At 69.3% G+C, this 230,686-nt stretch carries 208 protein-coding genes, 2 tRNA genes and 5 pseudogenes (1 of these 215 cut by a window edge); 77 read left to right on the top strand and 138 right to left on the bottom strand.

Annotated features, from left to right (window positions below; all coding sequences use genetic code 11):
- On the top strand, positions 1-661 hold the 3' portion of the coding sequence (locus LBW94_RS35055; RefSeq protein WP_255635206.1) for a zinc-dependent alcohol dehydrogenase family protein. The gene continues 344 nt to the left of window position 1, outside the view; 661 of the gene's 1,005 nt are visible here — the last part of the coding sequence; its start codon lies beyond the left edge, outside the window; the stop codon is at positions 659-661.
- A gap of 21 nt (positions 662-682) precedes the next feature.
- Here the strand turns inward: LBW94_RS35055 and LBW94_RS35050 are convergent, their stop codons facing one another.
- Positions 683-1,093, bottom strand: a complete 411-nt coding sequence (locus LBW94_RS35050; protein ID WP_225062076.1) for a DoxX family protein — start codon at positions 1,091-1,093, stop codon at positions 683-685.
- Positions 1,094-1,122: 29 nt separating this feature from the next.
- Between LBW94_RS35050 and LBW94_RS35045 the strand changes: the two genes are divergently transcribed.
- Positions 1,123-2,010, top strand: coding sequence for a sigma-70 family RNA polymerase sigma factor (locus LBW94_RS35045; protein WP_225062098.1), 888 nt, complete (start codon positions 1,123-1,125; stop codon positions 2,008-2,010).
- An 85-nt stretch (positions 2,011-2,095) separates the two neighbouring features.
- On the opposite strand, the gene LBW94_RS35040 is transcribed toward LBW94_RS35045, so the two are convergent.
- Positions 2,096-2,842, bottom strand: a complete 747-nt coding sequence (locus tag LBW94_RS35040; protein WP_225062077.1) for a FadR/GntR family transcriptional regulator — start codon at positions 2,840-2,842, stop codon at positions 2,096-2,098.
- Positions 2,843-3,323: 481 nt separating this feature from the next.
- On the opposite strand from LBW94_RS35040, the gene LBW94_RS35035 reads away from it, so the two are divergent.
- Positions 3,324-3,569 (top strand): hypothetical protein, encoded by a 246-nt coding sequence (locus LBW94_RS35035; protein WP_225062099.1) that lies wholly within the window; start codon positions 3,324-3,326, stop codon positions 3,567-3,569.
- 22 nt (positions 3,570-3,591) lie between these two features.
- Here LBW94_RS35035 and dnaG read toward each other — a convergent pair whose 3' ends face one another.
- The 4 genes from dnaG to LBW94_RS35015 form a co-directional block, all read right to left on the bottom strand.
- Positions 3,592-5,514, bottom strand: a complete 1,923-nt coding sequence (gene dnaG, locus LBW94_RS35030; RefSeq protein WP_225062078.1) for a DNA primase — start codon at positions 5,512-5,514, stop codon at positions 3,592-3,594.
- Between the two features lie 54 nt (positions 5,515-5,568).
- Positions 5,569-6,825, bottom strand: a complete 1,257-nt coding sequence (locus LBW94_RS35025) for a deoxyguanosinetriphosphate triphosphohydrolase (protein WP_225062079.1) — start codon at positions 6,823-6,825, stop codon at positions 5,569-5,571.
- Positions 6,826-6,953: 128 nt separating this feature from the next.
- Complete coding sequence (locus LBW94_RS35020) at positions 6,954-7,646, bottom strand: YdcF family protein (protein WP_416277016.1); 693 nt, start codon at positions 7,644-7,646, stop codon at positions 6,954-6,956.
- 65 nt (positions 7,647-7,711) lie between these two features.
- The gene (locus LBW94_RS35015; protein ID WP_225062080.1) at positions 7,712-8,377 is read right to left on the bottom strand and encodes an MBL fold metallo-hydrolase; all 666 of its coding nucleotides are present in this window, start codon (positions 8,375-8,377) and stop codon (positions 7,712-7,714) included.
- A 166-nt stretch (positions 8,378-8,543) separates the two neighbouring features.
- On the opposite strand from LBW94_RS35015, the gene LBW94_RS35010 reads away from it, so the two are divergent.
- A complete protein-coding gene (locus LBW94_RS35010) occupies positions 8,544-10,535 on the top strand; it encodes a TPM domain-containing protein (RefSeq protein WP_225062081.1) in 1,992 nt (663 codons plus the stop codon).
- A 200-nt stretch (positions 10,536-10,735) separates the two neighbouring features.
- Here the strand turns inward: LBW94_RS35010 and LBW94_RS35005 are convergent, their stop codons facing one another.
- The 7 genes from LBW94_RS35005 to LBW94_RS34975 form a co-directional block, all read right to left on the bottom strand.
- Positions 10,736-11,341, bottom strand: coding sequence for a response regulator (locus tag LBW94_RS35005; RefSeq protein ID WP_225062082.1), 606 nt, complete (start codon positions 11,339-11,341; stop codon positions 10,736-10,738).
- Positions 11,338-12,534 carry a sensor histidine kinase gene (locus LBW94_RS35000; RefSeq protein ID WP_225062083.1) on the bottom strand — a complete coding sequence of 399 codons (1,197 nt, stop codon included), beginning with the start codon at positions 12,532-12,534 and terminating at the stop codon, positions 11,338-11,340. Before LBW94_RS35000 ends, LBW94_RS35005 begins: the two co-directional genes overlap by 4 nt.
- Positions 12,535-12,685: 151 nt before the next feature.
- The gene (locus LBW94_RS34995) at positions 12,686-13,459 is read right to left on the bottom strand and encodes an ABC transporter permease (RefSeq protein ID WP_225062084.1); all 774 of its coding nucleotides are present in this window, start codon (positions 13,457-13,459) and stop codon (positions 12,686-12,688) included.
- Between the two features lies 1 nt (position 13,460).
- Positions 13,461-14,396 (bottom strand): ABC transporter ATP-binding protein, encoded by a 936-nt coding sequence (locus LBW94_RS34990; protein ID WP_225062085.1) that lies wholly within the window; start codon positions 14,394-14,396, stop codon positions 13,461-13,463.
- Between the two features lie 94 nt (positions 14,397-14,490).
- On the bottom strand, positions 14,491-15,399 hold the full coding sequence (locus tag LBW94_RS34985) for an NADP-dependent oxidoreductase (RefSeq protein WP_225062086.1): 909 nt from the start codon (positions 15,397-15,399) through the stop codon (positions 14,491-14,493).
- An 87-nt stretch (positions 15,400-15,486) separates the two neighbouring features.
- A complete protein-coding gene (locus LBW94_RS34980; RefSeq protein WP_225062087.1) occupies positions 15,487-15,879 on the bottom strand; it encodes a hypothetical protein in 393 nt (130 codons plus the stop codon).
- Positions 15,880-16,024: 145 nt separating this feature from the next.
- Complete coding sequence (locus LBW94_RS34975) at positions 16,025-16,876, bottom strand: helix-turn-helix transcriptional regulator (RefSeq protein ID WP_225062088.1); 852 nt, start codon at positions 16,874-16,876, stop codon at positions 16,025-16,027.
- A gap of 138 nt (positions 16,877-17,014) precedes the next feature.
- Here LBW94_RS34975 and LBW94_RS34970 point away from each other — a divergent pair, with 138 nt between their 5' ends.
- Entirely contained in the window at positions 17,015-17,644 is a 630-nt protein-coding gene (locus LBW94_RS34970; protein ID WP_225062089.1) for a YbhB/YbcL family Raf kinase inhibitor-like protein, read from the top strand.
- 111 nt (positions 17,645-17,755) lie between these two features.
- Here LBW94_RS34970 and LBW94_RS34965 read toward each other — a convergent pair whose 3' ends face one another.
- Positions 17,756-18,727 (bottom strand): MBL fold metallo-hydrolase, encoded by a 972-nt coding sequence (locus tag LBW94_RS34965; protein ID WP_225062090.1) that lies wholly within the window; start codon positions 18,725-18,727, stop codon positions 17,756-17,758.
- Between the two features lie 84 nt (positions 18,728-18,811).
- On the opposite strand from LBW94_RS34965, the pseudogene LBW94_RS44295 reads away from it, so the two are divergent.
- Positions 18,812-18,940: pseudogene (locus tag LBW94_RS44295) on the top strand (LysR family transcriptional regulator); the annotation flags it as partial.
- 140 nt (positions 18,941-19,080) lie between these two features.
- The gene (locus LBW94_RS34960; protein ID WP_323138006.1) at positions 19,081-19,764 is read left to right on the top strand and encodes a LysR family substrate-binding domain-containing protein; all 684 of its coding nucleotides are present in this window, start codon (positions 19,081-19,083) and stop codon (positions 19,762-19,764) included.
- Positions 19,765-19,799: 35 nt separating this feature from the next.
- On the opposite strand, the gene LBW94_RS34955 is transcribed toward LBW94_RS34960, so the two are convergent.
- Together LBW94_RS34955 and LBW94_RS34950 are read right to left on the bottom strand one after the other, a co-directional pair.
- A complete protein-coding gene (locus LBW94_RS34955) occupies positions 19,800-20,777 on the bottom strand; it encodes a serine hydrolase (RefSeq protein WP_225062091.1) in 978 nt (325 codons plus the stop codon).
- An 18-nt stretch (positions 20,778-20,795) separates the two neighbouring features.
- Positions 20,796-22,187: a glycine--tRNA ligase gene (locus LBW94_RS34950; protein ID WP_225062092.1), complete on the bottom strand. Its 1,392-nt coding sequence runs from the start codon at positions 22,185-22,187 to the stop codon at positions 20,796-20,798.
- A 171-nt stretch (positions 22,188-22,358) separates the two neighbouring features.
- Between LBW94_RS34950 and LBW94_RS34945 the strand changes: the two genes are divergently transcribed.
- Both LBW94_RS34945 and LBW94_RS34940 read left to right on the top strand, forming a co-directional pair.
- Entirely contained in the window at positions 22,359-22,766 is a 408-nt protein-coding gene (locus tag LBW94_RS34945) for an ArsR/SmtB family transcription factor (protein WP_225062093.1), read from the top strand.
- Positions 22,767-22,769: 3 nt separating this feature from the next.
- A complete protein-coding gene (locus LBW94_RS34940; RefSeq protein WP_225062094.1) occupies positions 22,770-23,207 on the top strand; it encodes a Fur family transcriptional regulator in 438 nt (145 codons plus the stop codon).
- A gap of 91 nt (positions 23,208-23,298) precedes the next feature.
- Here the strand turns inward: LBW94_RS34940 and LBW94_RS34935 are convergent, their stop codons facing one another.
- From LBW94_RS34935 to LBW94_RS34925, 3 genes are all read right to left on the bottom strand, one after another.
- A complete protein-coding gene (locus LBW94_RS34935) occupies positions 23,299-23,706 on the bottom strand; it encodes a YbjN domain-containing protein (RefSeq protein ID WP_416277015.1) in 408 nt (135 codons plus the stop codon).
- Positions 23,703-24,515: an isoprenyl transferase gene (locus LBW94_RS34930; protein ID WP_225062095.1), complete on the bottom strand. Its 813-nt coding sequence runs from the start codon at positions 24,513-24,515 to the stop codon at positions 23,703-23,705. The genes LBW94_RS34935 and LBW94_RS34930 overlap by 4 nt, the downstream gene beginning before the upstream one ends.
- Before the next feature lie 118 nt (positions 24,516-24,633).
- Positions 24,634-24,789 (bottom strand): hypothetical protein, encoded by a 156-nt coding sequence (locus LBW94_RS34925; protein ID WP_225062096.1) that lies wholly within the window; start codon positions 24,787-24,789, stop codon positions 24,634-24,636.
- Positions 24,790-24,936: 147 nt separating this feature from the next.
- Here LBW94_RS34925 and LBW94_RS34920 point away from each other — a divergent pair, with 147 nt between their 5' ends.
- Positions 24,937-27,099, top strand: coding sequence for a terpene synthase family protein (locus LBW94_RS34920; protein WP_266272885.1), 2,163 nt, complete (start codon positions 24,937-24,939; stop codon positions 27,097-27,099).
- Positions 27,096-28,160, top strand: coding sequence for a polyprenyl synthetase family protein (locus tag LBW94_RS34915; RefSeq protein WP_225061173.1), 1,065 nt, complete (start codon positions 27,096-27,098; stop codon positions 28,158-28,160). Before LBW94_RS34920 ends, LBW94_RS34915 begins: the two co-directional genes overlap by 4 nt.
- Positions 28,161-28,174: 14 nt before the next feature.
- On the opposite strand, the gene LBW94_RS34910 is transcribed toward LBW94_RS34915, so the two are convergent.
- The 3 genes from LBW94_RS34910 to LBW94_RS34900 form a co-directional block, all read right to left on the bottom strand.
- Entirely contained in the window at positions 28,175-30,628 is a 2,454-nt protein-coding gene (locus LBW94_RS34910) for a DUF4132 domain-containing protein (protein ID WP_225061174.1), read from the bottom strand.
- A gap of 219 nt (positions 30,629-30,847) precedes the next feature.
- On the bottom strand, positions 30,848-31,621 hold the full coding sequence (gene recO, locus LBW94_RS34905; RefSeq protein WP_225061175.1) for a DNA repair protein RecO: 774 nt from the start codon (positions 31,619-31,621) through the stop codon (positions 30,848-30,850).
- Positions 31,622-31,818: 197 nt separating this feature from the next.
- Positions 31,819-32,241: a hypothetical protein gene (locus LBW94_RS34900; protein ID WP_225061176.1), complete on the bottom strand. Its 423-nt coding sequence runs from the start codon at positions 32,239-32,241 to the stop codon at positions 31,819-31,821.
- A 153-nt stretch (positions 32,242-32,394) separates the two neighbouring features.
- Between LBW94_RS34900 and LBW94_RS34895 the strand changes: the two genes are divergently transcribed.
- On the top strand, positions 32,395-33,810 hold the full coding sequence (locus LBW94_RS34895) for an amidase (protein WP_225061177.1): 1,416 nt from the start codon (positions 32,395-32,397) through the stop codon (positions 33,808-33,810).
- A gap of 3 nt (positions 33,811-33,813) precedes the next feature.
- Here LBW94_RS34895 and era read toward each other — a convergent pair whose 3' ends face one another.
- From era to LBW94_RS34865, 6 genes are all read right to left on the bottom strand, one after another.
- On the bottom strand, positions 33,814-34,743 hold the full coding sequence (gene era / locus LBW94_RS34890; protein ID WP_225061178.1) for a GTPase Era: 930 nt from the start codon (positions 34,741-34,743) through the stop codon (positions 33,814-33,816).
- Positions 34,740-35,159: a cytidine deaminase gene (locus LBW94_RS34885; protein WP_225061179.1), complete on the bottom strand. Its 420-nt coding sequence runs from the start codon at positions 35,157-35,159 to the stop codon at positions 34,740-34,742. The genes era and LBW94_RS34885 overlap by 4 nt, the downstream gene beginning before the upstream one ends.
- Complete coding sequence (locus LBW94_RS34880; protein ID WP_225061180.1) at positions 35,152-36,525, bottom strand: hemolysin family protein; 1,374 nt, start codon at positions 36,523-36,525, stop codon at positions 35,152-35,154. Before LBW94_RS34880 ends, LBW94_RS34885 begins: the two co-directional genes overlap by 8 nt.
- Positions 36,522-37,076 (bottom strand): rRNA maturation RNase YbeY, encoded by a 555-nt coding sequence (gene ybeY, locus LBW94_RS34875; protein ID WP_225061181.1) that lies wholly within the window; start codon positions 37,074-37,076, stop codon positions 36,522-36,524. Before ybeY ends, LBW94_RS34880 begins: the two co-directional genes overlap by 4 nt.
- 68 nt (positions 37,077-37,144) lie before the next feature.
- Positions 37,145-38,218: a PhoH family protein gene (locus LBW94_RS34870; RefSeq protein WP_225061182.1), complete on the bottom strand. Its 1,074-nt coding sequence runs from the start codon at positions 38,216-38,218 to the stop codon at positions 37,145-37,147.
- A 163-nt stretch (positions 38,219-38,381) separates the two neighbouring features.
- Positions 38,382-39,308 carry a LysR family transcriptional regulator gene (locus LBW94_RS34865; protein WP_225061183.1) on the bottom strand — a complete coding sequence of 309 codons (927 nt, stop codon included), beginning with the start codon at positions 39,306-39,308 and terminating at the stop codon, positions 38,382-38,384.
- Between the two features lie 101 nt (positions 39,309-39,409).
- Here LBW94_RS34865 and LBW94_RS34860 point away from each other — a divergent pair, with 101 nt between their 5' ends.
- Positions 39,410-40,606 (top strand): MFS transporter, encoded by a 1,197-nt coding sequence (locus tag LBW94_RS34860; protein WP_225061184.1) that lies wholly within the window; start codon positions 39,410-39,412, stop codon positions 40,604-40,606.
- A gap of 9 nt (positions 40,607-40,615) precedes the next feature.
- Here LBW94_RS34860 and LBW94_RS34855 read toward each other — a convergent pair whose 3' ends face one another.
- Both LBW94_RS34855 and LBW94_RS34850 read right to left on the bottom strand, forming a co-directional pair.
- On the bottom strand, positions 40,616-42,292 hold the full coding sequence (locus LBW94_RS34855; RefSeq protein WP_225061185.1) for an LCP family protein: 1,677 nt from the start codon (positions 42,290-42,292) through the stop codon (positions 40,616-40,618).
- A gap of 77 nt (positions 42,293-42,369) precedes the next feature.
- Positions 42,370-43,755: an LCP family protein gene (locus LBW94_RS34850; RefSeq protein ID WP_225061186.1), complete on the bottom strand. Its 1,386-nt coding sequence runs from the start codon at positions 43,753-43,755 to the stop codon at positions 42,370-42,372.
- 201 nt (positions 43,756-43,956) lie between these two features.
- Between LBW94_RS34850 and LBW94_RS34845 the strand changes: the two genes are divergently transcribed.
- A complete protein-coding gene (locus tag LBW94_RS34845) occupies positions 43,957-44,418 on the top strand; it encodes a zinc-ribbon domain-containing protein (RefSeq protein WP_225061187.1) in 462 nt (153 codons plus the stop codon).
- Positions 44,419-44,613: 195 nt separating this feature from the next.
- On the opposite strand, the gene LBW94_RS34840 is transcribed toward LBW94_RS34845, so the two are convergent.
- The 4 genes from LBW94_RS34840 to hemW form a co-directional block, all read right to left on the bottom strand.
- Complete coding sequence (locus LBW94_RS34840; RefSeq protein ID WP_225061188.1) at positions 44,614-45,354, bottom strand: 16S rRNA (uracil(1498)-N(3))-methyltransferase; 741 nt, start codon at positions 45,352-45,354, stop codon at positions 44,614-44,616.
- 7 nt (positions 45,355-45,361) lie between these two features.
- On the bottom strand, positions 45,362-46,513 hold the full coding sequence (gene dnaJ / locus LBW94_RS34835; RefSeq protein ID WP_225061189.1) for a molecular chaperone DnaJ: 1,152 nt from the start codon (positions 46,511-46,513) through the stop codon (positions 45,362-45,364).
- A 76-nt stretch (positions 46,514-46,589) separates the two neighbouring features.
- On the bottom strand, positions 46,590-47,621 hold the full coding sequence (gene hrcA, locus LBW94_RS34830) for a heat-inducible transcriptional repressor HrcA (protein WP_225061190.1): 1,032 nt from the start codon (positions 47,619-47,621) through the stop codon (positions 46,590-46,592).
- Positions 47,622-47,826: 205 nt separating this feature from the next.
- Positions 47,827-48,987 (bottom strand): radical SAM family heme chaperone HemW, encoded by a 1,161-nt coding sequence (gene hemW / locus LBW94_RS34825; protein ID WP_225061230.1) that lies wholly within the window; start codon positions 48,985-48,987, stop codon positions 47,827-47,829.
- Positions 48,988-49,187: 200 nt separating this feature from the next.
- On the opposite strand from hemW, the gene LBW94_RS44535 reads away from it, so the two are divergent.
- From LBW94_RS44535 to LBW94_RS34800, 6 genes are all read left to right on the top strand, one after another.
- The gene (locus tag LBW94_RS44535) at positions 49,188-49,328 is read left to right on the top strand and encodes an Ms4527A family Cys-rich leader peptide (RefSeq protein ID WP_416277020.1); all 141 of its coding nucleotides are present in this window, start codon (positions 49,188-49,190) and stop codon (positions 49,326-49,328) included.
- A gap of 123 nt (positions 49,329-49,451) precedes the next feature.
- Complete coding sequence (locus LBW94_RS34820) at positions 49,452-51,254, top strand: nitrite/sulfite reductase (RefSeq protein ID WP_225061191.1); 1,803 nt, start codon at positions 49,452-49,454, stop codon at positions 51,252-51,254.
- Positions 51,255-51,268: 14 nt separating this feature from the next.
- A complete protein-coding gene (locus LBW94_RS34815) occupies positions 51,269-51,985 on the top strand; it encodes a phosphoadenylyl-sulfate reductase (protein WP_225061192.1) in 717 nt (238 codons plus the stop codon).
- Entirely contained in the window at positions 51,982-52,923 is a 942-nt protein-coding gene (cysD, locus tag LBW94_RS34810; RefSeq protein ID WP_225061193.1) for a sulfate adenylyltransferase subunit CysD, read from the top strand. The genes LBW94_RS34815 and cysD overlap by 4 nt, the downstream gene beginning before the upstream one ends.
- Positions 52,923-54,224 carry a sulfate adenylyltransferase subunit 1 gene (locus LBW94_RS34805; protein ID WP_225061194.1) on the top strand — a complete coding sequence of 434 codons (1,302 nt, stop codon included), beginning with the start codon at positions 52,923-52,925 and terminating at the stop codon, positions 54,222-54,224. Before cysD ends, LBW94_RS34805 begins: the two co-directional genes overlap by 1 nt.
- Positions 54,221-55,003: a sirohydrochlorin chelatase gene (locus LBW94_RS34800; RefSeq protein ID WP_225061195.1), complete on the top strand. Its 783-nt coding sequence runs from the start codon at positions 54,221-54,223 to the stop codon at positions 55,001-55,003. The genes LBW94_RS34805 and LBW94_RS34800 overlap by 4 nt, the downstream gene beginning before the upstream one ends.
- Before the next feature lie 82 nt (positions 55,004-55,085).
- On the opposite strand, the gene LBW94_RS34795 is transcribed toward LBW94_RS34800, so the two are convergent.
- The 5 genes from LBW94_RS34795 to LBW94_RS34775 form a co-directional block, all read right to left on the bottom strand.
- Positions 55,086-55,748 (bottom strand): TMEM175 family protein, encoded by a 663-nt coding sequence (locus LBW94_RS34795; protein WP_225061196.1) that lies wholly within the window; start codon positions 55,746-55,748, stop codon positions 55,086-55,088.
- A gap of 51 nt (positions 55,749-55,799) precedes the next feature.
- Positions 55,800-56,588: an HAD family hydrolase gene (locus LBW94_RS34790; RefSeq protein WP_225061197.1), complete on the bottom strand. Its 789-nt coding sequence runs from the start codon at positions 56,586-56,588 to the stop codon at positions 55,800-55,802.
- A 41-nt stretch (positions 56,589-56,629) separates the two neighbouring features.
- Positions 56,630-57,322 carry a TIGR00266 family protein gene (locus LBW94_RS34785; RefSeq protein ID WP_225061198.1) on the bottom strand — a complete coding sequence of 231 codons (693 nt, stop codon included), beginning with the start codon at positions 57,320-57,322 and terminating at the stop codon, positions 56,630-56,632.
- Between the two features lie 79 nt (positions 57,323-57,401).
- Positions 57,402-57,779, bottom strand: coding sequence for a hypothetical protein (locus LBW94_RS34780; protein ID WP_225061199.1), 378 nt, complete (start codon positions 57,777-57,779; stop codon positions 57,402-57,404).
- 206 nt (positions 57,780-57,985) lie between these two features.
- On the bottom strand, positions 57,986-58,363 hold the full coding sequence (locus tag LBW94_RS34775; protein WP_225061200.1) for a hypothetical protein: 378 nt from the start codon (positions 58,361-58,363) through the stop codon (positions 57,986-57,988).
- Between the two features lie 222 nt (positions 58,364-58,585).
- On the opposite strand from LBW94_RS34775, the gene LBW94_RS34770 reads away from it, so the two are divergent.
- Entirely contained in the window at positions 58,586-58,864 is a 279-nt protein-coding gene (locus tag LBW94_RS34770; RefSeq protein ID WP_225061201.1) for a hypothetical protein, read from the top strand.
- A gap of 310 nt (positions 58,865-59,174) precedes the next feature.
- Here the strand turns inward: LBW94_RS34770 and LBW94_RS34765 are convergent, their stop codons facing one another.
- The 11 genes from LBW94_RS34765 to LBW94_RS34720 all read right to left on the bottom strand — a co-directional run bounded on the left by LBW94_RS34765 (position 59,175) and on the right by LBW94_RS34720 (position 71,003).
- Positions 59,175-59,327: a hypothetical protein gene (locus tag LBW94_RS34765; protein WP_225061202.1), complete on the bottom strand. Its 153-nt coding sequence runs from the start codon at positions 59,325-59,327 to the stop codon at positions 59,175-59,177.
- 73 nt (positions 59,328-59,400) lie between these two features.
- Positions 59,401-61,587: a hypothetical protein gene (locus tag LBW94_RS34760; RefSeq protein WP_266272874.1), complete on the bottom strand. Its 2,187-nt coding sequence runs from the start codon at positions 61,585-61,587 to the stop codon at positions 59,401-59,403.
- Positions 61,588-62,154: 567 nt separating this feature from the next.
- Entirely contained in the window at positions 62,155-63,744 is a 1,590-nt protein-coding gene (locus tag LBW94_RS34755) for an FAD-dependent oxidoreductase (protein WP_225061203.1), read from the bottom strand.
- Between the two features lie 14 nt (positions 63,745-63,758).
- The gene (locus tag LBW94_RS34750; RefSeq protein ID WP_225061204.1) at positions 63,759-64,778 is read right to left on the bottom strand and encodes an AurF N-oxygenase family protein; all 1,020 of its coding nucleotides are present in this window, start codon (positions 64,776-64,778) and stop codon (positions 63,759-63,761) included.
- A gap of 156 nt (positions 64,779-64,934) precedes the next feature.
- The gene (locus tag LBW94_RS34745) at positions 64,935-66,203 is read right to left on the bottom strand and encodes an Hsp70 family protein (protein WP_266272872.1); all 1,269 of its coding nucleotides are present in this window, start codon (positions 66,201-66,203) and stop codon (positions 64,935-64,937) included.
- Between the two features lie 149 nt (positions 66,204-66,352).
- Complete coding sequence (locus LBW94_RS34740; RefSeq protein WP_225061206.1) at positions 66,353-67,348, bottom strand: sulfate/molybdate ABC transporter ATP-binding protein; 996 nt, start codon at positions 67,346-67,348, stop codon at positions 66,353-66,355.
- A 43-nt stretch (positions 67,349-67,391) separates the two neighbouring features.
- Positions 67,392-68,204 (bottom strand): sulfate ABC transporter permease subunit CysW, encoded by an 813-nt coding sequence (cysW, locus tag LBW94_RS34735; RefSeq protein WP_225061207.1) that lies wholly within the window; start codon positions 68,202-68,204, stop codon positions 67,392-67,394.
- On the bottom strand, positions 68,201-68,995 hold the full coding sequence (gene cysT / locus LBW94_RS34730; protein ID WP_266272933.1) for a sulfate ABC transporter permease subunit CysT: 795 nt from the start codon (positions 68,993-68,995) through the stop codon (positions 68,201-68,203). Before cysT ends, cysW begins: the two co-directional genes overlap by 4 nt.
- 131 nt (positions 68,996-69,126) lie before the next feature.
- Positions 69,127-70,179, bottom strand: coding sequence for a sulfate ABC transporter substrate-binding protein (locus tag LBW94_RS34725; protein ID WP_225061208.1), 1,053 nt, complete (start codon positions 70,177-70,179; stop codon positions 69,127-69,129).
- A gap of 192 nt (positions 70,180-70,371) precedes the next feature.
- Positions 70,372-70,464: an Ms4533A family Cys-rich leader peptide gene (locus LBW94_RS44530; protein ID WP_416277014.1), complete on the bottom strand. Its 93-nt coding sequence runs from the start codon at positions 70,462-70,464 to the stop codon at positions 70,372-70,374.
- A gap of 275 nt (positions 70,465-70,739) precedes the next feature.
- Positions 70,740-71,003 (bottom strand): hypothetical protein, encoded by a 264-nt coding sequence (locus LBW94_RS34720; RefSeq protein ID WP_225061209.1) that lies wholly within the window; start codon positions 71,001-71,003, stop codon positions 70,740-70,742.
- Positions 71,004-71,123: 120 nt separating this feature from the next.
- Between LBW94_RS34720 and LBW94_RS34715 the strand changes: the two genes are divergently transcribed.
- Both LBW94_RS34715 and LBW94_RS34710 read left to right on the top strand, forming a co-directional pair.
- A complete protein-coding gene (locus LBW94_RS34715; RefSeq protein ID WP_225061210.1) occupies positions 71,124-71,477 on the top strand; it encodes a hypothetical protein in 354 nt (117 codons plus the stop codon).
- Between the two features lie 202 nt (positions 71,478-71,679).
- Positions 71,680-73,710 (top strand): glycoside hydrolase family 15 protein, encoded by a 2,031-nt coding sequence (locus LBW94_RS34710; RefSeq protein WP_225061211.1) that lies wholly within the window; start codon positions 71,680-71,682, stop codon positions 73,708-73,710.
- Positions 73,711-73,787: 77 nt separating this feature from the next.
- Here the strand turns inward: LBW94_RS34710 and LBW94_RS34705 are convergent, their stop codons facing one another.
- The 3 genes from LBW94_RS34705 to lepA form a co-directional block, all read right to left on the bottom strand.
- The gene (locus LBW94_RS34705) at positions 73,788-75,578 is read right to left on the bottom strand and encodes a hypothetical protein (RefSeq protein ID WP_225061212.1); all 1,791 of its coding nucleotides are present in this window, start codon (positions 75,576-75,578) and stop codon (positions 73,788-73,790) included.
- Entirely contained in the window at positions 75,575-78,682 is a 3,108-nt protein-coding gene (locus tag LBW94_RS34700) for a hypothetical protein (RefSeq protein ID WP_225061213.1), read from the bottom strand. The genes LBW94_RS34705 and LBW94_RS34700 overlap by 4 nt, the downstream gene beginning before the upstream one ends.
- A 153-nt stretch (positions 78,683-78,835) precedes the next feature.
- Positions 78,836-80,755: a translation elongation factor 4 gene (gene lepA, locus LBW94_RS34695; protein WP_416277013.1), complete on the bottom strand. Its 1,920-nt coding sequence runs from the start codon at positions 80,753-80,755 to the stop codon at positions 78,836-78,838.
- Positions 80,756-80,974: 219 nt separating this feature from the next.
- On the opposite strand from lepA, the gene LBW94_RS34690 reads away from it, so the two are divergent.
- Complete coding sequence (locus LBW94_RS34690; RefSeq protein ID WP_266272866.1) at positions 80,975-81,925, top strand: helix-turn-helix transcriptional regulator; 951 nt, start codon at positions 80,975-80,977, stop codon at positions 81,923-81,925.
- 25 nt (positions 81,926-81,950) lie between these two features.
- On the opposite strand, the pseudogene LBW94_RS34685 reads toward LBW94_RS34690, so the two are convergent.
- The 5 genes and pseudogenes from LBW94_RS34685 to LBW94_RS34665 all read right to left on the bottom strand — a co-directional run.
- Positions 81,951-82,499 (bottom strand): annotated as a pseudogene (locus LBW94_RS34685) (HAD family hydrolase); the annotation flags it as partial.
- A gap of 8 nt (positions 82,500-82,507) precedes the next feature.
- On the bottom strand, positions 82,508-83,923 hold the full coding sequence (locus LBW94_RS34680) for an MFS transporter (RefSeq protein ID WP_225061216.1): 1,416 nt from the start codon (positions 83,921-83,923) through the stop codon (positions 82,508-82,510).
- 32 nt (positions 83,924-83,955) lie between these two features.
- Entirely contained in the window at positions 83,956-84,798 is an 843-nt protein-coding gene (locus LBW94_RS34675; RefSeq protein ID WP_225061217.1) for an SDR family oxidoreductase, read from the bottom strand.
- A gap of 22 nt (positions 84,799-84,820) precedes the next feature.
- On the bottom strand, positions 84,821-86,410 hold the full coding sequence (locus LBW94_RS34670; protein ID WP_225061218.1) for an FAD-dependent monooxygenase: 1,590 nt from the start codon (positions 86,408-86,410) through the stop codon (positions 84,821-84,823).
- 2 nt (positions 86,411-86,412) lie between these two features.
- Positions 86,413-87,693: a ketoacyl-ACP synthase III family protein gene (locus LBW94_RS34665; protein ID WP_225061219.1), complete on the bottom strand. Its 1,281-nt coding sequence runs from the start codon at positions 87,691-87,693 to the stop codon at positions 86,413-86,415.
- A 243-nt stretch (positions 87,694-87,936) separates the two neighbouring features.
- Here LBW94_RS34665 and LBW94_RS34660 point away from each other — a divergent pair, with 243 nt between their 5' ends.
- From LBW94_RS34660 to LBW94_RS34625, 8 genes are all read left to right on the top strand, one after another.
- The gene (locus LBW94_RS34660; protein ID WP_225061220.1) at positions 87,937-88,926 is read left to right on the top strand and encodes an AfsA-related hotdog domain-containing protein; all 990 of its coding nucleotides are present in this window, start codon (positions 87,937-87,939) and stop codon (positions 88,924-88,926) included.
- Positions 88,923-89,933 (top strand): beta-ketoacyl-ACP synthase III, encoded by a 1,011-nt coding sequence (locus tag LBW94_RS34655; protein ID WP_225061221.1) that lies wholly within the window; start codon positions 88,923-88,925, stop codon positions 89,931-89,933. The genes LBW94_RS34660 and LBW94_RS34655 overlap by 4 nt, the downstream gene beginning before the upstream one ends.
- Before the next feature lie 33 nt (positions 89,934-89,966).
- Complete coding sequence (locus LBW94_RS34650) at positions 89,967-90,206, top strand: phosphopantetheine-binding protein (protein WP_225061222.1); 240 nt, start codon at positions 89,967-89,969, stop codon at positions 90,204-90,206.
- A complete protein-coding gene (locus tag LBW94_RS34645; RefSeq protein WP_225061223.1) occupies positions 90,203-91,450 on the top strand; it encodes a beta-ketoacyl-[acyl-carrier-protein] synthase family protein in 1,248 nt (415 codons plus the stop codon). Before LBW94_RS34650 ends, LBW94_RS34645 begins: the two co-directional genes overlap by 4 nt.
- Positions 91,451-91,464: 14 nt before the next feature.
- Entirely contained in the window at positions 91,465-92,400 is a 936-nt protein-coding gene (locus tag LBW94_RS34640; protein ID WP_225061224.1) for an ACP S-malonyltransferase, read from the top strand.
- On the top strand, positions 92,397-93,143 hold the full coding sequence (locus LBW94_RS34635) for an SDR family oxidoreductase (RefSeq protein ID WP_225061225.1): 747 nt from the start codon (positions 92,397-92,399) through the stop codon (positions 93,141-93,143). The genes LBW94_RS34640 and LBW94_RS34635 overlap by 4 nt, the downstream gene beginning before the upstream one ends.
- Before the next feature lie 11 nt (positions 93,144-93,154).
- The gene (locus LBW94_RS34630; protein ID WP_225061226.1) at positions 93,155-93,562 is read left to right on the top strand and encodes a carboxymuconolactone decarboxylase family protein; all 408 of its coding nucleotides are present in this window, start codon (positions 93,155-93,157) and stop codon (positions 93,560-93,562) included.
- An 85-nt stretch (positions 93,563-93,647) separates the two neighbouring features.
- Entirely contained in the window at positions 93,648-94,466 is an 819-nt protein-coding gene (locus LBW94_RS34625; RefSeq protein ID WP_225061227.1) for an SAM-dependent methyltransferase, read from the top strand.
- Between the two features lie 179 nt (positions 94,467-94,645).
- Here the strand turns inward: LBW94_RS34625 and LBW94_RS34620 are convergent, their stop codons facing one another.
- The 6 genes from LBW94_RS34620 to LBW94_RS34595 all read right to left on the bottom strand — a co-directional run bounded on the left by LBW94_RS34620 (position 94,646) and on the right by LBW94_RS34595 (position 101,629).
- Positions 94,646-95,557, bottom strand: a complete 912-nt coding sequence (locus LBW94_RS34620) for a helix-turn-helix domain-containing protein (protein ID WP_225061228.1) — start codon at positions 95,555-95,557, stop codon at positions 94,646-94,648.
- Between the two features lie 248 nt (positions 95,558-95,805).
- Positions 95,806-96,795, bottom strand: coding sequence for an alpha/beta hydrolase (locus LBW94_RS34615; protein WP_225061229.1), 990 nt, complete (start codon positions 96,793-96,795; stop codon positions 95,806-95,808).
- A 238-nt stretch (positions 96,796-97,033) separates the two neighbouring features.
- Positions 97,034-98,278, bottom strand: coding sequence for an IS110 family transposase (locus tag LBW94_RS34610; RefSeq protein WP_225062799.1), 1,245 nt, complete (start codon positions 98,276-98,278; stop codon positions 97,034-97,036).
- 314 nt (positions 98,279-98,592) lie between these two features.
- Positions 98,593-99,384 (bottom strand): SAM-dependent methyltransferase, encoded by a 792-nt coding sequence (locus LBW94_RS34605; RefSeq protein ID WP_225060631.1) that lies wholly within the window; start codon positions 99,382-99,384, stop codon positions 98,593-98,595.
- Between the two features lie 237 nt (positions 99,385-99,621).
- On the bottom strand, positions 99,622-101,010 hold the full coding sequence (locus LBW94_RS34600) for a gluconate:H+ symporter (RefSeq protein ID WP_225060630.1): 1,389 nt from the start codon (positions 101,008-101,010) through the stop codon (positions 99,622-99,624).
- 46 nt (positions 101,011-101,056) lie between these two features.
- Positions 101,057-101,629, bottom strand: a complete 573-nt coding sequence (locus LBW94_RS34595; protein WP_225060629.1) for a gluconokinase — start codon at positions 101,627-101,629, stop codon at positions 101,057-101,059.
- A 200-nt stretch (positions 101,630-101,829) separates the two neighbouring features.
- Between LBW94_RS34595 and LBW94_RS34590 the strand changes: the two genes are divergently transcribed.
- Together LBW94_RS34590 and LBW94_RS34585 are read left to right on the top strand one after the other, a co-directional pair.
- Complete coding sequence (locus LBW94_RS34590) at positions 101,830-102,540, top strand: FadR/GntR family transcriptional regulator (RefSeq protein ID WP_225060628.1); 711 nt, start codon at positions 101,830-101,832, stop codon at positions 102,538-102,540.
- Between the two features lie 95 nt (positions 102,541-102,635).
- Positions 102,636-103,346, top strand: coding sequence for a type II toxin-antitoxin system PemK/MazF family toxin (locus LBW94_RS34585; protein ID WP_225060644.1), 711 nt, complete (start codon positions 102,636-102,638; stop codon positions 103,344-103,346).
- On the opposite strand, the gene LBW94_RS34580 is transcribed toward LBW94_RS34585, so the two are convergent.
- Both LBW94_RS34580 and LBW94_RS34575 read right to left on the bottom strand, forming a co-directional pair.
- Positions 103,347-103,862, bottom strand: coding sequence for a Uma2 family endonuclease (locus LBW94_RS34580; protein WP_225060627.1), 516 nt, complete (start codon positions 103,860-103,862; stop codon positions 103,347-103,349).
- 193 nt (positions 103,863-104,055) lie between these two features.
- The gene (locus LBW94_RS34575; protein WP_225060626.1) at positions 104,056-104,850 is read right to left on the bottom strand and encodes an aquaporin; all 795 of its coding nucleotides are present in this window, start codon (positions 104,848-104,850) and stop codon (positions 104,056-104,058) included.
- Between the two features lie 164 nt (positions 104,851-105,014).
- Between LBW94_RS34575 and holA the strand changes: the two genes are divergently transcribed.
- A complete protein-coding gene (gene holA, locus LBW94_RS34570) occupies positions 105,015-105,986 on the top strand; it encodes a DNA polymerase III subunit delta (protein ID WP_225060625.1) in 972 nt (323 codons plus the stop codon).
- Between the two features lie 170 nt (positions 105,987-106,156).
- Here holA and LBW94_RS34565 read toward each other — a convergent pair whose 3' ends face one another.
- Together LBW94_RS34565 and rpsT are read right to left on the bottom strand one after the other, a co-directional pair.
- Positions 106,157-107,254 (bottom strand): phosphatidylinositol-specific phospholipase C, encoded by a 1,098-nt coding sequence (locus LBW94_RS34565; protein WP_225060624.1) that lies wholly within the window; start codon positions 107,252-107,254, stop codon positions 106,157-106,159.
- A gap of 138 nt (positions 107,255-107,392) precedes the next feature.
- A complete protein-coding gene (rpsT, locus tag LBW94_RS34560; RefSeq protein WP_225060623.1) occupies positions 107,393-107,656 on the bottom strand; it encodes a 30S ribosomal protein S20 in 264 nt (87 codons plus the stop codon).
- A gap of 261 nt (positions 107,657-107,917) precedes the next feature.
- On the opposite strand from rpsT, the gene LBW94_RS34555 reads away from it, so the two are divergent.
- From LBW94_RS34555 to LBW94_RS34545, 3 genes are all read left to right on the top strand, one after another.
- Positions 107,918-109,579 (top strand): circularly permuted type 2 ATP-grasp protein, encoded by a 1,662-nt coding sequence (locus tag LBW94_RS34555; RefSeq protein ID WP_225060642.1) that lies wholly within the window; start codon positions 107,918-107,920, stop codon positions 109,577-109,579.
- 61 nt (positions 109,580-109,640) lie between these two features.
- A complete protein-coding gene (locus LBW94_RS34550; RefSeq protein ID WP_225060622.1) occupies positions 109,641-110,606 on the top strand; it encodes an alpha-E domain-containing protein in 966 nt (321 codons plus the stop codon).
- 2 nt (positions 110,607-110,608) lie between these two features.
- Complete coding sequence (locus LBW94_RS34545) at positions 110,609-111,448, top strand: transglutaminase family protein (RefSeq protein ID WP_225060621.1); 840 nt, start codon at positions 110,609-110,611, stop codon at positions 111,446-111,448.
- A 263-nt stretch (positions 111,449-111,711) separates the two neighbouring features.
- On the opposite strand, the gene LBW94_RS34540 is transcribed toward LBW94_RS34545, so the two are convergent.
- The 11 genes from LBW94_RS34540 to LBW94_RS34490 all read right to left on the bottom strand — a co-directional run bounded on the left by LBW94_RS34540 (position 111,712) and on the right by LBW94_RS34490 (position 126,901).
- Positions 111,712-115,173 carry a carboxyl transferase domain-containing protein gene (locus tag LBW94_RS34540; protein WP_225060620.1) on the bottom strand — a complete coding sequence of 1,154 codons (3,462 nt, stop codon included), beginning with the start codon at positions 115,171-115,173 and terminating at the stop codon, positions 111,712-111,714.
- A gap of 296 nt (positions 115,174-115,469) precedes the next feature.
- On the bottom strand, positions 115,470-116,996 hold the full coding sequence (locus LBW94_RS34535) for a ComEC/Rec2 family competence protein (protein ID WP_225060619.1): 1,527 nt from the start codon (positions 116,994-116,996) through the stop codon (positions 115,470-115,472).
- Positions 116,997-117,351: 355 nt separating this feature from the next.
- Positions 117,352-118,281 carry a ComEA family DNA-binding protein gene (locus LBW94_RS34530; RefSeq protein WP_225060618.1) on the bottom strand — a complete coding sequence of 310 codons (930 nt, stop codon included), beginning with the start codon at positions 118,279-118,281 and terminating at the stop codon, positions 117,352-117,354.
- Between the two features lie 124 nt (positions 118,282-118,405).
- Positions 118,406-119,239: a DegV family protein gene (locus LBW94_RS34525; protein WP_225060617.1), complete on the bottom strand. Its 834-nt coding sequence runs from the start codon at positions 119,237-119,239 to the stop codon at positions 118,406-118,408.
- Positions 119,240-119,282: 43 nt separating this feature from the next.
- Positions 119,283-120,167 (bottom strand): diglucosylglycerate octanoyltransferase, encoded by an 885-nt coding sequence (gene octT, locus LBW94_RS34520; protein ID WP_225060641.1) that lies wholly within the window; start codon positions 120,165-120,167, stop codon positions 119,283-119,285.
- 1,066 nt (positions 120,168-121,233) lie between these two features.
- Positions 121,234-121,911 carry a histidine phosphatase family protein gene (locus LBW94_RS34515; protein WP_323138011.1) on the bottom strand — a complete coding sequence of 226 codons (678 nt, stop codon included), beginning with the start codon at positions 121,909-121,911 and terminating at the stop codon, positions 121,234-121,236.
- 56 nt (positions 121,912-121,967) lie between these two features.
- Positions 121,968-122,366, bottom strand: a complete 399-nt coding sequence (gene rsfS / locus LBW94_RS34510; RefSeq protein WP_225060616.1) for a ribosome silencing factor — start codon at positions 122,364-122,366, stop codon at positions 121,968-121,970.
- Positions 122,367-122,397: 31 nt separating this feature from the next.
- A complete protein-coding gene (gene nadD, locus LBW94_RS34505; RefSeq protein ID WP_225060639.1) occupies positions 122,398-123,069 on the bottom strand; it encodes a nicotinate-nucleotide adenylyltransferase in 672 nt (223 codons plus the stop codon).
- Positions 123,070-123,134: 65 nt separating this feature from the next.
- Positions 123,135-124,481 carry a vWA domain-containing protein gene (locus LBW94_RS34500; protein WP_225060638.1) on the bottom strand — a complete coding sequence of 449 codons (1,347 nt, stop codon included), beginning with the start codon at positions 124,479-124,481 and terminating at the stop codon, positions 123,135-123,137.
- Positions 124,482-124,588: 107 nt separating this feature from the next.
- On the bottom strand, positions 124,589-125,470 hold the full coding sequence (locus LBW94_RS34495) for an AAA family ATPase (RefSeq protein ID WP_225060615.1): 882 nt from the start codon (positions 125,468-125,470) through the stop codon (positions 124,589-124,591).
- 159 nt (positions 125,471-125,629) lie between these two features.
- Positions 125,630-126,901: a glutamate-5-semialdehyde dehydrogenase gene (locus LBW94_RS34490; protein WP_225060614.1), complete on the bottom strand. Its 1,272-nt coding sequence runs from the start codon at positions 126,899-126,901 to the stop codon at positions 125,630-125,632.
- A gap of 181 nt (positions 126,902-127,082) precedes the next feature.
- Between LBW94_RS34490 and LBW94_RS34485 the strand changes: the two genes are divergently transcribed.
- A complete protein-coding gene (locus LBW94_RS34485) occupies positions 127,083-127,934 on the top strand; it encodes a ribokinase (protein ID WP_225060613.1) in 852 nt (283 codons plus the stop codon).
- Positions 127,935-127,977: 43 nt separating this feature from the next.
- Here LBW94_RS34485 and LBW94_RS34480 read toward each other — a convergent pair whose 3' ends face one another.
- Both LBW94_RS34480 and LBW94_RS34475 read right to left on the bottom strand, forming a co-directional pair.
- Positions 127,978-128,247 carry a hypothetical protein gene (locus tag LBW94_RS34480; protein WP_225060612.1) on the bottom strand — a complete coding sequence of 90 codons (270 nt, stop codon included), beginning with the start codon at positions 128,245-128,247 and terminating at the stop codon, positions 127,978-127,980.
- Positions 128,248-128,257: 10 nt separating this feature from the next.
- A complete protein-coding gene (locus LBW94_RS34475; protein ID WP_225060611.1) occupies positions 128,258-129,139 on the bottom strand; it encodes a helix-turn-helix transcriptional regulator in 882 nt (293 codons plus the stop codon).
- 74 nt (positions 129,140-129,213) lie between these two features.
- On the opposite strand from LBW94_RS34475, the gene LBW94_RS34470 reads away from it, so the two are divergent.
- Complete coding sequence (locus tag LBW94_RS34470; RefSeq protein ID WP_416277012.1) at positions 129,214-129,882, top strand: class I SAM-dependent methyltransferase; 669 nt, start codon at positions 129,214-129,216, stop codon at positions 129,880-129,882.
- Here the strand turns inward: LBW94_RS34470 and LBW94_RS34465 are convergent, their stop codons facing one another.
- From LBW94_RS34465 to LBW94_RS34440, 6 genes are all read right to left on the bottom strand, one after another.
- Positions 129,883-130,542 carry a class I SAM-dependent methyltransferase gene (locus LBW94_RS34465; protein ID WP_225060609.1) on the bottom strand — a complete coding sequence of 220 codons (660 nt, stop codon included), beginning with the start codon at positions 130,540-130,542 and terminating at the stop codon, positions 129,883-129,885.
- Between the two features lie 59 nt (positions 130,543-130,601).
- Positions 130,602-131,015: an MmcQ/YjbR family DNA-binding protein gene (locus LBW94_RS34460; protein ID WP_225060608.1), complete on the bottom strand. Its 414-nt coding sequence runs from the start codon at positions 131,013-131,015 to the stop codon at positions 130,602-130,604.
- A 1-nt stretch (position 131,016) separates the two neighbouring features.
- Positions 131,017-131,928, bottom strand: a complete 912-nt coding sequence (locus LBW94_RS34455; RefSeq protein WP_225060607.1) for a TIGR03564 family F420-dependent LLM class oxidoreductase — start codon at positions 131,926-131,928, stop codon at positions 131,017-131,019.
- 99 nt (positions 131,929-132,027) lie between these two features.
- Positions 132,028-133,431 carry a xylulokinase gene (gene xylB / locus LBW94_RS34450; protein WP_225060606.1) on the bottom strand — a complete coding sequence of 468 codons (1,404 nt, stop codon included), beginning with the start codon at positions 133,429-133,431 and terminating at the stop codon, positions 132,028-132,030.
- Positions 133,428-134,441, bottom strand: coding sequence for a zinc-dependent alcohol dehydrogenase family protein (locus LBW94_RS34445; RefSeq protein ID WP_225060605.1), 1,014 nt, complete (start codon positions 134,439-134,441; stop codon positions 133,428-133,430). Before LBW94_RS34445 ends, xylB begins: the two co-directional genes overlap by 4 nt.
- Positions 134,442-134,508: 67 nt before the next feature.
- On the bottom strand, positions 134,509-135,549 hold the full coding sequence (locus LBW94_RS34440; protein WP_225060604.1) for a glycoside hydrolase family 172 protein: 1,041 nt from the start codon (positions 135,547-135,549) through the stop codon (positions 134,509-134,511).
- A gap of 300 nt (positions 135,550-135,849) precedes the next feature.
- Here LBW94_RS34440 and LBW94_RS34435 point away from each other — a divergent pair, with 300 nt between their 5' ends.
- The gene (locus tag LBW94_RS34435) at positions 135,850-136,608 is read left to right on the top strand and encodes a maleylpyruvate isomerase family mycothiol-dependent enzyme (protein WP_225060603.1); all 759 of its coding nucleotides are present in this window, start codon (positions 135,850-135,852) and stop codon (positions 136,606-136,608) included.
- Positions 136,609-136,631: 23 nt separating this feature from the next.
- Here the strand turns inward: LBW94_RS34435 and LBW94_RS34430 are convergent, their stop codons facing one another.
- On the bottom strand, positions 136,632-137,474 hold the full coding sequence (locus LBW94_RS34430; protein ID WP_225060602.1) for a family 43 glycosylhydrolase: 843 nt from the start codon (positions 137,472-137,474) through the stop codon (positions 136,632-136,634).
- Between the two features lie 121 nt (positions 137,475-137,595).
- Between LBW94_RS34430 and LBW94_RS34425 the strand changes: the two genes are divergently transcribed.
- Complete coding sequence (locus tag LBW94_RS34425; protein WP_225060601.1) at positions 137,596-137,802, top strand: hypothetical protein; 207 nt, start codon at positions 137,596-137,598, stop codon at positions 137,800-137,802.
- An 11-nt stretch (positions 137,803-137,813) separates the two neighbouring features.
- On the opposite strand, the gene LBW94_RS34420 is transcribed toward LBW94_RS34425, so the two are convergent.
- On the bottom strand, positions 137,814-138,296 hold the full coding sequence (locus LBW94_RS34420; RefSeq protein ID WP_225060600.1) for a hypothetical protein: 483 nt from the start codon (positions 138,294-138,296) through the stop codon (positions 137,814-137,816).
- 228 nt (positions 138,297-138,524) lie between these two features.
- Here LBW94_RS34420 and LBW94_RS34415 point away from each other — a divergent pair, with 228 nt between their 5' ends.
- From LBW94_RS34415 to LBW94_RS34405, 3 genes are all read left to right on the top strand, one after another.
- Positions 138,525-140,609, top strand: a complete 2,085-nt coding sequence (locus tag LBW94_RS34415; RefSeq protein ID WP_225060599.1) for a RecQ family ATP-dependent DNA helicase — start codon at positions 138,525-138,527, stop codon at positions 140,607-140,609.
- A 153-nt stretch (positions 140,610-140,762) separates the two neighbouring features.
- Positions 140,763-141,746, top strand: a complete 984-nt coding sequence (gene ligD, locus LBW94_RS34410; protein WP_416277011.1) for a non-homologous end-joining DNA ligase — start codon at positions 140,763-140,765, stop codon at positions 141,744-141,746.
- 161 nt (positions 141,747-141,907) lie between these two features.
- Positions 141,908-142,837, top strand: a complete 930-nt coding sequence (locus LBW94_RS34405) for a D-isomer specific 2-hydroxyacid dehydrogenase family protein (RefSeq protein ID WP_225060597.1) — start codon at positions 141,908-141,910, stop codon at positions 142,835-142,837.
- Between the two features lie 85 nt (positions 142,838-142,922).
- Here the strand turns inward: LBW94_RS34405 and LBW94_RS34400 are convergent, their stop codons facing one another.
- Both LBW94_RS34400 and LBW94_RS34395 read right to left on the bottom strand, forming a co-directional pair.
- The gene (locus tag LBW94_RS34400; protein ID WP_225060596.1) at positions 142,923-143,420 is read right to left on the bottom strand and encodes a DUF4254 domain-containing protein; all 498 of its coding nucleotides are present in this window, start codon (positions 143,418-143,420) and stop codon (positions 142,923-142,925) included.
- Positions 143,421-143,961: 541 nt separating this feature from the next.
- On the bottom strand, positions 143,962-144,216 hold the full coding sequence (locus LBW94_RS34395; protein WP_225060595.1) for an acyl carrier protein: 255 nt from the start codon (positions 144,214-144,216) through the stop codon (positions 143,962-143,964).
- 416 nt (positions 144,217-144,632) lie between these two features.
- Here LBW94_RS34395 and LBW94_RS34390 point away from each other — a divergent pair, with 416 nt between their 5' ends.
- From LBW94_RS34390 to LBW94_RS34380, 3 genes are all read left to right on the top strand, one after another.
- Complete coding sequence (locus tag LBW94_RS34390; RefSeq protein WP_225060594.1) at positions 144,633-145,337, top strand: ESX secretion-associated protein EspG; 705 nt, start codon at positions 144,633-144,635, stop codon at positions 145,335-145,337.
- 75 nt (positions 145,338-145,412) lie between these two features.
- Positions 145,413-145,787, top strand: a complete 375-nt coding sequence (locus tag LBW94_RS34385; protein ID WP_225060593.1) for a hypothetical protein — start codon at positions 145,413-145,415, stop codon at positions 145,785-145,787.
- The gene (locus tag LBW94_RS34380; RefSeq protein ID WP_225060643.1) at positions 145,784-146,899 is read left to right on the top strand and encodes a hypothetical protein; all 1,116 of its coding nucleotides are present in this window, start codon (positions 145,784-145,786) and stop codon (positions 146,897-146,899) included. Before LBW94_RS34385 ends, LBW94_RS34380 begins: the two co-directional genes overlap by 4 nt.
- Positions 146,900-147,127: 228 nt before the next feature.
- Here the strand turns inward: LBW94_RS34380 and proB are convergent, their stop codons facing one another.
- The 11 genes from proB to LBW94_RS34325 form a co-directional block, all read right to left on the bottom strand.
- Complete coding sequence (proB, locus tag LBW94_RS34375; protein WP_225060637.1) at positions 147,128-148,207, bottom strand: glutamate 5-kinase; 1,080 nt, start codon at positions 148,205-148,207, stop codon at positions 147,128-147,130.
- Between the two features lie 220 nt (positions 148,208-148,427).
- Positions 148,428-149,885, bottom strand: a complete 1,458-nt coding sequence (gene obgE, locus LBW94_RS34370; protein WP_225060592.1) for a GTPase ObgE — start codon at positions 149,883-149,885, stop codon at positions 148,428-148,430.
- Positions 149,886-150,015: 130 nt separating this feature from the next.
- Positions 150,016-150,282: a 50S ribosomal protein L27 gene (rpmA, locus tag LBW94_RS34365; protein WP_225060591.1), complete on the bottom strand. Its 267-nt coding sequence runs from the start codon at positions 150,280-150,282 to the stop codon at positions 150,016-150,018.
- A gap of 81 nt (positions 150,283-150,363) precedes the next feature.
- Positions 150,364-150,675, bottom strand: a complete 312-nt coding sequence (gene rplU, locus LBW94_RS34360) for a 50S ribosomal protein L21 (protein ID WP_067593338.1) — start codon at positions 150,673-150,675, stop codon at positions 150,364-150,366.
- A 247-nt stretch (positions 150,676-150,922) separates the two neighbouring features.
- Positions 150,923-154,222: a translation initiation factor IF-2 N-terminal domain-containing protein gene (locus LBW94_RS34355; RefSeq protein ID WP_416277010.1), complete on the bottom strand. Its 3,300-nt coding sequence runs from the start codon at positions 154,220-154,222 to the stop codon at positions 150,923-150,925.
- 444 nt (positions 154,223-154,666) lie between these two features.
- Positions 154,667-155,083 carry a nucleoside-diphosphate kinase gene (gene ndk, locus LBW94_RS34350; RefSeq protein WP_225060590.1) on the bottom strand — a complete coding sequence of 139 codons (417 nt, stop codon included), beginning with the start codon at positions 155,081-155,083 and terminating at the stop codon, positions 154,667-154,669.
- Positions 155,084-155,144: 61 nt separating this feature from the next.
- Entirely contained in the window at positions 155,145-155,567 is a 423-nt protein-coding gene (locus LBW94_RS34345) for a DUF4233 domain-containing protein (protein WP_225060589.1), read from the bottom strand.
- Complete coding sequence (folC, locus tag LBW94_RS34340) at positions 155,564-156,937, bottom strand: bifunctional tetrahydrofolate synthase/dihydrofolate synthase (RefSeq protein WP_225060635.1); 1,374 nt, start codon at positions 156,935-156,937, stop codon at positions 155,564-155,566. The genes LBW94_RS34345 and folC overlap by 4 nt, the downstream gene beginning before the upstream one ends.
- Before the next feature lie 100 nt (positions 156,938-157,037).
- On the bottom strand, positions 157,038-159,752 hold the full coding sequence (locus LBW94_RS34335; protein ID WP_225060588.1) for a valine--tRNA ligase: 2,715 nt from the start codon (positions 159,750-159,752) through the stop codon (positions 157,038-157,040).
- Between the two features lie 576 nt (positions 159,753-160,328).
- Positions 160,329-161,333 carry a YegS/Rv2252/BmrU family lipid kinase gene (locus LBW94_RS34330; protein WP_225060587.1) on the bottom strand — a complete coding sequence of 335 codons (1,005 nt, stop codon included), beginning with the start codon at positions 161,331-161,333 and terminating at the stop codon, positions 160,329-160,331.
- 33 nt (positions 161,334-161,366) lie between these two features.
- The gene (locus tag LBW94_RS34325) at positions 161,367-162,944 is read right to left on the bottom strand and encodes an FAD-binding oxidoreductase (RefSeq protein ID WP_225060634.1); all 1,578 of its coding nucleotides are present in this window, start codon (positions 162,942-162,944) and stop codon (positions 161,367-161,369) included.
- Positions 162,945-163,593: 649 nt separating this feature from the next.
- Between LBW94_RS34325 and LBW94_RS34320 the strand changes: the two genes are divergently transcribed.
- Positions 163,594-164,166: a TetR/AcrR family transcriptional regulator gene (locus tag LBW94_RS34320; RefSeq protein ID WP_225060633.1), complete on the top strand. Its 573-nt coding sequence runs from the start codon at positions 163,594-163,596 to the stop codon at positions 164,164-164,166.
- A 64-nt stretch (positions 164,167-164,230) separates the two neighbouring features.
- Entirely contained in the window at positions 164,231-165,784 is a 1,554-nt protein-coding gene (locus LBW94_RS34315) for a glycerol-3-phosphate dehydrogenase/oxidase (protein ID WP_225060586.1), read from the top strand.
- 108 nt (positions 165,785-165,892) lie between these two features.
- On the opposite strand, the gene LBW94_RS34310 is transcribed toward LBW94_RS34315, so the two are convergent.
- On the bottom strand, positions 165,893-166,687 hold the full coding sequence (locus LBW94_RS34310; RefSeq protein WP_225060585.1) for a VOC family protein: 795 nt from the start codon (positions 166,685-166,687) through the stop codon (positions 165,893-165,895).
- Between the two features lie 120 nt (positions 166,688-166,807).
- On the opposite strand from LBW94_RS34310, the gene LBW94_RS34305 reads away from it, so the two are divergent.
- On the top strand, positions 166,808-167,497 hold the full coding sequence (locus LBW94_RS34305; RefSeq protein WP_225060584.1) for an SDR family NAD(P)-dependent oxidoreductase: 690 nt from the start codon (positions 166,808-166,810) through the stop codon (positions 167,495-167,497).
- An 85-nt stretch (positions 167,498-167,582) separates the two neighbouring features.
- Complete coding sequence (locus LBW94_RS34300; RefSeq protein WP_225060583.1) at positions 167,583-168,641, top strand: S-adenosylmethionine:tRNA ribosyltransferase-isomerase; 1,059 nt, start codon at positions 167,583-167,585, stop codon at positions 168,639-168,641.
- On the opposite strand, the gene LBW94_RS34295 is transcribed toward LBW94_RS34300, so the two are convergent.
- A complete protein-coding gene (locus LBW94_RS34295) occupies positions 168,638-169,078 on the bottom strand; it encodes a MarR family winged helix-turn-helix transcriptional regulator (RefSeq protein WP_225060582.1) in 441 nt (146 codons plus the stop codon). The genes LBW94_RS34300 and LBW94_RS34295 overlap by 4 nt on opposite strands.
- Positions 169,079-169,178: 100 nt before the next feature.
- On the opposite strand from LBW94_RS34295, the gene LBW94_RS34290 reads away from it, so the two are divergent.
- On the top strand, positions 169,179-170,624 hold the full coding sequence (locus LBW94_RS34290; RefSeq protein WP_225060581.1) for an MFS transporter: 1,446 nt from the start codon (positions 169,179-169,181) through the stop codon (positions 170,622-170,624).
- A 72-nt stretch (positions 170,625-170,696) separates the two neighbouring features.
- On the opposite strand, the gene LBW94_RS34285 is transcribed toward LBW94_RS34290, so the two are convergent.
- Positions 170,697-170,972: a YggT family protein gene (locus LBW94_RS34285; RefSeq protein WP_225060580.1), complete on the bottom strand. Its 276-nt coding sequence runs from the start codon at positions 170,970-170,972 to the stop codon at positions 170,697-170,699.
- A gap of 194 nt (positions 170,973-171,166) precedes the next feature.
- Here LBW94_RS34285 and LBW94_RS34280 point away from each other — a divergent pair, with 194 nt between their 5' ends.
- Together LBW94_RS34280 and LBW94_RS34275 are read left to right on the top strand one after the other, a co-directional pair.
- Positions 171,167-171,763 carry a TIGR03086 family metal-binding protein gene (locus tag LBW94_RS34280; protein ID WP_225060579.1) on the top strand — a complete coding sequence of 199 codons (597 nt, stop codon included), beginning with the start codon at positions 171,167-171,169 and terminating at the stop codon, positions 171,761-171,763.
- A 45-nt stretch (positions 171,764-171,808) separates the two neighbouring features.
- Positions 171,809-172,267, top strand: coding sequence for a MarR family winged helix-turn-helix transcriptional regulator (locus tag LBW94_RS34275; protein WP_225060578.1), 459 nt, complete (start codon positions 171,809-171,811; stop codon positions 172,265-172,267).
- Positions 172,268-172,449: 182 nt separating this feature from the next.
- Here the strand turns inward: LBW94_RS34275 and LBW94_RS34270 are convergent, their stop codons facing one another.
- The 10 genes from LBW94_RS34270 to LBW94_RS34225 all read right to left on the bottom strand — a co-directional run bounded on the left by LBW94_RS34270 (position 172,450) and on the right by LBW94_RS34225 (position 183,544).
- The gene (locus LBW94_RS34270; protein WP_225060577.1) at positions 172,450-172,980 is read right to left on the bottom strand and encodes a hypothetical protein; all 531 of its coding nucleotides are present in this window, start codon (positions 172,978-172,980) and stop codon (positions 172,450-172,452) included.
- Between the two features lie 126 nt (positions 172,981-173,106).
- Positions 173,107-174,420, bottom strand: coding sequence for a DUF6882 domain-containing protein (locus LBW94_RS34265; RefSeq protein ID WP_225060576.1), 1,314 nt, complete (start codon positions 174,418-174,420; stop codon positions 173,107-173,109).
- Between the two features lie 57 nt (positions 174,421-174,477).
- On the bottom strand, positions 174,478-174,852 hold the full coding sequence (locus tag LBW94_RS34260; protein ID WP_225060575.1) for a nuclear transport factor 2 family protein: 375 nt from the start codon (positions 174,850-174,852) through the stop codon (positions 174,478-174,480).
- 28 nt (positions 174,853-174,880) lie between these two features.
- Positions 174,881-175,714, bottom strand: a complete 834-nt coding sequence (fdhD, locus tag LBW94_RS34255) for a formate dehydrogenase accessory sulfurtransferase FdhD (protein ID WP_225060574.1) — start codon at positions 175,712-175,714, stop codon at positions 174,881-174,883.
- On the bottom strand, positions 175,711-178,017 hold the full coding sequence (locus LBW94_RS34250) for an FdhF/YdeP family oxidoreductase (RefSeq protein ID WP_225060573.1): 2,307 nt from the start codon (positions 178,015-178,017) through the stop codon (positions 175,711-175,713). The genes fdhD and LBW94_RS34250 overlap by 4 nt, the downstream gene beginning before the upstream one ends.
- A 198-nt stretch (positions 178,018-178,215) precedes the next feature.
- Positions 178,216-179,496: an ATP-dependent Clp protease ATP-binding subunit ClpX gene (gene clpX, locus LBW94_RS34245; RefSeq protein WP_225060572.1), complete on the bottom strand. Its 1,281-nt coding sequence runs from the start codon at positions 179,494-179,496 to the stop codon at positions 178,216-178,218.
- 333 nt (positions 179,497-179,829) lie between these two features.
- A complete protein-coding gene (locus LBW94_RS34240) occupies positions 179,830-180,498 on the bottom strand; it encodes an ATP-dependent Clp protease proteolytic subunit (RefSeq protein WP_225060571.1) in 669 nt (222 codons plus the stop codon).
- Between the two features lie 51 nt (positions 180,499-180,549).
- Complete coding sequence (locus tag LBW94_RS34235; protein ID WP_266272928.1) at positions 180,550-181,161, bottom strand: ATP-dependent Clp protease proteolytic subunit; 612 nt, start codon at positions 181,159-181,161, stop codon at positions 180,550-180,552.
- Positions 181,162-181,430: 269 nt separating this feature from the next.
- A complete protein-coding gene (gene tig, locus LBW94_RS34230; RefSeq protein WP_416277009.1) occupies positions 181,431-182,825 on the bottom strand; it encodes a trigger factor in 1,395 nt (464 codons plus the stop codon).
- Between the two features lie 161 nt (positions 182,826-182,986).
- Positions 182,987-183,544: an FKBP-type peptidyl-prolyl cis-trans isomerase gene (locus LBW94_RS34225; RefSeq protein WP_416277008.1), complete on the bottom strand. Its 558-nt coding sequence runs from the start codon at positions 183,542-183,544 to the stop codon at positions 182,987-182,989.
- Positions 183,545-183,839: 295 nt separating this feature from the next.
- Between LBW94_RS34225 and LBW94_RS34220 the strand changes: the two genes are divergently transcribed.
- The 3 genes from LBW94_RS34220 (at position 183,840) to LBW94_RS34210 (ending at position 188,710) form a co-directional block, all read left to right on the top strand.
- Positions 183,840-184,427: a hypothetical protein gene (locus LBW94_RS34220; protein ID WP_225060568.1), complete on the top strand. Its 588-nt coding sequence runs from the start codon at positions 183,840-183,842 to the stop codon at positions 184,425-184,427.
- Between the two features lie 120 nt (positions 184,428-184,547).
- Positions 184,548-186,143 (top strand): 3' terminal RNA ribose 2'-O-methyltransferase Hen1, encoded by a 1,596-nt coding sequence (locus tag LBW94_RS34215; protein ID WP_225060567.1) that lies wholly within the window; start codon positions 184,548-184,550, stop codon positions 186,141-186,143.
- Entirely contained in the window at positions 186,140-188,710 is a 2,571-nt protein-coding gene (locus LBW94_RS34210) for a polynucleotide kinase-phosphatase (RefSeq protein WP_266272835.1), read from the top strand. The genes LBW94_RS34215 and LBW94_RS34210 overlap by 4 nt, the downstream gene beginning before the upstream one ends.
- Before the next feature lie 79 nt (positions 188,711-188,789).
- On the opposite strand, the gene LBW94_RS34205 is transcribed toward LBW94_RS34210, so the two are convergent.
- The 5 genes from LBW94_RS34205 to LBW94_RS34185 all read right to left on the bottom strand — a co-directional run bounded on the left by LBW94_RS34205 (position 188,790) and on the right by LBW94_RS34185 (position 195,870).
- Positions 188,790-191,108 carry a glycosyltransferase family 39 protein gene (locus tag LBW94_RS34205; protein ID WP_225062744.1) on the bottom strand — a complete coding sequence of 773 codons (2,319 nt, stop codon included), beginning with the start codon at positions 191,106-191,108 and terminating at the stop codon, positions 188,790-188,792.
- A 117-nt stretch (positions 191,109-191,225) separates the two neighbouring features.
- Positions 191,226-192,515, bottom strand: a complete 1,290-nt coding sequence (locus tag LBW94_RS34200; protein ID WP_266272833.1) for a bifunctional glycosyltransferase family 2/GtrA family protein — start codon at positions 192,513-192,515, stop codon at positions 191,226-191,228.
- A gap of 120 nt (positions 192,516-192,635) precedes the next feature.
- Entirely contained in the window at positions 192,636-194,117 is a 1,482-nt protein-coding gene (locus LBW94_RS34195) for a sensor histidine kinase (protein WP_225062699.1), read from the bottom strand.
- A gap of 127 nt (positions 194,118-194,244) precedes the next feature.
- Positions 194,245-194,739 carry an NUDIX domain-containing protein gene (locus LBW94_RS34190; protein WP_225062705.1) on the bottom strand — a complete coding sequence of 165 codons (495 nt, stop codon included), beginning with the start codon at positions 194,737-194,739 and terminating at the stop codon, positions 194,245-194,247.
- Positions 194,740-194,814: 75 nt separating this feature from the next.
- Entirely contained in the window at positions 194,815-195,870 is a 1,056-nt protein-coding gene (locus LBW94_RS34185; protein ID WP_225062700.1) for a M48 family metallopeptidase, read from the bottom strand.
- Between the two features lie 79 nt (positions 195,871-195,949).
- Between LBW94_RS34185 and LBW94_RS34180 the strand changes: the two genes are divergently transcribed.
- Both LBW94_RS34180 and LBW94_RS34175 read left to right on the top strand, forming a co-directional pair.
- A complete protein-coding gene (locus LBW94_RS34180) occupies positions 195,950-196,420 on the top strand; it encodes a ribose-5-phosphate isomerase (RefSeq protein WP_225062701.1) in 471 nt (156 codons plus the stop codon).
- A gap of 3 nt (positions 196,421-196,423) precedes the next feature.
- Positions 196,424-197,260, top strand: coding sequence for an Fpg/Nei family DNA glycosylase (locus LBW94_RS34175; RefSeq protein ID WP_225062702.1), 837 nt, complete (start codon positions 196,424-196,426; stop codon positions 197,258-197,260).
- A 104-nt stretch (positions 197,261-197,364) separates the two neighbouring features.
- Here the strand turns inward: LBW94_RS34175 and LBW94_RS34170 are convergent, their stop codons facing one another.
- Together LBW94_RS34170 and LBW94_RS34165 are read right to left on the bottom strand one after the other, a co-directional pair.
- On the bottom strand, positions 197,365-198,237 hold the full coding sequence (locus tag LBW94_RS34170) for a GA module-containing protein (RefSeq protein ID WP_225062706.1): 873 nt from the start codon (positions 198,235-198,237) through the stop codon (positions 197,365-197,367).
- 48 nt (positions 198,238-198,285) lie between these two features.
- The gene (locus LBW94_RS34165) at positions 198,286-199,284 is read right to left on the bottom strand and encodes a GGDEF domain-containing protein (protein ID WP_225062703.1); all 999 of its coding nucleotides are present in this window, start codon (positions 199,282-199,284) and stop codon (positions 198,286-198,288) included.
- Between the two features lie 440 nt (positions 199,285-199,724).
- Between LBW94_RS34165 and LBW94_RS34160 the strand changes: the two genes are divergently transcribed.
- The 3 genes from LBW94_RS34160 (at position 199,725) to LBW94_RS34150 (ending at position 200,760) form a co-directional block, all read left to right on the top strand.
- Positions 199,725-199,795, top strand: a tRNA-Gly gene (locus LBW94_RS34160).
- Positions 199,796-199,839: 44 nt separating this feature from the next.
- A tRNA-Pro gene (locus tag LBW94_RS34155) sits at positions 199,840-199,916 on the top strand.
- A gap of 214 nt (positions 199,917-200,130) precedes the next feature.
- Entirely contained in the window at positions 200,131-200,760 is a 630-nt protein-coding gene (locus tag LBW94_RS34150) for a hypothetical protein (RefSeq protein ID WP_225062704.1), read from the top strand.
- A 15-nt stretch (positions 200,761-200,775) separates the two neighbouring features.
- On the opposite strand, the pseudogene LBW94_RS34145 reads toward LBW94_RS34150, so the two are convergent.
- Positions 200,776-202,179, bottom strand: a pseudogene (locus LBW94_RS34145) (IS3 family transposase).
- A 105-nt stretch (positions 202,180-202,284) separates the two neighbouring features.
- Complete coding sequence (locus LBW94_RS34140) at positions 202,285-203,268, bottom strand: recombinase family protein (protein ID WP_225062819.1); 984 nt, start codon at positions 203,266-203,268, stop codon at positions 202,285-202,287.
- 127 nt (positions 203,269-203,395) lie between these two features.
- Between LBW94_RS34140 and LBW94_RS34135 the strand changes: the two genes are divergently transcribed.
- Both LBW94_RS34135 and LBW94_RS34130 read left to right on the top strand, forming a co-directional pair.
- Entirely contained in the window at positions 203,396-203,857 is a 462-nt protein-coding gene (locus LBW94_RS34135) for a hypothetical protein (protein ID WP_225062796.1), read from the top strand.
- Between the two features lie 29 nt (positions 203,858-203,886).
- Positions 203,887-204,894: a DDE-type integrase/transposase/recombinase gene (locus tag LBW94_RS34130; protein WP_266272829.1), complete on the top strand. Its 1,008-nt coding sequence runs from the start codon at positions 203,887-203,889 to the stop codon at positions 204,892-204,894.
- Here LBW94_RS34130 and LBW94_RS34125 read toward each other — a convergent pair.
- Entirely contained in the window at positions 204,882-206,351 is a 1,470-nt protein-coding gene (locus LBW94_RS34125) for a tyrosine-type recombinase/integrase (protein WP_225062745.1), read from the bottom strand. The two genes, LBW94_RS34130 and LBW94_RS34125, sit on opposite strands and share 13 nt — an antisense overlap.
- On the bottom strand, positions 206,348-206,689 hold the full coding sequence (locus LBW94_RS34120) for a helix-turn-helix domain-containing protein (RefSeq protein WP_225062746.1): 342 nt from the start codon (positions 206,687-206,689) through the stop codon (positions 206,348-206,350). The genes LBW94_RS34125 and LBW94_RS34120 overlap by 4 nt, the downstream gene beginning before the upstream one ends.
- A gap of 271 nt (positions 206,690-206,960) precedes the next feature.
- On the opposite strand from LBW94_RS34120, the pseudogene LBW94_RS34115 reads away from it, so the two are divergent.
- Positions 206,961-207,901: pseudogene (locus LBW94_RS34115) on the top strand (IS3 family transposase); the annotation flags it as partial.
- Positions 207,902-207,933: 32 nt separating this feature from the next.
- Here the strand turns inward: LBW94_RS34115 and LBW94_RS34110 are convergent.
- Together LBW94_RS34110 and LBW94_RS34105 are read right to left on the bottom strand one after the other, a co-directional pair.
- Complete coding sequence (locus LBW94_RS34110) at positions 207,934-209,262, bottom strand: IS30 family transposase (RefSeq protein WP_266272826.1); 1,329 nt, start codon at positions 209,260-209,262, stop codon at positions 207,934-207,936.
- A gap of 60 nt (positions 209,263-209,322) precedes the next feature.
- Positions 209,323-210,497 (bottom strand): IS3 family transposase gene (locus LBW94_RS34105; RefSeq protein ID WP_416277007.1). Its coding sequence is split into 2 segments (ribosomal slippage): positions 209,323-210,242 and positions 210,242-210,497, totalling 1,176 coding nucleotides; the frame shifts between segments, so codons are not numbered across the junction.
- A 149-nt stretch (positions 210,498-210,646) separates the two neighbouring features.
- Between LBW94_RS34105 and LBW94_RS34100 the strand changes: the two are divergent.
- The 3 genes and pseudogenes from LBW94_RS34100 to LBW94_RS34090 all read left to right on the top strand — a co-directional run.
- Positions 210,647-210,937: pseudogene (locus LBW94_RS34100) on the top strand (integrase core domain-containing protein); the annotation flags it as partial.
- A 10-nt stretch (positions 210,938-210,947) separates the two neighbouring features.
- On the top strand, positions 210,948-211,403 hold the full coding sequence (locus LBW94_RS34095) for a hypothetical protein (protein WP_225062747.1): 456 nt from the start codon (positions 210,948-210,950) through the stop codon (positions 211,401-211,403).
- A 262-nt stretch (positions 211,404-211,665) separates the two neighbouring features.
- Positions 211,666-212,010, top strand: a complete 345-nt coding sequence (locus LBW94_RS34090) for a hypothetical protein (RefSeq protein WP_266272824.1) — start codon at positions 211,666-211,668, stop codon at positions 212,008-212,010.
- A gap of 336 nt (positions 212,011-212,346) precedes the next feature.
- Here the strand turns inward: LBW94_RS34090 and LBW94_RS34085 are convergent, their stop codons facing one another.
- From LBW94_RS34085 to LBW94_RS34075, 3 genes are all read right to left on the bottom strand, one after another.
- Positions 212,347-212,547: a hypothetical protein gene (locus tag LBW94_RS34085; RefSeq protein WP_225062749.1), complete on the bottom strand. Its 201-nt coding sequence runs from the start codon at positions 212,545-212,547 to the stop codon at positions 212,347-212,349.
- On the bottom strand, positions 212,547-213,119 hold the full coding sequence (locus LBW94_RS34080; protein WP_225062750.1) for a hypothetical protein: 573 nt from the start codon (positions 213,117-213,119) through the stop codon (positions 212,547-212,549). The genes LBW94_RS34085 and LBW94_RS34080 overlap by 1 nt, the downstream gene beginning before the upstream one ends.
- A gap of 64 nt (positions 213,120-213,183) precedes the next feature.
- Positions 213,184-213,393: a hypothetical protein gene (locus LBW94_RS34075; RefSeq protein ID WP_225062751.1), complete on the bottom strand. Its 210-nt coding sequence runs from the start codon at positions 213,391-213,393 to the stop codon at positions 213,184-213,186.
- A 153-nt stretch (positions 213,394-213,546) separates the two neighbouring features.
- Between LBW94_RS34075 and LBW94_RS34070 the strand changes: the two genes are divergently transcribed.
- The 5 genes from LBW94_RS34070 to LBW94_RS34050 all read left to right on the top strand — a co-directional run bounded on the left by LBW94_RS34070 (position 213,547) and on the right by LBW94_RS34050 (position 219,213).
- Positions 213,547-214,721, top strand: a protein-coding gene (locus LBW94_RS34070) for an IS3 family transposase (RefSeq protein ID WP_416277007.1) whose coding sequence is annotated in 2 segments (ribosomal slippage) — positions 213,547-213,802 and positions 213,802-214,721 — 1,176 coding nt in all. Because the reading frame shifts where the segments join, the coding sequence is not laid out codon by codon here.
- A gap of 630 nt (positions 214,722-215,351) precedes the next feature.
- Positions 215,352-216,797, top strand: a complete 1,446-nt coding sequence (locus tag LBW94_RS34065; protein WP_225062344.1) for a hypothetical protein — start codon at positions 215,352-215,354, stop codon at positions 216,795-216,797.
- On the top strand, positions 216,794-217,189 hold the full coding sequence (locus LBW94_RS34060) for a hypothetical protein (protein ID WP_225062343.1): 396 nt from the start codon (positions 216,794-216,796) through the stop codon (positions 217,187-217,189). The genes LBW94_RS34065 and LBW94_RS34060 overlap by 4 nt, the downstream gene beginning before the upstream one ends.
- A 192-nt stretch (positions 217,190-217,381) precedes the next feature.
- A complete protein-coding gene (locus LBW94_RS34055) occupies positions 217,382-217,864 on the top strand; it encodes a hypothetical protein (protein WP_225062342.1) in 483 nt (160 codons plus the stop codon).
- A complete protein-coding gene (locus tag LBW94_RS34050) occupies positions 217,864-219,213 on the top strand; it encodes an SMODS domain-containing nucleotidyltransferase (protein ID WP_225062341.1) in 1,350 nt (449 codons plus the stop codon). Before LBW94_RS34055 ends, LBW94_RS34050 begins: the two co-directional genes overlap by 1 nt.
- A gap of 37 nt (positions 219,214-219,250) precedes the next feature.
- On the opposite strand, the gene LBW94_RS34045 is transcribed toward LBW94_RS34050, so the two are convergent.
- The 3 genes from LBW94_RS34045 to LBW94_RS34035 form a co-directional block, all read right to left on the bottom strand.
- Positions 219,251-220,126, bottom strand: a complete 876-nt coding sequence (locus tag LBW94_RS34045; protein ID WP_225062340.1) for a S1 family peptidase — start codon at positions 220,124-220,126, stop codon at positions 219,251-219,253.
- Positions 220,127-220,137: 11 nt separating this feature from the next.
- Positions 220,138-220,551, bottom strand: coding sequence for a helix-turn-helix domain-containing protein (locus LBW94_RS34040; protein WP_225062346.1), 414 nt, complete (start codon positions 220,549-220,551; stop codon positions 220,138-220,140).
- Between the two features lie 97 nt (positions 220,552-220,648).
- On the bottom strand, positions 220,649-221,206 hold the full coding sequence (locus LBW94_RS34035; protein ID WP_225062339.1) for a TetR family transcriptional regulator: 558 nt from the start codon (positions 221,204-221,206) through the stop codon (positions 220,649-220,651).
- Positions 221,207-221,292: 86 nt separating this feature from the next.
- Between LBW94_RS34035 and LBW94_RS34030 the strand changes: the two genes are divergently transcribed.
- Positions 221,293-222,258: an aldo/keto reductase gene (locus LBW94_RS34030; RefSeq protein WP_225062338.1), complete on the top strand. Its 966-nt coding sequence runs from the start codon at positions 221,293-221,295 to the stop codon at positions 222,256-222,258.
- 20 nt (positions 222,259-222,278) lie between these two features.
- Here LBW94_RS34030 and LBW94_RS34025 read toward each other — a convergent pair whose 3' ends face one another.
- Complete coding sequence (locus LBW94_RS34025) at positions 222,279-223,052, bottom strand: RNA ligase family protein (RefSeq protein ID WP_225062337.1); 774 nt, start codon at positions 223,050-223,052, stop codon at positions 222,279-222,281.
- A 117-nt stretch (positions 223,053-223,169) separates the two neighbouring features.
- Positions 223,170-223,817, bottom strand: coding sequence for a DsbA family protein (locus tag LBW94_RS34020; RefSeq protein WP_225062336.1), 648 nt, complete (start codon positions 223,815-223,817; stop codon positions 223,170-223,172).
- 258 nt (positions 223,818-224,075) lie between these two features.
- On the opposite strand from LBW94_RS34020, the gene LBW94_RS34015 reads away from it, so the two are divergent.
- Positions 224,076-225,296 (top strand): NAD(P)/FAD-dependent oxidoreductase, encoded by a 1,221-nt coding sequence (locus LBW94_RS34015; RefSeq protein WP_225062335.1) that lies wholly within the window; start codon positions 224,076-224,078, stop codon positions 225,294-225,296.
- An 18-nt stretch (positions 225,297-225,314) separates the two neighbouring features.
- On the opposite strand, the gene LBW94_RS34010 is transcribed toward LBW94_RS34015, so the two are convergent.
- Positions 225,315-226,859, bottom strand: coding sequence for a class I adenylate-forming enzyme family protein (locus LBW94_RS34010; protein ID WP_225062334.1), 1,545 nt, complete (start codon positions 226,857-226,859; stop codon positions 225,315-225,317).
- 158 nt (positions 226,860-227,017) lie between these two features.
- The gene (locus LBW94_RS34005; RefSeq protein ID WP_225062333.1) at positions 227,018-227,842 is read right to left on the bottom strand and encodes a phosphoribosylaminoimidazolesuccinocarboxamide synthase; all 825 of its coding nucleotides are present in this window, start codon (positions 227,840-227,842) and stop codon (positions 227,018-227,020) included.
- Positions 227,843-228,077: 235 nt separating this feature from the next.
- Here LBW94_RS34005 and pepN point away from each other — a divergent pair, with 235 nt between their 5' ends.
- Positions 228,078-230,651 carry an aminopeptidase N gene (pepN, locus tag LBW94_RS34000; protein WP_225062332.1) on the top strand — a complete coding sequence of 858 codons (2,574 nt, stop codon included), beginning with the start codon at positions 228,078-228,080 and terminating at the stop codon, positions 230,649-230,651.
- Positions 230,652-230,686 lie beyond the last annotated feature (35 nt).

Here is a 230,686-nt window from a genome sequence, read left to right as displayed (position 1 = left end):
CCCACTGGCCGACGGCACCCTGGTCGCGGTGCCGGGCGATCCGGACCCGGCGCTGATCCCGAGCCTGCTCACGCTGTCGGACGTGATGGGCACCGGCTGGTTCGCGGCGGTGGCCGCGCAGGTGAAACCGGGCGTCACGGTCGCGGTCGTCGGCGACGGCGCGGTCGGTCTGTGCGGCGTCCTGGCCGCGAAGGAACTCGGCGCCGAACGCGTGATCGCGATGAGCCGCCATCAGGACCGGCAGAAGCTCGCCCTGGACTTCGGCGCCACCGACCTGGTCACCGAGCGCGGCGACGAGGGTGTCGCGCGGATCCACGACCTCACCGACGGCGTCGGCGTGGATTCGGTGCTGGAATGCGTCGGCACCGCCGAGTCCTCCGACCAGGCCCGCCGTGCCACCCGGCCCGGCGGTACCGTCGGTTTCGTCGGCCTCCCGCACGGCGTGGAGATCGACGGCGGTGATCTGTTCACGTCGATGGTCGGCCTGCGCGGCGGTCCGGCCCCGGTGCGGCGATTCCTGCCCGACATGATCGACCGCGTGCTGGCGGGCCACATGACCCCCGGCAAGGTCTTCGACCGGACACTACCGCTGAGCGAGGTCGCCGAGGCATACCGGGCAATGGACGAGCGCCGAGCCATCAAGGTCATGCTGCAACCATGAAAAACCGAAGCTTGCGCCAGGTCACGAACCTGACCACCCCATCCGGCGGGCTGGCGGGCGCAGTGCCCACGAGGCCACGGTCAGCAGGGTCATGACGGTCAGGACCGGGATCTCGGCGCGGCCGTAGCCGGTGGTCAGGTGCGAGGCCAGGGCGCCGGTGTAGACGAAGAGGGTGCCCGCGTAGGCCCATTCTTTGACCAGGGGGAAACGCGGGGCGAGCAGTGCGGCCGCGCCGAGCACCTTCCACACGCCGAGCAGCACCAGGAAATACGTGGGGTAGCCGAGGCCGGTGACGATGTCGCGGACGTAGGTGATGCGGGCGATGTCCCAGATCCCGCCGACGGCGAGTTCGGCGGAGACCGCGACGGTCGCGATCCAGTAGGCGAGGCCGCGCCACCGGATGCGCGGCAACGGCCGAGTCGGGGTGTTCATGCTTGGATGACGGACGGGCGGCGCAAGATATGTCGGTGGACGCGACCGAGAATTTCGAGCGGCACCGGACCAGGCTGCGGGCGGTGGCACACCGGATGCTCGGCTCCGCCGCCGACGCCGAGGACGCGGTGCAGGAGACCTGGTTGCGCTGGCATCGCACCGGCGCCGCGGGCATCGACAATCCGGGCGGCTGGCTGACCACCGCGCTGTCCCACATCTGCCTGGACATGCTGCGCAGCCGCTCGGGGCGGCGCGAGCACCCGCTGGGCGCGCACCTGCCGGAGCGGCTCGCCGATCCGGTGGCCGGGCCCGAGGAGGGCGCGGTGCTCACCGAGTCGGCCGGGCGGGCGCTGCTGGTGGTGCTGGACCGGCTGACCCCGGCCGAGCGGGTCGCCTTCGTGCTGCACGATCTGTTCGCGGTGCCGTTCGAGGACATCGCGACCATCCTGGATCGATCGCCGAACGCGGCCCGGCTGCTGGCCGGTCGCGCGCGGCGACGGGTCACCGGCGGGCCGGAGGGCGAGCGCCCGCAGACGGCCGCGCAGCGCCGGATCGTCGCGGCGTTCCTCGACGCGGCCCGCTCCGGCGATCTCGACACGCTGCTGGCGCTGCTGGACCCCGAGGTCGCGATCGCCGCCGACGGCGCCGCCTCCCCCACCCGGACGCCGGTCCGGCTGCGTGGCGCGGATATCGCGGCCCGGCAGGCGGTGACCTTCGCGCGCCTGTCGGCCTACGCGGAGCCGATCCTCGCCGACGGCGCTCCCGCCGCCCTGGTCGCCGGGTCCGCCGGGCCGTTCTCGGTGATGCTGTTCACGATTCCCGCCGCGGTGATCACCGGTATCGAGGTGATCGCGGACCCGAACCGGCTGCGGGTCCTGGAACCGGCCCTGTTCCCGGGCGCGCTACCGCAGCCGTGACCGGGGGCCGAATATCCGCTTGTGACGCGTATTCGGCTGTCACCTCCCGGCCGACCGGGCGGGCCGCCGATCCGGGACCGGGTGCTCACCCTCCGTTCGGCGCCCGGTCGACGGCCGCCGGCTGTACGGCCAGCCGCTCGCGGATGCCTCGGAAATGCTCATCGGTCGCGAGGCGCAGGGCGGGTTCGTCGCCCGCGCGCACGGCGTCGAGAATGGCGCGGTGCCGGCGGGCGATCGTCTCGGGGGCGGCGGCCGGACCGGTCAGTGCGGGGTCGAGTTCGGCGAACACCCGCCAGAACACCTGGATCAAATCGAGTATCAGCTCGTTGCCGAGCGGCCGGTAGAGGGCCTCATGGAAACGCCAGTCCTGGTCCGGCGCAGGATCGCCGCGCTGCGCGGCCTCCTCCATCGCGGTGACCGCGTCGGTCAGGGCAGCCAGGTCGAGCCGGTCGCGAGCGGCCAGCACGCGGGAGACCAGCCCGGCCTCCAGCACCTCGCGCACTTCGAACAGGTTCCGGATATCGGTGTAGTCGCCGCGCACCGACAGCGCGCCGTGGAACGCCAGGCCCGCCTCCAGCCCGGACAGCGGCCCGGCGCCGACGTAGGTGCCGTATCCGTGCCGGATGTCGACGATGCCCACCGCCTCGAGCGCCTTCATCGCCTCCCGCAGCGGGTGCCGCGAGACGCCGAGCTCCTTCATCAGCTCCGATTCGGTCGGCAGCGACGCTCCCGGCCCGAGGCCGCGCGCGACGATGAGCCCCTTGACCGCCTCGCGCAGCGCGCGCTGATTCGCGCGGGCACCCGAAACCCGTTCGCCGACCGACCTTTCCACAGCCGCGAGTCTAGCCGGGTGGTCGTTGCGGGCTCGTCCGTTCCGTCCCCTGCCGCTCCCCGGTCGGTTCGCACGCCGAGCCGGGCCCGGCGCACAGGCTTCTGTGCCGCCCGAACGGCAGCGCGGGGCCGCCGGACCGGACCGTCCCACCACCCCTCGACACTGTTCGCGCGCGGCCACCGGGTCACGAATATCGTTGCAGCCGTCATACTCTCGGCACCACCGGCGATGCCGTCCCGGCGGCGGGAGGATTCGAGCAGACATCCGGCGAGTTCCAGAACGTGCTGCGGCGCAAAGATTCTCGTGGCGCACGGGCCGGAGCGCCGCGGGACACCCGCGGCGGTCACAGCCGGGGCGCGCGTCGCGCCGGACCGAGCGGCAGTGTCGGACCTTTCTGGCAAGGTGGACCTCGAATCGACAGGCGGACCGGGTGTCGGGCAGGATGGACGCCGCGGACAGTGACTGGGAGGAGACCGACGACATGCTGCGGTTGATCATCGGCATCGCAGCCGGCTACGTGCTCGGCACCAAGGCCGGGCGGGCGCGGTACGAGCAGATCAGCAAGACCGCTCGCGCGATCACCGGCAGCCCCGCCACCCGCGCACTGGTCCGGGTCGGCCGCCAGAAACTGTCGGACAAGCTCAGCACCCGGCCCCAACTGGAACCGCTGGTCCCGATCGACGAGCACACCACGATCCTGGTCCCCCACAACCAGTTGCGGCGCTAGACCGCGCGGACGTGAGCCCGGCTCAGCCGACCGCCGAGCCGGTGGAATTGCCCATCGCCTGATCGCGCAGGCTCTTGCGGTACTGCTCCAGCGCCACCACGTCGCCGAACAGGGATATGTACGCCTCGGACTCCTCGGTGGAGGAGATGCGCTGGAGCTTCGACTTCAGCTCCGCGACCTGACGGCCGACCCACGCCTCCTGGGTGCGGGCGATCACGCCGATGACGAAGCGCTGGATGTCGTCGATCGACTTGACCGGCAACGGCTCCGCGGACAGTTCGTGGACCAGCGCTTGCAGCGTGAGGTCCTCGGTGTTGTCGGCCACCCGGGAGACCCATTCCGCGCCGCCGAGTCCGGCAGAGGTGCCGCCGGCCGCGACGATCGCGGTCCGCACCGCCACATAGGCCGGGTGGGTGAACGCCTCCGCGTCGACCGCATCGAACATCGGGCCGGACAGCGCCGGGTACTGCAAGGCGGCGGCCAAGGATTGCCGCTGCGGCAACAGCGCCGGATCCGCCGGGCTCGGCCGGGCGGCGGGATGTTCGGACACGGTGGCCGAGCCGCGCGCGGCGGCGCCACGGCCCGCCGGGGTGCGATCGTCACCGGAGCGCTGGCGGCGGGCCTCGTCACCCACCCGGCGCACCACCTGCTGGATGTCGTCCCAGCCGACCCAGCCCGCGAGTTTGGTCGCGTACGCTTTGCGCAGCGCGAAATCCTTGATCTGCGACACCACCGGCACCGCCCGGCGCAGCGCCTCCACCTGGCCTTCCGGGGCGTCCAGGTCGTGTTCGGCGAGCAGGCCGCGAATCACGAACTCGTACAACGGAACCCGTCGCGCCACCAGATCCCGCACGGCGCCGTCGCCGGAGCGCTGCCGCAGATCGCACGGGTCCTGGCCGTCGGGGGCCACCGCGATATAGGTCTGCCCGGCCAGTTTCTGGTCGCCGGAGAACGCCTTCAGCGCCGCGGCCTGTCCGGCCTGATCACCGTCGAAGGTGTAGATGATCTCGCCGCGCCAGAAGTTGTCGTCCAAGAGCAACCGGCGCAGCACCGCGAGATGTTCGTCGCCGAAGGCGGTGCCGCAGGACGCGACCGCGGTCTTCACCCCGGCCAGATGCATGGCCATCACATCGGTGTAGCCCTCGACCACCACCGCCTGATGCCCCTTGGCGATCTCGCGCTTGGCCAGGTCCAGGCCGAACAACACCTGAGACTTCTTGTACAGCACCGTTTCCGAGGTGTTGATGTACTTCGCGGTCATCTGGTCGTCGTCGAACAACCGGCGCGCGCCGAAGCCGATCACCTCGCCGCCGAGATTGCGGATCGGCCACAGCAACCGCCGGTGGAACCGGTCGATCGGGCCGTGCCGCCCCGGCTTGGACAGCCCGGCCGCCTCCAGCTCCTTGATGTCGAAACCCTTGCGCAGCAAGTGTTTCGTGAGCGAGTCCCAGCCGCCGGGGGCGAAACCGCAGCCGAACGCGCGGGCCGCGTCGCCGTCGAAGTTGCGGTCGGTCAGGTATTTCCGGGCCGCGGCGGCCTCCGGCTCGTTCAGCTGCGCGGCGTAGAACTCGTACGCGGCGGCGTTGGCCGCGACCAGGCGGGACCGGGTGCCGCGGTCGCGCTGCACCGAGGTGCCGCCGCCCTCGTAGTTGATCTGGTAGCCGATGCGGTCGGCCATCTGCTCGACGGCCTCGACGAAGCCGATGTGCTCCAGCTTCTGGAGGAAGGCGAACACGTCACCGCCCTCGCCGCAGCCGAAGCAGTGGAACACGCCGTGATTCGGCCGCACGTGGAACGACGGCGACTTCTCGTCGTGGAACGGGCACAGGCCCTTGCTCGAATCGGCGCCGGCGCGCTTGAGCGCCACATATTCGCCCACGACATCCTCGATGCGCACGCGTTCACGAATTGCCGCGATGTCGCGATCAGGGAGTCGTCCGGCCACGGTGTGCGAGTCTACCGCGCGCCCGGCTCCCGGTCCCCCGGCCGCGCCCCGGGATCACCCGGCGCCGGCGGCCACCCGTTCCAGCCGGCTCTCGGTGTAGGAGGCGATCTGGTCGACGATCACCCGCACCCGTTCGGCCTCGTCCGCGGCGGCCTCCCACCACGGCAACAACACCCGGTCCAGGGTGCCCGGGGCGCCGGTCAGCAGCCGGTCGGCCACCAGCAGCACGCATTCGCGCTGGCCCGCCTGCCGGCGCCGGTGCACCGGATCGGACAACACGTAGCGCAGCGCGACCGTCTTCAGCATCGCCACCTCGGCGGCGACCAGCCGCGGCACCTCCAGATCGGCGGCGTAGCGGGTCAGCTTCCGCCCGCCGAACACCTCCCGGGTGGCCTCCACCGCGGCGGTGGCGAACCGGCCCACCAGCTCGCTGGTCAGCCGTTTCAGCGCCACCGAGGCGCGCAGCGTGCCGTCGTAGCCGGTGGCCGCGGCGATCACCGGCAGCCCGGACAGCCGCCGGCACGCGGCGATCAGTTCGTCCGCCGACAGCGCCGGATGCCGCTGATGACCGAGCGCGGCGAGGGCGGCCTGTTCGGCCGGATCGGCCAGCGCGCGCAGGTCGATGCGCCCGGCGATGACGCCGTCCTCCAGATCGTGCACGGAGTAGGCCACGTCGTCGGACCAGTCCATCACCTGGGATTCCAGCGACTGCCGGCGTTCCGGGGCGCCCTTGCGCACCCATTCCAGCCGCGCCAGGTCCGCGTCGTAGGCGCCGAATTTGGTGCCACTGCCCGCGCGCGCCCACGGATATTTGACGGTCGCGTCGAGGGCGGCCCGGGTCAGGTTGAGCCCGAAGCTCTCCGGACCGTCCGGCTGCGGGCCGAACACCTTGGGCTCCAGCCGGGTGAGGATGCGCAGGTTCTGCGCGTTGCCCTCGAAACCGCCGTACTCGTCGGCGAACAGGTCCAGCGCGCGTTCGCCGTTGTGACCGTAGGGCGGATGCCCGATGTCGTGGGCGAGCCCGGCCAGATCCACCAGATCCGGATCACAGCCCAGGCCGTCGGCGATGCTGCGGCCGATCTGCGCAACCTCCAGCGAATGGGTGAGGCGGGTGCGCGGGGTGTCGCCCTCGCGCGGGCCCATCACCTGGGTCTTGTCGGCCAGCCGGCGCAGCGCCGCGGAATGCAGCACCCGGGCGCGATCCCGGGCGAAGGGGCTGCGCCGGGCGGGGGTGGAGGACCAGCTCAGCCCGGCGGTCTTCGCCGATTCGGGCACCATCCGGTCCCGATCCGCCGCGTGGTAGCCGGTCATCGGGTCGCCGTCCGGGTCATCGCCTTCTGCTCATCAGGATCGTCTTCTCACAGTCGTTGTCGCACAGTCGTTGTCACGCGGTCTCGGGAGCGCGGTCGTTCGGCGCAATGGTCGTCGCACCGGCATTCTCATTGCACGGCGGTGTATTTGAAGTCGGCGGAGAAGTGGGTCAGCTGGTACCACAGCAGCGCGCCGGTCTCCCGGACGATGCCGTGGAACTGCGATTCCCGGGTGTACACGGCCGGGCCGGTGCGGGTCGGCGCGGTCCACACGTGCAGTCCCGCGTCCCGGGCCATGGTACGGGTGCGCAGCGAATGCCAGGGGTCGCTGACCAGCACCGCCGACGACAGGTCGCGGGCCTTCATCTCGGCGGCCACCGCCTCGATGCTCTGCAGGGTGTCGGAACCGGTCTGCACCGCCACGATCCGGTTCTCCGGCACCCCCGCGTCGTGCAGGTAGGCCCGGCCCGCGGCGGCCTCGGTGTAGTTGTCGCCGACCCGCTTGCCGCCGACGGTGATGATCAGCGGCGCAACGCCTTTGGCGAACAGCTCGGACCCCTGGTCGAGCCGGGCCTGGAACACCGAGGAGGGGGTGCCGTCGTACTGCGCCGCGCCGAGGATCACGATGGCGTCGGCGTGGTCCTCGTCGATGATCCGCGCCACCTGCCAGACCCGCCCGGCGGTGCCGACCACCAGCACGACGACCATCAGGACCGCACCGGACACCAGGCGGCCGACCCAGCGTGCGAAAGCCCGCCCGCGCGGCCGCGACCCGGCCTCCGGATCGGGATCGGTGGCGGTGCGCGAGGAGGCCCAGGACATGCCCCCAGTCTGCCGACGGCCGGTCACGCGACGGTTGCGGGCCGGTGGCCGGTCCCGGCCGTATTTCACCAACCCCGTTGCTGCCATTCGGAAAGATGCGGCCGCTCGGCGCCCAGCGTGGTGTCCTTGCCGTGGCCCGGGTACACCCAGGTGTCGTCGGGCAGCCGGTCGAACAGCTTCGTCACCACACCCTCGTACAGCGTGGCGAACCGCTCCGGATCCTTCCGGGTGTTGCCGACGCCGCCGGGGAACAGGCAGTCACCGGTGAGCAGATGTGTGATTCCGGCCGGATCGGCGTCGTCGCGATACAGCAGCGCGATCGAACCGGGCGTGTGTCCGACCAGGTGGATGGCGGTGAGCTCGATGTCACCGACCCGGATCACCTCGCCGTCGGCGACCCGCACGGCGGTGGGCACCGGGATGTCGTCGGCGTCGAACTCACCCGCGTAGGTGGTCGCACCGGTGGCCGCGACGACCGGCTGCAACGCCTGCCAGTGATCGCCGTGCTGGTGGGTCGTCACGATCGCGTCGAGCTGCCCGCCCGCCAGTCCCAGCAGGGTCTCGGGCTCGTTGGCGGCGTCGACCAGCAGTTGTTTGCCGGTGTGCTTGCACCGCAACAGATATGCATTGTTGTCGAACGGGCCCACGGCCACCTTGGTGAGGGTGAGCGCGGGCAATTCGCGGACGTCGGCCGGACCGCCGACGGTCACGGTGCCGGTGTACTCGGACATGCGGTACTCCTCGGAGAATCGGGACGAGCGGTGAACCGTGACGAGTGGCGGCGGCTACCGGCGAGGCCGGCCGGAACCCTCGTGATCACGCGGTAGATCCTAGTCACCGGCATCGACACGGGCACGAACTCCGCGCTCACCAGGTCCGGACGGATACATTCGTGCCATGCCGCAGCCGCCGGTTCATCGCCTCCGGTCCCTGTTGACCGTGCTCGGAATCCTCGTGATCGTGCTGTGTCTCCCGGGCGCGGCGGGCGCGGAGGATCCGGTCCGGCTGCCGGACTACGTCACCGACAGCGCGCAGGTACTCGACGGCGGGCAGCGCGACCGGGTCCGGTCCGCGGTCGACTCGCTCTACGGCGCGCACCGGGAACGGCTGTGGGTGAGTTTCGTGCACGACTTCGCCGGGCTGGAGCCGGCGGACTGGGGGGCGCGGACCGCGACCGCCTCCGGTTTCGGCCCGCGCGATGTGCTGCTGTCGGTGGCCGTCGGCGACCACTCCTACGCGTTCACCGGCCGGTTGCCGCAGTCGGTGCGGGAATCGGAACTGGATGCGCTGCTGCGGGATCGGGTGGAACCGCGGCTGCGCGACGGGCAGTGGGCCGAGGCCGCGGTCGCCACCGCCGACGGGCTGTCCGCGGCGATGGCCGGGCCCGCGACCCATCGGGTCGGGGCGGCCCCGGTGCTGATCGTGGCGGCGGTCGCGGTGCTCGGGGTCGGCGGGGTGCTGCTGTTCGCGCGGCGGCGGCGGACCGCCCGGGAGCGGGCCGTGCGCGCCGCCGCCCGCGCGGTCGATCCCACCGACACCACTGCCCTGGCCGCGCTGCGCCCGGATCTGCTCGACGACCGGTCCCGCGAGATCCTGGTCGACACCGACGACGCCCTGCGCACCAGCGCCGAGGAATTGCGGCTGGCCGCCGACGAATTCGGCGGCACCGCCACCGCCCCCTTCGCCGCCGCCCTGGAATCGGCGAAACGTGCTCTGGCGCAGGCATTCTCCATCCGTCAGCGGCTCGACGACGATATTCCGGAGACCCCGGACCAGCGGCGCGACCTGCTGGTGGAGCTGATCTCCACCTGCGCCCGCGCCGATCGCGAGCTCGACACCAAGGTCACCGAGTTCGACGCCATGCGCAACCTGCTGATCGACGCGCCGGGCCGGCTGGACGCGCTGACGCAGTCGCTGGTCGATCTGACCGCCCGGCTGCCGGTCTCGGAGCGCACCCTCGCCCAGCTGACCCGGGAGCAACCGGCGGCCGCGCTGGCCCCGATCCGGGACAACGTCGCGATGGCCCGGGAGCGCATCGACTTCGCCGAGACCAGTATCGGCGCGGGCCGGACGGCGGTCGCGCGGCCGGTCGGGCAGCAGGGCGCCGCGGTGGCGGCGATCCGCGGCGCCGAATCGGCGGTCACCGCCGCGCGCACCCTGCTGGACGCCGTCGACACCGCCGCCACCGATATCGAACAGGCTCGGGCCGGACTGCCCGCGCTGCTGGCCGAACTGCGGCACGATATCGACACCGCGACCGGGCTGTCCCCGCACGGCGGTCCGGATCTGACCACGGCGGTCACCGCGGCCCGTGCCGCGCTGGCCGCCGCCGCGGCCGACGGCGCCAGCAACCCCCTGGGCGTCTTCCACGACGCCGTGACCGCGGACACCGCGCTCGAGCACGCCATTGCCGCGGCCTCGGACCGCAAACTCGCCGCCGAACAGTTGCAGCGCCGCCTCGATCAGGCGATGACCGCGGCCGTCACCCAGGTGCGCACGGCCGCCGACTACATCGGCACCCGCCGCGGCGGTGTCGACGCCACCCCGCGCACCCGCCTCGCCGAGGCCGAACGCGCCCTGGACCGGGCCCGGCAACTCGCATCCACCGATCCCGCGCAGGCCCTGGCCGGCGCCCAGCAGGCCGCCGAACTGGCCGCCCGCGCCCTGCGGACGGCGCAGGCCAGCGTGCGGGAATGGCAGGCGCGGCAACCGGTTTCGACCTCGTCGCAGACCGGCGCGGTCCTCGGCGGCATCCTGATCGACAGCATGCTGCGCGGCGGCTTCTCCGGCCCGCGCGGCGGCGGGCCGATGAATCCCGGCTCCTGGGGGCCGGGTTCGTACGGCGGGTCGGACGGGTCGCGACGGATCAGCCGCGGGGGACGGTTCTGAGCCACACCGGCCGGCGCACTCGAGGAGGCCGGTCCGCCGGACGGCCGTGAGCCGTGGCGTACCGCGCGGCGCCCGGCCTCGTCGGCCGCGGCCGGAGGTGAGTTCGTCACTCCCGCGGCGGCCGCAACAGGATCGCCGAAAACGACCGAGCCGGTACAGGACTCGACGGCAGCCATCCGAACCTACGCCTGCCCTGGGGCCTACAACCAGCCCAGTCGTTCGGCGGCGCGGACGGCCTCGGCGCGGGTGCGGCTGCCGGTCTTGCCGATCGCGGCCGAGAGGTGGTTGCGGACGGTGCCCTCGGACAGATGCAGGCGGGCGGCGATCGCGGCGGCGGTGCCGCCGCCGGCGGCCGCGGCCAGGACCTCGCGTTCCCGGACGGTCAGCGGAGATGTTCCAGCGGTGAGGGTTTCGGCGGCCAGTGCCGGGTCCACCACTCGCAGGCCCAGCTGTACGCGACGCACGGCGTCGGCCAGTTCCCTTGCGGGAGTGTCCTTCACGATGAATCCGTCGGCGCCGGCGTCGATCGCGCGGCGCAGGTAGCCGGGGCGGCCGAAGGTGGTGACCATCAGGATGCGCACCTCCGGGAAGCGCGCGTGCACCTGTCCGGCGGCCGAGATGCCGTCCAGGCCCGGCATTTCCACGTCCAGCAGCACCACGTCCGGGGCGCTGCGCTCGACGGCGGCGAGCACCTCGTCCCCGCGGCCGACCTCGGCGACCACCTCCAGATCCGGTTCCAGCCCGAGCAGGGCCGCCAGCGCACCGCGCACCAGCGCCTGATCGTCGGCCAGCAGCAAGCGGATCATCGGGCATCGCTCTCGTCGTCGAAGGTGGCGGCCAGTCGCAGGCCGCCGCCGGGGGGTGTGGTGAGGGCGAGGGCGCCCCCGGCGGCGCGCACCCGGTCGCGCAGGCCGCGCAGGCCGGATCCGAAGCGGACCGTGGCCGCCGATCCGTCGCCGTCGTCGGTGATCTCGATGGCGGCGGGGGTCACCACGACCCGGCAGTGCCGGGCACGACTGTGCCGCACCACATTCGTGACGGCCTCGCGCAGCACCCAGCCGAAGACGATGCCGCGGGCGCCGGGTACCTCGGCGTCCGGCAGTTCGGCGACGATACCCGCGGCGTGCAGGGCGGTGCGGGCGTTGGCGAGTTCCCCGGCGAGACCGACCTCACGCAGGCCGCCGACGGTGTCGCGCACCCCGGCCAGCGCCTCCCGGGCCAGCCGCTCGACGTCGGCCAGCTCGGCTCGCGCCCGATCCGGATCCAGGTCCAGCAGTCGTTGCGCCAGTTCGGTTTTCACCGTGATCACGGTGAGCGAATGGCCCAGGATGTCGTGCACGTCGCGGGCCACCCGATTGCGCTCCTCGCTGATCGCCAGTTCGGCCTGCTGACGCCGGGCCAGCACGCGCAACTGCTCACTCCGAGCGCCGATCTCACGCCCGAACCAGATCACCGACGGGATCAGGGCCATGATGACCGCCCTGCTGCCCAGCCGCGTCGCGGGCAGCAGCGCCATCGCGAGGAACAGCACCCCCACCGCGAAGGCGACGATGCCGGACTGCCGCGGCGGCAGCACGAACATCGCGACCACGGCGATATACAGCGCCGTGGACGCCGCCGGGGCACCCAGCACCGCCAGGTCGATCCCGAACAGGACCGCCAGCGCACCCAGCCGCACCCAGGCGACGGCACGGGCCGGTGGCTGCCGACCGTCCTCCCAGTCCGCCTCGCGACGGCTCGTCAGCGCGTTGGCGATCACGAGGCCGTAGGCGATCACGACGGCGCTCGCACATCCGGCCCGCAGTTCGTGCCCGTGGATCCACAGCTGCCGGATCGGCGGGATCAGATACAGCAACCAGACGACGGCCATCCCGGCGCCGAGGACGGCGCCGGCGCTGGGCTGCCGCATCGTACGCGGACCCCGGTCGGCCGACCGCTCGGCGGCCCGGTCCAGCAACCGGGACCACCGCAGCGGCAGGCCCGCCAGCGGCGTCGGCACGGCTACCTCCACTCCGATCGGGCGCGTCCGTGCCGGGGCAGCGCGGCGAGCCGGTTCCTCATCCTCGCACCGGCCCGGCCGCGCTGCCCACGATCGCGCACGCTACCGCACCGGCCCACGGGATGCGGACCGGTGGCCGGTGGGTACTGCCTCATCGGGCGGTGTCGCGGCGGAACAGCAGGGCGGCGCCACCTGCGAAAACCGCCGTCCAGACGAGGATGTTGAGCAGCGCGAGCACGATCGAGGCCGCGCTCGTGCCGGCGAACGGCAGCCGCGCGAGGGTGGCGATGCCGTTGGTGGGGAACACCTTCGAGACGGTGGCGAACCAGCCGTGCAACGGGGTGAACAGGCCGCCGCCGAACGCCAGTGCCGCCAGCACCGGGCCGACGATCTGCATCACGTTCTCCGACGGCAGCAGATAGCCCACGAACAGGCCGAACGCGGCGAAGACCAGCGAGCCCAGCCAGGCCAGCGCGAAACAGCCCGCCCAGGCGCCGGCGGGCAGCCGCGCGCCGACGAAGCCGCCGGCGACGAACACCACCGTCACCGAGACCAGCCCCAGCGTCATCGCCACGATCATCTTGGTGGCGATGTAGGCGGCCGGCCGCAGCGGGGTCAGCCGCAACTGCCGGCTCCAGCCGTGCGCGCGTTCCACGGCCACCATGGCGCCGCCGCTGGTGGTGGCGAGCATCGCGCCGTACACGGCCATCGAGACCATGACGTACGCGGTGACATTGCCCGATCCGAAAGTCGTTGTGCGGAAGTTGGATTGCAGTCCAAAGATGGTGAAGAACAGGGTGGGGATCAGCAGCGTGAACAGCATGGTGCGGCGGTTGCGCAGCATGCGGCGCAGTTCCAGCGCCAGGAAACCGGGGCTGAGGCCGCCGGGAAGCCGCCGGGCGGGCCGGGTGTCGAGCACGGTCATGTCAGTTGTCTCCGGTGAGGGCGAGGAACGCGTCCTCGAGGGTGCGGGCGGTGATCTCCAGGTCGACGGCGGCGGTGGCGGTCAGCAGATAGCGCGCGACGGCATCGGAATCCTTGGCGTGCACGATGATTCGGTCGCCGCGCTGCTCCACCCGGTCCACGCCGGGGATCTCCGACAGCCGCGCCCGGTCGGCGCCGGGCAGGGTGGCGCTGAGGGTGCGCCCGGCGGCGAGGTTCCTGACCGCGGCGGCGCTGCCGTCGGCGACCACGGTTCCGTTGCGCACCAGCACGATCCGGTCGGCATAGGCGTCGGCCTCGTCGAGGTAGTGGGTGGCGAACAGGACCGTGCGGCCGTCACCGGCGTCGCGGCGGATGGCGTTCCAGAACTCGCGCCGCCCTTCGACATCCATGCCGGTGGTGGGCTCGTCGAGCACCAGCAGATCCGGATCCGGCAGCAGCGCCAGCGCGAACCGCAGCCGTTGCCGCTGACCACCGGAGCACTTGCCGACCAGCCGGTCGGCGATGTCCGAGATCCCGGCCCGCGCCAGCACTTCCGCGACCGGCCGGGGCGAGGCGTGCAGCACGGCCACCAGGCGCACGGTCTCGGCGACCGTCAGATCCGGCAGCAGGCCGCCGGATTGCAGCACGGCCGAGATGCGGCCCGCCGCAATGGCATTGCCGGGCGTGCCGCCGAACACCCGGATCTGCCCGGCGTCCGGGTGCAGCAGTCCCAGCAGCATGTCGATGGTGGTCGACTTGCCGGCCCCGTTGGGGCCGAGGAAGGCCACGATCTCCCCCGGGCCGACGACCAGGTCGAGGCCGTCGACGGCCCGGACGACACCGGCCCGGGTGTGGAAACTCTTGGTGAGCCCGCGGATCTCGATGGCCGGCCCGATACCGGGCCGGTCCGCCGGGCGGGCCGTGATCGATGAGGTCATGCCTCCACTGTCACCCGCCCGGCGGCGCCGTACCCGGCCCGAGCGTCACGAACCTGCCGTGACGTCTGTCATGGGCCCGGTGGCGCCGCGGACCTCAGGGCCGCAGCACGATCTTGCCGTGAGTGTGGCCGCCCTCCAGATCGCGGAAGGCATCCCGGACCAGTTCGAGCGGATAGGTGGCGGCGATCGGGATCTCCAGGGTGCCGTCGACGACCAGATCCGCCAGTGCCGCAACCACATCGATGGTGCCCGCGGCCGCATTGCCGTCGCTGCGGACATGGTACTTCTCCACGGCGGCGAAGTCGGCGATGGTGTCGATGCGGTCGGGTTTCACGCCGATGTTCAGCGCCAGGTCCACGTAGCCGTCGCCATGGGTGTCGATGAACGCGTCGATGTCGGCGGGCAGCCGCTCGGCGAGCCCGTCACCGTAGGCGACCGGAATCGCGCCGAGCGCGCGCAACCGGTCGTGGTTCGCCGGCCCGGCGATCGCGACGACCGTCGCACCGCGCGCCCGCAACAACTGCACCGCGATCGATCCCACGCCGCCCGCCGCGCCGGACACCGCGACCACCTCACCGGCCTCCGCGCGCACCGCCCGCACCGTCGCGAACGCGGTGGTCCCCGCGACGTACAGCGAACCCGCCACCGGCCAGGGCAGATCCGCCGGCTTCGGCGTCAGCTGCTCGAACGGCACCACGACATGCGTTGCGTGACTGGCCCGCTCGTCGGTGAAGCCGATCACCTCGGCGCCGGGTTCCAGACCGCCGACGCCCTCGCCGACCGCCACCACCCGGCCCGCGAAATCACTGCCCTGCCCGGACGGGAACGTCGCGGGCCACCGATCGTGCAGCAACCCCTGGCGGATCTTCGACTCGCCCGGATTGATCCCGGCCGCGAGCACCGCGACCACCACTTGCCCCGGACCCGCCACCGGGTCCGGCACCTCGACGACGTCCAGCACATCGACATCGCCGTACCGATCGAACCTGACCGCCCGCGCCATAGTTGCACCTTCCGGATCGGGAAACATCGTTTCGCCCGAGACCGAACGTACCCGGACGGCCGGATATTCCCGGCCCGCCGCACGGACTCAGCGATACGGCGGCCGTATCCCGGGGCCGTACCCGATCGGCCGGTCCGGCTCCGCGCATCCGAACACGTTGTGCTGCTGCATGATCCGGCCCACCCAGCGCCGGACCGCGGGAACCGGCAGCAAGGGCAGCGCGAGCACCACGACCGCGGCCGCCAGCCATCCGGCCAGATATCCGGCGGTCTCGACGACGATGTTGACCAGCACGACCAGCGCGCACGGGATCGCCAGCAGTCCGGACAGCACCGCCGGAAGCCAGGCCCGATCGTGAATCGCGGTCAGTCCGGCCGCACCGAACACCACCAGTCCCGCCATCGACCCGATCGCCACCGGAAAGTCCAGCAACCGCCCCATCCGGGCCCGCGCGAATCGCGCGGAATCCCCCGAATCCACCAGTCCCACCTCGATGTCGTCTCGGCCGCGCCCACCCGGGCCCCCACACAGCACCCTTCTTTCGCGCAAACCCTACTGGGTGCGTCCGCGCGCCGCAGGGCGTTACCGGAAGACCGGTCGGTCGAACAGATCCCTGCGGTGGAGTTCAGCCCGCCGCGGGCAAGCGGACCGTGGCGAGGCGGACGGCGATCAGGCTGTCGAGAATGCGGGCGGCGGCCTCGTCGACCGGGGTGACCACCGCGAGGGTCTGGCCGGAATCGTCCTGGGCGGCGAAGTTGTCGTAGGCGACGGTCAGATCGCCCTGCGGGAGGCGGATCGTCTTGGTGCCGTGCGCGCGCTCACGGACCGTGTGGTCGCGCCACCAGGCAGCGAATTCCGCACTGGCGCTGTTCAATTCGTCGATCAGCGCGCGCAGGCCGGTGTCGCCGGGGTAGCGGGCGAGGTTGACCCGCAGGTTACCGACCGTCTCGCGGGCGATCTGTTCCCAGTTCACATGGGAGCGGCGGACCGCCGGGTCGAGGAACAGCAGGCGCGCGGTGTTGGCGGCCGGCCCGGTGCCGAAGTCGTCGCCGAACAGGGCGGCGGCCGCCTCGTTGTGCGCCAGCACCTCGAACCGATGGTCGACCACATAACCGGGCAGGGCGGCCAGCCCGTCGAGGATCACCCGCAGCGACGGCCGCACCGCGGCCGGGCGCCGGGCCTGCGGGGGCGCCTCGCCGCGGGCGATCAGATGCAGGTGGGTGCGTTCGGCGGACGTCAGCCGCAGCGCGTCGGCGATACCGTCGAGCACCGCCGAACCGGGCACGCCGACCCGTCCCTGTTCCAGGCGGATGTACCAGTCGATGCTGACCGCCGCGAGCTCGGCGACCTCCTGACGGCGCAGGCCGGGGGTGCGGCGGTGACCGGAGCAGGGCAATCCGACCTCCTCCGGCCGCACCCGGTTCCGCATGGCACGCAGGAAAGATCCCAGCTCCGTCTCGCGTCCCGCCGTACTCACCGGTCCATCATCGCGCAGCCCGATCCGCGCCGGTCCGCCGGGTGGCAGCCGGAATACCAGGATGCGCGCAGCCTTCCCGGAGATCCCATACAGCGAGACGATCGTTCCAGTATTCGAACAGCAACCGAAGGAGCAGTCGTGCGACCCCTGGTCCGCATCACCGCGATCATCGCCACCCCGCTGGTGGCCTTCGCCGCCGCATGCGGGAGCGGCAGCCACCCCGCCGCCACGCCGGCCACGGCGAGCCCCAGCCCCAGCCCCGATGCCAACCAGATCCGATCCGGAATACCCACCGGTGTGGCCACTTTCCACGTTACCAGCCCCGATGTTCGTGACGGACAGTCCTTTCCGGCCGACGAGCTGGCGAACTCGTTCGGCTGCACCGGCGGCGGACACGCACCGCGACTGCAATGGACCGCAGCCCCCACCGGTACCCGCAGCTTCGCGGTGACCATGTTCGACCCGGACGCACCGACCGGCAACGGATTCTGGCACTGGCTGGCCTGGGACATCCCCGCCACCGCCGGAGCGGCTCCGGACGCCGTCGCCACGGCCGCGGTCGCCGGCACCGGCGACGCCGGCACCACCGGCTACCAGGGCCCCTGCCCGCCGACCGGCGACCCGGCCCACCACTATCGGATCACCGTACTGGCGCTGGACGTCCCGACCCTGGGCCTGCCCGCCGCGACCCCACCGGCCCTGGCCACGTTCTCGATGTACAGCCACATCATCGGATACGCCCGCATGGTCGTCACCGCCCAGCGCTAGCGTCCGGCGACCACGGCCCCGGCAGCCGGACGGATTGGCCTCGGATACCGGCGGTGTACCCCGAAGGTGCTGCCCAGCAACATTATCGAGTGTCGAACGACATCCGGGGAGTCAGAAGGTGATGGTCTCCACGTGGGCGGGCACTCGGAATCGCGCGCTCGGATCCGCTGCGGCGACCGCCTTCCGCAGCGGTTCCAGACCACCGGCGTCACGGGCGGGTTCACCCAGGGGAAGGTCGAAATCGTCCCAGTGCGTGGGCAGTACCCAGCGCGGGTGGCCGAGGATTCGCAGCAGGCGGGCGACGTAGTCGTGCACCCGCGCGCCGCCGGTCGGGAGCAGCAGTACGTCCGGGCGCAGTCCGGCCAGTTCGGATTCGATGTAGTTGGCGCCGCCGAAGTTCAGCACGCTCGTCGCGCCGACGGTCACCTGGTAGGCCAGGGTGCCACCCTCCACCAGATCGGAGATCACTTCCGGCCGTGGCGGTTTCGTCGCCGGGTAGCCGGGTCTGGTGCCGGGGTAGGGGATCTGGGTACGCGGCCCGATCTCGGAGTGCAGCGACCGCAGCACCCGGATCGAATAGCCGTCGAAGTCCAGCTCCTCACCCCCGGTGACCAGCGCGAGTTGATTCTCGGGAGCGCCGAGCGCGGCCATCAGAGTGAGATGGGTCTCGGTACCGAGCACCGTCGCGCCGGTCCGCTGCGCCAGATACGGCACATCGGTCAGGTGGTCGTAGTGGCCGTGGGTGACCAGGATGTGGTCGGCGCGCAGCCGGCCGGAATCCAGATACGAGTCGATCAGCGCGGTGTCCACCGACAGCGGCGACCTCGGATCGGCGCCCTGCGGGGTGTACGTACCGGTCTTGAAGCGGGTCAGCCACGGATCGATGAGGACGGTCCGAGCGCCCGCGCGGATCTCCCAGCCGTTGTTGCCCCACCAGCTCAGGGTGACCCCGGGTGTGGTCGCAGGTCCCGGGGCCGGGCCGCCGCTCGCACACGCGGCCAGCAGTGCGGTCGCGGCGGCGGCCCCCGCGCCGAGGAGCGCTCGCCGGGTCGGCCCCGTGCCGGGAAACGTCGAATCTCTCATGCCGGACAACGAAACACGGCAACGGCCCGGCCGTCCAAGACCGATCCAGCGGCCGGGCCATATCGAAACCGATATCGTCGCAGGGTGGACCCCCTGCGCAAACTCCGCTACTTCGTCGTGGTCGCCGAGGAGCGGCATTTCGGCCGGGCCGCCGAACGGCTGGGCATCGCGCAGCCACCGCTGAGCCAGCGCATCCGGGAACTCGAGCGGGACCTCGGCGCGCGGCTGTTCGACCGCGGCCGGCGCGGCGCGGAACTCACCGAGGCAGGTCAGATCCTGCTCGCCGAATCCCGCGACCTGCTGGCCCGCTGGGATCGGGCGAAAACCCTGGTGGGCAAGGCACATCGGGGCGAATGGACGCGCTGCGCGTCGGGGTGCCGCCAGAACTGCCGGGCCGGATCCTCGCGGCGCTGCTCACCGGCTTCCGGCAGCGATATCCGGAGGTCCGGCTGGATCTGCTGGAACTCAGCACCGCCGAACAACTCCGGCTGCTCGCCGAGCGCGAACTCGACGCCGGGCTGCTCCAGCACCCGGTGGACGTGCTCGGACTGGAACTGGGCCCGGTGATCGAAACCCCGCTCGGCGTGGTCCTCCCCCGCGATTCCCCGCTGGCCACCCGCCCGGAACTCACCCTCGCCGACCTGGCCGGCGAGGGCCTGGTGCTGTTTCCCCGCGCGGCGGCGCCGGACCTCTACGACACCACCCTGCGCACCTGCTGGGAGCACGGCTTCCGGCCGGTCCGCGTGGTGCACGCCCGCAATCCGGAATTCGTGCTGGGTCAGGTGCTTTCCGGCCACGGCGTGGCCTTCGAGCAGGGCGCGGTGGCGCGCAAGGAGACCCGGGTGGTGTGGCGGCCGTTACGCGATCACCCGCTGATCCGCCGCATGTCGGCGGCCTGGCCCGCCACGGTCCCCCATCCGGCGGTGCGCCGGCTCGCCGACCTGATCGCGGAAGTGCTGGGGGCGGAAGGGGTTTCGTCGGCCGCCCCGGTCGCGGACGGGCAACGTCCCTGGAACGCGGTGTTCGGACGCCCGTGAGGTCGACCGCCGCCACGGACCGTTGCACCACCTCGTCACACCGCCCGGCGACGGAGCCGCTCCACCGCCTCGTGCGCCGCCGCCCCGATCGCCCGATCCACGTGCGGCAGGCGCTGTTCCAGCGTCCGCGCGCGGGTGAACACCGCGACCGCGTACCGGCCGCCGTCGGGATATTCGACGACGCCGATCTCGTGGCGCAACCCCGGCAGCGTGCCGGTCTTGCCCCACACCGCGACCTCGGGCGGAAAGGCCGCCGCGAGCCGATACCAGTTGACCTGCAAGCCCATCAGACCCCGCAGCCACCGGCAGACCTCCGGTGGAGCGGCTTCGTCGCGGGCGATGGCCGCCAGCATCCGGGTCATCTCCCGCGGCGTACTCGCGTTGGTGCGCAACGGATCCAGCGCGCGCAGGCCGAACACCTCGTCGACGCCGAGCGCGGAGAATCGGCGGGCGAACTCGCCCGCGTCGATGACGCCCGGAGCCACCGCGCCGCCGGCACGCGAACTCTCGGCCGTGGCCCTCGAATCCTCCGAGCCGGCGCCCGAATCCACGACAGCGCCGGGTGCTCCGGCGCCGCCGACGCCGAGGTCCTCCACCATGGACCGCACGATATCCCTTGGGGCGCCGACGATTCGGGTCCGCGCCAAGCCCAGTTCCCGGACCAGTGATCGGACGTTGTCCAGGCCGACGCGATCGAACAGCAGGTCGGCGGCGGTGTTGTCGCTGACCGACAACGCCAGGTAGGCGGCATCGCGCAGGCTCAGTTCCACGTCGTCGGCGCAGCCCGCGAGTCCGGTGCCGCCGAGGCGGGCGGCCGCGACCGCCCGTACCCGTTCGGCCGGATCGAGTTGCCCGGCCGCGGCCTGCCGCCCGAACTCCAACACCAGCGGCACCTTGACCACCGAGGCGAGCACGACGGGATCGTCCGCGCCCCAATCGATCTCGGCGCCGGTGCCGAGACAGCGGGCGTGCAACCGGCCGTGCACGCCCGCCTGCTCGAAAACGGTTGTCATACCACCGGATCCGGCGGACTAGGCCCCGATCAGCCGCTGCGCCAGGTAGCCCTCGACCTGGTCCAGGGCGATGCGCTCCTGGGCCATCGAATCCCGCTCGCGGACGGTGACCGCCTGATCCTCGAGGGTGTCGAAGTCGACGGTGATACAGAACGGGGTGCCGATCTCGTCCTGGCGGCGGTAGCGGCGGCCGATCGCGCCGGCGTCGTCGAAGTCGACGTTCCAGTTCCGGCGCAGTTGTGCCGCAAGGTCTTTCGCCTTCGGCGACAGATCGGCGTTGCGAGACAGCGGCAGCACCGCGGCCTTCACCGGGGACAGGCGGCGGTCCAGGCGCAGCACCGTGCGCTTCTCCGGCACACCCTTGGCGTTGGGGGCCTCGTCCTCGTTGTAGGCGTCGATGAGGAAGGCCATCAGCGAGCGGGTGAGACCGGCCGCGGGCTCGATCACGTACGGGGTGTAGCGCTCGTTGGTGTTCTGATCGAAGAAGCTCAGATCGCTGCCCGAGTGCTGCGAGTGCGTGGTCAGGTCGAAGTCGGTGCGGTTGGCGAGGCCCTCCAGCTCACCCCATTCGCTGCCCTGGAAGTGGAAGCGGTACTCGATGTCGACCGTGCGGGTCGAGTAGTGCGACAGCTTCTCCTTCGGGTGCTCGTACAGCCGCAGATTCTCCGGATCGATGCCGAGATCGGTGTACCAGGCGAACCGGGTGTCGATCCAGTACTGGTGCCACTGCTCGTCTTCACCGGGCTTGACGAAGAATTCCATCTCCATCTGCTCGAACTCGCGGGTGCGGAAGATGAAGTTGCCGGGGGTGATCTCGTTGCGGAAGCTCTTGCCGATCTGCGCGATGCCGAACGGCGGCTTCTTGCGCGCGGTGGTCATCACGTTCGCGAAGTTCACGAAGATGCCCTGCGCGGTCTCCGGCCGCAGGTAGTGCAGGCCCTCCTCGGACTCGATCGGGCCCAGGTAGGTCTTCAGCATCATATTGAAGTCGCGCGGCTCGGTCCACTTGCCGACGGTGCCGCAGTCGGGGCAGCCGATCAGCTCCATCGAGACGCTGTCCGGGTCGTCGATCTTGTTCTTCTCGGCGTACGCCTCCTGCAGGTGGTCCTGCCGGTGCCGTTTGTGGCAGTTCAGGCATTCCACCAGCGGATCGTTGAACACCGCGACGTGACCCGAGGCGACCCACACCGGACGCGGCAGGATGATCGAGGAGTCCAGGCCGACCACGTCGTCGCGGCTGGTCACCATGGCCCGCCACCACTGCCGCTTGATGTTCTCCTTGAGTTCGACACCGAGTGGGCCGTAGTCCCACGCCGACCGGGTGCCTCCGTAGATCTCGCCGCTGGGGTAGACCAGACCCCGGCGCTTGGCGAGATTGGCGACGGTGTCGACCTTCGACTTGGGTGCCACGACTCGAGCTCTCCCTCTGGACGGTGCGGAAAACGGCGATCCCGTCCAGCGTAATGGCCTGCCCCCGGCGTGGTCGAAGCAGTATCCGAGTGACACGCCCGACCCCGTGGTTGACATGCGCACCTGCGCATACCAATAATTGGCATCGATTTCCAATAAGGAGTTGGTTCGATGACCGCCGACAGTGGCGCTCCCGGGGGTGCTCCCGGGCGGCGTAGCCGCGTCGCCGTGGAAGCACCCACGCCCATTCCCCACGATCCCTACCCCTACCGGGCGCCCTCGGCCCCCGCGGTACCACCGCGCGGCGTGCTCGACAACGCCGGTGAGCTGCTGCGCGCCCTCGCCGCGCCGGTGCGGATCGCCATCGTGCTGCAACTGCGTGAATCGCCGCGCTGCGTGCACGAGCTGGTCGACACCCTGGGCGTGACGCAACCGCTGGTCAGCCAGCATCTGCGCATCCTCAAGTCGGCGGGCGTGGTGCGCGGCGAACGGACCGGCCGCGAGGTCATCTACGAGCTGGTCGACGATCATCTGGCCCGCATCGTCGTCGATGCGGTCGCCCACGCCGAGGAAGGGTGACCGGTGCCCGACAACACGGAGACACCGGAGAAGGCCGTCGGCATCCGCAGCACCCGCCAGCGCACCGCGATCACGGCCCTGCTCGGCGATATCGACGGATTCCGGTCCGCCCAGGAACTGCACGACGAACTGCGCCGCCGCGGCGAGGGCATCGGCCTGACCACCGTCTACCGCACGCTGCAATCGCTGGCCGACGCCGGCAAGGTGGACGTGCTGCGCACCGACTCCGGCGAGTCGGTCTACCGGCAGTGCTCCAAGGGCCACCACCATCATCTGGTGTGCCGGCACTGCGGCCGTACCGTCGAGGTCGAGGGCCCGACCGTGGAGGCGTGGGCGGAATCGGTCGCGGGCCAGCACGGCTTCATCGATATCAGCCACACCATGGAGGTGTTCGGCACCTGCCGGGAGTGCGCCGCGGCCGGCCGCGGCGGGTGCGGCTGACGCGCACCGAGGGCAGAGCCGGGCGCGGCGCGCGCCCGGCTGCGACCGGTCGCCGAATCAGGCCGGGACAGGTTCGGCCACGGGGGCACCTTCAGGGCAGCAGGCCCTGCCGGGCCCGGCCCGCCCCGGCGAGCACCAGGACCAGCATCGTCGCCAGTGCCTCGTCGGCCAGGCCGGCGGCGGGGAAGGTGTAGCGGAAGATCACGTCGGCGAGCCTGTCGTGCCCGACGACGGTGATCGAACCGAACTGCAACGCCGCGTTGCGATCGGCGACGCGCTTGTGCAGCTGCGGTTTCAACGGCCGGTCCCAGGCCAGGACGCAGGTGAGGGTCAGCACGTCCAGGCCCGGCGCCAGGCTCACCGCGCGCAGCGAGCACAATGCGCCGTCGTATTCGAAGCCGAGGCCGCCGTCCTCGGCGCGGACCGCGATCTCGTACCGCGTGAGGCACTCCGCCGCGCGGTCCTGGAGTTGCGCGACCGCGGGATCGGCGGCGCTCACTTCACCCCGCCGAAGCGCCGGTCGCGCTCGGCGTACTCCAGGCACGCCGCCCACAGGTTGCGGCGGTCGAAGTCGGGGAACAGGGTGTGCTGGTACACGAACTCGGCGTAGGCCGATTGCCAGATCAGGAAGTTGGAGCTGCGCAGTTCGCCGGACGGCCGCAGGAACAGGTCCACATCGGGCATATCCGGTTCGTCCAGGTACTGGGCGAAGGTGTTCTCGGTGATCTTCTCCGGATCCAGCTCACCGGCGGCGACCCGGCGGGCGATCTCCCGCGCGGCGTCCGCGATCTCGGCGCGGCCGCCGTAGTTCACGCACATGGTGAGGGTCATCACCGTGTTGTCCTTGGTGAGCTCCTGGGCGGTCTCCAGCTCCTTGATCACGCTGCGCCACAACCGCGGCCGCCGGCCGGCCCAGCGCACCCGCACCCCCATCTCGTGCATCTCGTCGCGGCGGCGGCGGATCACGTCGCGGTTGAAGCCCATCAGGAAGCGCACCTCCTCCGGGCTGCGCCGCCAGTTCTCGGTGGAGAACGCGTACGCCGACAACCACCGCACCCCGATCTCGATGCAGCCCTCGACGGTGTCCATCAGGACCGCCTCACCGCGTTCGTGCCCGGCCGTGCGTGCCAGCCCGCGTTCCTGCGCCCAGCGGCCGTTGCCGTCCATTACCAGCGCCACGTGCCGTGGCACGAACTCCTGCGGGATGGCGGGCGGGCGAGCGCCCGACGGGTGCGGCGTCGGCGGGCGGACGGTGCGCGTGGGTTCGGCGGGGGCGTACGGGGTGCGGTGACCGATCACGACCACCATCCTGCACCACGCGCGCGCGGCGATCCCGGCGGATCCGGAAGTCCTCGCCACGCCCGGACGGCCCGTGACCGGGAGCGGACGGCGTGTCCCGGACGAAATACCGCCGCGATCGATGAATTCACACACATTCTTCCCGGGCCGGAATGCCGTGTTCGACGGAATTCGCCGCGGCGGATACCGCCGCATCCGGGTCACGAGCCGCACCCGATTCGAGCAGACCGGACAGTTGGATCTCGTTGTTGCTCTTGGCAGCCCGCAATATGGCCGCTACCATGGGATTTCGAAGCTGAACGCGTTGTCGCAGTGAGAATGCAGCGGATTTTCAGGTTCCTCTCTTTCGATCGGCTCTCCCGGATCGTGTCACCCCGGATCACCGGCGCACAGGAATAACAACACGTTTCACAGCGAGAAAGGGCCCGGCGTGAAGCCCTTCACACTGCCCGATTTCTATCTCCCCCATCCACCCCGCCTCAATTCACATCTGGAATTCGCGCGTGCCCATTCACTGGACTGGGCTAAGCGCATGGGCATTCTCGACGAACCCGACCCGGCCGGTGGCCTGGTGTGGGATGCCGAGCGGCTGGAGCGGATGGACTTCGCCCTGCTCTGCGCCTACACCCACCCGGATTGCGATGCCGAGGCACTCGCACTGGTCACCGAGTGGTACGTCTGGGTCTTCTTCTTCGACGACGACTTCCTCGCCAAATTCAAGAACGGCGGGCAGCGCGGCACCGCCACGCGATATCTGGAGCGGCTGGAGCATTTCATGGCCGAACCGGGCACCCCCGCACCCGACCCGGAGAATCCGGCCGAGGCCGGGCTCGCCGACTGCTGGGCGCGCACCGCCTCCTCGATGTCACCGGCCTGGCGGCGGCGCATGGTACTCAGCACTCACAACCTCATGGTCGAATCCCTGTGGGAGCTGGACAATATCGCCCGCGAACGAATAGCCAATCCGCTCGAATACATCGAGATGCGCCGGCGGGTCGGCGGTGCGCCGTGGTCGGCGAATCTGGTCGAGTATGCCGCCGGGGCCGAGGTTCCCGATCGGTTCGCCACCGAGCGCCCGCTGCGGGTGCTGTGCGACACCTTCTCCGATGCCGTCCACCTGCGCAACGACCTGTTCTCCTACGAACGGGAGGTGCGCGTCGAGGGCGAGAACGCGAACGCCGTGCTGGTGCTGGAGACCTTCCTCGGCCTGCCCACCCAGACCGCGGCGAATCTGGTCAACGATCTGCTGACCACCCGGCTGAAGCAGTTCGAGGACACCGCCGAAGTCGAAGTGCCACAACTGTTCTCGGCACGCCTGGCCAGTGCGGCCGAACAGGCCGCGGTCGGCCGCTACGTCCTCGGGCTCCAGGATTGGCAGGCCGGCGGGCACGAATGGCACCTGCGGTCCAGCCGCTACATGAACAGTGGGCTCGACACCGGGCCCACCGGCCTGGGCACCGTCACCGCTCGCCTGATCCCGGGGCTGCGCATCCAGCTGAACCAGCACACCCCGCCCGCACGCTCGCCGGGCACGCTGCCGGTCACCGGACTGACCCCGCCCGGCCCCGCCACCCCCAACCCGCATCTGGCCGCGGCCCGGGACGACCTGCCGCGGTGGGTCGCGGCGACGGGCCTGCTGGATCCGGCCGCCCCGGGCTGGACGGCGAAGTCGATGGCCGAGGCCGATTTCGCGCTGTTCGCCGCCCTGGTCCACCCCGAGGTGAGCGAATCCGAACTGGTGTTGCGGGCCCGGTGGTGCGCCTGGGGTTTCCACGTCGGCGACCTGCTGTCGCACGCCTACCGCGCGCTGCCGTCGGCCGGCCGGGAGCAGTTGCGCCGGCTGCCGCAGTTCCTGGCCGACCCGCCGCCGCAGCCGCCCGTGACACCGGTGGAACGCGCGCTGGCGCAGTTGTGGTGCGACACCTCCGCCACCACCGAGGCCGCCACCCTGAGGCAGGTGCGGGCCGCGGTACTCGATTCCGTCGAGTCCTGGCAGCTGTGGCTGGACAACGAGATCCGCCGCCGCATCCCCGACCCCGTCGACCACCTGGAGAACCGCCGGGCGGCCTTCGGCGGCCGGCTGGTCACCGCGCTCGGCCGGCCCGCCGGGCACCCGTCCGCCGCCGACGCCCTCGCCGACACGAGTGTGCTCCGGCAACTGGAGAATTCGGCGCTCGACCATGCCGCACTGGTGAACGACCTGTACTCGTACCGCCGCGAGATCCACGACAGCGGCGAACATCAGAATCTGGTCTACATCACCCAATCGTTCCTCGGTTGTACCCGCGACGCCGCCCGCGACATCGTCGTGGATCTGGCCGAGGAGCGGCTGCGCCAATTCGAGCAGACGGCGCGCGACAAGCTGCCGGTGTTCTTCACCGACCACGCGGTCGCCGCCGCGACCCGGGCGGCCGTGCTCGCCCAGGTGCACCGCTGGCAGCAGTATCTGGCGGGCAATCTCGCCTGGCATACCGGCACCGGCCGGTACACCGCCGCAGCACCACAGCGGCCACGGCCGCGCATCGCCGGACCGACCGGGCCGTTCGTCAGCGCACTCGGTGGTCGCCGCACCAATACCGGGAGGCCAGCATGAGCACAGCGACCGCCGATGCCGATTTCGGCGCATCCTTCCCGCCCGAGCCCCGGCGCGGATCCTCCGCTCAGGCCCGGCTCGTCCTCACCCGGGCCCAGTTCCTGACGAAACCGTTGCTGCGCACCGCGATCGACTCACTGCCCGGCGAACTGCGGCTCATGTCCGGGTACCACCTCGGCCTGTGGGACGAGCACGGCACCGAGACCGCCACCGGCTCCGGGAAGGGCATGCGGCCGGCCCTGGTGCTGGCCGCCACCGCCGCCGCCGGTGGCACACCGGAGACGGCCGTGCACGCCGCCGCCGCGATCGAACTCGTGCACAATTTCACCCTCATCCACGACGACGTCATGGATCGGGACGCGTTGCGCCGGGGCCGCCCGACGGTGTGGCGGGTGTGGGGTATCGACAACGCGATTCTGGTCGGCGACGCCATGCACGGCCTGGCCGTGCGCACCCTCGCCGAGGCCCCGGTGTCGTCGCCGCAGTCGGTGATCCAGCTGACCGACAGCGTCATCGAGCTGTGCCTGGGCCAGCAGCGCGACTGCGCCTTCGAGACCCGCCAGCACATCACCGTCGACGAATGCCTCACCACGGTCCAGCAGAAGACCAGCTCCCTGCTCGGCTGCGCCTGCGTCCTGGGCGCACTCGCCGCGTCCGCCCCGCCGCCCGTCGTCGAGCGGATGAACTGGTTCGGCCGCGAACTGGGCGTCGCCTTCCAACTGGTCGACGACCTGCTCGGGATCTGGGGCGACCCGGCCCGCACCGGAAAACCGGTCGGCAACGACCTGATTCGGCGCAAACGCTCCCTGCCGGTGGTCGCCGCCCTCACCTCCGCCACCTCCGCCGGGCGCGACCTGGAAGCGCTCTACCGCGCGAACCACCCCCTGAGCCCCGCCGAGGTCGCCCGCGCCGCCGACCTGATCGTCGCGGCCGGTGGAAAGCAGTGGGCGCACACCGAATCCCAGCGCTACCTGCACTCCGCGATCGGCCCGCTGCTGGACCATCCGGCCGCCGCCGACCTGCTCCACCTCGCCGACGCCGTGGTCCACCGCGACCGCTGAACCCCGCCCACCGCTCACCGCAGCGACTCCAGATCCCGCAGCAATTCGGAGACGACGACCGGGCCCAACGCCACCAGTCCGTCCACGTCGGCCAACGTGACCGCCTCGACCGTCTGCTCCGGATTGCTCATCGGGTTCCGGCCCTCGATCCCGGGACGAAATCGCACCTGCACCGAACCACCCTCACCCACCGGCACACTCACGAATCCGATCACCCCATCGCTCGGATACCCCTTCTTCCACCCGTGCGATACCAGCCGCAGAATCCGCCCGGTGGGCACCACCATGCCGCGATACCGCTCCACACCCGCCTCGACCTCCGCACACCCCGGCGCGAAGACAGCCCGCTCGAGCTGCGAAAATGGTTGCAGTAGTTGATAATCGGCGAACACCTCCGACCAGGCGGCCAGACTCTCACCCAGATCCAGCGGGTGCGCCACCCCGACGATCGCATCGTCGGGCAAGGTGAGCAGCTCGTCGTGGACATCGGCGAGCGTGCCATCGGCATCGACACGGAACGCACCGACGACGCGCTCACCGAATCCGATGGCCCCGGGGGCAATCTGCTCACCGACCTCGCCACCGGCAGCAGACTCCGCCGCGGCGCCGCCGGCGGCCGCAACGCGCTCAGCGGCAATGCCGTCAGCCACAGCCGCACGATCACCGAGCCCGCTTTCCACCGGGGCACTGGCAGCGGCGTGGTCCTCGAAGCTCGAACCTTCGTGGGCCGTACCGCCGGCGACCATGCCCGCAGGGACCGCGGGCCGGAGATCCGCGCCGGGTGGGGCGAACACCACCCACACCAGTCGCATGGCCAGCTGCTTCAGGAGCGGATGGTCCAGGAAGATCTGGCGGTGGGTTTCGGCGGTCCAGCGGCGGCGGCGCACCATCGCCGCCTCCAGGCGCGCCGACTGATCGGTGACCGCGGACTGCAACAGCTTCTTGAAGGAGCCATAGGCGGTGTGCGCTGCCAGCGCCACCGCCGGATCGTCGGACTTCCCCGGCTTCGGCAGGGTGGCGCGGGGAGTGCCGTCCTCATCGCGGACCACCGGCCGCAACTGCGCGTCCAAGCCGACCACGAATCGCCGCGTCCCGTAGTCCACCATCATGGTGCCCGCCGCCGAGAGACCGAGATCCGGGACGGCCCGGTCGGCGAACTCCGCCTCGGTGCTGCCCTGTCGTTCGCAGACATCTCGGATGGCGCGTTCGACCTTGCGGCGCAACATCTTCGAGACCGAGGCCTCCCGCAACAGCTGCAACTGCATGCAGGCGTTGGCGGTGCCGATCATCACCAGCATGTCGACGGCCTCCACGGCCCGGTTGATCGCCTTCTCCGTTTCCGCGAGGCGGCGCAACCGCGCGGCGGTGTCGTCGTTGCCGAGCAGGCCCAGCGCTCGTAGCGGCCAGAAGTTGCGCTTGGCCGGGAAGCGGGCCGCCTGCCAGGCACGGAACAGCGCCCAGGCGAACTCGCCCGCGGAGGCCGGGTCCACCACCTCCGCGACCGCGCGCACACCGGCGTAATCATCGTCCGGACGGCACATCATCAGCATGCTGACGAGATGGGCGACCGCCGATTCCGGTAGCGCGAGGGCCCGATCCCGCAACCGGATCCTGGGCAGCGCGGCGAGCCGCACCCACTCGGGCGGCTTCGGCACCCGAGTGGGCAGCCACAGCAACGGGTCACCGTCCAGGCATTCGATGACGACCCCGTAGACCTCGTCGCCGAACTCGGCCGCCGCCGCCAGCACCTCGGCCCGGTGCCCCGAACGGTCCAGCATCCGCAACACCCGCTCCGCGGCACGGCGTTGCTTCACCACGGAACCGACCGCGGCGGGGATCAGATCGCGGGCGGCCGCCGCGGCGTGCCGGCGGAACCAGTTGCGGCTGATTCGTTCCTGGCTGTCGTCCAGCCAGTCCACCATCATCCAGGTGACATCCGTGCCGACGACGGGCTCCCAGAGGCTTCCCGAACCCCATGCGTGCGTCGGTGTGCCCTCGGCGAGGAAGGTGACCACCTCGTCGCCGTAGCGGCCGAGCAGCCGCAGATGGCTGTCCAATCTGGCCTGCATGTAGCCGTATTCGTCCTGGTACCAGAACGGGATGCGGCCGTGGATCGGGAGTTCCGGCAGCCAGGCCAGATGCGGGCGGGCGAGATGTTCGGGCGCGTCGGCCAGCACCTCGACGACCCGATTGTGAGGCGTGGCCCGCATCGCCTCGATCTCGTGCTGCCACGCCTCGTCGCTACCGGTGCGGCGAGGCGGAGTGTCGGCCCAGCGTTGCCGCTCACCCGGCAGCCATTCCAGCCGAAACGGCCGATGCACCGCCGCCACCTCGACCACACGCGGCCGAATCCGCTTGCGCTGCAACCATGGTGGCGATACCAGCAGCTCGGGAAGGTCCTCCGCGCCGGCCTCACCGAGCGCGGCGCCGACGACGCGGAGACCGGATGTCGTTGCGATGTGTGTCAATTCGTCCCCCGAATGCTCGTGCGGTCCTACTCGGCACGGAATCTAGCGGAGACGACCGACAATCCGCCCCGACGACGAGACGCGGACGGAGACACCGCACGGCCGACACGATGACCCGGCACCGCAGCGGACACGGCGAGCCCGGCACGGCGGTTGTGCGCTGCGCACCACACGACTGTCGGCCCGGCGCACCGCACGGATGGCCGGTGGCCCGAGGGTTCAGCCGACCCGGCTGTCGGCGGCCTCGACGGCCCCGTGCGGGCGGGTGCGCTCGATCAGGGGCAGGGTGCGGAGTTGGCGCTCCAGATGCCATTGCAGGTGGGCGGCGGTGAGGCCGCTGGCCTGGCGGCGTATTCCGGTGGGAACGGCGTCCACGCCGCTCCAGTCGCCGCGGTGCAGGGCGCTCATCAGGTCCAGGACACCCAGGGCCGGGGTGGCCGCGCCCGGTGGACGGCAGTGCACGCAGACCGCGCCGCCGGCGGCGACGTGGAAGGCGCGGTGCGGGCCGGGGGTCGCGCAGCGGGCGCATTCGTCCAGGGCTGGCGCCCAGCCGGCGAAACCCATGGCGCGCAACAGGAATGCGTCGAGGATCAGCTCGTGCGGACGGTGGCCGGCGGCGATGGCGCGCAGGGCGCCCGCGGTCAGGGTGTGCAGGCGGGGGGCGGGGGCGCGCTCCTCACCGGCCAGGCGTTCGGCGGTCTCCAGGACCGCGCAGGCGGTGGTGTAGCGGCCGTAGTCGGCGACGATGTCGGAGGCGAACGCCTCCACGGTGTGTACCTGGGTGACGGTGTCCAAGCTGCGGCCGGGATACAACTGCACGTCGACATAGGCGAACGGTTCCAGTCGCGCGCCGAACTTCGAGCGGGTACGCCGCACCCCCTTCGCCACCGCGCGCACCAGCCCGTGCTGTCGCGTCAGCAGCGTGACGATGCGATCGGCCTCGCCCAGCTTGTGCTGGCGCAGCACGACCGCCTGGTCCCGGTAGACACGCACCCCGCCATCCTCGCACGCTTCCCCGCCGACCGGACGGGGACCGCCCCGAGCGCGGCCGAGGCAGACCACCCGAGCGGAGCGAACCCGGACCCCTCGAACGCGGACCGCCGGGAACCGGTGGACGTGAACTGAACGACTCGACGGGAGACGCGGGTCCGGCGAATACTCGAGTCGGCAAACACCCGGATCACCGCGAGTCAGTGGAAGGCCGACCACTGGTGACCGGCGTCACCGTACACCTGGGCGATGCGCGGGCCTTGCAGGGTGCGCAGCAGCAGGGTCATCCAGCCGGATCCGGCCTGGCCGATCGCGAACTGGTCGACCTCCACCGACACCTGCTCCGGGCCGCGCAGGTCCACGGTGAGACCCGGATGGCCGAGCGGCGCCTCGACCAGGGTCTGACGGTTGCCCCAGATCACCAGCCGGCGGCGGCTCAGCGCCACGGTGCCGCCGTCGATGTTCTCCCAGCTGGCCGACGAATAATGCAGCGCGGTCCGGTGATTGCGACGGGCCAGCGACCCGCTGAACGGGGCGAACACCACCATCCCCTCCGCTTCGAGGTCCGAACGCAATTGGGGTGGTAGCTCTTTCACACCGAAGACCCGCGGCATCCACTTCACGCCGTGGATCGTAAGGTCACCCGGCCGGGACTGCGAGCCACAATTCGGACACGGTCCCGCTACCCGGCCCGGAAAATGTCCGGAGGGTGCTTCCCGATCATGGATATTCGACCGGCGGGCCGCTAGCGTTCCTGCGGCAGGGAGGAGTTCACGATGACGGCATCGAAACAGCAACCGGGACTGACCGAGTTGGCGGCCGCGATCGCCGGCGGCAGCGTGACCTCGGTGGCCGCGACGACGGCCGTCCTGGACGGGATCGAGGCGACGCAGCCCACCCTCAACGCCTTCCGCGTGATCCGCCGCACCGAGGCGCTGGCCGAGGCCGCCGCGGCCGATCGCCGCCGCGCCGAGGGTGCGCGCGCACCGCTGCTCGGCGTGCCGATCGCCATCAAGGACGACACCGACATCGCCGGTGCGCCAACGGCCTTCGGCTGCGGCGGCGAGTTCCCGCCGCAGGCCGAGGATGCCGAGGCGGTGCGCCGGTTGCGGGCGGCGGGAGCGGTGGTCGTGGGCAAGACCAACACCTGCGAGATCGGGCAGTGGCCGTTCACCGACGCCGCCGCCTTCGGCTACACCCGCAACCCGTGGCACGCCGAGCACACCCCCGGCGGCTCCTCCGGCGGCGCCGCGGCGGCGGTCGCGGCCGGATTGCTGCCCGCCGCACTGGGTTCCGACGGCGCCGGATCGGTGCGCATCCCCGCCGCCTGGACCCACCTGGTCGGCATCAAACCGCAGCGCGGCCGCATCTCGACCTGGCCGCGCGCGGAATCGTTCCACGGGCTCACCGTCAACGGGCCGCTGGCCCGGACCGTCGCCGACGCCGCGCTGCTGCTCGACATCGCCGCCGGACCACATCCCGGTGATCGGCACACGCCACCGGCGATCAGCGCGTCCGAGGCCGTGGGCCGCGATCCGGGAAAGCTGAGAATCGCTCTGTCCCTGCGTATTCCGTTCACCGCCACCCGGACCGCACTGGATCCCGAGGTGGCCGCGGCGGTACACGAGACCGCGGCGGTGCTGCGCCGCCTCGGCCATACGGTCACCGTCGCCGACCTGCACTACGGCCTGCTGATCGGCGCCGCGTTCCTGCCCCGCTCGATGGCGGGGGTGCGGGCCGAGCTGGCGAAACTTCCCGGCGCCCAGGTGGATCCACGGACCCGCGCCAACGCCGCCACCGGCCGGTGGCTGGCCGGGCCCGCGCTGGCGCTGTCCCGGGCGCTGGAGCCGTTGCTGCACAAGCGCATCGGCCGCTTCTTCCACGACCACGATCTGGTGCTCGCCCCCACCACCGCCACTCCCCCGCCGCCGGTGCACGCCATGGACGGCCTGGGCAGCTTCGCCACCGACGCCCTCATCACCGCCGCCTGCCCCTACACCTGGCCGTGGAACGTGCTGGGCTGGCCCAGTGTCAACGTTCCCGCCGGGTTCACCGGCGCCGGGCTGCCGGTCGGCGCGCAACTGATGGGCCCCGCGAATTCGGACGCCCTGCTGATCTCCGTTGCCGCCCAATTGGAATCGGAGCTGCACTGGGAGCGGGTCCGGCCACGGCCCTGGTGGCAGGCCGGATGACGGTCAGAACCCCAGCCTGCCCAGCTGTTTCGGATCCCGCTGCCAATCCTTGGCGACCTTCACGTGCAGGTGCAGGTAGATGCGGGTGCCGAGCAGATGCTCGATCTGCTTGCGGGCGGCGGTGCCGACCTCCTTCAGCCGGGATCCGCCGCGGCCGATGACGATCGCCTTCTGACTGGGCCGTTCCACGTAGAGGATCGCGTGCACGTCCAGCAGCTCACCGGATTTCGGCGCTTCCTCCTCGCCGTCCTCGGCTTCGCGCGGCAGCACCTCCTCGATGACCACCGCCAGCGAATGCGGCAGTTCGTCGCGGACGCCCTCCAGCGCGGCCTCGCGGATCAGCTCGGCCATGAGCGTCTCCTCGGGCTCGTCGGTGAGTTCGCCGTCGGGGTAGAAGGCCGGTCCCTCCGGCAGTTTCGACGCGATGACGTCGACGAGCACCTCCACCTGCTCACCCCGCACCGCCGACACCGGCACCACCTCGGCCGCCGGGCCGAGCAGTTGCGAGAGCGCCAGCAGTTGTTCGGCGACGGCGCCGCGATCCACCTTGTCGATCTTGGTGACCACACCGATCAGCGTCGTCTTCGGGGCCATCTGGTTGATCTGCTGCACGATCCAGCGGTCGCCCGGCCCGATCTTCTCGTCGGCCGGGATGCACAGGGCGATCGCGTCGACCTCCGAATAGGTGTCGCGCACCAGATCGTTGAGCCGCTGGCCGAGCAGCGTGCGGGGCCGGTGCAGGCCGGGGGTGTCGACCAGGATCAGCTGCGCGTGCTCGCGGTGCACGATGCCGCGGATGGTGTGCCGGGTGGTCTGCGGGCGGGAGGACGTGATCGCGATCTTCTGCCCCACCATGGCATTGGTGAGCGTCGACTTGCCGGTGTTCGGCCGGCCGACGAAACAGACGAACCCGGAACGGAATTCATCGCTCATTCGAACACCTCCGATTCGGTGTCCAGGTCGAAACCCTCCGGCACGCGCGCGCCGGTCAGATCGGACGCCACCGCCTCCACGATGTCGTACACCGCCCCGCTGCGATCGGCGAGGATGATCCGCGCCGCCGGCGTCACCTCGCGCACCGCGGCGACCCCCTCGTCGCGCAACTGGCCACCGACCACCAGCGCCGCCTCGAAACCCTCGGCGCCACTGGACAGGGCGGCGGCGACGGCGGCCTGCAGGGCGGTCAGCGAGAGCGCCTGCAGGCGCACCGGGCCCGCGGCATAGGTGCGGCCGTCGCTGTCGCGCACGGCCGCGCCGCTGCCGTGCCCGGCGCGGGCCATCGCGCCGCGCGCCAGCACCAGCAACTTGTTGTCCTCGGCATCCAGGCCGGTGGACTTCGGTTCAGTCATCGCCAACTCCCTCGTCGAGTCCCGGCTTCCCGCCGGATCCGTTCCCCTGCCGATCATCGATGGTGTGCTCGGCGCCGTTGCGGCCGGTCTCCCGGCCCGGCTTCTCGGCCTTCTCCGGGGCGCGCCGCACCACCACGGTGTGCACCCGGACCCGGCCCCGGGCATCCGCGCCGCCCTCACCGCGCAGTTGCAGCCCGTGGACCACCGCCTTCGACCCCGGCAGCGGCACCCGGCCCAGGGCGTGGGCGAGCAGGCCGCCGACGGTGTCGACATCCTCCTCGTCGACCTCCATGCCGAACAACTCGGCCAGATCCTCGACCGAAAGCCGTGCCGACACACGGTATTTGCCGCCGCCCAGATCTTCCACATCCGGGATCTCGTGCGTGTCGTACTCATCGGCGATCTCCCCCACGATCTCCTCGAGGACGTCCTCGATGGTGACCAGACCGGCGATGCCGCCGTATTCGTCGACCAGCAGCGCCATGTGGTTGCGGCGGCGCTGCATCTCGTCGAGCAGGACGTCCAGCGGTTTGGAGTCGGGCACGAACACCGGGGCGCGCATCACCTCGCGCACCCGCACTCGTTTGCCCCGATCCATATGCTGCACAAGGTCTTTCAGATAGACGACACCGAGGATGTCGTCGACGTTCTCGCCGATCACCGGAATTCGCGAATGCCCGGACCGCACCGCCAGCGACATCGCCTGTGCCGTGGTCTTGTCCGCCTCGATCCACACCATCTCGGTGCGCGGCACCATCACCGCGCGGGCGGCGGTGTCGCCGAGTTCGAACACCGACTGGATCATCCGGCGTTCCTCGGAATCCACCACCCCGCTGGCCTGCGCCAGGTCCACCACCTCGCGCAGCTCCACCTCGGAGGCGAACGGCCCGTTGCGGAATCCCTTACCCGGGGTGATCGCGTTACCGATCACGATCAGCAACCGGCTCACCGGCCCCAGCAGCGAACCGATCACCTGCAACGGCAGCGCGGCCGCCAGCGCGATCGAATACGCGTGCTGACGCCCCAGCGTGCGCGGCCCGACACCGATGACCACATAGTCGACCAGCACCATGACCACCGCCGTCAGCAGCAGCGCCCAACCGGAACCGAGCACATGCGACAACGCCGCCGCCAGCAGCACGGTCGCGCTGATCTCGCACACCAGCCGCAGCAGCACCATGAGATTCACGTACCGGGGCCGGTCCACCACGATGCGGGCCAGCCGCCGCGCCCCGGTGCGATCCCCGCGCACCAGATCCTCCACCCGGGCCGGCGAGGTGGTGGCCAGCGCCGCGTCGACGGCCGCGAACACCCCGCCCACCGGCACCAGCAGAATCGCCAGCAGCAGCAGAACTATCGGTGTCACGCGGGATCCAGCGGATCACCGTCGGTGGTGAACCCCGTCTTCCCCAGCAGCCGCCGATCCCGCTCGGCGAGTTCGGCGCGGCGCTGCGCCTCGCGCAGGCTCTCGTACCATTCGGCCAGCAGACGATTCTGCAACCCGAACATCACCTTCTCCTCCTCCGGCTCGGCATGGTCGTAGCCGAGCAGGTGGAGCACCCCGTGCACGGTGAGCAGCGCCAGCTCCTGATCCAGCGAATGTCCTGCCCGCGTGGCCTGTTCGGCCGCGAACTCCGGGCACAGCACGATGTCGCCGAGCATCGACGGCCCCGGCTCCGCACTATCCGGCCGCCCCCCGGGCTCCAGCTCGTCCATCGGGAACGACATGACATCTGTCGGCCCCGGCAGATCCATCCACCGCACATGCAGATCCGACATGGTGTCGAGATCGACCAGCACCATCGACAGTTCCGCGGCCGGGTGCACGTCCATCCGCCCGATCACGAACCGCGCGACACTGACCAGCTCTTCCTCGGATACGTCGATACCCGACTCATTGGCGATCTCGATGCTCACGCGGTCAGCTTAGGCCACCGGCAACAACGCGCCGAGCAACGTCCGGCACACCGGTGGCCACCGCTGGGTCAGCGCCGCCCGCCCCGCTCGGCCGCGCGGCGCTGGGCCCGGTTGCCCGAATACGGCGTCGCCCCGACCTGCGGCTGTATCTCCGACTCGTAGCGGTCGTAGGCGTCCACGATCTCCGCGACCAGCCGGTGGCGCACCACGTCGCGCGAGGTCAGCTCGGCGAAGTGGATGTCCTCGATGTCGGTGAGGATCTCGCTGACCCGGCGCAGGCCGGAGACCGTGCCGCCGGGCAGGTCTATCTGTGTGACGTCGCCTGTGACAACGACTTTCGAGCCGAAGCCGAGGCGGGTCAGGAACATCTTCATCTGTTCCGGAGTGGTGTTCTGCGCCTCGTCCAGAATGATGAAGGAATCGTTGAGGCTGCGGCCGCGCATATAGGCCAGCGGTGCGACCTCGATGACGCCGGCGGCCATCAGCTTCGGAATGGATTCCGGATCCATCATGTCGTGCAGCGCGTCGTACAGCGGGCGCAGGTACGGGTCGATCTTCTCGTTCAGCGTGCCCGGCAGGAAGCCGAGCCGCTCGCCCGCCTCCACCGCCGGACGCGTGAGGATGATCCGCGTGACCTGCTTGGTCTGCAACGCCTGGACCGCCTTGGCGACCGCCAGATACGTCTTACCGGTACCGGCCGGGCCGATGCCGAACACGATGGTGTGGGTATCGATGGCGTCGACGTAGCGCTTCTGGTTGAGGGTCTTGGGGCGGATGGTCTTGCCGCGACGGGACAGGATGTCCAGGCTCAGCACTTCCGCGGGGGAATCCGAGGAGCCCTCGGTGAGCATCGACAGCGTGTGCCGGACCGCCTCGGGGGTGACCATGCGATTGCGGGTGGTCAGGGCCACCAGCTGCTCGATCACCCGCTCGGCCAGCGCCACGTCGGGAGCCTTGCCGGTCAGGGTGACCGCATTGCCGCGCACGTGGATGTCGGCGTCGAGCAGACGTTCGAGTTCACGCAGGTTCTCGTCGGCGGACCCCAGGAGGCCGAAGACGGATTCGGGAGCTAGTTCGATACTGGAGCGCACTGTCCGCGCGGCGGGGCCACCACCGTTGCCGTCGGCCCCGACACCGGCCATCGGGGTGGCCGGGTCGCCATTGTCACCTGTTGTTCGCAAAAGTTGCTCTGGCCTGCTTTCCGGTCTCGAGACCGGAGTATGCGGCCTCGAATGTCTTTCGTCGGTGAGAAAAGTCTAACGCGCGGCACCGACAGCGCCCAGTGAATAAAGCGCAACCCGCAGGTCACGGGCGTGAGACATGGGGCACGCTGCGTGCGTCCGCGGCCTGACCGGCGGCCCATTCGACGGCGAAATCCCGGAAGCCGCGGACCGCGTCCGCGGGCACCGCGGCCACCGACCAGATCAGGCCGACCGTGCGGGTGGCCCCCGGATCGGCCAGCGGGATCAGCACCGGGCCGGGACCGGCCGGGCGGGACGGATCCTCCAGCGGCACGATCGCCACGCCCAGACCGGCCGTGACCAGGCCGGTCACGGTGACCAGGTCGCTGCATTCGAAGGCGATGCGGGGCCGCAGATCGGCGGCGGCGCCGAGATCGTCCAGGATGCGGCGCATGCCGTAGCCGGGATGGGTGGTGATGAACTCCGCGTCGGCGGCTTCGGCGAGCCGGATGCGGCGCTGCCCGGCCAGCCGATGGTCCGGCGGCACCGCCAAAGCCAGCCGCTGCCGCAGCAGCGCTCGCCAGCCCAGCCCGGATTCCGCGGGGCGCGGCGACACGATGCCCAGATCGGCGCTGCCGTCCAGAACACTGCCGGTGACCCCCTCCGCGCCGTTCTGATCGAGGGTGAAGGCGACCCGGCCGGACCCACGCCGGAAATCGGCGATCAGCTGCGGCACCAGGCGGGCGCCCACCGAATGCAGGAACGACAATCGCACCACGCCGCGCGCCGGATTGGCCAGATCGGCCAGAGCCCGCCCGGCCGCCTCCAGCTCCGCGCGGGCGCGCCGGGCGTGCTCGTAGTACACCCGGCCGAAATCGTTGAGCGCCAATCGCTTCCCGTGCCGATCGAACAGTCGCACGCCGAGCCGGCGCTCCAGCCGAGCCAGCATCCGCGACAGTGTGGGCTGCGAGACGTGTAATCGGTCGGCGGCGGCCCCGACGTGCTCGAGTTCGGCGAGGGTGGTGAACCAGTGCAACTCGTCACTCGTCATGCCGCTGCTCCTGCCCGTCGCCTCTGCTAATACGTCTCACGCATCAACTCGAAGCCCATTATGCATTTCCCTTCGGAACGAACCGGTCCGAAGCTGACCAGGTGACCAGCACCCTTCCCGCCGAGACCGGCATCGCCGCCCACGAACGCCGGATCGTCCGGGCCGCCTTCGCGGCGGGGGTCACCACCTTCGCGGCCATGTACAGCGCGCAGGCTTTGCTGCCGAGCCTGTCGGCGGCATTCGGGGCCACGCCGGCGCATGCGGCGCTGGCCGTCTCGCTGACCACCGGGGTGCTGGCGCTCGCCATCGTGCCGGTGAGCGTGCTGTCCGGCCGATTCGGGCACGCGCGGGTGATGATCGTGTCCACGGTCGGATCGGCGGTGATCGGGCTGCTGCTGCCGTGGAGTCCGACCCTGGAGGTGCTGCTGGCCGGACGGGCGTTGCAGGGCCTGGTCGTGGCGGGGGTACCCGCGGTGGCGATGGCCTATCTGGCGGAGGAGATCCGCGGTGAGCGGCTCGGCGCGGCGATGGGCGTGTACGTGGCGGGCACCACGCTCGGCGGGCTCGGCTGCCGGCTGCTGCCGTCGCTGGCGCTGGAAGCGATGCCGTGGCGGTGGGCGGCGGAGACGGGGGCAGTGGCGGCCGCCGCCTGCGCGGTATGGTTCCTGCGCGCACTGCCCGCGGCCCGGCCGGTCACCCCCCGGCCGCTACGAATTCGTTCCCTGGCAAGGGATCTCGGTGCCCAACTGCGTTCCCGTACGTTGTTCGCGCTGTTCGGGCTGGCCTTCGTGCTGATGGGCGGATTCGTCTCGGTGTACAACTTCCTCGGCTACCGGCTCACCCGGGCGCCGTTCGAATTGCCCCCGGCCGTGGCCGGATTCGTGTTCGTGCTGTACCTGGCGGGCACGGTCACCGCGACACTGACCGGACGCTGGGTGCACCGGCTCGGCCGCATCCGGGTGCTGACGGTGTCCGTGCTGATCATGTGCGCCGGGGTGCTGGTCACCCTGCCGGACCAGCTCGCGACGGTGATCCTCGGTGTATTGCTTTTCACGGCAGGCTTTTTCGGTGCGCACACGGTCGCCGGGGCCTGGGTCGGCGCGGCCGCGATCGGCAATCGCGCCGCCGCCAGTTCGCTGTACCTGTTCTGCTACTACGCGGGCAGTTCGGTGGTCGGCGCACTGGCCGGGGTGATGTTCGGCCGGTACGGCTGGGCCGGCCTGGCCGGATATGTGGTGGCGCTCGGCGTGATCGCGGGTGGGCTCGTCGCGGCCGTGGCGTCGGGGCCTCGGGCCTGACCCGCGCGCTCACTTCACGCAGGGCACCTTCCCGGAGTCCATCGAGGACAGGTCGGTGGGGGCCGGGGAGTTGTTGCCGGTCGCGGTGGCCGAGACCGGCGGGGGCGGCGGGGTGGTGGAGGTGGGTGTCGCCGAGGTGGTGGCGTCGTCGGGCACGCTCGCGACCATGGTGGTGATCGTCGCGTTGCTGGTGACGTCGGCGCCGATGGTGACGACGACCGTGTGCGAATCCACCGCGGACGACTTGGTGGCGGTCACACCGAGTTGATCCGCCAGCGCCGCCGCCGCCGAATCCGCGCCGGTGCCGTAGGTGATCGCAGTGGTGTTGCGGGACCCGCCGCTGACCGCGTCACCGGCGGTGAAACCCCGGTTCACCAGAGCCACCTCCAGCTTGCGGGCCAGGCCGTTCTGGTCGGAGCCGTTGACCACGTTCAGGGTCACGCCCGTGGCCGCCGGGATCGGCACCGTGACGGTGGCGGTGCTGGTCGGCGTGCTCGACGCGGCGCCGGGCGGGAACAGCAGATCGTGCACGGTGGCGCGGATCGCCGGGACGTCGACGATGTTGACGTCCTCGCCGAGATCGTCCTGCCCGAAATCCACCACCGGCAGCGTGAACAGGGTCATGCCGCCGGACATCATGGTCGAGGCGCGCTGGGCGAACTGCATCGGATCCAGACCGCTGTCGATGGCGATGTTCTGCTTCGCGATATCGAGCAGGCTGCGCAGTTTGCCGATATTGGTCAGGGTGCCGCTGTCCTGCAACTGCCGGGCCAGCGAGACGATGAACGCCTGCTGCCGCCGGGTGCGGTCCATATCGGTGAAGTTCAGATCCGGGTCCGGATCGCGGCGCTGCCGCACGAACGCCATCGCCTGTTCGGCATCGATCTGCTGCTCGCCCTTGTGGAAATCGGCGCCGGAGAAGAAGCGGTCGGAGGTGTTCTCGTTGAGGCACACCGTGATCGGCTGCACCGCCTGGGCGATCTGGAAGAAGGCCACCAACGTCACCTCGACGAAGTGGTCCACCGGCACTCCGCCGAGAAAGGCTCGCACCGTGGCGATCTCGGACTTGCGGCCGACGTCGCGGGAGCGCTGCTCCAGCTCGACCGGGTCCTTGACCGTCGAGGTGAGTTTGTCCTTCGTCGCCTGATACGCCAGGCCGTACGCCTGCTTGACCTTGCCCTTGCAGGTGGACCCGCCGCAAGCGGCCGGATCCAGCGTGACGTAGTCGTCGCGCGGGATGGAGATCGCCGTCGACTTCGACCCGTCACCCGGAATGTGCATCAGGATCAGCACATTCGAGTTGTAACCACCCTCACTGTCGTCACCGGCGTGCAGCGCGTCGTACATGTCCTGCGGCAACGGATTTCCGTGCTCGTCGAGCCGGCTGTCCAATCCCATGATGAGGATGTTCTGATCGGCGCCGACGGATTTCGGGCCGTCGTCGAGCGCACTCGAGGTCGTCACCCCGGCCAGCGCCGTGTGGTAAGTGCGCCACGCGGTCCCGGTGCCGACGAGCACCAGCACCGCCGCCAGTGCGATGACGGACCGGCCCGCGATCAGGGCGCGTGAGGTGCGCCGGCGCGGTGGTCGGCGGGGGCGGCGCGGTGACGTGTACGGCCGAATCGGGACGGTTGCCGGATCGACCGGGTCCGTCTGTCTTCGCGGATACTCACCAACGCGCGCCATACAGACCGAATATAGGGATCGATGCCCGTCGGTGCCGACCCGGCAGTGCTGTCTCACATGCGCCACCGCGCGCCGGGCTACTTGACGCAGGGTATGCCATCGGAATCCATAGTGGACAGATCGGTCACCCCGGGGGCCGCGGCGCCGGGTGCGGTGGCCGAGACCAGCGGCGGTGGGGGTGCGGTCGTGGTGCTGGTCACGGTGGCTCCGGAGCCGCTCGTGGTGGCAGCGGCCGGGCCGCCGCCGACGATCCCGGTGGCGTCCGCGCCACCGCCGGACGGTCCGGTGGCGGCGGGCGGCGGGGTGGACGAGGGGGAACCGGTGCGATCGGCAGACCCGAGCAGGCTGCGCACGATGCCGTGGATCCCGGCCGGATCGACCAGGTTCACGTCCTCACCCCCGGAGGTGGTGGCGAACTCCTTGATCGGCAGCGTGTACAGCGACAGCCCGCCGGACATCAGATCCGCTGCCTGCGCGGCGAATTGCGGCAGATCCAGGCCGTGGTCGATGGCGAGATCACGCTCGGCGACGGCCAGCAGGTCCGACAGCGTGCCGACGTTCGCGAGGGTGCCGCTGTCCTGGAGCTTGCGCGCCACCGACACGATGAACGCCTGCTGCCGCCGGGTCCGATCCAGATCGGTGAAATCCAGCGCCGGATGCGGATCGCGGCGCTGCCGCACGAACGCCATGGCCTGCGAGGCGTCGATCTGCTGCACGCCCCGGCGGAATTCGGCGCCGGAGTAGTAGGAATCGGTGGTGTTCTCGTTGAGGCACACCGTGATCGGCTGCACCGCGTCGGCGATCTGGAAGAACGCGGCCAGCGTCACCTCGACGAAATGGTCGATCGGCATGTCGCCGAGAAAGCTTCGTACCGTGGCGATCTCGGCGCGGCGCCCGGCGTCGCGGGAACGCTGCTCCAGATCGGCGGTGTCGGTCACGGTGCCCGACAGCGCCGATTTGGCGCGCGCGTAGGCGAAACCGTAGGCCTGCTTGATCTTTCCCTTACAGCTCACCGTCACCGTGCAGGCGGCCGGGTCCAGTGCGACGTAGTCGTCGCGGGGGATCGAGATCGCGGTGGCCTTGGAGCCGTCGCCCGGAATGTGCACCAGGATAAGCACATTCGCATTGTGACCGCCGACGGTGTCGTCACCGGCGTGCAGCGCGTCGTACATGTTCTGCGGCAACGGTTTTCCCTGCTCGTCCAGGCGGCTGTCCAGGCCCATCACCAGGATGTTCTGATCCGCCCCCGGCGAGCGCGGGGTGTCGTGCAGCGCATCGGAAACGGTGACACCGGTCAGGGCGGTGTGGTAGTTTCGCCACGCCCAACCGGTTCCGGCGAGGACCACCAGCGCGGTCAGCGCGGCGAGCGTCCGCACGCCGATCCGGCCGGCGAGCGCGATCCGGTGCCGCACCGATCGGGGCGACGGCAGGCCGTCGCCCTCCTCCGAGTCCGGCTGTTCCACACCGGGCTCCGTTGTGGCCGAACGTCGCCGACCGATCCTCATACGATTCAATTTTAAGGACGAATAGGACACCGCGCCGCTCGCTGTGTGCCCCGTCACCGTCGTATCCGGCGCCGCATGACCCCCTTCCCGTCACTGGCGTTACTTCTACGGCGCGAGTACAGTCTCGCCGTCATTCTTTTCATCGCTCGGGGGTTTCACATGCTCATCTGGGGCTGGCGGCGTACCGTCGCACAATTGGCCATCATCACGCTGGTCTGCGGCCACTGCCACAATCCGTCCGCGCACAACCTGCGCAAGCTCACCACCTGGTTCACCCTGTTCTTCATCCCGCTGATCCCGCTCAGCTCCAAACACACACTCCAGTGCACCTTCTGCGGCGCGGGCTCCGAAGTGGCGAAGGACCGGGTCCCGGAACTGCTCGCGACCGCCCAGGGCGTGCCGCAGGCGCCGGCCCAGGGCATGCCACAGCAGCAACCGGCCCAGAGCGCCTCGCAGCCGTGGGCCACCGCGCAGCCGCAGCAGGCTGCCTACCAGCCGCCCTATCCGCAGCAGGGCTACCAGCAACAGGGCTATCAGCAGCCGTACCCGCAGCAGCAGCAATATCCGCAGCACCAGCAGCAGTACCCGCCGCAACAGCCCTACCCGTACGGGCAGCGCTGAGCGGACCGGTCACCGGCGGGCCCCGAACGGAGGCGGAGCCCGCCGCATACCGGCCCCACAGCGGGTGCGGCAGTACCCGATTGCAGGGGCCACAGTCACAGCCGACCGCGGCAGCGTCACGACCGACCGCGGCAGCGTCACAACCGACCGGCACGGTGACCACCGACCCACGTGGCGCAGCCCGCGGGACGCACGCTACCAGCGCGAGGTCAGCGCCCCCAGTGCGCCGAGGGCCACGGCGGCGGCCGTGGAGGTGCGCAGCACCGTCGGGCCCAGCAGCACCGCCTGTGCACCGGCCTCGGTGAAGGCGGCGATCTCCGAGTCGTCGAGGCCGCCCTCAGGACCGACGATCAGCACGACACCGGTCGCCGTCGCCACGGACAACTCCGTGAAACGGGCCGCACCGGATTCGTGCAACGCCGCTGCGATGCCACCCTCCACCACCGTGGTCCGGATCAGGTCCGCGACGTCGGTGGTCCGGTACAGGTCGGTGACGTCCGGGATGTAGGGGCGGCGGGACTGGCGAGCGGCGGCGCGGGCGGCCGCGCGCCACTTGTCGACGCCCTTGTCCGCCTTGCGTTCCCAGTTGGCGACGCAGCGGGCGGCCTGCCACGGCACGATCACGTCGGCGCCCGCCTCGGTCATCAGTTCCACGGCCAGTTCCGAGCGGTCCGATTTGGGCAGCGCCTGCACGACCGTCACCGGCGGGGTGACCGGTTCGGCGACAACCCGATTCAGCACCTTCAGATCCAGCCGGTCCTTGGCGGTGGCGACCACCTCGGACTCGGCGAGCAGGCCCGCGCCGTCGGACAGCGTGATCGGCTCGCCGACCCGGATGCGCCGCACGGTCGCGGCGTGCCGGCCCTCCGGGCCGTCCAGCACCGCGACACCGCCCGGCTCCGGGATCTCGTCGAGGTAGAAAACCGTTGCGGCCACCGGGATTTCAGCGGCCGCTGAAGGACGCCCGTAACCGGGCGAACAGGCCGCTGTTGTGTTCGGAGCCGGCCGTCAGCACCTCGCTGCGCTCACCGTTGCGCAACGCCTTGTACTTGCGCAGCAGGTCGACCTGTTTGGCGTCGAGCTTGGCCGGCACCACGATGTCGAGATGGGCGAGCAGATCACCGCGCGAGGTGGAGCGCAGCTTCGGCATGCCGTGCCCGCGCAGCACCGACACCTCACCCGGCTGGGTGCCCGGCGGGATGGTCAGTTCGGTGGGACCGTCGAGGATGGTGTCGACCACCACGGTGGTGCCCAGCGCGGCGTCCACCATCGGGACCCGGACCGTGCAGTGCAGATCGTCGCCGTCGCGGACGAAGGTGTCGTGCGGCTGCTCCACGATCTCGACGTACAGATCGCCGGCGGGGCCGCCGCCGGGGCCGACCTCGCCCTGGGCGGCCAGCCGCACCCGCATGCCGTTGGCGACGCCGGCCGGGATCGGCGCGGCGATCTCGCGGCGGGCACGCACCCGGCCGTCGCCACCGCACTTGCGGCACGGGTCCGGAATCGTCTCGCCCGCACCGCGACAGGTGGGACACGGCCGCGAGGTCATCACCTGACCCAGGAAGGACCGCTGCACCGTCTGCACCTCACCGGCGCCGCCACAGGTCTCGCAGCGCACCGGCTTGGAGTTGCCGTTGGTGCCCGCGCCCTGGCACACATCGCACAGCACCGCGGTGTCGACGGTCAGATGCTTGGTCACACCGACGGCGCATTCGGCCAGCGAGAGCCGGGTCCGCAGCAGCGAATCCGCACCCGGCTGCACCCGCCCGCGCGGCTTGCCGCGGGGCGAGCCGCCGGTGTTCATGCCGCCGAAGAACGCCTCGAACACATCACCGAGGCCACCGAAACCGGCGCCGGTGAAGCCACCGGCCGCACTGCTGGCCAGCGGGTCGCCACCCATGTCGACGACGCGCCGCTTCTCCGGGTCGCTGAGGACCTCGTAGGCGGCGGAGACGTCGCGGAACTTCTCCTGCGCGTCCGGGTCGGGATTGACGTCGGGGTGCAGTTCCCGCGCCAGCCTCCGGTAGGCGCGCTTGATCTCCTGGTCGGTCGCGGAGCGTCCGACACCGAGAATTCCGTAGTAGTCCCGTGCCACGTGAGTCTCTAGTCCTGTTCCGAATGTGTGCCGCAGCTGATCGACAACCCAGCCGCCCTATCGTGCCGCAGTCCGTTCATCGCTCGGCGAGCACCTCGCCGATATACCGGGCCACCGCGGCGACCGATGCGATCGTTCCGGGGTAGTCCATGCGGGTCGGGCCGAGCACCCCCATGGCTCCCAGCACGGTACCGGGCACACCGTACCCGGTCGAGACCATCGAGGTGCCGCGCATCTGCTCGACCTTCGTCTCCTCGCCGATCTGCACGGTCACCATGCCCGGATGTTGCGCGGCGGCGAGCAGTTTCAGCACCACCACCTGCTCCTCCAGCGCCTCCAGCACCGCGCGCAGCGAACCGGGGAAGCCGAAGTCGCCGCCGTTGCGGGTGAGGTTCGCGGTGCCGCCCAGCACCAGCCGCTCCTCGGGATGTTCGACCAGTGTCTCCACCAGCACGGTCGACACCCGGATCAGGACGTCGCGCAATCGGGCCGGCGAGCGCTCGGGCAGTTCGGCCACCGACTTCGAGGCCACCGCCAGCCGCTTGCCGTCCATCGCCTTGCCGAGCATGGCCCGCAGCACCGCGAGCCCCTCGTCGTCGATGACCGCGCCCAGGTCGACCAGGCGCTGATCGACGCGACCGGTATCGGTGATCACCACCAGCAGCAACCGGGCCGGATTCAGCGCGACCACCTCGAGGTGACGGACGGTGGACGCCGACACCGTCGGGTACTGCACCATGGCCACCTGCCGGGTCAGCTGGGCCAGCAACCGCACCGCACGCCGCAGCACGTCGTCGAGATCGACCCCGCTCTCCAGGAAATCCAGAATGGCCCGCCGCTCGGCCACCGACAGCGGCTTGACCTCGGAGATGTTGTCGACGAACTGGCGATAACCCTTGTCGGTCGGAATCCGACCGGAACTGGTGTGCGGCTGCGTGATGTACCCCTCGGCTTCCAGTACTGCCATGTCGTTACGTACCGTCGCGCTGGAGACGCCCAGATTGTGGCGGTCCACCAGGCTCTTCGACCCGATCGGCTCTTTGGTCGCGATATAGTCCGCGACGATCGCGCGCAGGACCTCGAGTCGCCGTTGCTCGGTGCTCGACATGGTCCCCACCTCCTCGTTCGCCTCATTCCCTGGCTCGTGCGCCCACGCATGAGCCACCTCGGCACGGGTTCCCGGGTTCATCCGAATTCCAGTTTAAATGGCGGTGCGCCGATCCCTCGCATACCCCGATCCAGCTGCGAGAACAATCGTGCGCGGAGATCACCGTCACACCCGGAATTCACAGTCCCGTTCCCCGTTCGTGGCGTCATGTCAGCAACGCGCGGACGACGGCGTCGGCGAGCAACCGGCCCCGGTCGGTGAGGACCAGCCGTCCGGCGATCGGCGTCGCCAGACCGTCGGTGACCACCTGTTCCGCTGCGCGGCGCCCGGCCGCGTCGAGGTCGGTCAGCGGCAGGCCGTCGCGCAACCGGACCCCGAGCATGATGCGCTCGAGGTAGCGCTCGTCGGCTGTGAGGGTTTCGCAACCGGCCGCGGGCAAGCCGTCGGCAGCCACCCGATCCGCGTAGCGCGCCGGATGTTTCACATTCCACCAGCGCACCCCGCCGACGTGGCTGTGCGCGCCCGGCCCCGCCCCGAGCCAGTCGCCGCCGTCCCAGTAGCCGAGGTTGTGCCGGCAGCGCGCGGCGGGACCGGCGGCCCAGTTGGAGACCTCGTACCAGTCCAGGCCGGCGGCGGACAGCCGGGCATCGATGCGTTCGTAGCGGGCGGCCAGCACGTCGTCGTCCGGGGCGGGCAGTTCGCCGCGGCGGACCTTGCGGGCCAGCGCGGTGCCGTCCTCGACGATCAGCGAGTACGCCGAGACGTGGTCGACGCCCGCGGCGAGCACGGCGTCCAGGGTGGCGTCCAGATCGGCCGTCGTCTCGCCCGGGGTGCCGTAGATGACGTCGAGGTTGACGTGCTCGAATCCGGCGGCACGGGCCTCCCGGGCCGCCGCGACCGCCCGGCCCGGGGTGTGGGTGCGGTCCAGCACCCGCAGCACGTGTTCGGCGGCGGACTGCATGCCCAGCGACACCCGGGTGAACCCGGCCGCGCGCAGCCGCTCGAAGAAGGCGGGCGAGGTGGACTCCGGATTCGACTCGGTGGATACCTCGGCAGCGGCGGCCAGCGGGAAGTGCGCGCGGATCGCGGCCAGCACCTCGGCCAGCCCGTCACCGCCGAGCAACGAGGGCGTGCCGCCGCCGACGAAGATCGTCGACACCTCCGGCTGCGAACTCGGAAGTTCCGCGAAAAGTCCTGCGGCAGCGGACAGTTCGCCGCGCAGCGCGGTCAGCCAGGACTGCGGCGAGGCGGAGCTGCCCAGTTCGCCGGCGGTGTAGGTGTTGAAGTCGCAGTAGCCGCACCGGGTCGCACAGAAGGGCACGTGCACATAGATGCCGAACGGGCCGGTCCCGAAATCGCGCAGCACCACCTCGGGCGCGTCGGCGGCCGTGGACGGCGAGGGCGGGGCGGTCGGGATCACCCCACCAGTGTGAACGGTGGTTCGCCAGGGTCGGTCACCGACTCGGCGCGAATGCGGCCCGCCCGGCAATCCGGACGGTCGTTATATGACCGATCTCACAATTTGGGACGCCCGTCCAGGGGATTTCCCTCGAATTGAAGGAAAATATGGACCCACGGTCGGAAAGACCCTGTTCACATGGCACAATGGGCACCATGACCGAACTTGGAGTCCGACTGGTGGCACGTCGCCACGTCGATTTCAAGCGTGTCTGTAGCGCAGGCTGTCTGCCGGATCGCCTCCGGTAGTCCGGCCCTTCCCGGCGTCCCGTCCGATGCCGCCGGCTTTCCCGGCCGTGTTCTATCGCCAGGCGTGAGCCAGCCCCTCCTCCCTGTCGTCAGGCCTGATCAAAACCTTGCAGGAGCGACCCCATGACGTCGAGCACCGACGCCGGTCCCACACCAGAATCCGCGAACTCCGCGCGCGAGCAGGCCGCGCGGGAGCGTGCCCTCGCCGCCAAGGAGCGGCGGGCACGCCCGCGCGAGGAGGTCTCCGGACCGCGCCAGCGCACCGCCGGCAAACCCGTCCGCCGCAAGTCGGAGGGCCAGTGGGCACTCGGTTACCGCGAGCCGCTGAACCCCAACGAGCAGAGCAAGAAGGACGACAACCCGCTCAACGTCCGCGCCCGGATCGAGAACATCTACGCCAAGGGCGGCTTCGATTCGATCGACAAGGCCGACCTGCGCGGCCGGTTCCGCTGGTGGGGCCTCTACACCCAGCGTGAGCAGGGTTACGACGGCACCTGGACCGGCGACGACAACATCGACATCCTCGAGGCCCGCTACTTCATGATGCGCATCCGGTGCGACGCCGGTGCGCTGAACGTCGCCCAGCTGCGCACCCTCGGCGGCATCTCCACCGAATTCGCGCGCGACACCGCCGACCTGTCCGACCGCGAGAACGTCCAGTACCACTGGATCGAGATCGAGAACGTCCCGGAGATCTGGCGGCGCATCGAGGCCGTCGGCCTCCAGACGACCGAAGCGTGCGGCGACTGCCCCCGCGTCGTGCTGGGCTCGCCGCTGGCCGGGGAATCGTTCGACGAGATCCTCGACCCGACCCCGGCGATCCAGGAGATCGTGCAGCGGTACATCGGCAAGAAGGAATATTCGAACCTCCCGCGCAAGTTCAAGACCGCGATCTCGGGCCAGCAGGATGTGGTGCACGAGATCAACGACATCGCCTTCGTCGGCGTGAACCACCCCGAACACGGCCCCGGCCTGGACCTCTGGGTCGGTGGCGGCCTGTCCACCAACCCGATGCTGGCGCAGCGCGTCGGCGCGTGGGTGCCGCTGGACGAGGTGCCGGACGTCTGGGAGGCGGTCGTCTCGCTGTTCCGGGACTACGGCTATCGCCGGCTGCGCGCCAAGGCCCGGCTGAAGTACCTGATCAAGGACTGGGGCGTCGAGAAGTTCCGCCAGGTGCTGGAGGACGAGTACCTGAAGCGGAAGCTGATCGACGGCCCCGCGCCGCAACAGCCGGAGCGCCCGATCGACCACGTCGGCGTGCAGAAGCTGCGCAACGGGCACAACGCCGTGGGCTTCACTCCCATCGCGGGGCGGGTCTCGGGCACCATCCTGACCGCGGTGGCCGACGCGGTGGAGCGCATCGGCTCCGATCGCATCCGGTTCACCCCGTACCAGAAGCTGATCGTGCTGGACGTCGCCGACGACAAGGTCGAGCAGCTGATCGCCGAGCTGGAACCACTGGGCCTGCACGCCCGTCCGTCGATCTGGCGGCGGAACCTGCTGGCGTGCAGCGGTATCGAGTTCTGCAAGCTCTCCTACACCGAGACCCGCAAGCGCTCCCAGGTGCTGGCGCCGGAGCTGGAGCAGCGGCTGGCCGACATCAACTCCCAGCTGGACGTGCCGATCACCATCAACATCAACGGCTGCCCCAATTCCTGTGGCCGGTCCCAGATCGCGGACATCGGTTTCAAGGGTCAGCTGATCGACAGCGGCGACGGGAATCAGATCGAGGGCTTCCAGGTTCACCTCGGTGGCAGCCTCGGCCTCGACAGCGGTTTCGGCCGCAAACTGCGTCAGCACAAGGTGACCGGTGACGAGGTCGGCGATTACATCGAGCGCGTCGTGCGCAATTTCGTCAAGGGCCGCACCGGCGGTGAGCGGTTCGCGCAGTGGGCTGTCCGCGCCGACGAAGCCGACCTACGGTAACGGAGTTTCAGATCATGGCAACCACTTTGCAGAAACTGTCCGAGGACGAGCTGCGCCGGATCGCCGCAGACGGTGCGGCGCAACTGGGTTCGGACGCCACCGCGGCCGAGCTGTTGCAGTGGACCGAGGACACCTTCGGTTCGAACTACATCGTCGCCTCCAACATGCAGGACGCGGTGCTGGTGCACCTGGCCGCACAGGTCCGCGCGGGGGTTGATGTGCTTTTCCTGGACACCGGCTACCACTTCGCCGAGACCATCGGCACCCGGGACGCGGCCGAACTGGTGTACGGCGTGAACATCGTCAACGTGACGCCGGAACACACCGTGGCCGAACAGGATTCGCTGCTGGGCCGCAACCTCTTCGAGCGCGAGCCGAACGAGTGCTGCCGGTTGCGCAAGGTGGTGCCGCTGGGTAACTCGCTGACCGGGTACAACGCCTGGGTCACCGGCATCCGCCGGGTGGAGGCGCCCACCCGGGCCAATGCGCCCCTGGTCTCCTTCGACGAGGGCTTCGGCCTGGTGAAGATCAATCCGATCGCCGCCTGGTCCGACGACGAGATGTCCGGCTACATCGCCGAACACGGCATCCTCGTCAATCCCCTGGTGGAGGAGGGGTATCCGTCCATCGGTTGCGCTCCGTGCACGCGGAAGCCGGAACCGGGAGCCGATCCGCGAAGCGGCCGCTGGGCCGGCCTCGCCAAGACCGAATGCGGGTTGCACCAGTCATGACCACAGCAGACATCACCAGCGATTCCGACGTGCTGGCCGCGCTCGACGAATTCGACACGCTCAGTGCCCTGGAGAGCGAGTCCATCCACATCTTCCGCGAGGTCGCGGGCGAGTTCGAGCGGCCGGTGATCCTGTTCTCCGGCGGTAAGGACTCCACGGTACTGCTGCACCTGGCGCTCAAGGCCTTCTGGCCGGCGCCGCTGCCGTTCGCGCTGCTGCACGTGGACACCGGGCACAATCTGCCCGAGGTGCTGGAATTCCGGGACCGGGTGGTCGAGAAGTACGGGCTGCGCCTGCATGTCGCATCGGTCGAGGACTATCTGGCCGACGGCCGGTTGCAGGAGCGGCCGGACGGTATCCGCAACCCGTTGCAGACCGTGCCGCTGCTGGACGCCATCACCGAGCACCGCTTCGACGCGGTGTTCGGCGGCGGCCGCCGCGACGAGGAGCGTTCCCGCGCCAAGGAGCGGATCTTCTCGCTGCGCGACGCGTTCGGGCGCTGGGATCCGAAGCGGCAGCGGCCGGAGCTGTGGAATCTGTACAACGGCCGGCACGCGCCGGGCGAGCACGTCCGGGTGTTCCCGCTGTCGAACTGGACCGAACTGGACATCTGGCGCTACATCGCGCGGGAGAACGTGGAACTGGCCACGATCTACTACGCGCACGAACGCCCGGTGTACCAGCGCGACGGTATGTGGATGACTCCGGGCAGCTGGGGCGGCCCGCGCGACGACGAGGAACTGCTGGTGAAGTCGGTGCGCTACCGCACCGTCGGTGACGGATCCACCACCGGCGCCATCATCTCCGATGCCGCCGACAACGAGGCGATCCTCGCGGAGGTGGCCGCCTCGCGGCTGACCGAGCGCGGCGCCACCCGCGGCGACGACCGAGTGTCCGAGGCCGCCATGGAAGACCGCAAGCGAGAGGGTTATTTCTGATGTCCGACCTGTTACGACTGGCCACCGCCGGCAGTGTCGACGACGGCAAGTCCACACTGGTCGGGCGCCTGCTGTACGACACGAAATCCGTGCTGGCCGACCAGATCGACGCGGTCACCCGCGCCTCGGTCGACAAGGGCCTGGCCACCCCGGATCTCTCGCTGCTGGTCGACGGCCTGCGCGCGGAACGCGAGCAGGGCATCACGATCGACGTGGCGTATCGCTACTTCGCCACTCCCGCACGGTCTTTCGTGCTCGCCGACACTCCGGGGCACGTGCAGTACACCCGCAACACGGTGTCCGGCGCGTCCACCGCACAGCTGGTGATCCTGCTCGTCGACGCCCGCAAGGGCGTCATCGAGCAGACCCGGCGACATGCCGCGGTGATGGCGCTGCTGGGCGTGCCGAAGCTGGTGCTGGCGGTCAACAAGATCGATCTGGTCGACGACGCTCCCGCGGTCTTCGACACCATCCGGGCCGAATTCCGGGAGCTGACAGCCACTCTCGGCTGGGCCGCCGAGGATGTGCAGGAGATTCCGGTCTCCGCGCTGCACGGCGACAACATCGCCTCCCGCTCGGCCGGCACCCCGTACTACACCGGGCCGTCGCTGATCGAGCATCTGGAATCGGTGCCGGTCGACGCGGACAGCTACGGCCGCCATCGGGTCGGGCTGCGCTTCCCGGTGCAGTACGTGATCCGCCCGCGCACCGCCGAACATCCGGACTACCGCGGCTACGCCGGTCAGGTCGCCGCGGGCGTCGTGTCGAAGGGCGACGAGGTAGTGGTGCTGCCGTCGGGCACCCGCACCACCGTCGAGCGCATCGACACCCCCGACGGTGAGCTGTCGACCGCGCAGCCCGGCCGCAGTGTCACGCTTATTCTCGCCGACGACGTGGACGTCTCGCGCGGCGACGTGATCGCCGCCGTCGCCGACGCCCCGGAGCCGATCGACGCGTTCGACGCCACCGTCTGCTGGCTCGGCGACAAGCCGCTGCGCGCGGGCGCCCGGCTGCTGCTCAAGCATGGCACCCGCACCACCCAGGCCATCGTCGGCGCGCTCATCGAACGCTTCGACGAGCAGAACCTGGCCGCCGATCCGGCTCCGGAGTCGTTGACGCTCAACGATATCGGCCGCATCTCGGTGCGGGTCGCCGATCCGATCGTGGCCGACGACTACCGCGTCAACCGGCACACCGGCAGCTTCCTGCTGATCGATCCGGCCGGGGGCAACACCCTGGCCGCGGGCCTGGTCGGCGACGCGCTGACCGCCGTCGAGGTCGGCGCCTCGTCGCCGCGATGAGCCCGCTGCGCCGCGGTGGAGGCGAAGGCCGGGACCCGATCGGTCCCGGCCGCCCGGCGCTCGTCGTGGTGGCCCACGGCAGCCGCGATCCGCGTTCGGCCGCAACGGTTTCCGAGGTGGTGTCGGCGGTCGCCGCCGCGCGCCCGGAACTGGACGTGTATCCGGCCTTCCTCGATCTGAACGCACCGTCGGTGGAGCGTGCGGTGGACGCCGTTGCGGCGGCGGGACATACCGCGGCGGTCGCGGTTCCGCTGTTGCTGGGCAGCGCCTTCCATGCCCGGGTCGATCTGCCCGGACTGCTGGCGGCGGCCCGTACCCGGCACCCGTTCCTGCACTGCACCCAGGCCGATGTGCTGGGCGCCGATCCCCGGCTGGTCACCGCGCTGCGCGATCGGGTCCGGGCCACCGGGGCCGATCCGCGTGATCCCCGCGTCGGTGTCGCGGTCGCGGCCGTCGGCTCCTCCTCCCCCGCCGCGAACGACCGCACTCGCCGCCTCGCCCGCCCGCTCGTCGCGGGCACCGCCTGGCGCGCCGAGGTCTGCTTCGCCACCACGGAACCCACACTGCCCGAAACGATCTCACGCCTGCGCGCACGGGGCTGTCAGCGTGTGGTGATCGCCCCCTGGTTCCTGGCCCCCGGCCGGCTCACCGACCGGCTGCACGGCGCGGCCGGACCCCATCCTTTCGCCGCCCCGCTCGGCGCGCATCCGGCCCTGGTGGACGTGGTCCTCGAGCGCTACACCAACGCCGTCTCCCTCCCGCTCCCGCTGTCGGCCTGATCCGGGCTCCGGATCCCGGCTCCGGCTGCTGCCCCGGACACCGTGCCGGGCATTCCGACCAGCGCGCGCCGACGGGCGGACCCTATTCGGCCGGAGCGGCCGGATCCGGTTCTCCCGGGCTCAGTCCGCGCCGGATCGCGGTCTGGATCGGGGCGTTGAGGAGCAGGAGCAGCAGCCACCACATGCCGACGTGCGGGAAGAAAATCCCGAGGAGCATGGCGACGACGGCGACCCCGACGTAGAGCCAGCGCAGCGCGATATCGGTGCCCGTCGGGTGGTCGGACAGCAGGTCGGCGCGGTACAGCAGCAACTCGATCAGGCGGGTGATCACCAGGGTGTAGACGAGCAGGCCGATGTACAGGCCGATGGCCACGCGGTCGTCGCGGTGGGTGTAGACGATCAGGACCGTGGCGACCGGGATGGTGACGATGCCGACCAGCCACAGCATGTTGACCCGGATCAGTAGCGGCGTGTAGCCGGTGGCCCGTTCGAAGGTGGTGTGGTGCTCGCGCCAGAAGGCGCTGATCACCACGAAGCTGACGCCGGCGGCGATGATGGCGAAGGTGTTCTCGGACAGGAACTTCGAGGCCGTGGAGGTCGTCACCTCCCGCGCGCTGTCCACCAGCGGCAGCGCGATCAGGGTGATGGCGATGGCCACCACGGCGTCGGTGAAGAAGATCAAGCGTTCCAACCCGCGCGTGGTGCGCGGTTTTTCGGCCTTGTGCCATAGGGGCTGTCCGGTCACGGGACGACCTTACCGAGTTCCCGGCCGCACGCATCCGAACGGCGCGATCGGTCAGAACCAGCGTTCCAGCACCTCGGCGACGCCGTCCGCGGTGACATCGGGGGCGATCTCGTCGGCGATCGCCTTGACCGGTTCGACGGCATTGCCCATCGCCACGGAATGAGCTGCCCAGCTGAGCATCTCGATATCGTTGTAGCCGTCGCCGACGGCCAGGGTGGCCGCGTGCGGGATGCCCAGCTGGGCACGCAGGCGTTCCAGCGCCCAGCCCTTGGACACGCCCTGTTTGGAGGCGACCAGCCACGGTTCGTACTCGCCGTGCACCCAGCCGGCGCCGGGCAGCCGCACCTCCCCCAGCACCGCCACCATCTCGGTGAGGCTGCCGCCGGGCCACCAGCCGTTGAGCCGGGTGGTGGGTTCCAGGCCCAGATCGCTGTCCTCGACGAAGCGGAACTCACCGAGCCGGAAACTGCCCGGGTAGTAACCGGTGGCCCAGGTGCCGATGCCGACCTTCTCCACCGACAGCACCATGTCCGGGAACAGCGATCGCAGCACGGCCACGGAGGGTACGGGGTCGAAGGTGTGGGTGACGTGCGGCCGCCAGGTCGCGATGTCCACGTGCACCGCGCCGTTGGAGCACAGCGCGTGGCCCTCGGCGACGCCGAGTTCCTCCAGCACCACTCGGGTGGCCAGCAGGGTGCGCCCGGTGGTGACGACCACGTGCGCCCCGGCGGCGACCGCGGATCGCACCACCGCGCGCACCCGGGGCGTGGCCGGTGAGCCGGTGTCCAGCAGAGTTCCGTCCACGTCCAGGGCGATCAACTCGGGTCTGACGGCATCCACGGGTTCATTGTCCCCGACTGTGCAGATGCACTTACAGGGGACTACCCCGCGCTGGTGGCCAGATACGGCGCGACCGCGTGTGCGAGATTGGCGATCGTCAGCGATTGCAGCCACACCCGGCCCGGACCGGTCAGCTGGGCCAGGAACAGGCCGTCGCCGCCGAAGAGGATGTTGCGGATACCGCGCAACACGGTGATGTCGAAGCTCACCGAGGCGTCGAACATGCCGACGTGCCCGGGATGCACGCGCAGCGTCTCGCCGGGGGCGAGGTTGTACTGCACGACTTCACCGGACAGCTCCACCCAGGCCTGCCCGCGGCCGCCGAGTCGTTGCAGGGTGAATCCGGCGCCGCCGAAGATGCCCGCGCCCAGCCGCCGCTGGAAACTCAGCCCGATCTGCACATCGTCGGTGGCGCAGAGGAATCCGTGCCGATGCACCAGATATTCGGATCCCGGCTGCACCGGGACCGGCATGATCTGCCCGGGCAGTTTCGTCGCGAAGGCCACGCGGCCCGGATGATGCGCCGCCGTATATTCCGTCATGAACAGCCCCGCTCCGGCGAACGCCCGGCGCATCGCGCCGAACATGCCACCGGCGGCGGACCGCGTCGAGGTGTGCAGCTGGATCGACTCGGTCATCCAGGACAGCTGCCCGGCCTCCGCGATCAGACGATCGCCCGGGTTCAGCGCGACCTCGAGCACGGGCATGACGGTTCCGATGATTCTGGCTTCCACCAGATCAGTGTGCACGCCCGGAAGTCACTGTCACGCGGCGACTTCCGGGGGAACCCGGATCAGGGGGCGACAACGCCGCTCAGGGCAGCACCTGCGGCACCGAACGCGGGTCGTAGTAGCCGTGCAGCGCGCCCACGAAACCACCCCAGAGGGCGCCCACGATCACCCCCGGAATCGCTCCGACACCGGAACCCAGAGCGGCGCCCAGGATCCCGGATCCGGCGGCGCCGACAGCGGCACCATCGACGATGCCGTTCTGGATCGGATCGTGGTCCAACGCGTCGGGATTGGTCCGGATCTCCAGCGGCACGCCCTGAGAGACGTTCTGCACGACCGGTTCCGGTGCGGTGGCCGGCGCCTGCGCGGACGCGGCCCCGGTGGTTTCCAGTGCGACGGCCAGCGGCAGTGCCCCGACCAACAGCGCGCGGCCGACGCCGCGAGCAACACGACGGCTCATGGAATGTCCTCTCGTTCCTACCCGACCAGGCAATACCATAGCCACTCCCGGCGGTGGCGGCAGCGCGTCCGGGTTCCGGGGCGGAGGCCGATCCGGCTCGACAGACAATGCGACCGGATCGGATCCGGATCACCCGGCAATGCGGGCGGAGACGGCGACGGCCGCGCACTCGGGTGCGCGGCCGTCGGTGATGCGGACGTACAGGGTCAGGGCAGGACCTGCGGCACCGCGTCGGGGGCGAACACGCCCACCAGCGCGCCGATGATGGTCCCCCACACCGCTCCGTTGATCGCGCCCGGAATCGCACCGATACCGGAACCCGTAGCGGCGCCGAGGATTCCGGACCCGGCGGCACCGGCCAGGGCGCCGCCGGCGATCCCGTTGTGCAGCGGATCCGAATCGTGGGCGCTCGGATCGGTGGCGATCTCCAGGGGCACACCCTGCGACACCGACTGCACGACCGGCTCCGGTTGCGCCGCAACCGGAGCGGCGCCGGCGACCCCCGACATCTCCAGGGCGACGGCCAGCGGCAGGGCCCCGATCACCATGGCCCGGCTCACGCCACGAATGGCACGATGGCTCATTGTCTTCCTTCCGTATTTCCCCGGCCCCCGATCCCCTCGCATTCCCCGGACGATCGAACGTCGGGGCCGAGATGCGAACGGACCATTGATATCTCATAGCCCGGCCCGGATCAACATGTGAGAAACCACAATGGCCACGGCCACTCCCGCCGATCAGCGGCTATCCCCCGCACCGGCGAGAATTCGCCGCGGCGACGCTGTGGCGGCGACTGGAGTCGAACGGTGACACCAGGATCGGGCCGGCGACTTCTCGACGACACCGCGCTGGAATGCACCTCGGTGGTCGCCAACAATGCGATGAATCGCGACCGCCGGTTGTCGGGCGTGAACAGTTACACCCGCGAACTCGGTTTCGATCCGTACCGGCAGTTGGCGACCGCGCTCCGCGCCGCACCCGACAGACCGATCGGCTGGATCGACGCCGAATATCTCGGCGCCGACGATCAGGCAGGCCCCGGATACACCGGTCAGCCCGCCGTCACGTCCTATTACGAGTGGTAGCAGGACAATACGAGCAGCTCTGATCGCAAATCGCGATCCCGGCGTACCCCTCAATTCACGTACGCCAGGATCGCGACCTTCCGTACGTGGCAGGCCGATTGCGCCGACGACCCCCCGATCGTCCGCCGCGGACGATGCGGTTCGATTCCACGCGCCGCATACTCCGGCTCCACCACCGACCACCGATGACAGCCGCCACCGATGAGTCGTCGTTCGACCACCGCCGGTGGCCCACCGGCGACAGTGTTTCCGCGCAACCACGACCGGTCATCCGGCGACCGAGCCGCCGTCGAACGAGCACCGGCCATCGTCAGCAACCGAGTAGTCGCTCCCTGACGGCCCGCCGTCCGTCGACGACGAAGCCGTCGCCCTCGAACCAGAGTTCGTCCATCGACTGCTCATCTGTCGTCTGGGCAGCATCCGGCGGTCGGCCGACGAGGGGACTGCCGTGGTGGCTGTCCATCGGCGGAGCCACCTTCGGTGAACCGATGGGCGTCCGGTTCCGATCCACAGTCGGCCGGGCGGAATCTCGTCTGTCAGCGATGACCGCCACCACCCGCATGACCGCCACCTGCGCCGGCCCCGGCGCCACTACCGAGACCACCGCCATCGGAGGCGCGGCTGCCCGATGCCGCACCGCCGGAGGCCGAACCACCGGATCCCATCCCGCCGGAGGATGCCCCGGCGGCCCCGCCTCCCGGCACCCCGCCGGAGTTCCCACCGCTCGCGGTACCCCCGGAATTCCCGCCACCCGGTGCCCCACCCGAATTACCGCCAGCCGTGGCACCACCGGCGTTCCCACCACCCGGTGCCCCACCAGAGTTACCGCCACCTGCGCTACCACCGGAATTCCCGCCACCCGGTGCCCCACCCGAATTACCGCCAGCCGTGGCACCACCGGCGTTCCCACCGCCCGGCGCCCCACCAGCGTTGCCGCTGCTCCCGGGCCCGGATCCTCCCGAATTCCCGCCCGATGCACCGGAACCCGCTGATCCTCCCGAATTGCCATCTGCCGCAGTGGAGCCCGCGGTACCGGACGCAGCACCACTCGATGCTCCGGAGCCTCCGGTACCGGCACCCGAGGCGCCCGAATTGCCGTTCGGTGTACCCGAATTCGGGGTTCCGGCGGGGGTGCCCGAACCTGCGGTACCGGAACCCGTCCCGGCGGAATCACCACTCGTCGTGCCGGATCCGGTGCCCGAGGTGCCCGTGGACGAACTGCCGCCCGCGGAGGCGCCGGGTGAGCTCGCTACCGTGCCGCCCGCGCTCGTCGTGCCGGACGGAGGGTTGCTCGTTCCGGCGGCGGCCGAGTTGCCTGCGGTGGTGCCCGATCCGTTCGCGATGTGCTGCGCCGCAGCGGTCGGGGCGCCCTGGGCCGGCCCCGGCAGGCCGGTCGCGGGTGACGACACGGCGGGGGTGGCCGGATCGGTCGCCTCGGCGAACGGCAGTGGGTTGGTGAACCGTGCCGGATCGCCGTACAGCCAGGTGGGTGTGGTGCGGACCGGGTCGCAGTGGGTGCCGACGCCGTGTGAGCCGACCTGGCGTTCCACCTCTTCGGTCGCCGCGGCCACCACGGCCCGGGTCGCCACGGCGTAGTCGCGGGCGGTGGTGACCGAGGCCAGGATCTTGCGGGCCGCGCCGGATACCGAACCCAGTCCGTCCAGGATGCTCGCGTCCTGGTGGTAGACGCTGGCCGTATCGGCCGGGCCCGCCAGGGCGGGGGCGAATTCCAGTGCGGGGCCGTCGGTTCCGATGGGGCCGTTGCCGATCATGCTGGCCGCCGACATCGCCAGCGCGGAAGCCACGGCGGCGCCGGAGATCACGGCCGCGCCGCGCGCGTAGCGGCCGAGTTCGCTGCCGGTGCCGGCCATCCGGGCCGAGGCGAGCGCGGCGCCGACGGCCACGGTATGCCCCGGATCCGGCGAGAGCACCAGCGGCGGACCGAGTTCGGCGAGCGCCTCCGCCACCTCGGCGGGGCGGGCAGCGGCGCCGACCACCAGGATCCGGTCGACATCGGTCAATTCGATGCCGTTCGCCTGGACGCATGTGCGTACCAGCCGAAGGGAATTGCGGATGTGCCACGATCGTAATCGGGCGGTGTCGACGGCCGGGACCACCTTCGACACCGGTGCGGGTGCGCCCGGCGCCAATGCCCGCGCGTAGCGGGCGAGGATGACGCCGAGCGGGCGCCCACCGTAGGTGTGTGAGCGCACCGCGCGGCCCAGCACCCCGCGCTCCTCGCGATCGGCCTCGGTACGGACGATCGCCACGTCGAGACTGCCTCCGCCCAGGTCGTAGACGAGAGTCAGACCGCGTTCGGAGACACCGTGTTCCGCGTCCAGCCATTCCACGGCGGCCACCGGTTCCGGCATCAGCACGGCGGCGCCGGCTCCGGACCAGTTCAGGGCATGGCGCAGCGCGAACACCTGCCGGTCGGTGTAGCAGGCCGGATAGGTGGCCACCGGTTCCACGGCGGGCCCGCCGGCCTCGATCAGGCAGGTGGCCACCGCGGCCACCAGATCGGCCGGGCGCCAGATCCGCCCGCCGAGCACGAGCGGCTCGTAGTCCCGGGTGAGATCGGCGAAATCGGTGACCACGGGCGCGAATCGGGGCAGGGTGCTCATCCGTGGGCCACCCGCGCTGTCGAAGGTGACGGTCGTGCGGCGGACCCGCACGGCCGGACGTTCCCGGTCCCCGGCCGCGGCCGCTGTCACGGAATTCACTGTGCCGATGCTCATGCCGAAACCACTAGTCATTGCCATCCCGTCAACGCACCGAGACCACGGCCCCACGCGGTTGAACCATGTGGTCGCGGTCGTTTACCAAATAGCGATCACAGGTTAGCTGGTGGATACCGATCACGAACAGCCAATCAGCGTAAAAGGTTTCATACCCATGGGTATGTATCGCATAACCGCAGATAGACCGGCGACCAGGTCGAAAAATCGCGAGCAGAGATGGTGCAGATGACTGAAATCGACCGAAACCAGCTACCGCACAGTAATTTCCCATCGAATACCGACCGGTACGCTGAGACAATCGGACGAACGCGAAAACGCGCCAGAATTCGAGCCGTCGACAGGGAGTCGCGAAAAGGTTGCCCACCCCATAATGGAACGAATCAGGCACCCGCAGATCTCCGTCGCACGTGCCGAGGGGCACTGTGCGCAGCGGATCTCGAGCCCGCGCGAGTGCCGGTCGTTCCCACGCGAGTAGCAGCCCCGGGAATGCGAGCGCGCCGCCCGGCACTGAACCGAGCGGCGCGTGTCCGCCGAGCAGCGGCAGGCGTACTACACCAGGGACAGCAGCGGACGCTTGCGGCGCGGCGGCCGCACCACCACGGCCCCACCGCGGATCGCGGCCGGGCGGCGGTCGGCCACCAGCCGGTCGAGATCGGCCGCGTCGCGGCGCGGTTCGGGCAGGCGGCCGGAGTTGAAATCGTCGACCAGCTGCCGCACGGTCTGCTGCGCATCGGATTTGTTGGTGCCGATGAAACCGGTCGGGCCGCGCTTGAGCCAGCCGGTGACATAGGTGCCGGGCAGGACATCGCCGTCGACGGCGTCCAGTACCCGGCCGCCGCGATTGGGCAGCACGCCCGCGCGGTCGTCGAACGGCAGGTCCGGCAGCGGCACGCCGCGGTAACCGACCGAGGCCAGCACCAGTCCGGTGGCCACGATCTCGGTGGATCCGGTCGCGACCGCGCGGACCGCGCCGTCGGCCTCGATCACCAATTCGGTACGGGCGAGCTCGATTCCGGTCACCTGCTCCGTGCCCGTCAGCGCCACCGGCGCGGACAGGTAGCGGAACACGATCCGCCGCCGCCCCGACACCGGCCGCTCGGCCAGCCCGCGCAGCAGGCGCAGCTTCTGCTCGACCCGCTGCGGCTGCCCCGGAATCGGCTCCGGCACCTCACCTTCCACCACGATGTCCACGTCGGCGCCGAGCAGACCCACGAATTCGGGCACGGTGAAGGCGGATTCGGCGGGGCCGCGACGGCCGACGATCACCACCTCCTCGACCGCGCTGCGGCGCAACGCCGCCAGCGCCAGCGGCGAGATGTCGGTCCCGGCCAGGGTTTCCGGGTCGACGGTCAGGATGCGGGCCACGTCGAGCGCGACGTTGCCGTTGCCGACGATCACCACCCGCGGCTGCGACAGATCGAATTCCTGTCGCGCGTGGTCGGGATGCCCGTTGTACCAGGCCACGAATTCGGTGGCGGAGGTGCTGCCGGGCAGTCCCTCACCCGGGACCCCCAGTTTGCGGTCGGTCGCGGCGCCGGCGGCGTAGATCACCGCATGGCAGTGTTCGAGCAGCTCCCGGTGCGAAATATGCTCGCCCACGGTCACGTTCAGATACGACCCGAAGCCGGGCTGGGCCGCGATCACGTCGAACAACCGGCTCACCTGCCGGGTGCGGGCATGATCGGGCGCCACCCCGTAGCGGGCCAGGCCGTAGGGCACCGGCAGCCGCTCCAGCACGGTCACCGCCACGCCGGGCTGGGTCAGCAGCTCGTCGGCGGCGTACATCGCCGACGGGCCGGAGCCCACGATCGCCACCCGCAGCGGCCCCCGGCCCGCCGACACCGCCGCGGCCGGAATCAGCTGGGCCAGTAGCGGTCTCGGCCGATCGGCCCGGTAGAAATCGGCGTTGATCTCGATGAAGGGCAGTTGGCCGTCGGTCAGCTGCTTCGACGAGACGACGGCATCCACCGGGCAGGCCGTGGCACACGCGCCGCAGTCGACGCACGCCTGCGGGTCGACATACAGCATCTCCGCGGTCGCGAAGTCCGGCTCGTCCGGCGTGGGATGGATGCAGTTCACCGGGCAGGCGTAGACGCAGGAGGCGTCGCTGCAACAGGATTGGGTGACGACGTAGGGCACGCGAATACTCCGGCTCAGGCCGCCGTCGCGCCGCGGCGGATCGGCTCCGAACGGTACCGGCTGGTCGGGCCGTCGATGCGCAGCAGCTTCCAGACCCGCTTGGCCAGCGGATTCATCAGGCCGATCTCCTGCGCGAGGGCGCGCACGTCGACGAAGTAGTCGCTGAACACCTTCCGCGCGTCGGCCGAGCCGAAGAACAGCTCGCGGCGGACCTCGTCGGGGATGTCGTACTTCTCGAAGAACGCGCGCGGCGGGGTCACGATCGCCCGCCCGACGATCCACATGATCACCGGCATCATCACCGACAGCACGAGCCGATCGACCGGACCGGCCTCCGGCACATGGTGCTTGAGGTACTCGTGCGCGAAGGAGATGTGGCGCGCCTCCTCGGCGATGTGGATCGCCATGACGCCCCGCATGATCGGGTGCACGTCCTCACCGGAGCGCAGGATCTGCTTCTGGATGTGATCGATCGGCTCCTCGCCGCCGAGCACCGCCATGAAGAACAGGTTCGGGAACGAGTTCGCGATCGGCACCACCAGATGGCGCAGCCGGCGCACGACCGGGCCCATGCCCGGGACGTCCTCACCGATGCGGTTCACCATCTCCTGGAACATCAGGGTGTGGTTGAGTTCCTCGGTCATCTCATGGGTGCAGTACCGGAACTCGCGCGACCCGTTGTCCAGGTGGAAGGCCGTGTAGTGGACCATGCCGCTGATCAGCAGCGATTCGAACTGCAAGCCGACCTTGGCGATATTGGCCTGGCGGTACTTGCCGATCTCGATCTGCTGCTCGACCGGCAGTGCGCGGTACCACGGGTGGCGGCCCAGCGGATCCGCCGACGCGGGCAGAATCCATCGCTGCGGCCCGGCGCTCGGGTCGAAATCCGGGTTGTCCCAGTCGATATCGGTGAACGGGTCGAAATGCTTGTCGACCGAGCCCTGCGACAGCAACATGAGCTTCTCGGCGTACTGCATGGCCTGCTCGACGACCTGGTCGAGGTCGCGCTTCGCGGCAACGGACGTCATCGTCATCGCCCCCTCACTTTCACTGGGTAACTGTACCCAATGGTTACACGTACACCCGGTCACGTCAACAGCGGGAGACCGATCACCCCCGGCCCGCCGAAACGGATGTCACCCCAGTTCAGTGGCCGGACCGCGGGCCCGCGCCGAACCGCGTGTGCCACATCACGTTCCGTGTGGTGACTGCATAGTGTCCGTATCGGACTGTAGTACAGCGCCGAGCGACCCGGTCGTCGTTCTCGCGCAGTCACCGGGCACCGCCGCGAGCAGCGCGACGGCCGCCACGGCCGCGCCTACCAGCGCCGCCGCCCGCACCACCCGCCGCCGGACCACCCGCGCGGTCCGGGCACGACCGGCCCGGCGCCGCCGTACCGCGTCACCGTGCGCCACCTCGGCGGCCCGCCGCGCCAGGATCGCCGCACCCTCCGCGATCGTGCGCTCGGGCTCCCGCGCCACGACCACCGGCCGGGCCAGCGCCTCGGCCAGCACCGCCGCCACCTCGGGCGGGCGGGCCGCACCGCCGACCACCAGCACCCGGTCGACGTCGGCCATGGTGACATCGGCCAGCCGCAGGCAGCGATAGACCTCGGTCAGCGACCGGCGGACATGAGCGGTGCGGAGCTCGCCGGTCGCCGCATCGGTCAGCCGGTCCGCCGAACCGGCCGCCACCAGCCGGGCGGCGCGGCGGGACACCTCGGCGCCGAACGCCCGGCCGCCGAATTCGGCCGACCGCACCGGCGTCCCCACGATCGGGCCGGGCGGGAGACCCGCGCCGACCCGCACCAGCGTCACACTCAGCCCGGAACCGCCCAGGTCGTAGACCAGTGCCAGGCCCGGCAGCAACGGGCCGTGGGTGGCGGACAGCCAGGCGGCGGCCGCGATCGGCTCGGCCACCAGCAGCGCCGCCTCCAGCCCGGCCGTATCCAGCGCTGCCCGCAACTCGGTGACCCGCGCGGCCGGACAGCCGACCGGATGGGTCACCGCGACCCTCGCCGCCGCGGCCCGCTGAACGCTCATCGCCGCCGAAGCCCGTATCGCGTCCATCGCCGCCGCGGCCCGTGGGACGCCCCGCATCTCAGCGGCCCGTGGGGCGCCCCGCATCTCAGCGGCCCGTGGGACGCCCAGCACCGCGGCGGTGTCCGGCGCGCCCAGCACCTCGGCGCACATACTCCCCGCCACCGTCGCCACCAGATCCGCCGCGGTCAGCGTGCGGTGGCAGACTCGTGCGCCCGGCGCCGGCCGCTGGGTCAGGTCCGCGAAGTCGGTGATCATCCGGCCGTGCCGCGGGATCCGCCCGACCCGCACCGCCCCGGAACTGTCGAAGGTCAGCGTGGTCCGCCGGGTGGCGGGCTGCGGCGCGGGCCGACCGGCGGCCGCCGCGACCGCGCACACCGTATGGATCGTGCCGATACTCATGCCGAGCCCCACCGCCATCAGTTCACCCCGATCGCCGTGCCGTTCACCGAACCGTGATCCGAACCGGGTTCAGGCAATCATCGGGTGGCAGGGCTTGCCAAGCACCGGACATCGGGTTGTCCGCGAAGCGCCGCCACCCCGGCAGGCGGCGGCGCTCACCGGAGACCTCAGCTCGCGGGCAGTTCGGGCACCCGGGTCGCCCGCGCGTACACCGTCTCCCCCTCGGTGAGCTTCAGCGCCGCCGCGTCGCCACGGGTGACCTGCGCGGTGAAATGGTCGCCGGTGGCCGCATTGCGCAACTCCAGCCGCACCTCGAAACCGAGGCGCACCACGCGTTCCACGGTCGCCCGGGTGATGCCGGCGGATTCCGCGGTGCCCTCGTGCTCGGCCAGCGCCAGACCCGGATCGCGGCCGATGCGGATGTCGTGCGGCCGTACCAGATGCCCGTTCAGCTTGGCCACCGAACCCAGGAACGACATGACGAATTCGTTGGCCGGGCGGTCGTACACGTCCGCCGGGGTGCCGACCTGCTCGATCCGGCCCGCGTTCATCACCGCGATCCGATCGGCGACGTCCAGCGCCTCCTCCTGATCGTGGGTGACCAGGACCGTGGTGACGTGCACCTCCTCGTGCAGGCGGCGCAACCAGGTGCGCAGATCCTCGCGCACCTTGGCGTCCAGCGCGCCGAACGGCTCGTCCAGCAGCAGCACCTGCGGATCCACCGCCAGCGCGCGGGCCAGCGCCATCCGCTGCCGCTGACCACCGGACAGCTGCGCCGGATAGCGGTGCTGGAAACCGTCCAGGCCGACGATGCCGAGCAACTCGTCGACCCGCTTGCTGATCTCGCCCTTGGGCCGGCGGCGGATCTTCAGGCCGAAGGCGACGTTGTCGCGCACGGTCATGTGCTTGAACGCCGCGTAGTGCTGGAACACGAAACCGATGTCGCGCTTCTGCGGCGCCACCCGGGTCACATCGCGACCGGCGATGGTGACGATGCCGGAATCCAGGCTCTCCAGCCCCGCGATCGACCGCAGCAGCGTCGACTTGCCCGAGCCGGACGGCCCGAGCAGCGCGGTCAGTTCGCCCGAGGGGATCTCCAGGCTGACATCGTCGAGGGCGGCGAACGAGCCGTACCGCTTGTTCGCATTGGTCACGGTAATCATCTGGCCGCCTCCGGCACGGTAAGCATCGTGGTAATCACTCGGGTCACTCGGCTTTCCCGCGCCGGCGTTCGAGCAGGGTCATCAGGATCAGGGTGACGAGCGCCAGCGCCATCAGCAGCGTCGCCGCGCAGTAGGCGCCGAAGGTGTTGTGGTCGTTGATGTATCGCCCGTGCACGAGCAGGGTCAGCGTCTGTGAGATGCCCGGTAGCGCCGACGACACCATGGTGACGGCGCCGAACTCGCCGAGCGAGCGCGCGACGGTCAGCACGATGCCGTAGGTCAGACCCCAGCGGATGGCCGGCAGCGTGATCCGCCAGAACGTCTGCCACCAGTTCGCGCCGAGCGTGGCGGCGGCCTGTTCCTGATCGTCGCCGATCTCGTGCAGGACCGGCACCACCTCGCTGACCACGAACGGCAACGTCACGAAGATGGTGGCCAGCACCATCCCGGTCAGCCCGAAGATCACCTTGATGCCGAAATGCTGCTGGATGCCGCCGAACCAGCCGTTCACGCCCCAGAGCATGATCAGCGAGACGCCCACGACCACCGGCGACACCGCGAACGGCAGATCCACCACACCCTGGAGCAGGGAGCGGCCGGGGAAGTTGCCGCGGACCAGCGCGATCGCGGTGATCACGCCGAACACCACGTTCAGCGGCACCACGATCGCGATGATCAGCAACGACAGATCGATCGCCGAGATCGCCGCCGGAGTGGTGATCGAACCGAAGAACGCGCCGATCCCGTGCTCGAAACTGCGCCACAGGATGATGATCAGCGGCGCCACCAGCAGCACGAACAGATAGGCCAGCGCCACCACGCGCAGCGAGATCCGGGTGGGTGCGGAGAGTTTCATCGGGTCGCTTTCTCCTTCCGCGCGGTCCGCTCGGAGAACACCCGCAGCACCAGCAGCACGGCGAACGAGATCACCAGCAGTGCCACCGAGACCGCGGCCGCGTTCACCGGCCGGTCCACCTCGATCTGCTGCTGGATGTACTGCGACGCCACCTGGGTGTGCCGGGGAATGTTGCCGCCGATCAGCACCACCGAACCGAACTCGCCGATGGCACGGGCGAAGGCCAGCCCGCCGCCGGAGATGATCGCCGGCGCCAGCGTGGGCAGCACGACGCGCCGGAAGGTGGTCAGGTTGTCGGCGCCCAGCGAGGCGGCGGCCTGCTCCACCTCCAGATCGGCCTCCATCAGCACCGGTTGCACCGACCGCACCACGAACGGCAGCGTGACGAATCCCAGCGCCAGCACCAGGCCCGGCTGGGTGGCGTTGAGGTGCACGTCGATCGGGCTCTGCGGCCCGTACAGCGCCAGCAGCACGATGCTCGCCACGATCGTCGGCAGTGCGAACGGCAGATCGATCAGGGCGTTGACGATGCGTTTGCCCGGGAACTCGTCGCGGACCAGCACCCAGGCCACCAGCGTGCCCATGATCACGTTGATCACCGCGACCACCACCGAGACCAGCACGGTGATGCGCAGCGACTGCAACGCCGACGGCGCGGTGACCGCATCCCAGAACCCGGACCAGCCGTTGTCGAAGGAATGCACGGTCAGCGCCGCCAGCGGCAGCAGCACGATCAGACTGAGCCACAGCATCGCGGTCGCGATGCCCAGCGGGCCGACCGCTCCGGTCACCCGGAGCCAGGACGGCCGGGCCGTACCACCGCCGGACGTCTCCCGCCCGACCTCGGGACCGGCGGCAGTCCCGAGGTCGATATCGCTGTCACTCACGTTGCTCGATTATTCCGTGTGCTCCGGTTCACCCGTTACTTGCTGGCCTTGTCGTAGATCTGGGCGATGCTGCCGGTGCCCTGCGTGAACAGGTCCTTGTCCACCGACTTCCAGCCACCCAGGTCCGCGATCGTCCACAGCTTCTGCGAGGGCGCCGGGAAATCCTTGCTGAAGTTCGCCGCGACCTTCGGGTCGACCGGGCGGAAGCCGGCGCTGCCCAGCGCGGTCTGCCCGTCCGAGCTGTACAGGAAGTCGCGGAAGGCGACGGCCTTGTCCGAGTTCTTGGAGTTCTTCAGCACCGCGACCGGGTTCTCGATCTTCAGCGTGGTCGGCGGGATGAAGTGCTCCAGCGCGTCACCGTTGCGCTCGGAGAACAGGGCCTCGTTCTCGTAGCTGAGCAGCACGTCGCCGGTGCCCTGCAGGAAGGTCTCGGTGGCCTCGCGTCCGGAGGTGGGCTGCACCTTCACGTGGTCCTTGGTGATCAGCTTGCTCAGGTAGTCGAGGCCGGCCTGCGGATTCTTGCCGCCGTCGCTCTTGGCCGCATACGGCGCGAGCAGGTTCCACTTGGCCGAGCCGGAGCTGAACGGGTTCGGGGTGACCACCTCGACGCCCGGCTTCAGCAGGTCGTCCCAGTCGTGGATGCCCTTCGGATTGCCCTTGCGGACCGCGATCACGACCACCGAGTTCAGCGGCACACCCTTGTTGGCGTCGGCGTTCCAGCTGGAGTCGACCAGACCGGCGTCCACCAGGCGGGTGATGTCGGGCTCGACGGAGAAGTTCACGACATCGGCCGGGGCGCCGTCCTTGACCTTGCGGGACTGGTCACCGGAGGCGCCGTAGGACGCCTGGACCTGCACACCCTTGCCGGCGTCGGTCTTGTTGAAAGCGGGGATCACCTTGTCGAACGCCGGCTTCGGCACCGAATACGCGACCAGGGTGAGGGTGCTGGTCGGGGCGCCGGCGTTGTCGCTCTTGCCGGAGGTGTCGCTGGCTCCGCCGCCACACGCGGTGAGTCCGACCGCCGCCACCGCGGTGAGCGCGACGGCGAGGGCCCGTCGGCGCGAGAGAAATCCGGTATTGCGAGACATCGGATCGAACCTTTCCTGCTTCCGCGCATGTCGGATGAGCGCGGACAATCGGTTGCCAGGTAGATCCACCGGACGGATTTCGGTCACGGTGACGGCGCGACTGCGGCGCGGGGCCGCTCGGAGACGGGCACGAACTGCGAAAGGAATGCGCGCCAGTCTACCGGGGGGTGAAAACGCGCAGCGGTGCCGTCGCTAAGCGCGACAGTAGACATCCGCGACGACGAGACAACCGACCGCGATCAACGCCAATTCATGGCGGACCCGCGGTACAGAGCTCGAAGACACCGGCAGACTGTAACAGAATCGGACGTACCGCCGCGAATTTCCCGGATGACAAACCGGTAAATGTAGCCACAACGGCGGGGAATGCCTCGAGTGAGCGACCCGGAACGGGCGGGGGCGCGGCCGGAAGAATATGGCCGGCGGCAATGCGGAACCGGAAGAATGTGCCCGGCGATATTACGGGAAAGGATGGATCGGGTGCCGCTGCCGCGCCCTCGTGCGGGCGTGGCAGGCAGCGTATCCGGAATGGCGGCGGGAGCCGTGGCTCCCGGCCCGACTCAGTCCTCTTCGACTTCCGGCGGGCTCTCCAGCAGGTCGAGGATCCACTCCTCGACGGCCGTCTCCTCGCCGTCCTCGTTCACCTCTTCGACCCGGAGGCGGTTGTGCAGGCGCACGCCGAGGCCGAGCGTCTGCGCCGCGCGCACCATCTCGATCGCCTCCTCGGGCGTCGCGTAGTGGGTGGCGATCAGGCGAGGCCCGTCGTCCAGGTCGTCGGCGTCCAGCATGGCCGTCAGCTCCGCGAAGTCCTCATCGGTCGACATGCCGTGCAGCGTACCGGCAACCCGGCAGCTTCGCCGAACTCTTTCCCGGTATCCGGGCGATGGTCGCGCGGGTATTCGGGCGATGGCTCGGCAGGCCGCGGAAGCAACTAGGCTGGGCGCGTGCATCGCTTCGCAGGGTGGTGGGACGGCTTCGAGCTCTGGGTGGCCGGCCTGCCCTTCATTCCGCAGTTCGCCGTGGTCCTCGTGGGCATGATCCCGGTCAGTTTCGTGATCGCCTACCTGCTCGATCGCACGCTGCGGATCGTCCTGCGCCTGCTCGGCCGGGACCGGCCCGGATCGGCGCAACCGCTGCCGTCGGCGAGCGCGGCCGGGCCGGGCCGGGCCGCGTTCGCGCGCACCGTCCGGCGGCGCCGCCAGCCCGCCCGTGGCGGGGACGGCCCGGGTGCGAGCAGCCCGCGCCAGCCCGGCGGTTCACGCCGGCGCCGCCGCCGCACCACCGAGGAGGCGTTCTGATGCCGCGGTCCCGGGTGCAACTGGCGCTGCTCGCACTGCTGGTGCTGGTCTTCGTCGCTTGGTTCTTCACGCGCTGAGCCCGGTTTTCACGGGCTGAGCCCGGTTGTCCGCCCGCTGACGGTCGGCAACCCGCCGGATAGTTCACATCATCGACATCGGGTGCGGTGTAGACGCCACTGGACACCGGGCCGATGATGGTCTGATGGCGTCCTACGACGAGCCTCTGGCCGACGACCCTATCGAGGCCGACACCGATATCCCGGTGCGGCGCGATTCGCTCAGCGACCAACTCGACATCGAGGTGGGCGGCGGATACATCGCGAAGGCGCTCGGTAGCACCCACAAATCCTCGTATCCGCCGATCGACGACTACGCCTTCCTCTCCGACTGCGAGACCAGCTGCCTGATCGCCCGCAACGGGGCGGTGGAGTGGATGTGCCTGCCCCGGCCGGATTCGCCCAGCGTCTTCGGCTCGATGCTCGATCGCAGCGCCGGGCACTTCCGGGTCGGCCCGTACGGCGTCAACGTGCCCGCCGCCCGGCGTTATCTGCCCGGCGGGCTGATCGTGGAGACCACCTGGCAGACCGACACCGGCTGGCTGATCGTGCGGGACGCCCTGGTGCTCGGCCCGTGGCACAACAACGACAAGCGCAGCCGCACCTACCGCCGCACCCCGATCGACTGGGATGCCGAGCACATCCTGCTGCGTACCGTGAAATGCGTCAGCGGCGTGGTGGAGCTGGAGGTCAGCTGCGAACCCGCCTTCGACTACCACCGTTCGGCGGTGGCCTGGAAGTACACCGGCGAGGTGTACGAGCAGGCCACCGCCGGCGGCGGCGCGGACTCCCCGACGCTGACGCTCACCACCGACCTGCGCATCGGCATCGAGGGCCGGGAAGCGCGGGCCCGCACCCGGATGCGCGAGGGTGACGATGTGTTCGTGGCGCTGTCCTGGTCGGCGCTGCCGCCGCCGCGCACGTATGCCGATGCGGCCCAGAAGATGTGGGCCACCACCGAGTACTGGCGGCAGTGGATCACCCTCGGCAAGTTCCCCGACCATCCGTGGCGCGGTTATCTCCAGCGCAGCGCGCTCACCCTGAAGGGCCTGACCTACGCGCCCACCGGGGCGCTGCTCGCCGCATCCACCACCTCGCTACCGGAAACCCCTGGCGGCGAACGCAACTGGGACTACCGTTACAGTTGGGTACGGGACTCCTCGTTCGCGCTGTGGGGCCTGTACACCCTCGGCATGAATCGGGAGGCCGACGACTTCTTCGCCTTCCTCTCCGACGCCTGCACCTCCGAGAACGGCGCCGACATTCCGTTGCAGGTGCTCTACGGGGTCGGCGGCGAGCGCGAGATCACCGAATCCGAACTGGATCACCTGCACGGATACGACGGCGCCAGCCCGGTCCGGATCGGCAACGGCGCCTACAATCAGGAACAGCACGACATCTGGGGCGTGCTGCTGGATGCGGTGTACCTGCACGTGAAGTCGCGCCAGCAGGTGCCGGAGACGTTGTGGCCCATGCTGCTCCGGCAGGTGGAGGCCGCGATCGCGCACTGGCGCGAACCCGATCGCAGCATGTGGGAAGTGCGCGGCGAGCCACAGCATTTCACCTCTTCCAAGGTGTTCTGCTGGGTGGCGCTGGACCGTGGCGCCCAATTGGCCGAGATGCACGGCGAACTGGACTACGCGAAGAAGTGGTCGGACATCGCCGACGAGATCCACGCCGACATTCTCGAGCACGGGGTGAACGCCGACGGCGTCTTCACCCAGACCTACGGCGCCGATACCCTGGACGCCTCGCTGCTGCTGGTCCCGCTGGTGCGATTCCTGCCGCCGGACGATCCGCGGGTGCGGGCGACGGTGCTGGCCATCGCGGACGACCTCACCGAACAGGGCCTGGTGCTGCGCTATCGCACCGACACCACCGACGACGGCATGCTCGGCGCCGAGGGCACCTTCACCATCTGCTCGTTCTGGCTGGTGTCGGCGCTGGTGGAGATCGACGAGGTGGACCGGGCCCGGCGGTTGTGCGAGCGGCTGCTCGGTTACGCCAGCCCGCTGGAACTGTATGCCGAGGAACTGGATCCGCGCACCGGCCGGCACCTGGGCAACTTCCCGCAGGCGTTCACCCACCTGGCGCTGATCAACGCGCTCACCCACGTGATCCGCGCCGAGCAGCACACCGAGGTGGGCGCGTTCCGCGCCGCGCACCGGGCGAACTGAGCGCGGACCGCGCAGCGGGCTGGAGCGCCGGGTCGCCCCGTCCCGAAGCGGCCGTCGACTCGGAGAGCCGGACCGGCTCAGAGGGCGTCGGCCGTCTCCCGGATCTCGCGGAGGCGGACCAGCGTCGACTCGATGTCGGTGAGGCGGCGGTTGCGGCCGTCGGGGGTGTGCACCGCGGCGGCGTCCTCGGCCGCGCGCATCGACTCGTCGACCGAGCGCAGCGTCTGATTCGCGAGATCGGTGAAATGGCTGCGCAGGGTGCGCTGCACCGTGCGCAGCCGATTGCGGGATTCCTTGCCCACCTGGAAGATCACGTCGTCCATCAATCGGGCGACCGCCACCTTCGCCTCGGCCTGCCGGCGCTGCTTGCGGATCCGGCGGTCGTCCCACAGCGCGTTCACGCCGAGCAGCACGCCCGCGCCGGCGGAATACCAGTTCACCAGCGACATGCCGAGCAGGCTGGTGGCCAGGCCGACCATCAGGACACCACCGTAGGATCCGCGCAGCGCGGTCAGAACCTGTTGGGTCGCACCGTGTTTCGCGGTGTCCAAGGGTTCCAGCGAGGCGACCGGCGCCAGCACCTCGGCCGGATCGCCCAGCCGCAGATCCGGTAGCGGCACATCGTGTTCGGTGCCCGGGAACTTGCCCGCCACCTCCTCGGCCAGCTCCACCGACCGGTAGTGGGCGACGACGAAGTTCTCCTCCACCGCCGCGCAGATCCGGCCGTCCAGGTCGGCGCCGAAGGCGGACCAGCGGCGGGCCGGATCACGCTGGGCGATCTCGGTTTCGGCCTCCCGGACCAGGGTGCGCAGCCGGTGCCGCAGATCGTGCTCGGTGTCACCGACGAGTTCGGCGCAGCCCTCGGCGAGGGCGACCTGCCAGCCCGCCGTGCGCTGCCGCAACTCGTCGGCCTCGGTCCGCAACAGCCGCAACCGATCCGCGATCTCGCGGAAGCGGCGCGGATCGCGCAACGTCTCCGCCTCGGAGCGCAGCGCCAGCGCCAATTGGTCGGTGATGGTGCGGATGTCGCGCACCGCGGCGTCCCGGGCGACGGTGTCCGCCCGGCCCAGCACATAGCTGCGCAGGTGTTCGATCAGTTGCGGCACACCGGATTCCAGATCCCGGCGGGGATCGCTCACGGTCTGGAGGTGGCGCAGGGCGGAGATCGGGGCCACCGCGAAACCGAGCCCGGCCTCGTCGAGCAGCTCCCGATTGTGCTGCTGCACCTGCGCCCACTGCGGGTATCGGTCGATCTTGTTCAGCACGCACACCACGGTCGGGCACACCTGCTGGATGCGCTGCAACGTGGTGATCTGCTCGGGCGTGAAGGCCGCACCGGCGTCCGCGACGTACAGCACGGCATCGCCGGCGGCGATCAGAGACCAGGCCACCGGGGTGTCGGCGGGCGCGCCCGGCGCGTCCATCACCACGAATCCCTCGGCCAGCAGCGGGCTCGGCTCGGTGAACTCGGCGCGGATCACTCCTTCGGCCGCCAGCGCCGGGCCCGGATCGAGCGGATCGACACGCTGCCGTTCGGTCCGCCCGCCGAACGAGCGGACCAGCGTGGCTGTGGGCCGCGGACCGTATTCGGCGATCACCGGGATGCCGATCCGCTTGCCGGTGGCGCTGACCGGCGCCCCGACCAGCCCGTTGACCAGCGTGCTCATCCCGTTGCCCGGCTCGCCGACGACCACCAGCCGCACCCGCGGATCGGCCACCCGGGCCCGCGACAACGCCAGCCGCGCCGACAGATCGGACCGGGCCGCGGCCGCGGTCGATTCCAGCAATTCGTCGAGCAACCCGACCAGCGGAGCCATCGCGTCGGGGTGCTTCGCCGCGGCGGATTCGACGGCTGCCGGTCTGCTCACAGGTGCAATGGGTTGTCGACGGGGTGCATCACCGGGTGGAAGTCGGCATCGAAGGCGTCGGGCAGCAGGCTCGACGACAGTCCGAGCCCCGCGACCAGCCCGGAATGATCCGGATGCCAGCCGATATCGGCCGAGTCCGTGGTGTAGGCGATCGGCTTCAGCGGCGGGACGACATGGCCGGGATCGACGGTGACCGGTGGTTGCACCGGCGTGGCGGGTGCCGAATGCGCGCCACCGGGATCGGGCTGGCCCGTGGCCACCGGTCCCGGGGCGTTCACCGACGGTGCGGAGGGTCCGTGGCCGATCGGAGAGCCGCCGTCACCGGGTTGGTGGGTCGGCGCCGCACCGGTCGGGGCCGAGCCGCCGGGAGTGTGCGAGTCGGAGCCGCCGTCTCGCGGCGGTACCACGGTCACGGTGTCGCCGCTGTCGTGCCCGCCGGTCGTGCCGCGATCGTGGCTCGCGCCGGAAGGGTCACGGCCGGTGGTCGGCCCGGTGTCGTGGTCGTTCGTCGCGCCACCGTCGCGGCCCGTGCCGGTGTCGCGGCCGGTACCGGTGTCGCGACCGTCGGAGCCGGGGTCGCGGCTGCCGGTCGGCGAACCGTCACGACCGTCCGAAGTCGTGTCGTGGCCGCCGGTCGGCTGACCGCCACGGCCGTCCGGCGGGGTGGCGGTGGTGGGAACACCGTCGTGGGTGGTGGTCGGCCCGCCGTCGCGGCCGGTGGTGGGTGAGCCGTCGCGGCCCGGGGTGTGCGAGGGCGTCGACGGGTCGGATCCGGGCTTGCCGGACGTGGTGGGACCCGGCTCCGGCCGGGTCGGATCCGTCGGCGCGGTGGGCTTCTCGGTGACCGTGCCCGGTGCGACGCTGACATGCGGGATCGTGGTGCGGTCGGTCGTCGCCGTGTCGGCCGGCCTGCCGGAATGGCCGCCGAACGGGTTCCGGTCGTCGTCGGCGACAGGTTTGGGGCCGCCGAACAGACCGGGCGCGGTACCCACCGCGACGGTGAGCGGCGACGGACCGGCCGGTGCGGACCAGACGTTCGCGATCGGATGCGATGCGGCCTCGGGCTGAATCGTGGTCTGCAACGGCGTGGCCGCGACCGGCTGCACGACCAGCGGCGGTGCCGGTGCGGGCGGGGCGGCGGGCACGGACACCGCGAACGGACTCTGCTGCGCCACAATCGGATTCGAGGTCATCCCGGCGGACCCGAAGCCCGCGCCGGGCACGAACGAGCCGTTCCCCCCGAATCCGCTGGGGCCACCACCGAACGCACCCGGCCCACCGGCCGCACCCAGCGACCCGGCCGCGGGGCCGGCACCCGGGGGACCACCCGCCGGGCCGGCACCCGAGGGACCGCCTGCGGGCGCCGCGCCCGAGAGACCGTGGCCGTGGAAACCGGCCGGAACCGGTGTGCCGCCGCCGTGCCCGTACGAGCCGCCCGCCGAACCGTCGCCCGCCGAACGGTCGAATCGGCCCGCCGTGGTGTCGGCCGTCCGCGTGTCGGTGGGTGCGGGTGTGCCGGAAGTGTCTGCGGTGAAAGGGTTTCCGGCGAGGGTGACGTCGGCGACGTGTTCGGCGTTGTCGTGACCGAGACGCGAGATCAGCCCCACGCCGTTGTCCTGACCGCTATCGTCGGGCATGTGGCCCACCCCGTTGCCCAGCCAGTTGGAGTAGTGGTCCAGTTGCTGTCCCACCGCGCCGACGGTGACGCTGAACTGCGTCTCGGTGGTCACCCAGACGCCGTCGAGGCCGACGTGGACGTCGACCTCCATCTCGCTGCTCACGAACAGGCCGGTGCCGCCGCCGATGCCGTCGAAGGCGCTGCCCGCGCCGGGCAGGCCGAAGCCGCTGCCGGACACGTCCGCCGCATGGGCGGGAGTACCCGGCAATCCGAAACCGCTCGCCGACGCGTCGGTGAGATGCGCCGGGCCACCGGGCAATCCGAAACCACCGGTGGGATATCCGGAGCCGCCGGGCAATCCGAAACCACCCGCGCCGAGATCGCCGAACACCGAACTGCCGGGCAGGCCGAAACCACTGCCCGCGGCATCGGTGACATAGGTCGCGCTACCGGGCAGGCCGAAGCCGCCCGAGGTGTCACCGAGAGGGTCTGCGCCACCGGGCAATCCGAAGACACCCGAGGTGTCACCGAAAGGTGCGGCACTGCCGGGCAACCCGAAACCGCCGGACGAATCACCGAGAGGCATTGCGCCACCGGGCAACCCGAAACCGCCGCCGGACGAGTCGGCGAAAGGTGTGGTGTCGCTGGGCCAATCGTGACCGGACTGGTCGGCGAATCCGAAATCCGAACCACCCGCGTCCGGTTCGCTGCCGGTATCGGCGGTGACGACCCGATTCTGCTCGGTCGGCCACTGTCCGGCGACCGCGAGGCCGTAACCGGGAGTGCCGGGCAGGTGCATGCCGTTGCCGGGCAGCCCGAACGGCGAGGCGGCGGACCAGCCGTGGGACGGGTGGCCCGAATCGTCGCTGTCGCTCCCGTCGTCGTCGGAGTCCGCGTCGTCGGGCGTCCAGCGCGCGGAGGCGCCGTGGGTGGGCGGGCGGAATTGCGAGAAGCCGGGGATCGACGGGGAATGACCGTCGCCCATGGTGCCGTCCAGATTCGGCAGCCCGAAACCGTTGCCCTGGCCGGAGGAATGGGACGTACCGTCCATCCCGCCGTCCAGGCCGGGTAGGTGGGTATCACCGTCGCCGCCGGGCGCGCCGAGTCCGGGGGTCGCGGCGCCCGGCGTGCCGAAACCGCCGGGCGCGGTCCCGCCCACGCGGGGCAGCACCGCGGTCGGATGGTCGCCGGCGGGATGCGGCGTGCGCTGGAGGACCGGCGGCACCGAATCCGGCGACGGATCGGGATAGGTCACGACCGGGCTGGGCGCGTTCGGCTGCGGATCGTTGGCGGACAGACCGGCGAAACGGCTGTCGTGGGACTCGTTGGCCGGCGGCGGGCTGCCGTTGGAGGCGACCAGAGCGCCACCGGTGACATAGGCGCCCGCGCGGGCGACCCGGGCCACGCCGGTCGCGATCCGGTACGGAAGGTCCGGCGCATCCTCGCCCACGGCCGCGGCGTCCTCATCGAGGGGCAGGTCACGCATAATCCGAAGCTCCGCTCTCAATGCCCGGCACTGAACCGAACGGGTCCTACCAACTAGATCGTCAACACCTTAGGTGCAGCATAACGAACCTGTCACATTATCGAGGTGACAGGCTGTCACGGCTACTACTCGCCGGTATCGAAACTCTATCGGTTACTTCTTCGGCTTGTCCGACGACGAATCCGTGGACAGCGCGGCGACGAAGGCCTCCTGCGGGACCTCGACCCGGCCGATGGTCTTCATCCGCTTCTTGCCCTCCTTCTGCTTCTCCAGCAGCTTCCGCTTCCGGGAGATGTCGCCGCCGTAGCACTTGGCGAGCACGTCCTTGCGGATCGCCCGGATGTTCTCGCGGGCGATGACCTTCGAGCCGATGGCCGCCTGGATCGGCACCTCGAACTGCTGCCGCGGGATGAGCTCGCGCAGTTTGGTGGTCATCTTGTGGCCGTAGGCCTGGGCGGCGTCCTTGTGCACGATCGCCGAGAAGGCGTCGACCGCCTCCCCTTGCAGCAGGATGTCGACCTTCACCAGCTCGGCCTGCTGCTCGCCGGCCTCCTCGTAGTCCAGCGAGGCGTAGCCGCGGGTGCGGGACTTCAGCGAGTCGAAGAAGTCGAAGATGATCTCGGCCATCGGCAGCGTGTACCGCATCTCCACCCGGGTCTCGGACAGGTAGTCCATGCCGAGCAGCTCGCCGCGACGGCTCTGGCACAGCTCCATGATCGTGCCGATGAACTCGCTCGGCGCGATGACGGTGCACTTGGTGATCGGCTCGAAGATCTGCCGCACCTTGCCCTCCGGCCAGAAGGACGGGTTGGTGACGACGTGCTCCTGACCGTCCTCCATGACCACGCGGTAGATGACGTTCGGGGCGGTCGAGATGAGGTCCAGGCCGAATTCGCGCTGCAATCGCTCGCGGGTGATCTCCATGTGCAGCAATCCGAGGAAGCCGCACCGGAATCCGAAGCCCAGCGCCACCGAGGTCTCCGGCACGAAGGTCAGCGCCGCGTCGTTGAGCTGCAACTTCTCCAGCGCGTCGCGCAGGTCCGGGTAATCGGAGCCGTCGACCGGATAGAGACCGGAGTACACCATCGGCCGCGGCTCCCGGTACCCGGTGAGCGCCTCGGTCGCGCCCTCGCGCGCGGTGGTCACGGTGTCACCGACCTTGGACTGCCGCACGTCCTTCACACCGGTGATGAGGTAACCCACCTCGCCGACCCCCAGCCCCTGGGTGGGTTTCGGCTCCGGCGACACGATGCCGATCTCCAGCAGTTCGTGGGTGGCGCCGGTGGACATCATCTTGATCTTCTGCCGCGGGATGAGCTTGCCGTCCACCACACGCACATAGGTGACCACGCCGCGGTAGGTGTCGTACACGGAGTCGAAGATCAGCGCCCGGGCCGGCGCATCGGCCTTGCCGACCGGGGCCGGCACCGTGCCGATCACCTTGTTCAGCAGCTCCGGCACCCCGACACCGGTCTTGCCCGACACCCGCAGCACTTCCTCGGGCTCGCAGCCGACGATGTGCGCCAGCTCGGCGGCGTACCGATCCGGATCCGCGGCCGGCAGATCGATCTTGTTGAGCACCGGGATGACCGTCAGATCCTTCTCCAGCGCCAGGTACAGATTCGCCAGCGTCTGCGCCTCGATGCCCTGTGCCGCGTCGACCAGCAGGATCGCGCCCTCACACGCCTCCAGCGCGCGCGACACCTCGTAGGTGAAGTCCACGTGCCCGGGCGTGTCGATCAGGTGCAGGACGTAGTCCTCGCCGTCCACCGACCACGGCAGCCGCACGTTCTGCGCCTTGATGGTGATCCCGCGCTCGCGCTCGATGTCCATCCGGTCCAGATACTGCGCGCGCATCTGCCGTCCCTCGACCACGCCGGTCAGCTGCAACATGCGGTCGGCCAGGGTGGACTTCCCGTGGTCGATGTGGGCGATGATGCAGAAATTCCGGATCCGCGCGGGATCGGTGAACGTCGTGTCGGCGAAGCTGGGCACGGTGCTCCTGGTCATGAGGCGTTTTCGGCGGTCTCCATGTTCCCACGCTGTCGCAGCCCGCCCGCCCGCAGGGCGCATGGGCGCGGCGTCCGGCAGTTTCCGCCACGGTGGCGGGGGCACTGTGATATCGACAACAAGCGGGCTCCGGAGCAGGGCTCGGCCGAATCTTTGGAACAAGCTTGGCATCTTCTTTACCCGACGATCCAATAGCCTGTCGAAAGGCAACCGATACGGCAGTGCTGCCGCGCACGACTGAAGATATTCGATCGAAAAATTGCCTCCGAGGGGGACAGCGCCGTGTCGATTCTCGACAATGCATTCTCCGAATTCCTCCGCGCTCGCCGCGGCAGATTGGTGCCCGAGAAATACGGATTTCCACCGCGCGGGCGGCGGGTGAGCGGCCTGCGTCGCCAGGAATTCGCCGAACTCGCCGGACTGAGCGTGGAGTACTACACGAAACTGGAGCAGGGACGGGCCGTCCATCCGTCGGCCGCGGTGGTCGCCGCGATCGCCGAGGCGCTCGATCTCGACCACACCGAACGCGACTATCTGGCCCGGCTGCTGCGGCCGGACCCGGAACTCGACGAGCCCCCGCTGACGCTGCCCAGCGAGGTCGGGCAGTTGCTGAGTTCGCTCGGGCGGGTCATTCCCGCATTCGTGATCACCCCGGCCACCGATGTCATCGCGTGGAATGCGGTGGGCGGCACGGTGTTCCACATCGATCCGGAATTCGCCCCGGTCAACGTGACCGAGCGACTGTTCCGTAATCCTCTGGGCCGCAAGCTGTACGGCAATTGGGAGCAGGTGGCCCACGACCAGGTCGCCTGGCTGCGCTACGACGCGGTCCGGCACCCGGGCGACCGGCGGCTGCATCGGCTCGTCGAGTGCATGATCGAGGAGGACGCCCATTTCCGGAAATTCTGGCGACTGCACGAGGTCCGGCCGCGGTCGCACGGCCGCCGGGTGATCAACCATGCCGACGTGGGTGTTCTGGACATGTTCTACACGGCATTCCCGCTGCCGGCCGACCCGCGCCTGACGATCGTCACCTGGTCACCGTTGCAGGGCACCGAGACGGCGAACAATCTCGCCGCCTTGGCCGCCCGTTGCGAGAACAATGCGATCACGGTGATGCTGCCGGATTCCGGCGAGGTAGCGGAGGGCGTGCCGACGGATCCGATCCGGGCAATTTCTCCCAGCCTCGATCCCGCCCTGCCGAATTCAATACCGGATCGTCTCCGACGATGACCGGGCGACGTACCGATTCCAGCAGATCCAGATCGGAGGAATGGTCGCCGTAGGCGCTGCACGCGGCGGGTGGGACGCGCTGTGCGCGCATCATCCGCCGCGCGACCTCGGCCTTCCCCGGACCGATGACGACACTGTCCACCCCGCCGGTGTAGTGCCCGGCCGCGACCGCGGGCACGGTACCGACCGCGACATCCGCGCCGACGTGCGCCCGGATCGGTTCCAGGCACGCCGAGAACGACCCGGACACCAGGACGGTGGTGTCCCCCCGCGCCCGATGCCGGGCCAGCGCCCGCTCGACCGGCGGGTGCAACAGTCCGCCGAGCCGCAGTTCGGCGTCGAACCAATCCTGTCCCGCGGCCGCGACCGCGGCGACCGGATATCCGGTGAACGACCGATAGTAGTGCGCGTTGCCCTCGGCCCGGGGCACGCCCGCGGCGGCCATCTCCCGCAGTTCGGCCGCGGCGGCCTCGTAGTCCGCGCCGGGCCGGCCGACCACGTCGAAGTAGTACGCCAGGAAGCGGAACATGCTCTTCACCGTGATCAGCGTCTCGTCGACGTCGAAGAACGCCATCCCGCCGGTCACGACCGCGGCTCGATCCGCTGTGGCACGGCGGCGGCCGGGGCGGCGCGATGCCGCGGCACGGTCAGCGCGGCGGCGGCGGCCAGCAGCAGCGCGGCGACCACCGCGGCGGTGTGCAGCCCCGCCACCCGATCGACACCGCCTGCCAGGCCGCCGAGGATCGCGACCCCCAGCACGCTGCCGGTCTGCCGACCGGCATTGAGCAGTCCGCTCGCGATCCCCGACTGATCCGCCGGCGCGGCGCCGACGACCAGTGCGATCTGCGGCCCCACCGTCAGTCCCACCCCGGACCCGAGCAGGAACAGCGCCACCGACAGGGTCACCGGCCCGCTCCCGTCGTGCACCGCGAACAGCGCCACCGCGCCGACCGCACCGAGCAGCAGCCCGGCCCCGGCCACCCGCCGGGCGCCCCACCGCACCACCAGCGGTCCCGCCAGCACCGGCAACAGGAAGATCGGCAGCGCCGACGGCAGGAACTGCACGCCGGTCCGCAGCGCGCCCAGATGCTGCACCTGCTGCATGTACAGGCTCAGCGCGAACACCAGGCCGTAGTAGCCGGTGAACAACAGCAGTCCGATCGTCACGAACGCCGAAAGGCCGGGCGCCGCAACGAGTCTCGCGGGCAGCATCGGCGCCGCGGCGCGGCGCTCCCGGAGCACGAAGGCGACGGCGGCGACCACCGCCACCAGCGCGGCCGCGATCGGCAGCGGCGCCGACCAGCCCTGCGCACCGCCCTCGATCAGCGCGCCGGTCGCACAGATCAGCAGCACGATCGCCAGCGCCTGCCCCGGCAGATCCGCTCGTTTCGACCGATCCGGCGCCTGCACGGGCAATCCGCCCCGGGCGGCCAGGACCAGCGTGACGATCCCGATCGGCACGTTCAGGACGAAGATGCTGCGCCAGCCCACCGCCGACACCAGCACACCGCCCAGTACCGGCCCGAAGGCCTGCGGACTGCCCGCCACCGTGGTGAACAGCGCCACCGCCTTCGCCTTCGCGACCGGATCCGGATACGCCTGCGAGAGCAGCGCCATCGCGGCGGGCATCAGCAGCGCCGCCGCGACACCCTGCAACAGCCGGGCCGCCACCAGCGCCGCCCCGTCCGGCGCGATCGCGCACAGCACCGACGCCACCGTGAATCCCGCGACGCCGAACCGGAACATCCGCACGCTGCCCAGCCGATCGACCAGCACCCCGCCGGACAGCAGCAGCCCGGCCAGCACCAGCACGTAGCCGTCGACCACCCATTGCAGCATCGCCAGGCCGGAATGCAGGTCGGCCCGGATCGCGGGCAGCGCCACGTTCACGATCGTGGTGTCGACGATGACCATCGCGAAGCCGATGCACACCACCACCAGCGTCAGCCCGGGACGGACCCGGCCCGGCACCGAACCCGCCGTCGAATTCTGGGACACCGCAACCCCTCTCGTCACCGGCCGGGTCCCGCTCATCCGGGCCACTTGTTCAGCAGCCCGGCATCCACCCGCAGCGAACTGCCGGTGACGTACCGGGCCTCGTCGGAGGCCAGATAGGCGGTGGCCGCGGCGATATCGGCGCCGCCGACCCAGCCGACCGGCAGTTCGTGCCAGCCCGCCGCCGCGGCGGCCACCTGCTCCCGATCGGGATTCTCGACCCCGGGCAGCAGCAGCGCGTAGGTCTCCGGATTGTGGAACATGACGGTGTCGATATTGGTGGGCACGATCCCGTTGACCCGGATCCCGCGCGGGCCGAGTTCGGCGGCCAGCGAACGCATCAGCCCGAGTACACCGTGTTTGCTGGCGGCGTAGTGCGCGGCCGTGGCCACGCCGCGCGCCTCGGTGGTGGATCCCATCACGACCACCGCGCCGCCGGGTCCCTGCCGCAGCAGGTGCGGGACCGCGGCCCGCAGCACATGCCAGGTCCCGAAGATGTTGGTCTCCATGATGTTCCGGAACACCGCCGGATCCAGTTCCCACAGCGGCGCGTTGCCGCCGTTGACGCCCGCGGTCGCGCACAGCACGTCCAGCCGGCCCAGCTCGGCGACCGCGGCGTCGACCGCCCGCTGGGTCGCGGCCAGATCGCGGACATCGGCATTGTGCACGGAGATCCGGCCGCCGAACGGTTTGACCAGGCGCACCGTCTCCTCGGCCGCACCGGACAACACGACGACGGCGACATCGGCGCCCTCGGCGGCCAGGCGGACGGCCTGGGCCTGTCCGGTGCCACGGTCACCGCCGGTGATCAGCGCCGCCTTGCCGGCGAAGCGGCGGCCGGTCGGCGCGGTCTCGGGGGTGGCGTATTCGGTTTCCACAGGTGTCTCCTCCGCTGACATCTCAGGCCGCCGTGCCGGCGCGCACCGCGTCACCACGGTCCGGTAGCAGGGCGGCCGCGTCGATGAGCCCGCCGAGATCGATGCGCGGTGCGCGCTGCACCGCCGCGATATGGCCGTCCGGCCGCACCAGCAGCGCGGTCCGGACCCGGCCCAGCGCCGGGGCCAGCGCCCGCCAGCCGGACGCGTCGACCAGGTGCAGGGTGTCCGGCGCCGCAGCGCGGGTGGCGGCGACGAACCGCTGCCATTCGGCATCGCGGGCCCGGCCCGCCCACAGCAGCAGGGTGAGCCGATCGGCCGCGACGGTCGGCCAGCCGTCCTCGGCCGGCTCGCCCGGGAAGGCGGTCAGCCGCAGCCCCGCCCGCACCGGTGCGCTGCGCCAGCGGATATCGGCGCGCGCGTGTTCGCGGTTATCGGCGTAGTCGACGGTCAGCTGGCTCATCAGCGGCGCGACCAGCCGTTGCAGAGCGCCGGTGCGCTGCGCGCCGAGGACCAGGGTGTCCCGGATCGCGACCTGCGCGGGCTTGTGCAGCAGGCCCCAACTGGTCTGCTTCGCGGTGACCAGGGAGATCCGCTCGGCCGAATGCCGGCGCTCCGGATCGTAGGTGTCCAAGACGCCTTCGTGCAGGGTGCCGTTGCGCACCCCGGCCAGTTTCCAGCCCAGATTGATCGCGTCCTGGATTCCGGTGTTCATGCCCTGCGAGCCGGCGGCGCTGAAGATGTGGGCCGCGTCCCCGACCAGAAAGCAACGCCCGGAACGGAATCGGGCCGCGGTGCGGCGGCGGGCCCGGAACACCGTGGTCCAGCGCAACTCGCCGAGCTCGGTACGGAACGGGACGATGCGATCGAGGTTGTCCCGGAACAGTTCCCACGGCGGCGCGTCGTCGTCGTTCCAGACCGGGACCGCGCAGGCCACCCGATAACCTCCGTCGCCGAACGGCGCGAGCCCCATCGCACCGCCGTTGCTGTAGCAGTAGAGCATCTCGTGCGGCGGCAGTTCGCCGGTCAGCGGGGCATCGCAGATCGCGAACAGGATGTCCTGGCCGGTGCCGCGGAATTCGATGCCGAGCGCCGCGCGGACGGCGCTGTGCGACCCGTCCGCGCCGATCAGCCAGTCCGGTCGCACCGTCTCCCGGCCGCCGCCGGCGCCGGTGAGTTCGGCGACCGGCCGGTCACCGCTGTTGTCCAGGCCGGTCAGCGTCACCTCGTATTCGATGTGCCCGCCGAGTTCCTTCAGCCGGCGGCGGATCACATCCTCGGTGCGGCTCTGCGGGGCGCACAACGCGAACGGGTAGGGCGTCTCGGTCAGCCGGCTGATGTCGATCGCGCCCAGCCGCCGCCGACCGGAATAGTAGGAGACCGCGTCGAGGTGCGCGCCGGTCTCGGCGAGTTCGTCCGCGACGCCGATGCGGCGCAACAGTTCCAGACTGCGGGGCCAGGTGATGACGGCCCGGGAGTGCAGCGTCGAACTCGGCGAGGTGTCGATGATCCGCACCGAGAATCCTTGTTGCAGCAGGTCGCAGGCGATCACCATGCCGACCGGCCCGGCGCCGACGACCAGCACCTCCGGTGTCGAAGCGTGCTCGGTGCCCATAGTCAGTGCACATCCTTTCCGGTGCCGCGCGCGGCGGTGTATTCTGCGCCGCTCGCAGCGGCAGGTTCGGGACCGCTCGCAGTAGCGGATTCGAGGCCGCCCACGGCAGCAGGTTCGAGGCCGCTCACGGCAGTGGATTCGGCGCCGCTCGTAGCGGCAGGTTCGGGACCGCTCGCAGTAGCGGATTCGAGGCCGCTCACGGCGGTGTATTCGGCGCCGCTCACGGCGGTGGATCCGGCGCCGCTCACGGCGGTGGGCCGGGCGACTATGGCGACGGTCCAGCTGAATCCGCCGCCCGCGGAGATCACGACGGCGACTCGGCCCGGGGGCAGGCCGAATTCGGTGCGCAGCGCGGCGACATTGGCCAGCAGGTCACCCGCGCCGAGATGGCCGGTGCGCGCGCCCGGATCGAACATCGGTGCGCCGGTGACCGATTCGATCGCCGGTCGATAGGAGGCGGCGAGCGCCTTGCGGCCGATGCGGGGCAGCAGCACCCCGGCGATGCGCGGATCGTCCGGTTCCAGCTCCGCCGCGGCCAGCGCGGTGCGCATCAGCGACGGCAGCCGGTCCGCGACGACACCGGCGAAATGCTCACGGCCGTACCGGGCCAGGTAGGCCCGCTTCGTCCGGCGGACGTCGACGGCCGGTGAATGGGTCCGCGCCGCGGGGCTGAACGGATCGTCGCCGCGGTGCATGGTCTCCGCCTCGCAGTCGGTGGCCGTCGCCACCGCCAGCAGATGCAGATCGTCGCCCGGATCGGGCCGCCGGTGCAGCACCATCGCGGTCGCGCCGTCGCCGTACCAGAGCCCGTAATCGCCGTGCCAGCGGTCGAATCCGGGCGGGCAGAACCGATCCGCGGTGGTGATCACCGCCACGTCGGCGCGGCCGGCGCCGCGCAGATGATCGGTCGCCAGCTCCAGGGCGACGCCGCCGCCGTTGCACATCTGCTGCACGCCGATCGCGAGGGCGTGCCGGGCGCCGGCCCCGGCCGCGACGAAACTCGCCGGGGCCCAGAAGTCGTGGCCCTGATGGTGGGTCCAGGCGTGGATCAGCAGACCCACGTCCGCGCCGGCGACGCCGGCGGACCGCAGGGCGGCGGTCGCGGCGCGCACCGCCAGTTCCGGTGCGGCCTCGGCGCTCACCGGCAACTCCTCGTAGCCGGTGTCGTCGAGTTCGTCCGGTGCGAGCAGGCCGGCGGCGACCTGCGTGGCGGCCTTCTCGGTCTCGGTGGGTAGCCAGGTCACCGCGGCACGGATGCCGAACTGTGCGACTGCTGCGCTCATGGGCGGCCCTCCCGGTCGGAAGATCGGATGACCGGATTCGATCGGCCCTCCGAAAACGACTGTGCGCCAACCGCGGTGCGGGCAACCAGACCCGCTCGAGCATGGTTCCGGCAAGGCCACCCTGCCGAGGTGCCCTCGCGGTACCAGGCACCGCCGGGTCTGGTTGTCCGCGCCCGGAACCGCGAATCTCGAAGGCAGTCGCCATTTTCCGCGACCGCACCGACGATCAGGAGGTACCCGACGGTGCAGACGACACTTCCCCTGCCGCCCGCCACGCTGGACCGGATCTCGGCCCGGGCCGTCGATCGCCGATGGGTGCACCGGTCGGCGATCTCCGAAGTTTTCCTGACCGATATCGCCCGGACCGGGCCCGGCACCTTCGTCGCCTGTTGCCAGTTGCCGCGGCGGCACTTCTACTTCACCGATCACGCCGGGTCCGGGCCGGACCCGATGCTGCTGCTGGAGTGCGCGCGCCAGGCCGAAACCTGTTGTGCACACATCGGTCTCGGATTGCCGCTGGACACGCGATTCGTGCTGGACCGCTGGCACCTGCGACTGATCCCGCTCCCGGACCACTCGGACCGGGCTCCCACGGAACTGCGGGTGGAGATCGAATCGGCGCTGGTCCGCACCCGCGGCACCGCGCACACCCACACCTACACCATGACGTTGCGGACCCCCGCCGGGCCGGTCGGCGTCGTCACCATGACGGTCACGTATCTGAGTTCGGCCAGCTACGAGGCGATCCGGCGGTTCTCGCGCAGCAGCCCGCCGCCGTCGTCGGCCGATGTGCCACTACCCGCGCGCAGTACCGTGCCCGCCGAACGGACCGGCCGATCCGATCCACGTAACGTGTTGCTGGAGAACATGTTTCCCGGACAGGACGGGAGCATGTGCGCCACCGTCGTTGTGCCGGTGGATCATCCGGTGATATTCGATCATCCGCTGGACCACCTGCCGGGCTTCGGGGTGACCGAGGCGGCCGGGCAACTGGCGGTCGCGGTGACCGGAGCGCCGGAGGTCCAGGCGTTCGACGGCGTGTTCCGCCGCTTCGTCGAACTGGACGAACCGTTCCTGCTGACCACGACCGAGGCGCCGGACTCACACGAGAAGCTGAGGGAAGCAAGGGAAATCGGCATCCGCTGCGTGCAGTCCGGCCGCACCGCGGCCGAGTTCCGCTTCGTCCTCGCCGACGGCGTCGCCGCGGCCGCACGGCAGGATCAGCGCCGATGACCGGCGCGGGCCGCACGGCGGTGCTCGCCGGCATCGGCAGCTGTGTACCCGACCGGATCGTCACCAACGACGATCTCGCGCGCACCCTGGACACCAGCGACGCCTGGATCCGCACCCGCACCGGCGTCGGAGAACGCCGGTTCGCCGACGCGGGCGCCGCGACCTCCGATCTCGCCGCCGCGGCCGGGATCCTGGCGCTGAAATCGGCGGGAGTGGCCGAGGTCGACCTGGTGCTGCTCGCCACCGCGACCCCCGATCGTCCTTGTCCGGCAACGGCTCCCACGGTCGCGGCGAAAATGGGCCTGGACACCGTCGCCGCCTTCGACCTGGCCGCCGTGTGCAGCGGCTTCGTCTACGGGCTCGCGGTCGCCGCGGCGATGATCGAGAGCGGCCGGGCGCAGCGGCTGCTGCTGATCGCGGCCGACACCTTCTCCACCATCCTGGATCCGGACGACCGCACCACCATGTCGGTCTTCGGCGACGGCGCGGGCGCGGTGGTGCTGCGGGCCGGCACCCCGGACGAACCCGGCGCCCTCGGCCCGGTGCAGCTGGGCAGCGACGGCGCCCTCGCCGACATGATCACGGTGCGGGCGGGCGGATCCGAACAGCGCGCGCTGGGCGTGCTGCCCGACACCGCCGACGCCTACTTCCGGATGGCGGGCAAGCCGGTCTTCATGCAGGCGGTCGAACGGATGACCGCCGCGTCGCTCGCGGTGCTGCGCGACGCCGGCCGGTCGATCGCGGAGGTCGACCGTCTGGTCGGACATCAGGCCAACATCCGGATCCTGCACGCGGTCGCGGACCAGCTGGGTATCGACCGCGACAAGGCGGTGGTCCACCTGGACCGGGTCGGCAACACCGCCGGCGCGTCCATCCCGCTCGCGCTCGCGGACGGCTGGGCACGCGGTGAACTGCGTCCCGGCGACTGCGTGCTGCTCACCGCCTTCGGCGGCGGCGCCACCTGGGGCGCCTCCGTCCTCACCTGGCCGGAACTGGCCACACCCTGACCCGCCACACGGCACGAAAGAGGAGTTCCGACAATGTCGATCGACATCCGCACCGATATCACCGAGATCCTGGTGAACGAATTCGGCGTCCCGCCGGAGGAGATCTCGTTCAGCACGCCCTACGAGGATCTGAGCTTCGACTCGCTGATGCTGCTCGAACTCGCGCTGCGCCTGAAGAGCCGCTTCGGCATCACGGTCAGCGAGAGCGAGATCTCGGCGGCCGGGAATCTGGACGGCTTCGTCGCCCTGTTCGAGGACAAGGAAGCGGCATGACCGGTCGGGTGCGCCGACGCGACGCCCGGGACGAGATCGCGGTGACCGGGATCGGCCTGGTCACCCCCGCCGGCATCGGCGCCGAGGCGAACTGGCGGGCGCTGGCCGGCGGCCGCACGATCGCCTCGAAACATCCCGCGCTCGCCGGGCAGCCTGTCGAATTCTGTTGTCATGCAGCAGAATTCGATGCCAACACCCTCCTGGGCCGGCGCACCGCCTGGCGGCTGGACCGGTTCACCCAGATCGCCGTGGCGGCGGCGCGGCAGGCGGTCGACGACGCCGGCCTGGACCGCGGCAGCTGGGAGGCCGCCCGGGTCGCGGTGCTCGTCGGCAATTCGCTGGGCGGCTCGCACACCTGGGAGGCCCAGCACCGCAACCTGCTCACCGACGGCGTCGAGGCGGTCTCGGCGCTGACGGTGCCGATGTCGATGCTGAACATGGTCGCCGGCGCGGTCAGCCTGGACCTGGGCGCGACCGGTCCCAGCATGGTCCCGGCGACGGCGTGCGCCTCCGGCGCCAACGCGATCGGCCTCGCCCGCGATCTGCTGTGCGCGGGCACCGCGGATATCGTGGTCGCCGGTGGCGCCGAGTCGGCCCTGAGCCCGTTCGTGATGGCCGGATTGCACCGGCTCGGCGGCCTGTCCCGGCGCAGCGCCGATCCGGCGGCCGCGTCCCGGCCGTTCGACCGCGACCGCGACGGTTTCGTCGCCGCCGAGGCGGCCGGCATCCTGGTGCTGGAACGCGCGGCCGACGCCGCCGCCCGGCACGCGCGGCCGCGCGCGCTGGTGCGCGGTTTCGCCGCGACCTGCGACGCCCACCACGCCACCGCCCCCGATCCGGAGGGCACCGCGGTCAAGCAGGCCATCCGGCTCGCGCTGGCGGACGCGGGAATTCACCCCGGCGAAGTGGACCACGTCAACGCGCACGGCACCTCCACCCCGCTCAACGACGTCACCGAGGCGCGGGCCATCCGCGACATCTACGGGGACCGCCCGGTGATCACGTCCACCAAGGGGGTGACCGGGCACGCGCTCGGCGCGGCCGGCGCCATCGAGGCGGCGTTCACCGTGCTGGCCATCGAATCCAACGAGATACCGCCGACCGCGAACCTGGACAGCGTCGACCCGGGTGTCGACGTGGACATCGCCCACGGCCGGCCGCGCCGGATGCCCGTGCGGATGGCGACCAGCCATTCGTTCGGATTCGGCGGCCACAACGCCGTGCTGGTGCTCAGCGAAACCTGACCGGAGCCGAAGTCATGACCATCGCACTGCTCTTCCCGGGACAAGGATCACAACATCCCGGCATGGGTGAATCCTGGCGGGAAACACCGTCATTCGACCTGGCCGTGCGGGCCCGCGCTCGCACCGGAATCGACGTGCCGCACCTGTTGCTGCACGCCGACGCCGACGAACTGGTCCGGCCGCAAGCCGCCCAGCTGAGCATCTTCGTGCACAGCTGCATGGTCGTCGACCGGCTGCGTGACGCCGGAGCGCTCGACGACGGGCCCATCACCGCGGCCGCGGGCCACAGTCTCGGCGAATATTCGGCCCTCGTCGCGGCCGGCGTGCTGACCTTCGACGACGGCGTCCGGCTGGTGTCCGAACGCGGGGCCGCGATGGCGGCCGCCGCCGCGCTGCGGCCCGGAGCCATGCTCGCGGTCGTCGGCCTGCCCCCCGATCGGCTCGCGGAACTGTGTGCCGCGCAACCGGATTGGTGGCCCGCCAACGAGAACGCCCCGGAACAGATCGTGGTGTCCGGCGCCGCCGAGACCGCCGGTGCGATGGCGGAACGCTGCCGGGCGGCCGGCGCGCGGATCGTGCGCCCCCTCGCCGTCGGCGGCGCCTATCACACCCCGCTGATGGCCCCGGCCGCCGCGCGGCTGGACCGCGCGCTGGCCGCGACCGGGTTCGCGGACGCGGTGCTCGCCGTCGTCTGCAATGTCGACGCCGCCGTGCACCGCGCGGCCGCGGATTTCCGGCCGCTGCTGTCCGCACAGCTGACCGGCCGGGTGCGCTGGACCGCCGCCCTGCACACCCTGACCGGCCTCGGGGTCACCGACATGGTGGAGACGGGCCCCGGCCGCACCCTGACCGGCCTGGCCCGGCGCACCGTCCCCGGCGTCGCCACCCGGCTGTGCCCCACCCCCGAGCAGGCCGACCTGCTCGTCACCTCGGCCCGGGAGACGGTATGAGCGCCTCGGACGACTCCGGGACCGCGCAGCGGCCCGGCCGCGCGGTCGTGGTGACCGGCGGCACCCGGGGCATCGGCCTGGCGGTGGCGCGGGCCTTCCGGAGCGAGGGCGACCGGGTGACCGTGCTGTCCCGTTCCGGCGGGCCGGTGTCCGGTGACATCCTCTCGCTGACCTGCGACCACAACATCCCCGACCAGGTCGAGCACGCCTTCGCCGCGGCCGAGCGGCAGCAGGGGCAGACCGAGGTGCTCGTCGCCAACGCCGGCCGCACCGACGACGGGCTGATGCTCGGTATGGACGCGGAGGCGTTCGGCGCGCTGGTCGACACCAATCTGACCAGTACCTACCGGATCGTCCGGCGCGCCTCGACCTCCATGCTGCGGGCGCGGCGGCCGGGCCGGATCGTGCTGATCTCCAGCATCATCGGATTCACCGGCTCGCGGGGGCAGACCGGTTACGCCGCCGCCAAGGCCGGGCTGATCGGGCTGGCCCGCTCCGCGGCCCGCGAACTCGGCCCGCGCGGCATCACCGTGAACGTCGTCGCGCCGGGTTACGTCGAGACCGATATGACCGCCGAACTCTCGGAAGCCCGCCGCCGCGAGGTGATCGCCGCGACCCCGCTCGGCGCCTTCGCCGACCCGGAGGACATCGCGCCGGCGGTGGTGTTCCTGGCCAGCGCCGCCGCCCGGTACGTGACCGGGACGGTGCTCGCGGTGGACGGCGGATTCGGAATGGGATTGTGAGGAGCCACGCCATGAGTGAACGTTTCGATCGCGGACAGGCGATCATGAACCAGGTGCTGGGCGCCGGTCACGCCGAGGCGGTCCGGGAGCGGATCGGGGCGATCAGCCCGGATTTCGCCGACTACATCGTCGCCGCCGGATTCGGCGAGGTCTATGCCCGGCCGGGACTGTCATTGCCGCAACGGCAGTTGCTCAACGTCGGCGTGCTGACCGCGATCGGCGGGGCGGAACCGCAGCTGGGCAACCATATCCGAGGTGCGCTGCGGGTCGGGGTGACCGCGACCGAGATCGTCGAGGCCATCTTCCACGTCGCCCTCTACGCCGGACATCCGCGCGCCGTCAGCGCCTTCCGGGTCGCCACCGAAGTGTTCGCCGAACTGGGCGTGACCGCCGATGCGGGCGGACCCGGACAACACTGACCGGTCGGTCTCGGACGAGACGTGTGCGGCGCGCTGCGGCAAGATGGCGGACGGCGAACCGCACCAACCGACGGAGATGGTCCCGATGCCCCACGAGCTGGTCGAATTCGATACGAAGAAGGCGCATTCGGCGCGGATGTACGACTACTACCTCGGCGGCAAGGACAACTATCCGGCCGACCGGGAGGCCGCCTCGCAGGTGATGGAGGCGTTCCCGGAGACCGCCCAGGCGGCGCGGGCCAATCGCGAATTCCTGCATCGCGCAACGCGTTACGCGGCGCACCACGGGGTACGGCAGTTCCTCGACGTCGGCACCGGCATTCCGACCGAACCGAATCTGCACAATGCGGTGCAGGCCGTCGATCCGACCTGCCGGGTGGTGTACGTCGATCACGATCCGCTGGTGCTGGCGCAGGCCCGCGCGCTGATGATCGGATCCGCCGAGGGCCGTACCGAATTCATCCCCGCCGATGTGCGCGACCCGGACGTGGTGCTCGGATCGGACCGGCTGCGAGCGGTGCTGGACCTGTCGCAGCCGGTGGTGCTGACCCTCGGCGCCATCCTGCATTTCGTCACCGACGAGGAAGGCGCCCACGACATCGTGCGCACCTATCTCGACGCGTTCGCGCCGGGATCGTATCTGGCGATCACACACGCCTCCAGCGACCTGAACCCCGACATCTTCCAGAAGATCGTCGGCGTGTACGCCCGCTCCGGCATCACGGTCTCGTTGCGGGACAAGGCCGGAACCGCTCGCTTCTTCGACGGACTGGACCTGGTCGAGCCCGGCCTGGTACCGCTGCACCGCTGGCGGCCCAGCGCGGACTTCTACATTCCGGAGGAGCGACTCGCCTGGGCGGACAAGGCATTCGGGACCTGGGCCGGAGTGGGGCGGAAACGCTGACCGGACCGTCACCGCCCTGGTGGACGCCCGGATGCATACCGGCACTGCGGCGTTGCAGCGCATCGCGGACGTCATCCACACGACACCGCACTCACGCTGACCGGGAACCGTTCACACCGCCGCGCTCGGCAGGAGCGGCCGATGTCGCTCGGCGGCACCGGCTTGCCGCGCGTCGCGTCCTAGACCGATTCGGTGGCCGCGGCCGCCAGTTCGGCCTCCGCGGCCCGCAACCGCTCCAGCGTCTTCGTCGGTGAATCCGCTTGCAGGCTCAGCTGATCCATCACCTGGCGGTACAGGTCCAGATCGGTGGGCCGGTCGAGATACTGCGCGCTCTGCAACTGCTCGATGTAGACGATGTCGGGCAGCTCCGGTTCGGCGAAGCGCAGGATGGTGAACGAGCAGCCGACGGCGGTGTGGCCGCCCGCGGTGTACGGCAGCACCTGGATACTCACGCTCGGATGCTCGGCCATCCGGATCAGGTGCTGGATCTGAGCGCGCATCACCTCGTTACCGCCGACAGTGCGACGCAGCACCGATTCGTCCAGGATCGCCCACAGGGTCGGGCCGGTCTGCTGCTCCAGGATCTTCTGGCGCTCACGGCGCAGTTCGACGCGCCGGGCGGTTTCGAGACCGTTGTGCGCGAGCGACACGACCGCGCGGGCATAGTCCTCGGTTTGCAGCAGGCCGGGAACCAGTTGCGCCTCGAAGGTCCGGATGGATTTGGCGGCACCCTCCAGACCGAGGTAGTTCTCGAACCAGGCGGGCAGCAGATCGCTGTAGCCGTGCCACCAGCCCTGTTCGTTCGCCTTGCGGACCAGTTTCAGGAACGCGTCGCGCTGTAGCGGATCGTCGACACCGTAGAGGTCGAGCAGGTCGACGATGTCGCGTTCCTTGTACCCGGTGCGGCCCAGTTCGAGCCGACTGATCTTGGCGTGCGAACCGCGGATGCGCTCACCCGCCTGCTGCGGTGAAATCTTCCTCGCTTCACGCAGTTTCCGCAGTTGCGTACCGACCATGATGCGTAACGCGGTCGGTCCGCGATCCTCGGCCGGTGTTCCGATTATGTCGGTCCGGATCGTATCTGGCGTCATATGCCCCACTCCGTCTCCCGGCGACCACTGACAGACAGCGCACCGGTGCTCATCCCGGTGGCTGCCGCCGCCCTCCGTCGCATCAGCTCATGGTAGCCCCGCGGACGCCGATCCGAACCAGCCGATCGGACCGAGTTTCGCGACTCGGTCCGAACAGACGTGTAATGTGGCACCGCACGATCGGCCGGGCGGACCGGGTGGCGGATCATCGTCGCAGTTCGCCGCTGCCGTGCGGCCGTGCGCGGACATCAGTGTCCGACTGTCGAATTCGCCCAGTCGATCACCTCGGCGCGATAGTCGGCAGTGTTGCGGGCGAGGTTCACCGCGTGTCCGCTACCGGGCAGTACGAAGACCCGCAGACGGGCAGCGGGCGCGTAGAAGAGCGCCTCCTCGGCGTGCAGCGTGGCCGAGTCGGCGCAGGCGGAATAGTCTGCGCCGCAGATCATTCGGTCTCGGCCACCGGCGACGACGAGGGTCGGCACGTCGATGAGATTCGACATGCCGGGCAGGGTGGAGAGCATCCCGTCGGGATATTCGGTGAGCGAGAACACCTCCTTGGTCTGCTCGTCGCGGTCGAGTACCTCCGGCTCGACGTCGCCCGAGTCGAAGAAATCGTGCAGGCGGGCGCCCGGCCGGGTGGTGAGGTAGTCGGGATCGTAACCACGCCCGGCGAATTCGGGATCCTCGTCGGCGGGGTGATAACTCGAGATGACCCCCAGGGTCTCGGGCACGTTGATCGCGTGCGAATATCCGGTCAGCACCACACCGTCGACATCGTGATAGGCGGTGGTCTCCATCACCGAGGTGCCCGCCGTCAGGGAGTGGCCGACGGTGATCACCTTCGCGAAGGGCGCGGCCCCGGCCAGGCCGCGCCGGGCCGCCTGCACGATGTCGTGCAGGGCCGCGGCGGTGGCCGTGGCCGTCAGGGTGAGGGCCGGCGGCCGGGTGCTGGCGCCGTTGCCGAGCCGGTCGACCACGAGCGTGGCGTAGCCGGCCGCGTTCATCGCCCGCCGGAAGCTGTAGGTCTGCGGCTCGTAGCCGAAATCCCAATAGCTGCCGTTGAAATTGGATCCCGACATCAGCACCATGACCGTGTCCGTGCCACCCGGCGGCAGGCACAGGGTCGCCGCCAGCTGCCCCTGCGGCACCGGGAACGGAAAGGACCGGCAGGACGCCGCGGCCGGCTCGTCGGCCCCGGCGCCGGTCATCGCGAAACAGCACAGTGTGACTGCGGCCAACGCGGTCAGTGTGCGTACCAAGGCTCGCACGCGACACGCCCCCTGTCGTGATTGCGAAGATCATTGTGGTGACGCGGTTTCACTGCGGACGCTATAGCGAGGCTTCGGCAACCCGCAAGGAAATCGGCCGACTCGGCCGGATTGCGCCATATCGCCCTGTGCAACAGCGTGTTTCGTCCGATTTCCTACGAAATCGAAGGTGACCACAGCTGGTGACCAGCGGCTTTGTCCGGGTGGTTCAGGCGGTGTCCGCACGTGGTTGCAGCGACACCGTGTAGCCGAGGGCTTCGAGCTGGGCGACCGCGCGGGCTTTCGCCGGTCCGGGCTTGCGGGCGGTGAAGTAGTTCGGGCCAGGATCGCGATAGAAATCGCCGTGGGTGAGCATGCTGTGAGCGGCGACGACCATGGCGCGTTCGACGGCGACGATGGCCTTCATCGGTCCGCGCCGGGTGCTGACGCGCCGATACTTGGCCGCGAAATAGGTGTTCTTGGACCGGGATACCGAGATCGCGGCGATGCCCAGCGCGGCCTTGAGATACCGGTTGCCGGGCCGGGTCTTGGTGGACTTGATCCGGCCGGCGGACTCGTTGGCTCCCGGGCACACCCCGGTCCACGACGCCAGATGCCCACCGGTGGCGAACACGCTCATGTCGCCGCCGGTCTCGGCCAGAAACACCTCCGCCACCGTGGTCGAGAACCCGGGGATGGACTCGAGCAGCGTCCGGGCCGCGGTCAACACCGGGCCCAGCGCCCCGGTGATCCGGGCGTCGAGATCGGTGATCGCCGCCGTCGCGGCATCGACGAGGTTCAGATACATCCGGATCAGATATCCGTGATGGGCGGTGAACCGGCCGGTCAGTGCCTCGGCCAAGGCCGGAACCTTCGACCGCATCCGGCCCCGCGCGAGACCGGCGATCGTGGCGGGATCGTCGCTTCCGGCGATCAGCGCGTCGAGCATCGCCCGGCCCGACACTCCCATGATGTCGGACACCACCGCCGACAGCTTGATCCCTGCATCCTCGAGGATCTTCTCGATCCGCTGCACCTGCCGGGCACGGTCGCGCAGCAGGACGGTGCGGGCACGGGTCAGATCACGCAACTGCCGGATCGGCGGTGGTGGCACCAGCGAGGCCCGCAGCAGTCCGTGCGCGCCGAGGTCGGCCAGCCAGGCCGAGTCACTGACGTCGGTCTTGCGGCCGGGCCGGTTGCGGGCTTCGCCCGGGTTGACCAGCATCACGTTCAGCCCGTCTTCGAGCAGATAGTAGAACGGCTTCCAGTAGTCGCCTGTCGACTCCATCACCACACAGGTCACCTGCTCGGCGATCAGATGCTCTCGCAGCGCGAGGATCTGGCTGCTCATCGAGCCCCAGGTCGTCACCGTCGTCTTCGTCGCCCACCGGCCCGCGCCCTGGACCCGCACGCACACCTTCGCGTCCTTCTTCGAGATGTCGATCCCCGCGCACCGCGCATGCACGACCTCCACCGTGACCACCTCCGGTTCGAACGAAATCCGTTGTCAGGGTGCGCATCACGGGGAGACGGAAAACTACAGGAATTTCCTACACGTGCTCGGGGCAACAATCCACGGATCCCGCGAAGGGCGAGAACCGCCCTGTCTCCACCACCACCTTTCCCAACGGGCTCACAGCACCGCAAAGCGACCGGGGTCGGCCGTGACACGCACCCCTACAGCATCCGCCACGCAACCACGCCGGAACGTAAGAACCGCAGACGATTTCAGCGTCCACGCAGGGCCGCGAAGCCGCCCTCGGTCCTTTCCCAGAATATCCCGCACGCTCAGGGTTTGCGCCCGATACCACCGAGCAGTTCCAGCCGAGTGGACGGCAGATCGTCGCCGAGCCACCGCTGGATCGGCACCACGCCGGGGTCGAGCATCTCGAAACCGTCGAACAGCGCCGACACCTCGGACCGCGAGCGGAAGGCGAACTGGGCGGTACTGCCCACGGTGTCGGTGCGGGTCTGGTCGGTGAACGCCGCATCGCTGTCGGTGGAGCCGTGTGTGAAGGCGATGTAACTGCCCGGCGCCATCGCCTCCCGGTAGCGGGCGATGATCTCGGCCGGACGCTCGTCGTCCATGACGAAGTGCAGCACACCGACGACCAGCAGCGCGATCGGCCGGTCGAAATCGACGTGCGTCTCGTCGCGCAACCGCCGGATGATCTTCTCCGGCTCCCGGAAGTCGCCGCGCATCGCTGTCACCTCGGGCACTGCGCTGAGCATCGCGTTCGCGTGCGAGAACACGACCGGGTCGTAGTCGATCGACACCACCCGCACCGCGGAATCAATCTTCAAGGCGGTCTCGTGCACGCTCGGCGAGGTCGGGATACCCGCGCCCATGTCCACGAATTGCCGCACCCCGGCTTCGGCGGCGATCCGGGTGGCGCCGGTGAGGAAGTTGCGGCTGAACCATGCCAGCGTCCGGGTGTCGGGGGCGACCGTCAGCATTCGATCGGCCACGGCCCGGTCCACGGCGTAGTTGTCCTTGCCGCCCAGCAGATAGTCGTAGACCCGGGCCGCATTCGGCGTGGTGGGATCGACACCTTGCGGCGGCGGTCTGTCACCCGACATCCGCACCTCCCTCGACGTCCCAGCCAGCGTAACAAGCCGGCACGGCCCCCCATCGCGATATCGAAGCACACCGGGAAGGTTCACAGCCGCGCGGGGACACCCCGCGACACTTGCCATTTCGGTGACACCGGAAGCAACTGCTTTGTCCGTCATCGGATGTCGCGCCGCACGGCCCCGGCGTCCTGGCACCGCGCGGCGAATTGCTGTGGGGCCGAGAGCATCCCGGCCCCACGATGATCAATGCACGAAGATGCCGAGCAGCAGGATCACCACAATGGATACGCACGACAGGATCGTCTCCATCGCCGACCACGAGGCGAAGGTCTGCTTGACGTCCATGCCGAAGAATTCCTTCACCAGCCAGAAGCCCGCGTCGTTGACGTGCGACAGGAACAGCGATCCGGAGCCGACCGCGAGTGCGACCAGCGCGGCGCTGGTGTGCGGCGAGGTCACCAGGATCGGGGCGACGATGCCGGAGGCCGTCACGGTGGCGACGGTCGCCGAGCCGGTCGCCAGCCGGATACCCACGGCGATCAGCCACGCGAGCAGCAGCAGCGACAGGTGCGAATGATGCGCGGCCTTGCCGATGGAGTCGGCGATACCGGTGTCGACCAGCATCTGTTTGAATCCGCCACCCGCGCCGATGATCAGCAGGATGCCCGCGATCGGGGCCAGTGCGGCGCCCATGATCTCGCCGGAGCGGCTGCGGCCGAAGCGGAAGGCGATCATCGCCCAGAGCACGCCGATGATCATCGCCGTGATCGGATCGCCGATGAAGTCCATCACCCGGTGGATCTCGGCCTTGCCGTCGGTGACGACCAGATCGATCACCGTCTTGACCAGCATGATGACCACCGGCAGCAGAATCACCGACAGGGTGGTGAGCACGCTCGGCGCCGGGCGGCCGCCGGCGCGCTCGGTGCTGCTGTACTGGGTCGCCAGCTGCTCCGGCGGCGTCGGCTGCACCCGCTTCGCAATGAAGCTCCCGTACAGCGGCCCGGCGATGATCGCGGTGGGGATCGCGACGATGACGCCGAACAACAGGGTGGTGCCGAGATCCGCCTTCAGCGCGCTGATCGCGACCAGCGGGCCGGGATGCGGCGGGATCAGCCCGTGCAGGATCGACAACCCGGCCAGCGCCGGGATGCCCACGCGCAGAATCGAACCCCCGACCCGCCGCCACACCAGGTAGATGATCGGGATCATCAGCACGAGGCCCACCTCGAAGAACATCGGGATGCCGATGACCATGGCGGCCAGCACCATCGCCCAGGGCGCGCGCCGCTCGCCGACCCGGTCGACGATGGCGCCGACGAGCCGGTCGGCGCCGCCGGAGTCGACGAGCAGTTTGCCCAGCATGGCGCCGAGCGCGACGATCACGCCGACGTTGCCGAGCACACCGCCGACGCCGGTGGTGAGGCTCTTGAGCAGTTTGTCCGCGGGGATGCCACCGGCCACGCCCACGAACAACGCGCCGAGCAGCAGCGCCAGGAACGGGTGGATCTTGGCCGCGGCCGAGAGCACGACCACGAGCGCGATGCCCGCGAGTGCGACGACGATCAGCCGGGTGTCGTGGCCGGACCAGGCCGAGGACCCGGCCGCCGCCTGGGCGACAGTGGTGAGCACAGGATTTCCTTCTTCGGGGGGACAGCGTGGAGAAACGGCAGGCCGGTTACGCCTGCGAATTGTCCGGGGCGGCGCGCTCGTCGCGCTCGTGCGCCGCCGCGACGCGCTCGAGATGTTCGGCGGCGATCAGCTGGTCGACGATCAGCGAGGGCTCCTCGTCGATCGGGATCCGCACCGCGTGCTCGTCGTCCGTCGGCGCCTCCAGATCGGCGAACTGACTGGCGAGCAGGTCCGGCGGGAAGAAGTGGCCGTGGCGTTCGGTGAGCCGGCGCGCGACGGTCTCGGGATCGGCGTCCAGATAGACCAGACGGACCTGGGGACGGTCCGCGCGCAACAGATCCCGGTAGGAGCGTTTGAGCGCCGAGCAGGTGACGACACCGGCACGACCCGCGGCACCGGTCCGGTCGATCCACGCGCCGATCGCGGCCAGCCAGGGCCAGCGATCCTCGTCGGTGAGCGGATGCCCGGCGGCCATCTTCGCGACATTGGCCGGCGGATGGAAGGCGTCGGCCTCGGCGTATTCCCAGCCCAGCCGACCGGCCAGCAGTGACCCGATCGTCGTCTTACCGCTGCCCGAGACGCCCATGACCAGCAGGATCGGCGGCGGATGGCCTGACATGGATGGTCTCCTTCGACCCGGAACGTCCTCGGACCTCGAGGCGCAGCTCACTCTAACCGAATTAGTATGACCAATAAAGAGCATTGTGAGAATTAGTAATACTATTTGCGCACGACTCGGCGGGCCGTCCCGACCCGCACCGGAGCGAGCGGCGATGATGACCCGGTACGGCGACGACACGAGTGGTGAGCGGGGAGCGGATGACGGAATTGGGCAGGGGCCGGGCGAGCGAGGTCGCCGACACCCTCGGCGGCGAGATCGCCGCGGCGGTGTCCCTGCCCGGCGACGTCCTGCTCACCGACCAGCTCGCCGAGCGATTCGCGGTGTCGCGCACGGTGATTCGCGAGGCGATCCAGGTCCTGCAGGCCAAGCGGCTGCTGCGCACCAGCCCCCGGGTCGGCCTGACCGTCCGGCCGGTCGCCGAATGGCATCTGTTCGATCCCGATGTGATCCGCTGGCGGCTGGCCGGTCCCGCGCGGGCGGCCTTGCTCGACGAGCTCACCGAACTACGCGGCGCGGTGGAACCGGCCGCGGCCGCCGCCGCGGCCCGCCGCGCGGCGATCGAACCGTGCACCGCCCTGCTGGCCGAATCGGCCCGGATGCGGGCCGCCGCGATGACCGGCGACCACGCCACCTTCGTCGACTCCGACGTGCGCTTCCACGGCCTGCTCCTGGAGATGTCCGGGAATCCGCTGTTCGCCCAGCTCGGCCCGGTGACCGGCGAACTGCTGCGCGGCCGCGCCGCTCTGCGACTGCTGCCCGCGGTCCCCGACCCGGCCGACGCCGCCCGTCACGACGCGGTCGCCGTCGCCGTGGCCGCCTGCGATCCGGCGGCCGCGGAGGCCGCGATGCGCCTGGTGGTCCAGGAATCCCTGGACGACATCCACCGCCGCCTCGACCGCACCCGCTGATCCACCTGTGAACTTCCGCACAGGCGAATCCCTTTCTCCTGCGCGCCGATTCGCCGCTACGCCGAATCACCCACCACCGCCGATATAGTCCGTCCATGCCCGGGACTTGGAGCGCTCTCGGAAAACAATGGGGAACCCTCGCCATCTACCAGGGTCCGCACATCATGGTCCGGCAGGCGCCACGCCTGGTCCGGCGCATGGCCCTGGCCTCGCTCCGGGCCTGGACCCCGCTACCCGAGCACCTCGCCCGGATCACCGTCGGCCGCACCACCCTCGACCCCGCCGAATGCGCGCCCGCCGACCCAACCGGCACCCGCGTCACGTCGATGCGCGATACCCGCCCCACACCGGAGAAACCCGGACACCGCAGACCGGCCGCACAGCGCCCGCCCGCGATCGAGATCCGCCCGGTGGCATCGCCCCCGGTCCCCAGCCGGGATCGCGCCCGCCACCTGGTCTACTGCCCACACCTGGATGGCCGCGCCGACGCCGGCGAGATCGTCTGGACCTGGATCCCCGCCGCCGACACCCCCGCCGAAGGCCGCGACCAGCCGGTCCTGCTCGTCGGCCGATCCCGCACCACCCTGCTGGGCCTGCTCCTGTCCACCGACCCGGTCTACGAACTGGATCCGGCCTGGATCGCGATCGGCGCCGGCCCCTGGAGCCACGGCTCACCCCTCTGGGTCCGCCTGGACGTCGTCGTCGACACCCCCGAAGCAGGCATCCGCCGCGAGGGCGCCATCCTCCCCCGCAACCTCTTCGACCTGGTCGCCCACCGCCTGTGCGCGGAATATCAGTGGCTCTGACTACCAGTGGTTCCGAGATCGCGGTAGCGCGGCGTCAGTCGAGCCAGTCCAACAATGCGGTCGATCCAATTCGAGTGCCAACGGTGCAGGAAGCGCGACAGGAGCGCCGAAGGCGTAGCGCTGGATCTCCCGGTACCGGCCCAGGTCGCGATCGGGCTGGCTGTGCACGACCATCTCGGACTGCTGCCGATCGATGAGCAGATAGATCGGAACAGGCGTCCGCGCGTAGGCGGCGGGCTCGTCGACCCGATCCCGCGGATTGGTGTCCGAGTCGTACGAGGTGACCTCGACGACCATCGAGACCTGATCGGCCGGCGCCCATTCCCCGCACCCGACGAAGGCGTCCAGCGGCGCGACCACACCGTCCGGCCGCGCACGGCCCTTGCGGTACGAGTCCACCCGCAGGCCCTGGCCGACCAGATGGAGGAACATCGAGGGCCCCAACGGCAGCAACAGCAGCAACAGCCAATTCGGAATGCGCCCGCGGTCCCCGTCCGGCGTCCCCTTGAACCCCATTCATCCGTCGATGTATTCGAGTCGAACACTGTCCGACTCGCGTTCGACGGCTCGGGCGATGATCTCGAATTCGGACGCACTCACATCATGGTCCTTGTGCACGATCGCCATCGCCTACCCCCTCGGCACCGAATGGTACGGGCTGTTCCCGGCGACCGGAATTCTGTGCCGCGGACCATGATTGGTCGTTCGATCAGCTCGCCATGTTGCGGGAGCGGCCGAACAGGAGGCTGTAGACGAGGGCGCCGAGCAGGCCGCCGAGGACGGGGAACAGGATGAAGGCCCAGACCTGGCCCATGGCGCCGTCCTGGAAGGGGGCCACGGCGAGGCTGCGGGCCGGGTTGACCGAGGTGCCGTCGACGGGGAGGGCGACCAGGGTGACCACGGTGTAGGCGGTGCCGATGGACAGGCCGGCGAGCGGGACGTCGGAGAGCTGGTCGGTGGAGGCCAGCACCACGAACACCAGCAGCGCGGTCAGGATGATCTCGACGAAGATGGTGGCGGCCAGACCGTAACCGTTGGTGGTGACGTGCCCCAGCGGGCCGTCGACCACCAGTTTCGCCGGACTGTGCTCACCCCAGCCGTTGGCGCCGAGGCCGTCGCGGGCCCGGTCGTAGCTGGGCAGGTTCTTGGCGACGGCGTAGATCACCGCGCCGGAGAGGAACCCGCCGATGACCTGGGCCACCACGTAGGCGACCGCGTCGGCGCGGTGGATCCGGCCGAGCAGCAGGTGGCCGAGGGTGACCGCGGGATTCACGTGGCAGCCGGAGATCGGGCCGATGGTGTACATCAGGAACAGCAGCGTGAAGCCGAAGGCGACCGCGACGCCGAGCGAACCGATGCGGTGCGAGCCTTCCAGCACCCACGCCCCCACGCCGCCGAAGACCAGCACGAATGTGCCGATGCCCTCAGCCAGCAGTTTGCGCCGCAGCGGCACCGCCTGCCGTTCGACGTCCTCCTCCACCACTTCCTGTGCGGTCGGAGACATATGCGCCACCCTCCTCGGTCAGACATTGCTGTCAGGAGCTCAGGAACCATGTTCATGATCGCTCGAGGGGCTGCCGCCCGGACTCCGACGCTACGCGAGTGTGATGCCTACCACAACCATGCGCGCGGGCGGAGCTGTCACACCCCGGCCGTAGGATCGTCGCCGTGACCGAACGCCCGGCTCCCGTCCAACTCGTCCTCGGTGAAGAGGAACTGCTGATCGAGCGCGCGGTCGCGGCCATCGTCGCGCAGGCGCGGGCGGTGTCGCCCGATCCGGCCGCGCTACCGGTCGACCGGCTGCGCGCCGGCGATGCGAGCACCGCCGAGCTGGCCGAACTGCTCAGCCCGTCGCTGTTCGCCGAGGACCGGGTGATCGTGCTGGAGTCCGCGGCGGAGGCGGGCAAGGACGCGGTCGCCGTCATCCTCGACGCCGTCACCGATCCGCCCGAGGGGGTGGTGCTGGTGATCCTGCACTCCGGCGGCGGCCGCGCGAAGACGCTGGCCACCGATCTCCAGAAGCGCGGTGCGGAGGTTCACCCCGCCGCCAAACTCACCAAGGCCGGCGAGCGAGTCGAGTTCGTGCGCAACGAGTTCCGCGCCGCCGGGATCCGCCCCGCGAGCGATGTGGTGCAGGCGGTGCTGGAGTCGGTCGGCTCCGATCTGCGGGAACTGGCCGCCGCCTGCTCCCAATTGGTGGCCGACACCGGCGGCAAGGTCGACGCCGCGGCGGTGCGCCGCTACTACTCGGGCAAGGCCGAGGTCTCCGGATTCGACGTCGCCGAACATGCCGTCGCCGGCGATCGGCCCGCCGCCATGGAGGCGCTGCGCTGGGCGATCGACCGCGGCGTCCCCGCGGTGCTGCTCGCCGATGCCCTGGCCGATTCGGTGCACACCATCGCCCGCGTCGGCTCGGCCGGCCGCGGCGACCCGTTCCAGCTGGCCTCGCAGCTGGGCATGCCGCCCTGGAAGGTGAAGAAGGCACAGGGCCAGGCCCGCGGCTGGACCCCCGCCACCATCGGCACCGCCCTCCAGGTCGTGGCCGCCCTCAACGCCGATGTGAAAGGCATTGCGGCGGACGCCGATTACGCCCTGGAACACGCCCTCACCCGCATCTTGGACCTGCACGGCGCCGGCTGACCGCCACAGCAGCCCGCTCGACCGGACAGCAACAGGTGACCGGGCCGGACGCACCCGGCAGGTTCTTACGGACACTCGGCGCCGACGGTCCGCGTCCCCGCCCGGGGTGCCGACGACCGAGTGGCCGTAGACGCCCGGACGCACCGCGGACCGGTCGGTACCGGGCACTGTCAGCCCGGGTTGCGGCGGACGATCTCGCTCATCAGGTCGTTGCCCGGAAAATCCATCATCAGAGCGCCGGTGGGTCCGGTGGACGTGCCGCGCAGATAGTCGAGGGCGCGGACGTTCTCGTCGCGGGCGTACCGCTCGGGCACGCGGGCCGGATCCGGCACACCGCTGGCGGAGAGAAAGTTCACATAGAAGGTACCCGGATCGCCGGTGGCGGCCTTGCCCAGCTGGGTGGTGACGGCCGCCCACTTCGCGTCGACGGTCGGATTCTCCCAGTCGTCCTGTATGTCCACGGGCAGGCCGCGGTCGGCGCCGTGCGCGATGTTGTCGAACTGCCACAACACCAGCTCGCCGCGAACCTGGCCCAGCGCCGGGGGGTCGGCGCGGCCGGTCGCCGACGGCTGCCAGACCCGAGGATGCGCGGACAGGTAGTGGTCGATCAGCGCCAGGTCCGGCGGCACCTTCCCGGCGTCGTCGCAGTGGAAGGCCTTCCCACTGTTGTCGCATTCGGCCTTCACCCGCATCAGCACCGTCTCGCGGGGATGGTCGGCGAGGAACTGATCGACCACCGTCAGCACGTCGTCGAAGTGGGCATCCTGATAGAAGGAGCCGTGCTGGAGCGCCAGCGCCCCGTCCTCGTCGCGGCGGACGCGGATGTCGAGGACCCGGATACCGCTGTCGAGTTGGGCGCGCAGGCTGTGCCGCGAGATACAGGTGGCGTCGGATCCGGTGCAGCCGAGCGGGAAGCTCTGCTGCGTCACCACCGCCGGACCGGCCTTGTCACCGTGGAAGGCCATGGTGTCGTGGGTGCCGGGCAGCGACAGCCGCGCCAGCGACACTCCGTCCGGTAGCGCGCTCATCCACTCGGGCCGCTTCGTGTCGCCCAGGCTGCGATAGGCGGCGGTCGGCTCGGGCGTCGTGGTCGGCGGGCCCGCCGACGAACTCCCCGGCGGCGGCGCGGCCACCGAAGCCCCTGAACTCCCCGAACTCACCGTCGCCGGTTGCCGCGTCGATCCAGCACACCCCGCCGTCAGCGTCGCCGCCGCGATCATCAGCGCCGCGACCACGCCCCGGGCGCCCTTGCCGTCATCCCCGATCATCGGATCACCGTAACCGAGCCGCCCCCGCTGGGAAGCGCGACCGGCGGACACGACAAAAGCCGCCGCGGTCGCCTGTTCTCACAGACCCTCTGCCACGGCGGCGATGCGAACGAAGACGGTAGGAACTACCGCCGGAGATCAGCCCAGCTTGTTGTACGCCAGCGACATCGCCGACTTCTTGTTGGCGGCCTGGTTGGCGTGGATGACACCCTTGGACGCCGCCTTGTCGAGGCTACGGCTGGCGGTCACCAGCAGCTCCTGCGCCTTGTCCTTCTCACCGGCGGCCGCGGCCTCGCGGAACTTGCGGATGGAGGTGCGCAGGGCGGACTTCACCGACTGGTTGCGCTGCCGCGCCGCCTCGTTGGTGCGGATCCGCTTCAGCTGGGACTTGATGTTGGCCACGCCTGTTCCTCTGATTCCTGTCGATGGTCGACGGTTGGTCTAGCTGTCTTGGTACAAACCACGAAGTCTGTGGGCACGCACCTCGCCGTACGCATGGCATACGGATAGCGCGGCACCGACGATCGAGACTACCAGCCACCCCACAACGGAATGAAATCGCCCCGGTGAGACAGGCCATGACCATCGCCGGATACATGTTGATCAATCAAATTTTACCTGCGTCTCACAGCATGATGACGCGGCATGTTGGACGATTGGTACATGTCCCCCACCGCCGCAGCCCGCGCCACAGCGCCCGTTTCAACCGCGGCATCGGCGCCGCGGCGGCATACCGACGAGGGAATTTTCGCTGGTTATTCCCCTGGCCGGTACGAGCACGCCTACGACGAGATGTTCGACGGCCAAGGCCGCGTCCGCACCGCGTACCGAGGTCTGTTCAATGCCCTCGCCCCCATCGAGGACGGCGATCTGCAACGCCGCAACGAGGCGCTGAACCGCGCCTTCATCGATCAGGGCATCACCTTCTCGCTCTCCGGCCAGGAACGGCCCTTCCCCCTGGACCTGGTGCCACGGGTGATCACCGCCGCCGAATGGACCAAACTGGAACGCGGTATCCGGCAGCGGGTCACCGCGCTGGAGCTGTTCCTCGCCGATATCTACGGCGAGCAGACCATCCTGCGCGACCGGGTGATCCCCAAACGCCTGGTCACCTCGTGTCAGCACTTCCACCGGGAGGCCACCGGCGTGGTGCCGCCGAACGGGGTGCGCATCCACGTCGCCGGCATCGACCTCATCCGCGACGAACGCGGCGAGTTCCGGGTGCTGGAGGACAACCTGCGATCGCCGTCGGGTGTGTCCTATGTCATGGAGAACCGCAACACGATGGCGCGGGTGTTCCCAGACCTGTTCTTCTCGCACCGGGTGCGGGCGGTCGGCGACTACTCCAGCCACCTGCTGCGCGCGCTGCGCAGCGCCGCCGCGCCCAACGAAGCGGACCCGACCGTGGTGGTGCTCACCCCCGGCGTGCACAACTCCGCCTATTTCGAGCATTCGCTGCTGGCCCGGCAGATGGGCGTCGAACTGGTCGAGGGCCGGGACCTGTTCTGCCGCGACAACGTGGTCTACATGCGCACCACCGCCGGTGACGTGCAGGTCGACGTCGTCTACCGCCGCATCGACGACCCCTATCTGGATCCGATGCAGTTCCGGCACGATTCGGTGCTCGGCGTCGCGGGCATCCTCAACGCCGCGCGGGCCGGGAACGTGGTGATCGCCAACGCCTTCGGCAACGGCGTCGGCGACGACAAGCTGACCTACACCTACGTGCCGACCATCATCGACTACTACCTCGGCGAGAAGCCGATCCTGCCGAACGTGGACACCCTGCGCTGCTGGCTGCCGGAGGAACGCGACGAGGTCCTGGATCGGGTGCCGGAACTGGTGGTCAAGCCGGTGGAGGGTTCCGGCGGCTACGGCATCGTCATCGGCCCGGACGCGACCGAGAAGGAACACGAGGCGATCCGCCGCAAGATCCGGGCGAATCCGCGGGGTTGGATCGGCCAGCCCGTGGTACAGCTGTCAACGGTACCCACCCAGATCGGTGACGATCTGCGGCCGCGGCACGTGGATCTGCGCCCGTTCGCGGTCAACGACGGCGAATCCATCTGGGTGCTGCCCGGCGGCCTCACCCGGGTGGCGCTGCCGGAGGACTCCCTGGTGGTCAACTCCAGTCAGGGCGGCGGCAGCAAGGACACCTGGGTGCTCGCGCCCCGGACCTCCGACGAGAAACGTGAATTGGCAGGCGCCGAAGTGGTTTCCGAATTGCCGGAGACCACCGCGCAGGAACTGGGAAGGGAATTGAACGCCGCTCAGGCGAATCAGCAACAACAGCAACAACAGCAGACGGGCAAGATCGAGCTTTGACCCGGTCGTCGTGCCGCCGAGCGGCACGAGGGCGCGGGACAATTGAAGGCGGTGGGCGAAGATGTTGGCGCGCAATGCCGAATCCCTGTATTGGATCGGCAGATATGTGGAGCGGGCCGACGATACCGCGCGGATCCTCGATGTGGCAGTGCACCAGCTGCTGGAGGATTCGACGGTCGACCCGGATCGCGCCTCGCGGGTGATGCTGCGGGTATTGGGAATCGAGCCGCCCGAGGGCGAACTCGATGTCTGGTCGGTGACGGATCTGGTGGCGTTCAGCCACGACCACGGCGGTTCGATCGTCGATTCGATCGCCAAGGCCCGGGAGAACGCCCGCGGTGCAAGGGAAGTCACCACCAGCGAGATGTGGGAATGCCTCAACGCCACCTACAACGGCCTGGCTGCGGCGGAGAAGAACGCGCGGGCGCTGGGCCCGCACGAGTTCTTCCACTACATCACCGGCCGGGCGGCGATGTTCGCGGGACTGTCGGATTCGACGCTCAGCCGCGACGACGGCTACCGATTCCTGTTGCTGGGCCGCACGATCGAGCGGGTCGACATGACCGTCCGGCTGCTGCTGTCACGTGCCGGCGACCGGGCCTCGTCCCCCGCCTGGGTGACGGTGCTGCGCTCGGCCGGCGGGCACGACACCTACCTGCGCTCGCATCGCGGCGCTCTCGACGCCAACCTGGTGGTGGAGTTCATGCTGCTGGACCGGTCCTTCCCGCGCTCGGTCTTCCATTCGCTGCGCGTGGCCGAAGCCTGTCTCCAGGAGCTGGATCAGCGCCCCAACGGCCGTTTCGCCGCGCAGCACGAGGCGGGCCGGTTGCTCGGCCGCGGCCGCAGCGAACTCGAATTCCTGCCGCCCGGTGTGCTGTTGGAGGATCTACAGACCAGGCTGGTGCTGTTGCAGCAGACCTGCCGCCAGGTCAGCGAGGCGGTCTCACGCCAGTACTTCTACGCGGCGCCGTGGGTGGCCTGGACGGACCTGCACTCCAGTCAGGATCGACAAGTGGAGGAGGTCTAGGCATGTGGCGAATGCGAGTGGTGCACACCACCGGATACGTGTACGACGCCCCGGTGACCCGATCGTTCAACGAGGCGCGCCTCACCCCGCGCGCGGACAGCCGGCAGAACGTGATCCTGAACCGGGTCGAGACGGTGCCCTCGACCCGGGCCTACCGATATACCGACTACTGGGGCACCCAGGTCACCGCCTTCGATCTGCACGCCCCGCACACCGAACTCGAGGTGACCGGCGCGTCGGTGGTGGAAACCGAGCCCGACGGCGGACCGCTGGAGGAGCTGTCCTGGGAGCAGTTGCAGAGCGAGGAGCTGCTCGACCGCTTCGACGAACTGCTGGAACCGACGGAGTACGTGCCGCGCGACCGCCGGCTGGCCACCGTCGCCCGGCAGCTCTCCCGCGGCGTGCCACCGGAGAAGGCCGTGGTGCGCGCGGCCGAATGGGTGCACAGCGAAATGGACTACATCGCGGGCACCACCTCGGTGCACACCTCCGCGGTGCAGGCGTTCGCCGAACGCAAGGGCGTCTGCCAGGATTACGCGCATCTGACCCTGGTCCTGTTGCGCGCCATGGGGATTCCCAGCCGCTATGTCTCCGGCTATCTGCACCCGCAGCCGTCGGCGCCGATCGGCGAATCCGTCGCCGGTCAGTCGCACGCCTGGGTGGAGGCGTGGACCGGCGGCTGGTGGGGTTACGACCCGACCAACAACATCGCGATCAACGAACAGCACGTCTCCGTCGGCGTCGGCCGCGACTACGCCGACGTGACACCGCTGAAGGGCATCTTCTCCGGGGACGGGTCCACCGACCTCGAGGTGGTCGTGGAGGTCACCCGGCTGGCGTGATCAGAAGGTGCGCGGCGTGTCGAGCCACAGCACCGTGGCCGGAACCGCGTTCCGGCCGAGGTCCTGGATTTCGGAACCGAGGTGCTACGAAACCTGTTCACCCACTATTGATCCCGGGCCGCCCCACATCGAGCGGCACCCGGCCACGGGCGCCGATCTCCCTCCACATCGGAGACTCGCACCCGTCACTCACCCACGGAATACGGTGATCCGGCATCGCGACCGTCGCGCAGCCATCGCGCCGCCGGGCCGGCACCGGAGGATCACACCGCCGGTGTCTCCGGACGGCGGAGCGTGCGGATCCAGCGGCGGGTGTCGGCCGGGTCGATGACGGCGTCCAGTTCCAGCACCGTGGCGGCGGTGAGGGCCTTGCCGTTGGCGTAGGCGAGCTGGACCAGACCGTCGAAGGCCTCCTGGCGCTTCACCGGATCCTCGATCTTCGCGAGCTCCTTCGAGAAGCCCAGGCGGACTGCGCCTTCCAGGCCCATCCCGCCGATTTCGCCGGTGGGCCAGGCGATCACGAAGTCCGGGGAGCGGAAGGAACCGGCGGCCATCGCCTGTGCGCCCAGTCCGTACCCCTTACGCACGACGACCGTGCCGAACGGGACCTTCAGCGCGGCCGCGTCGACGAACAACCGGCTGAACCGGGTCACCGTCGCCTGCTTCTCGGCCTCCGGACCGACCATGAAACCCGGTGTGTCGCACAGGGACACGATCGGCAGGCCGTGGGCCCCGCACAGCCGCAGGAAGGCACTGAGCTTGTCGGCCGCCGGGGCATCGATGGCGCCGCCGAGGTGCCGGCAGTCGTTGGCGATCAGCCCGAACGGCCTGCCCTCCACCCGCACCAGCGCGGTGACCACCCCGGTCGCCCAGTCCCGCCGCAGCTCGAGCATCGAGCCGACATCGGCGACGGCCTCGATCGCGGCGCGAATATCGTAGGCGCGCAACCGATTCTCCGGCACCACATGCCGCGCCAGCCGCGGATCGGGCGCCTCCCACGTCGCGGTGTCCCCCTGGAAGTAGGCGAGGTACCGCCGCGCGATCGCGACCGCCTCGGCCTCGTCGGCGGCCACGATGTGCACGACACCGTTGCGCCGCTGCACCTCGATCGGCCCGATCTCCTCGGGCGTGTACACCCCGAGCCCGCCGCCCTCGATCATCGCGGGCCCGCCCATCCCGATATTGGCGTCGGGCGTGGCGATCACGACATCGCACATCCCCAGCAGCGCGGCATTGCCGGCGAAACAGCGTCCCGACACGATGCCGATCAACGGCACCCGGCCGGACAGCGCCCCCATCACCCGGAAGGTGGTGACGTCGAGACCGGAGATACCACCGTGGTCGGTGTCGCCGGGCCGCCCGCCGCCACCTTCGGTGAAGAACACCACCGGCAGCCGCCGCTCGTACGCGAGTTCCAGCATCCGGTCGGTCTTCGAGTGGTTGCGCATGCCCTGGGTTCCGGCCAGCACGGTGTAGTCGTACGACATGACCACGGCCTGCGCCCGATCGGCCCCGAAGCGATCGGCACCGATCGTGGCGATCCCGGCGACCAGACCGTCCGCCGGGGTGTTCGCGATCAGGTCCTCCACACTGCGCCGCGCCTTCTGCGCCGCGATCGCCAGACCGCCGTACTCCGTGAAACTGCCGTCGTCGACCAAGTCTGCGATGTTCTCACGAGCGGTGCGACGCCCCAGCTCGTGCCGCTTGCCGACCGCCACCGGCCGCGCGGCGTCCAGCGTGCCCGCATTGCGATCCAGCACCTCGGCCAGATCCGCCCGGATCGCATCCGGATCGATCGCGGCGACATCCGCGATCTCACCGTCGTGATCGGCCTCGGCCCAGACCAGCAGCGGCACATGCTGATCGACGACATCCCCGACGGCGACGGTGTGCCGCACGACCCGCATCGGCCGCTCCGCCCGCACCGCGTGCTGCATCTTCATCGCCTCCAGCACGACGACCTCGGCCCCGGCCGCGACCACCGTTCCGGGCGCCACCAGCGTCACCACCGTGGCCCCCATCGGCGACCGCAACACCCCCTCCCCGTCGGACAACTCGTCCGCCCACGCCGCATCGCGCCCGGCCCCGGCGAACCGCTCGTCCTCCGGCCCTGCGGTGCGCGCTGCCCCACCCGTCGGTTCGTCCCCCGACGCCGCGTCACGCGCTGCCCGCTTCGAGTGTTCGACCCTGAACGCCGCATTCCGCTCGGCCTCGGCAGACCGTCGGCCCTCCGGCGCTGCGGCGCGCCCCCTCCGGCCCGCACCCGTCACCTGTGGCGCCGACCCGCTGCCCACCGATCCGAGAGCGGAGCCGTCGCGACCGTCCACCTCCGGAGCCGATTCCGCCGCACGAGCGCTCAATGCAGCGAGATTCTGCTCGAACCAGGTGGTGTCGACCGGACCGGTTCCGGCGAGCTCGTCCAGGACGGCCCGCAGCAGCCCGGCATTGGTCGCCACACCGTGCACCTCCAGCTCGGCGAGCGCATCCGAACACCGTTGCAGCGCAGACCGGTACGACGGTCCCCGCGTGATCACCTTGGCCAGCAGCGGATCGAACTGCGCGGTCTGCCGCATCCCGGTCCGGGCTGCGGTGTCGACCCGCACCCCCACCCCGGTCGGCGCCGAGAACCCGGTCAGCACACCGGTACTCGGCAACAGCATCCCGTCCGCTCCACTGGTCTCGGCATTGACCCGCGCCTGCACCGCACACCCGCGCGGCGCCACCGCGGCCCCCGCGCCACCGTCGGCCGCCGGCCCCAGCGCCGGATCGAGTTCCGCGAGCTTCCGCCCGACCGCCAGATCCAGTTGCACGGCAACCAGATCCACCCCGGTCACCTCCTCGGTCACGGTGTGCTCCACCTGCAACCGCGGATTCACCTCGAGAAACCGGTAATCCGAAGCACTGACCAGGAATTCGACCGTGATCACCCCTCGGGCGCCGACCGACCGGGCGATCGCCACCGCCGCGCGATGCACACCGTCGCGTACTCGTGGATCGAGGTCCGGCGCGGGCGCCACCTCGATCACCTTCTGCTGCCGCCGCTGCACGCTGCAATCCCGATCCCCCAGCGCCACCGCATCGGCGCCGTCGGCCACCACCTGCACCTCGATGTGCCGGGCCCCGGCCACCACCGCCTCGGCATACACGGTGTCGTCCCCGAACCCGGCCCGCGCCTCGGCCCGGCACCGCGCACAGGCCTCCTCGACCTCCCCCGCCGCACGCACCAGCCGCATTCCCCGCCCGCCCCCACCCGCGACCGCCTTGATCATCACCCCACCGGGATGCGCACCCAGCAACGCCGAGATCTCCTCGGTCCCCGCCCCCGCGGTCGTCGCCGGAATCACCGGAACCCCGGCCCGCTCGGCGGCCGCCCGCGCCGCGACCTTGTTCCCGAACACCCGCAGCACCTCCGGCGCGGGCCCGACGAACACCAGCCCCGCGGCCGCACAAGCCTCGGCCAATTCCGCGCTCTCACTGAGGAATCCGTAACCCGGATGTACCAGCGCACCGGCCCCCGCCGAGGCGGCGGCCGCGACCACGGCGGCGACGTCCAGGAAGGCCGCGGCCCCACGACCCGGCAACCGCACCGCCTCGTCGGCGAGCCGCACCGGCAGACTCCCCGCCTCGTCCCCGGTATGCAGCGCCACCGTCGCCCAACCCCGCTCCCGAGCGGTCCGCAACACGCGCACCGCCACCTCACCCCGATTGGCCACCACAACACGCATGCCCACAGCTTCGCATCGCCACGCACCGGCCGCGCAAGAGACTCCCGAGACCCCCGCCTCGGCATTCGAGCCTCCGGCAGCCGCACTCTCCGGAACACCGGCCGACCCGGCGATCGTCCCGCAGGTCGCTGCCCGCCCGGCCGAACCGCCATCGGCCGAGATATCCACAAGCCGCCGAAGCCACCCGGTAGGACGGCGCGCCGACAACTCGACCGACAAGCCTCCCTCCGGTCGCGACAGTCGACCGATCCCTTCGGACGCGCCCGGTCCTGACCGCAGCCCGCCACCGCGCGAACTCAGCCACCCGGGTCACGGTCGTGCGCGGTGGATTCCCCGGAGGCCGGAACTCCACGGGTGACGTGGACCAGTACCGCGATCACCACCACGACAACGGCGCCGGCCGCGATCCCGCCGCGCACACCGTTCGGGACCGACAGCGAGACACCGAGTGACGCACCATGTTCGGAGACCGACAGCAACCATCGCAAGGGCAGGATGGTGAGGCGGAGGAGCAGATCGGCCAGCGGTGGGCAGACACACGAGGTCACAGCGGCCAGGGTGCCGAGGATGGTGATCGGGGCTATCGCCGGTTCGACCAGCACGTTCACCAGGATCGCCAGCAGGCCGACATGACCGGTGAGCGCCGCCAGCAGCGGGGTGGTGACCAGGAAGGCCGACGTGGCGATCGCGAACCCCTCGGCGACCCGATGCGGCCACCCGTGCTGTTCCAGCCACTGCGACCAGCCCGGCGACAACACGATCAGACCGGCGGTGGCCAGCACGGACAGGGCGAAGCCGATGTCCACGGCCAGGGCCGGGTCGTAGGCGATCAGCCCGATGACGGCCGCGCACAAGGCCGGTAGCGCCTGCTTGCGGCGGCCCAAGGCGGTTGCCAGGACCGCAATCGCCCCCATCAGCGCCGCCCGGAGCACCGTGGGTGACGGACGGGCCAGAATCACGAACGCCAGCAAGGCGATCGCCGAGATCGCGATACCGAGCCGCCGATCGACGGTGAGCCGATCCACCGACCGCGACACCGCCATCAGGATGATCGTGACGTTGGTGCCGGACACGGCGACCAGATGGGTGAGGTCGGTCTGCTGGAAATTCTCCCGTATCCGGTCGGGCAGCCGGGAGACGTCACCGTCCACCAAACCGGGCAGCAGACCAGCGGCATCGGCGGGCAACGTGCGTGCGGCGGATTCGACCAGGCGACCACGGACAGCACCCGCCGCCCGCTGCCACCAAGGCGCCACCATGACGACACCGGGCCGCCCCCGCGCGCGCAGCACCGCCACGGTCAGATCGCGCCGCCACGGATTCTCCAGCCGGGCACGGAATTCCACCTGCTGCCCAGGCAACAGCGCGGACCACCCATCGGCCTGCGCCAGCACGATCACCGCGCCACCCGCACGGACCCGCCCAGAACCGGACCGATACTCCCGCAGATCCGCCCGCACCATCCACTGCCGAGGCCCGAAACCCCGGGCAGGCAACGGCTTCGGATCGTCGGTCGGGACCGCGACCACGGTGACGACGGTCCCCGGAACCAGCTGACGAAGCGAATGAGCAGCGACCCGCCCCTCGTGCCAAGCCCCGGCGACGGCGAATCCCGCACCGGTCACCAACCCGGCCAGAACGACCACGGCAACCGGGTGACGGCGACCGGACCGAAACAGCCACGCGGCCACAGCAATCGCCGAGACCGCCAGACCTCCGGCCAGCAACAGCCCGATCCGGCAACCGGCCACGATCGCCGTCAGCGTCACCGACCAGCAAACAACCGCAGGCAACACCAAGCGGGCATCCAACGGCGGCGCCACCCGTTCGGGCTCCTGGTGCCTGCGGCGACCCGCGCCGGGTCGATCTGGCCCGGAACGATCCGCCCCGCATTGATCCGGCTCGAATCGGCCTGATCCAGGACGGTCCGAACCCGGCCGCCCCAGACCGACGAGGCCCGGTCGAAAACCATCCGGTCCGAAGCTCTCCGACCCGAGGCGATCCGGCCTCGACCGATCCGGCCCGCGGCGATCAGGATCGGAGCGACCGGGACCGCTGGCGCCGGGATCCAGGTGATCCGCATCGCCGGGATCCGGTCCGGGGGGTACGGGGTCGGGACCGGGCGGTTCGGGGTGGTGGCGGGTCATCCGGTGCTGCCTCCTGACGAGTTCCGGCCGGTCACACGGTGACCAGTGCGCGCAGGCGCTCGAGCTTCGAGGGGCCGATACCGGCCACTTCCGCGAGTTGGTCGACGCTGCTGAAACGACCGTGGTCGGTGCGCCAGGCGAGGATCGCGCGGGCGGTCGCGGGGCCGACACCGGGCAGGTCGTCGAGGTCGGCCTCGGTGGCGGTGTTGAGGTCGACGCGCATGACCGGGGTGGCCGGGCCGGATGTTCCGAGGGTGCGGGCGGGGCCGGGCGGATGGGCGGACAGCACCACGCTGCCCGGTCGCGCTGGGCCGGAGGTCGGGCCGGGCAGACCCACCACCACCTGGTCACCGTCGGCGAGGCGCTGGGCGAGGTTCAATGTGGCGAGGTCGGCGCCATCCTTGGCGACGGCCGCCGAGACCGCGTCGGCCACCCGTGAACCGGACGGCATGTGCAGCAGGCCCGGATGTTCCACCTGCCCGACCACGCTGATCACCAGTTCCGCCGGCCGGGTCCGCGGCGTCTCCGCGAGATGCACCGGGGGCGCGGTCGGGGTGACCGTCAGCGTACGAGCGGCCGGGATCGGTGGAACAGGGTGCGCCACCGTGGTTTCCGGTTGTGTGGAGGCCATCGCCACCACCACCGCGGCCACGGCGAGAGCGCCGAGGACCAGGACGCCGCGGCGGCCCGGGTCCAGCCGCAGGCCGCGGAACCGCTCGGGCACCAAGCGGCGATGCCACAGCGACATGCTGCCGACCGGCTCACTGAGCCACGGCGGGGTGTGCGGGGCCTCGACCTCGTCCCACCGCGCCCCGTGCGGAACCGCATCCGGCTCCGCGGTGCCGAACTCCTCCTGATCCCACCGGCCGCCCGGTACCGGCCGCGGTCCCGAACCGAACTTCGCGGCCTCCAGTGCGTCCAGTCGTTCCCGTACCCGCCTGCGCTCGTCTTCTCGCCCCATGCCGGTGACGTTAGGCAACCGACAGCCGGCAGCCCCGGGGCCGACCAGCGGATTCGAGTGGACTGGGGACAGTGCCCCGGCTGTGGACAACACGCCCGGCGTCCGAGCCACCGGGGCGGTGGATTCAGTCGCAGCCGCCTGGTACCACCAGCACACCGACCGCGCCGTGGCCGAGGTGGACGGCCAGGCTGGGGCCGAATTCGGCAGTGATCAGTTCGTGGATGCCGGGGACGAGTTCGGTGAGCCGGGTGACGATGTTCTCCGCGGCGTCGGGGGCGCCGAGATGTTGCACCGCGACCGCCGCACCCTCCGCACCGGCCGCATCCACCGCCGCCGCAACGAGTTTCGCGTACGCCTTGGAGCGGGTCCGCGCCTTCTCCCGCAGCTCCAACCGGCCGTCGACCAGTTGCAGCAGCGGTTTGGTGACCAGTTCGGTGCCGAAGAACGCCGCGGCGGTGCTGAGGCGGCCGCCGCGCCGCAGTTGCTCGGTGCGATTGACCATGATGAACGCGCGTCCCCGGGCCGCCGCCGACTCCGCGGCCTCGAAAACCCGCTTCAGCGAACCGCCTTCGTGTGCCCGCCGCGCCGCCGCCAGCACCGCCAGTCCGGTGCCCAGGCCCGCGCTCAGCGAATCCACCAGCCGCACCCGGTCACCCGCGTCCAATTCCTGGATCGCCTGCCGGCCGGACTCCCACGTGGCCGACAGCTGCCGCGAAAGATGCACGGCCACCACGCCGTCGCCGTCGCTGAGCGCGAGCGCCCGCCGATAGGCGGCGCACAGCTCACCCGGGGAGGGGGCCGAGGTCGTCACCGTCGCGGACGAGTAGTCGATCTCGTCCTCATCGGTCACCTCCCGGCCGTCCACCAGCACGTGCAACGGCACGACGACGACGCCCAGCTCGTCGCAGAGCTCGGCGGGCAGGCTCGCGGACGAATCCGTCACCACCACGACAGCCACGCCTACCGGGCCCTCTGCACGATCGTCATCGGTTCACGACCGCTCACGCCGGGTCCTCGGTGGCGCACACCTCCGACAGCACCTTCACCATGGACCGGGCGACGGCGGCGTGACCTTCGAAGCCCCAATGGATTCCGTCCGGATTGCCCTCACCGGCGAACACGTGATCACGGACGGCCTCACCCAGATCGACCAACGGCACAGCGGTTTTCGCGGACCACTCCGCCAGCGCGGCCACCGCCGGCTCGCGACCGGCGTGCACCCGGCCGTAGGCGTCGCAGATGTGCACCGACGGCAGCACACCCACCACCGGCAACTCGGGCCGCAACTGCGACAGCGCCTTCCGCGACTGCTCCAGATAGTCGATGCTGACCGACGGCGGCAACGCCACCGGCCGGCCCAGCTTCGACAGCCGCGGCTGCAACCACTGGTAGCCGCCGCGCACGACGCGCCGCAGCCCCGGCGGGCGCACATAGCGGATCAACTCGCGCAGCGCCGTCGGAAGCGGGGAGGGCAGCGAATCCATACCGCCGGTGGCGAACACCACCGCACCCGCCCGCGGCACCGCCGCCCACACCCGCGGGTCACCGATCAGCGCCCAGTAGGCATCCCGGCAGGTCCAGCCCACCCGACCGACCAGCTCGACATCCCAGTCGAGCTCCGCGGCAACGAGATTCGGCCAGATCCGGCCGTCATCGGCGGGCAGTCCGCCCTTCGGCCCGTAATAGGACAGCGAATCGGCGATCACGATCAACACCGGCCGCTCGGAATCTCCAGCGCGCCCGCTGGTTTCGGTCTCACCCGCAACCAGCGTCTCGTCGCCGAACACCGCGCAGTCACCTCCGGTCACCGCATCGGCAACCGCGCCGGACTCAGCAGCCACGGTCACCGGCGCATCGGATTCGGCCGCAACCGCACGAGCAACCATCGTCACGTCGGCATCGGCCACCAGCACATGGGCAGCGACCTGGGCATCAGCATCAGTCATCTCGCCGCCGGCCGTCGAAGCGTCGTCGGCGACCGCCGACTGCCCATGCGTGTCGGCAACCGTCACAACCACATCGGCATCGGCCGGCCCCACATCGGAGTCGGTGTTCGCCGCAACCGCATCGACGGCAGCCACGGGCACTGCCAGCTGTGCATCGGCCAGCGACGCATCGGCATCTGGCAACTCGACACCCCCGGAAAGTTCGTGATCGTCGCCCCGCACCGACTGCGCGGCCGAAACAGGCGCCCCCACACCGCCATCCGCGCTGTCCGACGCGCCCACGGCGGATTCCGGTGCCTCGGCAGTATCCGCATCGCGCACCGCGATCGGACCATCGCCTCCCGCGACCGCGTCGATCGAGTCGCCGGACATGGGCACCACCTCGTCTTCGTTCAGGTCGGCGCGGTCGCGCGCGTGATCGGACAGCACCGAATCACGCACGACGACAGCACCATCCGGCACCGCACCGGTGGCGGCATCCGAATCGCAGGCCACGGTGGTGGCACCGGTATCCCCGGCGGCCGATGCGCCGCCGGAGTTGCCGGCCGGGGCGGCCGCGTCGGCCGCCCCGAGGGCAGCGGAAACGGCTGCCGTACCGAGAATTTCGTTGTTCGAATCAGTGTCTCCGGCCCCCGGCGAGGGGGCCGTGGGTAAGTTGCCCTCGGCATCCGGCGGACCGGCCCCGGCCGTGTCGCCGCCGACGTCGCCGCGCCCGGTCACCACCGCACCGGAATCCCGGTGCCGCGCAACGGGCTCCGACGCCGGGCCGCCGAACAGCAGGTCCGGCAGTTGCCGAATCGGCCCGCTGGAGGCCTTGCGCAGCAGTTCGTCGGAGACCACGCCGGGGTCGGCGTCGGGCCGATCGGCCCGGCGCACAGCCGTTTCCGGTGTGGGTCCGCCGAACAGCGCGTCCGGGAGGTGCCGTACCGGCCCCTCGGACGCCTTGCGGAGCAGTTCATCGGTCACCTGCCGGACCGGTTCGTCCCGGTCGTCGGAAGACAGGTTCTCAGAGGACATCAGGTGCTACCTTCGCCGCCGCGTTCCAAACATCGAGTCGCCACCCGGGCTGCTCGAAGCTGGGACCGTGGCTGCTCAGCTGCACCCAGCTGGTATTGGCCAGTCCACCGAAGATCGGCCAGTGTTCGCGGGGCAGGTCGAGCAGCGCAGCGGTCAACGCGGCGATCAGCCCGCCGTGCGCGACGAGGATGATGGTACGGCCGGGCCAGTCGGCGCGCGCGGCAAACAGCTCGCTCACGACCGGCAGTGCGCGGGCGCCCACCTCGAGCTTGCTCTCCCCGCCGGGCGGGGTGAAGCCGGCGTTCATCCGCCAGGTCAGCCGAGCGCCCGGATAGCGGGCGTCGACGTCGTGGTGGGTCAGGCCCTCCCACTCGCCGAGGCTGGTCTCCCGCAGCCGCGGGTCGCGCACCACGTCCACCTTGGTGTGGTCGGCCAGCGCCACCGCGGTGTCGTAGGCCCGCCGCAGATCCGACGAGATGATGGCAATGGCGTCGCTGGACACCAGCTCGCGGGCGGCGTCCTTGGCCTGCTGCCGCCCCACCTCGCTGAGATCGGTGTCGATCTGCCCCTGCATCCGGTCGGAGGCGTTCCATTCGGTCTGTCCGTGCCGGAGCAGGACCAGCCGCCGCACGTGGGCATGGCGGCTCGCGCGACGAGCGAGGCCGATCTCGGGCGACTCGTCGTCGTACTGCACGGGGGCGGCCCCGTCGTCGGGAACCAGGTTCACGCGGGCTCTCCGGTGCCGTCCGCAGGCTGCGGACCACCGAGCCCGTCGACCTCGACCACCGGGCAGTCCTTCCAAAGCCGCTCCAGCGCATAGAAACTGCGCTCGTCGCTGTGCTGGACGTGCACGACGACCTCGACATAGTCGAGCAGCACCCAGCGCCCCTCGCGGGTGCCCTCACGGCGGACGGGCTTGTGCCCGGTCAGCCGTAGTTTCTCCTCGACGTTGTCGACGATGGCGTTGACCTGCCGCTCGTTCGGCGCCGAGGCGATCACGAAGCAGTCCGTGATCACCAATTGCTCGGAGACGTCGAGCACCACCACGTCGACGGCCAGTTTCTCGTCGGCCGCCCGCGCGGCGACCCGGGCCATCTCGACCGCACCGGTAGTCGCCGTCATACGGCGACGCCTCGACGTCGCGCCCGACCTCTCATGCCTGTGCCACCTTTCCGTTCCCTCCCGGCACGTAGAGGTGCCGCTTCGATATGTACTGCACGACGCCGTCCGGGACGAGGTACCACACCGGGCGACCCTCCGCGGCGCGGCGCCGGCATTCGCTCGACGAGATCGCCAGAGCCGGGATCTCGATGACGGTGAGCGCATCCGGCGGGCTGTCCCGCAGGTGCTGCTCCAGTTGATCGATATTCAGTTCGTACCCCGGTCGGCTCACGCCGACGAATTTCGCCAGCTCGAACAACTCGGCCCAATCCTGCCATGTCAGGATGTTGGCGAGCGCGTCCGCACCCGTGATGAAGTACAAGTCGGCATCGGGATACTGTCGTTGCAGGTCACGCAGCGTGTCGACGGTGTAGGTGAGCGTACCTCGGTCGATGTCGACCCGGCTGACCGAGAACCGCGGGTTGGAGGCGGTGGCGATCACGGTCATCAGATAGCGGTCCTCGGCGGCGCTGACCTGTTTGGCGGTCTTCTGCCACGGTTGCCCGGTGGGGACGAAGATCACCTCGTCGAGATCGAAGCGGTTGGCGACCTCGCTGGCCGCGACCAGGTGACCGTGATGGATCGGGTCGAAGGTGCCACCCATCACGCCCAGTTTGCGCCGGCCTGTCTCTTGCACAACCGTCGAGCTTACCGACCCGGCCATCCGCGCTCGGGCCCGGCCGAACGGACAACATGCCACAAACCCGGCATCAGCTTCATCCCGCCCGGCTAGACCGGTAGCAGGCGGCTCACCACGGCGGTGAGCTGCCGGGCCGAACGGCACTCGTGCATCTCGATCACCCGCGCGTACCGCTGGGCCGCGGAATCACCGGTGCCCCACATCTTCTCCGCCTCCGGATTCAGCCAGTACGCGTGTTTGGCCGTATCCACCAGCTGTTCGAGGGTGCCCAGCGCCGGATCGCGGTAGTTGGTGCGGGCGTCGCCGAGGATCAGCAGCGAGCTGCGGCTGGTCACGGCGTCGGGGAAGTCCGCCGCGAAGCCCTTCAGCGCGGTGCCGTAGTCGGAGTGGCCCTCGATGCCGACCACGTTCGTCTCGGTGAAGATGCGCCGGGTCACCTGGTCCAGCGGGGTGATCTGATCGAAGAGGTGGGTCACCTCGTCGGTGCGGTCCACGAAGGCGAAGATCCGCACCCGGGAGAACCGCTCCCGCAGCGAATCCACCAGCAGCATGGTGAAACTGGAGAAACCGGCCACCGATCCGGAGATGTCGCACAGCAGCACCAGATCCGGGCGGCCCGGCCGGGGTTTGCGGGTGGCCAGCGTGATCGGGACACCGCCGGTGGACATCGACTTGCGCAGCGTCTTGCGCAGATCGATCTCACCACGCCGGGAGCGCCGGCGACGAGCGGCCAGCCGCGAGGCCAGCACCCGGGCCAGCCGCTGACTGCTGCGGCGCAGCTCGGCCAGCTCCGCCTCCGAAATGCGAAGGAAGTCCGCGTCTTCCGCCTGCCGCTGCACGCCGTACGACGAAACCCGTTCCCGGCCCAGGCGTTCCGCCACGCGCCGACGGGTCTCCGCCTCGACGGTGCCGCGGAACCGCTGCACCCGCTCCCGGGCCGCGCGCCGGGCGACCTCGGTATCGAAGTCCGAATCGTCCAGGCCCGCAGCCAGTCCCGCGATGATCTTGCTGATCAGCACCTCGGGCTGGACGTCCTTGAGGGTCTGATAGGCGGAGAAAGACGGCCCCTTCAGCGAGTCGTACCGGCCCATCTGCTCGACCATCTGCGCCGCCAGCGCCTGGAGTTGCCGTTGCTGTTCCGGGGTCGGATCGGCGGCCAGCAGTTCGGCCAGCATCCGGCGCAGCGCCTGGATGTCGACCGAGCCGTCCGCGGTCCGGGGCAGTTCCACATCCATGGCCTCGGTGCGCTCGCCCAGCGCAGCCGGGAACCACAGATCGAACAGGCCGTCGAAGGTGGCCCGCTGCGACGGCCGCCGCAGCAGCGAGCACGCCAGCCCCTCCCGCAACATCTCGCGGTCCATCAGATCGAGCACGGTGAGGACCTGACCGGCATCGACCGTCTCCGAGGGGCCCACCGGAATTCCCTTGGCGCGCATCGCTTCCACGAATTGGACCAGGTGACCGGACAGGCCGTGCTCGGGGGGATCGAGCACGGTGTCGGTGGCGTTCGGCGGCGCCGCCGGCCGGGCCTTGCCGCCGAACATCACGCCAGCTTCAGCTCGGACAGCGCGCGCTGATGGTCGCTCTGATGTTTGAGCACGACGCCCAGGGTGGCGCGCACGGTCTTGTCGTCGAGATCCTTGGTCCCGAGCGCCAGCAACGTGTGACCCCAGTCGATGGATTCGGCGACCGACGGCAGCTTCTTCAACTGCATGCCGCGCAGCACATGCACGATCCGTACCAGCTGCGCCGCCACCGCGGGCTGCAATTCCGGCACCCGGCTGGCCAGGATGCGCAGCTCGAGTTCCTCGGCGGGGAAGTCGATGTACAGATAGAGGCAGCGCCGCTTCAGCGCCTCCGACAGTTCGCGGGTGGCGTTGGAGGTGAGCACCACGAACGGCCGCCGGGTGGCGGTGATGGTGCCCAGTTCGGGCACGGTGACGGCGAAGTCGCTGAGCACCTCCAGCATCAGGCCCTCGATCTCGACGTCGGCCTTGTCGGCCTCGTCGATGAGCAGCACCGTGGGGTCGGCCCGCCGGATCGCGGTCAGCAACGGCCGCGACAGCAGGAACTCCTCGCTGAAGACGTCGGACTTCGTCTCCTCCCAGCCGGACTCGCTCGATGCCTGGATACGCAGGATCTGCTTGGCGTGGTTCCACTCGTACAGCGCGCGGGCCTCATCGATGCCCTCGTAGCACTGCAACCGCACCAGTTCGGCATCGGCCACCTGCGCGACCGCGCGCGACAGCTCGGTCTTGCCGACACCGGCCGGGCCCTCGATCAGCAACGGCTTGCCCAGCCGGTCGGCCAGGAACACCGAGGTGGCTGTCGCCTTGTCGGCCAGATAGCCGGTCGTCGCCAAGCGGTCGATCACATCGTCGACCGAGGTGAAGATCGGCTCGTGCACTGCGCTCTGCACCGTCACGGTCCTCCTTTGGAGTGAGCGATCACTCACTCCCTACACATTGCCGGCTCACGGGCCGCGGCGCACACATAAGGTATGCACCGTAAAGAACTCCACTCTCGAAGTTACACACAGACCCGGTCTGTGAGATACCCGGTGTGACGTCGAGCACTCTCCCGTTCAGGCCGGACGAGTCTGCCCGTCTCCCCACACGATCCATTTGGTGGAGGTGAGCTCCGGCAGCGCCATCGGCCCGCGAGCGTGCAGTTTCTGCGTCGAAATGCCGATCTCGGCGCCGAATCCGAACTCCTCGCCGTCGGTGAACGCGGTGGACGCGTTGACCATGACGGCCGCCGCGTCGACCCGAGCGGTGAACTCGCGAGCCGCGCGGAGGTCACCGGTGACGATGGCCTCGGTGTGCCCGGTGCCCCAATGATTGATGTGCTCGACGGCCGCGTAGAGATCGTCGACCACCTTGAGGGCGATGTCGAGCGAGAGGTACTCGTCGGCCCAATCCTCGTCGGTGGCCGGCACCAGGCCCGGCAGATCGCCGTGGATGGTGACTCCGGCCTGCTCCAGCGCGCCGATCAGCCGCGGCACGGCGACCTCCGCCACCGCCCGATCGACCAGGACGGTCTCGGCGGTGTTGCAGACGCTGGGGCGACGGGTCTTCGAGTTGAGCAGGATGGCCTCGGCCATGTCCAGATCGGCGGCGGCGTGCACGTAGACGTGGCAGTTACCGGTGCCGGTCTCGATGGTGGGCACCTGTGCGTCGCGGACGACCGCATTGATCAGCCCGGCGCCGCCGCGCGGGATGACCACGTCGACCAAGCCGCGGGCCTGGATGAGATGGGTGACGCTGGAACGGTCCGCACTGGGCAGCAGTTGCACCGCGTCCTCGGGCACGCCCTGGCCGGCCAGCGCCGCGCGCAGCACCTCGACCAGCGCGGCATTCGACCGCGCCGCCGACGAGGACCCGCGCAGCAGCGCCGCGTTGCCGGACTTCAGCGCCAGCCCGAACGCGTCGACCGTGACGTTCGGCCGGGCCTCGTACACCATGCCGACCACTCCCAGCGGCACCCGGACCTGCTTGATCTCCAAGCCGTTCGGCAGCGTCGAGCCCCGCACCACCACGCCCACCGGATCCGGCAGGGTCGCCACCTGCCGCAGGCCGGAGGCGATGCCGTCGAGCCGGGCCTCGGTCAGCCGCAGCCGGTCGAGCAGCGACTCGGCGGTGCCACCGGCCTTCGCGATCTCGATGTCCTCCGCGTTGGCGGCGAGCACGCGCTGCTTCGCGGCGAGCATGGCATCGGCGGCGGCGTGCAGCGCGGTGTTCTTGGCCTGGGTGGTCAACTGGGCGAGCGTGCGCGACGCCACCCGGGCCCGCCGCGCCGCGTCGTGCACCACCGCGCGGACGTCCTGGTCCGATTCGGTGGCAGTGGGAGCAGTCATGCCGACCAGCCTACTGACCGGCCCGGCCCTTTCCTACGGCGACGGCACAGCCGCACACCGTCCCCGGATTCGATGGCGTTTTCACACCCGACACGGCCGGGAAGATGTGCGATTTCCAGAACCGGGTGCGCGCGTGATCCGACCGGGCCGCGGCGGCCCGGCGTCGGGCTAGGGTGCGAGCATGGCGAGGATCGCTGTGGTGGGCAGCATCAATATGGACCTGGTCACGACGACCGCGCGGCGGCCGCAGCCGGGTGAGACGGTGCTCGGTTCGGGGTTCGAGTCCGTACCCGGCGGCAAAGGGTCCAATCAGGCGATAGCGGCCAGCCGCGCGGGCGCCGAGGTCGAATTCGTCGGCGCGGTGGGCGACGACGTCTTCGCCGGCGAACTACGGCAGGTGCTGGCGGAGGCCGGGGTCGGGATCGGACGGCTGCGCTCGCTGGCGGGCCCCAGCGGGGTCGCCTCGATCGTGGTCGACTCTTCCGGCGAGAACAGCATCATCGTCGTGGGTGGCGCGAACGCCGGGCTGAGCGAGCTGTCGACGGCCGACCTGCGCGCGATCGCCGAGGCCGACGTGCTGCTGTGCCAGCTGGAGATCCCGGTGGCCACGGTCCTGACCGCCGCCCGGCACGCGCGGGCGCACGGCACCACCGTGCTGCTCAATCCGTCACCGGCACAAGATCTTCCAACCGAGATGTGGGCCGCGGTCGATATCGCGATCGTGAACGAGGGCGAGGCGCGGCGGCTGGGCGCGGTGCTCGAGGCCGTCCCGCATCTGGTGGTCACCCGCGGCGCCGCGGGCGCCCGGTACCGCGGCCCCGGCGGCGAGTTCAGCCATCCGGGCATCGCGGTGCGGGTCGTCGACACCACCGGCGCGGGCGACACCTTCACCGGCGTCCTGGCCGCGCACTGGCACGAGGGCCCACAGACCGCGCTGACCTGGGCCTGTACCGCCGGTGCCCTCGCGACGACGAAACTCGGTGCGAGCGTGGCCATTCCGTCCCGGGCCGAGATCGAACGGGCCCTGCCGTGACGCCCCGGAGGCCACCTGCCCGGTCAGCGCCGCGCCCGCTCGCTCAGCGGTTCGCCCAGGAGTCGAAGACCACCAGCACCACCGCTATCAGCACCAGCACCACACCCAGCAGAATCGAGGCGCCGATGGTCGCGACCAGACCGGCGGCGAGCAGAATCCCGGCGACCGGGAAGTAGACGAACAGATCCGGAGCGCCGAAGGTGCGGCGACGCCCGGCGGGCGCACCGGCGCGGCCGCTGGGCCCGCCCTCGTAGGCGGCGGGCCTGCTGCCGCGCCGTGGCTGCTGGGCTTGGACTCTACGGCTCTGGGTCACCTGCGGGAGTCTATATTTCCGCCGCGGACAGCGCCCGTGAACCCTGACCGCCGCGGAACTGCCGCGGCGACATCCCGTGGCCGCGGCGGAACAGCCTGGTGAAATATCCGGGGTCGGCGATGCCGACCCGGCGCGCCACCTCGCCGACCGGCAGGTCCGATTCGGCCAGCAGCCGCCGTGCCTCGGTCATCCGGCGCTCGGCGATCCAGTCCAGCACGGTGCGGCCGGTGCGGCGGCGGACGACGGTGGCCAGATGGCCCGGGGTCAGCCCCACCGCCCGGGCCACATCGCGCAGCGACAGCGGTTCGGCGAAGCGCCGGTCGATCACCTCGAACACCTCGGCCAGCAGCGGCTCGCCGCTGCGCCGCAGATCACCGACCACATCGGCGGCCAGCCGGGCCAGGTCGACCAGTAACAGGGTGAGGTAGGCGGTCGAGGCCTCGCGATAGCCCGCGCCGCGCTGCCGGATCTCGGCCTCGATGGCATCGACCGTGCGGTCCCAGAAATCGAGCCGCGACGGCGGTATCTCCAGGCACAGCAGGCCACCGGGACGGCCGTGCAGGAACGGGAACAACAGCGGATGCGCTCGCCAGGAGGGCCACGGCATCCGGCCCGCGCCGCCCAGTATCACCGGATCGAAGAACACACCGGCGCCCTGATCCGCGGCGTGCACCGCGCCGGCGTCCACCACCGCCCCGGCGGCGACCACGTAGACCACGCCGGGCTGCCGCCGGTACCAGAGCGCCGGGAAATCGTGGATGTGCGGCCGCACGTCGGGAAACCGGCCCGGGTCGGGCCGCATCACCAGCACCGGCGGCGTGACCGGATCGACGGGATAGTCGTGTACCGGCACGCCGCGGTGGTGCCGCACCACCCGGCTCACCTCGGTCATGAAACCGAAGATAGTCCCATTTCTGCCGAGAATCGGCTCACTACCGCCGTCCCGGCGCTTCCACCATGGGAGTCTTGACCGAACATCATCCGAATTCCGCGGTACACGAACACGATTACCTGCCCGCGGCCGGACTGCACGCACTGCTGCCGACCTATGATCTGCTCAGCCGGATGCTCGACACCGGCGCCCTGCACGCCCGGCTGGTCGAGCAGGCCGCACTGGAACCGGGCCAGCGCGTGCTGGAAATCGGCTGCGGCACCGGCAATCTCACCCTCCGAGCCAAACAGGCCCAGCCCGCCGCCGAGGTGACCGGCTCCGACCCCGATCCGAAGGCCTTGCGCCGGGCACAGCGAAAGATGCACGGGCTGAACGGGATCCACTTCCGGCGCGCCTTCGCCCAGGAGCTCCCGTTTCCGGACGGCGCCTTCGACCGGGTGCTGTCGTCGCTGATGCTGCACCACCTCGACGCCGACACCCGAGCCGCGACCGCCGCGGAGGCGCTGCGGGTGCTGCGGCCCGGCGGCCGCCTGCACATTCTGGATATCGGCGGGCACTCGACCCCGTCGGACGGCCGGCTGGGCCGCCTCATGCTGCGCAACAGCCACGCCGCCCAGAACGCCGGCGACGGCATCCCGCGGCTGCTGCGGGCCGCGGGCTTCGACTGCCGCGAGGTCGCGTCCGTGCCCCATCGGGTGATGGGCCGCGTCACCTTCTATCAGGCCACCCGGCCCGAGCACTGATCACCGCCGGCGAATGCGGGCCAGCCAGGCGGCACCCTCCACCGTGCCGTCGGCGGCCACCGGGAGGCCGACGGTCTCGGCAGGCACCACATCGGCGCGGCCCCGATAGCTCGTGGCCCGCAACTCCTCGATATCCCAACCGGTGGTGAAGGATTCGCGGATCACGGTATCGCTGATCCGGGGTCCGAAGCCGGGCCCGGCATTCGACAGCGCGAGCAGGTGCACGACACTGCCGGGCAGGGTGAGCGCGGACAGGGCGTCCACATATGCGGCCCGTGCCACCGCATCCTCGCGGAACACATGGAACAGCGCGCTGTCGACGATGGTGTCGAATCGTCCCAGCGCGCCCGCCGCCTCGGCGTCGGCGCCGATCCGCAGCATGTCGACGACCTGGAAGCGGGCCCCGGCCGCCCCCTTCTCGGCGGCGTTGCGGCGGGCGTAGTCGACGGCGCTGGGCGACAGGTCGACACCGAGCACGTCGTAACCCAGCCGGGTCAGCAGAATGGTGTGCTCACCACCGCCGCAGCCGGGATCGAGCACCCGGCCCCGGATCAGGCCCGCGGCTTCGAGGCCGACGATCGCCGGCTGCGGTTCGCCGATCAGCCAGGGCGCGGTGTCGTTGTCGTAGACGGTGTTCCAGAACTCCGGTACCTGTGTCATGCCACCAGCCTGCATCCTGAAGTGGACTCGAGGTCAAGGGCCGCGCCGGACGGGTGCGCTCATTGCGGCCGATGCTCGGCCAGCCACCGCTTCGCGCGGGTCGCGGAGGCCCGCGACAGCCAGGCGTCCTGCACGATCTCGACCAGTTCCGTGCGGTCCAGTTCGCCGATCCGGCTGCCGCGCACCAACACCGACGGGTGGCCGTCGAAGTGCGAGGTGGTGAAGAACGGCGAGTCCGGATCCTGTACCAGGGCGAGCTTGTCCGATTCCGAAGGCACCCAGATCAGGACGACGTCGGGGTACCGCTCCCCCGTGACCGGATCGACGGCATCCGGCCGCGGGGTGCGGAAGAACACGAACGACTTGCGCCCGACCTGGTAGACCGGGTTCTCTCGCGACCCGTACTCGATCGTGACGTGCGGCATGGCCAGGCACGTCTCGTGCACATCCTCGATACGGGCGCGCCGGGACATGTCAGTCCGACAGTCCGATGAGCAGCGCACGGGTGCGGACCGCGTCCGCGCCGGGCATGAACAGCGCGCCGACGAATTCGGTGGCCCCCGCGGCGCCGACCGCCCGGACCCGTTCGGCCACCTCGTCCTCGGTACCGATGATGGCCAGGTCTGCCGGGCCCGCGGCGCCCTCGTGGTCCATCATGGCCCGGTACGACGGCAACTGGTTGTAGGCGGCGAAGGTGGCGGCGGCCTGTTCCCGGGCCCGCTGCGGGTCGTCGGTGACGCACACCGGCAGCGCGCACACGATGCGCGGCGCGGGCCGCCCGGCCGCCGCGGCCGCGGCCGTGACCACCGGGGCGATGTGCTCACGCACGGTGGCGGGCCCGGTCATCCACAGCACGGTGCCGTCACTCTCCCGGCCGGCCAGTTTCAGCATCTGCGGCCCCAGGGCGGCCAGCAGCACCGGGATCCGATCCTCGTTCGCCACCGACAGGGCGAGGTTGGCGCGCAAGGTCTCGCCGGTGTACGAGACGGGTTTGTCCGCGAGCAGCGGCCCGAGGATCGCCAGGTACTCCTTCATGTGCCGGGCCGGGCGCTCGAAGTCGTACCCGAACATGTTCTCGATCACGATCTTGTGCGACAGGCCGATCCCGAGGCTCAACCGCCCCGGCCCGACCGCCAGCGCGGTGGTGCGCGCCTGCTGCGCCAGCGCGCCCGGATGCCGGGGATAGGTGGGCACCGCGGCCGTGCCGATCTCGATATCGGGCACCCGGCTGCCCGCCACGGCCAGCGCCGTCAGCGCGTCGATGCCGAAGATGTGCGACAACCACGCCGACTGGAACCCCTCGTCGGCGGCCAGTTGCAAGTCCGCGGTGAGGGTGCGTAGCGCGTCCGGTCCATTGGGTTGATCGAGCATGATGCCGATGCGCATGAATGCCTCCGTGTCGCTGGAAAGATCAGGGGTGAACCGATCGTCGCGAGCAGCCTATTCCCGCTCCGCACGGACTACGGACATTCCGGGCGCCGACCTTCATCCGGCGCCGTGCATCAGCTCCCGGACCTCGGCGTATCGAGCGCGGATCGCATGACCTGCGCCGTCGGCGGGCACCGGGATCTCGACGGCCGCCGCGGGCTCCCAGTGCGGCGGCTCCGGGCTACCCGCGAGCATCCAGGCTGCCTGCCGCGCGGCGCCGAGGGCGACGTACTCCTGCGGCTCGGGAACGGCCACGTCGACCTCGAAGATCTGGGCCGCGCTCTCGGCCACCAGCCGGCTCGCGGCGGCGCCGCCGATCAGCAGTACCCGCCGCGGCGCCGACCCGGCCGCCCGCAACCGGTCCAGCGCGTCGGCGAGATTGCACACCATGCCCTCGACCGCGGCCCGCGCCAGATGCGCCGGGGCCATGGTGTCCGGGGTGAGACCGTGCAGGGTGCCGGTGGCATCCGGCAGATTCGGGGTGCGCTCACCGGCCAGATACGGCAGCATCGTCAGCCCGCGCGCCCCCGGAACGGACTGACGGGCAAGCGCTTCCAGCTCGCCGTGGCCGACACCGAGCAGCGCGGCGGTGGCGTCGAGGACGCGAGCGGCATTGAGCGTGCACACCAGTGGCAGGAATTCGCCGGTGGCGTCGGCGAATCCGTTGATCGCGCCGGTGGCGTCGGCACCGGCCCGCGGGCTGCGGGTGAAGACGGTGCCGCTGGTGCCCAGCGATACCACCACATCACCGGCGGCGATCCCCAAACCCAGTGCGGCGGCGGCATTGTCGCCGGTTCCCGGAGCGATCGGCACGGAATCGGGGGTGTATCCGGCCGCCTCGGCCGGGCCCAGCACTCGCGGCAGTTCGGGCGTGCGGCCCCGGAAGGCCAGCGCCAGCAGATCCGCTCGATAGGCGCCGGTCGCGGGCGACCAGTACCCGGTGCCGGAGGCGTCGCCGCGATCGGTGGTAGGCGCGAGATCCGTGGTGCCGCCGCGCAATCGCCAGGTGAGATAGTCGTGCGGCAACAGCACCCGCGCCGCCCGGTCGGCGTGTTCCGGCTCGTGGTCGGCCAGCCAGCGCAGCTTGGCGACGGTGTGCGCGGCCAGCGGGACACTGCCGACCGCATCCGCCCAGGCCCCCGGTCCGCCGAACTCGGCGACCAGGTCGGCGGCCGCGGCCGCCGAACGAGTGTCGTTCCACAGCAACGCATCCCGCACCGGGGCACCGGCGGCGTCGAGGGCCACCAGGCCGTGCTGCTGCCCGGCGACGGCGACGGCCGCGACTCCGTCGAGCACACCCGCGCCTGCCTCGCGCAGCGCCGACCACCATGCTTCGGCGGGCACCTCGGTACCGTCCGGATGTGCGGCCCGGCCCTGCCGGACGATCTTCCCGCTCACGGCGTCACAGACGACGATCTTGCACGATTGGGTGGAGGAGTCGATCCCCGCGACCAGCATCAACGCCCCCGGGCGGCGGGGCGGAGCTGGATCTTGCGACCGCTCCCGGCCCGGAACGTCTGCAACGCCTCGTCGAACTCGGTGAGCGGAAAGTCGTGCGTGATCATGGTTTCCGCGTCTATCACACCCTGGCCCAGCAGGTCGACGGCCCGGCCGAAACTGTGCAGTACGGCCATCGACCCGATGATGCGGATCTCGTCGTTGTAGATCCGGAACGGCGACACCGCCGCCCTGGCCTCGGCCGGCGCCACCCCGAACTGCTGATACGTGCCACCGCGGCGAACCCGGCCCAGCCCGTCCTCGATGGCCGCGATCGCACCCGTGCAGTCGATCACGATCTCCCAGCCCTCCGGCCGGTCCAGGTCGTCGGCGGTGGTGACCGCCGCATTCGCACCCAGGGTGCGGGCCACCGCCAGCCGGTCGGCGTTCACATCCGCCACCGACACCGACGCCGCTCCGGCCGCCATCGCCAGTTGCAGCATCAGCAGGCCCATGGTGCCCGCCCCGTAGATCAGGTAGTGCGACGCCAATTGCCTTGGCAGCAGGTCGAATCCGTGCACCGCGCAGGACAACGGCTCGACCAGCGCGCCGTGGGTGGCGGGTACGTGCGTCGGCAGCCGGTGGCAGTTCACGGCGGGCACCTTGACGAAGTCGGCCATGGCGCCGTCGACCGTGTCGCCGATCGCACCCCAGTTCTCGCACAGGTTGCCGCGGCCGATCGCGCAGTAGTGACAGCGACCGCAGAACAGCGACGGGTCCACCGCCACCCGATCGCCGACCCGTATCCCGGTGGTCTCGGCCTCGGCGCCGAGGGCGACCACCTCACCGGCGAATTCGTGTCCGGGCACGATCGGGTACGGCGTGGGCGGGAACTCCCCGGCAACGATGTGCAGGTCGGTGCCGCAGATGCCGACGGCCTCGACCCGCACCACCACCTCACCCGGTCCGGGGACCGGATCGGGCCGGGTCCGGATCGCATACCGGCTGGGCTCGTCGATGACCAGGGCGCGCATATTCCTACAGTGCACCCACAGCAATGTGGCGCGGACCGTTTCCCCGCGATGTGTTGCCCGGATGTGTTCAGATCGGCAGGGTGGCGTGCCGCCGGCCGGTGACCGCACGGTGCTGGTACCAGAGCGCGAGGGTGGCGACCTCGGCCTGCTCCAGCGGCAGATACCGGCCGTTGTCCCGCCAGCCCAGCGCCTGGAGGGTGACCCGCAGTCCGCGGTCGAAGCAGATCGGGTCGCGCACGTGCCAGCGGTACATGCCGAACCTCTGCTCGGGGCAATAGATCCGGTCGGCGGGCAGGGCCTGCACCAACCCGAGGTAGGGGGTGGAGTAGGTGTGGTACCGGCCGTCGAGGTCGAAATTCCAGGCGCCACCGAAATAGTCCTCGGTGCCGGTGCCGCAGATGGTCGGGAATTCGGTGTCACCGTCGAGGTGGAACTTCAGTTCCCCCTCGCCCCACCAGCCGGGGGCGTTCGGCGTGATGGCCAGATAGGTGCCGACGTAGCGCCCGGGTCCGGGCACATCGTCGAGGACGGCGTGCACCGCCGGTCGCCCCAGCGGAGCCCGCCGCCGCCAGCGGGCGTGCAGATAACCTGCGGCCCTGGGCACATCCTGTTCCAGATAGGTCAGCTGGTAGTACACCGGCACCGCCCGATCGCCGCCGTTGTGCAGGGTGATCCGGGCGTGCGCGCGAAAGGGCATGGGCCAGAAGCTGTTCAGGCCACCAGCCGGGGCGACCACGACCATCTCCGAATTCACGTGCGCCAGTTCACCCCAGGCGTTGCAGAAGAACGCGCCCAGCGGCGCCTCCACCGCGGGCTCCGGCTCGTGGTCCCAGTACATCCGCAACGTCAACTGTTGCAGCACAGCGCGATCGGTGGTCAGCCAGAAGTGCCGGACGATACCGGGCCCGATGACGTCCGCGAGGGTGGCGGTGGCCCCGGCGGCCAGGTCGACCGACGGCGACACCTTCCAGCCGACACCCAGATCCGCGGCCGCCGCGGCACCGGTCCCGGTCACCGCGCGGCCGCCCGCACCCGGCGCCCCGGTGGGGTTCTCCGGGGAGATCGAGCGGGTGCGCGCCTGGTCCAACCGCCATATCTCGTGCACCATGCCGATTCTGACACGGTGACCGCACCCCGCGGCGGGATTCGGCGGCAGCGCCCGGCGGGTCGCACAGAGCCTCCGGCGGGTCGCACAGCAGCCTCAGGCGGGTCGCCCGGCAGCGCCTGCTGGTGGCGCAGCGCCGCCGGGCGGAGTGGCCCTGCGATGCTCGCCGAGGTGGCCCAGCACTACCCGGCGAGGTGGCGCAGCGGTGCCCGACGAGGTGGCGCGGCGGTGCCCGGCAGGTGGCGCAGACCCACCGGCGCCGATGTCTTGGCGGGCCTCGGCCACTGAACTACCGTCGGAGGTATGAAACCACTGGACACCGCAGTGATCCGCGAGGCGCTGCGCAGTGAGAACGACCTGCTCGGCGATCTGTATCGCGACGCCGATCCCGAGACACCGATCCCGACCTGCGGCGACTGGCGGCTGAAGAATCTGCTCGCCCACGTCGGCGGGGGGCATCGCTGGGCGGCCCGGATGATCACCCTGCGGTCCACCGAGCGGGTCGAGTTCGCCGACGTCCCGGATGTGCGGCGGCCACGCGATCCGGCGGAGGTCGACGGCTGGTTCCGGCCCACCGCCGACGCCGTGATCGACGCCGTGGACGCGACCGGCCGCGACGTGCCGGTGTGGACGCCGTTCGGGGCGCTGCGCCCGGCCGAGTGGTGGATCCGCCGGCGGTTGCACGAGAACACCGGCCACCGTGCGGACGCGCTACTGGCGCTGGGACAACCGGTTTCGATCGATCCGGTGCTGGGCGCCGACGGCCTGGAGGAATTCCTGGGCTTGCTGGAGATGGGTTCGGCGCGCTTCCGCAACCCGCTGGACGACGGCACCAGCCTGCTGTTGCAGGCCACCGACACCGGCGACGCGTGGTCGGTGCGGCGCACCGAGGACAGCATCGGCTGGACCGACAGCACCGAGCCGGCCACCGCGACCGTGCGGGGCGCGGCCGTCGATCTGTATCTGCTGCTGCTGGGCCGCATCCCCGCCGACAGCCCCGTCCTCACCGTCTCCGGCGACGCGGCGGTGCTGCCCACCTGGCTGGCGCGCACCCAATTCTGAACGCCGGCACCAGGTTCCGAACGTCAGTCACCGAAAAGCAAGGGGGCCAGCCACACACCGCCGCGCCCCCAGCCCGCGCTGGTGATCCACCGGCTCCCGTCGTCGTCGCGTACGATCTCCGCGGCGTGCGCGGCGATGTGCCCGGCGCGCCCGGCCCGCTCGAAGTGCAGCGGGTCGGCGCTGCGGAACACCTCGGTACCCACGTAGTCCGGCCGCGGGCCGATGAACAGGTACCAGAAGTCGTTGTGGCGCAGCACGAACGGTGATTCGGTCGGTCCCGCCCCGGTGCCGGTGGCGGTATCGGTCCAGGCGATCCCGCGATCGCTCCAGCGCACCAGATCGGCGCTGGTGCGGTACGCGACGATGTGCCGGCCACCGGCGGGATCGTCGGTGGCGCAATAGAACATCACCCAGCGGTCGCCGATGCGGCACACCATCGGGTCGCGGGCGTCGTAACCGTCCCGGAACAGCGGGCCGTGCGGATGACGGGTCCAGTGGAACAGGTCGGTGGAGGTGGCCAGGCACATCGCCGTCGCGGTGCGATCCGGCCCGCCACCGTCGTAGAACATGAAATACGTTCCGTCCCGGGCGATCACGTGGGGAGCCCACAGATGTGTCTCGCCGCGGCTCGGATCGGTGCGCAGCGCCGCCGGCCGGGTGGTCCACGGCCCGTGCAGGCGCTCGGCGGTGGCATGGGCGAATTCGATCTCGTGCCAGGGATCGGCGGGCTCGGGATGCGTGATCCCGAACAGGTGCCAGCGGCCCGTGGCGTCCCTCACGAGAGTGTGATCGTTGATGTACCAGGATTCGGCCCGCCCGGCGCTCGGATCGTAGAGGTGCCGGAACGGGCCCGCGGACACGCGCATCGGTCCACGGTCCCGCGCCGGCGCGCCACAGCTCGGCGACACGCCGCCGCGACCGGCGGCCCGTGCCGGATCCCGGAAATGGGGTAGGCCGGAGTCGACGGCATCGACGCGAGGAGGCGGTATGGGATCACCCGGCACCGGGCGCTTCGGCCGAGGTCTGCACCCGCGCCGCACACCGTTGTACGGTGTGGCGCTGCTGCTGACGGTCATGATCAGCGGCCTGTGGGTCCACGACCTGCCGTGGGCGGCGTTGCGGGTGATCGCCTACATCGTGCTGTTCCTGCTCGCCACAACGGGTTTCGTGATGACGTTCCGCGATCTGTCCTGACCGCCACCATGTCACCGGCGGCGCAGCACGCCCACCAATCCGGCCCCCAGCAGCATGAACCCGGTGATCAGCGCGAAACCGTAGCTCACCCAGGCGTACAGCGCCACCAGCATCGAACTGTCGGTGAAGGGCAGCGAAGAGATCAGCCGGAAGCTGTCGTCCGGGAACAGGATGTGCAGGATGCCCGGGAAGATGCCCCACACCAGGCTCGCCACCACGGTCCCGAGCGGCGAGAACACCGCCAGTACGGCCACCACCATCAGCAGCAGGCCGCCGACGACGATCTCCAGGGCGGCGGTCCAGCGGTCGACGACCGCGCCCACGATCACCCAGTAGCGGATGTCGGCGCCGCCCTTGGCCGCGAAGGCGATGCCGATCGGGGTGACCAGCAACCCGAACAGCACGCCACCGAGGTTCCGGCCGGTACTGCGCTGATTCTGGAATTCGGCCCCGGGCGGGGACCAGCCTGCCGGTGACTCGAACTTGTTCGGCATCGCCCGTCCTCCCTCACAGCGCCGGTCCGAACCCGCAAAATCCTGTCCGCGACCCCCATTGTCCGGGGTCGATCCGGAAAATGCCGGGCTGCGCACGAAATTCTCACGCCCGCAGGATGTTCCGAAGGTCACCTGGAACGGGTGCGCGGCCCTCGCACGGAGTGCGGGATATGAAAGCGGGTGCGGCTGTGCCATGGCGCTCGCCGGATGTCGGTACCGTCCGGCACGATGGACCGCGTGACGATCACCGACCTGCGCGAATCCGCCGAAGCACTGCTCCGCGAGCTGGCCGGGCCCACCGCCCGGCTCCGCGAGGACCAATGGACGGCCATCGAGGCGCTGGTCGTGCAGCGGCGTCGCGCGCTGGTCGTGCAACGCACCGGCTGGGGTAAATCGGCGGTCTATTTCGTCTCGGCCAAACTGCTGCGCGCGGCCGGGCGCGGGCCGACGGTCATCGTGTCGCCGCTGCTGGCGCTGATGCGCAATCAGGTGGCCGCCGCTCAGCGGGCGGGCGTGGTCGCGGCCACCATCAACTCCGGCAACGTCACCGAATGGGACGAGATCCACACCCGGGTCGCCGCGGGTGCGGTCGACGTGTTGCTGGTCAGCCCCGAACGCCTCAACAATCCGGATTTCCGCGATGCGGTGCTGCCGAGGCTGGCCGCCGACGCCGGCCTGGTGGTTATCGACGAGGCCCATTGCGTCTCCGACTGGGGCCACGACTTCCGGCCGGACTACCGCCGCATCCGCACCCTGATCGCCGATCTCGGCAGTGAGGTCCCGGTGCTGGCCACCACGGCCACCGCCAACGATCGGGTGGTCACCGATGTCGCCACCCAGATCGGCACCGATACGCTCGTGCTGCGCGGCAGTCTGGATCGCGAGTCACTGCACATGTCGGTGGTCCGCATCGAGGATGCGGTGGCCCGCACCGCCTGGCTCAGCCGCCGCCTGCACGACCTGCCCGGGTCCGGAATCATCTACGCGCTCACCGTCGCCGCCGCACACGATCTCGCCGATGTCCTCGGTTCGCACGGTCACCGGGTCGCCGCCTACACCGGCCAGACCGATCCGACGGAACGGGAGCTGCTGGAGCAGGCGCTGCTCGGCAACGAGGTCAAGGCGCTGGTCGCCACCTCTGCCCTCGGCATGGGTTTCGACAAGCCGGATCTGGGTTTCGTCGTCCATGTCGGCGCACCCTCCTCCCCCATCGCCTACTACCAGCAGGTGGGCCGGGCCGGGCGCGGCACCGACAACGCACAGGTCGTCCTGCTGCCCGGCCCGGAGGACAAGCGCATCTGGAGCTACTTCGCCTCGGTCGCCTTCCCTCGCGAACATGTGGTGCGGGAGGTGCTGGCCGCCCTGGACCCGGACCGCCCGCTGTCCACCACGGCGCTGGAACCGCTGGTGGAGCTCAACCGCTCCCGCCTGGAGATGGTGCTGAAGGTGCTCGACGTCGACGGCGCCGTGCGCCGGGTGCGGGGTGGCTGGCTGTCCACCGGCGCCCCCTGGGTCTACGACACCGAACGCTACGAGCGGCTGGCCGTGGCGCGAGAAGCCGAGCAGCAGGCCATGATCGAGTATCAGGCCACCACCGAATGCCGGATGACCTTCCTGCGCACCCAACTCGACGATCCCAGCCTCGACGGCCGCAGTTGCGGTCGCTGCGACAACTGCACCGGCACCCGCACCGACACCACCGTCGACGCCACCGATCTGGCCGCCATCCGCACCCGGCTCGACCGCCCCGGCATCGACCTGGCACCCCGCAAGCAATGGCCCACCGGCATGGCGAAGCTCGGAGTTCCGTTGTCCGGCAAGATTTCCGACGGCGCCGAACCCGGGCGGGTGCTGGGTCGCCTGAGTGATCTCGGCTGGGGTCAGCGGTTGCGTACCCTGCTCGACGGTCCGGACGGCCCGGTTCCCGACGCGGTCTTCGACGCCTGCGTCGCCGTCCTGCGCGAATGGAACTGGGCGCGCCGCCCGACCTCCGTGCTCGCGATGGACTCCCCCACCCATCCGAAGCTCACCGCCGACCTCGCCGCCCGCCTCGCCCGGGTCGGCAGGCTCCGCGATCTCGGCACCCTGCCCACCCGCCCCGACCGCCGCCCGGTCACCGCCGCCAACTCGGCCCACCGGGTGGCCGCCCTCTTCGACATCTGGACACCCCCCGACCTCACCGGCCTCGACGGCCCGGTCCTCCTGGTCGACGCCCAGACCGACACCGGCTGGACCTTCACCCTGGCCGCCCACACCCTCCGCCTCGCCGGCGCCCCCGCGGTACTGCCCTTCGCCCTGGCCATCCCGTCCTGACCACATGCCCGGCACCGAATACGAACCCGCCGGTCTCGAACGCTGGGGCGGACGGTGTGCAACTCACAGCCATCGAGGCCGAGCGGCCACGCACGCAACGGGCCGGTCACGGAGCGGCGGTGATCGGCGGCGGTCGCCGGTATGGTGAGGCGCGTGGCCGGAAAGTCCGCGGCACCGGCGATCGAGTTACCCGTCGGGAACCGCACGGTACGGATCTCCAATCCCGATCGGGTGTACTTTCCCGAGCGCGGGGTGACCAAACTCGACCTCGTCCAGTACTACCTCGCCGTGGGCGACGGCATCGTCAACGCGTTGCGCGACCGGCCGTGCATGCTGCACCGGTTTCCGAAGGGTCTGCCCGGCGGGAAGGTACATCAGAAGCGGCTGCCCGCCGGAGCGCCGGATTGGGTGCCTACCGTGCGGGTCTACTTCCCGCGCTACGGACGGCACGCCGACGAGCTGTGCGTCACCGAACTCGCCGATGTGATCTGGGCAGTTCAGATGAGCACGGTGGAATTCCATCCCTGGAACTCCCGGCGGTTCGACACCGAGAAGCCCGACGAGTGGCGCATCGACCTGGACCCGATGCCGGATTGCCCGTGGTCGCGGGTGCAGCGGGTGGCGGGTGTGGTGCAGGAGGTGCTCGACGAGATCGGCGCGGTCGGCTGGCCGAAGACCTCCGGCGGGCGGGGGTTGCACGTGTATGTCCGCATCGCGCCGCGCTGGGGGTTCCAGGACGTGCGGCGGGCCGCACTGGCGTTCGCGCGCGAGGTCGAGCGCCGCGCGCCCGACGATGTCACCACCACCTGGTGGCGGCGCGACCGCGACCCGCGGCTGTTGTTCGTCGACTACAACCAGAATGCGCGCGACCACACCATCGCGGCCGCCTATTCGGTGCGCGGCATTCCTGCGGCGACGGTGTCGACACCGGTGCGCTGGGACGAGATCCCGGATGTCGAGCCGGACGATTTCACCATCGCCACCGTGCCCGCCCGGTATGCCCGGCTCGGTGATCTGCACGCCGGCATCGATGAGGCCGTCTTCGAGCTCGATCAGCTGCTGGAGTGGGCCGATCGGGATCGGCTCGAGGTCGACCTGGATGCCGACGCCGACAGGGATCCGGGCACCGACGAGTGACCTCCGCGGCAACCCACCGCCGGGCACGCCTTCGCACCCGCCGCTAATCTGGCCAGCGAACCTCATCCGGCCACCCGCCTGGACGGATACCGCGGCGGGTGTCGCAGCCGGGGATCCGGCCGCGGCCCGGAAGTCCGGCCAGGAAGCGAAGGAGCACCACCATGTCCTCGACCCCGATCGCGATCGGACCCGCCGTGACCCCGCTGCTGGAGCGGGCGGTCACCGACGGCGGCGCGACGGTGGCGGACCTGGGTCAGGCCCGCGCGCTGATCTGGAACAGCGGCCCGGCCGACTTCCCTGCCGAACTGCCCGCGGGTATCGAATGGGTGCAGTTGTTCTCCGCGGGTGTCGAGGAGTGGTTCGCCCGCGGTGTGCTCCAGCGCTTCCCCGCCGTCGTGTTCACCTCCGCGGCGGGTGCGTTCGCCCACAGTGTCGCGGAACACGCGCTGGCGATGCTGCTGGCCGGAGTGCGTTACCTGCCGCAGCAGTTGCGCGCGGACAGCTGGCGGCAGACCGAGTTCTTCCCGCACATCGGCACGCTGCGCGACACCACGATCGCGATCGTCGGCGCGGGCGGTATCGGCCGCGAACTCATCGCGCTGCTGGAACCGTTCGGCGCCCGCATCGTCGCGGTAACCCGTTCCGGCACACCGATCTCCGCCCCCGGCGTGGTGGAGACACTCCCCGCGTCGCGGCTGCCGGAGATCTGGTCGCGGGTGGATCATGTGGTGGTCGGCGCGCCCGCCACACCGGAGACCCGGCACCTGATCGGCAAAGAGGAACTGGCGCAACTGAAGCCGACCTCATGGGTGATCAACATCGCCCGCGGCAGCCTGATCGACACCGATGCCCTGGTGGCCGCGCTCCGTGACGGCACCATCGGTGGCGCCGGACTGGACGTGACCGATCCGGAGCCGCTGCCCGACGGCCACCCCTTGTGGGAACTGCCGAATGCCATTGTCACCCCGCACGATTCCAATCCACCCCAGCTGCGCGCCGCCGCCTACGCCGCCCACGTCACGGACAATGTGGCCCGCTTCGTCTCCGGCGGCGACCTCAATGCCCGTATCGACGTCGCCGCCGGCTACTGAGCGAAAGCCGAAGAGCCACAGCCGGTCCCGGCCGGTCGGCGGCGCAGCGGCACAGCGGCCGCCGGTGGTGCGATCACGCCGACGATCACAGGGTGTCGCGCAGCAGGCTGCCGGCGGTGCGGTAGCCGCGCCACGCTCCGGCGTGCCCGAGGGTCTCGGCCACCAGATCGGTCCAGCCGTCGGCCAGCGAGGCGAGCAGGAACCAGGCGGTGTGGACCTCTTCGTCGGAGACGTCGTCGGCATTGCGCAACAGCCAGGTGGCCCGCACCTGCGCGGCCGCCATGTCGTCGATGGCCGCGCCCAGCGAGGTGGGCGCGGGCCGCTCGCTGCGACCGGCCACCCAGTGATCGATACGACCGACCAGATCCGCACGGTCCCAGTCGAATTCGTCATCACGGAGCGGCTGCTCGCGTGCGGTGAGATGCACCAGCGCGAGGGCGTGCGCCCAGCGGGTCACCGGATGGTCCTCGGGCTGGTCGCCGATATGCCCGCAGAAGGCGGCCAGCAACTCGTGCCAGTCGGGCAGTGTGAGCGCACTGTCACCGGGCCACAGGTCACCGGCGTCCGAATGCGGTACGTGCATCGGTGTACCTCCAAGACGGGCGATCGGGACGCACCCGGCGTCGCGTTACGGTCGCCGGACCGCGAGCCCGGCGCGGTAAGGGCGGACCGCGCCGGATCCAGCGCGCCGCTATCTGCGAAGGGGCATATCTCCAGCGGCGCCGGGTGCAGTCTCAAGCATGCACGGTCTACGCGGCCCTACCACTGCCCTTTCCATGGCCTTCCGGTGACCATCGCGGGCGGCCGGGGCAGTGCCCCACGGCCCTGCACGACGAGTCATGTACACGGTACGAACACGCGGATCGGCAGGCCGGAACGGGTTTTCGAGATCAACCGCCGCGTCACCCGGCTCGTTCCCATTCGATCGCGGCGCCACACCGCAAAGATCAAGGGCAGCATCATGATCCGCAAATCGCCACGCCCGGCCGCGGGTGCCGCTGCCGAGCCGCCCGTCCCGGGCTCCGCGATCGGGCACCGATACCACCGCGCCGCTGGTACCGGCGTCGGCCGCGACCTGTCCAGGCACCCCCGAGTGTTCCTGCACCACAGCAGAATCGCCGCGTTCACGGCCGCTGTCCGGTGATCAGGGCGATCACGTCGGCGACACACGACACCCCGGCCAATTCCTCGGCGCCGTAGCGCGGCAGATCGAAGGCATGTTCCAGCACCATCGCCAGTTCGGTCAGGCGCAGACAGTCGAACCCCAGATCCTCCACCAACCGGCTCTCGTCGGTCACCGGGTGCCGCGCATCGGGCGCGAGGGCCGTGATCAGCGACCGGATTCGGGCGGCCGCCGAGCCGCCCCGCACCCCGGCCATCAGCCGCACCGACCCGGTGCGCGTGCGAATTCCCTTGCCACGAAACCATGTTCGCCACCGTGGCGCACCGCACGCCCCGGGCGATCGACGAATCCGGCCCTGCCGTCAGCGGCCACTTCCGTGCCGTTCCAGCACGCGCGGCGACATGGCTGGTTCCCGGCCCCGGCGCCGTGTTCCGGTGGGTACACCGCGTCCTCCCGGCCCCGCGCACCTGTCGCCTTCGATGCCGTCGCGCCACGGGGCTCGTAACGGTATACCCGATGCGACCGGCCGCCCGGAACACCCCAAATCTGGAGTGCGCGACAGTCGGCGGCCGCCGCGCGCCCACCGTACGGACCGGTCGCCGGGCTGCGGGGACCGGTCGTCACGGTAGGCTACGACCCGACCCGTGCGATCGATGAAGGGTGTTACGTGGCGTGAGTTGGTCTTTCACACCGGACGAGTTCGCGCACCTGTGGCGGGAGACCGATCTCGATCGGCATCCCTTCCCCCTTCGCATCCTGGAGAGCCCGCGCACCGAGGCCGAGGCCGCCGCGCTCCGCCGTGAGATCGAGGTCCGGCTGCCGCTGCGCGCCGATCCGGATCTGTCCGCCTGCCTGCGCATTCTCGCGCAACCCCAGACCCGGGTGGCGATGATCGGCGGCCGGCACGCACCGGGCACCGAGATCCGGGTGCTCGGCGCCGCGGTCTACGACCACGCCGTGCTCGCCGTGCAGGAACCCGGTTCCTCCCCCGATTACGGTGGACGCGTGCAGCTTTCGATCGGCCACACCGGAAAGCTGGGTGCCCGCATCGCGAACCTGCTGCCGGACACCCCACCCGGACGGGAACCGGCGCGGGCCGCCATCACCGGCACCGTCCGCGACGACGAGGCCGTGCACACCGCCGGGCCACCGGTGCGCCGCATCCGCAAACTGTTGCTGCAACCGCACACCGCCGAGGGCCACCTGCGCATCGAGACCCACCTGGATCTGGATTCACCGCCCACCCCCGTCCACTACGCCTGGATCGATGTCGCCGACGACGGCCGCTACCTGATCCGGGCCGGTGACGAGGTGCACATCACCGCGGCCTCCACCCAGCAGATCGCAGCCCACCTGCAGAAACGCATTCTGCGGTGAGCGTTCCCGCGAACCGCCGCGAGCCGTTAGGCTGGATTGGCGACTGTTCGACCTGATCGAGGAAGGGGGGTCCCCATGACACTCGAGGCCAGCCAGGCCGACATCACCCGGTTCCTCCAAGCGGCCCGCGCCGGCACGGTTCGCTTCGACCCGGCTGCCGCGCGTCGCTGCGCGGAACTGTACGACCAGCAGGCCGACAAGCTACGCGGGCTGCAACAACAGCTCGATCTGGTGTCGGGGTCACAGGGTTTCGGCGGTTTCACCTCCGCACAGCAATTGCAGGCGGGCTTCGGCCACAAGGCCCGCGACGCCGCCGACCTGCTCGACGAGTACATCGCCGCCGCCTATCGGATGAAGCAGGCGTTCCTGCTGGCAGCTGGGCTCTACGACGAAGCCGATGCCGCGAATGCCGCTGCCCTGCACGCCGTTTCGTCGAAGGTAGCGCAATGACCACCCAATTCCGCTACGGCCCGATCGGTTCACACGGCACCGATCCCGAATACATCAGTGCCATGGAGCATTTCGAGGGCATCCCGCACGAGCAGATCTACGCGGGCACCCAGCAGATCGACGCCACGCAGATCCTGGCGGCCTCGCTGGTCTGGTTGCAGGCGGCCGGTACCGTCACCACCTCCATGCCGATCACCCGGACCAATGCCGACCAGGTGATCGGCTCGGCCGACTGGGAGGGCCCCGCCGCCGAGGCCGCGCTCGCCGGCACCCGCAGCTTCGCCGCCTCGGTCGACGAATTGGCCGCGGTCCTGGGCGAGGTCGGCGCCCGGCTCGGCGCGGTGGCCGCCGCCGCCGAAGCGGTGAAACTCGCCGTCGCCCCGCCCGGCGACAGCGGTCCGATCGGCGCCATCGCCCGCGCCCTGGAATCCGTCGGCGTCATCGACGCCCGGATGGCCCAGGAAACCCTCCGCCAGGAAGCCGTCCTGGCCATGAACATGATCTACAAACCGGCCTACTCCACCGCCGGGTCACACGTCCCCGCGCTCCCGCGACTCCCCGACTCCGGCTCCGCCGGAACAGGTTCCGCGGACCACACCCCCGCGCCCCGGACCCCCGCCACGCCGTCGGTCCCCGACGACTCCGCCACCCCGCCGGAAGCTCCCGTGAGCCCGCCGCAGTCCCGGCAGCCCGCCACACCGGACGCTCCCCCGCCGCCGCAGACACCGGAACCCCAGCCGCCGCAGACCCCCGATCAGGCACCGACCCAACAGGTTCCGCCGCCGTCCACGGACACCACCACACCACCGCCACCCACCCCGGAACCACCACCGCCACCCACCCCGGAACCACCACCGACCACCACCCCGGAGCCACCACCCGCACCCGCACCCACTCCCGAGCCGCCACCGGCGCCGACCACCACGCTCGAGCCGCCACCGGCCCCGGCGCCCGCTCCGGCACCGCCGGATCCCTCACCAGGCCAGGCGATTCCGGCCGGTCCACCGCTCATCGACCAGGGTGGCCAGCCGGGCATCACCGGTCCCGTCCCGGACGATTCCACCGCGGCGCCGACACCGGACCAACCAGGGGTCATTCCGCCCGGCGGCTGACGTCGGCACCCTGCTGTGCCCCGCAGCCCTGCTGCCAGCCGACTTGGCAGGCCGACGGTGGCGCCGAGAGCGGCCGAGATCACCACAGCCGGGCACGGGGCGGCCACACACCCTGTCACGGTTCGATTCCACCGCCTAACAGGGTAGGACCGCTCACCGCCACCGGGGGCTGCCGTTCGGAGCCAACGGTTTTCGCCGGGGATCCGAGGCGGGACGACCGTTCGCGGCTCAGACCTTGACCAGATCGTCGGCGTGGATCACCGGGCGGCGCAAGCCGTCCGGGAGCTGGGAGGTGGAGCGGCCCACCATCGTCTCCAGTTCGGAGCTGTCGTACTCCACCACACCGCGCGCCACCACCCGGCCGTCCGGGGCGACCAGATCGATCACGTCGCCGCCGGAGAACCGCCCGCGCACACCGACGATGCCCGCGGCCAGCAGCGAACGGCGGCTGTGGGTGACCGCCTGCACCGCACCGTCGTCCAGCAGGACCGCGCCCCGGCTGTCGGCGGCGTGCCGGACCCAGAACTTACGGGCGGACACCCGGGCGGACCGGGCGGCGAAGGCCGTGCCGACCGCGGCGCCGGACAGTGCCGCGCCGGCATCGGCGGCGGCGGCCAGCAGGACCGGGACACCGGCGTCGGCGGCCAGCAGCGCCGCCGAGAGTTTCGAGGCCATACCGCCGGTGCCCAGCGCGCCACCGCTCCCGGCGATGACACCGTCCAGGTCGGCGCTGTGGCGCACCTCGGGGATGAAGTTCGCGGTGCCCTTGCGAGGGTCACCGTCGTAGAGTCCGTCGACGTCCGACAGCAGCACCAGCGCGTCGGCGCCGACCAGGTGGGCGACCAGGGCGGCCAGCCGGTCGTTGTCGCCGAAGCGGATCTCCTCGGTGGCGATGGTGTCGTTCTCGTTGACCACGGCGACCGCGTGCAGCGAGCGGAGCCGGTCCAGGGTGCGCTGCGCATTGCGGTGGTGCTCCCGCCGGGCGAAGTCACCGGCGCTCAGCAGCACCTGCCCGACCACCCGGCCATAGCGTGCGAACGAGGTGCCCCAGGCATGTGCCAACGCCAGCTGGCCGACGCTGGCCGCCGCCTGCTTCGTCGCCAGATCCCTTGGGCGCGAGGACAATCCGAGCGGCGCGATGCCGGCGGCGATGGCCCCGGAGGACACCACCACTACATCGGAACCGGCGCGCATCCGGGCCTCGACGGCATCGGCGAGCCGGTCCAGCCGGTCGGTGTCGAGCCCGCCCGCCAGGCTGGTCAGCCCCGACGAACCGATCTTCACCACCACGCTGCGCGCGGTCGCGATCGCCCGGCGGGCCGTGCTCGGTTCGTCCGCCGGGGCCTGGCCGAGATTCGAATCTTCCTGCACCGTATCGGAACTCACTCGAACCATCCCTCACTACCCTGTACTGCACCGCGATCGAGCGTTCCCGGCCGTTGCCCGAAAAGTACGGCACGGACGCGCTCTCGTGGAAGTGCCCTGTGGATTCCGGCCGGGCTCCGGCCGGAATCCACAGGGCCCGCCATCACCGGTCCTCGTCCTCCGGCACCAGACCGCGGCGCACCCGCGAGGCGTGCTTGCGCTCGGCCGCGCCGACCCGCTCGTTGCGGTCCAGTCGCGGATCCACGCCACGGCGGGTCAGCATGACCTCCGCACCGGCGGAAATCTGTGGCTCCCAATCGAAGCAGACGTCGCCGATGGTCACCGGGGCGCCCGGTTCCGCCCCCTGGCGCACCAGTTCGGCTTCGACGCCGAGGCGGGCCAGGCGGTCGGCCAGATAGCCCACGGCCTCGTCGTTGTCGAAGTGGGTCTGGTTCACCCAGCGCTCCGGGCGTTCACCGGAGACGATGAACCCGCCGGGCACCTCCGGATCGGGAATGACGCGGAAACCGCTGTCGCCCTTGACTACCGGCCGGATGACCGGTCGCGTGGGCGCGGCCTTCGGATGCGCCTCGCGGTATTCGCCGACCAGCTGCCCCAGCGCGAAGGTCAACGGGCGCAAGCCTTCCCGGCTCACCGTCGAGATCTCGAACACGGGCCAGCCCCGCTCGGCGAACTCGGCGGCCACCAGATCGGCCAGCTCGTGCGCGTCCGGAATGTCGATCTTGTTGAGCACCACGACGCGGGGCCGGTCCGCCAGGTCCCCGAGACCGGCGTCACCCTGCAACGCGGGCTGATAGGCGGCGAGTTCGGCCTCCAGCGCATCCACATCGGAGATCGGATCGCGACCCGGTTCACCGGTCGCGCAGTCCACCACGTGGGCCAGCACCGCACAGCGTTCCAGGTGCCGCAGGAAATCCAGGCCCAGTCCGCGGCCCTCGCTCGCGCCCGGGATCAGACCCGGTACGTCGGCGACGGTGAAGGTAGTGTCGCCGGACTGCACCACGCCCAGATTCGGCACCAGCGTCGTGAACGGATAGTCGGCGATCTTCGGCTTGGCCGCCGACAGCACCGACACCAGCGACGACTTCCCGGCGGACGGGAAGCCGACCAGCCCGACATCGGCCACCGACTTGAGTTCCAGGACGAGATCGCGTTCCTCGCCCTCCTCACCGAGCAGCGCGAAGCCCGGCGCCTTGCGGGCCTTCGACACCAGCGCGGCATTGCCGAGCCCGCCCCGGCCGCCGAGCGCCGCCACGAACCGGGTGCCGACGCCGACCAGGTCGGCCAGCACATCGCCGTCGGCGGTCGTCACCACGGTCCCATCGGGCACCTTCAGCAGCAGTTCCTCGCCCTGTTTGCCGTTGCGGTTGCTGCCCTCGCCGGATTTGCCGCTACCGGCCCGCGCGTGCGGGTGGAAGTGGAAGTCCAGCAGGGTGTGCACGTTCGGGTCGACCTCGAGGATCACATCCCCGCCGTTGCCGCCGTTACCGCCGTCGGGACCACCGAGCGGCTTGTACTTCTCGCGATGCACCGAGGCACACCCGTGACCACCTTTACCGGCCCGGACGTGTAGCACGACGCGGTCGATGAATTTGGACATGAGGCGATCATCCTCCTTCTGGACGTGTCGTCGGCGCCCGGTCGGCGCAGGGACGGTCGGCAGACGAAAAGCGGGTCAGGGTGTGTTGTCACCCTGACCCGCTTCGAAGTGTGGAAGGCTCCGGCGCGGCTCAGGCCTGCGCCGGCTCCGGCACCACGATGTTCACGGTCTTGCGGCCCCGCTTGGTGCCGAACTTGACCGCGCCCGCCGCGAGGGCGAACAGCGTGTCGTCGCCACCGCGGCCGACGTTCACGCCCGGGTGGAAATGGGTGCCGCGCTGGCGAACCAGGATCTCGCCGGCCTGGACGGCCTGGCCGCCGAAGCGCTTGACGCCGAGCCGCTGGGCGTTCGAATCGCGACCGTTGCGCGAGCTGGACGCACCCTTCTTATGTGCCATGACTGCTACTCCTCGTGCCTGGGCCGGTCAGACCCCGGAAGTCTCTGGGGGACCGCTCCGCGGAGGGTCCGGGTGGGACGCTTACTTGATGCCGGTGACCTTCAGGACCGTCAGCTTCTGACGGTGGCCCTGACGCTTGTGGTAGCCGGTCTTGTTCTTGAACTTGTGGATGCGGATCTTCGGGCCCTTGGTCTGATCGACCACCTCGGCGGACACCGAAACCTTCGCCAGCGCGTCCTTGTCGGTGGTCAGCGTGGCGCCGTCGACGACCAGCACCGGCTCCAACGACACCGCGGTGCCCGGCTCACCCTCGAGCTTCTCGACCTTCACCAGGTCACCGACCGCGACCTTGTACTGCTTTCCGCCGGTCTTGACGATTGCGTACGTTGCCATCGGTCGGCTGCCCTACTTTCTCTACATGTGCTCGGCACTGTGCAGTGCGGCCGGTCCGGTTCGCACCGAAAACCTTCGCACTCTGGTCTGGTAATCACCGCCGCCTCAGTGCCTGGTGGGCACGGAAACAAGGCCCGCCTTGCGGCACTCAGGTCGCACAGCAGATTGCTGTCACCGGGCAGCGACTAACCGAGGTTACAGGACGCCCGCCCGCACGACCAAACCGGGGTCGGGCGGGCATCCCTGCTCAGTCGGTGGACTCCGGAGCTCCGGCGGCCCGTCCGGCGGCCCGGCGACGCGGCCGGCTCCGGGGAACGGTCACCGGGGCGCTCTCGGCGAAGTCGACGGCCGGAACCGTCTCCTGATCCGTGCTGGACAACACGAACACCGCGCCCGCGCTGTCGCTGCTGGGGGCCGAGGCGGTCCGCGCGACGCGCCGGCGGCCGCGGCGAGCCCCGGACTCGGCGGCCTCCGCCGCCACTGCGGCACTCTCCGCCGCCACGGGGGCGGCCTCCGCCACACCGTCGGTCCGCACAGCCGCGTCATCGGTCCGCACAGCCGCGTCATCGGTCTTCACGGCCGTGTCGACGGACCGCTCCGCCCGCCGCCGCAGCCGTTCCCGGCTCCGGCGCGGTGCGCGCCCGGCCACCGGCTCGGGAGCCCGTTCCGGTTCCGGGGCGCTCTCCTCCGCCTCGTCGGCGATCTCCACCTCGACGAGATCGTCCTCGAACGGCGGCGCGATCGCCTCGTCGGTCTGATGTGCGGCCATCGCCAGCGCCACCGGATGCGCCCGCTTGACGGCCGCCTCCTCCTCGGACTGCGGCGGCTCGGCGGCCGACACGACGCCGTTGGTGGCCGGCGCCGGACTCGGCGGCTTCTCTTTGTCCTTGCGGCGGCGACGGCCCTCCCGGCGGCCGCCCACACCCTCTTCCGCGGGTGCGGCCTCCACCGGATAGTTGTGCACGACGATGCCGCGGCCGTGGCAGTGCTCACAGGTGGTGGAGAACGCCTCGACCAGTCCGGTGCCCAGCTTCTTGCGCGTCATCTGGACCAGGCCCAGCGAGGTGACCTCGGACACCTGGTGCCGGGTGCGATCCCGGCCCAGCGCCTCGGTCAGCCGCCGCAGCACCAGATCGCGGTTGGACTCCAGCACCATGTCGATGAAGTCGACGACGATCATGCCGCCGATATCACGCAGCCGCATCTGCCGCACGATCTCCTCGGCGGCCTCCAGGTTGTTGCGGGTGACCGTCTCTTCCAGGTTGCTGCCGCCGGCGCCGGTGAACTTGCCGGTGTTGACGTCGATGACCGTCATCGCCTCGGTGCGGTCGATGACCAGGGTGCCGCCCGAGGGCAGCCACACCTTGCGGTCCAGCGCCTTGGCCAGCTGGTCGTCGATGCGGTAGCTGCCGAACACGTCGACATGGTCGTGGTCGTACCGCTCGACCCGGGCCAGCAGGTCCGGGGCGACCGTGCGGATGTAGTTCTCCACGGTCGTCCAGGCCCGGTCGCCCTCGATGACCAGCTTGGAGAAGTCCTCGTTGAACAGGTCACGGATGACCTTGACCAGTAGGTCCGGCTCCTCGTAGAGGGTCTTCGGCGCGGACGAGTTCTGCCGGGAGTGGTCCTCGATGGTCCGCCAGGTGGCCTGCAACCGTTCCACGTCGCGGGCCAGCTCGGGCTCGCTGACGCCCTCGGACGCGGTGCGGATGATCACGCCGGCGTCCTGCGGGACGATGTCGCGCAGGATCTCCTTGAGCCGCTTGCGCTCGGTGTCGGGCAGTTTGCGACTGATGCCGGTGGAGGTGCCGCCCGGCACGTACACCAGGAATCGACCGGCCAGGCTGATCTGGGTGGTCAGCCGGGCGCCCTTGTGCCCGACCGGATCCTTCGAGACCTGGACCAGCACGGTGTCGCCGGGCCGCAGCGCCTGCTCGATCTTGCGCTCCTTGCCGCCGAGCCCGGCGGCCTCCCAGTTCACCTCGCCCGCGTACAGCACGCCGTTGCGGCCGCGGCCGATGTCGACGAACGCCGCCTCCATGCTCGGCAGCACGTTCTGCACCTTGCCGAGGTAGACGTTGCCGACCATGGACGCGCTGCCGGTACTGGTCACGAAGTGCTCGACCAGGATGTTGTCCTCGAGCACCGCGACCTGGGTGACATCGGCGGACCCGTGGCCGTGCTCACCGGCATCGGTGGCGAAACGCTTCTCGCGGACCACCATGACCCGGTCGACCGACTCCCGGCGGGCCAGGAACTCCGACTCGGTCAGGATCGGCGGACGGCGGCGACCGGCCTCGCGGCCGTCGCGCCGGCGCTGCCGCTTGGCCTCCAGGCGGGTGGAGCCGGTGATGCCCTGCACCTCGTCGACCGTGCGCCGCTTGTTGCGCGGTTCGCGCTCGTGCACGACCGTGTTCGGCGGATCGTCCTCGGAGGCGGTCTCGGTCTCGCCGTCCTCACCGGCCTTGCGACGGCGACGACGGCGACGACGACGGCTCGTGCCCTCGCCGGACTCGTTGTCGTCGGCGTCCTCGGCGGACTCGTCGGTATCCTCGGCGCCCGCGTCGCTCTCCTCGACGGCGGGACGGGTCCGGCCGGACTCCTCGGCGTGCTCCGAATCGGCCTCGTCCTGATCGCTGTCGGCGTGCTGTTCACCCCGGCCGCGACCGCGGCCGCGGCGGCCCCGGCGACGGCGGCGCGAACGGCTGGCGTCGTCACCGTCGTCGTCACGGGAATCGTCGTCCCAGTCGGCGGACTCGGAATCGGCCTCGTCGGTGGCCGGCTCCTCCTCGCGCTCCTCGTGGCGTTCGTCACGCTCCCCGCGACGTTCTTCCCGGTCCGGACGGCGCTCGTCACGCTCATCACGCTCGTCACGCTCCTCGCGGCGCTCCTCGCGCACGACGTCGCGGTCGGCCCGGCGCTTGCGGCGCTCCTGCTCGGCCGCGGCGGCATCCGGCGACAGGAACAGCGGCGCGGCCACCATCCCGCCGGACTCGAAGACCACCGGCTCGGGCGCGATGGGTTCGTGCGCCCGGAACGGGCTGGTGAACAACGACTGCCGCGGCGGGAGCCGATCGGCTGTCGTCGTCGCCGCGCCGAACGGATCGGTTCCGGCGGGCGCCGGCTGTTCCGTCGTCAGGGCCGCGGCGGCGACCTCGGATACGATGGCGGCCTCCGCCGCCGCTGTCTTCTCGGCCGCGCCGGCCTCCGCATCCGTCCCGGCCTCGGACGCGACCACCGCAGTGGTCTCGGCCTCGGCCACAGCCGCACCCGGCTCCGCCGCCGCCTCGGCCGATTCGGCCGGAGTCAGCGCTTCACGCACCGACTCGGCGACCGTTCGGTCGAGGCTGGACTGCGGGCTACGGGCCTCGGCGCCCAGTTCCGTCAGATGGGCCAGAATGCGTTTGCTGGTCGTTCCCAGCAATTTGGCCAGCGCGTGCACCCGGATTCGATCGGGCAACTGCACTGCCTCCCCCGCGCCGTTCGCCTCCTGCGAAGCGCGTTCACCGTTGCTCTGCGATGTTCCCTGCGGCTCTTGATCGGCCACGAAATCTCCTCGGGCCCCCGGGCGCGTCTCTCCGTGAGGAGAGTGACGCGGCCGACGCGGGGGCACTGTCCGTCTGCCTCACGCCCGTCCGGGCGCAAGGTCCTGTGGTCTCGCCCCGCGTGCCCGGTTGTCACCGTTCGTACGTCTTTCTCGGGCTAACTGGTCACGCGGCGCCTGGCTGTTGGCTTCCAACACCAGGGTCCGAGCAATCATCCAGCGCGCGCCGGACAGCCGAGTCTTGGTAACCGTCCAGGGCAGCGATGATCGGCGTCGAACCGAGGTGCCATTCGGTAGCGTTTCTCACCCGCCACGGCGGCGGGTATCGATCACTTCCGTGCCCAGTATCCCATATCCGGTGGGACACCTTCGCCATCGACGCCGTGTTCGCTGGTCGGGGCCGCTGAGCGCACCCCCCGGAGGTTCCGGGGGCGGGGGTGTCGTCGGCTACTGGGAGAACTCGGGGAACCAGAGTGCGATCTCCCGTTTGGCGGATTCCGCCGAGTCGGAACCGTGCACGAGGTTGTACTGGGTTTCCAGGGCGTAATCGCCGCGAATGCTGCCCGGCACGGCCTTCTCGACCGGGTCGGTACCACCGGCGATCTGCCGGAATGCCGCGATGGCGCGGGGGCCCTCGAGGACCGCCGCGACGACCGGGCCGGAGGTGATGAACTCGATCAGGGAGCCGTAGAACGGCTTGTCGGCATGCTCTGCGTAGTGGGCGCCGGCCAGGTCACCGGCGACCTGCTTCAGCTCCAGGGCGGCGATCTTCAGGCCCTTGCGCTCGATCCGGGTGATGATCTCACCGATCAGGCCCCGGGCCACGCCGTCCGGCTTGATGAGTACCAACGTCTGCTCAGTCACGCGCACAGCCTATAAGGCTCCCGAGCATCGGGCCGACGTCGGGACTCACCCGGCCGCCGGATCACGATGCCGACGGTCCCGCCACCCGCTGACTCGGCAGCAGGCCCTGTTCCATCCGGCGCTTCACGTCGTGGCGCAGCACCAGGATGAAGGCCCACACTGCGGCGAATATCACCCCGATGACACCGATGGACAGATGGACGAAGGTGCCGAGCAGCACCAGCGCCTGCAACGTCAGGTTGAAGGGCAGCGCCCAGCTGCGGCGCTGCATTCCGGCGCCGACCATCATCAGCGCGGCGAGTCCGACCAGATAGACCACCGACCACCAGCTCAACCCGCCACCGACCGCGCCCACCACCGGCAGCGCCAGCAGCACGGTGATGGCCTCCAGGACGAGGGTGCCGGCCATCACACCGCGCAAGCCCTTCCACGGGTCGGTCGCGGGCGGCGGCACCGCCGGCTCGGACTGCTGCTGATCACTCATTGCGGGTCCTTTCCGAACAGCGATCGGGCCGCACCGGCGGTGACCACCGATCCGGTGATGACGATGCCCGCGCCCGAGATCGGCTCGCCGCTGTCACCGGCCTCCTCGGCGAGGGCGATGGCGGTCTCCACCGCGTCGGTGAGACCGGCGGCCGGGACGACCCGTTCGTCGCCGAATCGTTGTACCGCCCGGTCGGCGAGCTCGTCGACCGGCATGGCGCGCGGTGAGCCGTTCGCGGTCACCACGATCTCGTCGAACACCGGCTCCAGCGCGGCCAGAATGCCGTCGACGTCCTTGTCGGCCAGTACCGCGACCACACCGATCAGTTTGCGGAAATCGAATTCGCCGGCCAGCGTCGCGGCCAGCGCCTGCGCGCCGGCCGGATTGTGCGCGGCGTCGATGAAGATGGTCGGCGCGCTGCGCATCCGCTCCATCCGGCCCGGACTGGTCGCGGCCGCGAAACCGGCCCGCACCGCCTCGAGGTCGAGCTGCCGGTCGGCCCCGGCGCCGAAGAACGCCTCCACGGCCGCCAGCGCCAGCACGGCGTTGCCCGCCTGATGCTCGCCGTGCAGCGGCAGGAAGATGTCGCCGTACACCCCGCCCAGGCCCTGCAATTCGAGGACCTGGCCGCCGATGGCGATCCGTCGCGACAGCACCCGGAACTCCGATCCGGCCCGCGCCACGGCCGCGTCGACGGCGACCGCCCGGCGCAGCAGTACCTCCATCGCCTCCGGATCCTGCTCGGCGATGATCGCGATGGTGTCGCGCGGCACCAGCAGATCCGGCGGGGCGGGCTTGATGATGCCCGCCTTCTCCCCGGCGATCGAGGTGAGATCCGGGCCGAGATAGTCGGTGTGGTCCAGGCCGATCGGGGTGATCACCGCCACCTGGCCGTCGGCCACGTTGGTGGCGTCCCAGGTGCCGCCCATCCCGGTCTCGATCACCGCGACGTCGACCGGCGCCTCCGCGAAGGCCGCGTAGCCCATCGCGGTGAGCACCTCGAACTTGCTCATCCGCGGCCCACCGGCGGCCTGCGACCGCTCGTCGATCATCTCGACGTACGGCAGCAGTTCCCGATAGGTCTCGACATAACGCGCCGGGCTGATCGGCGCGTTGTCGATCGAGATGCGCTCGGTCGCCAGTTGCAGGTGCGGGCTGGTGAACCGGCCGGTGCGCCGGTGCAGCGCGGTCAGCAGCGAGTCGATTATCCGGGTGACCGACGTCTTGCCGTTGGTGCCCGCGATGTGGATGGCCGGATACGCCTGCTGCGGCGAGCCCAGCAGATCCATCAGGGTGGCGATACGGGTCAGCGACGGCTCGATGCGCTGCTCACCCCAGCGCTTGTCCAGTTCCGCCTCGACGAGCGCCATCTCGGCCAGGTCCACCGGGGACGGGCCCGAGTGCAGGCGCTCCGCTCCGCCGTGCTGATGCTCCGGTTCCGCGTTCACGCCTGCCTCGCTTCCGTCGATGTCACTTACCGGCCAGTTTCGCGATCTCGTCCAGACGGGCCCCGATCCGGGCCACCTCCGCCTCGGCGATCTCCTGCCGCGTGCGGATCTTGGCGACCACCTCGTCGGGCGCCTTGGCCAGGAAGGCCTCGTTGCCCAATTTCGCGGTGGTGCCGGTCAATTCCTTCTGCGCGGCGGCCAGATCCTTCTCCAGCCGGCGGCGCTCGGCATCCAGGTCGATCGTCCCGGAGGTGTCGATCTCGACGGTCACCGTCGCGGCGGACAGCCGCACCTCGAGCGCGGCGGTGGCCGCGAAACCGTCGCCGGCGGCGGTCAGCCGGGCCAGGTTGGTGACCTCGGCGAGTTGTCCGGACAGATCCGCGGTCTCGATGCCGACGATCCGCGCGGCCACCTTCTGACTGTCGGTGAGGCCCTGATCGCTGCGGAACCGCCGGATCTCCGTGATCAGCCGCTGGGTATCCGAAATGCGCTGCGCCGCAACGGTATCGGCGGGAGCGCCGGAATCCTGCGGCCAGGACGCGATCACGATGGACCCGCCGCCGGTGCGCACGCCCCGCTCGTCGGTGGTCAGGGCCAGCCACAGCGATTCGGTGACGAACGGCATGGCCGGATGCAGCAGCCGCAGCACGGCATCCAGCACGGCGCCGAGCACCACGCGGGTGGCGGCGGCGCGCTCGTCCGACTCCGCGAACTGCACCTTCGCCAGTTCCAGGTACCAGGAACAGAATTCGTCCCAGGTGAAGTGGTAGAGCGCCTCGCAGGCCTTGCCGAACTCGTACCGGTCGAAGGACGAATCCACTTCCGCGCGAACCTCGTTCAGGCGATCGAGGATCCAGCGGTCGGCGTCGGTGAGCGCCGCGCGGTCCGGGAGCTCACCCGGCGCCGCGCCGTTCATCAGGGCGAACCGGGCGGCGTTGTACAGCTTCGTCACGAAGTTGCGCGAGGCCTGCACGTGCGGCTCGCCCACCGACAGGTCGCTACCCGGCTGCGCACCCCGGGCGAGGGTGAAACGCGTTGCGTCGGCGCCGTATTCGTCGATCCACAGCAGCGGGTCGACGCCGATGCCCTTGGACTTGGAGTACTTGCGGCCGAATTCGTCGCGGATCAGGCCGTGCAGGAACACGTCGTCGAACGGCACCTGCTTGCGCTGCGCGGCCTTGCCCACGGTGATCGCCGGATCCTCGGACACGAACATGCCGAACATCATCATCCGCGCCACCCAGAAGAACAGGATGTCGTAGCCGGTGACGAGCACGCTGGTCGGATAGAACTTCGCCAGCTCGGCGCTGCTGTCCGGCCAGCCCATGGTCGAGAACGGCCACAGTCCCGAGGAGAACCAGGTGTCGAGCACGTCCGGGTCCTGCACGTAGCCCTCGGGGGCCTGCTCCTCCGGGCCGACGCAGACCACGTCGCCCTCGGGGCCGTACCAGATCGGGATGCGATGCCCCCACCACAGCTGCCGGGAGATGCACCAGTCGTGCATGTTGTCGACCCACTCGAACCAGCGCGGCTCCTGGCTCGCCGGGTAGATGGTCACCTCACCGTTGCGCACCGCGTCGCCCGCGGCCTTCGCCAGCGATTCCACCTTGACCCACCACTGCATGGACAACCGCGGCTCGATCGGCTCGCCGGACCGCTCGGAATGGCCGACGCTGTGCAGATACGGCCGCTTCTCGGCGACCACGCGGCCCTCCTCGGCGAGCCGCTCGCGGATCTTCACCCGCGCCTCGAACCGGTCCATACCGTCGAATTCGGTTCCGGTATCGGCGATCTTGCCGGATTTGTCCATGATCGTCGGCATCGGCAGATTGTGCCGCAGGCCGATCTCGAAGTCGTTCGGATCGTGCGCGGGCGTGATCTTCACTGCGCCGGAACCGAATTCGGGATCGACGTAGTCGTCGGCGACGATCGGGATCTGCCGGCCGGTGATCGGGTGGTGCAGCGTGCTGCCGATCAGGGCGCGGTACCGTTCGTCCTCGGGATGCACCGCCACCGCGGTGTCGCCGAGCATGGTCTCCACCCGGGTGGTCGCCACGATCACGTGCGGCTCGTCGTCGTCGAGCGAGCCGTAGCGCAGCGAGACGAGCTCGCCCTCCACGTCCTCGTACTTGACCTCGACGTCGGAGATCGCGGTCCGCAGCACCGGCGACCAGTTCACCAGGCGCTCGGCGCGGTAGATCAGGCCCGCGTCGTAGAGCCGCTTGAAGATGGTCTGCACGGCGCGCGAGAGGCCGTCGTCCATGGTGAAGCGGTCGCGCGCCCAGTCGACGCCGTCGCCGAGGCGGCGCATCTGGCCCTGGATGGCGCCGCCGGACTCCCGCTTCCAGTCCCACACCTTGTCGATGAACAGCTCGCGGCCGAAGTCCTCCTTGGACTTGCCGTCGACGGCGAGCTGCTTCTCCACCACGGACTGGGTCGCGATGCCGGCGTGGTCCATGCCGGGCAGCCACAGCACCTCGAAGCCCTGCATGCGCTTGCGACGGGTCAGCAGATCCATGAGGGTGTGGTCGAAGGCGTGGCCCATGTGCAGGTTGCCGGTCACGTTCGGCGGCGGCAGCACAATCGAGTACGGGGGCTTGTCGCTGCTGGTGTCGGCGTGGAAGTAGCCCGCCGCTACCCAGCCCTCGTACAGCTCGGCCTCTACATCGCCGGGGTTCCAGCTCTTGGGGAGGGCGTCGGCACGATTGCGTGAGTTCTCAGGGGCTGCGCTGGTCACCGTGCGATTCTAAGGAGTGGAGGGGCTCACAACCTAAAAGGGTCGGCAGGTACCCGAAGGGCGGGGCTTTCGGCGGATGAGGGACACCGAAAACCCCGCCCATGTGTTCTAGATTAGCGCCGTTTCCGGACCGGAAACCGAATCCAAAGCCTTTTCTCAGGTTCTGTCCGAATCGTTTGCGTTGCCGCAAGTTTCCCGGTTGTGACGCTCAGGATCGGTTCAGGATCCGGCACTGCCGGCGGTCCCGTGACGCTGTCGTTCGTCACAGGTCGGCCGGACGGATGCGCAGGTGAGCAAGGCCCTGGATGGCCCAGGACCGCTACCCGGCGAATATCCGGACGGCGATCACGGCACACGCCGAACCATCGATCAGGTCCGAGTGGAACGGCGCGATGTCGGATTTCGGCGACCGAGGCGAACACAGCATGTGTCCGGCGAACTTCGATTCCCGCGCGATACCCGTCGCGGTGAATTCGGTCACACCCATTGGTCGGACCAATTTCGGGGTTCCCTCGGCGTGTCCGGTTCGAACTCCCCCAGCGTGCCGCGCGGAAAACCCGGGGGCGGATCGCCGGTTCACGCCGTGCGGACCGGCACCAGCATCCGCCGGGCCGCGGGCAGGGCCCGGAAGGTCGCGGGCAGCATGCCGATCGGCTCACCGTCCGCGGTGACCGGGGCGGCGGCGGCGATCCGCACCGACCGCGACCGGTAGCGGGTGATCGCCGGATGCTCGATGCGCCGACCGGCCGCCAGCGCGGGCAGCAGGCGGGTCATCTCGCGCCGCGACATCGCCCCGACCACCGTCACCTCGAGCAGGCCGTCGTCGACGGTGGCGTCGGGGCAGATCAGCATGCCGCCGCCGTAGCTGCGGGTGTTGCCGACGGCGACCATGACCGCCTCCAGGGCGAGCCCGGCCGCCGGCGTGCCCGCCGGCTCGACTTGCACCGCGTCTTCGGCCAATTCGATGCGATACGGCACCGCGAGCCGGCCTGCCAGCTCGAAGACGGCGGCCAGGCTGTAGCGCAGCGAGCCCTTCGGCCGGCGCATCCGGTTGGCGCGCAGCGTGACCCGCGCGTCGAAGCCGGTGGCGGCCACCGTCGCGAAGCGGATCACGGTGGGTGCCGGATCGCCGAAATCCCTTTCCACCGAGCCGGTTTCGGGCGGTGCGAGCAGATGGTCGGCGGTTTCGACCACGCCGAGATCGATGGTCCGGACGGCGCCGTCGCAGACGATGTCGGCGGCGGCGATCGGATCCTGTTCCGGGATGCCGAGTTCGCGCGCCAGATCGTTGCCGGTGCCGCCGGGCAACAGTCCCAGCGGAATCTCGCTACCGGCCAAGGCCTGCAACACCACGCAGATCAGGCCGTCACCACCGGCACACACGACGGCGTCCGGGGCCGCCGGCGCGGCGACCGCGGCCGCGACCAGGCGCCGGGTCTCGTCCGCCGTCCGGCCGCAGAGCTCGCTGATCCGCACGCCCCGGGCCTCGAAGCGGGCGCGCGCGGCCGTGGCGGCCGCCAGCCCCTTGCCGTGACCGGACAGCGGGTTGGTCACCAACAGGATCGAGCCGATCTCAGGCACCACACCACCTCACCGCGGCCGACCGTAGCGCACTCACGGGACCAGTTTTCCGGGATTGAGGATTCCCACCGGGTCGAGAGCCTGCTTCACCGCCCGCAGCACCCGTACCCCCGGCTCGCCGATCTCGGCCGTCAGCCACGGGCGATGATCGGCGCCCACGGCGTGGTGATGGGTGATGGTGCCCCCGGTCGCGACGATCGCGTCCCCGGCGGCGCGTTTGGCCCGCCGCCAGCCCGCGATCGGGTCCGCGGCCTGCTTGGCGACCACCGTGAAGTACAGCGAGGCCCCGGTGGCATAGGTGTGCGAGAGGTGGCACATGATCAGCGGCGGAGTGCCCTGCGCCGACAGCTCCTCGGTCAGCGCCGTGGTCACCGCCGCCTTCAACGTCTCCAGATTCGACCAGCTGGTCGCGGTTTCCAGTGTCTCGCAGAGGATTCCGACATCCAGCAGAGCATCGCGCAGATAGGGTGCGGCGAAGCGGCCGCGCTTCCAGTCCCGCGCGGGCTGCTCACCCAGCACCGTGCCGCCGGCCGCCGCCAGCAGCGGATACGCCTCGGCGCTGCGGGCCGCCACATGATCGGCGGTGCCCTCGAACGTGGTCACGGCCAGGCAGCCACCGACCGGCGTGCCGCCGATATCGCCGGCTCGCGCCAGATTCAGCCCGGTCTCGGCCTCGTCGGACAGCCGCAGCACCGTCGGCGCCGAGCCGGTCTGCACCACCCGTCGCAGCGCGGCCGCGCCCGCGGCGAAATCCGGGAACGACCAGGCTTGGTACACAACGGTTTCCGGAATCGGATGCACCCGCAGCGTGACCGCCGTGACGATCCCGAAGGCGCCCTCGGACCCCGCGAACAACTCGCGCAGATCCGGCCCCGCGGCCGACGCCGGCGCCCGGCCGAGATCCAGTGTGCCCGTGGGCGTCGCGACGACCAGCCGCTGGATCATGTCGTCGAAGCGGCCGTATCCTGCCGACGCCTGCCCCGAGGACCGGGTGGCCGCGAACCCGCCGATGCTGGCGAATTCGAAACTCTGCGGGAAGTGTCCGAGCGACAACCCGTGCGCGGCAAGCAGTTCCTCGGCCCGCGGACCGGTGAGCCCGGCACCGAGAGTGGCGACGCCACTGACCGGATCGACCTCGGTGAGCGTGTCCAGCCGCCGGAGATCCACGGCGACAACGGATCCGAACCGGCCGCGCAGCGGATCGAGCCCGCCCACCACACTGGTGCCGCCGCCGAACGGCACGACCGCGATCTCCCGCTCCGCGCAGTACGCCAGCACCGCCAGCACCTGCTCGTGATCGGCCGGATACAGCACGGCATCGGGCGCGTCCTGCGGACCGTCGGCACGCCGCCGCAGCAGATCGAGCGTGCTCTTACCCCCGGCATGCCGCAGCCGGACCCGATCACCGGTGTCGACCGCGTCCGCGCCGACCACCGCGGCCAGCCCCGCCCGATCCCGCTCGCCGAGCGCGGAGGGCCGCACCGGCACGTCGTCCTCGGCGGGCCGGGCCACCGGCTCCCCGGAGACCCCGAACACCTGCGCCAGCAGCGACCGGATCCGCTCCGGCAACGGCGCATGCCCGGCCGCGACGCCCCACGCGTCCCAGACCATCTCCGGCCCCACGCGGGCCCACTCCCCGGAATCTGCCGCGCCGGCCTGCCCGCCGGGTTCCATCCGCCTCGTCATGCGTTACAGTATGACATAGAATGTAAATTGGTAACGAAGCCGTACCAGTCCGACACGCACCCCGGACCGCGCCACCCGGAGACCACGCGGACCACCAGATCGCGGAGACCAGATGCCCTCGACCGACTCCCCCCACCCCGACGGCAGCCCGCACCGGGCCCGACCGGATCACCGGGACGTCACCACCGCGTCACCCGCCCGCACCACGGCGGCCGCGGAAGCTTTCGGCGCACACCACCGCCCGCGCCCGGCCGAGGACCTCCGCACTCACGAACGCATCGGCGAAGACGAGGCCGTCCGCACCGCCGATCCCGCAACAGGACGAGCGGCCGACCCGGGTGTGGCTTTCGCGACCGTCGGCACCACCGACCCCAGCACTCTCCCCCCGGCCGGCGAGCCGGCGAACCGCAGCACGGCCGCCTCGCCCGGCCGGGACACTCCGGGCCGCCGGAGCCCCGATGACGGCGAGCCTCCGGATGGCGCAGGGCACCCGCACTCGAACGGCGGCTTTCGCCCTGTTGCCGAATCAGACTCCGCGCCAGCGACCTCCGGTGCACCCGCGGACCCGTCCGGCATCGATGTCGCCATCCTCGACGCGGCCCGCGACTGCGTCGCCGAATTCGGGGTGCGGCGGACCACCCTGACCGAGGTCGCGCGCCGGGCCGGGGTGAGCCGGCCGACCGTGTACCGGCGCTGGCCCGACACCGGGTCGCTCATCGCCGATCTGCTGGTCCGGGAGCTGCGCGATGTCGTGGGGCACGCCATCCCGCCGGGCGGCAGCGCGCGGGCCCGGCTGCTCGACGGGATCGTGATCGGCGCCGACCGGATTCGCACCAACGCGTTGTTCACCAAGATCTTCCGGACCGATACCGATCTCATGCTCACGTACGTGTTCGGCCGCCTGGGCCGCAACCAGCGCGAGCTGATCCTGTTGTTCGCGGCCGTCATCCGGGAGGGGCAGCGGGACGGCTCGATCCGCGACGGCGATCCCGAGCAACTGGCGACCATGCTGCTGCTGATCGCGCAGTCGGCGGTGCAGTCCGCGGGGATGGTCCGTGACATCCTCGACGAGCAGCATCTGGACGCCGAGCTGGCCCGCGCCATCGACGGCTATCTGATCCCCGACGGCGCCGAGCGCCTGGCCTGACCGCCGCGCGTGCCGCGGCATCGAATCACCGCGCGGAGCGCGCGATCGGACGACAGGAGCTCACATGCGGACCACGAACGAGCCGGGCGGGCCGGGCAATTCGGCCCTCAACGCCGACCGGCGGCAGCGCGAACTGCTGGCGCTGGGCGACGACGGCGCCGTCGATGTGCTGGTGGTCGGCGGGGGTGTGACGGGCGCCGGGGTGGCCCTGGACGCGGCCGCACGCGGGCTGCGGACGGTCCTGGTCGAGCGGCACGACCTGGCCTTCGGAACCAGCCGGTGGAGTTCGAAACTCGTCCACGGCGGCCTGCGCTACCTGGCGAGCGGCGGGGTGGGCATCGCCCACGAGAGCGCGCGGGAGCGGCACGTGCTGATGACCACCACGGCACCGCATCTGGTCCGCGCCCTGCCGCAGGTGGTGCCGCTGCTGCCGCGGATCGGCGCACCGCAGCGCGCGCTGGTGCGCGCCGGATTCCTGGCCGGAGACGTGTTGCGGCGCAGCGCCGGAACCTCGACCGCGATACTGCCCCGGTCCCGGCGAGTGCCGACGGCGGAGGCGCTGCGGCTGGTGCCCACGCTGCGCCGCGGTGGGCTGCGGGGCGGATTGCTGTCCTGGGACGGCCAGCTGGTCGACGATGCCCGCTTGGTGGTGACCATCGCGCGCACCGCCGCCGCGCACGGCGCTTCCGTCCTCACCCGCGTCGAGGCGCTCGAGATCAGCGGCGATTCGGCCGTCCTGCACGACACCCGGTCCGGCGAAACCCTCACCGTCCGAGCCCGTGCGGTGATCAACGCCACCGGCGTGTGGGCCGACCGGCTCGATCCCGCCATCGAACTGCGGCCCAGCCGCGGCACCCACCTGGTGTTCGACGCCGCGGCCTTCGGCGGGCTCACCGCCGCGCTGACCGTGCCGATTCCGGGCAGTACCAGCCGATTCGTGTTCGCGCTGCCCGCACCGCACGGCCGGGTGTATCTGGGCCTGACCGACGAGGACGCCCCGGGCCCGGTGCCCGACGAGCCGCGGCCGACCGACGCCGAGATCGACTTCCTGCTGGACACGGTCAACACCGTGTTGCGAGAACCGCTGCACCGCAGCGATATTCGTGGCAGCTTCGCCGGGCTGCGGCCGCTGCTGCGCACCGCGAGCGACAGCACCGCCGACATCTCCCGCGAGCATGCGGTGCTGCACTCCCCCGGCGGGCCGATCACCGTCGTGGGCGGCAAACTGACCACCTACCGGCAGATGGCCCAGGACGCCGTCGACGCCGCGGTCGCCGAGGCGGGTCTGCCCGCCGGTCCGTGCCGCACCATGCGAATTCCGTTGGTGGGCGCGATCACCGGCACCGCCCGCGACCGGATTCCCGCGCCGCCACTGCTGGTGGAACGCTACGGCAGCGAGGCGCGCGCGGTGCTCGCTCCCGCCCAGCGCGATCCGGCGCTCGCCGAGCCGGTGGCCCCCGGAATCGACGTGCTGCGTGCCGAATTCGCCTACGCGGTCGCCCGCGAGGGAGCCCTCGACACCGCCGACCTGCTGGACCGCCGCACCCGCATCGGCCTGGTCCCGGCCGACCGCGACGCCGCGCTCCCGGCCGCCGAAGCGGCGCTGCGCCAGGACTGACGAACCGGCCGATCGCGAATCCTGCCGCCGGACGCCGCGGCCGACCCTTCGCCGCGAGCATGGACAGCGGGCTCGACGCCTTCCGCCGGTTGCCGGAACAGTCCCGGCTCAGCCCTTGTTGCCGCCCAGGCTGAACGACACCCCGCCCGGATCGACAACGGCGGCGAGGCGGCCGTACGGTGTGTTCTCGGGCTCTCGTTCCACCGAACCACCCAGCGCCACTACGGTTTTCACGGCGGCGTCGACATCCTCGACGCCGAAGTAGACGCGCCAGCCACCGGGCGATCCGGCGGGCAGGAAGGCCGCGGAGTCCAGCACGCCGCCGAGCATCGGGGTCGCGGAATGGATGGTGGTGTACCGGAATTCGGGGGTGTCGGCGACGGTGAACGGATCCTGCCAGCCGAAGACGGTGCGATAGAAGTCCAGTTCGGCGCCGTATTCCCGGGTGTGCAACTCGAACCAGGACGGGTTGCCGACGTGGTTGCTCCACACGCCGTCGCCGACCACGCCCAGCGCGCCGATGCCGCGGTGCGTACCGGGCTGCCAGATGCCCACGCCGGAGCCGGCCGCGTCGGCCAGCACCGCCATGTGGCCGAGATCGCCGACCGGCATCGCCGGGACCACCACCTGCCCGCCGTGCGCGACCGCGGCGTCGGCGGTGGCCTGCGCGTCGTCACTGGCCAGGTACACGGTCCACTGGTCGGGGCCACCGGTGCTGCCGTCGTTGTGCATGCCACCGGCGACGAGGACGCCGTCGTGGGCGAAGTTGATGTAGCCACCGAATTCCTCGACGCGCTCGGCGGTCCAGCCGAGCAGTTCGCCGTAGAAAGCGATGGAGCGATCGGGGTCGGAGGTGAACAGCTCCACCCAGCACGGGTCTCCGGAGCGGAAGGTGTAGGTCATGGTGCCTCCTCGGCAGTGGTTGTGGTTCGCCTCTTCGGACGACGGTGAGCGCGGAAATTCACCGGTGGGCGAACGGCGGACCCTTGACCTGAACCATCATTGAGGTTCGACGATGGTGACATGAACGATACGACAACAGCCCTCCTCACCGGCGCATCCGCCGGATTCGGCCGGGCCCTGGCGTTCGCGCTGGCCGAACGCGGCTGGGATCTGATCCTCACCGCCCGGCAGCTCGAGCCACTGACCCGGGTGCGAGATGCTACCGGCGCCGTCGCGGTGGCCGGGGACGTGGCCGACCCGGGCCACCGCGCCGCGCTGGCCCGGGTGATCGGCGAACTCGATCGGCTCGACCTGGTGGTGAACAATGCGAGTGCGCTCGGCCCGAGCCCGATGCCCGCGCTGGCCGACTACCCGCCGGACGAACTGCTCGGCGTGCTGACCACGAATGTGGTCGCACCCCTGTCGATCCTGCAACTGACCCGGCCGATGTTGCTCGCCGCGAACGGGATCGCGGTGAACATCAGCTCCGACGCGGCGGTCAACGCCTACGAGGGCTGGGGCGGCTACGGCTCCTCGAAGGCGGCGCTGGACCAGCTCACCGCCGTCTACGCCGCCGAGAATCCCGGCCTGCGCGTCTACGCCCTCGATCCCGGCGACATGCGGACCGCCATGCACCAGGCCGCATTTCCCGGCGAGGATATCTCCGACCGGCCGGAACCGGAGACGGTCGTCCCCGCGTTCCTGCATCTGCTCGACCACCGCCCGCCCAGCGGGCGATACCTCGCCGCCGACCTGCTGCCGGCGCGCTGACTCGCGTCACGCCCGGCCCGCACACCGGGCGAGAACCACCGACCACGGCCGGGAGCATCCCGGCCGGACGAAAGGACGTGCCCCGATGACCGTGGCACAACACGAATTCACCGTCCCCGCCGACCTCGCGGCCACCGCACCCCCGGAGGCCCGCGGCCTCGCCCGCGACGAGGTGCGGATGCTGGTGTCGGACAACGGAATCAGCACCCACACCCGATTCCGTGAGCTGCCGCGGTTCCTGCGACCGGGTGATCTGCTGGTGGTGAACAATTCCGCGACGACGAACGCCGCCGTCGACGGCCACTATCGCGGGCTGCCGGTGGTGGTGCACTTCTCGGCCCGGCTGGCCGACGGGTCCCAGGTGGTGGAGGTGCGTGACCCAGCGGGCGTACCACTGCTGGATGCGACCCCGGAACCCGATGCGCGCGTGCGACTTCCGGACGCGGAACTGACCCTGCGCCGCCCCTGGCTGCCCTCCGCGCAACGCCTGTGGGTGGCCGACGTCGACACGGACGTGCCCGCACTGCTGGCGCGGCACGGGCGGCCCATCACCTATGCCTACGTCCCCGAACGCTGGTCGCCGCACTTCTATCGCACGGTCTTCGGACGCATCCCGGGCAGCGCCGAAATGCCCAGCGCCGGCAGGCCGTTCACCGACAGACTGATCACCGAACTGATCGTCGCGGGCATCGCCGTGGCGCCGATCACCCTGCACACCGGCGTGTCCTCCCCCGAGATCGGCGAACCACCGAGCCCCGAGCGCTATGCGGTCCCGGCCGCGACCGCGCGGGCGGTGAACGCGACGCACACCGCACACCGGCGGGTGATCGCCGTCGGCACCACGGTCACCCGCGCCCTGGAATCGGCAGCCGATCCGGCCGGCGCGGTGCACCCGGCGGCCGGCTGGACCGATCTGGTGCTCGGCCCCGGCCGACCGGCCCGCACGGTGAACGGCCTGATCACCGGCTGGCACGAACCGGGCGCCTCCCACCTGAACCTGCTGGATGCGGTGGCCGGACCGGAACAGGTTCGCGACGCCTACCGCAGCGCTCTGGCCACCGGCTACCTGTGGCACGAATTCGGCGACTCCGCCCTGTTGTTCGCACCGGAACAGCGCGCACAGTTCGCCCCGGGCCGCCACTAATCCTCGCGAGCCTCCAGCTTGCCGACCAGCCGCTCCAGCATGCTCTCCAGTTGCTGTTCCTCGGCCGGGGTCAACTCGGCCAGCGCCCGCAGGGATCGAGCCTGACCGGCCCGGATACGGTCGGCCAGCTCGCGCCCGGCGGCCGTCGCCTTCAGGTACTTGACTCGCCGATCCGACGGATTCACTGTGCGCCGCACCAGCCCGCGCGCCTCCATCCGATCGGCGACACCGGTGAGATTCGAGGGGTCGCAGGTCAGCCGACTCGCGAGGACCCGCATCGGCAGTTCCGACGGGGGTTCGTTGAGCGCCAGCAACATCTTGGCCTGCGTCAGCGTCAGGCCGTGTCCCTCCGCCGAAGCGAGGAATTCCTCCAGATACGCCGACACGAAGCGCGCGACCAGCAAGGCCAGGGGGCTCGGCGGTGTGTCGGGACTCATAGCAGCGATGGTACCGCCACGTTTGACAACCGCGATCATGGAACCTTTAGATGATTGAAGACTTCAAGTAAATCTCATCCGAGCGTACGGAGGTGACGGGTTGGAACGGAAAGGGTGGTCATCGACCGCCGCGCTGGCATTCGCGGCGATGATCGTGACCCTGATGCAGACCCAGGCGGTGCCCATCCTGGGCCTGATCGCCACCGACCTGCACCAGTCGACGACCTCGGTGAGCTGGGTGACCACCTCGACGCTGCTGGCCGCCGCGGTGTTCACGCCGCTGCTCGGCCGCATCGGCGATCTGTACGGCAAGAAGCCGACCCTGCTGGCGGTGCTGGCAGTCGCGGTGATCGGCTCGGTGGTCTCGGCGCTGGCCGGTTCATTGCCCGTGCTGCTGGTGGGCCGCGCGCTCCAGGGCGTGGCGACCGCGATCTTCCCGCTGGCGCTCGCGATCCTGCGGGAACACATTCCGGTGCGGCGACTGCACGGCGCGATGGCGATCGTCAGCGGCACCCTGGGCTTCGGCGGCGGTATCGGCCTGGTGTCCACCGGCCTGCTGACCAAGGGCCACGACGCCGACTATCACGTGGTGTTCTGGTTCACCGCCGGATTGTCGATCCTGGCCCTGATCGCGACCGCGGTCGCCGTTCCGGCTGCCGCGCAGCGGCATCCCGGCAGCGTCGACCTGCCCGGCGCGCTGACCCTCGGCGGATTCCTGGTGTTGTTACTGCTGCCGATCTCGCAGGGCCACACCTGGGGCTGGACCTCGGCCGCGACCCTGGGCTGTTTCGTGGCCGCGATCGCGTTCGCGGTGCTGTGGGTGGTCACCGAGCGGAAGGTGCCGGTGCCGCTGGTGGACCTGAACATGTTCGTGCACCGGCCGGTGCTGTTCACCAACCTGTCCGGTCTGTTCATCGGCTTCGCGATGTTCCTGCAGTTCACGGGCGTGTCGTATCTGTCGCAGATTCCGGCGCGGGCCGCCGGATACGGATTCGGCGCCTCGATCCTGCGTGCCTCGGTGGAATATCTGCTGCCGGGAACGCTGGCCATGATGGTGGCCGCCCCGATCGGCGGTCTGCTGGTCGGCCGGATCGGCGGGCGGCTGGTGCTGGCGCTGTCCGGGATGATCGGCGCGGTGGGATTCGGCTGGCTGGCGCTCGCCCACGACACCACCGCACCGGTGATCCTGTCCGGAGTGGTCGTCGGCGTGGCGATCAGCTTCGCCTACGCCGCGATGCCGGCGCTGATCGCCGCCGGGGTTCCGCATCATCAGAGCGGTATCGCCAACGGCATCAATTCGATCTCCCGGACCGTCGGCAGTTCGCTGGGCAGTGCCATCATCACCACCCTGCTGACCGCGAAAGTGCTTCCGCACCTGCCCCTTCCGCAGGAGGGGCAGTTCACCCTGGCCTTCTGGGTCGGCGCCGGCGCCTGTGCCGCCACGGTGCTCGCCGCACTGCTGGGCCTGCGTCCCGCCCGGCCGGGCGCCGCCACCGAGGTCGCGTCCGCGACGGCCGGCACGGCCGAGCCGGTCACCATCGGCTGACGACCACCGCGGCGGGCCCGAGCCATCCCGGCTCGGGCCCGTTTCCGTGTGCCGCGGACTCGCCGCGAGCGGTCACAGCGCGAAGAACACCGACCGGAGCACCACCGCGACCAGGAACACCACGGTGAAGGCCAGGTCGATCGACATTCCACCAGCGCGCAGCGGCGGCAGCACCCGGCGCACCGGGCCGATGACCGGTTCGGTCGCGGCGTGGGTGAAGCGGCGGCCCCGCAGCGCCCACTCCGAGCGATTGCCGAGGACGGCCACCCAATCCAGCACCATTCTGGCGATCAACAGCACGATGAACACCGTCAGGACGTAGCCGAGCAACGTACCGATGAGGCTCATGACGAACTCTCCTTCGTGAGGGGCCACGACCGTGCAGCCGCATCCCGTTACCCATGACAACGTGCGGCGATGGCTCGAAGTGTCGCCCACTCCCGGTTCTCAGGAAGTTACCAGGAAAACGCTGCCGGCCGTCCAGGCTCCGTACGCACCGGCAGATAGTAAGCATGGACAGATGGTGTGCATCTGCTTATCATATGGGTATGGCAGATATTCGAGAACTCAATCGCCTCGCCGTCGACCACAGCGTCACCCTCGTCTCCCGGGTCACCGCCGCCGATCTCGGCCGCGCCACGCCGTGCTCCGGCTGGAATCTGGCAGATCTGTTGTCCCACATGATCGTTCAGCATCATGGCTTCGCCGCGTCCGCCCGTGGGCAGGGCGCCGACCCGGCGATCTGGGCGCCACAGCCGCTGTCGGACGATCCGGTGGCCGAATATGCCGAGGCCGCAGCGGATGTCACCGCGGCATATGCCGAATCCGGTGTGCTGGAACGGTATTTCGATCTCCCGGAGTTCGCTCCGGGCTTCCGCGCACCCGGCAGCCTCGCCATCGGTTTCCATTTCATCGACTACGTCGTGCACGGCTGGGATGTGGCCCGCACCCTGGGCCTGGACTACCGGCTCGACGACACCCTGGCCGAACCCGCGCTCGGCATCGCCACGGCGGTGCCGGACGGCACGGAGCGGCTGCAACCCGGTGCGGCGTTCGCGCCCTCGCTGTCGTCGCCCACGACGGACCCACTCGAGCGCATCCTCACGCTGCTCGGCCGCTCACCGGGCTGGCCGCACTGACGCCACCCCGCCTTCACCGGCGCCGAGGGACGTAAGTTTGTCCGCATGGCGAAGGCGGAGCGTGCGGATCTGGCGGCGATGATCGCACCGCTGTTTCGTGCCCTGATGGCCGCGGAGCGGCCGATCCTGGACGCACACGAGCTCACCATGTGGGCATATTCGGTGCTGCTCGCGCTGGGCCGCTCCCCCACCCGCGGGCAGGGCCTGCTGGCCGAGGAGATCGGCGCCGACAAGACACGCATCATCGCTGTCCTGGACGATCTCCAGGAACGCGGGCTCATCGAACGCCGCCCCGATCCGGCCGACCGGCGGGCGCGACTGCTCGCGCTGACACCGGCCGGTCGGCGGCTGCGCGACTCCGCGCAGGCGGCGATCCAGGCGAACGAGGAGCGGCTGCTCGGCCGGCTCGACCCGGCGGACCGGCAGGGCTTTCTCAACACCCTGGCCGCGCTGACCGCCCTCTCCTTCGACGAGATCGTCGGCGACAGCGCCACCGATCGGTGACGCTGTCGCAAAGCCCTTGTCTCACACCCCGTACGCACTGCCTCCCGGCATTCGCGGTATGCCCGTGCCTCGGGCCGGTGACGACCGGTCGACCCGGTCGCGCCCGTTGCGGAGATCGCCGTCGATCTCCCGTGGTTCGTCGTTGAACCTTGCCCGATATCACAGAGATCGACACATCGGCCTCACCCGTTACGACGGCCCGGCAGGCGGATGTCCATCGGCGCCGGATCACGCAACGGCACCCGTCCACGCGGCGCGGCGACCACGGCCGCGGCGGCGATCAGCACCATGAGCGCCGCGGCGATCAGCATCAGCGCGAAGCCCGCCCCGGACATGTCCGCGGGTCGATGCGCCGCGTGGTAGAGCAGGTGCGGAATCCCGAACACCAGCCAGCCCACCCCGGTCACCCGGCAGAGCAGACTGTCGGCCGCCGCGGCGGCCAGTGCGGCCAGCACGCCGAGCGCCAGGAAGAACGCACCCGCGTCGACCGCCAGGTGCTGGTTGTACGGCCCGTCCATCGGCACCCAGTTCAGCCCGAACGGAAAACTCCGGAACCACGCCGCCGGGGCCGCCAGCGCCCACACCCCCGTCACCACGCCGATCACCGCCAGCAGCACCATGGCGACCCGGGTGACGAGCCACCGCCGCCGATCCACATCCAGGCGCATGCGCACCCGCAGCCCGTCACCGAACCGCTCCACCGAAATACGCATCGGACCCTCCTCCGATCGCCGGTACGCAGTCACCGTAGCGCGAGGGTACGACAGGAACCAGACATCCGATGTGAGTCGCACCCTCGCCGGACCAGGCACCCGACGTGGAGAGCGCTCCGATCACGGTCACGGGACTGGTCGGCCGAGCGGTCCGAAGGTGCCCATCGGGCTGTGGTGGACGCGCATGAGAATGCCCTCCGAGCCGAATTCCGCGCGCAGTTCGTGCAGGCCGATGATCCCACCCGTGAAATACGGTTCGCCGACGTGCAGCCGCCCGATGCCGTGGTGGTCGAGGAAGCCGACGACGAGGGAATGCATGGTCGGATACCGGTTGTGCGGGCGCGTGAGCGGATTGACCAGGCCGGCCGCCTGCCGCAGCGCGGCACAGGCGTGGTCGGGGTCGGTCCCCGGGGCGGTGCAGCGGGGATCGGTGAGCGCCAGGATCACCCGGCCGGTCGCGGTGGGCACATCCAGCCATCCCGCCGCCCCGCCCAGGTGCGTCGCGGCCATCGCGAGCAGATAGGCGGCATTGCGCGGCGCCCCGGACGCGCCGAGTGGAACCCGTTCGGCCGCAAGGTGATCGGCCCCATGCGCGGCGGCCGCGGCACGGACCGCCGCGCTGCCCCGGAACTGCGAATCGGACCATTCCCACAGTTCACGCCCGTGGTCGTAGTGACCGATCGCCGCGGCCTCGAAAGCCGAATTCGGTTGCCCGGCACTGTGGACGCGTCCCTCGGCCGGATGCCAGCTGACCGGGCCGGGCATCGGTTCGACCACGGCATCGGCCGGGACGCCCTGCCGCCCCATCGCCACGGCCGCGCTCGGCGCCAGCACGGCCAGCAGGGCGTCCGGAACGAAACCCGGTGCGGTCCCCGGCGGGGGCGCGCCGCCGGTGTTCACCGTCCGCTCACCGCCGCCGGCCAGCAATTCCGCCGCGGCACGGCGATAGTCGTCCACATGGTCCGGGCCGGGCGCCGCCGAGGGCACCGCATCATCGTCGACCAGCACGTACACATACGCCCGGCCACCGTGGTTCAGCTTCGCCATGCCCCGGGCGCCGAGCGCCGCCTGGGCGAACAGGGCCAGCCGATCGGCCGCGAGCCAGGGATCCTCGAAGCCGTCCAGATCCACGAGGGCCGAACGGAGTTCGGGAATATCGTGCCGAATTCCGATCTCGCGCAGCCGAGTGGACAGTTCGATGCCCGGCAGGCCGCGCAGGTCGTCCCGCGCCCACGACCACATGAACGTCCGGTCCTCGGCCAGCGAGCCCAGATATCCCGACCGGGTGAATTCCCGATCGCCCACCCACACCTTCGCCAGCCGGGCGTCGACCTCGATGCGGCCCGCCCGATTCGCCGCGGAGAAGGCGTCGAACTGCGCCATCGCGGCCGGAAGCCGTTCTCGCACAAGGGACGTCAGCGCGGCACTGAAGCTCTCCATGCCAGCGGACGTTACCAGCCGGCCCGTGGCGGCGAACCGGTCGCGCCGCGCCCCGGCTCAGAGGGGTTCGAACCGCAATTCCGCCGGATCCCAGTACGCCCGCATGCTGACGATCCGGCCCGCGTCGTCGAATTCCATGACGTCGATCGCCGACAAGGTCATCCGATGCCCGTTGACCTCGGTGACCAGGGTGAACCAGAATGCCGCGTGCGAGCCGTTCACCCGCGCGGTGTGCAGTTCGGCCTTGCGCTGTTCCATCTGGTCCAGCGCGGCATACAGTTCCTCGATCGCCGCACCCCGTCGCGGGTCGCTGCCGATCGGATCCTCGACCACGGCGTCCGGCGCGTAGAGCTCGGCGATCTCCGAGGCCGGACCGGTCGCCATCAGCGCTATGTACCGATCGATCGTCTCTCGCACCTGCTGCGCCGCCATGTCGACTCCCACTTAATTGAAACGTGTTCTAAATCGCGAGAGTAGCACTCCGGCGGACGACCCGGTGGGCTCCCGTGTAGATGTTCATGGTCTCGCCTCGCACGAATCCGGCGAGGGTCAGCCCACTGTCGGCGGCCAGATCGACGGCCAGCGAACTGGGTGCGGACACCGCCGCCAGCATCGGGATACCGGCCATGACGGCCTTCTGCACCAGTTCGAAGGAGGCGCGGCCGGAGACGACCAGGACCACGTCACCGGCGGGCACCCGATTCTCGCGCAGCGCCCAGCCGATCACCTTGTCGACGGCGTTGTGCCGGCCCACATCCTCGCGAACCACCAGCGCCTCGCCGTCGACGGTGAACAGGCCCGCCGCGTGCAGGCCGCCGGTGGCGTCGAAAACAGCCTGGCGGGAACGTAGTTCGCCGGGCAACGCGGCCAGCACCGCGGCGTCCACCTCCGGACCGTCGGCGGGCAGCGGATACCGGCTGCGGGCGTGCACCTCCGCCAGCGCGGTCTTGCCGCACAGCCCGCACGCGCTGGTGGTCGTGAAGCTGCGCGCGACGATCGGTGTAGCCGTGCGCAACCGGATGTCGAGGACGTTGTAGGTGTTGCGCCCGTCGTCGTCGGTCCCCGCGCAGTAACGCGCCGACACGATATCGTCGGCGACGCCGATGATGTTCTCGCTCAACAGGAATCCGTGTGCGAGGTCGACATCGTTACCCGGGGTGCGCATGGTCACCGTCAGCGACTGCCCGTCGATGCGCAGCTCCAGCGGCTCCTCCACGGCCAGCGAATCCGGGCGGCGGATCTCCCCCGCCGGGGTGATCCGCACCATCCGGCGACGGGCGGTGACCCGGCTCATGACGCGAGGGTGTGGACGTGCGGCTCGAGCCGCACGGTGACGGCCTTCGACACCGGCGTGTTGGAGCGTTCGGCGACATGGTCCAGCGGGACCAGCGGATTGGTCTCCGGATAGTAGGCGGCGGCGTTGCCGCGCGGGGTCGGGTACCCGACGATCCGGAAGCCGGTCACCCGCCGGTCGTTGTCGTCCCATTCGGAGACGATGTCGACCAGATCGCCGTCGGCGAGACCGAGCGCGGTGATGTCCTCGGGGTTGACCAGAATCACCTTGCGGCCGTTGTGGATTCCGCGATACCGATCGTCCAGGCCGTAGATGGTGGTGTTGTACTGGTCGTGACTGCGCAGCGTCTGCAGGATCAGCCGGCCCGCCGGCACCGGCAGCCAGTGCAGTTCGATCGCCGCGAAATTCGCCTTCCCGGTGTCGGTCCGGAACTCCCGGGCGTCCCGGGGCGGATGCGGCAACTGGAAACCATTGTGCTGCCGCACCTTCACGTTGTAGTCGGCGCAACCGGGCACCACCCGGGCGATCGCGTCGCGGATCAGGTCGTAGTCGGTGCGGAACCGCTCCCAGGGCACCGGATGGTCCGGCCCCAGCAGTTCCCGCGCCAATTCGCAGACGATGGCGACCTCGCTGCGCAACTCGTCGCTCACCGGCGTCAACCGGCCGGTGGACAGATGCACCATCGACATCGAATCCTCCACCGACACCTGCTGCTTGCGGCCGTCGGGGGCGCGGTCGGCGTCGGTGCGGCCGAGGGTGGGCAGGATCAGGGCGGTGCGGCCGTGCACCACATGGCTGCGGTTCAGCTTGGTCGACACCTGCACCGTCAGCGCGCACCCGCGCAGCGCGGCCTCGGTGACCTCGGTGTCCGGGGTGGCGGAGACGAAATTGCCGCCCATCCCGACGAAGACCGACGCCCGCCCGTCCCGCATCGCGCGGATCGCGTCGACCGTATCGAATCCGTGCGCGCGCGGGCTGGTGATGCCGAATTCGGTGTCCAGGGCCGCCAGGAAGGATTCCGGCATCCGCTCCCAGATGCCCATCGTCCGGTCGCCCTGCACATTCGAATGCCCGCGCACCGGGCACACACCCGCGCCGGGCTTGCCGATCATGCCGCGCAGCAACAGCAGGTTGGTGGCCTCCTCGATGGTCGCCACGCCGTGCCGCTGCTGGGTGAGCCCCATCGCCCAGCAGATGATCGTCGACTTCGATTCCGCCAGCAGGCGCGCGGTCCGGTCCAACTGCTCCCGCGACAGTCCGGTGGCCTCCTCGACGACCGCGAGATCGACCGCGCGGCACTGCTTCTCGTACTCCGCGAAGCCCGCGGTGTGCGCGCCGACGAAGGCGTGGTCGACCACCGTGCCCGGCGCCCGGTCCTCGGCGTCGAACAGCAGCTTCGCCAGGCCCTGGAACAGGGCCATATCGCCGCCGAGGCGGATCTGCAGGAAGTCGTCGGCGATCGCGACGCCGGTGGTGAGACCCTTCACCGTCTGCGGATCCCGGAAGCCGAGCAGGCCCGTCTCCGGTAGCGGATTCACCGCGATCACCCGCGCGCCCGCCGCCTTGGCCTTCTGCAACGCCGACAGCATGCGGGGATGGTTGGTGCCCGGATTCTGCCCGGCCACCACGATCAGATCGGCCTGCTCGAAATCATCGATCGAGACCGACCCCTTGCCGATGCCGATCGAGCCGGTCAGCGCCGTCCCGGACGATTCGTGGCACATGTTCGAGCAGTCCGGCAGATTGTTGGTACCGAAGCTGCGCACCAGCAGCTGGTACAGGAAGGCCGTCTCGTTGGCGGTGCGCCCCGAGGTGTAGAACAGAGCCTCGTCGGGTGAATCCAGGCCACGCAACGTCGCCGCGATGGTCCGGTAGGCGTCGTCCCAGGAGATCGGCGTGTAGTGCGTATCGCCGGGGCGCAGCACCATCGGATGTGTCAAGCGTCCTTGCTGACCGAGCCAGAATCCGGACTTCTCGGACAGCTCCGCGATCGAGTGCCGGGCGAAGAACTCGGGGGTGACGGTGCGCAGTGTCGCTTCCTCGGCGACCGCCTTCGCTCCGTTCTCGCAGAATTCCGCCGGCCTGCGATGCCCGGTGGGCTCCGGCCAAGCACAGCCCGGGCAGTCGAACCCGTGCTGCTGGTTGACGCGGGTGAGCGTGCGCGCGGTCCGCACCACGCCCATCTCCTCGACAGCGCGCTCCAGCGCGACCGTCACCGCCGTCACCCCGGCGGCCTGCTGCTTCGGCGGGGTGACCGTGAGCTGGGCTTCATCGATGTCGCGGGTGGGCGCATTGCGATGCATGGTTCTATCGTCCTCCTACCGGAGCCCGTGCGAACAGCCGTCTCCCGACGAACGAGACTACGCCGGTCGATTCGAGTCGTCCCATGACCCGGTGTGCACACACAGTTGACCCGGTGCGCAACACCCGGTGTGCACAGCGATCCGCCCACCGGATGGGTCCGGTGGGCGGATGCGGAATGCGGAAGGAGCCGATCGGCCCTAGGCGGACTTCTCGCGGCGCTCCTGCGGCTGACGCTTGCGCGGCACGATGGTCGGCAGCACATTGTCGTTGACGGTGTCGGCGTCGACGACCACCTTCGCGACATCGTCACGACTGGGGATGTCGTACATCACCGGCAGCAGCACTTCCTCCATGATGGCGCGCAGGCCACGGGCGCCGGTGCCACGCAGGATCGCCTGATCCGCAACGGCTTCCAGGGCGTCGGTGGTGAACTCCAGATCCACGCCGTCCATTTCGAACAGCCGCACGTACTGCTTCACCAGTGCGTTCTTGGGCTCGGACAGGATGCGCACCAGCGATTCCTTGTCCAGGTTGGTGACCGACGCCACGACAGGGAGCCGGCCGATGAACTCGGGGATCAGGCCGAACTTGATCAGATCCTCGGGCATGACGTCGGCGAACCGGTCGCTGGTGTCGATATCGGCCTTCGAGCGCACCTCGGAGCCGAAACCGATGCCGCGCTTGCCGACCCGGTCCTGCACGATCCGCTCCAGCCCCGCGAACGCGCCCGCCACGATGAACAGCACGTTGGTGGTGTCGATCTGGATGAACTCCTGGTGCGGATGCTTGCGGCCGCCCTGCGGCGGCACGCTCGCCTGGGTGCCCTCCAGGATCTTCAGCAGCGCCTGCTGCACACCCTCACCGGACACATCGCGGGTGATCGACGGGTTCTCCGACTTGCGCGCAATCTTGTCGACCTCGTCGATGTAGATGATGCCGGTCTCGGCGCGCTTGACGTCGTAATCGGCGGCCTGGATCAGCTTCAGCAGGATGTTCTCCACATCCTCGCCGACGTAACCGGCCTCCGTGAGCGCGGTGGCGTCGGCGATGGCGAACGGCACGTTCAGCATCTTCGCCAGCGTCTGCGCGAGGTAGGTCTTACCGCAGCCGGTGGGGCCGAGCATCAGAATGTTCGATTTGGCCAATTCGACCGGTTCGCCACGATTGTCGCGACCCTTGTCTCCGGCCTGGATGCGCTTGTAGTGGTTGTAGACGGCCACGGCAAGCGTGCGCTTGGCGGAATCCTGCCCGATGACGTACTGCTCCAGGAAGTCGCGGATCTCCTGCGGCTTCGGCAGTTCGTCGAGCTTCACCTCACTGGACTCGGCCAGTTCCTCTTCGATGATCTCGTTGCACAGATCGATGCACTCGTCACAGATGTACACCCCCGGTCCCGCAATGAGCTTCTTGACCTGCTTCTGGCTCTTTCCGCAGAACGAGCACTTCAGCAGATCGCCGCCATCACCGATGCGCGCCATCTCGTGGGTCCCTACTTCCTTGTCCGCGTGCAACCGTCTGTCTCGGCTGCCGACAAGCCATCTGCGAACAACGCTACCCGCCGCACAACCATCAGTATCTCGCGCCGGCCGCATTTCGGCGCGGCCAGATGGGGGTGGGGCACAGGTCCGCCTTCGGCTCGAGTCGGCAACGATGAGCAAAGGTCCCTAGTGTGACCGTACCCGGAACGCGCGACCGAGGTCGACAACTTGAGCACGTTTCTCGTCACGGGAGTGTCCCGTTCCGTCACGCCTGCCACTTCTGCTCCGCGAAACCCCTCGCCGGCCGGGCGCCGGCGAGGGATCCGCCGGAATTCACTTCTTCTGAGCGCTGAGCTTCCGGTAGTCGAACACGGTGTCGATGATCCCGTAGTCCTTGGCCTCGTCGGCCGTCAGGATCTTGTCGCGGTCCGTGTCCTTGCGGATCGTCTCCGCATCTTTACCGGTGTGCCGGGCCAGGGTGGTCTCCATGAGCCGGCGCATGCGCTCGATCTCGGCGGCCTGGATCTCCAGGTCGGAAACCTGGCCCTGGATGCCGCCCTCCAGCGACGGCTGGTGGATGAGCACACGCGCGTTGGGCAGGCAAGCCCGCTTGCCGGGGGTACCGGCGGCCAGCAGCACGGCGGCGGCCGAGGCCGCCTGACCCAGGCACACCGTGGCCACGTCGGCCCGCACGTACTGCATGGTGTCGTAGATGGCCATCAGCGACGTGAACGAGCCGCCCGGCGAGTTGATGTACATGGTGATGTCACGGTCCGGATCCAGCGACTCCAGCACCAGCAACTGCGCCATGACGTCGTTGGCGGAGGCGTCGTCCACCTGCACGCCGAGGAAGATGATGCGCTCCTCGAACAGCTTGTTGTACGGGTTGGATTCCTTGACGCCGAAGCTCGAGTGCTCGATGAACGAGGGCAGGATGTATCGCGCCTGCGGGCTCGCCGGCGCGATGCCGGACAGGCCTGCGCGAGGATCGATGAGGGTCATCTTCGTCTCCAAAGTCGGTGTGGTTGAGCTCGATTCGCTACGCGGCGCAGGTCAGTTCGCACTGCCGTTGGTCGCCTGCCGGGCGTGGGTGATCACCTTGTCGATGAACCCGTACTCCAGCGCGTCCTTGGCGGTGAACCAGCGGTCGCGGTCGGCGTCCGTGGTGACCTGCTCCACCGACTTGCCGGTGTGCAGAGCCTGCAACTCGTTGAGCTCACGCTTGGTGTGCGCGAACTGCTCGGCCATGATCGCGATGTCCGCGGCCGAACCACCGATGCCGGCCGAGGGCTGGTGCATCATGATCCGGGTGTGCGGCAGGGCGTAACGCTTGCCCTTGGTGCCTGCGGTGAGCAGGAACTGCCCCATCGACGCGGCCAGGCCGATCGCGATCGTCGAGATGTCGCATTCGGCGAACTGCATGGTGTCGTAGATCGCCATACCCGCCGTCACCGAACCGCCCGGCGAGTTGATGTACAGCGAGATCTCACGCGACGGGTCCTCCGCGGCCAGCAGCAGGATCTGTGCGCAGAGCTTGTTGGCGATGTCGTCGTCGACCTGGGTGCCCAGGAAGATGATGCGGTCCCGCAGCAGGCGCTCGTACACCGAATCACTGAGGTTGAGACCAGCTGTTGCTGATGTCATGACCGGTCCTGCCTGATTGATTGTCACGGATACCTGCCCTCTCTCACCGGCTCGGTGCTCGCAAGCACAGCCTTTATCCCATTTGCGGTCTCCCAGGGGCATTTCGTGGCGACGCAAGCCGCTTCCTCCGTGCCCATCGCTCGACCATGTCCTTGTTCGCTGACACAAACCCTAACGAAGCAGGGCGGCACCGAACTCCCGGTACCGCCCCGCTTCGCTAACGGCGAACCTCGCCGGCGCTCGATCCGCGACCCACCGTCTCGTGACAATAGCGCCGCGAAGGCAATTCGCTACTCCGCACTCGCCTCGGCGGTCTCGGCGACCGCCTCGTCGTCGATGATCTCGACGGCCTCGTCGTCGGCGTCCAGGGCTCCGAACATCTCGGTGGTGTCGACCGCGTTGCCCTCGGCGTCGGTGACCGCCGCCTGGCCGACCACGGTGGCCAGCGCCTTGCCGCGGCGGACATCGGCGAAGATCGCTCCGAGTTGACCGGCCTGCTGCACCTGCTGCAGGAACTGTTCCGGCGACAGGCCGTAGCGCTGCGACTGGAACAGGATCCGCTCGGTCAGCTCCTGCTGGCCGACCTGGGTCTGCTCCGCCTCGGCGACGGCGTCCAGCAGCAACTGGGTCTTCACCGACTTCTCGGCGGCCTCCTTGGCATCCTTGTCGAACTCCTCGCGCGAGGAGCCCTCCGCGGCCAGCGCGGCGGCGAAGGCGGCCTCGTCGTGGTCGAAGCCGTGCACCGCGTCGTGGGTGACCGCGTCGATCTCGGCCTGCACGGCGCCCTCCGGCAGCGGCACCTCGGTCTGCTCCAGCAGCGCCCCGAGCACCTTGTCGCGGATCGAGCCGGCCTGCTCCACCTTCTTGACCTGCTCGACGCGGCCGCGCAGGTCGGTCTTCAGCTCGTCGATGGTGTCGAATTCGCTTGCCAGCTGCGCGAATTCGTCGTCGGCCTCCGGCAGCTCGCGCTCCTTGACCGTCTGCACCGTGACGGTGATGACGGCCTCCTTGCCGGCGTGCTCACCGGCGACCAGCGTGGAGGTGAACTCCTTCGACTCGCCGGCGGACGCGCCGATCACGGCCTCGTCCAGGCCCTCGATCAGCTGACCGGAACCGACCTCGTGGGACAGGCCGGTGGTGGCCGCCTCCTCGACCTCCTGGCCGTCGACGGTGGCCGAGAGATCGATGGAGATGAAATCGCCCTCGGCGACCGCGCGCTCGACGGTCTTCAGGGTGCCGAAGCGCTGCCGCAGCGACTGCAACTGCTGCTCGATGTCCTCGTCGCCGATGGTGATCGGGTCGACGGTGACCGCGATGCCGCTGTAGTCGGGCAGGGTGATCTCGGGGCGGACGTCGACCTCGGCGGTGAAGGCCAGTTCCGAGCCGTCCTCGATCTTGGTGATCTCGATCTCCGGGCGGCCGATGACCTTCACGTCGGCGGTCGAGACGGCCTCGCTGTAGCGGGCCGGCAGTGCGTCGTTGACGACCTGCTCGAGGATGGCGCCACGACCCAGCCGCGCCTCCAGCAGGCGCGCGGGCGCCTTACCCGGACGGAAGCCCGGGATGCGCACCTGCTTGGCCAGCGACTTGTAGGCCCGGTCGAAGTCCGGCTTCAGCTCCTCGAAGGGCACCTCGACGTTGATGCGGACCCGGGTCGGGCTCAGCTGCTCGACGGTGCTCTTCACGGACATGCTCCTTGTTCGTTGTACTTTTCCGTTTGACGTTCTGTGGGTCGGCCGACATCGTCCGGTCGGCGTCAGGGTCCCCCCGATCGCATCCGGACCAGATTAGTCGACCGGCAGGAATACCCCCGGCCGGGGGCCGACCAGCGCCCCGCACGCGACGATCAGCTGCCGACCTGGACGGCGTCGGTGACGAAGACCAGCGTCTCGTTCGGCTTCACCCCGTTGCCGCCGCGGCCGTAGCCCAGTTGCGGCGGCACGATCAGCAGCCGCCGGGTGCCCTGCTGGATTCCGGTCAGTCCCTGGTCCCAGCCCTTGATGACCATGCCCGCGCCGAGGGTCAGCGGGAACGGCTGGCCGCGATCGAAGGAGCTGTCCAGCTTCTGCTTGTCCGACCAGGTGACCAGCGAGTAGTTCATCAGCAGTTGCTGCCCCGCCGCGGCGCCCGGGCCGGTGCCGGTGACGAGGTCCTTGGTGACCAGATCGGTCGGCGGGTCGCAGTTGTCGGGCAGGGTGATCGTCGGCGCCACGCCGAAGCCGCCGCCGACCTTGATGTCGTCGGCGGTACAGGCGCGGCCGTGCGAGGCCTGCGATTGCGAGGCGGTTGCACCGGCGGCCGTGGTCGACGTGCTCGACGAATCGCCACTGCTGCCACATCCGGCGAGCACCGCCGTCGCGACCGCCACGGCCGCGGCCGATCCGATCCTGCCCATGACGCGCATTCGCGCACCTCCTCGCTGTCGTTGCACATGCGTCCGGCGACGCCGCTCGCCGCCGGGGCGAACCTACACGCACCGAGCCCGGACAGCCGCGCCGACCGGCCGCGGCGGATGTCCGCAAACCGCCAGTGGCACACAGTGAAACACTAGCTACCGCACAGCTGACAGCTGCCCTGACCTGCCGATTCGTGAACCTACTCAATAAGAATGAAACACATCCGCTTAACCCGCGTGAGAGGTATAGGCTCCGCACCACTCCCGCCACGAAACCGGTTGGGACGATGAGGATTGGACGTACATGGAGCTCCGCAGCAGCGCCGCGGTGGCCCCCGCAACGCGGCCGGCCGTACCGTCACACCACGGCAGTACCACCTCCTTCGCGCTGCGGTTCACCGGCTACCTGTACGCCGTGGGGCTGCGCGACGCGCTCGCCGACCTGCTCGCCCGGCATGAGGTGCTGCGCCCGGCGCGACCGGCCGGCGCGGATCCGGCCTCCGGCGCGCAGGTGGAGCCCACCCTGGTACCGCACCCGATCACCACCGCCGAATCACCTGCCGCGATAACGGAATTCCTCGACGGCGAGCTCTCCGGCCCGATCGCGGCCCGGTCGTTCCGCCTGCTCGGCGACCCGGCCGACCTCGACGCGCTCCCCGAGCACGTGCTGGTGCTGGCGCTGCACCGGCGGGCCGCCTATCGCCTGCCGCCGCCACAGCTGGCCCGCGACCTGATGACCGCCTACGCGAGCCGCCGCCGCAACCTGCCGCCGAACTGGGCGGTGCGGCGCCTCGACGGCCACCTGCACGTACACGAACTGCACTCCGTCCAGCTCTACCAGCCCGCACCCGCCGTGTTCGACTATCTGGCCCCGCTCGGCGCGGCGGTCTGATCGGCGAGTCCCGGCGCGACGAGGGCCTTCTCCCCTCTGGGCCCCACAGAATTTCGGGCAACGGGTGCGACAACCGGAAATAGCTTGCCGTGCTCACCCGTCACGGGTGACGATCACGACATGCTGTTGACCATCACCTGCACGCGACCGGACGATGCCACCTGGGCGGCAACGGATCTCGGCTATCTGCTGCACAAACATCCCGATCGGGCGCAGGTGTTCGAACAGTCCTACGGCACCGCGCACGTCCTCTATCCCGAGGCGACCGAGCAGCGTTGCACCGCCGCGCTGCTGCTGGAGATCGATCCGATCCGGCTGGTGCGCGGAAAATCGCGCGGCACACCGGAATTCAGTCTGGGCCAGTATGTGAACGACCGCCCCTACGCCGCCTCCTCGCTGTTGGCGGTGGCGATCTCCACGGTGTTCTCCAGCGCCCTGCACGGCCGCTGCGCCCACCGCCCGGAGTTGCCGGAGGTGGCCCTGCCGCTGCACATCGACCTGCCCGCGGTCCCGTGCAAGGGCGGACCGGACCGCGCCGAGCGGATGTTCGCCCCGCTGGGCTGGTCCGTCACCGCCACCGCCGTGCCCCTGGACCCGGTCTTCCCGGAGTGGGGCGACTCGCACTACGTGCACGTGGAGCTGACCGGCACGCTGCGCCTCGCCGACGCACTGACCCACCTGTACGTGCTGCTGCCCGTCCTGGACGGCGGCAAGCACTACTGGCTCGCCGCCGACGAGATCGACAAACTGCTGCGCGCGGGGGCGAACTGGCTATCGGCCCACCCCGAACGCGACTGGATCACCCGCCGCTACCTGGCCCGCCGCCAATCCCTGGTGCGTACGGCCCTGGCCCGGCTGGCCGAAATCGACGATGCCGCACCGGAGGAACTGGATGCGGTCGACGATGCCGACCTGCTCGACGACGGCACGCCGGCCGACAACCCGGCCGCCACACCCGGGCCGGATCGTGGCCACCCCGGCGCCACCGCGGAGCCGATCCGGGCTCCCTCGGCCGGGGCTTCTCCCGCGTCGGCACCGTACGGTGGTGCGGCCGCGAACAGTCCGGCCGAGCCACAGGCGTCGCTGGCGGTGCTGCGCCGCCGCGCGGTCCTGGCCGCGCTGCGGGCCGCGGGGGCGCGGCGGGTGCTGGACCTCGGCTGCGGCGAGGGAGTGCTGATCCGAGACCTGGTGACCGACAAGATGTTCGAAGAGATCCTGGGGGTGGATGTGTCGACACGGGCACTACAGATCGCGCGGCGTCGACTGGAACGACTGCCGAGCGCGGCGGCACGGCGGGTCGAACTGCGCCAGGGTGCGCTGACCTACACCGATGCCGCGCTACGGGGCTACGACGCCGCGGTACTGATGGAGGTCGTCGAGCACGTGGACCCCCCGCGGCTGCCCGCGCTCGCCCATTCGGTGTTCGGCGCGGCCAAGCCCGCGACCGTGGTGGTCACCACGCCCAACGGTGAATACAACACGCTCTACGACGGTCTGCCCGCCGGCCGGTTCCGGCACTCGGATCACCGATTCGAGTGGAGCCGGGCCGAATTCACCGACTGGGCGACGCAGGTCGGCGAGAACTACGGCTACGCCGTGCGATTCGAGTCCGTCGGCCCGGCCGATCCGGCGCTGGGTTCGCCGACCCAGCTCGCGGTGTTCCGCACGGTCTCGCCCGGCGAGGCCGTGGTGGCCGGAGCGGGGGCGGCACGATGACCAGCCTGAGCATCCCCGAGTTGTGCCTGGTCGCTCTGGTCGGCAGCACCGGATCGGGCAAATCCACATTCGCGCGCAAGCATTTCCGGCCGACGGCGATCCTCTCGTCGGACACCTGCCGGGGCATCGTCAGCGACGACGAGAACGATCAGTCGGCGACCGGCGAGGCGTTCACGCTGTTGCACCACATCGCCGGGGTGCGGCTGCGGCGCGGTCTGCGTACCGTCGTCGACGCCACCAACGTCCAGGCCAGGGCCCGCGCGGAACTGGTCCGGGTGGCACGCGACCACGACGTGTTGCCGGTCGCCATCGTGCTCGACGTGCCGGAGCGAGTGTGCCTGGAGCGCAACGCACTCCGGCCCGACCGCAACCATCTCGCCGACCACGTCGTCGCACGACAGCAGCGCGAACTGCACCGCAGCCTGCGCGCCCTGGAGCGGGAGGGCTTCCGCCGGGTGTATGTACTGCGCGGAGTCGAGGAGATCGACGCCGCCACCATCACCGACGAGAAGGCGTGGACCGACAAGCGCGAGCTGACCGGCCCGTTCGACGTGATCGGCGATGTGCACGGCTGCCGCGCCGAACTGGAGGAGCTGCTGGACACGCTGGGGTATCGGTTGCACCGCGACGAGGCGGGCCGGCCCGACGACGCGCGGCACCCCGACGGTCGTACGGCGGTCTTCGTCGGCGACCTGGTCGACCGCGGCCCCGACACGCCGGGCGTGCTGCGCCTGGTGATGGGCATGGTCGCCGCCGGAAATGCGCTGTGCGTCACCGGAAACCACGAGAACAAGCTGGTGCGGGCGATGGACGGCCGCAAGGTCACCGTCTCCCACGGGCTGGCGGAATCGCTGGCGCAGCTGGGCGAGGAGACCGGCGAATTCCGCAGCACCGTGCGGGATTTCTGCCATGACCTGCTCAGTCACTACGTGCTCGACGGTGGCAATCTGGTGGTCGCCCACGCCGGGCTGAAGCAGGAGTACCACGGCCGCGCCTCCGGCCGGGTGCGCTCGTTCGCGATGTACGGCGAAACCACCGGGGAGACGGACGAATACGGGCTGCCGGTCCGCGCGCCGTGGGCCGAGGAGTACCGCAGCCGGGCCACGGTCCTCTACGGGCACACCCCGGTGGCCGACCTGCACTGGGTGAACAACACCCTCTGCCTGGACACCGGCGTGGTCTTCGGCGGGCGTCTGACGGCGCTGCGGTATCCGGAGCGCGAGCCGGTCTCCGTCCCGGCGCGGCAGGTCTGGTACGAGCCGGTGCGGCCGCTGGCGTCCCTCGGCGTCGACGGCACCCGGCACGGCGATCCGGGCGTACTCGATCTCGACGATGTGATCGGCCGGCGGGTGGTGGAGACCAAGCACCTGGGCCGGGTCGGTGTGCAGGAGGAGAACGCAAGCGCTGCCCTCGAGGTGATGAGCCGGTTCGCCGTCGATCCGCGCTGGCTGGTCTACCTGCCGCCGACCATGTCGCCCTGTGCGACCGCGAGTTCCGTTGAGCTGCTGGAACATCCGGCCCAGTCCTTCGACTACTTCCGGTCCGAGGGCGTGTCGGCGGTGGTGTGCGAGGAGAAGCACATGGGCTCCCGCGCCGTCGTCGTGCTCACCCGCACCCCGGAGACCGCCCGCGACCGCTTCGGCGTCACCGACGGGAGCACCGGCGCCGTCTACACCCGCACCGGCCGCCCGTTCTTCGATCGCCCGGCGCTGACCGAGGCCCTCCTGGCCCGGGTGCGGACCGCTGCCGAGAAGTCCGGCCTGTTCGACGCGCTGGGAACCGCCTGGCTGGTCCTGGACGCCGAACTACTGCCCTGGTCGGCGAAGGCCACGGGACTGCTGCGCGATCAGTACGCGGCAGTCGGCGCGGCCGCCCGCACCGCGCTCACAGCGGCCGACACGATCCTGACCGCGGCCGCCGCCCGCGGCGTGGACGTCGCCGAACTCGCCGGCCGCACCGCGATCCGGCGGGCCGACGCCGACGCCTTCACGATCGCGTACGGACGCTACTGCTGGCCTGTCGACGGCCTGGAGGGCGTACGCCTGGCCCCGTTCCAGATCCTGGCCGCCGAGGGCGTCAACCACGCCGTCCGCGACCACCTCTGGCATCTGGACCAGGTGGACACCCTGGCCGCCGCCGATCCGGATCTGTTCACCGAGACCGCACGCGTGGTGGTCGACGTGTCCGATTCCGGCAGCGAGGCGGCCGCCACCGCCTGGTGGACCGACCTCACCGCCGCCGGCGGCGAAGGCATGGTGGTCAAGCCGGTGGAATCCCTGGTCCACGGAACCGCCACGCGCAGTGCCCGACTGGTCCAGCCCGGGGTGAAATGCCGTGGCCCGGAATACCTCCGGATCATCTACGGCCCGGAGTACCAGCACCCCGCCAATCTGAGTCGACTACGCACCCGCGGCCTGGGCCGCAAACGCTCGCTGGCACTGCGTGAATACGCCCTGGGCCTGGAAGCCCTGGACCGCCTGGTCGCGGGCGACCCGCTGTGGCGCATCCACGAGGCGGTCTTCGCGATCCTGGCCCTGGAATCCGAACCGATCGACCCCCGCCTCTGACGGCGTCGCGCCGATCCCGAACCGGGATCGGCGCGACACACCGGAGAGGCAGCGGTGCGATCTGCCGAGAATCGTTCGGCTATCCGGCGATTCGTGGCGAGGTGAGGTCGTAGACCAGCTTGTCGCCCACGACGGTGGACCCGTAGTGGTCCTTGACCCACTGGGTGATCTTCGAGGCAGTCGAGTCCTTGTTGCGGCCGGGTCCGCCGCCACCCGGCCCATCGGTATCGGTCACGAAGTAGTGGATTCGGCCCTGCGCCACGTACTTCTCGAACTGCTCCAGCGTCGGCGACGGATCGCCACCACCGAAGCCGCCGATCGGCATCACCGACTGCCCACTGTCCAACTGGAGGTCCGCTTGACTCATCGAACCGATAGTCGCAGCCGCCCAGGTGTATCCAGCGCCGCTGTCACGAATCATCGCCACCAGCGCCTTGTCCGGGCCACCGCTCCATCCGCGCCGCGGGCCTCCCGACCGATCGGCCGCCTTACCCGCATCACCGGGCTGCGGCGCGGCATCACCGGCGCCACCCGGCACTGCCGGACCGCCGGACGCATCCGGCCCGGCTGTGCCCGCGAGGCCGCCCTGACCACCATCGGTTCCGGGAGCAGCCGGGATCGGCTGATCACCGGGCACGCTCGACCCGTCCGGGAGGACCGGGCCGCCCGGAGCCACCCGGCCGCCGGGCATGCCCTCGTCACCATAGGCTCCTGGCCCGCTCGGATCACCGGGCACGTCTTGGCCGTTGTGGGCTCCCGGGCCGCCCGGATTGCCGACCGAGCCCTGGCCGCCGGAGCCGCTGGGCTCGTTCGGATTGCCGGAGCCTCCGGGTCCATCCTGATTGCCGGTTCCGCCCTGATTGCCGGGTCCACCCGTCGGCGGGCCGCCTGGGAAACCGTTGCCGGACTGTGGGCCGGCCAGGACGATCGGACCGGTGTGCGGGGTGCCGATCGTGTCGATCGAGTACGCCACCGGGGCCGCGAGCGTCGCCAGGGTCGCCGCGAGCGCGGAGCCGACGGCCAGGCGGCGCGGGTTCGGGACGAACAGTGCGACCGTCGCCACGAGGCCGACCGCCAGGATCACCCAGTGCAGCCACGGCACGAAAGCCGGTACGCGCGAGAGGAACACCACCGCGGTGGCGGTGGTCAGCGCGGTCGTGATCGCCAGCGCGATCCGCACCCAGAGCTTGTCGCGCTCACGCCACGCCAGCACCGCACCGAGCGCGACCGTGCCGGCCACGGCCGGGGCCAGCGCGACCGTGTAGTACTGGTGGAAGATCCCGCGCATGAAGCTGAACACCAGCCCGGTCACCAACGCCCAGATGCCCCACAGCAATACGGCAGAACGCTGGGCATCGGTACGAGGCGCGCGGCCGCGGAGGACGAGCCCGACCACGAACAGCACCAGGGCCGCCGGAATCAGCCAGGCGACCTGACCGCCGATCGACTCGCTGAACAGCCGCGGCAGTCCGGCATCGGATCCGAAGCCGAAGTGATGATTACCGCCACCGGGCGGCGGTCCGGGCATCCCCGGCATCCCGTCGTTGCCGACCCCGAGCCGATTCAGGCCGTTGTAGCCGAGGGCCAGCTCCATCGTCGAATTATGTTCCGAGCCACCGAAATACGGCCGAGAGTCGGCGGGCCACAGCTGTGCGATCAGCACCCACCAACCGGCGCCGGCGAGCAACGATACCGCCGCCGCCAGCAGTTGCAGCAGCCGCACACCCAATTTGGGCGGCCCCGCGATCAGATAGGTCAGCGCCAGCGCCGGCAGCACCAGCATCACCTGCAATTGCTTTGCCAGGAAGCCGAATCCGACCAGCAGCCCGCACAGCACCAGCCACCGCCAGCGGCCGTCGGCCAGCGCTCGGGTCATCGCCCACACCGCCGTCAGCATCAGGAACACCAGCGCGGCGTCCGGGTTGTCGAACCGGAACATCAGCGCCGCCACCGGCGTCACCGCCAGTGCCAGCCCGCCGAGCAGCCCGGCCGCGGGACCGGCGATACGCCGCAGCGACGCCCAGATCAGCGCGACCGAACCCATGCCCAGCAGCACCTGTGGCAGCAACATGCTCCACGAGTGCATGCCGAACAGACGCACCGAGATCTCCATCGGCCACAGCGAGGCCGGGGTCTTGTCGACGGTGATGGAGTTACCCCAGTCCGAGGACCCGAAGAAGAACGCCTTCCACGACTTCGCGCCGGACTGAACAGCCGCCGCGTAGAACGAGTTGGCCCAGCCGTTGCTGCCGAGGTTCCAGAAGTAGGCGACGGCGGTGCCGATCAGCAGTACCGCCAGGGCGGCGTACTCGCGGATCGACTTCCGCTGATCGGCGGATCGGTCCGGCTCCGGGGGCCCGGACGCGGGCCGGCTCGGGGCTATCGCGGTGTCGGTCATGTCCTCAGCCTGTCAGACCGTTCTCGGGCTCATCCTCCGACGAGACTGGGAGAACGCTGGGAGCCCGGCTCGGGGATTCGAGCCGGGCTCCGGGAGGGATCGGACGGGTGTGGCGGGTCACAGCTCCGCGTAGGCGCGGTTGTCGAGCTGGGCCGCGGCGGCCCGCTCGTTCACCACCGCGGCGGCGGGTACCTCGTTGCGGAACACGAACCGGAGGCCGACGAAGCGGGTCAGCGTCGCCACCAGGTTGGCCACCACCAGCACGAACAGTTCCAGATGCACCGCGGCATCCGGCGCCCACCGATGCAGCGCGAACAGCGACCCACTGGTCACCACCCAGGCGAAGGCGAAGAGCAGCAGACCCTGGAAGTGCTGCGACACCATCCGCGTCGACCCCCGCACCCCGAACGTGAACGCCCGGTTCGCGGCGGTGTTACCGACCGCGGTGATCAGCAGGGCGAGGAAGTTGGCCGCCTGAGCCCCGGCCAGCGGCTGCAACAGCACGTACAGCAGCATGTAGGCCAGCGTCGAGACGACGCCGATGATGCCGAAGCGCACCAGCTGCCCGACCATACCCAGCGGCACCCCGTCCACCAGCGGCTCCCGGCCGATCGCGGCCCGCAGCTCGTCCACCGGGAGGGCGCCGGTGGCCAGGCCCTTGGAGACCCGCCACACGCCCAGCAGGTCCTTGCGCGCGGTATCGACGATGTCCACGCGGGAATCCGGGTCGTCGATCCAGTCGACGGGCACCTCGTGGATGCGCAGCCCGGACCGTTCGGCCAGCACCAGCAGTTCGGTGTCGAAGAACCACTCGCCGTCCTGCACCAGCGGCAGCAACTTCCGTGCCACATCGGTGCGCATCGCCTTGAAACCACACTGCGCATCGGAGAACCGCGCCTGCAACGACGCCTTCAGGATCAGGTTGTAGCAGCGGGAGATGAACTCCCGCTTCGGCCCCCGCACCACCCGCGACGACCGCGACAGCCGGGTACCGATCGCCAGATCCGAATGCCCGGACACCAGCGGCGCCACCAACGGCAGCAACGCATTCAGATCGGTCGACAGATCCACATCCATGTACGAGACGACCTGCGCGTCGGAGGCCTCCCACACCGCGCGCAGGGCCCGGCCGCGGCCCTTGCGATCCAGGTGCACCACCTGCACGCCGTCCAGTTCGGCGGCCAGCAGTTGGGCGACATCGAGGGTGGCATCGGTCGACGCGTTGTCGGCGATGGTGATCCGGGCCGTGAACGGGAATCCGCCACTGAGGAACTCGTGCAGTCGGCGCACGCAGACGCCGAGATCACGCTCCTCGTTGTAGACGGGAATCACCACGTCCACCACGGGAGCGGTCGCCGCCGCACCGCGGCGATCAAGGGCGGGAACAACGGTTGCAATCTCGGTCATGACACCAGCATCAGGCCCGATGCTGCACCGCCACTGGATAAACTCTGGGAGATCGCTGTGCTGTCCGAATGCCGAGGTCGACGTGGCAATCCGGCCCGTCCGGCGCGGCTGGGCCGACGGTCAGCGCGGCACCACGACGCTGAAGGTCGCACCCGCCCCGGGTTCGCTGGACACGCTCACCTCACCGCCGTGCGCGGTCACCAGCGCCCGCACGATCGACAATCCCAGCCCACTGCCGCCACTGGCCCGGGTGCGCGAGGTGTCGGTCCGGTAGAACCGTTCGAAGACGCGCGCCGCGGCCTCCTCGGACAGCCCGTGGCCCTTGTCGACGACATCGATGCGCACATCCTCCGGGCACGGCGTCAGCCGTACCGTCACCGGTGCGCCGGGCGGGGTATGTGTCAGGGCGTTGCCGAGCAGGTTGGCCAGCACCTGCCGCAGCCGGGGCTCGTCGCCACGGATCTCCAATGTCCCTGTACCGGAAGCAATTTCGAGGGAGATCGGCCGGGTGGGGCCGTCGGGTCCGGCCTGCTGCGCGGCCATCGCCTGGGCATTGTGCACGGCGTCGCCGGCCAGGGTCAGCAGATCGACCGGTTTGCGTTCCAGCGGCCGCTGCGCGTCCAGCCGGGCCAGCATCAGCAAATCCTCCACCAGCAGGCTCATCCGGCCCGCCTCACCCTCGATGCGTTGCAGCACCAGGCTCGGATCCTGGCTCGCGCCTTGCCGATACAGCTCGGCGAAACCCCGGATGGTGGTCAGCGGGGTGCGCAACTCGTGGCTGGCGTCGGCGACGAACTGCCGCATCTTGGCCTCGGATCGCCGGGCCGCCTCCTCGGAGGCTTCGATCGCGGCGACACCGTGCTGGATCTGGCTGAGCATGGCGTTGAGCGACTGGGCCAGATGGTCCACCTCGGTGTCCACGTTCCGCACCGGTACCCGCCGGTTCAGATCGCCGCCGACGATGGCGGCGGCGGTCTCCTCCACCTGCCGCAACGGCCGCAGGCTGCGCCGCACCACCAGATAGCCCGCCACACCCAGCAGCACCAGCCCCGCCACCCCGGTGCCGAGCTCGAAGGCGATCAGCCGCGACACGGTGTCGCGATCGTCGGTCAGCGGCAGGCCGACGGTGTTGGAACCGTACTGATTGGTGGCGGTGACGATCCGCCACGTGGTGGACCCGTCGACCGCCGGGACCGTGACCGGACCCGGCACCGGTTTCTGCGGCAGTTGCGGCGGGGACACGTGCGGCCCCTCCTGCTGATAGATGTCACCGGTGGGCGACAACCGCAGCTCGAAGAAGCGCCGCGGCTGCTCCGCGGTCGACGTCGGCTGGGTCGGCGGCGGTCCCTGCACATCGGCGGGCACCCAACGCGGCCCGGTCACCGTGTCCACCTGCTTCATCGGCCGCGGGCGCGCCCAGGTCTGCACCGCGTCGCTGATCTGCTCGTCGGTGCGAGCGGTCAGCGAATTCGACAGCGACGAGGTGATGGCGACCCCACAGGCCAGCAGCACCAGCCCGGTGAGCGTCACCATCGCGACCACCAGGCCGATCCGCAACGGGACCGAGGAGGCCCGCCGCCCCAGCACGGACCGCAGGCTCATCGGCGCCTCGCTCCCGGCCGCCGGTCGGGGGCGAGCCGGGAACAGCGATGTCGGGTGGCAGGCGGCGTCGGGCTCATCACGCACCCCATTGTTCCGCACTCAACCTGGGAGAAAGCTGGAAGCGCCGTCAGTGTGGCACCGTGCCGTCGAGCGGTTCCACCGCGTGCGCGGCGATCCGGTCGAGAAACGGCCGCTGCCCCACCCCGAGCTTCTCCCGGGCAACTTCCAGCCCGAACCATTCGGCCCGATCGATCTCGGGAAACTCCTGGATGCGGCCCGAGCGCGGCGGCCATTGCATCTCGAAGGTGCCCGGCACCACCAGCGCCGGATCCAGATCGCCCTCGACCGCCCAGATCGTGACCTGTTTGGTCCGGCCACCGCTGCCGTAGCGCACATCGCCCAACGGCACCCACTCCCCCTCGGGCACCGGCAGGCCCAGTTCCTCCTCGAACTCCCGGGCCGCCGCGGCGGTGGCGCTCTCCTCCTCCGGCAGGTACTCGCCCTTCGGGATCGACCAGGCGGCCGAATCCTTCCGCTCCCACAGCGGACCGCCCATATGCCCGAGCAACACCTCGAGTCCGGCGCGCCGCCGGAACAACAGAACTCCCGCACTGAACGTCATGCTCACCCCCGGCAGTCTGCCTCATCCGGATCACAACCGGTCCGACCGCCCGAATTATCCTGTCCGGCAAGCGGTTCAGTACGGTCGCTGCGGCAATCCGGGAACTTCCCCGTACGGCCCGTTGGGCGGCGGATAGCCGGGAGGCGGCCCGGCGAACCGGGCGGGAGCCGGGGCGTTGGGGCGCAGGAACATCCGGCCGTGCCGGCTGCGATCGCGCAGCGCCCACATTCGCCAGGTCAGCACCGGATGGGAGGACATCGCATTCACCACCCAGATGAAGAAACCCTTCTCCCGCGGCGCGCGGTCGGCCATCTCGTCGAAATTCACCAGGCTGTTGAGATACTTGCCCGCGGCCAGCACCCGCATCGCACCGGGTGCGCCGAGGTGCCGGTTGCAGAAGCCGTGATTGTCGGCGGTGTACTCCTGGGACCGGATCAGCGCGGTGCCGAGCACCGGCAGGAACGGCCCGACGAACATGCCCAGTTGCCGCCAATAGGACACGTGCCCGGCGGCGATGTGGCCGACCTCGTGACCGATGATGAAGGCCAGCGCGTCGGGATCGCGCGCCGCGCCACCGACCTCGAACAGATCGCTGTAGACACACACGTACCGGCGGAACCCGTGACCGGAGGCGAAGGCGTTGATCTGCCCGTTGCCCAGCACCACATAGGCATCGGGCACCTTCGCCAGCCCGAACCGCCCGGCCGCCTCCACCACCAGCCGGTACCCCTCCGGAAACTGGGTCGGCGACATCTTGACCGCGTTCAGCCGCTGCCGCGAATAGTTCATGCCACGGCCGGCCCACAGCAGCACCGGCGCGAACAGCAACAGCAATCCGTACTGGTCGAGATGACCCAGCAGCGCCAGCAGGATCACGAACAGATAGGCCAGGATCGTCACCAGGATCACCACCACCAGCAGCGGGATCTCCCAGCTGTGCCGGGCCGGCATCCCGAACGGCGACAGCCCGCGACCCGGCTGATGGGGTGGGATCTGCGGCGGCGTGTACCCCGGCTGCGGCGCCCAGCCCGGCGGGCCGACCCGCGGGTCCCAGCCGGACATTCCGGTGACGGGATTCCAGCCCGGAGGCGGGGGCGGGGCGGCCGGTGGGCTCCAGTGCTCGTCGGACATGAACTCGACTCTATCGAGGGCCGCGGACCTGTGATCCCGCGACGAACGCCACGGCGATGGCCTGACACAATCGGTACCCATGCGCGTATACCTGGGTGCCGACCACGCCGGCTTCGAGCTGAAGAACACTGTCAAGGATCATCTGCAGCGCGCGGGCCACGAAGTCTTCGACTGCGGCGCCCACGAATACGACGCCCTCGACGACTACCCGGCGTTCTGCATCGATGCCGCGCGGCGCGTCGTCGCGGACGAGGGCAGCCTCGGCATCGTGATCGGCGGCAGCGGTAACGGCGAGCAGATCGCCGCGAACAAGGTGCCCGGCGCCCGCTGCGCACTGGCCTGGAGCATCGAGACCGCCCGGCTGGCCCGCCAGCACAACAACGCGCAGCTGATGGGCATCGGCGGCCGCATGCACAGCCCCGAGGACGCCCTCCAGATCGTCGACGCCTTCCTGGCCACCCCGTGGTCCGGTGAGGAGCGGCACCAGCGCCGCATCGACATCCTCGCCGACTACGAGAAGACGGGTGTCCCCCCGGTCATCCCGAACTGAGCCATGCCGGAAGGGCATACGCTGCATCGCCTGGCGCGGCTGCACCACAAGCGGTTCGCCGGGGGCGTGGTCCGGGTGTCCAGCCCGCAGGGCCGCTTCGCGGACGGCGCGGCTCTCGTGGACGGCCACGTCCTGGTGCGCGCCGAGGCGTGGGGCAAACACCTGCTGCACCACTACGACTCGGGTTTGTTCGTGCACGTCCACCTCGGGTTGTACGGCACGTTCACCGAATCGGCCGGGCCGCCGGGTGATCCGGTGGGGCAGGTGCGGATGCGGATGGTCGGCGCCGGGCGCGCGACGGATTCGCTGTGGGGTACGGATCTGCGCGGCCCCACCGCCTGCGAGGTGCTGCACGAACCGGAGGTGACCGCCCTCACCGCCCGCCTCGGCCCGGACCCGTTGCGCCGCGACGCCGACCCCGACCGCGCCTGGCAGCGCATCCACCGCTCGGCCCGCTCGATCGGCGGATTGCTCATGGACCAGTCGGTCGTCGCCGGTGTCGGCAACGTCTACCGCGCCGAAGTCCTCTTCCGCCACCACATCTCACCGCAGCGCCCCGGCCGCGCGATATCTCGCGACGAATGGGAGGCGCTGTGGGCCGATCTGGTCGAGCTCCTGCGCGTGGGCGTGCGCCGCGGCAAGATCGTGGTGGTCCGGCCCGAACACGACCGCGGGGCCCCGTCGTATGCCCAGGGTAAACCTCGCACCTACGTCTACCGTCGCGCCGGTGAACCGTGCCGGCTGTGCGGCGCCACGGTCCTGCACACCGTCCTCGACGGCCGGAACCTGTTCTGGTGCCCGGCCTGTCAGCCGGACCGGCCCGCGGCCCCACTCGCGTGACAGGTGAGCACCGCCGGATCGGGAACGGGTCACACGATCCGGATCAGCGCATCGGTCAAGGCATTTCGCCCGAAATCCCGGATGTCAGCGAGATGATCCGGCGGTCAGAATCCGCCGTCGAAACCACCGCCACCATCGAAACCACCGCCGTCGAAACCACCGAAGTCCCCGCCACCGAAACCGCCGGAGTCGTAACTGCCGCCGAAATCACCGCTGTAGTCTCCGCCGCCGTAGCCCTGATCGCCGTAGCCTTGATCGCCGCCGTAGCCCTGATCGGCGCCGGCGTCGTAACCGGCCTGGTAGCCGTCGCCGTAGTTGCCGTCGCCGTAGCCACCCTCGAAACCGGTGGCGCCGTACGCCACACCGGACATGCCGCTGAACAGAGCATCGAACAGCAGGACCGATCCGACACCCCAGGCACCGGCGACCAGTGCGGTCTTCCACCACGGCTCGGAATACCAGCCGGCCGGGACCGGGCGGCCCGCGACCATGCCACCCGGGTAGTAGTTGGGCGTCTGAGCGGTCGGAGCGGGTGACGCCTCGATGCGCCGGCCGTCGTAGTCGATGCTGCGGTCCTCGGTGACCGAGCCGGCCGACCGCTGACCGTCCAGCTCCGGAATCGCGGGACCCGGGTCCAGGCCCATGGCGGTCCGTGCGGCGCGGACGTAGTACAGGCCCTCGACGGCCGTCTCCTTCGCCAGCCGGGCCTGCGGGACGGTCGTCGCCTGGTCGATCTGCGAGCCCGCGGCGTTGAGCCGCTCACCGGCGTCGGCGAGGGCCTGCTTCGAGGCATCGTCGGTGCCGGTCAGGTTGTACACCTGACCGCCCAGCCGCTCGATGAGCCGCCGGGCGTCGGCCTTGGCGTCGGCGAGCTGGGTGGCCGTGCGCGAGCGGTTGCCGCGGCCGGCGACGGTCGCCACGAGAAACACCAGCAGGACGAGAACCAGAAGTATCAGCAGTAGCGCCACGTCGTCCAGAGTACTGCGAGTCCGAATTTAGCCGGGAAATTGCTGGACATCGCGGGCTCACCCCGCCACTGCCGCGCCGAACCGCAGCGCCACGGTGGGTAGGCCACCGGTGTCGATGTCGTCCTCGTCGTCCTCCACCGGCGCCAGCGCGAACCGCCGTTTGCCCGCGGTCTTCGCCGAATACATGGCCCGGTCCGCGCTGCGCAGCAGGTCCGCGAAATCACACGGCCGACCGGCCGGGCAGAACGCGGTGCCGACGCTGGCCGAGGCCGGGACCAGCCCCGCGGCGGTGCGGATCGGCTCGTGCAACGCGGCCAGCACGCGCATCGCGGCCTCCCGCAACGTGTTCCGCCAGGTCGGCAGCGCGACCACGAACTCGTCGCCGCCGTAGCGGCTGACCACCGCGTCCAGCGGAGCGGCCGAGCGCAGTCGGTGCGAGATCTCCACCAGCACCTCGTCACCGACGGCATGCCCGTACCCGTCGTTGATCTGCTTGAAGTCGTCCAGATCGATCAGCAGCAGCCCGATCCCCCGGGTGCGGTCGGCCGCCATCGACAGCACCCGCTCCTGCAACAGCGAGCGGTTGGCCAGGTCGGTGAGCGCGTCATGGGTGGCCTCGTGCCGCCAGCGGTGTTGCAGTGCGGCGATCTCCTGCACCCGCACCGACACCGCGGCGTTCAGACTGCGCTCCTGCTGCGCCAGCGCCCGCTGTTGCAGCTCCTCGGCATAACTGTCGATGGCGTGACTGGCCACGAACGGCCATCTGGTCGCCACCAGCGAACCCGGTTCGCCCGGTGCGAAACCCAGCAGCGCGCGCGAAGCCGGGGCCAGCATCCGGGTCCGTTCGAACGGCTCCTCCGCGAGCCGCCGCCCGATCGCCCGGGCGGCGGTCACCGGAAAGGGTTCCGAACCGGCGAGTTCGAGTAATGCCTCGATCAACGAGCCGAATCGGTATTCCAGCTCTGCGGTCGTCACAGCGAGACCTCCGCCGGGATGAACGGCACGGGCCCAGTCGCGACTGGTGGCGGCGATCTGCGTATCGAGCTCGGTACGCATTGCCGGTCACCCTGCGCAGACGATGCCGGTGCCGGCCCTCCGGCCGGTCACGCCCTCCTGGTCGAGCTCACTGTCATGCGGTACGGCACACCTTGCTCGGCGCACGCTCACCGCCCCCTTTCCAGATACCCCCGTCCGGCAAAAAGGATCCTAGCAAGCCACCCGGTGCCGAAAAATGCTGTTTTACAACCAGTTCGGCACCTCGCGAATGGCGATTCGCCGATGAGATCGTGGCAGCCGACCTGGCGTTACACAGGTCTACAGCGTGTCGCAGCACGCCACGCCGAGAAACGATCGAACCGGACGAAAATGCCGCCAGAATTGCCCGTTTCCTCGATACGCACCCGGCCCGGCCAGGTCGATTGGCGTTCGATGAGTGACGTTCGGTACAGTCTCAGTCGCAGACGACATCGTGGCGATCCCATCAATGTCGTATGCGCGCGGGCGTAGTTCAATGGTAGAACCTCAGCCTTCCAAGCTGATGGTGCGGGTTCGATTCCCGTCGCCCGCTCTGGTGGGGCCGCTTGCCCTCTCCGGACACGCAGGCCCACCCCTCGGGATGTAGCGCAGCTTGGTAGCGCATCCGCTTTGGGAGCGGAGGGTCGCAGGTTCAAATCCTGTCATCCCGACCACGGTGGCCCTACTTGAACCAGTGACCGAAAAAACACTGGCGAGAGTAGGGGCCTGGTCCTCCGGAGGTTGAGCCTCGGTAGACGCGGAGTCTCCCGCGTCTACCGGCAGGCTTCCCGGTTTCCGCCTCTTGGTTCCTCGGCTGAGGTGTCCGGCCCGCTTGGTCGCGGCTGCCACTCCATGTGGTGCTGTCGCAAGCCGCCGCCGGTACGCCTGGTGGCCCTCGTGCAGCTCCCGCATGATCGGTGTCTTGTCGTCGGCTTTCACTTCCAGGTCATCGAGGTAGAACCGTTCGTAGAACGTCTCGTTGAGGAGCCGTCGGGTTACGTCGGTGCCGACGCGGTACAACGCTTGCGGATCGGCCGCCAGGTGGAGAGCATCGCGCAGTATCTGTGCGCCGACGGCAAGTTCCGCACTGGTGTGGGTCAATCCGGCTTGCGCTCGGTCACGCTCCACTTGGATGTCGAACAACTCGGCGCGGATCTTGGCTTCCGGCATCGACCCGAACCGCATGAGGCGGATCAGACGGTCTTCCTGATCGCCCAGTTCCTTGAGTTTCCGCTGAAGGCCCGCGTGCAACTCCCGCGTCGTGGCGGTCTCGTCGGCCACAACCTCTTCCATCCGGGCTCGCACCTCGTCAATGAAGTCAGCGGGCAGCTGCAACGTGGCGTAGTGATCGACGATCGCGTCCTCCACCAGCTCGACTGGAAGGTGGGGGAGGTCGCAGACGCCTTCTTGCCGGCCGCGACAGAAAAAATACCTGTAGCGGATATGACCCCGGCCTTGTGGCTCCGCGTAGATCAGGCGGAAGATTCTGCCCGCCTCGGAATTTGTCAAGCCGGATGAGACCAGTGGGTTTGTTCAGGCTGCTGTCTGCTGGTCCTCGCTGTCGGGTGTGGGCTGGTTGATCCAGACACTGTCGGGCAGGGTCAGGATTTTCGGTGCAGTGGTGGTGCCGAACCGGCCGGGATTGGCGGCGCGGGCGGCGTCGAGGACGCGACGGCGGTCGGCGGCTTTGGCGGCGGCGAGTCCGTAGTGGACGTCGGCGGGTGTGTGCAGGCCCAGGCCGGTATGGCAATGTTCATGGTTGTACCATTGGGTGAACGATTCCATGAATTGTCTTGCCTCGGACAGGGTTCCGAACCGTTCCGGGAATTCTGGACCGTATTTCACTGTCTTGAACAGTGATTCGCTGTAGGGGTTGTCGTTGGACACTCGTGGCCGTGAGTGCGACCGGGTCACGCCGAGGTCGTCGAGCAGGGCGGCGACGGTTTTGCTGGTCATCGACGTCCCACGGTCGGCATGGACCACGTCCGGGATGCCGTGGACACCGAACACCGTGCGCATCATCTCGGCCGCGAGCTGCCCGGATTCACTGTTGTGGACCACGACACCGACGATGTAACGGGAGAAAATATCGATCATGACGTAGGCGTCGAAGTATCGGCCCTTGACCGGGCCGGCGAGCTTGGTGATGTCCCAGGAATACACCTGCCGCGGTGAGGTCGCGACCAGCTCCGGGCACACTTTCTTACCGTGGCGGGCTTGCCGGCGCCGGTCTTTGACCTGCTGGTTCTCGGCCAGGATCCGGTACATCGTCGACACCGAACACACGTATTCGCCTTGGTCGAGTAGCCGTGCGTAGATCTCGAGTGGCGCCAGGTCCACGAACTCGTCACTGTTGAGCGTGGCCAGCACCCGGTGGCGTTCGAGCACGGTGAGCTTGTTACCCGGGGCCGCACGCCGCACCACCGGCCCGGCGGGCACCGTCCGGCGGCGGTTCATCGTCGCCCGCGCCAGCCCGGTCAACGCGCTCGCCCGCCGCTGCCCGATACCGGTGCCGCACAACGCTTTCCACGCATTCTTCAACGCTTCTTCCGCTTCGGTTCGTCGGTGTCCGCGCTCTCGGAGGATAGACTTTCCAAGAGCGCGTGCGCTTTTCCCATGATCTCCAGCGCGGCGTCGGTCATCGCCTGTTTCTTCTGTGCTTTCGCCAGCTCGGCTTTCAACCGGGCGATCTCCGCCTGCTCCGGCGACAAACGGCCGGTCTTCTCACCCGGCGCTTTGCCCTGCAACACGCCGGCATCGCGCTGCCGGCGCCACTCGGTGATCAGCGACGAAATACAAGCCCTGTTCCCGCAGATAGGCGGCACCACCGCCCGGCTGCCCGGCCGCGGCCTCGTAACCGGCCAAATACGCCAGCTTCTCCGCCGGGCTGAACACCCGCCGCCGTCGCCCGCCCGCAGCGGGGTCACTGCTACCCATCCCGACATTCTCGCCGGACCCCCGACGCGTCGTACTGGTGGTAGTCATCGTGGTGATCGATCCATCTCTCGCCCTACAACACCGAGTTGCTGTGAACCAGCGGACTCACCTCAGGCTGACACGCAGGGCCTTGTGACACCGCTGGCAGAACAACGAGCCCTTCAGGTAGTGCTGATGTACGCGGTCGCGCTGGCCCCGGCCGCTGCGGAGGTGGAGTACTTCCTGTACGCGCTCGAACAGTTCGTGGCTGACGATCGGATCGTGACGGCCGGGGTAGGTGTCGCCCTTGTAGCGCACGAAGCCGATGTAGTAGGGATCGCTCAGCATGGCGTGAAGCTTGCTACCGGAGACGGGTTGTTCTGGATAGCGTTTGGTGGCCCGCGTGGTGAGCCCCAGATCGGCCATCGTCGCCTCCAGGCGGTCGATGGAGTACTCGTTAGTGGCGTACAGCTCGAAAACCTTCAGTACCAACGGCGCTCGCTGCTCGTCCAGCCGGATTGTGTTGACGTCGTGTCCGTCCACCTTGATCGTGACGTTCAGGTAGCCGAGCCGAGCGCGGCCGAGGGTACCGCCGAGGTCAACGGCCTTGCGGCGCATCTTCTCCTGGATGTCGAGGCCTTGAACGGTGGTGGTGAGCTGGTTCATGACGTCGACCACGCCCGCGACAGCATCGGCGTAGGGTCCCTCGCCGAAGTCCTCGTGAACGCTGACCAGTCGTATGCCCATCTGCTTGAGCTGGTATTCCACGATGGCGGCCTCGTAGCGGTTCCGGAAAATACGCGACCGCATGTAGACGATGACGTACGCGACGTCAGGGTGAGCGGCGATGAACTTCAGCATGTCCTGAAACACCGGCCGCTGGTCGATCGTCAGCTTGCTCGCCGAGTAGCCAGGCTCGACAAACGCATCCACCACCTCAGCGCCGAGTTCGGCAGCCTTGGTGTCGGTGCTGGCGCGTTGGGTACCAATGGAGAGGCCGTCAGGGTCGATATCCATGGCGGTGCCGAGTTGGCCTTTGGTTGAGACCCGTAGTAGCGCAACCGCTTTCTTGAGGCCGGAGGCTTTGGCACGGTCAGGTTTACTGGTCAACGGAATCTCCTAATGGCTGGAGTGAAGGAAACGGGAGTAAGGAGACCCTGTCTGTCAGTCTGGGATGAGACAGGGGGACGCTGTACTCCTTTGAGGTAGACCAGGGCGAGACAGGAACGATCGAGCAGTGACGATGACCTTGGCCGACCAGGCCGCCGCGACGGCGGCGGGGCAGAATGGGCCGGTGGGCAAGAAGACGGGGCGGCCGGCGCGGCGCACGTTCACCGCCGCGTACAAGGCGCGGATCCTCGCCGAATACGACGCCCTGCCAGAAGGCGGCCCGGAACGCGGCGCCTTGTTGCGGTCGGAGCGTCTCTACCATTCCCATATCGAGCATTGGCGTAAACAACAGTCGAAGGGAACTCTGTCCGCGACGACCGGGAAACCGGCGAAGGATCCGGTGACCGAGGAGTTGGAACGGCTGCGGGCGGAGAACCGGAAATTGAAATCCGATTCCACGCAGCTGGCGGCGAAGAACGAGAAACTCGAGTCACAACTGGGTAAGACCAAGGCTGCCCTGGATCTGGCGGGAAAAGCCTTCGCGCTCTTGGAACAGATCTCCGAGAGCGCGGATTCCGACGGCAAGTAGACGCCATCCTCACCCAGCAGACGCCGGGATTGGAACAGCTACTGGGTGTTTCGGCGACCTGTTCGCTGTTGGGAAGGTCTCGTGCCACCGAGTATCGGCGCCGTAATCCGATACCGCACCCGCGCCGGCAACGGCGGCCGGGTCGGCATCCGGCGCAGCTCAGCGACGCCGAGCGCGACCGGATTCTGGCGGTGCTGGACTCGCCGCGGTTCGCGGACAAAGCACCCGCGCAGGTGTGGGCGGTGCTCCTCGACGAGGGCGTCTACCTGGCCAGTGTGGCCACCATGTACCGACTACTGCGTGAGCGCGGCCAGACCGGCGAACGCCGCGCCCAAGCCATCCACCCGCCGCGCAAGAAACCCGAACTGATGGCCGACGCACCGAACCAGGTGTGGTCGTGGGACATCACGAAATTGAAAGGCCCCGCCCGCGGAATCTATTATCAACTGTATGTCATCCTCGACATCTTCTCCCGCAAGGTGATCCATTGGGAGATCTGGCCCACCGAAACCGGTGAACTCGCCAAAGAATTCATCCTCCACGCCATCGAAGCAAATAACGGCGTCATACCCGGCGCTGTCCACGCCGACCGCGGCACGTCGATGACATCGAACACCGTCGCCGGCTTGTATGCACGGCTCGGGGTCGACCAGTCCCATTCCCGGCCACACGTGTCGAACGATAACCCCTTCTCTGAAGCGAACTTCAAAACCTTGAAGTACTGCCCAGCATTTCCCGGCGCGTTCGGTTCGCTGGAAGACGCACGCCAATTCTGCGCGGCGTTCTTCCGGTACTACAATTACGAGTACCGCCATTCCGGGATCGCATGGCACACAGCAGCATCGGTACACGACGGCACCGCCGCCGGGATCCAGCAACGCCGAGCCCAGACCCTGGACCAGGCATTCACGGCTCACCCCGAACGCTTCCACGGCCGCCGACCGCTACCACCCAGGCTGCCGATCCGGGTCTGGATCAACGAACCGCCAGCCACCCTCCGAACCGACCACCCGCCACAAACCCCCTACGCAGCCTGATGTCTCATCCGGATTGACAGCTTCCGAGAAGGGGATGGCGTGAGCGCTTCTCGGAGTGGCAGCCACTCCCATAGCACCAGACTTGAGCTGTTGGATTGACTACTTTTGACGGCTAAATTGACGGCAAATGAGCCAAAAATACGCTTTGTCGTGGCTGCTCGCAGCTGCTGCATGACAGGGGTCAACGAGCGATCACTTGTGAGCCGTTCAAAATATGGTATAGCGACTTGCATCTCACGATCATCCGGCCTGTCAACAGATTGAATCGGTGTGCCGCTGTCCTCAAATCGAGTCCTCGACGGTAGTAGTTGACGGCCTTGGGTGCTAGCATCAGAATTCATCAGCACATGTTCTACTCGACTGAGTCCTTGTTGCTGCACGGATATATCGACATGTTGATAGATTTCCTGAGTAGTACTGACTTTGGCGTGACCCAAAATCCCCTGTATATCCTTGTCTGGTACTCCGAGATTCTTGAGCAGTGTTGCCGCAGAGTGTCGGAAATCATGGAAACGAACTCGCCGAAGACCCGCCGCCTTTGCCAGCTTGTGAAATAGATACTGGCCGAACCTACTTGGCCGAACAGGGAGACCTTTTTCATTCCGAAAGATTAGATCCAAGTCATCAGCCGGTTCGATGCCAAGGTTCATCATTGTCTGTCGGTATTCGATCAGCGCTAGGCGCACAGGCAACAAAAGTGGAAGGTCGCGCTTGCTCTGCTTGGTCTTAAGGGGTCCGGTCATGAATTCATTCCCCACGATCAACAGTTGTTGCCTAATATGAAGTATGTTGCGCTCCCAGTCAATATCCGACCAGCGGAGACCCATGACCTCGCCTAGCCGCGTGCCGTAGATGGCAGTTATGAGAAATGCAGGATACAGCTGCTCCTCTCTGATGAAGGTAAGGAAATGCTTGACTTCCTCCACTGTCCATGGGTGAACCTGTTTACGCTCAGGGGTTTTGAGCTTCACCAATCGAGCGACATTTCTTTGTACGACATCCTCGCGCATCGCATTCGTCAATGCAGCCATGAGCACGGTCTTGACCTGAATACTTGTCGAGTTGGTCATGCCCCGCGCGACCTGCTCGTTCATAAATTTCTGTAGTTCAACGACCGTAAGCCGCGTAAGTGACCGAGAGGCGAGAACCGGCTTTATATGTAACCGAATGATTCCTTCGTACATATACAAGGTTGACGGACGCAAATCTTTCGGTGCAACATTGGCCATCCAATAGTCAAGATAACCGCCGACTGTCCATGCACGTTCCGGAACTGGTATACCGCGCTTTGCATCGGCTAGCTTGATTGCCAGCTTATCATTAGCTTCCTTGCCCGTCTTCCCGTAGACGCTGACGCGACGTACCGCGCCGCTTGGAGTAGGGAGGTAGGCCGTACCTTCCCATCGTCCGTCTTTCCGCTTGTAGACGCTCCCGCCGCCTCTCACGCGGCGGCTCATAGTAACTGGCCTCCGGTAAGAGGAAGCGACTCAAGGTAGCGGTGTATTTCGCTGGAAGGGATAAACCGGCGGCGTCCTTGTTTCACCGACAGTAGATCTTTCTTGTGGAGAAGGTCGTACACGCCCCATCTGCTCAATCGCAGCTGATCTGCCGCTTCAGGTATCGTGAGAAGAGAACCAACCGCTGAAGAGGGACCAGGTTCCGTACCCGTCTTTAGCTGCTGAATAAGCCAGGCAGTCTCAATTTTTTCTCCGTCTGCAACACGCAGCGAAGTATTCGCCAGAACCCGCAGGGCAGTCGCACTGTCGAGAAATTTTGCCGTTGGATGGTTGGTCATAACACCTCCTCTCACCCCGAAGGGACATAGATTTATTAGAGATCAGCTCCGCCCAGTCTTGCGAATTCCTCCATTCGAACCCGCCTCGAAGCGATCAAATTCAAAAGAAACGTCGTAAAGCTCGCATTGCGCCATAAAATAACCCTCGATACGGTAGTGAGCCTTCTTGGGCAAGCTGGCATACTTGGCCTGAAGATAGGCGGGCCCTGACCCCAGGTAGTGGACACGCTGATCTTGGCCTCCAGGCCAGGGAAGCGAGAAGATCTACCCGATGGCACGCAAGACATACAGCGAGGAATTCCGCCGCGACGCGGTCGCGCTCTACCGCGACACTCCCGGCGCGACCGTGGCCGGGATCGCCGCCGACCTCGGCATCTCCCACCCCACCCTGACCGGCTGGCTCAAAACCGCGGGCATCACCGTCCGCAAGCCCGGCGCCGCGACCGGCACCAGCGGCCCGGCCTCACCGGCGGGTGAGACACCCGAGCAGGAAGCCGCCCGCCTGCGCGCCGAGGTCCAGCAGTTGCGGGCCGAGAAGGCGAAGCTCGAGACCGAACGCGACATCCTCCGGTCGGCGGCCAAATATTTCGCGGGGGAGACGCGCTGGTGAACCGCTTCCAGTTCGTCGCAGACCACTCCGACACCTACCCGGTGAAGCGGTTGTGCCAGGTCATCGACATCGCACGCTCCTCCTACTACGCCTGGGCCGCCGCGGCACCCGCCCGTGCGGCGCGCGCGGACGCTGATGCCCGCCTCGTCGAGCGGATCCGGAAGGTCCACGACGCCGACCGGACTGTCGGCCGGCCGCGGATCACCGCCGAGCTCAACGACAGTGTCCCCGCTGGTGAGCGGGTCAACCACAAACGGATCGGACGCCTCATGCGTGAGCACGGCATCGAGGGGCTGCGGTTGCGCCGCCGGCACCGCACCACCATCCCGGAACCCGCCGATCAGAAAGCACCGGACCTGCTCGGCCGTGATTTCACCGCCGCCGCGCCGAACACCCGCTACGTCGGTGACATCACCTACCTGCCCTGCGGTAACGGCGAATTCCTGTATCTCGCGACCGTCATCGACTGCCACTCACGGCGGCTGGCCGGCTGGTCGATCGCCGACCACATGCGCACCGAACTCGTCTCCGACGCTCTGCGGGCCGCGGCCCGGAACCGAGGCGGCCTGGAGGGTGCGATCTTTCATTCCGACCACGGAAGCCAGGGCGGATTCAACTGGTCGTCGCAACACAATTATTTCGAAAGCGATTGTAGGTGATGTTCCATCGCTTCGGCCGGGGTGCGCCATCCGAGGGCCTTTCGCGGACGCGTGTTGAGGGCGCCTGCGACGGCGGCGAGATCACGCTTGGTCCAACGTGATAGGTCGGTGCCTTTCGGAAAGTACTGCCGCAGAAGGCCATTGGTGTTCTCGTTGGTTCCGCGCTGCCACGGGCTGTGCGGGTCGGCGAAGAAGATCGGGACACCGGTCTTGCGTGTCAGCGCCGCATGCGCAGATAGCTCCTTGCCGCGATCCCAGGTCAGGGACTTCAGCATTCGCTCGGGAATCTTGTTCAATGCGGCGGTCAGCGCCTTGTTCATCGACGACGCTCCGTAGCCACTGAGCGCCGGACCGTTCTTCACCGGCGCGGACTCACCCCACCCGCGCTCGCGAGGCAGGTGGACGAGCACGGTGAACCGGGTGTTCCGCTCGACCAGGGTGCCGACGGCCGAGCGGCCGGTGCCGATGATCAGGTCGCCTTCCCAGTGGCCAGGGGTGGCACGATCATCGGCTTCGGCGGGACGTTCACTGATCAGCACGTCGGCAGTGACGTGCGCCCAGGCCACGCGTTTCGAGCGGGCGCGGGGCATGCGCAGGGCCCGGCCGGTGCGCAGGTTCAAGATGAGCTTGCGGTCGAGTGCTCCGCGGCCTTCGATGTAGAGCGCCTGGTAGATGGCTTCGTGGCTGATCCGCATCGACGGGTCGCCAGGGAAATCGATCCGCAGCCGCTGGGAGATCTGCTCCGGACTCCACGCCTGAACCCAGGCCCGGTCCGCTCGATGCGGCTTGTTCCGGCCGGTCCATTCTCCGGTCGCCGGGCCCGCGGCAACCCGGCCTTCCGCGTCCGCGATCCGTCCCGCCAGGCGGTGCTGAACATATTCTCGGAGTTGTTGATTACCAACAAGTTTCGCAGTCTTCGGGCGTCCAGCGAACAGTTCGGCCTTCCACTGGGCAACCGATGCGCGGTAGTCGAGCTTGCCGCCACGAGTCGCGGCGTTGCGCCGCAGCTCCCGCGAGATCGTCGACGGGCTGCGGTCCAGCACCTGTGCGATCTGCCGCACCCCCATGCCCCGAGCCTTCAGCAGCGCGATCTCTTCGCGCTCGGCGAACGACAGGTAGCGGCCGCCGGGCCGGCTCCAGGAATACGGTGACATCCCGCCAGCATCGCGGAACCATCGAGTACCCGCGACAGGCGATACCCCCACCACCACACCGGCTTCCGTCGGCAGGACACCTTCTGCGATCTTGTCCCAGAACAAGCGCTCGACCGAACGCTGATGGCCGGGATGTCCCGGCGACTTCATCGGCGCCCGCCCGGTGACTGAGGGGCCGGAAAGATTTCGGACAGCGAGGTTTTGGATTTCTTATGCTGCCTTGCTCCGGTCGAACCACTCGGACTCTACTTCGTTCGGTGTGCGGTAGTCAATTCCTGAGTGGAGTCGAATCTGGTTGTACCGCAATTCGATATAGCTGGTGATGTCCCTTCGCGCATGTTCGCGGGTGGGGTACTCGGTGCGGTTGACCCGCTCGTTCTTCAGGGTGCCGTTGAACGATTCCGCCCAGGCGTTGTCGTAGCATATTCCGGTGCGGCCGACGGAGCGTTGCACGCCCAGTTCCGCAGCCACGCCCGAGAATTCGGCCGAAAGATATTGCGCGCCGCGGTCGCTGTGAAAGATTGTCTCACCCGGCCGGAACGGCAGATTACATGCCGCCATGCGGAGCGCGTCGGCCACCAGTTCGGTACGCATATGATCGGCCATCGCGTACCCGATCACTTTTTTCGAGAAGCAATCCAGCACGGTCGCCAGATACAGCCATCCCTCCCAGGTCCGGATGTAGGTGATGTCGCCGACCAGCTTGGTCGCGGGCGCGTCGGCGGTGAAGTCGCGGCGGACCAGATCGGGCAGGTCACCGGCATCGCCGGCGACGGTGGTGACCGGACGCCACGGCCGCGGCTGGCACGCCACGAGCCCCAGCTCACGCATGATCGTGCGGACCGTCTCCGGGTCCACGACGGTGCCCCGGCGGGCCAGCTGGGCGTGGATGCGCCGATACCCGTAGGTGCCGTCGGAATGCTCGAAACAGAACCGGATCTCAGCAGCGAGGATCTCGCGCCGCTGCGCGGTGGCCGAGGACTCACGGTTGCGCCACGAGTAATACCCGGACCGGGACACCTTCACCCACCGGCACATGGACACGACGGGATGACTGCCTTCTTCGGAGGCGATGAACGCGTATTTCACAGTCACCGGTGCTTCTTCGCGAAGAAGGCCACCGATTTTCCCAAGAAGCGGTTCTCCTCCTCCAGTTCCCGGACCCGCCGCTCCAATTCCTTCAACCGGGCCCGCTCGGTCACAGTCAACTCCGTATCGGCCGGCGGGTGGGCCTGCCGGAACTCCCTCACCCAATTCCGGATCGTCTGACCGGTGACACCACAATCACGGGCCACATCCTCGACCGCCCGGGACTTCTCGACAACCTCCCGGGCCGCGGTATCCCGGAACTCGGGACTGAAATTCCGCGACTTCTTCTGTGCCACAGACAACTCCGTTCAGTTACCCCAATCCTACTTTGGGGCACTGTCCGAGAACCTTGGGGCACCTCAGACCTCCCGCATCCAGTCCGATGGCCGTCCCATAACACCCTCCATGACCTCGGGTGTTGCGACCACCGGTTGAACCTGAGCAGTACACGGCAAAGGCTTTCGCGACCGTATGCGCCGAACTCGGTGTCATGCAGTCGATGGGTGCGGTCGGCTCGAGTGCGGACAACGCGCTCGCCGAGTCGTTCAACGCGACCCTGAAACGCGAGACCCTGCAGGGCGCGGCCCGATGGGAATCAGCCCGCGCGGCGCGGTTGTCGGTGTTCCGGTGGATCACTCGATACAACACACGCAGAAGACATTCCTACTGCGGTTACCGAAGTCCGGTCGATTACGAGAACACGCTCATGTCCGATACTGTCGGCCTGGCAGCATAATCATTTCCCCGTGTCCAACTTCCGGGGTCAAGGCCCGAGCATCATACCGGCGGTCGAAGAAGCGATGACTCGACAGCTGAACAATCAAGGAACAGCCGACGATCTAGATTTTCTTCTCGCGTTCGGGCGAACGCTGGCTTCAAGGGGAGCCATCGACATGGCGACTCCTATACTTGTGTCCAATGCAAAGAGTGCGCTACAGCGAAACAACATAGAAAGCACATGGATCGCCCTTGAAAGTCTCCGCCTGTATGGCGACTTGCTGTTGCGCTTTGACCGCGAGGAAGCCTATTCAATAGTTGCTGACCTTGTAGCGTTGCAGGAAGAGCAGTTCGCTGTAAATGGGCAGCCGATAGATTTTGAGCTTGCAGAACGGATTAGGATCCTGTCCAAAGACGCGGCCCGCAAAACGTGCCCTGAAAGAGGCCAGAACCTATGCGTCTCGCACCGTCGAACTCTTCAGTAATGCCTACGATAGAATTAGATCGCTAAGCTTTGAGATCGTTACGGAGCTTTACTATGAGTTACTAGATCAAGCAGCTCGGTTCCGCGCGCTCACGGCAGCGTACTCGCCCGAAACTGAACTCGATTTCGATCACGATGAAGCAGTCGCGGACGATACATTAGAGGGCGGTCAGGAGAGGTACGACTACAGAGTTTTTCCATGGTTGGTCATATCCGCAGTGCAGGAACTGACAACGCCGGGCTCTGTGAGTACAGGCGACGGAATGGATGAGCAAACAGCGCGGCGAATTTTCGATAGCGATTCCGTACCGGGGATCGCCAAGATGATGTATCTGTTTGATTACTCACTGGACGACCTCAGAGACGCCACGGTGAATATGGCGAGGGTGGCAGATCGACTTGAGGAGTGTGACGCGCACTGGTATACGACAGCGCGATACCGCGTGTTCGCCGCATGTCTTGCCGTCGCGTCAAATGATCCCGCCCTTACACCGGTTGTTCACAAGGGCAGAGAAACAGCAGACGAATATCGAAAGCCTATATGGCATTTGATGATTGATGAGGTTCGGGAACGCCCCAATGTGATGTATGCGTTCCTCCTCCGATGAGCGGGAAACTGCTAATCGGCTGACTATGCTCGTGGCGTAGCCACGGCGGCCTCCGAATCGGAGTTGCCCGTACCGGAGGCACAACATCCTGCAATCGCGGCAATACCACTGTGTCGCCATCAGTCCCCACCTCTGGGGCTGAGGCCGGCTGCGATCCCTCCGGCCTCTCCCTGTCGTCCCGAGTATCCCAACCGTCGTGCTCATACTGTCCGGGCACGAACCTATGTCGAGCAGGCTGGCGATATTTCCTCCACCACTGTCCCGCCCGAAACCCCAGCACCGCCACCACGACCACCGAAATCGGCCACAGCATCCATACCAGCGGCGACACCGACGTCACCAGCAATCCTCGACCAGCAGCAGATATGCCGCTTCCAGATGCACCCTGCACTCATCAGGATGGTGAAAGCGATGGATGTGGCGCAGTACCCGAGCGCGTTCGACCGTCAGCTCCAGCAAAGACACCTGGCACATGAATTCGGCCAGCTTGCCGTCCGCGTGAACAAACGTTCTGTCCGGTAACGGGTCCGAAGCCATCACGAGGAACCTCCGGGCTCGTGAGCCACCATCCTCGGCGGAAACACATCAGTGGCTTCCGCAGGCAACCGCAGCCGGCCCCGTTGCACGCTGTCGACCAAGGCATCGAACGACTGGACGCATCGCAGCAGTTCGGCCGCGTCACGCTCCTGATATTCGGCGGCGTCCTGGCGCAAGGCGTAGAGCAGATATTTCCAGATCAGCCACGCAGCCCACTGACCATACGACGATGGTGCGAGCGGCGCATCAGCTTGGGGGACAACGTTTTTGACGTGTCCACCCGCCTCCCGATCAATGAGCCAGATGGCGAGATTCAGCTGTTCGTTCAGCCGAGCCAGAGCTTCCGGCTCCTTGGGGCGCTGCTCGTGGGTATAGTGCCAGATGCCAACCAACTGGACCGCGATCCGCATCATCGCCGTGCTCGGCGCTTCTGCTCCACTGCACACGCGCAAGAAGGGACCAGCGTCCGGCAACGGCTGGTCTGGCATCGCTTCTACCGGTGGCAAGCTGATCGCCACAGGCCGATCCGGGGTGAGGCCGTACACGGAATAGGTGGGACGGTCGTCGGGCATAGGACAGGTATCCTTTTCAAGGAGTATTTTTCTGAAAGCTGTTGGCCAAAAAGCTTTTTGGCGCTCACTCCCACAGCTCGGCACAGGGAAGTGGCGGCAGATCCGACCGCACGTCGTCATCGACAGTCACCCGAAGCTCCAGCTCCGAAAACGTCTGTGCCAGTTCATCGGCCACGTTCTTGGCCTGCTCTTCGCTGGCCTGGTAGTCCAAGCTCAACGCGCCAGATTCGATGTGGATATGACGGATGCGCCGAGGCGAACGTGCGGAGGACATGGGGGTTCAGCTCGGTTTGCTCGTCGAGGGGATGACCCGGCCGGCCTCGACCAAAGCCCGAAGCGCGGTAGCCTTCCTCGGGCAACGTGAGGTGCCCCAAGGTTCTCGGACAGTGCCCCAAAGTAGGATTGGGGTAACTGAACGGAGTTGTCTGTGGCACAGAAGAAGTCGCGGAATTTCAGTCCCGAGTTCCGGGATACCGCGGCCCGGGAGGTTGTCGAGAAGTCCCGGGCGGTCGAGGATGTGGCCCGTGATTGTGGTGTCACCGGTCAGACGATCCGGAATTGGGTGAGGGAGTTCCGGCAGGCCCACCCGCCGGCCGATACGGAGTTGACTGTGACCGAGCGGGCCCGGTTGAAGGAATTGGAGCGGCGGGTCCGGGAACTGGAGGAGGAGAACCGCTTCTTGGGAAAATCGGTGGCCTTCTTCGCGAAGAAGCACCGGTGACTGTGAAATACGCGTTCATCGCCTCCGAAGAAGGCAGTCATCCCGTCGTGTCCATGTGCCGGTGGGTGAAGGTGTCCCGGTCCGGGTATTACTCGTGGCGCAACCGTGAGTCCTCGGCCACCGCGCAGCGGCGCGAGATCCTCGCTGCTGAGATCCGGTTCTGTTTCGAGCATTCCGACGGCACCTACGGGTATCGGCGCATCCACGCCCAGCTGGCCCGCCGGGGCACCGTCGTGGACCCGGAGACGGTCCGCACGATCATGCGTGAGCTGGGGCTCGTGGCGTGCCAGCCGCGGCCGTGGCGTCCGGTCACCACCGTCGCCGGCGATGCCGGTGACCTGCCCGATCTGGTCCGCCGCGACTTCACCGCCGACGCGCCCGCGACCAAGCTGGTCGGCGACATCACCTACATCCGGACCTGGGAGGGATGGCTGTATCTGGCGACCGTGCTGGATTGCTTCTCGAAAAAAGTGATCGGGTACGCGATGGCCGATCATATGCGTACCGAACTGGTGGCCGACGCGCTCCGCATGGCGGCATGTAATCTGCCGTTCCGGCCGGGTGAGACAATCTTTCACAGCGACCGCGGCGCGCAATATCTTTCGGCCGAATTCTCGGGCGTGGCTGCGGAACTGGGCGTGCAACGCTCCGTCGGCCGCACCGGAATATGCTACGACAACGCCTGGGCGGAATCGTTCAACGGCACCCTGAAGAACGAGCGGGTCAACCGCACCGAGTACCCCACCCGCGAACATGCGCGAAGGGACATCACCAGCTATATCGAATTGCGGTACAACCAGATTCGACTCCACTCAGGAATTGACTACCGCACACCGAACGAAGTAGAGTCCGAGTGGTTCGACCGGAGCAAGGCAGCATAAGAAATCCAAAACCTCGCTGTCCGAAATCTTTCCGGCCCCTCAACGCTTGGCGCAGCAGGCGACATGGAATTGCATGACCCGATGCGCTTCCGACACTGTGAAGTCGTGTTCAGGTGCTTTGTGCATCTCTTGTTCGGATTGCACGACGCACTGATGAATGGCGAGAGTATTGGACAGCATTTCGGGCACCTTCTAACTTGTGAGAGGTCAAAGGCACCCGGCACCAAGGGCTTTCGCCACCTTCCTCAGCTCTCCGGGGATGGTGCGCCGCACGAGGGGAAACGGCGTCGACTTGGTGCCGGGTGCCGGTTTAACCGTGCCCGTTCGGCCAATTTCGGCGCGATCGCGTAATGGTGGGGTACCGTTGGGGTAGCAATCCCATTTCCCCAGGTCAACGGACAAATCGTGAGGTAGGGCCATGGGCCGATCGACGCGAATTGCCAAGGGGCACAGTGCTTTAGCGATGTTCCTTAAGGTGTACGCGACGGACCCGATAGAAATTTGTCCGTTTCCGTACGCGGTGCCGAAGGTGGACCCTTCAGCAGCACAACTGCCGAACTCGCGCGCTCGGGTAGGGTTTGGCCACCGAAAGTGTTTGCCCAGTTCAGTTGACGTGACGTAGGCGGGGTAATGGTCAGAGGGCGGGAGTGGACCGGATTCGAGGCGGCGGCGCTGCAAGAGGCCATGCGTCGATCCGTTCGCGACTTCGCGGCGCTGCTCGGCGTCGAAGGCACCACGGTCGTCAACTGGCGGACCGGCCTCGGTGCGGTCAAACCTCGCTCGAACACTCAGGCGATTCTCGATACCACGCTCGACCAGCGAGCGACGGCTGATGATCGTGCCCGGTTCGAGCAAATTCTGATCGAGGGTGAAGCTGCCTGGCGCGAGCGTCATCCGGTATCCCAACGAAGAGAATCGGCGAAAGGCGCGCTGAACAGCGACGATCCGCCTCGAAACGCAACCGACCTGTCTGTTGGTACGTCCGTACCGACTACTGTGGAAGACGGCCAGTCCGCCATACCCGGCGGCGTCTACCCCACGGAGATATCGGACATGAACCGGCGCGAGTTGTTGCGGCTCCTGAGTATCGCCACAACCACACTCGTCACGCCGCCTGCCATCGACTGGGATCGTGTGCAGTTCACAGCGGCCTCAGGCCGCGTCGACGGGGGCGTGCTCGATCAGCACGCCATCCTCAACCAGATGCTCTGGAAGAGTTACGGCGAGGCCGAGACCAAGGCAACGATCTTCAGCGCCGCGCGCGAGCACCTGACCATCCTCGTCGATGGGCTGCGAAGCTCTCCCGGTGCGAAGCTCCGCAGTCGTCAGCTCGAACTGATCGCCGACGTCCTCCAGCTGACGGGCGAAATTTTGCTCGACGGCAACCACCTGGCGGAAGCAGCTCACTGCTACGCCTTGTCGGGTACGTTTGCGGCCGATGCACAGGCCTACGATCTGTGGGCCTGTGCGCTGACCCGACACGCCTACATCGGGATCTTCGACAACCGCTATGACGATGCCCTGCCGCTGGCGGAAGAGGCGATAGAGGTAGCTCGTCGTGGCGACGGTGCACTACCAACGCGCTTCTGGGCCGAAAGTGTTCGGGCTCAGGTGCAAGCTGGTCGAGGGGAAGCCGATGAATGCCAGCGAGCCTTCGACGCAGCCCGTGGCGTCCTCGGGTTAGGTGGGACGCCATCGGTGGGGTGGCTGCGCTTCTCAGGCGAACGCATCGATGAGGAACAGGCCAGCTGCCTGATCCAACTTGGCCAACCGGAGCCGGCCGAACGCATCCTGAACCCTCTCCTCGAACGACCTCTGTCCGCCCGCCGCAGGGCCAGCGTGCTCGTTGACCTTGCCGCAGCCGGCGCCCTCCGGGGAGATCCAGTACAGACAGTGTGGTTCGGCGGCGCGAGCGTCGACATCGCTCGTCGTACTCGCTCGGGGTACGTCGGGCGACGGCTCGACCAACTGCGATCGCATCTGGCGGAACTACCTACTGATCGTCATGTGGCCCATCTGGCAGACCAAATCACTAGGCTGGCAACGTCACCCGCATACGGACGAGGAGCACTGTGAGCAGCGACAACGAGCACGGCGGCAAGGTCTTCCGCGAAGCCTGGATCACTGGCGTCACCACGCACTATCCCGGCACGCCGAAGGACGGCTACATCGCGCCGTGGGAGAACACACCCGACTGGGAGCGTGCCAGTGCGGCAGCGGTGTACCGGCAGGTGGTCGACTTCATTCAGGCCACGGATGGCGCGGCTACTCGCTTGAGTCCCGAGGTGAAGGGGCAGTTCGTCGCGATCTGCTGGATTGGGCAAATTCTGGCGCGGATTCCGGACCCGAAACCGGGCTACATTGCGCCATGGGATCAGCTGCCCGAGTGGCAACAGAAGACCGACATCGGCGTATTTGAGGCGATTGAGCGCGACGTAACGACGTCCGAGGTTACGGCCGAATCGTAGAAAGATTGAGAGTCGATAAATACTATCTGGACCTCTTTCTTCCGCACGCCTCTGCAAGCGGTCCATTTGCTTGCACGTACAATCCATTGAGCGCATAATAAGGCAATCTGAGGATCATTTGTAAAACTCGGGAAGGATCGAGAAATTAGCTCTCCGTGGACGGACAATGAAGTAAAGCTGGTGGTGGCTGGTGTGGCTGCCATCAGCGCGGTCACGGTCGCCGTGCTGTCCGCCCTCTTTGCTAGAGTATTCGCCCGGCGCGATCGGCGTCGGCAGATGTACGGAGAAGCGTTTCGAGCCGCCTTAGAGTGGCGGGAGATGCTGTACAGAGTACGACGGCGTGATAATACAGATGAAGGCGAGCGCGTCGTCATCGACAAGTTTCATGATCTTCAAGAACGCCTCGACTATTACGAAGGCTGGATCGGCAGCGAGTCGAAGTACATGAGGCGAAGCTACCGGAAGCTAATTCAGGAGGCGAAGAAAGCCACTCGGGCTCTTATCCGTGACGCATGGGACAACCCTGGCAAAAAAGGCAATTCTGACTCGAACGATGAGCATCCGATGATAAGTCCAGAGGTCCAGGACGGATTTCTCCGCGACGTTCGCCACCATCTATCATTACAACCCTGGCGATGGGTTCTTGTCACCATCAGGAACTGGAGAGAGGTGTAGTGGACGTTCAGTCATATTTTGATGCCTTCCTGGATAAGATTTCACTTGGACAAAAGCAAGTCGACAGGATCACGAGCGCGTCAGACACGCTGATCGACTTCCTGGCGGATCGCTATGCGCTGACGACCGAGAGTGTTTTCTTGCAAGGCTCGTATGCAAACGGCACTGCCGTGAAGCCCGTCGATGGCGGAGAATACGATGTCGACATCATTTGCGTATGCGCAACCACGGATCAGACACCGGAGACTGCTCTTCAAGACCTATTTGAGAAGCTCGAAAGCCATGGACGCTACAAGGATAGGCTGAAGCCAAAACAGCCGTGCGTACGCATCGAGTATGCTGACGATGAGATTGGAAAATTTCACGTCGACGTCGTGCCAGTCCGGCTGTGCCTGACGGAAGCGGATGCACCGCTGGACGCACCACGGAAGTCAAGTGGCTGGCACGCAACGGCTCCTGCTGAATACACGAACTGGTGCATTCAGCAGGGAGAGCCTTTCCAGCGGACGGTACAGATGCTTAAGCGATGGCGTGACGAGCACCAGGAGGTAAGAGGCGCGATTAAGTCGATCGTCCTCCAGGTTCTGATATGGCAGCATCTACCTGCTATTGCCGTCAACGATGCTGAGCGTGTGACGCAAACAATTCTTGCTTTGCACAACAAGTTATCTCCGCTCGATTCGCCACCGGAAGTGCTCAATCCGGTTTTGAAAACAGAGAATCTCGCCGAGAGATGGACAGTCGAGTCGTTCAGTAGTTTTAAGAGAGAGCTGGCAGAAGCGGCTGATCTGGTCGGCAGTGCAGGCCAATCAGACGATCTCGTCGAAACGGTCGACTACTGGCGCGAATTGCTCGGAGATGCCTTTCCTGCCGTTGACAAAGATCGGTTCGCGATACAACTCGCCGACATGTCTCACGCAGAGTCGCCACAAATTCATGGCTGGTCTGAGTCGTTGGATTCTCGCTACACGGTAGCCGTCCGAGCCTGGAGCCAGTGCGGCAAGGGTAAGCAATGGAATCCGTATGCAAACGATGGTGCCGTCTTGTCGGCAGGGAGTTCCCTGAGATTCGAAGCCGACTACTCTGGCCCTACCTCTGTGGATGTGTGGTGGCGCATTACAAATACCGGCAACCACGCCAAAACGAATGGTTCCCTACGAGGGAATTTTATAAAGGCATGGCGACTAGATCACCGTCCTTCACCAGATCCCGCCCAGCACTGGGAAAGAACCGCTTTCACGGGTTCGCATCTGGTAGAGGTTTTTCTTGTTCATGCTGATCACGTTGTTGCGCGTAGCTCCCCATATAGGATTAATATCCGGGACCGCCGGTTCCCATGGAGTGCATAGTAGATTTCGAGTCCTGCTGTGCGCTTTCCGTAAAGCGCTACTGCAACGCCTTAAGCAATTCGGCGATTGCCGTAGACTTGTACATTCGGGAAAGTCCGGCGTGATGCATACGCCACATTCCGTCAGGATCTTCAAACTTACTGTCGTAGTGTCCGGCGTTTATCCCGATAACCAGCGGCGGCCGGTAGGCTCCATCGTAGCTGAGCCCTGGGCCTACGTTGATGCCTCGCTGCCCAACGAATACCGGACTTCCTGAATTACCGCTAGTAGAGAAGGCATCGAAAAGCATTTGATAATTACCATCAGTGCGAGTCGGCTCCCCTTCCAGTCGTCGATAATCGTGGCGAGGATCGCTCACGATCGTGCCTGTTCGAAGTATGGGGCGACCACCTTTTTTGTCGTACCATTCAGGATAGCCCGGCAGGAAGGTCATTTCGCCAACTTCAATTTGAGAATCGAAATGCTCCTCGGTAGCAAGGAGGCTCTGCGGAATGTTGTAATGCAACTCGACTGCAGCGGCATTTTCGGCGGGATCTATTTCCACATGACTAATACTCGGAAAATCCACTTTTGTCACCGCCTCGGACACGTCAATGGCCGCAATGTCTACGGAGTCGTCTGGATGGTAACTGATCTTAGTGAAATCAAGGGTAAGGACCATCTTTTCAGGCTCGGGACCGTACCAGGCATCTACTATCAGCTCGGTAATTTGAGCGCCATCGTAAGACGGCTTAGCCCACGGCAGGTCTACAATGTGACGGTTGGTGACTAGCGCAGCATGGCCACTGCTTTCCATGCCAACCAGAAAGCCTGTGCCTGTACCTCGACTTGTCTGGTTACCCGGTTCGTAAAAGTGGGTCGCGTTCACCCGACAGGCCGCGTACAGTGCCGAGTTACCAAAGCCAGTGGACATGGGGCAATAGTCTACGTCCCGCCTCCCTGTGCCAGCAGGATCGCCGCTCTCACACTGCTTTTGGCCTTGTTCAACCTCACAGCGACCGCGCCGTACGAGTGACCGGCCTCGTAGAGTTGAATCGCCAGCGCCGTCTGCTCTTCCGTCAGCCCCTGCCGCCGCATCTCCACCCCTGCCTCACGCAGCAGCTTGAGTATGCCGCCCTTGGACAGTCCGTATCGCTTGCATAGCTCTGGGGTAGAGATGCCAGCCTCGTAGGCTGCTGCCAACTCGGCGACGGTCGTTGCCGACAGCCGTCGATCCAGTCGCCGAATCCGTGGAGGCTGAGAGGTTTTCGCTGGTCGATGAGGTGACGTGACCTCCACACGCTCGATCACCCGCCGCAACTGATCAGGGTGCCACTGGTTCGAATACCGTCCCAGCATCTCGACCACGATCGCCCTGCTCGAATCAGCGACCGCGCCGACGGCGGTGAGGTCCGGCCCACCCGGCAGCGGCCGCGGCGGATGTCGGCTCCGGAGATCAGGCCGGGCGGGCTCCGTCGAGAAAGATCGTGAGCACGGCGGCGCCGGCCTGCTCGAGTCCGGTGGTGCGGCGCAGGATGGCGTACAGCGCCTTCTCCAGCAATCCGGTGTACATGTCGAACAGCAGGTCGACCGGTAGGTCGGACCGTAGCGCGCCCTCGTCGACACCGCGGGCGAGCAGTCGGCGTACCGGTTCGCTCAGCTGCGCATCGAGTTCCGCATCCTTGTCCGTCTTCCCGCCGGGCTGCATCAATGCCGCGTATTTGCCTCCCGCGGTGAGGAATCCGCGGGTGAGCCGGGCGAGGGCCTCCGGGACGGCGACGGTGTCGAGTTCGGCATCGTCGATACGGGCGAGCAGATCCGACGACGCGGCGGCGAGCAGACCCTCCAGCAGGGCCTCGCGGTTGGGGAAATAGCGATACAACGTCGCCCGGGCGACACCGGCCGCGGCGGCGATCTCCGCCATGCTCACCGCCGGTCCACGGTCCGCGAGCACCGTGGCGGCCGCATCGAGGATCGCCGCCTCGATGTGATCACGCAATGCCCGTCCGGCCATCACCGCAGCCTACACAGCGGTCTCCCCTATTGACGCCACCGTCTCTCATTGAGACACTAGTGTCTCATTCGCTTCCGGGAGACGATATGACCCACACCCGCAGACTGGGATCCACCGACCGCGAGATAAGCCCGATCGGCTTGGGCTGCATGCAGTTCGCCGGACAGGGGGTGGTCGCCGAGTTCTATCGCGCACTCGACCCCGGCACGATCGACGCGGTGGTCCGCACGGCTGTCGACGGTGGCATCAACTGGTTCGACACCGCCGAGATGTACGGTCGCGGCCACTCCGAACGCGCCCTGACCACCGCGTTGAAAGCGGCGGGAGTCGGCGCCGGGGAGGTCACCGTCGCCACCAAGTGGGCGCCGCTCGGCCGGACCGCCGCCAACATCGAACGCACCATCGACACGAGAATCGAAGCGCTACAGGGCTTCCCGATCGACCTGTATCAGATCCACGAACCACACACGAGCCTGTCCCCGCTGACCGGTCAACTGCATGCGATGGCACGGCTACAGCGATCCGGGAAGATCGCCGCGGTCGGGGTCAGCAATTTCTCCGCGCGGCAGATGGAACACGCGGACGGGGTGCTGCGCTCGTACGGGCTGCGGCTGGTGTCCAATCAGGTGCAGATCAGCCTGCTGCACCGGGCCGTGGAGTCCAACGGCGTCCTCGACACCGCTCGCCGCCTGGGCATCACCCTGATCGCCTACGCACCGCTGCGCTCGGGCCTGCTCACCGGGAAGTTCCACGACGATCCCGCCCGCCTCGCCACGCTCCGGCCGATCCGCCGGACCCTCGGGCGATTGACCACCCGCACCCTCACCCGGACCCGGCCGGTGATCGATGAGCTGCGGGCAATCGCCCACGCACACGGCGCCACACCCACCCAGATCGCGCTGGCCTGGCTCATCACCCACTACGGCGACACCGTGGTCGCCATCCCGGGCGCCTCCGCACCCCGCCACGCGCAGGACAACAGCGACGCCATGGATTTGCGGCTCACCGAGACCGAACTCGCTCGCCTGGATGCCCTGACCGCGCACCGGTGAGGCGCCGCCAGGGCCCCGGGTCAGGCCCGGCGCCGGCGACGCAGGGTCCGGTCGTAGTCCTCGAAGCGGGCCTTGGCAATCGCCGAGCGATCCGGGGTCCGCAGCACGATCCCTTCCGGGTGGCCGCCCGCGCCGGCGTCGAGCCGGCAGCGGGTCCCGGGCAGCCGGGCGCCGAGGAACTCCCGCATCGCCTCGATCTCGTGCGGCAGTTCGGCGGCGTCCACGGTGAACAGGCGCGGCGTCAGCTCGAGATCGAAATCGGCTGCGGCAGCGGTCAACTCGTCCTCGGTGGCGAACCGCTGGCCGCCCGACTCACGCCAGGCGGAGAGCTCGGCGGCCGATCGGCGCGACAGCTCGTCCCATTCGGACAGCACCACCATGTCGAAGAGGCGGTATCCCACGCCGCGCTCGCCGGTGTACTGCTTGCTCGCGGCGGTGACCTTGCCGCCGTAGACCTCCAGGTACAGCACCCGGACCACGGCGTCCGCGGGTGGCAGCGCCTCGGCAAGATCCCGCAGCGCCGCGACGATTCCCTGGGCCGGATTGCCGATCAGGTCGCCTCGGGCGCACAGCAATTCCTCGCGGCTGCCCAGCAGCCAGGAGCCGTCCGGCAGGCCGATCACCCGGGAGTTGGTGCCGTCGACCTTCTCCGTTCCCACGACCGGTCCCCGGAACTCGACGACACCGGCGGTCAGCGCGCCACGCTCGCCGAGCCCGTGGTAGGTCGGGATCGAGGGGTACTTGGTCGCGCTGTTGATCGCGTCCAGGTCGGCGGTACGGACATCGAAATTCACCGCTTCATGGTGGGCGGCGGCCGAGCGGGTTGTCCATCGGATTTCGGGCCCGCTGGACGGGCTCGCACACACCGCGGCCGGGGTCCGGGCGCGAGGTGTGCGAGCCGGTCCGGATGTTCAGTCGAACTCCGGGCCCTCGGTGCGGGTGCGCTTCAGTTCGAAGAAGTGCGGGTAGGCGGCGAGGATGACCGACGCGTCCCACAGTTTGCCCGCCTGCTCACCACGCGGGATGCGCGAGAGCACCGGGCCGAAGAAGGCGACGCTGTTGATGTGGATGGTGGGCGTGCCGACGTCCGGGCCCACCTTGTCCATGCCGGCGTGGTGGCTGACCCGCAGCTCCTCGTCGAAGCCGCCGTTACCGGCCGCCTCGGCGAGCTCGGCCGGCAGGCCGACCTCGGCGAGGGCGTCGGCCACGACCGCCGCCAGCATCTCGGCGCGGTCGGCGCGCTCGTACTCTTCGCGGCGGTTGTGGATGCGGGTACCCATCGCGGTGTACAGCGGCGACAGCACCTTGTCGCCGTGCTCCTGGGCGGCGGCGATGGCCACGCGCACCGGGCCCCACGCCGTCTTCATCATTTCCTGGTACTGCTCGGGCAGGTCACGGCCCTCGTTGAGCACCGCGAGGCTCATCACGTGGAAGTGGGTCTCGATGTCGCGAACCTTCTCGACCTCGAGGATCCAGCGGGAGGTGATCCAGCACCACGGGCACAGTGGGTCGAACCAGAAGTCGACACGGTCCTTGGCACCGGTCTGTGCGGTCGTCACGTCGGTTGTCCTCTCCGGAAAGTTGGTGTCTGGCACGACGGCACACTGAGCCGTCGACCGACATCAACGCCGGGAACTTCCCTTTATTTCCGGGGTTGTCGATGGCGGACGTTGTCGGTGGTCGGCAGTAGTGTCGAGCGCGCGGAGGCGGGTAGTACCGGAGAGATCATCGACAGCAGAGGTCCAGCAGAGGTCCAGCAGAGGTCCATCGACCCCGATCACGCGGACAGCGGCGCGGTCGGCACAGGAGGTCCGGATATGACCGAGGATTCCAGGTTCGTCATCGTCGGCGGCGGGCTCGCCGCGGCGAAGCTCGCCGAGCAGTTGCGGGCGCAGGAGTACGCCGGGGCACTCACGCTGATCGGCGCGGAGTCGCATCTGCCCTACGAACGGCCGCCCCTGTCGAAGGACCATCTCCTCGGTAAACAGGCACTGGTCGACTTCACCGTGCACCCGGAGCAGTGGTATCGCGAGAACCGGGTGGACCTGCGCCGCGACACCACCGTCACCGCCATCGACCGGACCTCGAAAACCGTTGTGCTACCGGATGGTTCGACCCTGCCCTACGACAGGCTGGCGCTGGCGACCGGATCGCGGCCGCGGCGGCTGCCGATTCCCGGTACCGACGCCGCCGGGGTGTACGAACTGCGCACCATCGAACAGTCCGACGCGCTGCTGACACTGTTCGGGGTGGCGCATCGGCTGGTCGTGATCGGCGCGGGCTGGATCGGCTTGGAGGTCACCGCGGCGGCCCGCAACGCCGGGCTGGAGGTCACAGTGCTGGAGGCCGAGGAGGTGCCGCTGCAAGCGGCACTCGGCAAGCAGCTCGGCGCGGTCTTCGCCGAACTGCACCGCGACCACGGGGTCGATCTGCGCTGCGGCGCCCGGGTAGCGGAGATCGTCACCACCGACGGGCGCGCGACCGGTGTCCGGCTCACCGACGACACGGTGATCGCCGCCGACGCGGTGCTGCTGGCGGTCGGCGCGCGGCCCAATGTCGAACTGGCCGTCGACGCCGACCTGCCGACCGGTGACGGCATCCTGGTGGACGAGAGCCTCGCGACGTCCGACCCGGCGATCGTGGCCATCGGCGACATCGCCGAACAGCAGCATCCGTTGCTGGGCCGCCGGATCCGGGTGGAGCACTGGGCGAATGCCCTCAATCAGCCCACGGTGGCGGCCGCGACCATGCTGGGCCGCCCGGCGGTCTACGACCGGCTGCCCTACTTCTTCACCGACCAGTACGACCTGGGGATGGAGTACACCGGCCACGTCGCACCCGGGCAGGACGCCTCGATCGTGATCCGTGGCGACCTCGGCCGCCGCGCATTCATCGCGTTCTGGCTGGATTCCGGCAACCGGATCCTCGCCGGCATGAACGTGAACGTCTGGGACGTCACCGAGCGCATCCGGGAATTGATCGTCACGGGCCGGCCGGCCGATCCGCAACGACTGGCCGACCCGGATACGGAGCTGTAGGGCTGCCGGCCCGGTGATTCAGCCGGCGGCCGGTTCCACAGTGCGCGCACCGTCGCGGAGCAGATGCTTGCGGACCTTGCCGACCGCGGTCCGCGGCAGCGTGTCGACGATCTCGATGCGGTCCGGAACCTTCGCCCGCGGTAGCCATTCGATGCAGTGCGCGAGCAATTCCGAGACGTGCGGCACGGGCTCGTGGCAGACCACGTACGCCACTATCGCCTCTTCGCCGGTGCTGCCGGGCACCCCGATCACGGCACAGTCGGCGACCGTGGGGTGCTCGGACAACACCCGCTCCACCTCGGCGGCGGAGACGTTCTCCCCGGGACGGTTGATCACGTCGTCGGCCCGGTCGTGGAAGGTGATGAAACCGTCCGGCCGCAGCCGCACGAGGTCACCGGTACGCAGCCAGTCGTCCGACATGACCGCGGCGGTGGCCGCAGGGTCGTTGTGGTAGCCGGCCATCAGCGTGTAACCGGGTACCCCGCCGACCAGCAGCTCCCCCACCTCGCCCGGGACGACGTCGGCGCCGTCCGGATCCACGACTCGCACCCGGCCGGGTGCGGTGGGCAGCCCGAGGGTGGCATTGTCGTGCGGGCCGAACAGCGGATTCAGCAGGGGCGGCGAGACCGTCTCGGTCATGCCGTACAGCTGCCGCAGCGGACATTCGAACCGGGTGCGGAAACGGACCAGCTGCGCTTCGGACACGTTCTGCGCGAACAGGGCCGCGCGCAACCGATTCTGCGCGTCGTACGGGGTTTCCGGGGCGGCCAGGATCATCCGCAGCCGGGTGGCGAACAGACTGGTCAGCGTGGCGCCGTGGATACACGCCTGCGCGGCCCAGCGGGTCGCGGAGAAACGCGCGGTCACCGCGAGCGACGCCCCCGACACCAGCGCCGACATCGTGCAGTAGTACTGGGCGTCGGCGTGGAACAGCGGCTGCACCACCAGCCAGCGGTCGTCGGACCGGATCCGCAGCCCCTGCGCGACGGTCAGACCCGCGGCCACGTAGTTGGCGTGCGTGACGACGACACCCTTGGGCCGGTTGGTGGTTCCGGACGTGTACAGGATCGCCAGTGGATCCTGCGGCCGGACGCGCACCGCCTTCGGCACCCGCCCGTCCGCGCGGCGATCGAATGCCGCCCCGGTTACCACCACCGCCACCGCGGTCGCCGCCCGCACCGTCTCCTCCTGCGCGGGACCGCACACCACGGCCACGCACTCGGCGTGTCCGAGCGCGTAATTCAGGTCGTCGGCCGTGCTCTGCGGGGACAGCGGGACGATCACCGATCCGGTGAGCGCGGCGCCGAACCAGCAGCTGAGGAACTCCACACTGTTGTCGAGCACCAGCCCCACCCGGTCACCGCGACCCGCGCCGAGCCCGCTCAGCACGGCCGCGCCGCGCCGGGCCAGCTCCATCGTGCCGCGGTAGTCGACCAATTCGATGTTCCCCGCCAGATCGTCGAACACCAGGAACGGCGCGGACGGGGTCTCCGCCGCCCAGTACGCCAGTAACGTGGCGACCGTCTGTGCGCCGGTCATCGGATGGTCCATGGTCGTGCTCACCTCACCTCGAACTCCACGGCACAGACCGTCCGGCCCGCACCGCGCACCGTATCCGGGCCGGGCGGCCGCGGTCGTGCGTGTGGAATCACGGTAATGCCGAATGCACTGTCCCTGCGCGGCGTTCGCGCGGCGTCACTGCGACTCGCCGCGCAACTGGATCAATCCCAGGTGTCGCCGGTGATCAGTTCGTACGCTTCGACGTATTTCCGGCGGGTCGCGGCGGCCACCTCCGCGGGGATCTCCGGGCCCGGCGATTCCTTGTCCCAGCCGGTGGAAGTCGCCCAGTCGCGGACGAACTGCTTGTCGAAGGAGCGCTGCGGACGGCCCGGTTCCCATTCGGCCGCGGGCCAGAACCGCGACGAATCGGAGGTGAGCACCTCGTCGCCGAGGGTGAGAACGTCACCGTCCCAGCCGAACTCGAGTTTGGTGTCGGCGATGATGACACCTCGCCCGGCAGCGTGCGCCGCGCCGCGGGTGTAGATCTCCAGGGTGAATTCCCGCAACCGTTCGGCGACCTCGCGGCCCTCCTGGGCGATCACGTCGTCGAAGGTGATGAATTCGTCGTGCCCCTCGGCGGCCTTGGTGGTCGGCGTGAAGATCGGCTCGGGCAGCCGGTCGCCCTCGCGCAGGCCCGGCGGCAGCGTCACCCCCGAGATCGCCCCGGTGCGCTCGTACTCCTTCAGGCCGGAGCCGACAAGGTAACCGCGGGCGATGCACTCCACCGCGACCATCTTCAGCGGCTTCACCCGCACCCCGCGGCCGGCGAATTCGGCGGGCACATCGGTGGTGGACAGCACGTGATTGGGCACGTCGGCGAAGAACTGGAACCACCAGTTCGAGAGTTTGGTGAGCAGCGCGCCCTTGTCCGGAATGCGGGTCGGCAGCACCACGTCGTAGACCGACACCCGATCGGAGGCCACCAGAATCAGCGAGTCGCCGTCCTCATACAGGTCGCGCACCTTGCCTGCATGGATATGCTTCACGCCGCTCCTCCGAATCCGCCGCCACGACCGCACCGATGACCCTTGTCGCGGTCACCTTACCGGCCGGTCGCGGCCGCGCTCGAGCACGGAGCGGTATCGCCTCCGCGACGATCCGCCCGGACCCCCGCACAGACCTTTCAGCTGGGACAGTTCCGCGCGGCGAGAACTCCGTGAACGGGACGTGGCATCCTGGGCTCTGGCCGCGTTCCGCATCGCCCACGAGCGAAGGAGTTCCATGTCCGCACCGAATCTCACCCGTGAGCAGGCCGTAACGCGGGCCGCGACGATCCAGGTGGACAACTACCGCGTCGAGCTCGACCTCACCGAGCAGGGCTCGGCCACGGATACGTTCGTCTCACGATCGACGGTGACCTTCACCGCCACACCGGGTGCGGAGACCTTCGTCGACATCGTCGCCGCCGGTGTGCGTTCCGCCGCCCTGAACGGCGTGCCGATCGACATCGGTGACTACGACGAGTCGAAGGGTCTCACCCTCGGCGGGCTGGCCGAGCACAACGAACTGGTGGTGGAGGCGGACTGCCAGTACTCGAACACCGGCGAGGGCCTGCACCGGTTCGTCGACCCGACCGATGACAAGGTCTACCTGTACTCCCAGTTCGAAACCGCCGACTGCAAGCGCCTGTTCGCCTGCTTCGATCAGCCGGACCTCAAGGCCACCTACAACCTGACGGTCACGGCTCCGCAGGACTGGCAGGTGATCTCCAACGGCGCCACCACCGCCACCCGGACCGTCGGCGCCGGCGTCGAGCACACCTTCGCCACCACCCCGCGGATGAGCACCTATCTGGTGGCGCTCATCGCCGGCCCGTACGCGAAGTGGACCGACGCCTACACCGACGAGCACGGCGAGATCCCGCTGGGCATCTACTGCCGCGCCTCGCTGGCCGAGCACATGGACGCCGATCGGCTGTTCACCGAGACGAAGCAGGGTTTCGGCTTCTACCACCGCAATTTCGGTGTGCCGTACGCGTTCGGCAAGTACGACCAGCTGTTCGTGCCGGAGTTCAACGCGGGCGCGATGGAGAACGCGGGCGCGATCACCTTCCTCGAGGACTACGTCTTCCGCTCCAAGGTGACGCGCGCCTCGTACGAGCGGCGTTGTGAGACGGTGCTGCACGAGATGGCGCACATGTGGTTCGGCGACCTGGTCACCATGAAGTGGTGGGACGACCTGTGGCTGAACGAATCGTTCGCCACCTTCGCCTCGGTGCTGTGCCAGGTCGAGGCGACCGAGTACACCAACGCCTGGACCACCTTCGCCAATGTCGAGAAGTCGTGGGCGTACCGGCAGGATCAACTGCCCTCGACACATCCGATCGCCGCCGACATCCCGGATCTGGCCGCGGTCGAGGTGAACTTCGACGGAATCACCTACGCCAAGGGCGCTTCGGTGCTGAAGCAGCTGGTCGCCTACGTGGGCCTGGAACCGTTCCTGGCGGGTCTGCGCGACTACTTCGCCGAACACGCCTACGGCAACGCCACTTTCGATGATCTGGTGGGCGCGCTCGAGAAGTCCTCCGGCCGTGACCTCTCCGACTGGGGCGCGCAGTGGCTGAAGACCACCGGCCTGAACATCCTGCGGCCGGACTTCGAGGTCGCCGACGGGGCGTTCACCCGGTTCACGGTCGTACAAGAGGGCGCCGCGCCGGGCGCCGGCGAACACCGCGTGCACCGGCTGGCGGTCGGCGTGTACGACGAGGTCGACGGAAAGCTGGTGCGTACCAAGCGCGTCGAACTCGACCTGGACGCGGCCGAGCGCACCGAGGTGCCGGAACTCGTGGGTGTCGCCCGCGGCAAACTGGTCCTGGTCAACGACGACGACCTGACCTACTGCTCGGTGCGGCTGGACCCGGAGTCGCTGGACACCGTGGTGGCCCACATCGCCGACATCGCCGAATCATTGCCCCGCACCCTGTGCTGGTCGGCCGCCTGGGAGATGACCCGGCAGGCGGAGATGCGCCCCCGCGATTTCGTCGCCCTGGTGCAGAGCGGCATCGCCGCCGAGACGGAAATCGGTGTGGTGCAACGCCTGCTGATGCAGGCCCAGACCGCCCTCGGCAGCTACGCCGACCCGGAATGGGCCGAGCATACCGGCTGGCCGGCCTTCGCCGACCGCCTGCTGGAACTGGCCCGTGAGGCCGCACCCGGCTCGGATCACCAACTGGCCTTCGCCAACGCACTGACCGGCGCCCGCCTGTCCGCCTGGCACACCGAGGTGCTCACCGAACTGCTGGACGCCGATCCGGCGACGGTCGGCCTGCCCGGCCTGGTGGTGGACACCGACCTGCGCTGGCGGATCGTGGTGGCGCTGGCCGCCGCGGGCGAGGTCGACGCCGAAACGACCGAAACCCCGTTCATCGACGGCGAACTCGATCGCGACCCCACCGCCGCCGGACGCCGCCACGCCGCCGCGGCCGCCACCGCCCGCCCCCAGGCGGAGGTGAAGGAAAACGCCTGGCATACCGCCATGAACGACGACAAGGTCGCGAACATCACCGCCCGTGCCATCGTCAGCGGCTTCGCCCCCAGCGGCCAATCCGACCTGCTCCAGCCCTATGTCGAACGCTACTTCGCCGAAATCCCCGCCGTCTGGGAGCGCCGCTCCAGCGAGGTCGCCCAGACCGTCGTCGTGGGCCTCTACCCGCACTGGGCCATCAGTGAGGAAGCCGTCGCCGTCGCCGACAAATTCCTCTCCGCCGACCACCCCCCGGCCCTGCGCCGCCTGGTGGTGGAGGGCAAGGCCGGAATCGAGCGCTCCCTGCGCGCCCGCGCCTTCGACGCACTGTAGGTCCGACACGGCCTCGGGGCGTGGATGTTCGATCC

Origin of the sequence: Nocardia sp. alder85J (assembly GCF_020176955.2) — a bacterium.
Lineage (GTDB): Bacteria > Actinomycetota > Actinomycetes > Mycobacteriales > Mycobacteriaceae > Nocardia.
Note: the sequence above shows the minus strand (reverse complement) of the source record. Positions and strands in the feature narration are given on the sequence as shown.

Excerpts from the sequence above, each read along its gene's own strand:
- LBW94_RS34805 (WP_225061194.1), top strand. The coding sequence starts at position 52,923 with ATGTCCGACCTGTTACGACTGGCCACCGCCGGCAGTGTCGACGACGGC.
- lepA (WP_416277013.1), bottom strand. The coding sequence starts at position 80,755 with ATGCGCCCTGCGGGCGGGCGGGCTGCGACAGCGTGGGAACATGGAGAC.
- LBW94_RS34530 (WP_225060618.1), bottom strand. The coding sequence starts at position 118,281 with ATGGGGCGAGAAGACGAGCGCAGGCGGGTACGGGAACGACTGGACGCA.
- LBW94_RS34085 (WP_225062749.1), bottom strand. The coding sequence starts at position 212,547 with ATGGCTTCGGACCCGTTACCGGACAGAACGTTTGTTCACGCGGACGGC.
- LBW94_RS34555 (WP_225060642.1), top strand. The coding sequence starts at position 107,918 with ATGTCCCCCACCGCCGCAGCCCGCGCCACAGCGCCCGTTTCAACCGCG.
- LBW94_RS34500 (WP_225060638.1), bottom strand. The coding sequence starts at position 124,481 with ATGCGCGCCAAGGGAATTCCGGTGGGCCCCTCGGAGACGGTCGATGCC.
- LBW94_RS34985 (WP_225062086.1), bottom strand. The coding sequence starts at position 15,399 with ATGGCGCGGGCGGTCAGGTTCGATCGGTACGGCGATGTCGATGTGCTG.
- rsfS (WP_225060616.1), bottom strand. The coding sequence starts at position 122,366 with ATGACGGCGACTACCGGTGCGGTCGAGATGGCCCGGGTCGCCGCGCGG.
- LBW94_RS34865 (WP_225061183.1), bottom strand. The coding sequence starts at position 39,308 with ATGACGAGTGACGAGTTGCACTGGTTCACCACCCTCGCCGAACTCGAG.
- LBW94_RS34460 (WP_225060608.1), bottom strand. The coding sequence starts at position 131,015 with ATGTCCCGGCGCGCCCGTATCGAGGATGTGCACGAGACGTGCCTGGCC.
- LBW94_RS34310 (WP_225060585.1), bottom strand. The coding sequence starts at position 166,687 with ATGACCTACACCTTCCGCTCCGGAGACCCGTGCTGGGTGGAGCTGTTC.
- LBW94_RS34745 (WP_266272872.1), bottom strand. The coding sequence starts at position 66,203 with ATGGCGGTGGGGCTCGGCATGAGTATCGGCACGATCCATACGGTGTGC.
- LBW94_RS34305 (WP_225060584.1), top strand. The coding sequence starts at position 166,808 with ATGAACGATACGACAACAGCCCTCCTCACCGGCGCATCCGCCGGATTC.
- LBW94_RS34285 (WP_225060580.1), bottom strand. The coding sequence starts at position 170,972 with ATGAGCCTCATCGGTACGTTGCTCGGCTACGTCCTGACGGTGTTCATC.
- LBW94_RS34030 (WP_225062338.1), top strand. The coding sequence starts at position 221,293 with ATGACCCACACCCGCAGACTGGGATCCACCGACCGCGAGATAAGCCCG.
- LBW94_RS35020 (WP_416277016.1), bottom strand. The coding sequence starts at position 7,646 with ATGTCCTGGGCCTCCTCGCGCACCGCCACCGATCCCGATCCGGAGGCC.
- LBW94_RS34300 (WP_225060583.1), top strand. The coding sequence starts at position 167,583 with ATGACCGTGGCACAACACGAATTCACCGTCCCCGCCGACCTCGCGGCC.
- LBW94_RS34945 (WP_225062093.1), top strand. The coding sequence starts at position 22,359 with ATGACCGCCGACAGTGGCGCTCCCGGGGGTGCTCCCGGGCGGCGTAGC.
- LBW94_RS34395 (WP_225060595.1), bottom strand. The coding sequence starts at position 144,216 with ATGGCCGGGGTGCGGGGCGGCTCGGCGGCCGCCCGAATCCGGTCGCTG.
- LBW94_RS34215 (WP_225060567.1), top strand. The coding sequence starts at position 184,548 with ATGCTGTTGACCATCACCTGCACGCGACCGGACGATGCCACCTGGGCG.
- LBW94_RS34740 (WP_225061206.1), bottom strand. The coding sequence starts at position 67,348 with ATGATTACCGTGACCAATGCGAACAAGCGGTACGGCTCGTTCGCCGCC.
- LBW94_RS34765 (WP_225061202.1), bottom strand. The coding sequence starts at position 59,327 with ATGGACAGCCACCACGGCAGTCCCCTCGTCGGCCGACCGCCGGATGCT.
- LBW94_RS34205 (WP_225062744.1), bottom strand. The coding sequence starts at position 191,108 with ATGACCGACACCGCGATAGCCCCGAGCCGGCCCGCGTCCGGGCCCCCG.
- cysD (WP_225061193.1), top strand. The coding sequence starts at position 51,982 with ATGACCACAGCAGACATCACCAGCGATTCCGACGTGCTGGCCGCGCTC.
- LBW94_RS34385 (WP_225060593.1), top strand. The coding sequence starts at position 145,413 with ATGACACTCGAGGCCAGCCAGGCCGACATCACCCGGTTCCTCCAAGCG.
- LBW94_RS34200 (WP_266272833.1), bottom strand. The coding sequence starts at position 192,515 with ATGACCGAGATTGCAACCGTTGTTCCCGCCCTTGATCGCCGCGGTGCG.
- LBW94_RS34015 (WP_225062335.1), top strand. The coding sequence starts at position 224,076 with ATGACCGAGGATTCCAGGTTCGTCATCGTCGGCGGCGGGCTCGCCGCG.
- hrcA (WP_225061190.1), bottom strand. The coding sequence starts at position 47,621 with ATGTCGAGCACCGAGCAACGGCGACTCGAGGTCCTGCGCGCGATCGTC.
- era (WP_225061178.1), bottom strand. The coding sequence starts at position 34,743 with ATGAGCGATGAATTCCGTTCCGGGTTCGTCTGTTTCGTCGGCCGGCCG.
- LBW94_RS34455 (WP_225060607.1), bottom strand. The coding sequence starts at position 131,928 with ATGCGCATCGGCATCATGCTCGATCAACCCAATGGACCGGACGCGCTA.
- folC (WP_225060635.1), bottom strand. The coding sequence starts at position 156,937 with ATGGCGCTCGTCGAGGCGGAACTGGACAAGCGCTGGGGTGAGCAGCGC.
- LBW94_RS34325 (WP_225060634.1), bottom strand. The coding sequence starts at position 162,944 with ATGGTCTGGGACGCGTGGGGCGTCGCGGCCGGGCATGCGCCGTTGCCG.
- LBW94_RS34955 (WP_225062091.1), bottom strand. The coding sequence starts at position 20,777 with ATGACAACCGTTTTCGAGCAGGCGGGCGTGCACGGCCGGTTGCACGCC.
- LBW94_RS34895 (WP_225061177.1), top strand. The coding sequence starts at position 32,395 with ATGACGGCATCGAAACAGCAACCGGGACTGACCGAGTTGGCGGCCGCG.
- LBW94_RS34915 (WP_225061173.1), top strand. The coding sequence starts at position 27,096 with ATGAGCACAGCGACCGCCGATGCCGATTTCGGCGCATCCTTCCCGCCC.
- LBW94_RS34265 (WP_225060576.1), bottom strand. The coding sequence starts at position 174,420 with ATGGAGAGCTTCAGTGCCGCGCTGACGTCCCTTGTGCGAGAACGGCTT.
- octT (WP_225060641.1), bottom strand. The coding sequence starts at position 120,167 with ATGGTTGCTCGTGCGGTTGCGGCCGAATCCGATGCGCCGGTGACCGTG.
- LBW94_RS34585 (WP_225060644.1), top strand. The coding sequence starts at position 102,636 with ATGCCCGGGACTTGGAGCGCTCTCGGAAAACAATGGGGAACCCTCGCC.
- LBW94_RS34220 (WP_225060568.1), top strand. The coding sequence starts at position 183,840 with ATGGAGCTCCGCAGCAGCGCCGCGGTGGCCCCCGCAACGCGGCCGGCC.
- LBW94_RS34120 (WP_225062746.1), bottom strand. The coding sequence starts at position 206,689 with ATGACCAACCATCCAACGGCAAAATTTCTCGACAGTGCGACTGCCCTG.
- LBW94_RS34640 (WP_225061224.1), top strand. The coding sequence starts at position 91,465 with ATGACCATCGCACTGCTCTTCCCGGGACAAGGATCACAACATCCCGGC.
- LBW94_RS35045 (WP_225062098.1), top strand. The coding sequence starts at position 1,123 with ATGTCGGTGGACGCGACCGAGAATTTCGAGCGGCACCGGACCAGGCTG.
- LBW94_RS34430 (WP_225060602.1), bottom strand. The coding sequence starts at position 137,474 with ATGCGCGTGTCCGCGGGCCCGTTCCGGCACCTCTACGATCCGAGCGCC.
- LBW94_RS34960 (WP_323138006.1), top strand. The coding sequence starts at position 19,081 with ATGGACGCGCTGCGCGTCGGGGTGCCGCCAGAACTGCCGGGCCGGATC.
- LBW94_RS34260 (WP_225060575.1), bottom strand. The coding sequence starts at position 174,852 with ATGGCGGCGCAGCAGGTGCGAGAGACGATCGATCGGTACATAGCGCTG.
- LBW94_RS34700 (WP_225061213.1), bottom strand. The coding sequence starts at position 78,682 with ATGCGTGACCTGCCCCTCGATGAGGACGCCGCGGCCGTGGGCGAGGAT.
- LBW94_RS34645 (WP_225061223.1), top strand. The coding sequence starts at position 90,203 with ATGACCGGTCGGGTGCGCCGACGCGACGCCCGGGACGAGATCGCGGTG.
- LBW94_RS34820 (WP_225061191.1), top strand. The coding sequence starts at position 49,452 with ATGACGTCGAGCACCGACGCCGGTCCCACACCAGAATCCGCGAACTCC.
- LBW94_RS35035 (WP_225062099.1), top strand. The coding sequence starts at position 3,324 with ATGCTGCGGTTGATCATCGGCATCGCAGCCGGCTACGTGCTCGGCACC.
- LBW94_RS34670 (WP_225061218.1), bottom strand. The coding sequence starts at position 86,410 with ATGGGCACCGAGCACGCTTCGACACCGGAGGTGCTGGTCGTCGGCGCC.
- LBW94_RS34190 (WP_225062705.1), bottom strand. The coding sequence starts at position 194,739 with ATGACGTTCAGTGCGGGAGTTCTGTTGTTCCGGCGGCGCGCCGGACTC.
- rplU (WP_067593338.1), bottom strand. The coding sequence starts at position 150,675 with ATGGCAACGTACGCAATCGTCAAGACCGGCGGAAAGCAGTACAAGGTC.
- LBW94_RS34720 (WP_225061209.1), bottom strand. The coding sequence starts at position 71,003 with ATGTCGACCGATGAGGACTTCGCGGAGCTGACGGCCATGCTGGACGCC.
- LBW94_RS34045 (WP_225062340.1), bottom strand. The coding sequence starts at position 220,126 with ATGTCCACTGGCTTTGGTAACTCGGCACTGTACGCGGCCTGTCGGGTG.
- LBW94_RS34725 (WP_225061208.1), bottom strand. The coding sequence starts at position 70,179 with ATGTCTCGCAATACCGGATTTCTCTCGCGCCGACGGGCCCTCGCCGTC.
- LBW94_RS34930 (WP_225062095.1), bottom strand. The coding sequence starts at position 24,515 with ATGGTGGTCGTGATCGGTCACCGCACCCCGTACGCCCCCGCCGAACCC.
- LBW94_RS34575 (WP_225060626.1), bottom strand. The coding sequence starts at position 104,850 with ATGTCTCCGACCGCACAGGAAGTGGTGGAGGAGGACGTCGAACGGCAG.
- LBW94_RS34040 (WP_225062346.1), bottom strand. The coding sequence starts at position 220,551 with ATGCTGGGACGGTATTCGAACCAGTGGCACCCTGATCAGTTGCGGCGG.
- cysW (WP_225061207.1), bottom strand. The coding sequence starts at position 68,204 with ATGAAACTCTCCGCACCCACCCGGATCTCGCTGCGCGTGGTGGCGCTG.
- LBW94_RS35025 (WP_225062079.1), bottom strand. The coding sequence starts at position 6,825 with ATGACCGGCTACCACGCGGCGGATCGGGACCGGATGGTGCCCGAATCG.
- LBW94_RS34465 (WP_225060609.1), bottom strand. The coding sequence starts at position 130,542 with ATGACACAGGTACCGGAGTTCTGGAACACCGTCTACGACAACGACACC.
- obgE (WP_225060592.1), bottom strand. The coding sequence starts at position 149,885 with ATGTCCAAATTCATCGACCGCGTCGTGCTACACGTCCGGGCCGGTAAA.
- LBW94_RS34845 (WP_225061187.1), top strand. The coding sequence starts at position 43,957 with ATGCTCATCTGGGGCTGGCGGCGTACCGTCGCACAATTGGCCATCATC.
- LBW94_RS34995 (WP_225062084.1), bottom strand. The coding sequence starts at position 13,459 with ATGACCGTGCTCGACACCCGGCCCGCCCGGCGGCTTCCCGGCGGCCTC.
- LBW94_RS34635 (WP_225061225.1), top strand. The coding sequence starts at position 92,397 with ATGAGCGCCTCGGACGACTCCGGGACCGCGCAGCGGCCCGGCCGCGCG.
- LBW94_RS35010 (WP_225062081.1), top strand. The coding sequence starts at position 8,544 with ATGCCGCAGCCGCCGGTTCATCGCCTCCGGTCCCTGTTGACCGTGCTC.
- LBW94_RS34035 (WP_225062339.1), bottom strand. The coding sequence starts at position 221,206 with ATGGCCGGACGGGCATTGCGTGATCACATCGAGGCGGCGATCCTCGAT.
- LBW94_RS34175 (WP_225062702.1), top strand. The coding sequence starts at position 196,424 with ATGCCGGAAGGGCATACGCTGCATCGCCTGGCGCGGCTGCACCACAAG.
- LBW94_RS34490 (WP_225060614.1), bottom strand. The coding sequence starts at position 126,901 with ATGACTGCTCCCACTGCCACCGAATCGGACCAGGACGTCCGCGCGGTG.
- LBW94_RS34110 (WP_266272826.1), bottom strand. The coding sequence starts at position 209,262 with ATGAAGTCGCCGGGACATCCCGGCCATCAGCGTTCGGTCGAGCGCTTG.
- LBW94_RS34225 (WP_416277008.1), bottom strand. The coding sequence starts at position 183,544 with ATGCGCGTCATGGGCAGGATCGGATCGGCCGCGGCCGTGGCGGTCGCG.
- LBW94_RS34815 (WP_225061192.1), top strand. The coding sequence starts at position 51,269 with ATGGCAACCACTTTGCAGAAACTGTCCGAGGACGAGCTGCGCCGGATC.
- LBW94_RS34590 (WP_225060628.1), top strand. The coding sequence starts at position 101,830 with ATGACGGAATTGGGCAGGGGCCGGGCGAGCGAGGTCGCCGACACCCTC.
- pepN (WP_225062332.1), top strand. The coding sequence starts at position 228,078 with ATGTCCGCACCGAATCTCACCCGTGAGCAGGCCGTAACGCGGGCCGCG.
- LBW94_RS35005 (WP_225062082.1), bottom strand. The coding sequence starts at position 11,341 with ATGATCCGCTTGCTGCTGGCCGACGATCAGGCGCTGGTGCGCGGTGCG.
- LBW94_RS34250 (WP_225060573.1), bottom strand. The coding sequence starts at position 178,017 with ATGCATCGCAATGCGCCCACCCGCGACATCGATGAAGCCCAGCTCACG.
- nadD (WP_225060639.1), bottom strand. The coding sequence starts at position 123,069 with ATGGCCGGGTCGGTAAGCTCGACGGTTGTGCAAGAGACAGGCCGGCGC.
- LBW94_RS34655 (WP_225061221.1), top strand. The coding sequence starts at position 88,923 with ATGACCGGCGCGGGCCGCACGGCGGTGCTCGCCGGCATCGGCAGCTGT.
- LBW94_RS34775 (WP_225061200.1), bottom strand. The coding sequence starts at position 58,363 with ATGAGCCATCGTGCCATTCGTGGCGTGAGCCGGGCCATGGTGATCGGG.
- LBW94_RS34605 (WP_225060631.1), bottom strand. The coding sequence starts at position 99,384 with ATGTCGGGTGACAGACCGCCGCCGCAAGGTGTCGATCCCACCACGCCG.
- LBW94_RS34925 (WP_225062096.1), bottom strand. The coding sequence starts at position 24,789 with ATGGTAGCGGCCATATTGCGGGCTGCCAAGAGCAACAACGAGATCCAA.
- LBW94_RS34855 (WP_225061185.1), bottom strand. The coding sequence starts at position 42,292 with ATGGCGCGCGTTGGTGAGTATCCGCGAAGACAGACGGACCCGGTCGAT.
- LBW94_RS34620 (WP_225061228.1), bottom strand. The coding sequence starts at position 95,557 with ATGACGCCAGATACGATCCGGACCGACATAATCGGAACACCGGCCGAG.
- LBW94_RS34965 (WP_225062090.1), bottom strand. The coding sequence starts at position 18,727 with ATGAGAGATTCGACGTTTCCCGGCACGGGGCCGACCCGGCGAGCGCTC.
- rpmA (WP_225060591.1), bottom strand. The coding sequence starts at position 150,282 with ATGGCACATAAGAAGGGTGCGTCCAGCTCGCGCAACGGTCGCGATTCG.
- LBW94_RS34580 (WP_225060627.1), bottom strand. The coding sequence starts at position 103,862 with ATGGGGTTCAAGGGGACGCCGGACGGGGACCGCGGGCGCATTCCGAAT.
- LBW94_RS34885 (WP_225061179.1), bottom strand. The coding sequence starts at position 35,159 with ATGACTGAACCGAAGTCCACCGGCCTGGATGCCGAGGACAACAAGTTG.
- LBW94_RS34440 (WP_225060604.1), bottom strand. The coding sequence starts at position 135,549 with ATGGTGCACGAGATATGGCGGTTGGACCAGGCGCGCACCCGCTCGATC.
- LBW94_RS34445 (WP_225060605.1), bottom strand. The coding sequence starts at position 134,441 with ATGCGCGCCCTGGTCATCGACGAGCCCAGCCGGTATGCGATCCGGACC.
- LBW94_RS34650 (WP_225061222.1), top strand. The coding sequence starts at position 89,967 with ATGTCGATCGACATCCGCACCGATATCACCGAGATCCTGGTGAACGAA.
- LBW94_RS34400 (WP_225060596.1), bottom strand. The coding sequence starts at position 143,420 with ATGCACGTACCGCATTCGGACGCCGGTGACCTGTGGCCCGGTGACAGT.
- LBW94_RS34270 (WP_225060577.1), bottom strand. The coding sequence starts at position 172,980 with ATGCGTATTTCGGTGGAGCGGTTCGGTGACGGGCTGCGGGTGCGCATG.
- LBW94_RS34405 (WP_225060597.1), top strand. The coding sequence starts at position 141,908 with ATGTCCTCGACCCCGATCGCGATCGGACCCGCCGTGACCCCGCTGCTG.
- LBW94_RS35050 (WP_225062076.1), bottom strand. The coding sequence starts at position 1,093 with ATGAACACCCCGACTCGGCCGTTGCCGCGCATCCGGTGGCGCGGCCTC.
- LBW94_RS34125 (WP_225062745.1), bottom strand. The coding sequence starts at position 206,351 with ATGAGCCGCCGCGTGAGAGGCGGCGGGAGCGTCTACAAGCGGAAAGAC.
- LBW94_RS34195 (WP_225062699.1), bottom strand. The coding sequence starts at position 194,117 with ATGAGCCTGCGGTCCGTGCTGGGGCGGCGGGCCTCCTCGGTCCCGTTG.
- LBW94_RS34185 (WP_225062700.1), bottom strand. The coding sequence starts at position 195,870 with ATGTCCGACGAGCACTGGAGCCCACCGGCCGCCCCGCCCCCGCCTCCG.
- LBW94_RS34475 (WP_225060611.1), bottom strand. The coding sequence starts at position 129,139 with ATGACCGAGGTGAGCCGGGTGGTGCGGCACCACCGCGGCGTGCCGGTA.
- LBW94_RS34595 (WP_225060629.1), bottom strand. The coding sequence starts at position 101,629 with ATGTCAGGCCATCCGCCGCCGATCCTGCTGGTCATGGGCGTCTCGGGC.
- LBW94_RS34380 (WP_225060643.1), top strand. The coding sequence starts at position 145,784 with ATGACCACCCAATTCCGCTACGGCCCGATCGGTTCACACGGCACCGAT.
- LBW94_RS34870 (WP_225061182.1), bottom strand. The coding sequence starts at position 38,218 with ATGGCCGGTGTCGGGGCCGACGGCAACGGTGGTGGCCCCGCCGCGCGG.
- LBW94_RS34750 (WP_225061204.1), bottom strand. The coding sequence starts at position 64,778 with ATGACGATGACGTCCGTTGCCGCGAAGCGCGACCTCGACCAGGTCGTC.
- LBW94_RS34275 (WP_225060578.1), top strand. The coding sequence starts at position 171,809 with ATGGCGAAGGCGGAGCGTGCGGATCTGGCGGCGATGATCGCACCGCTG.
- LBW94_RS34165 (WP_225062703.1), bottom strand. The coding sequence starts at position 199,284 with ATGCGTACCGAGCTCGATACGCAGATCGCCGCCACCAGTCGCGACTGG.
- LBW94_RS34630 (WP_225061226.1), top strand. The coding sequence starts at position 93,155 with ATGAGTGAACGTTTCGATCGCGGACAGGCGATCATGAACCAGGTGCTG.
- LBW94_RS34075 (WP_225062751.1), bottom strand. The coding sequence starts at position 213,393 with ATGTCCTCCGCACGTTCGCCTCGGCGCATCCGTCATATCCACATCGAA.
- LBW94_RS34425 (WP_225060601.1), top strand. The coding sequence starts at position 137,596 with ATGGGATCACCCGGCACCGGGCGCTTCGGCCGAGGTCTGCACCCGCGC.
- LBW94_RS34415 (WP_225060599.1), top strand. The coding sequence starts at position 138,525 with ATGGACCGCGTGACGATCACCGACCTGCGCGAATCCGCCGAAGCACTG.
- LBW94_RS34800 (WP_225061195.1), top strand. The coding sequence starts at position 54,221 with ATGAGCCCGCTGCGCCGCGGTGGAGGCGAAGGCCGGGACCCGATCGGT.
- LBW94_RS34090 (WP_266272824.1), top strand. The coding sequence starts at position 211,666 with ATGGATGAGCAAACAGCGCGGCGAATTTTCGATAGCGATTCCGTACCG.
- LBW94_RS34210 (WP_266272835.1), top strand. The coding sequence starts at position 186,140 with ATGACCAGCCTGAGCATCCCCGAGTTGTGCCTGGTCGCTCTGGTCGGC.
- LBW94_RS34540 (WP_225060620.1), bottom strand. The coding sequence starts at position 115,173 with ATGCGTGTTGTGGTGGCCAATCGGGGTGAGGTGGCGGTGCGCGTGTTG.
- LBW94_RS34295 (WP_225060582.1), bottom strand. The coding sequence starts at position 169,078 with ATGAGTCCCGACACACCGCCGAGCCCCCTGGCCTTGCTGGTCGCGCGC.
- LBW94_RS34625 (WP_225061227.1), top strand. The coding sequence starts at position 93,648 with ATGCCCCACGAGCTGGTCGAATTCGATACGAAGAAGGCGCATTCGGCG.
- LBW94_RS34315 (WP_225060586.1), top strand. The coding sequence starts at position 164,231 with ATGCGGACCACGAACGAGCCGGGCGGGCCGGGCAATTCGGCCCTCAAC.
- LBW94_RS34080 (WP_225062750.1), bottom strand. The coding sequence starts at position 213,119 with ATGCCCGACGACCGTCCCACCTATTCCGTGTACGGCCTCACCCCGGAT.
- LBW94_RS34485 (WP_225060613.1), top strand. The coding sequence starts at position 127,083 with ATGGCGAGGATCGCTGTGGTGGGCAGCATCAATATGGACCTGGTCACG.
- LBW94_RS34345 (WP_225060589.1), bottom strand. The coding sequence starts at position 155,567 with ATGAGTGATCAGCAGCAGTCCGAGCCGGCGGTGCCGCCGCCCGCGACC.
- LBW94_RS34665 (WP_225061219.1), bottom strand. The coding sequence starts at position 87,693 with ATGAGCGCAGCAGTCGCACAGTTCGGCATCCGTGCCGCGGTGACCTGG.
- fdhD (WP_225060574.1), bottom strand. The coding sequence starts at position 175,714 with ATGAGCCGGGTCACCGCCCGTCGCCGGATGGTGCGGATCACCCCGGCG.
- LBW94_RS34280 (WP_225060579.1), top strand. The coding sequence starts at position 171,167 with ATGGGTATGGCAGATATTCGAGAACTCAATCGCCTCGCCGTCGACCAC.
- LBW94_RS35015 (WP_225062080.1), bottom strand. The coding sequence starts at position 8,377 with ATGTCCGAGTACACCGGCACCGTGACCGTCGGCGGTCCGGCCGACGTC.
- LBW94_RS34435 (WP_225060603.1), top strand. The coding sequence starts at position 135,850 with ATGAAACCACTGGACACCGCAGTGATCCGCGAGGCGCTGCGCAGTGAG.
- LBW94_RS34550 (WP_225060622.1), top strand. The coding sequence starts at position 109,641 with ATGTTGGCGCGCAATGCCGAATCCCTGTATTGGATCGGCAGATATGTG.
- LBW94_RS34780 (WP_225061199.1), bottom strand. The coding sequence starts at position 57,779 with ATGAGCCGTCGTGTTGCTCGCGGCGTCGGCCGCGCGCTGTTGGTCGGG.
- LBW94_RS34990 (WP_225062085.1), bottom strand. The coding sequence starts at position 14,396 with ATGACCTCATCGATCACGGCCCGCCCGGCGGACCGGCCCGGTATCGGG.
- LBW94_RS34240 (WP_225060571.1), bottom strand. The coding sequence starts at position 180,498 with ATGACCCTCATCGATCCTCGCGCAGGCCTGTCCGGCATCGCGCCGGCG.
- LBW94_RS44535 (WP_416277020.1), top strand. The coding sequence starts at position 49,188 with ATGGACCCACGGTCGGAAAGACCCTGTTCACATGGCACAATGGGCACC.
- LBW94_RS34710 (WP_225061211.1), top strand. The coding sequence starts at position 71,680 with ATGGCGTCCTACGACGAGCCTCTGGCCGACGACCCTATCGAGGCCGAC.
- clpX (WP_225060572.1), bottom strand. The coding sequence starts at position 179,496 with ATGGCGCGCATCGGTGATGGCGGCGATCTGCTGAAGTGCTCGTTCTGC.
- LBW94_RS34420 (WP_225060600.1), bottom strand. The coding sequence starts at position 138,296 with ATGCCGAACAAGTTCGAGTCACCGGCAGGCTGGTCCCCGCCCGGGGCC.
- LBW94_RS34545 (WP_225060621.1), top strand. The coding sequence starts at position 110,609 with ATGTGGCGAATGCGAGTGGTGCACACCACCGGATACGTGTACGACGCC.
- LBW94_RS34180 (WP_225062701.1), top strand. The coding sequence starts at position 195,950 with ATGCGCGTATACCTGGGTGCCGACCACGCCGGCTTCGAGCTGAAGAAC.
- LBW94_RS34565 (WP_225060624.1), bottom strand. The coding sequence starts at position 107,254 with ATGATCGGGGATGACGGCAAGGGCGCCCGGGGCGTGGTCGCGGCGCTG.
- LBW94_RS34065 (WP_225062344.1), top strand. The coding sequence starts at position 215,352 with ATGGTCAGAGGGCGGGAGTGGACCGGATTCGAGGCGGCGGCGCTGCAA.